This window comes from Mangrovimonas sp. DI 80, assembly GCF_001975575.1.
Taxonomy (GTDB): Bacteria; Bacteroidota; Bacteroidia; order Flavobacteriales; family Flavobacteriaceae; genus Mangrovimonas_A; species Mangrovimonas_A xylaniphaga.
This window is the reverse complement of sequence record NZ_MSDT01000002.1, coordinates 807,402-1,038,087: the sequence shown is the minus strand read 5'-3', so window position 1 is coordinate 1,038,087 and position 230,686 is coordinate 807,402. Positions and strand designations below refer to the sequence as shown.

Genomic DNA, 230,686 nt, shown 5'->3' with positions numbered 1-230,686 from the left:
GGCGTATTCTGGACCTATAAATTGATTAAGCAATAAAAATAAACAAGATGAAACATTTAAAATATATCATTGGATTATTACTTGTTGGCTTCTTTACCTTCTTTAGTTGTGAGGAAGAAGACTACGAATTTGGAGATATCATAACTCCTTCTAATCTGCAGATTACTGCCAATATTGTTGGCCAAGATGCCGATAATCCTTACGGGGATGGAAGCGGAAATGTCAACTTTTCGGCAAATGCAGACAATGCCATTACTTATCAATATGTTTACAACGGTTCAGAATCGTTGGCTCCTAGCGGAGAAAAGACCTACAGTTTTGGCAACACAGGAGTACATACCTACACCGTAACTGTTTTGGCTTTTGGAACTGGAGGCGCCACCACCAGTGCTACTGTAGAAGTGGAAGTTTTAGCGCTTTATGCACCTCCAGCAGATTTACTGACCATGTTGACCAACGACAGTTCTAGAACTTGGCGATTGAAAGCTGAAGCAGCAGGGCACTTTGGTGTAGGGCCAGCCGATGGAACCAGTCCAGTTTGGTGGGCAGCCGCTCCTTATGACAAGGAAGGATTGGGAGCCTACGACGATCGCTTTATTTTTAATATCGATGGTACATTCACACACATAACCAATGGTACCGGATACGGAAAAGCAGCACCTCTTGACCAAGATTTTGGAGTTGCTGGACAAACCCCTAATGCCGATGACGAATACGTTAACTACCCTCTAGATGATTATTCCGAGTCATGGGCACTGAGTGCTCCTGGAGGACAGGAAACCTTGACTTTCTCAAATGTAGGATACCATGGATTTTACGTTGGTGGCGATCATAGCTATGCCATTCTAGAACGTTCAGCCAATGAAATGACAATTAAAACAGTAGGATCTGATGGCAACGGTTGGTTTGCCATCTTAATCGCTGAAGACTAGACACAACAAATTGATTTTAAAATGAAACAGACTATGTTAAATATATGTCTTAGTTTGCTTTGTGCCTTTTCCATATCATGTTCCAGTGGAAGTGACGATTCACAACCCACTGGAGATGATGATGGAGGCATTGTGCCAATTATTCCTTCGGCTTTGGTATTAAATATTACCAAAGTTGGAGCTAGCGAACAATTTCCCAACGGGGATGGTTCCGGCACCATTCAATGTACAGCCTCGGCAATAGATGCCGTGAGTTACGGCTTCCGTTTTGGAAATGGAGAGGAAATACCAAGTACCGATGGCACTATGGAATTCACCTATACCAATCCCGGCACCAACAATTACACTATCTATGTTTTTGCTTATTCCAGCACCAATCACAATATCAGCACCTCAGAAAGCATCTCTCTTTATGTAGACGATTCCGTGCAATTGGTTTGGTCTGATGAATTTGATGTCAACGGCGCGCCTGATACCTCCAAATGGGGCTACAATATTGGAACGGGACAAAGCGGTTGGGGAAACAATGAGTCGCAATATTATACCGATAGAGCGGACAATGCTATTGTTGAAAATGGGGTGTTAAAAATCATTGCCAAACGTGAAAACTATCAAGGATCAGAATTCACCTCAGCACGATTGTTGACCAAGGATAAATTTGAATTCACCCACGGTAAAGTTGAAATTCGCGCCAAACTTCCAGAAGGAGGAGGTACTTGGCCTGCACTATGGCTATTGGGTGCCAATATAGATGGGGTGGGATGGCCAGCCTGTGGCGAAACCGACATTATGGAACATGTTGGCAACAACCAAGGCTATATACAAAGTGCCATACATACTCCTTCTAGTTTTGGGAACACTTCCAATTTAGGCGGACAGCAAGTCGCTAATGTTTCTAGTGAATTTCATACCTACGAGCTAGAATGGACTTCTGAGAAAATGGTGTTTTCGGTGGACGGCAATGTGCATTACACCTATCAACCAAGTAATAAAAATGACCAAACCTGGCCATTTGATTTAGATCAATTTATCATTATGAATGTTGCCATGGGAGGAAATCTAGGCGGTACTATAGACCCCAATTTTATGGAATCCACCATGGAAGTAGACTATGTAAGGGTATACCAATAATAAGCACATGAAAACACGGTTAAATTATGTTTGGGGCTATGCCCTAGCGGTACTTTTTTGTGCCTGCGGAAATACAAACGACACTGAAAAATCAGCTGATACCAATGTTGCATCTCAACAAGGACTCAATCCTGATATTGAAAGAAAAGTAGACTCTCTTCTCTCACTTATGACCCTTGAAGAAAAAATTGGTCAGATGAATCAATATACTGGATTTTGGGAGGTTACGGGCCCCACCCCTAGCGAAGGGAATCAAGCCTTAAAATACGAACACCTTAAAAAAGGATGGGTAGGCTCCATGCTGAATGTTACGGGAGCCAAAGAGGTGACGGCCCTACAAAAAATTGCGGTTGAAGAAACCCGCTTGGGAATTCCATTGATCATTGGGTTTGATGTGGTACACGGCTATAAAACGGTTAGTCCCATTCCTTTGGCCGAAGCTGCCAGCTGGGATTTGGAAGCCATCCAACGTTCAGCCGAAGTAGCCGCCAAAGAAGCAGCTGCCTCAGGAATAAACTGGACCTTTGCCCCAATGGTAGACATTTCTAGAGATGCCAGATGGGGACGTGTAATGGAAGGCGCCGGGGAAGACCCCTTTCTTGGCAGTAAAATTGCAACCGCTAGAGTACAAGGATTTCAGGGAGATGACCTTTCTGCAAACAGTACCATTGCTGCCTGTGCCAAACATTTTGCTGCCTATGGCTTTCCCGAATCCGGAAAAGACTACAATACTGCAGACTTAGGAACCTCTACTTTGTACAACATTGTACTTCCCCCTTTCAAAGCAGCCAATGATGCTGGCGCAAGAACCTTTATGAATTCTTTTAATGAACTCAATAGTATTCCTGCCACTGGAGATGCTTTTCTTCAACGTCAAATTTTAAAAGGCGATTGGAACTTTAATGGCTTTGTAGTGTCCGATTGGGGCTCCATTGGTGAAATGATTGCCCATGGTTATGCCAAAAACGGAAAAGAAGCCGCCAAGATTGCGGCCAATGCAGGCTCCGACATGGATATGGAATCCCATTTATATGTAGAACACCTTTCACAATTGGTAAAAGATGGAGACGTGAAAGAAGCCTATATTGATGATGCTGCGAGACGTATTTTAAGAGTAAAATATGAATTGGGATTGTTTGAGGATCCTTACAAATATTCCAACGAAACCAACGAAGCCAATTTAGTGGGGAGTGCAGAAATAGAGGAAGCGGTTTTGGATATGGCAAAAAAATCTATTGTGCTTCTTAAAAATGACAAACAATTGCTTCCCCTTAAAAAAGAAGGCCTTAATATTGCCTTAATTGGAGCTCTTGCGAAAGACAAAACAAGTCCTTTAGGAAATTGGCGATTAGGAGCAAAAAACGGAACAGCCGTATCCCTTTTAGAAGGACTTCAGGCTTACAAAGGAAATACCATCACCTATGTACAAGGTCCCAATTTTGTTGAAAACGACATTGCCTTTTCTCGCCAGTTAGAATTTAACATCTCCAATAAAAAAGGTATAGAGGAAGCTGTATCGGCTGCAAAAAATGCCGATGTGGTACTAATGGCTTTAGGGGAACATGCTATGCAAACAGGAGAAGGACGAAGTCAAGCCAATATTGAAATGGATCCATTACAACAAGAATTATTGGAAGCGGTTTACAAGACCAATCCTAATGTTGTTTTGGTATTAAGTAACGGACGTCCTTTAGCCATTAACTGGGCCAACGAGAACATCCCTACCATTTTGGAAACTTGGCATTTGGGAACCCAAAGCGGAAATGCCATTGCCAAAGTACTGTATGGTGATTATAACCCAAGCGGGAAGTTGCCAATGACCTTTCCTAGAAATGTAGGACAAGTACCAATTTACTACAACTACAAAAGCTCAGGTAGACCTAATGAGCCGTCTCCAGGAGAAGTGTTTTGGTCGCATTATACAGATGAAAGCAATACGCCTTTGTACCCATTTGGATATGGCTTAAGTTATACATCTTTTGAGTATGGCAACCTACAAGTTTCGAATGTTGAAAATAATAGCGTAAAGGTTTCAGTTACCGTAACCAATACGGGGGCATATTCTGGAAAAGAAGTGGCGCAGTTGTATATCCATGATTTGTTTGCAAGTGTCACCCGCCCAATAAAAGAATTGAAAGGTTTTGAAATGATTTCCTTAGAACCGGGAACTTCCCAAACCGTAACCTTCACTTTAACTGAAAAAGAGTTAGGTTTCTACGATAACCAAGGGAAATACATTGTAGAGCCAGGAGATTTTAAAGTGTTTGTTGGAGGAAGTTCAGCAAGTGGTCTAGAATCTGAATTCACAATAAATTAATCCATTCCAATAACTAACTAAATGGAGAATCTAGAGGGAATACCGTTATGGTGTTCCCTTTATTTTATAGTACTCCCCTCCTTTTAACCAAGCATCTTTAAGTGCTTTTTTGGAAGTATCAGTAAATTTATAACCTTCTCCCTCCGAATAACTTAGAACTACACTCCCCTTTAGTTCCATGATTTCTCCTTCACGCTCAACTTTTATGGTCATGGGCGCTCCTTCTTGAAGATCATAGCCCATCATCAAGGTTTTTTGAAGATTACTACTATCAAATTCGGTTCCATTCATTTCCAACAGAATATCTCCTTGTTCAATTCCCATGGCATTGAAAAATGCATTTTTATCATCAGGAACCACAGCTATAATCTTCCCACTAATTTGGTCCAAACCGATATAGGGCTTACCTCCCTTAAGAAACACCAAAGGGTCTGCGACAGGCATTTTCGCTCGGGTAATTCCCATTCTACTCAAATACGCATCATAATCGATAGGCGAACCATTTACTATGTAATCGTTGATAAACTCGCCTACTTGCGGATACGTTAGTTTTACAAACACAGGGATTAGCTCCTCATCATCAAAGGCTTTGCCTGGACCATACATTTTGGCCAATTCGGCCATGACATCCATAAGACTACGCTCGCCATTGGACTGCTCCCGAATGATAATATCCAAACACATGCCCATCAACGCTCCCTTTTGGTATACATTGGCATACTGTACCTGCATTTTACCATCCAAAACATTTTTGCTCATTTCGATAAAGGACAAATGGTCGTTATAGCGGTAGGATATTTTTATCTTTTTCATCATAGTGGCTAAAAACGTAGCCTCATCTATCAATCCTTCGTACACCTGAAAATGTTGGGCAAAATATTCTGTAACACCTTCATACATCCATAAATGCTCCGACATTTTAGGATCGTTAAAATCGAAATATTGAATTTCTTTGGAATGGATGTGCAGTGGTGTTAGTGTATGGAAAAACTCATGGGAAATAACATCTACCAGATCATTGCTCTTCATGGTTTCTAGGAATACGCCCACCGTAGAATAGTTGTGTTCCAAGGCTCCAATACCCTTGGCATCATCTTTTTCAAAAGATGTTATATAATTTAACACGGCATATTTTTTGGTGTTGTTGGCCTCGTCCATATAGTTTTTTTGAGCCACGATAATCTTTTTTAAATCCGGCAAAAAGACTTTTGATGTGATGCTAGTATTTTTAGGCGAATACATGCTCAACAGCACCTCCATATCATTGTAGTTGAAAGTTGATACATCTGGAGCTGCATACATAATTGGAGAATCTACCAATTCAGCAAAGCGTGAGGTATAAAAACTATCTACATCATTTTTGGGATTTTGGTCCACAAGGGCACTGCTTCCCAATAAATTCTCAGGATGAGTTACGGTTACTTGATAAGGATACTCCAACATTTCCGAGAAATACCCCACAAAACCACTCATATTAAGAACGAAGTTTTTATCGGCTAAAATGTTAGTTCCTGCTGGAGAAAAAATGGTCTCGGAGTCTGCCGACACGAAATGCGAAACCCCTTCATTGTCAAAAGTATCATCCACCAAATAAGTGATATGATGTAGTTTTTTGGCGTCCTTGATTTCCCAAGAGTTAACATCCTTCTTTGTAACTTCCAATACATTTCCTTTGGAATCGAAAGCCTTAACTTCTGAAATATAGCGCCCATAATCCGCTATAGCATAAGTACCAGGGATAATTTTCGCCATATAATAGGTCACCTCTGAACTGCCTATTGCAGGAGGCGTTACGGTAACCTTTACTTGATCGTTGGTAACATTTACCAGATCTACGCCTACTTTTATTGCTGAAGGCGCCTTTGTAGTTTCCTTGGTTGTTCCACAGGACCACATTAGGGCCGAAAAGCCCACGACACACCATAACTTTAGTTTCATTGGGAGAAATATTAGTTTGTGTTGAAAGATACCGATTAATTCCCAATTACTTATTCCTACGTACGAAAAAACCCTTTCCGTAAACGAAAAGGGTTCATCGAATTAAAACAACTGCTGATTTTATTCAGCTAACATAAGTGCACCAAGTTCATGATAAAAGAAATCCTGTTCATCATTCATTGATACAAATAAGCCTTTTGGATATTTAGCTCCTAATGGTATGGTGGTTACATCGCAACCATCGGTTTCCTTAGTTCCCAAATTGATCGTTTTCACATAAGTGTTATCGTTACGCTTGAAAATATTGAAGCTGTGATCCTGTTGGTTGGACACTATCAAAAAGCCCTCTCCATTATCAAAAGTAGCAATGGCAATACCTTCGATATCTTCCTTGAAATGTTCACCACCAAAAAGCGCTATCTCTTCATCTCCTTTTGATGGGTTAGCATGATATTTTCTAATCCCAACACCTTCATCGGAATAGTATACATACCCAAGGGCATCGTCTACCGCGATGGCTTCGATTTCCTTTTGACCACTAAACGTCCCGAACTTTCTCAACAACGTAGCTGATACGCCCAAAGAATCTGCTGTTAAACCATATTGATGTAGATACCCTTCTTTAGGTCCGCTTTTACGGCTCACAATAAATGATATCTCTGCTGTTTCTGGATTCTTGTATACAGACACTCCCATAGGGCGCTTCATTTCAATATCGGTTTCATCTTCAAACACCTTAAAACCACCATTGTCCAATTCAGTCATGTCTGGCACGGAAAACACACGTACTTGGTGCTTCTCCCTTTCCGTAAACACAAGGATATCTGTAGCTGTAGAATCATTTAACTTAAAACCGTATTCCACATCCACATTGTTAGGATAACTGATGCCTACAATGCTTTTTTCTGGAATGATTTTTCCGTCCAAATCAAAAGCATACACACCGCCATTGGTTTCATTTTTATCGGTTCCGAAAACAATACTCTTTGCAGGATCGTTTGGGTTGATCCAAATAGCTGGATCGTCACTATCATGTGGTGTTTTTTCCGTTACTAAAGTTGGAGCAATCACAGGTAAAGACTCCTTACACCCCATCAATGCTAGGGCACAAACTAAACTTAATATATTCTTCATTCCTTATTTCTTAAACAGGTCGTATTTCAATCCGAAAGTTAAACGCTTTTCATAGTATTCCATCTGCATCGTTCTTCCTTTAGAACCTTGGAAGTAGCGTAATGGTTGGTTGGTGATATTATTCAAATCAACATACAAACTCAAGTTTTTGGTAATAGCAGCTGTTGCATTGAAGTCTACGAACAATTGCTCATCATAGTAACGATCTTCAAAAGCACGTCCACCGATTTCATCGATATAAGAATCTGAATAGTTAGCAGACAAACGTACACTAAAATATTTCCCGTTATATCCCAAAGATCCGTTGAACATGTTTGGAGCCGTGTTAGGCAAATCCAAATCTGTACGCTCTTCTCCATCTTCATTGAAAATACCATCAGCATCCGACTTCAAATAAGTGTAGTTTAAATAGATGTTGAAGTTTTTAGCAAAGCCTGGCAAGAAATCCAAACGACGTTGCAAAGACACCTCAGCACCAAATACGCTTGCTCCATCTCCATTTAAAGGCTGATAGATTTCATATCCGTTAGCATCCTCCGTTTGTCTTGTGTATACAAATTTATCGATGTTTTTATAGAACACACCTCCAGAGATGATTCCCACAGATTTAAAATAATGCTCGGCCATGACATCGAAGTTCATGGATGTGGTTGGATCCAGTTCTGAATTTCCTAAGAAGATTTCTTCATCCTCGTTGTTCACTTCCATATAAGGTACTAAGTCCACATAATTTGGACGCGCCAAAGTGTTGGTCCAAGCAGCTCTTAACACCGTATTGTCCCCAAATCCGTACTTTAAATGTACACTTGGCAATACATTAGTATAGTTGTTTTTATCTTTAAGAACATTGGTTCCTGCAAAATCACCTTCTTCATCAAAAATGATTTCATTTCCTTCACTCTCAATAGCCGTGTGCTCTACTCTTGCTCCAAACAATACACTGAACTTACTTGAAAAGTTCTGGCTCATCATGGCATATCCCGCATATACATTTTCATTGACGTCGAAGTTGGCAGTTAGGTATTCCTCTGGCAAGTCTTCTCCTTCAAAAAGGTTGGTATCGTATAAGCTCAAACCTCCCAAAAAGCTTGGATTAACAAACGACCCTACTTGGTATTGGGCACCAGCCAAGAAATCTGAATCTGAATAGTTTCTCGTTGGCACATCACCTAAGAAATCGTAGTCACTTCCTTCTGGGCTGAATTCTGTAAAATCGTTGTCTCTATTTTTATTCTTTAATCTGGTTTTCCCTCCAAACTTCAAGAAGCCTTCCTCTTCCGCGATAAAGCTTAACGGTACTTGAGCATTCACGAAAAAGTTAATATCCTGCTCTTCTGTGTATTGATTTTCCTCTGATAATTCATCAAATTCGAAAAGTGCAAAATCAGCATCGCCAGCATCTACTGGAGAAAATAATGGCTTATCCTCATTTCCATTAAATGTCACGGCATACTCACTCTCGTAAGTCATATAACGCTCGTTTAGACGCTCTTCAGAAGCTTTGGAATACGATGCCAACCAGTCAATTTTCCAGTTGTTCAACAAATGATCTCCACTTAAGCTATAGTTTTGCATGCGCTGGTCTTCCAAACGTGCATTTTGGTTACGACCACCAGAGATCCCTCCTTTGGTTTGACGTTTTGCCTCTACAGGGAAGCTTGTTAAGTTGCCATTGCTATCTACTGTGAAATCACCCAATTCAATATCTTCTCCATCCAAAATTTCATTTTCCAAACGGAATCTGTTTTCACGGTCATCTCTCCAGTTGTAGATGGACTTGAAATAAAGTGTGTTGTTTTGATCTAATTTATAGTCAAAATTGGCAGAGAAACTTCTACGAACACGCTGTACCAAGTACTCTCTAATTTCAAATACACTGGCATAAGGATTTACATCAACCTCTTCCAAGTTATCCTCATCACCATTGTTGAATTCAAATTCATCTTCCCACTCTGCTTCTACGTTATCACTACCAAAATCATTGTCGTTGATCGAGGCTGCTATCATCCAACCCAACTTATCGTTTTTAGAACGGTCTCCAACCAAAAAGGATCCGTTTAGAATTCTTTTATCGGTAATGAAGTTGATACCAGACCCAGCAGTAGCTGACAATCTGAACCCTTGCGGCGAAGATCTTGTAATCAAGTTCACCGATCCACCCAAAGCATCTCCATCCATATCAGGAGTTACAGCCTTGTTTACCTCAATGGTTTGGATCATGTCCGAAGGAATCAAGTCCATTTGTACATTTCTATTGTCACCCTCTGCCGAAGGAATTCTACTTCCGTTTAAGGTTACAGAGTTCAATTGCGGCGACAAACCTCTTACAATAATATTACGTGCCTCCCCTTGGTCTACCTGCATCGTGATACCAGGAATACGCTTTACAGCATCCCCGATATTGGCATCTGGGAATTTCCCAATTTGATCGGTAGATACAATATTGGTAATGTTGGTTTTGTTCTTCTGGGTGTTCAAGGCTCTTGCTTGACCACTTAAACCGTACCCGGTTACCAATACCTCATCCAATTCGGTGTTTTTAGAGGTTAAGGTAAAATCAAGAATCACGGTTCCTCCAGGGACAACAGTGGCCTCTTTGCTGATATCGGAATATCCCAAATATTTCACCGTTACAGTATGGGTTCCCTCAGGAACTTCCAAAAGGGTATAGGCTCCGTCAAAATCGGAAACAGCTCCCTTTTTTAAACTGTCAATTGCCACGGTGGCTCCTGGGACGCTCAATCCATTGTCATCTGTAATGACCCCGCGGATAATACCATTTTGTGCCAAAAGTGCATTTGAACCAAATACTAAAAGACACCAAATAAATAAACTTTTGAGTAGTTTCATTTCTGTTTGTTATATAGATTAGTTGAGAGCAAAACTATATTTAGAGCTTGGATTAGAGCTAAAATTAGCGTTAACAAAACGTAACAACCCTCTGGTTTTAGGCTATATAACAAGGCAACATTAACATTGTGGTAACATACGGGTAAACCTTAGGAAAACTCACTAGAGTTGTAAGAGAAATGCCTGTAAATCGTCTTTGGAATCTAAGGGTAATTTTTTACGCATTCTATACCGTGCTATTCTCACACTGTCAGGAGTTATCCTTAAAATGGAGGCTATTTCCTTTGAAGACAAATTAAGACGCAACAGCATACATAAACGCAATTCGGCAGGTGATAATGGTTCAACGGCAAAAGCATTCAAATCTTGGAAAAATTGTGGATGGATCTGTTCAAAATACCCGGTGAATTCGGTCCACTCATTTTCTTTGGAAAGGTCAAAATCGATTTCCTTTACCAAAGCTTCCAACTTCGAAGCTACCATTGTTTGGTTCCTTCCTTTTAAATTAGACAAGGTTCGGGAAATGTTTTCCAACATTTTATTTTTATTGGACAAATGCAAGCTATAGTTGGTTAATGCCGAAAGTTTAAATTCTATTTCCCTTTGCAAGGAAGCTTCCTCCGCTGTCTTTCTGTCTAAATCGGCCTGTAAAATCCGTTGCTTGTATACACTTATTTTAGCCTCTTGTTGCTTCTTCTTTTTGAAATAGATAAACCATCCTGAAAGTCCCAAGAGAATAAAAACACTCGTGAGGGTCATAATATTTTGTCGAATGCTTTGGATTTCATTTCGTTGATTCAACAGAGCCACTTGCGCTTCCTTTTCCTTCACTTCGTACAGCACCTGAAGTGCCCCCACCTGTTCTGTATTTTTACGTTGGATTTCTTGTTCGTTGAGATCGGCATGGGCTTCCATGAATTCAAAGGCCTGTCGGAAATTGCCAAGTTCCGCATACACTTTAGCCATATCCTTCAAGGCACTTTCCTCTTGATGGGTATTGCCTGTACTTTTGGCCAACTCCAAAGCCTGTTGGGTATACTCCATCCCCTTTTCAAACTCTCCGTTTTTTCGTTTGATATCCCCTAGGTTATTGATAATGTTCACCTGAACACTCAAGGGACTGTGCAGTGCATAATTCCTTGCTTTCGTGAAGTATTCATAAGCTCTGTCAAAATCCTCCAAATCCTCATAAATACTTCCCATATTTTCAAAGGTAACCGCCAAACCTGTACTGTCACCTAATTTCTCAAATAAGGCAAGACTTTGGCGCTGATACTCCAGGGCCTCATCATAATCAGATTCCTTTTCGGCAACACCACCCAACAAACCTATCGCTGTAGCCTTTCCTTTTTCAAACTGCAAGGCCTCGGCTAGATTTAAGCTTTCAACTAAATGAATTTTGGAAGGTCCGTACTTTTTTAAGGACAAATGCAACGCTCCCAATTTGTTATTTATGTAAACTGATAAGGTATCTTGAGTTGTTTGAACCTCCAAAGCTTCGTGATAGTGCTTCAAGGCTTCATTGGCAATTCCTAAACTTCCATAAAAATCGGCCATTTTAATATGGGCCTTTACAATTCCTAATTCGTCCTGAAGATTTTCTGATTTCTGGAGTTGTGCTTTAAAATCCTTAAAAATGGAATCTACAGAGTGATTTTTAAGACTACTTTCTTGGGCATGTACCTGACAACCCAAAAAGAAATAAAGTATAAAGATATTGGTAATTGAAGGAAGGGCTTTGGCAATTTTCATCATCATTAACATGTAAAACAACCAAAGGAACGGTTTGCATGTTACTTAATGTTGATGCAAATGTTAAATGACTGCAAATAAAAATCCCCACCTGTAATAGGTAGGGATTTTTTAGAAGATATGAGAATTGTTTCTTAAGCTTCGAAAGGCTCAATAGAAACAAAAGATTTTCCACCTTTTCTTTTCTCAAATTTAACGATACCATCTACTTTAGCATGTAAAGTGTGGTCTTTTCCAGCATACACATTCTCACCAGGATTGTGTGCAGTACCTCTTTGTCTAACGATAATGTTTCCAGCTACAGCAGCTTGACCACCAAAAATCTTAACACCTAAGCGTTTCGATTCTGATTCTCTACCGTTTTTCGAACTTCCGACTCCTTTTTTATGTGCCATTTTATTTCGATTTTATGTTTTGTTATTAACTTAAAGCAGCGATTAATTCAGCTTTCTTCATAGTAGAATATCCTGAAACATCTTTTGCTTTCGCCATTTCTCTTAATTCAGCAACAGTTAAAGCGCTTAAATCTTGAGACGCTTCAGCCTTAGGAGCTGCTACTTTTTTCTCAGCTTTTGCAGCTGGCTTAGCACCAGAAGCAACAATACTTTCAATAACAATCTCTGTTAAAGCTTGTCTGTGACCATTCTTAACACGGTAACCTTTTCTACGTTTCTTTTTGAAAACGATTACTTTGTCACCTTTAAGGTGCTTTAAAACTTTTGCTCCTACTTGAGCTCCGTCTATAGCTGGGGCGCCAACAGTAATGTTCTTTCCGTCACCAATTAGAAGTACATTATCAAAAGATACTGCATTTCCTTCTTCAGTAGCTAAACGGTGAACAAACACTTTTTGGTCTTTTTCAACTTTAAATTGTTGCCCTGCTATCTCTACAATTGCGTACATAGCGTTACGTTTAAATTAAAATGTTTATTAAAAAATGAGTGCAAATATACTCCTAAATAATTAATCTACAAACCTTTTATACGTTTTGAGGCGTATTATAGCTTTTTTTGAAGATTTGCATGAAGGATAAGGTAAGAACAATGCTTGAAGTTAAGCCCTCTATAAGGATGATAAACACCAGAATTCCAGGCCCTGCACCGTAGTTCCCGAACCACTCCCCGAGCAGGTATTTTGTAAATTCAGGATCTATGTGATACATGTAAACCGCCATAAAACCGGTAAAAATTAGGGTCCCCACAACCCCTGACATCAACCCCGTTTTAAAACCATCTATATAGGTAAAAGCTTCTTCTGAGGCAAGTTTGTAGTTTTTAATAGCGTAGTAAATGCCGGCCGCCATGATAATTCCGTTAAAAAGTCGTAGCCAAGGATTTTGATGTAGCCCAACCAGGCGTACCAATAAAAAATAAGCCGTCAAACCAACCGCAATAATAATTCCGAATTTTACGGAAACAGAAAAAGGTGTCTTCATAATCCAATCCATTAAAAATCAACCACCTTTAAATTTCGTGAAAATTTATGTATTAATATAATTTTTATAATACTTTTTACATAATTGCTATACAAAGCCAACTTTGATTTCTATTTTTGCAAGGAGTGTAACATTTTCAACCTGTGTTAGACTTACATTGAAACTTATAATTTTAAAACTAAAAAACGCACAATGAAAAAAGGCTTATTTTCTTTAGCTTCTTTGTTGCTTATTGGTAATTTGACCATGGCGCAAAAAGTTGAATTTGAAGAGTATGACTTAGATAACGGGATGCACGTCATCTTACATCAAGATAATTCTGCTCCAGTAGTAACTACCTCTGTTATGTACCATGTTGGAGCTAAAGACGAAAATCCAGACCGTACTGGATTTGCCCACTTTTTCGAACACTTGTTGTTTGAAGGTACCGAAAACATCGATAGAGGAGAATTTTTCAAAATCGTTGCTGCCAACGGTGGAAAAAACAACGCCAACACTACCGATGACCGTACATATTACTACGAAGTATTCCCTTCTAACCAAGTAGAGCTTGGATTATGGTTGGAGTCTGAGCGTTTAATGCACCCAGTAATCAACCAAATTGGCGTAGATACCCAAAACGAGGTTGTTAAGGAAGAAAAGCGCATGCGTGTAGACAACAGCCCATATGGTAAGTTTTTGGAAAATGTAAAGGTAAACCTATTCAAAAAGCACCCATACCGTTGGACTACCATTGGTAAAATGGAACACTTGGATGCTGCCACTTTGGAAGAGTTCCAAGATTTCAACGCAAAGTTCTATGTGCCTAACAATGCTGTTTTGGTTGTAGCTGGAGACTTCAACAAAGCAGAAGTTAAAACCATGATCGAAAACTATTTTGGACCAATTCCTCGCGGGGAAGATGTGGTTAGAAACCTTCCTAAAGAAGATCCTATCACCGAGACCATCCACGCTAAAGCGTACGATCCAAATATTCAAATCCCAGCTATCATCGCTGCTTATAGAACACCTTCTTTTAAAGATAGAGACGCTTATGTTTTGGATATGATTTCAACTTATTTAAGTGGAGGAAAATCTTCAAAATTGTACAAAAAGATTGTAGACGAGAAAAAAATGGCTTTGGAAGTAGCTGCTTTCAACTTTAGCCAAGAAGACTACAGTGCTTATATCTTGCTAGGATTACCTTTAGGAGATGTAACTCTAGATGCCATCATCAAAGAAATCGACGAGGAAATTGTGAACCTACAGAGCAACCTAATCTCTGAGCGTGACTACCAAAAACTTCTCAACCAATTTGAAAACCAATTTGTAAATGCCAACTCAAATGTTGAAGGTATTGCCAATTCTTTAGCAAGATACTACATGCTTTATGGAGATACCAACCTTATCAATAATGAGATTGACATCTACAGATCTATTACTAGAGAAGACATTCAAGCCGTTGCTAAAAAGTACCTAAACCCTAACCAACGTTTGTTATTAGAGTACTTACCAGAAGAAAAAAGCAACAACTAAAAACATAAATTTCACAGATGAAAGCAAAAATATCAACTTTATTAGTCTTGTTTTTAATGTCTTTAGGTGCCACTGCACAAATTGACAGATCAAAACAACCAGAAGCGGGGCCAGCTCCAAAAATCACCCTCGAAAAACCAAATGAATTTGAACTAAAAAACGGTATCAAGGTGCTTGTGGTAGAAAACCACAAATTGCCAAGAGTATCTTATTCACTTCAAATAGATAACAAGCCTATCATTGAAGGCGACAAAGCTGGCGTATCCAGTTTATTGGGATCTATGTTAGGAAACGGAACAACTACCATCTCTAAAGATGCCTTTAACGAAGAAATAGACTTCTTGGGAGCGCGTCTAGGGTTTAGCTCACAAAGTGCTTACGGAAGCTCTTTGTCTCAATACTCTGAAAGAATTTTGGAATTGATGGCAGATGCTGCAATCAACCCATTATTGACTCAAGAAGAGTTTGAAAAAGAGAAAGCAAAAGCTTTGGAAGGCCTAAAATCTAGCGAAAAAAGTGTTGACGCCATTGCCGGTCGTGTTGGTGGCGCTTTGTCGTACGGTTTGGATAACGCTTATGGAGAGTTCATGACAGAGGAAACTTTGAACAACGTAACTCTTGATGACGTTAAGGCTTTTTACAATAAATATTTTACTCCAAACCACGCTTACATTGTAGTGGTTGGAGACGTAAAAGTTAAAGACGTTAAAAAGCAAATCAAAAAGTACTTCGGAAAATGGGAAAAAGGTCAAGAAATAACTACTGCTGTACCTGCACCAAAAGCTAACGTAGCTACAACTGAGATTGATTTCATCGACATGCCAAATGCTGTACAATCTAACATTTCTGTGACCAACAATGTAGATTTGAAAATGAATGACGAAGACTACCTTGCAACAAAATTAGCTAACTACATCCTTGGTGGTGGTGGTGAAGGTTATTTGTTCATGAACCTTCGTGAAGCCCATGGATATACTTATGGCGCTTACTCAAGCATTGGATCAAGCAGATACAAAACATCACGTTTTAACGCTTCTGCTAAAGTTAGAAATACCGTAACAGATAGCTCTATCGTAGAAGCTTTAAAAGAAATCAACCGTATCAAAACAGAACCTGTAGATGCAGAAGCACTTAAAAATGCAAAAGCTAAATACATCGGCTCCTTTGTAATGAACTTGGAAAACCCTTCTACTGTTGCTGAGTATGCCCTTAACATTAAATTGAATAACCTTCCAGAGAACTATTACGAAACGTATTTGGAGCGTGTTAACAATGTAACTGTTCAGGATATCACCAATGCTGCCAACAAGCACTTTGCTACAGAAAATGCCCGTGTAATTGTAGTTGGAAAAGGAAGCGACGTATTGGAAAACCTTGAAAAAACAGGATTTCCTATTAAATATTACGATTCATATGCGAAGCCTACTGAAAAGCCGGTTTACGAAATCCCAATGCCTGCTGATATGGATGCCAACAAGGTATTGAACGCTTATATCGCTGCTATTGGAGGTCAGGCTAAATTGGACGCCGTAAACTCTGTATACATGTCTGCTGAAGCTGAATTGCAACCAGGAATGGTTATGAACCTTGAAATGAAAAAAACGGTTAAAAACCAATTCCTTCAAGAAATTACAATGATGGGACAATCCCAAAAACAAGTTTTAGACGGTAATTCTGGTTACTCTTCTGCTCAAGGTCAAAAAATTGACATGAACGAAGAGCAAGTTAAAGCTGTTCAAGTAGAATCATCTCCTTTCCCAGAAGTAAACTACCTAAACGGTGGTGTTACTTTGGAAAAAATTGAAGTAGTTGATGGCGAAAAAGCTTATAAAATCAAAGTTGACTCTGAAACTGCTATTTTCTACAGTGTAGAATCTGGTTTAAAAATTAAAGAAGAAAAAACAACCCCAATGGGTGTTCAATCTACTTTCTATACCAACTACCAAGAAGTAGCTGGAGTTAAGTTCCCATTTACTATCGGTCAAACTTTTGGACCACGTCGTTTCGATTTCACAGTAAAGGAAATCAAAGTAAACGAAGGTGTTAGTGATGCCGATTTCAAATAAGAAAAAGGATTAACATGAATATTAAAGGGCAAAACGATATGTTTTGCCCTTTTCTTTTATCAACGATTCCTTCTATGCGAAAGATAAACTCCAAGCAGCACTATAGCGGTAGCTAATCCCTGCAACACACTGAAAGACTCTCCATCCAACACGCCCCACATTAATGCTACCACAGGCATTAAATACGTTACCGAAGAAGCAAATACAGGGGTTGAAATCTGTACCAAAGTAGTGTACAGCACCTTTGCCAAAGCAGTCCCAAAAAAGGACAAAATCGTCACATACACCAAGGACATTTTAAAATCTGGATTTGCAAAAGTAGTTTCAGCAAAAAATCCAGACCAAACCAACACCAATATGGCAGGCACAATAATGGCTACATAATTCCCCGTGGCAATTGCCAAGGGCTTCACATCCTGCAGATATCTTTTAATAATATTTACATTACTTGCATACATTACCGTTGCCAACAATACAAATCCCGCGTACAAATAATTCTGTTCTGGATTCAGTTCAGCACCTTTTAAAATAAGCAAACAAGTCCCAATAAAACCAATGATTACCCCTAACAATTGTCGTTTGGTGGAGCCTATTTTAAATACCGCCATCCCCATCAACAAGGTATTCAAAGGCACCAAAGAATTCAGCACAGAAGTTACCGCACTATCAATTTCGGTTTCGGCTATGGCAAACAAAAACGCAGGAAAGAAGGAACCTAAAAAACCAGAAATGGAAATCCACAACCATTGTCTAGCTTTTACTTCTTTTAAATGCTTCACTCCCACAGTAAAAAGGAACAACCCAGTAATAATCGTCCTCAACGCCCCCAATTGCCAAGGTGTCAAGCCCAACAAAGATTTCTTGATAAGTATAAAAGAACTCCCCCAAATCAATGACAGAACAATGAGGTAAATCCATTTAATATTGATTCTTTCCATGCTTCTTATTTGAAAATCACAAAATTCGTTAATTATTCTGCAGGAAACATCAATAATTATTAGATTTGTCTTACATTAACATACAGTCCCTCCCTAGGGGCACAAACGAAAAACTATGAAATCTATCTTTACTATTTTGGCTGTTGGCGCATTAACATTAAGCACTGTGGCTTGCAAGGACAATTCTGCTCCTGAAGTTAAGACCGTTGCTATTGAATCCCATGCAGAAGAAGGAAAGCAATTGGATCCTAATGCAACTTACGCTAAAGCCGAATTCAGCATTGAAGGAATGACCTGTGCCATTGGATGTGCCAAAACCATTGAAAAGAACATTTCTAAAATGGAAGGTGTAAAATCTGCCACAGTTGATTTTGACAAGAAATTGGCTATGGTTGAATATGACGAAGCAAAGGTAACACCAACTTCTTTGGAAGAAACCGTTACAAAAACAGGAACCATGTACAAAGTGAGTGATATGAAAACTGTAGAAGCTTTCACTGAAACTTCCACTGCAAGTGCTCACTAATTTTCACTATTGAACACATAAAAAAAGCCGCTAATATCAAGCGGCTTTTTTTATTATCTAAGCTGAAATCCTTTGGCGGCCCACCATGGATGAACCTCAATCTCTAATCTGCCAGCTTTTACCATAGGGTCCGAATTAGCCAAACTATCTGCTATCTCTATTGTTGGCACATTATAAATAGTAATCCCTCTTATATCCCCATCATCTCCAAAAGGTCCTGAGATATCTGCATAACCCAGCTCGTACATTTTCCCTAGATGTTTAAGATGTTTCTCCTGAAGCAATGCTGCTTCCTCTTCATTTTGATTTCTAACTGCTCCTTTCTTTAAAAAAGCTATAAAATATTGTTGCATCAACACCGTATCTTTGGTCTTGGCATCCACATATTCGAAGGTTTGAAATCCCTTTGAAGTCAATGAATCCTTTAGAGCCCTAACCGATATTTTTTTCTCAACAGGAGTCTCTTCTTGAACCACAATGGAATCCACAACAGCTTCTACGGTAGTTTCAATTTTGGACTCCTCATGTCCTTTGGAGTTGTCTTTACAAGCAAACAACATCCCAAAAACGAACATCATTACGACTATTTTTCTCATCAATTCTGATTTTTCATCATTCTATTTCCAAGTTTTATAAGGCGATTTACTTAAATGGGAATTATAATATTCCACTTTTCCAGTCACCTCTTCCCCCAACCATGAAGGCTTCAAAAAGTCTTCATCTACAACATTCAATTCAACTTCAGCAACTATTAATCCTTCGTTTTCATCATGAAATTCATCTACTTCAAACAAATGGTTTCCCATTGGTATTTCATAGCGTGTTTTATTGATGACACCGGGCTCACAAATCTGCAACAATGCTTCAGCTTCTGCCTTATCTAAAGTGGTTTCCCATTCAAATCTGCTCAAACCATCTTCAGTGCTCTTCCCTTTTACGGTAAGGATGCCTTTATCACCTGAAATCCTCACCCTAACTGTACGTTCTTTATCCGTATTCAAAAACCCCTGAACAATCTGCTTGCTACTGGTTGCTTCAGTTTTAAACGCTTCCGACGACACTAAAAATTTACGTTCTATTTCTATCATAAACCTTTCTTTCTCCTTTTAAAAACCAATTATTAAAAGGCATTTAATGCCTAAATTTACGGCATGCAAAGTGATTTACCAATAAGAAAGATTATACATGTAGACATGGATGCCTTTTATGCCTCTGTGGAACAAATGGATAATCCTGAACTGAAAGGTAAAGCCATTGCGGTTGGAGGCAGCAGTAAACGTGGCGTAGTAAGTGCCGCTAGTTATGAAGCCCGGAAGTTTGGTGTGAAAAGTGCCATGAGCGGCATTCAGGCCAAACGCCTATGTCCGGAACTAATTTTTGTCCGCCCTAATTTTGAACGCTACACAGAAATCTCCAAAAGAATCAGGAAAATCTTTTACGATTACACCGATTTGGTAGAACCTCTATCCCTCGACGAAGCCTATTTAGATGTTACCACCAACAAAAAGGGACTTTACAGTGCTTCCATGATTGCCATGGAAATCAGGCAGCGCATTTTTGATGAGATAGGATTAACAGCTTCCGCAGGGATTTCCATCAATAAATTTATTGCCAAAGTGGCCAGCGACTATAATAAACCGAACGGACAAAAAACGGTTGGTCCAGAAGAGGTTCTGGATTTTTTGGAAGCCTTGGACATTAGAAAGTTTTACGGTGTAGGTAAAGTGACGGCCGAAAAAATGTACCAATTGGGGATTTTCACTGGAAAGGATTTGAAATCCAAATCTATGGAGTATTTGGATGATCACTTTGGAAAATCGGGGTGTTACTATTATTATGTCGTCAGGGGAATCCATACAAGTGAAGTCAAGCCCAACCGTATTAGAAAGTCTTTGGCTGCAGAACGTACCTTTAGTGAAAACCTATCTTCTGAAATCTTCATGCTTGAAAAACTCGAGCATATTGCAGAGGAAGTTTCCAAACGATTGACAAAAAGTAAAGTGGCTGGAAAAACAGTAACATTAAAAATAAAATACTCCGATTTCACCCTACAAACCAGAAGCAAAACCTTGCCCTATTTCATAAGTGATAAAAGCATCATTCTTGAAACTGCAAAGGACCTCTTGTATCAGGAAAAACTTGACAATTCCGTAAGGCTGTTGGGAATTTCCATTTCCAATTTAAACACTGAAAAACACAAGGATAAAGACAAAATAAAAGACGAAGAAAGCACTGTAAGTGTGCAATTGAAATTTGATTTTTAAGAAAATTTATCGTTCAAGGTTTCTACAATATTCTCTATTTTTTTGTTTTTATAGGCCTTTTCCAAAGCTAAGGCGGGCACCTGCCTCACCTTACAATCCATGATAGAACAGCGCTCGCAAGTTACCCCAACTTCTTGTGTTTTGATTCTATCGTCATTTAAAAAGTTCAGCTTCCGTTCCAACTGCTTATTAATGAGCAAACCTATGGTAATACTTCTGTATTGATGGTCTCGAAATGGATCCCGCGTAGCAGACGACAGCACTAAATACTTCATGTCATCACTAACATAATTAGAAATTTGAATATCAAATTCATGTTCCTTATGGCTCTTGCTGATATCTTCCAAAACTTTTAGCGCCACCCAACGTCTGCAATAATGCTCATTGGTTTCATTGGCCCTAGGGGAATGTTGATGCGCTAAATGAAGCTCCTTTTTCAAGTAAAATTTGTCGCTATTGGCCCTATGTGTAAACCTTAAAAAAAACAGATCTTGTATATTGAATGATTTAGGTAAAATATTTGTCAACCGCTGGTAAAAGGACTCTGGCGAGGCATTAAAACTTTCCATTGTTTTCAAAAACAAACCGGCATCAAAAGTGTCTCGTTCAAAGAGTGTTTCTAATTTCGTTGAAAGTTGGGCTTTTGGAAGAATCAAAGCACCAGCAAAATAGGACGCATAAAAGTTATTAAGTACCTGATCGAAACTTTTAAATTTTATCCAAGGAAAAGTGTACAACCTATCGTTAATTTCCAGATAATTATAGGCAATCTCTTTAGCAAAAATAAAGGTACGTTGTGGCTCATCAATACCATTTGCCAAGAGCAATGTTTTACTTTTGGGTACAAAAACAGACCTTAAATTACCTAAGGCTTCATGTTTGCCCAATTCATTTTCATTAATGCTATATCCATATTCTTCAACCAAAATTTCCTCTAACTCTTTGGATGAAATTGGCATTGTTAAATCCACTTGATAAGATTTTGCAAACCTTAAAACGCCTTGTTCCAAATCCTCAAAATAGTTGTTATTGGCCTCCTGAAAAGAGCGTACTGAAGCCAGAAAAAAACTCTCCCTACTAAAATTGTAATGTTTTGCAATCTCAATAATAGTGCTCACAAATGCATTCACTTTGGCCGGTGCATTGGCCACAATATCAATAAGGTTGCTCTCCTTTATTCCAAAAAGATCCAAGGGAATTTCCTTTAAAATTTTTGACTGCAGCAACTCTCCAATGGGCGCCAAATTTTTGTCAAGCTTTAAGGAAACCATTTGGTCATACGGGACATCCAATTTTTCAGATAATACGGCAATTTTGTCTGGCTTAGGGTATTTTTTGCCCTTTTCTATTTCATTTAAATAGGATTTTGACAGTCCCGTAAGCTTGGACAGCCCAAATAAGGACAAATTCTTATCGGTTCTAATTTGCTTCAGCTTAAGCCCAAATATGAGTTTTATATAATCTTGTTCCATACTAGATTAACAAAAATAATAAAATTTGCGAATCAAATGAAAAAAGCGAAAATACATTTTTAGCGAACGTTCGCTTGTTTTTTAAAAATCTTTATTCTAATATTGTATTGTAAAATTCTGAAAACATGGAAAATACAATTTTAAAAACGTCAAAAATCAAATTGGATAATAACGTTCAAAACTTTTATCCTGAAATTTTAACCAAGGAAGCCTTAAAGTTTATTGCCCTGCTTCATGATCAATTTAATTCTAGGCGACTGGAGTTACTTAACGATCGAAAACTACAACAGCAGTTGTTTGACAAAGGAGACCTTCCAAAGTTTCCTGAGGAAACCAAAACCATTAGAGAAAGCCAATGGACCGCAGGAGAAATCCCAATTGATCTTCAAGATAGACGTGTTGAAATTACAGGACCAGTGGACAGAAAAATGATTATTAACGCCTTAAACTCCGGAGCTAAAACCTTTATGGCCGATTTTGAAGACAGTAATTCCCCAACTTGGCAAAACTGCATGCAAGGCCAACAAAACTTAATTGATGCCAATAAAAGAACCATTAGCCTAATAGACCATGCCAAAAGTAAAACCTATTCACTAAACGACAATCCTGCTGTCCTATTGGTGAGACCTCGTGGTCTACATTTAAATGAACGACACTTATTATTGAACAATATTGAAGTCTCCGCAAGTTTAGTAGATTTTGGTCTGTACGTTTTTCATAACGTGAAAACACTTCTAAAAAACAACACTGCCCCCTACTTCTATTTACCAAAATTAGAGCATTACCTTGAGGCTCGTTGGTGGAACGAGGTATTTATGTTTGCACAAGAGTACCTTAACATTCCCAACGGTACATTTAAAGCCACCGTTTTAATTGAAACAATCACAGCTAGTTTCCAATTGGATGAAATTATATATGAACTAAAAGACCATATTGTAGGCCTCAATTGCGGCCGATGGGATTACATATTTTCATACATCAAAAAATTCAGAAATCATACTGAATTCAATGTCCCAAACAGAGATCAAGTCACCATGACCACCCCATTTATGGAGGCCTATTCTAAATTGGTGATTCAGCGCTGCCACAAACGCGGCATTCATGCCATTGGCGGAATGGCTGCTCAAATCCCCATTAAAAACAACCCAACAGCTAACAATTTAGCTTTGGAAAAAGTACGAAAGGATAAGGAGCGTGAAGCTAAAAACAGGCATGATGGCACTTGGGTTGCACACCCTGATTTGGTACGCGTTGCTATCGACGAATTCGACAAATATATGCCTACCCCTAACCAAATACACTTAAAGAGAGAGGATGTTAAAATCACAGAAATAGATTTGGTTGCACAGCCTCAAGGTACCGTTACAGAGGCTGGAATACGAAAAAACATTAATGTTGGCATACTCTATTTAGAAGCATGGTTACGAGGTTACGGGGCCGTGGCACTCTACAATCTAATGGAAGATGCGGCCACTGCAGAAATATCGAGAACCCAGGTTTGGCAATGGCTTAAAAATGAAGTAATCCTTGAAGACAGAAGAGCCTTTTCCAAAAACCTTTATTCAGAAATATTTGATGATGAAGTAGAAAAAATCATCACAGAACTAAGCGGAAGTAACATTAAAGATTCGAAGCTTAAACAAGCCATTAGCCTATTCAACGGCTTGGTACTTTCTGAAGAATTTGAAGAATTTTTAACGATTCCCGCATACAAGCACCTATAAAAAACAATCCTGCGATTGCGGCAACAATCAACAGGATCTAATTATTAATAAAAATAACGTATCACAAAATTATGAAAAATCTACAACAAAGCAATTACTGCTCGGCCTTACACACTGTAAAAAATCTAAAAGAAAAATACGGTGAATCCTGGAAATCAATTAGCTCAGAAAATGCAGCTAGAATGATTGCGCAAAATCCTTTTAAAACAGGTTTGGACATAGCCAAATACACGGCTAGCATTATGAGAAAGGACATGGCAGAATACGACGCCGATTCTTCAAATTACACCCAATCTCTTGGCTGTTGGCACGGTTTTATAGCCCAGCAAAAAATGATCGCCATCAAGAAACACCATAACACCACCAACAAAAAATACCTTTATCTATCGGGATGGATGGTAGCCGCTTTGCGCTCAGAATTTGGACCATTGCCAGACCAATCCATGCATGAAAAAACAGCTGTGCCAAAATTGATTCATGAAATCTATCAGTTTTTACGTCAAGCGGATGCCATAGAGCTCAATGATTTGTTTAGAAGATTGGAAAACGGTGAAAATGTGCAAGAACAGATTGATAATTTTGAAACACACATTGTCCCTATCATTGCCGATATTGATGCTGGGTTTGGAAATGAAGAAGCCACTTACCTTTTGGCCAAACAAATGATTCAAGCTGGTGCTTGCGCTATTCAAATTGAGAACCAAGTATCCGATGCCAAACAATGCGGCCACCAAGATGGTAAAGTTACCGTTCCTCATGAAGATTTTATAGCCAAACTTAATGCCGTAAGGTATGCGTTCCTTGAATTAGGTGTTGAAGATGGCATTATCGTGGCCAGAACAGATTCAGAAGGTGCAGGTCTAACACAAAAATTGCCGGTTAGCAAAGAGCCCGGTGATTTAGCTTCGCAATATTTAGCCTTTATTGAAGCTGAGGAAACAAGTATTATTAATGCCAAAGAAGATGATGTGCTCTTTAAACGCGACGGTAAACTAGTAAAACCTGTTAGGCTTCCAAATGGGCTTTATAAATTCAGAGAACATACTAATATTGACAGGGTAGTCTTAGATTGTATAACAAGTCTTGAAAATGGAGCGGATTTACTTTGGATTGAAACACCAACCCCAAACCTAAAACAAATTGCCCACATGGTTAACCGAGTAAAAGCTGTTGTTCCCAATGCCAAATTGGTTTATAACAATTCTCCTTCCTTTAACTGGACCCTGAATTTTAGAAAACAGGCGTACGAAGAAATGCTTTCATCTGGAAAAGATATGTCCTTTTATGACAAGGATAATTTAATGGATATAAAATATGATAACTCAGAACTATCCAATATAGCAGATGATAAAATAAAGTCGTTTCAAAAAGATGCTTCAAATGAGGCAGGGGTTTTTCACCATTTAATTACCCTTCCTACTTACCATACCACAGCTCTCCATATGAATGATTTATCAGAAAACTATTTTGGAGAAGATGGCATGTTGGCTTACGTTAAAAAGGTGCAGCGACAAGAAATTCGAAAAGGTATTTCCTGTGTAAAACACCAAAGAATGGCAGGTTCAGACCTCGGTGATGACCATAAAACGTTCTTTTCTGGCGCACAAGCCTTAAAAGCGAGCGGCAAGAAAAATACTTCTCATCAATTTGAAAATAATAAGAATGAAAATAAAGCTATTAAGAAACTCCCTTTGACAGCATAGTTTTTCAGTTTACACATTTCACATAAAAAAAAGGCGTCTCGATAGTTTCAAGACGCCTTTTTGATCAATTTTTGACCAATGTTTTATTTAATATTACAACTTGTAATTTCGGTAACTCTTAAGGTATTTACCATACCTTTCTCCTGAATAGGCATAGCAGCCAAACTTACCAACATATCACCTTCTGTTAAATAACCCTTTTCACAAGCAATGGCATTAACATCTTCGATGGTTTCATCAGTACTTACAAACCTGTCATAATAGAATGCATTTACACCCCAAAGCAAACTAAGCTGCGTTAGAATACGCTTGTTGGAAGTAAATACCAAGATATGCGACTTTGGTCTCCAAGCCGAAATCTGGAATGCTGTATAACCACTGTTTGTCAAAGTAGAAATAGCTTTGGCATTGATTTCGTTAGCCATATTGGCAGCGTGGTAACAAATGGACTTTGTAATATATCGCTTTGTACGAATGTGCGGAGGTGATTGTGGCACTTGGATTAAGTGAGAATCTTCCACACTACGAATAATGTTAGACATTGTTCTAATTACCTGTACAGGATAAGATCCAACAGAGGTTTCTCCAGAAAGCATTACCGCATCGGCACCGTCCATTACAGAGTTGGCAACGTCATTTACCTCGGCACGAGTTGGCGTTAAACTGGAAATCATTGTTTCCATCATCTGCGTAGCAATAATTACCGGTATTCTAGCCTTTTTGGCACGTAATACCAATTGCTTTTGAATTAAAGGCACTTCCTGAGCAGGAACTTCCACCCCTAAATCTCCACGAGCTACCATTAAACCGTCACAGTAAGCTACAATCTTATCGATATTTTCTACCGCTTCAGGCTTTTCAATCTTCGCTACGATTGGAATTTTTTCATCGCTATGCTCCTTGATCAACTCTTGTAATTGCATTAAATCTTCTGCATGACGCACAAAAGACAGGGCAATCCAATCTACATTTTGACCAATGGCAAAAATAGCATCTTCAATATCCTTTTCTGTTAATGCAGGCTGAGAGATGTTTGTATTTGGAAGGTTAACTCCTTTTTTAGACTTTAACGGTCCTCCTTGAATTACTCTAGCCTTAACTTCCGTTTCGCTATTTGTTGATACAACTTCAAAGATCAATTTTCCGTCATCAAGTAAAATACGTTCTCCAGGTTTAGCATCTTGAGGGAACTTTTCATAAGTCATGTAAACACGCTCTTTGGTCCCTTCAAAGCGCTCTCCAGTAGCAAAAATGATCTCGTCTCCTTCATTCACTACCACTTCCCCTTTCATAACCCCAACGCGAAGTTTTGGCCCTTGAAGATCCGCCAATATGGCCGTGTTAAATCCAAATTCTTCATTCAGCTCTCGGATCATTTTGATGCGTTCTGCCACATCGCTATAATCGGCGTGAGAAAAGTTAATTCGGAACACGTTAACACCTTCTTCCATCATGCCTTTCAATACTTCCTTAGTACTGGTTGCAGGGCCTAAAGTGGCAACTATTTTAGTTTTCTTTCTTTGTTGCATTAATTAAAAAATTAAATAATCTTTAGATTTCAATTGTTCTGTATCTACACTATAAGCCGTAATAACCTGTGGTATAGACTGTATTTTATCGAGAACCAGTTTTTCATTAAACTGTTCATTCTCGTCTGTGATCTTCACTAAATAATCAACATTTTTCAGTTCGGGGATCAAATTATAGGTTTTCAACACCTTTTCCTGAACATCAAAAAGCGATCCGGAGCTTTGCAAACTGTCTTCTTCCTTTTTACATACATTGGAAATTAAATTCCAAGTGATGTACTTCTTTTCATTATCCCACTCATATATAGCGTAAGTAGCCGCAAAATATTTATAATCCAAATCTTGGGGTTTACGCTTCAATTTGATATCTAAGTAGGAATTCAGCAGGTAAGCCAATCTGTAATCTTCCAACCTACAATGAATGGCTAAAAGTGAAAAAGAGGCATCATAAAAATCGTCAACAAGTAATTTATGCAAAGCCATGCTCCCATCAAAATATTGATGGTGTAAATATACTATATTAAAATAATTTAAAAATGAAGTTTCCGTTAATCTTCTTCCGAAACCCAACGAAAACGTTATAGTTAATTATAATTTATTGCAATATTGTGGCTATTCGTTAAAAAACTTTGTGATTTTATTTTGATAGGCAAAGAAGGCTCTTTTGGAAGCTTTTTCCTCTGCCTTTTTCTTGGATGTGGCCCTTGCCTTTGCCACAACCTTATTGTCTATGGACAACTTCACCGAAAAGTGTTTTAGGTTATCGTTGCCTGTATCTTCGTAAACATTGTAATCGAAGGTTTTCTTTTCCTTTTGGCACCATTCAATCAACAAACTCTTATAACTAATAACCTTTCCTTCCAATGTTTCAATATCTACATGCGGATTGATGACACGGTCATAAATAAATCGTTCACAATACTTATACCCGCGATCTAAAAAGATGGCCCCGACCAAAGCTTCAAAAAGGTTTCCATGAATATTGTTACCAAAGTTAGACTTTGCAATCTTACTCTCCACCAAATCAATAAGCTTAAGTTCCTTCCCGAGCTCATTTAAATGTTCACGGCTTACCACCTTAGAACGCATTTTGGTAAGATAGCCCTCATCTCCTTGTGGCACTTCACTAAACAGATAAGATGCCACAACCGCACTCAACATAGCGTCCCCTACAAACTCCAAACGCTCATAATTGATAGGGTTCCCCTTTTTGTCCCTTAAATTCATGGAACGATGGGTAAACGCTTTAACATACAAGCTTTTATCCTTTGGCCTAAACCCTAGAATACTTTTCAGTTGTAAAAAAAAATTCCCGTCATTTTTTGAACGGGAATTTAATATGTTACGAATGTAATTCATTCGGGAATTAATCTAATTTTTTGAATAAGACACAAGCATTGTGTCCTCCAAAGCCAAAGGTATTGCTCATGGCAACCTTAATGTCGCGCTTTTGAGCTTTGTTCAATGTTAAATTCAATGATGGGTCAATATTTTCATCTACAACCTCATGATTGATCGTTGGCGGTACAATACCGTGCTCCATCGCTAAAATAGAAGCAATTGCTTCAATAGCTCCAGCAGCTCCCAATAAGTGACCTGTCATGGATTTAGTAGAATTGATATTGATGTTTTTGGCGTGATCACCAAAAACCTCAGAAATTGCCTTAAGCTCCGCAACATCCCCTAAAGGCGTTGATGTTCCGTGAGTGTTGATATGATCAACTTCTTCAGGAGCAATTCCTGCATTCTCCAAACAATTTTTCATTACTGCAATTACACCAATACCGTCTGGATGTGGCGCTGTCATATGATAGGCATCTGATGACAACCCGCCTCCTAAAACTTCGGCATATATTTTGGCGCCTCTTGCTTTGGCATGCTCATATTCTTCAAGGATAATAGCGCCTGCTCCTTCTCCTAAAACAAAACCATCTCTGGTGGCATCAAAAGGCCTTGAGGCCGTTTCCGGACTCTCGTTTCTTGTGGACAAGGCATGCATGGCGTTAAATCCTCCCATACCTGCAATGGTTACGGCCGCTTCGCTTCCTCCTGTTACTACTACATCACAATGCCCCAATCTAATATAGTTTAAAGCATCGATCATAGCGTTTGCAGAAGAGGCACAGGCAGAAACCGTTGTGTAGTTTGGTCCCATAAATCCATTTTTGATGGAAATGTTACCAGGTGCAATGTCTGCAATCATTTTAGGAATAAAGAACGGATTAAACCTTGGGGTACCGTCTCCAGAAGCAAAGTTTAGCACTTCATCCTGAAAGGTCTCCAAACCTCCAATTCCTGCTCCCCAAATAACTCCTACACGTAATTTGTTAATGGCGTCCAAATCCAATTTTGCATCGGCGATTGCCTCGTCTGAAGCTACCATTGCATATTGGGTAAAACGGTCCATTTTACGAGCCTCTTTTCTATCGATAAAATCGGTAGCGTTAAAGTTTTTTAACTCGCAAGCAAATTTGGTTTTGAATTTTTCAGCATCAAAATATGTTAAAGGTGCTGCACCGCTTTTTCCACTCACAAGGCCTTCCCAATATTCATCCTTGGTATTACCTATAGGGGTCAAAGCACCCAGACCTGTAACTACTACTCGCCTTAATTCCATAAATTGTTTTTAATTATTTTGCTTCTTCTATGTACGAAATAGCTTGACCAACTGTTGCAATGTTCTCAGCTTGATCGTCTGGAATTTGAATATCGAATTCTTTTTCGAACTCCATAATTAATTCTACAGTGTCCAATGAATCTGCGCCTAAATCGTTAGTGAAGCTTGCTTCAGCTACCACTTCGTTTTCATCAACACCTAATTTGTCTACGATAATCGCTTTTACTCTTGATGCAATGTCTGACATAATCTTTAATTTTAAGTTTTAATTAGTTGGCAAAAATAAAAAACTTTATTCTTATAACACACCTTTACTTTAAAAATGTGTTTCTAAAATTACTAAATTCTCATCTAAGTATTTTCATTTTACGCTTCTTATTGTGAAATATTATTCTTTTTTTTGTTTAGGTTTTTAGGGGCGCTGTTAAACATTATAAAGAACGAAACACCAATACCTAAGGAAGCACGCGCAACCCTACTGTTATTTTCAACGTAATATCCAAAATAGAAGACTGAAACATGAAACGTATTGTCATATTTGCATCGGGCAGTGGTAGCAATGCCGAGAATTTAATCAAGTATTTTTCGAAATCAAAAACAGCTTCGGTAGTTCAAGTTTTGACCAACAATCCGCAAGCCACAGTCTTGGATCGCTGCAAAAAACTAGAAGTGAGTGCCCTTTCGTTCAACAGAGTTTCCCTTTATAAAACGGATGATGTTTTAAATATTCTCAAAGCCTCCAAACCAGACTTGATTGTATTGGCAGGCTTTTTATGGAAGTTCCCCAAAAATATCCTACATGAGTTTCCAAACAAAGTCATCAACATTCATCCTGCCCTATTGCCTAAATATGGAGGAAAAGGAATGTATGGCATGCATGTGCACGAAGCGGTTGTAGCCAACAAAGAACTGCAAACAGGAATCACAATCCACTACGTTAATGAAAACTATGACGAGGGAGCCATCATTTTCCAAGATAGTTGTTTTGTAGACACTTTGGATAATGCAAATGATGTTGCCAAAAAAATTCACGATTTGGAGATGAAACATTTTCCTGTTGTGGTTGAAAAACTCCTAACGGAAGAACATTTAAAATAACTGTTTTCCCTTTTAAAAGAGACACCGTTTACTGCTACGAAAATTTACTACTATATATATTAAGGTATAAATGGCCAAGAAAAAGCAAAAATACTACACCGTTTGGAAAGGCCATAACACCGGAGTGTTCGACAATTGGAATGACTGCAAAGCCCAGATAAAGGATTATCAAGGAGCCCTGTATAAATCTTTCCCCACTTTTGAGGCCGCAAAAGCTGCCTTCAAAGGGAACTACAAAGATTTTATCGGACAGCCCAAAACCTTTAAAAGCACACTTTCTCCTGCAGAACTCCAAAAGATAGGACAACCAAATTACAATTCCATTTCGGTGGATGCTGCCTCAAGTGGCAACCCAGGCATTATGGAATACCGCGGCGTGGACACCAAGACCAAAAAACAACTCTTCATTCAAGGTCCCTTCCCTGAAGGCACCAACAATATTGGTGAGTTCCTCGCTATTGTACACGGCTTGGCAATGCTCAAAAAAAACAATAGTAACCGCATTATCTACACCGATTCCAAAACCGCCATGAGCTGGGTTAAGAAAAAAACCTGCAATACTAAGCTTCCTCGCAATGAGAAAAACAAGGCACTTTTTGAACTTGTAGACCGTGCTGTAAGTTGGCTAAAAAATAACGACTATACCACCACCATTGTTAAATGGGAAACCAAAGCTTGGGGTGAAATTCCAGCAGATTTTGGAAGAAAATAATATTCGTAATTTAGAGCGTAAAACACTATATTTGCACAAAATTTTGAAACCTCTTTATGAGCAAGTTAGTTATTGTTGGAACAGTAGCATTCGATGCTATTGAAACCCCTTTCGGAAAAACCGATAAAATACTTGGAGGTGCCGCAACCTTTATAGGATTGGCAGCTTCAGAATTTAATGTAGACGCCTCAATTGTATCTGTAGTGGGCGGCGATTTCCCACAAGACTACTTGAACCTTTTATCCAACAGACGTTTGGATATTTCTGGGATTGAAATAGTGGAACACGGCAAAACCTTCTTTTGGAGTGGCCGCTACCACAACAATATGAACTCCCGAAACACCTTGGTAACCGAACTGAACGTTTTGGCAGATTTCAACCCAGTTGTTCCTGAAAAATATAGAGATTCTGAAATTGTAATGTTAGGAAATTTACACCCTATCGTACAATCTAGCGTCTTGGACCAAATGGTGAACACCCCAAAACTGGCCATTCTGGATACCATGAACTTTTGGATGGACCATGCCTTGGAAGACCTTTTAAATGTTATCAAGCGCATCGATGTGATCACCATCAACGATGAAGAGGCCAAACAGCTTACAGGAGAACACTCTTTATTAACTGCTGCTAAAAAAATCCATGAAATGGGTCCTAAATATGTGGTAATTAAAAAAGGTGAACATGGTGCTTTGCTGTTCCATGAAGAACATATGTTTGCAGCTCCCGCGTTACCATTGGAGCAAGTTTTTGATCCAACAGGCGCAGGCGACACCTTTGCAGGGGGCTTTGCCGGATATTTGGCAAAATCCAAAGACTTGTCTTTTGAGAACATGAAAAATGCGGTCATTTATGGATCGGCTATGGCATCTTTCAGTGTTGAAAGATTTGGAACCGAGCGAATGCAGGATTTATCATCCAATGAAATCCATAAACGCATACAGCAATTTGAAAATTTAACGCAGTTTAAAATTAACTAGCATAATATAACGCGCTCTTACACGAGTGCGTTTTTAATTAAACAATTATCCTGCTTCGGCAGAAACCTTGACAACAGACATTATGAGTGATGCTTTAAAACATGAATGCGGAATCGCACTTATTAGACTTTTAAAACCATTGGAATTCTATAAAGAAAAGTATGGAAGTGCTTTTTATGGCGTTAACAAAATGTATTTGATGATGGAAAAACAGCACAACCGTGGTCAGGACGGTGCAGGTTTTGCCAGTATTAAATTAGATACAGAGCCTGGAGAGCGCTATATAAGTCGTGTGCGGTCTATTGCCCAACAGCCAATACAGGATATTTTTGCTCAAATCAATTCCAGAATCAACAAGGAATTGAGTGAGAATCCAGAATATGCCGACGATGTAGAGCTTCAAAAGCGTCATATTCCTTATGTAGGAGAACTACTTTTAGGCCACGTTCGCTATGGGACTTTTGGAAAGAACAGTGTAGAAAGCGTTCACCCATTTTTAAGACAAAACAACTGGATGCACAGAAACCTTATTGTTGCAGGTAACTTCAACATGACCAATGTAAACCAATTGTTTGATGGATTGGTTCGTTTGGGACAGCATCCAAAGGAAAAGGCAGACACCATTACCATCATGGAAAAGATTGGTCACTTTTTGGATGACGCCGTTTCTAAAAAATACAAACAACTTAAAGCAGAAGGTTACAGCAAAAGAGAATGTTCTCCAATTATTGCAGAACGTTTAAACGTAGCTAAAATATTAAAAAGAGCCGCCAAGAATTGGGATGGAGGTTACGCTATGGCAGGTTTGTTAGGTCACGGAGATTCCTTTGTTTTGCGTGATCCAGCAGGTATTAGACCCGCCTATTACTACCAGGATGATGAAGTTGTGGTAGTAGCCTCGGAACGTCCAGTAATCCAAACCGTATTCAATGTAGATTTTGATAAGGTAATTGAATTGGATCCAGGTCATGCCATCATCACCAAGAAATCGGGTGAAGTTTCCATCAAAAAGATTCTTGAGCCTTTAGAGCGCAAGGCGTGTTCTTTTGAGCGCATCTATTTTTCAAGAGGAAGTGATGCAGAAATATACCAAGAGCGCAAAACCCTTGGTAAACTTTTAATGCCTAAAGTACTTGAAACAATAGAGAACGATACTAAAAATACGGTATTCTCCTTTATTCCAAATACTGCGGAAACATCATTTTTCGGAATGATTGAGTCTATTGAAAAACACCTTAACGAAAAGAAAACAAAAGCAATTCTTGATGGAGGAGGTAAACTTTCAGCAGAACATGTAACTGAAATTTTATCAGAAAGACCAAGAATTGAAAAAATTGCCATCAAGGACGTTAAATTAAGAACCTTCATTACCGAAGACAGCAGTAGAGACGATTTGGTTGCACACGTTTATGATGCCACTTATGGGGTTATTAAGCCACAGGACAATTTGGTAATTATCGACGACAGTATTGTACGCGGTACAACTCTTAAAAAGAGCATCATTAAAATGATGGACCGTTTACATCCTAAGAAAATTGTTGTTGTATCCTCGGCTCCACAAATTAGATATCCAGATTGTTATGGTATTGACATGGCAAGACTTGAAGACCTAATTGCTTTTAGAGCCATGTTGGAATTGTTGAAAGAAAATGACAAATACCATATGGTTGAGGAAGTTTACCACAAATGTAAAGAGCAGGTAGACTTGGAAGACAAGGATGTTCAAAACTTTGTAAAAGAGCTTTACGATCAATTTACAGATGATGAAATATCTGATAAAATTTCTGAATTGATCTGTGATGACAGCATTAATGCCGAGGTTAAAGCCATCTTCCAAACAGTGGATAATTTGCATACTGCATGTCCGAAGAACTTAGGAGATTGGTATTTCACAGGAGACTATCCAACGGCTGGAGGTAACCGCGTGGTTAACAGAGCATTCATCAATTTCTTTGAAGGAAACAAAGAAAGAGCTTATTAACAGCTTTGATATTTTAGAGCACTTTATCCGATAAAACGACTTTTTATCTAATATAAATGCATTTCATCTAATAATTATCAACAGTTAAGCAAATTACGTATACTTTAGCATCACCATAACATAAGTAGGTTAAGTTCATGGTAGATTTGGGGCAAAAAAAGGTGAACAACAGTTCACCTTTTTTTATTTTCGGTCAATTCTACACCTAATCACCTCTATTTCAGACTGCATTTCATCGAACAAATAACTTTCAGCGATTCCATAACATATCAAAATAAAATCACTTTTCACCGCTTAAACCGATTTATGGGTCTTTAATCTAAAAAATTTAAATGTTAAAATTAAGACCTTATATATTTGTCAATACCATAACATAAGTAGGTTAAGTTTATGGTAGATTTGGGGCAAAAAAGGTGGACGTCAGTTCACCTTTTTTATTTTGATATTTCATTACTCCTCAAAATTTTCATCAAATCGAAAATTGCACTCTTCTCAAAATCAACTTCGTTTTTAGCGCAAATATTTAAAAATCAGATATTTATTTTACAAAAAATACTTTTCAACTAATATAAATGTTGTTCATCTAAATTTTTGAAATAATTTAAAAAGTGCTTCTATATTCGTTGTCACCATAACATAAGTAGGTTAAGTTTATGGTAGATTTGGGGCAAAAAAGGTGAACTAATGTTCACCTTTTTTATTTGTCATAGCCTTCTTCAAATACATGACATAAAAAAAGCAAGCCTTTTGGCTTGCCTTTATAAATTTAGCTATACTAAAATTATTTTGCTTCAGCATATCTACGCTCAACTTCATTCCAATTGATAAGGTTGAAAAATGCGTTGATATAATCTGGTCTTCTGTTTTGGTAATGTAAATAGTAAGCGTGCTCCCAAACATCCAATCCTAAAATAGGAGTTCCTTCGCAACCAATTCCTGGCATTAATGGGTTGTCTTGGTTAGGAGTAGAACAAACTTCTACTTTTCCTCCTTTGTGAACACATAACCATGCCCATCCAGATCCAAATCTAGTTGCTGCAGCTTTACTGAACGCATCCTTGAAGGCTTCTTCCGAACCAAATGCAGCTTCGATAGCGTCTTTTAATTCTCCAAACAAAACTCCTTTTCCTTCAGGATTCATAACCTCCCAAAATAAATTGTGGTTGTAAAATCCTCCACCATTGTTTCTTACAGCGGTATTGTCCATATCTAAATTGGTAAGAATATTTTCTATCGTTTTTCCTTCCAAATCAGTTCCTGCAATAGCGTTGTTCAAGTTGGTGGTATAGCCGTTATGATGTTTTGTATGATGTATTTCCATAGTACGCGCATCGATGTGTGGTTCCAAAGCATCGTATGCATATTTTAATTTCGGTAATTCGAAAGCCATAATATTTGTTTTATTTGATTAATATTAATTTCATCCAAATTTACACATAATACAGCGCAATTAAAAATATTAAATAGCTATGAAATGATTGATAGTTTCTATCTTGTCAAAAATTCGTTGTATGCAAAACCCGAGCCCATTTTCAATCTATAATGCCTCTGCTGGAAGTGGAAAAACATATACTCTAGTTAAAGATTACCTGAAAATTCTAGTTACCTCCACACACCCAAAACAGTTTAAGCATATCTTGGCCATCACATTTACCAACAAAGCGGTTGGAGAGATGAAGGAACGTATTATAAACACCTTGCAATTATTTGCAAAACCCGAGATTTTGGAACAGGGTAATAGTATGTTTGAAGAGCTTTGCATGGAAGCCAAATTGTCCCCGCAAGAACTTCATGACAAATCCAAGCGCATTTTAAATGCCATTGTGCACAATTACGCCAGTTTTGACATTTCTACAATAGACGGTTTTACCCATAAACTTATAAGGACTTTTGCACACGATTTAAAACTCCCTTTAAACTTTGAAGTAGAACTGGACCAAAACACCTTATTGAACGAAGCTGTTGACAGTCTTATTTCAAAAGCTGGAACCAACAAAGAACTTACTAAGGTTTTGATAGATTTCGCCATTGAAAAGGCAGATGACGATAAAAGTTGGGACATTTCATTTGATTTCAACAAGATTGCCAAATTATTAATCAATGAAAACGAATTGCCTTTTGTAAAAACCTTTAAGGATAAATCCTTGCAAGATTTTACAAGCCTAAAAAAGGAATTAATCAAAAAAAGCTCCAACCTAGACAACTCTATTAAAACAGAAGCGGAAGCTGCTTTGGAATTGATTGATGAAAGTGGTTTGGAACATGGTGATTTCACAAGAGGAAGCCTCCCTAAATTCTTTATCAAGGCTACCGACAGTAACTTTAAATACGACTTTGGTTCCACACAATGGGAAAAAGGATTCGTGGAGAGCGAGCGTTTATATCCTAAAAAAGTAACCGACAATGTTGCTGCCACAATTGATGCCATTCAGCCTCAACTCATAGAACACTACAACAATATAAAAAACGCCTTTTATCAATCTAGATTTGCAAAGGCTATATACAAAAACAGCACACCACTTTCGGTGCTCAATGCCATACAACACGAACTCACAACTATTCAAAAGGAACAGAACAAACTATTGATTTCGGAATTTAACAACATAATCAATAACGAAATCAAAGGCTTGCCTTCCCCTTTTATTTATGAGCGCCTTGGGGAAAAATTTCGCCATTATTTCATCGATGAATTCCAGGATACCTCCGCATTGCAATGGCAAAATCTCATTCCGTTACTTAACAACACCTTGGCGTCGGAAAGTGGAACGGCCATGTTGGTAGGGGATGCTAAACAGGCTATTTATCGTTGGCGAGGTGGAGAAGCAGAACAGTTTATTGATTTGTTCACAGACGTCAATCCATTCCAGGTGGAGAAAAAGGTGGAAAACCTCCCTACCAATTACCGTAGTTTTCAAACCATTGTTGAATTCAACAACAATCTATTTGATTTTATCTCGGAGCACACCTTTAACCATCCTACCTATCAATCACTTTACCAAACCGCTTCCCAAAACACCTTTTCCAAAGATCAGGGCTATGTCAATCTTTCCTTTTTGGAAATTTCCAAGGATGATGACAGGGATGAACTTTATTGTCAAAAAACATATGAAAGCATTTTAACCTGCATGGACAATGGTTTTGAAGCCAAAGACATTTGTGTGTTGGTAAGAAAAGGCAAAGAAGGTGTTGCTATAGCCGATTTTTTAAACGAAAAAGGCATCGATATTGTCTCTTCGGAAACTTTATTGATTAAAAATGCTCCTGAAGTTGCCTTTACCAATGCCTTTTTAAAACTCTTGATACAGCCAAAAAACAACGAGTTAAAGGTCGAGGTATTAAATTTTCTATCCGAAAAATTGAATCTTGAAAATAAGCATGCCTTTTTCAAGAAACATATCCCTTTGGAATTCGATGAATTCATTCAAAGCCTTTCAGAATATGGGATTTTCCTTGACGGTTCTGCGCTCCTACTTCTACCACTTTATGATTTGGTAGAAACCGTCATAAGAAGCTTTCAACTTACAGATACCTCCAATGCCTATATTCAGTTTTACTTGGATTTGGTTTTGGAATATTCCCAAAAGCACACCTATGACCTTGCTGGATTTATTTCCTATTTCGAAAACAAGCAAGATCAATTGAGCATCATCTCTCCCGAAGGTCAAAATGCAGTACGGATCATGACCATCCACAAATCCAAAGGGTTGGAATTTCCTGTCGTGATTTTCCCTTATGCAGATATGGACATATACAGACAGATAGACCCAAAGGTTTGGTTTCCTTTAACACCTGAAGATTTTAATGGATTCGACTATGCACTACTTAACTACGGAAAAGATATTGAACACTTTGGCGAGATAGGCCAAATGCTCTACGAAGTACAACAGGCTCAATTGGAATTGGACAACATCAACCTACTCTACGTGGCTTGCACAAGACCCATTGAACAACTTTATATAATTTCAAAAAAGGATGCCGACTCCAAAGGGAACTTCAACAACAAAACCTATGCTGGTATTTTGATGCAATATCTGGCGCAGGAACAACTTTGGCAAGATACAACTCTAGAATACACCTTTGGAACACCACAAAGACAATCTAAAAAAATAGAATTAGTTGAAGCCAACCTCATTCAAGAAGCCTTTATTTCTACCCCAAAAGAAGATCACAGCTTAAGGATTCTTACAAAAGCAGGATTACTTTGGGAGACAGAACAAGAGCGGGCCATCGAAAAAGGAAATTTGGTGCATGATATTATGGCCTTGGTACATTCTGATCAAGATGTAGATTTTGCCCTTAGACAATTCCTTGACACAGGAAAACTGAATTCAAAACAACACGAAGAATTAAAACCATTAATTCTGAATATTATCAACCATAGTTCCCTAAAACCATTCTTCAATTCAGATTTAGAAATTTATAACGAAAGGGACATTATCACGAAACATGGCGACATTGTAAGACCAGATAGAGTGGTCATCAATTCCCAAAAAAAAGCTACCATCATCGATTATAAAACCGGAACAGAAACCACTTCCCATCTCAAACAGCTAGAAGGTTACCAAACAGTCTTAGAAGATATGGGCTTCAAGGTTGCTCACAAAATTCTTGTATACATCAATGATGATATTCATATAAAAGAATTTTAACTTTGCAGTAAATTGAAATTATCATGTACGGAAAAATTAAGGAGCACTTACAGCAAGAACTACAAGACATAAAAGATGCGGGATTATTTAAAGAAGAACGCATCATTACTTCACCTCAAAATGCAGAAATTACTTTAAACACGGGGCAAACAGTTTTAAATTTTTGCGCCAATAACTATCTAGGTCTATCAGACCATCCAGAAGTCATCCAAGCAGCCAAGGACGCTATGGACACACATGGCTTTGGAATGTCATCCGTGAGGTTTATTTGTGGAACACAGGACATCCACAAAACCTTGGAAGCCAAAATTGCTGAATACTACGGCACTGAAGACACCATCCTTTACGCTGCAGCTTTCGATGCCAATGGAGGAGTTTTTGAACCATTATTAGGCGCTGAAGATGCCATTATCTCAGATTCACTGAATCACGCTTCCATTATTGATGGGGTACGTTTGTGTAAAGCGGCAAGATATCGTTACCAAAATAACGATATGGCCGATTTGGAGAAACAGTTGATCGCAGCCAATGAAAATGGCGCTCGTTTCAAAATTATTGTGACGGATGGAGTATTCTCCATGGATGGACTCGTTGCTCCTTTGGACCAAATTTGTGATTTGGCAGATAAATACGATGCCTTAGTAATGATTGACGAATGTCACGCTGCTGGATTTATTGGAGAAACCGGAAGAGGCACCTTGGAAGAAAAAGGTGTTATGGGACGTATTGACATTATTACCGGAACCCTTGGAAAAGCCTTAGGAGGCGCTATGGGTGGTTATACAACTGCAAAAAAAGAGGTTATCGAAATATTACGTCAACGCTCTAGACCATATTTATTTTCCAACTCATTGGCACCAGCCATCGTAGGAGCTTCTATTAAGGTATTTGAGATGCTTTCCACAGACACTTCACTTAGAGATAAGTTGGATTGGAACACCAAATATTTCAAAAAAGGAATGAAATCTGCAGGCTTTGACATTATCGATGGAGACTCTGCAATTGTACCCGTAATGCTATATGATGCTAAGTTATCCCAAACCATGGCTAAGATGCTTTTAGACGAAGGAATTTACGTTATAGGCTTCTTTTACCCAGTGGTACCAAAGGACAAAGCACGTATCAGAGTACAACTATCAGCAGCTCATAGTCAAGAACATTTGAACAAAGCTATCGCTGCATTTACAAAGGTTGGAAAGGCCTTGGAGATAATTTAAAATTAGTCCAAACACTTATATCTTAGAGCAAATAAGCAATATTTTTATATATTTGTCTTTGTTAATAAATTTTAACAACTTACATTTGTTTACATTAACACTTAAAATTAAATTATAGAATATGAAAAATCTTAGCAGATTATTATTGGCTTCGTTGCTTTTATTAGGCTTCAATGCTAATGCTCAAGATGAAGACAATCCTTGGGCAGTAGGTATCGGCGTAAACATGGTTGATTTTTATCCAACTGGGGAAGATGCGCCTCTTGGTGGTTACTTTGACGAGTATTTCAATGTAGGTGATCACTACAACATTCTTCCATCCTTGTCAAGCCTTAGCGTTTCTAGATACATGGGTAGCGGATTTATATTCACTGCTACAGGATCTATCAACCAAATTGAAAACTTCGGTGACCTTTCAGTTGATGATTTATCTTACTATGGTCTTGACGGGACTATCTCTTACAGCTTCTTAAGACATTCTACTTTCAACCCATTCATTGGAGTTGGTGGTGGTTACACTTGGGTTGATGAAATTGGAGCTGGTACTTTAAACGGAACTTTAGGATTTAACGTATGGTTTACTGAAAACATCGGATTAACTGTACAATCTGCTTACAAACACGCGTTTGAAGATTATTTAGATACACACTTCCAACACACTGTAGGTATTGCTATCAAATTTGGCGGTAAAGATACTGATGGTGACGGAATCTATGACAAAGATGATGCTTGTCCAGAAGTTCCTGGATTGGAAGCATTCAACGGATGTCCTGACACTGACGGTGACGGAATCCAAGATAGCGAGGACGATTGTCCAAACGAAGCTGGTTTAGCTGAATTCAACGGATGTCCTGATTCTGACGGTGACGGTGTGCCAGATAAAAACGACGACTGTCCAACAGTTCCAGGATTGAAAGAATTAAACGGATGTCCAGATGCTGATGGAGACGGTGTTGCTGATAAAGATGATAACTGTCCAAACGAAGTTGGTCCTGCTGCTAACAACGGTTGTCCTTGGCCAGATAGAGATGGTGATGGTGTTGCAGACAAAGATGATAAGTGTCCAGACTTAGCTGGTCCTGCCTCTAACGATGGTTGTCCAGTTGTATCTGAAGAAGTTCAAAAAGCATTGAATGCTTATGCTAAAACAATCTTGTTCGACACTGCCAAATCATCAATCAAGGCTGAGTCTGAAAAAGTTCTTAACGATATCATTGCTATTTTGAACGAGTATCCTAACGCTAAGTTTACCGTAGAAGGTCATACTGACAGTGTTGGTCGCGAAGATTCAAACATGAAGTTATCTGAAGCTAGAGCTCTTTCTGTAAAAGACTACTTAGTTGATCACGGTATCGATGAATTCAGATTGTCTTCTAGAGGATTTGGTGAATCTCAACCAATTGACACTAACAACACTAAAGCTGGTAGAGCTAACAACAGACGTGTTGAAATTAACTTAGTAAAATAAGAGGTTCTAAACCTTAAAAATAATAAGTGTAAAAACGCTCCGATATTCGGGGCGTTTTTTATTTTTATGCTATGACAAGTTTTATTGAAGACGTTATAGCAGACCTTAACCATAAAGGCCTTAACATACCCCAGTTAACCTTTGTATTACCCAGTAGAAGAGCCGGAGTGTTTTTGAAACATCAGCTTTCAAAACATAGTACTCAAACTTTTTTCGCTCCCGAAATTGTTTCTATAGAAGAATTTGTAGAAACTCTATCAGATCTCCAGTACATCACCAATACCGAGTTAATTTTTGAGTTTTACGAAGTCTATCTAAAACTGACAGACAAGGAAAACCAAGAGTCATTTGACGAAGTCTCTAAATGGGCACAAATGCTCATTCAAGATTTCAATGAAATAGATCGCTATCTTATTCCACCTGCTAAGATTTTTGATTATTTATCGGCCATAAAAGAAATTGAACATCACCATTGGTCATTAGATGAAAACCCTTCAACTTTTGTCAAGAATTATTTGTTGTTCTGGAACCAACTCAAACATTATTACAACACCCTTCAAACCCAACTATTGGAGCAAAATAAGGGCTACCAGGGTTTAGTATACAGAAAAGCTGTAGATAACCTCGAACAGTTTACTTCTGCTCATCCCAATAACAAATATATTTTCATGGGCTTTAACGCTCTCAATAAGGCGGAGGAAACCATTATTCAAGAATTGCTAAAGCAAGGACTTGCACACATCTATTGGGATATTGATGAAACTTTCATCAAAAATCCAGAACATGATGCAGGGCTATTTATCAGACAGCACAAGGCTACTTGGCCCTATTTAAAACAACATCCTTTCAATTGGCTTCATCACCATTATACCAAACCAAAAAACATAAAGGTCACCGGAGTTCCAAAAAATGTGAGTCAAATAAAATATATAGGTGAGCTACTTTTGCAACTCGACAGCGAAAGCTTAAAAAAAACAGCCATTGTACTGGGAAATGAGGAACTACTGCTCCCTTTGCTCAATTCCATTCCAAAAAGCATAGGGGCCGTTAATATCACTATGGGACTTCCATTAAAAAGTGTCCCACTGGTAGCCTTGTTCGATCAGCTTTTAAAGCTCCACATTAAAGGTGGTGACAATTTCTATTACAAAGATGCACTGGCAGTATTGTCAAATCAATTTGTACGACCATTACTAAATAATGCAAAAATCAAGGTAGCCAATGTCATTTCAACAATTGAAGAAAACAACATCATCTACCTCAACTTAGACAAACTTACCACTCTATTTCAAGGGGAATATCAAACTCTTCTAAGCCTCCTATTTGGTCCTTGGAAAGACAATCCGAATACGGCTTTAGAGAACTGTTTTAAGCTTATTTCCCTGTTGAAATCATATTTGGATCAAGATAAACCATCCAACATGTTGGCTTTGGAATATCTGTACCGTTTCAATGCCCTGTTTAATGAATTAAGCTTACTGAACAGTCAGCACAAACACATCAAAACCATTGCAACACTTTATAGTTTCTACAAGGAACTTCTAAGCACTGAAACGTTGGATTTCCAAGGAGAGCCACTTGAAGGCCTTCAAATTATGGGAATGCTGGAAACCCGTGCCTTGGATTTTGAATCACTTATTATTGCCTCAGTCAACGAAGGTATTCTTCCCGCAGGAAAGAGCCATAACTCTTTTATCCCGTACGATGTCAAACTAGAAAACAAGTTACCAACCTACAAGGAAAAAGATGCGGTATACACCTACCACTTTTATCGCTTGTTGCAGCGTGCCACCAATGCACATATTCTCTACAATACGGAAACAGATGCGCTTAATTCAGGTGAAAAAAGTAGATTTATCACCCAATTGGAAATTGAGGGTATACATCCTATTCAGCATAAAGTGGTAACACCAAAAGTTCCAAAGATTACCAAACAGTTAAAAACTATTAAGAAAACGGATGCTGTCCTAGAGCAAATCAAGCGCTTGTCCAATGCGGGCTTCTCTCCTTCCTCCTTGACCAATTACATTAGAAACCCCATGGATTTCTATACCCAAAAGATTCTAGGCGTTAAAACCTATGAAGATGTAGAAGAATCAATTGCTGCCAATACCCTAGGGACCGTGATCCATAATACTCTTGAGGGTCTATACAAACCACATATTGGGGAGTTCTTAAAACCTGAAGATCTTGAAGGCATGAAGCCCAAAATAGATACATGGGTAAAAAAGCACTTCAAGGAGACCTATAAGGAAGGTGATATATCAACAGGTAAAAACCTTATTATTTTTGAGGTGGCGAAACGCTATGTGTGGAACACCATAAATTTAGAACTAAACGAATTAAGGCTAGGCAATGAAATAAAAATTATCGCCCTTGAAAAAGGATTCAGAGCCTTATTGGAGATCTCAGAACTTGATTTTCCAGTATATCTAACGGGAAAAGTAGACCGTATTGATCAATACAATGGTATTACAAGAATCATCGACTACAAAAGTGGCAAGGTCGACCAAAGTAAAGTAGAAGTGGTGGAATGGGAAGATTTAACCACAGATTATGACAAATACAGCAAGAGCTTTCAGGTACTCACCTATGCCCTTATGATGGACAGTGTTCCCGAAATGAAAACAGAAAATCTAGAAGCAGGTATCATTTCCTTTAAAAACCTAAACGCAGGCTTTTTAAAGTTCGCCAAAAAGGACAAACCTGGTGCTTATGCAAAGAAGGACCAATTGATTACTTCAGAAACATTGGAAAATTTCTCTGAAGTCCTAAAAAACTTGATTTTAGAAATCTGCAATCCTGATATTGATTTTATAGAAAAGGAGGTATAAAAACAAAAAACGCAATCAATTAAAACTTAAAAGATTGCGTTTTCGTAAAGTGGAGCATATCGGAGTCGAACCGATGACCTCTACGCTGCCAGCGTAGCGCTCTAGCCAGCTGAGCTAATGCCCCTCAACTGTCTCTCATAACATAGCTGTGATGAGACTGCAAAAAAACGAAATATTATTTAATTTCAAAGCCAAAAAATTAAATTTATATCTAAAAAATTCAGCTGTTGATTAGAAAAGCTACCATAGAAGATTTGGACGCTGTTGTTTCCATGTCATCGGCCTGTGCTAAGCATATGTGTGCCAATGGCATTTTTCAATGGAACGACCACTACCCCAACAGAGCTACTTTTAAGAACGACATTGATCGAGAAGAACTTTTGGTATTTCAAAGCCAAAATAACATCCTCGCTTGCATAGTAAGAAGTACTCACAAGGACGACGTTTACAATAGTGTAACATGGCTTACCAAGAATGAAAATAACCTATATATCCACAGATTAGCTGTACACCCAAATTATCAAGGACAGGGCATTGCCCAACAACTTATGGATAATGTTGAACAGTATGCCAGAACCAATTCGTTCAAATCCATTCGCTTGGATACCTTCTCACAAAACACAAGAAACCAAAAATTTTACGAACTTCGCGGCTACAAACAATTGGAGGCAATATACTTTCCCAACCAAAGTGAGCATCCTTTTTATTGCTACGAACTAGTATTGTGAGTACCGCCATTAGCCTAAAAAATATCAACAAATTAGCCATACCTGCCCTCATTGCCGGTATTTCCGAGCCTATCCTATCCCTAACCGATACGGCCATAGTAGGCAATGTTCAGCATCATCCAACAGAATCCTTGGCAGCAGTGGGTATTGTCACCACATTTCTATCCATGCTTATTTGGGTGTTTGGACAAACACGCAGCGCCATTTCATCCATTATTTCTCAGTATTTGGGAGCAGGAAAATTAAATGAAGTACAATCCTTGCCAGCTCAAGCAATTATGATCATTACGTCCATAAGCCTGTTGATAATTGCTGCTACTTATCCTTTTGCCAATTACATTTTCAAATTGTACAACGCTAGCGATTTGATTTTACAATATTGTGTAGACTATTATAGAATTCGCATTTTCGGTTTTCCCTTCACACTATTTACAATTGGAGTTTTTGGAGCCTTTAGAGGACTTCAGAACACCTATTATCCAATGATTATTGCCATCGTGGGAGCCGTTTCCAATATTGTTTTGGATATCGCTTTTGTATACGGCGTAGAAGGTTTTATTCCCGCCATGCATATTAAAGGAGCGGCCTACGCCAGTGTATTGGCGCAATTGCTCATGGCTATTATTTCAGCCATATACCTTCACAAAAAGACCGCCATTCCTTTACGGGCAAGGCTTCCTTTCAATAAAGAAATCAAAACGTTTATGGTAATGGTCATCAACTTATTTGTGAGAACCATTGCCTTAAATGTAACCTTATATTTTGCCAGTTCCTTTGCCACAAGTTATGGCGCCAACTACATTGCGGCCTACACCATTGCCATTAACCTTTGGTTTTTAGGCGCCTTCTTAATTGATGGCTATGCTAGTGCAGGCAATATTCTATCGGGGAAACTTTTGGGAGGCAAACAGTATACACAGCTCATACAGCTTAGCAACAAACTCATTGTTTGTGGCATACTTGTCGGTATCGTCATGGCGAGTATTGGCGCACTTCTTTACCATCCTATCGGAAGGATTTTTACTCAAGATGAATTGGTACTGACTGAATTCTACAACATATTTTGGATGGTCTTAGCCATGCAACCCATTTGTGCCTTGGCCTTTATTTTTGACGGGATGTTCAAAGGTTTGGGTGAAATGGTCTATTTAAGAAACCTTTTGCTATTTGCTACATTTCTGGTGTTTGTGCCTATCCTTTTCACACTTGATCATTTCCACTATCAACTCTACGGTATCTTTATAGCATTGACCCTTTGGATCATTGCCAGAGGCATTCCATTAATCATAAAATTTAGAAAAATGTTTATGCCCCTTTCCAAAAACAGTTAACTTTGGCCATTAAGCAAATTTGAGCCATGTTATTAACCATTCTACAAGTTGACATAGAAGAGAAAATCAAAAATGCTCCAGATTCAGGATATGAAATTGGTGTGTTTATTGGTTCCTTGTTACCGTTTGTCATATTGGTGGCCATTGCTTATCTCATTTTTAGATATAACAAAAACAAACAAAACTAAACAGTACTATGAATTTCCTAAACTTTTTAAGCGGTAACGGCTTGTTTTTAATCCTAGCCATTGTATTGATTGTGATTTACATCTACAACCGCAACAAAAGACGCTAAGATTAACGCGTCTTTAACCAACCTGTAATACTCAATCTTTGGGTATCCACAGGTTTTACCTCATGCTCTATCACCTGGCTTTCAAAAATCACCACGCGCCCAGGAAACGGATAAATCACTTTCTCCTGTTCCACACCATTTTCATCAAGGTATAATACCAACTCGCCTCCATTTTCTGGTTGCCAATCTTCGTCATTCAAATAGCAAACAAAAGACAGTTTACGACGATCGTCATTTTGGAACGTATCCAAATGTCGTTTGTAAAAAGTCCCCTTCGGATATAAAGCATAATGGAATTCCTTTTGTAAGATTCCCATAAAGCAGGTCTTGTTAAGATAGCCTACCAAATGATTGATCTTATCAAAAAACAATTGCTCTGTAGCATTGGCATTTACCTCATCAATCCAAAGAATCACATCGCCTCGAATGGACTTTTCTATGGTTTCATTCACACGGTTGCCAATAGCCGCTTTTTTAAAAGCATCCAATTGGTGCTTTTCCATTAAAGAATCGCGCAAAGCGGCGACCTCTTCAGCAGTAAAGAATTGTTCAACAACACTGTACTTCTGCGTTAAAATATCCGCTATAACGTTCTCATATAGCGGGTTTTCAACAAAATCCAATTGCTCAAAGAGCACACTCATAGTTTCATAGATCTAAAAAAAGTGCGCAAATGTAATCTAAAAACCATTTGCTTTTACAAATTCAATACCTTTGCAATGAAATATTTTGACTATGAGCAACATTCGAATTACGAAGCAATTTTCTTTCGAAACAGGACACGCACTTTATGGTTATGATGGGAAGTGCAAAAATGTACACGGACACAGTTATAAACTCTCGGTAACGGTAATTGGACAGCCTATTTCAGATACTTCCAATGTGAAGTTTGGGATGGTGATTGATTTTGGAGATCTGAAAAAGATTGTAAAGGAAGAAATTGTTGATGTATTTGACCACGCCACCGTGTTCAACAAAAATACCCCGCACATAGAATTGGCCAAAGAATTGGAAGATCGTGGGCACAACGTACTTTTGGTAGAATACCAACCTACCAGTGAAATGATGGTGATAGACTTTGCGCAAAAAATAAAAAATAGGCTGCCCCAAAACATACAGCTCCATTCTCTTAAACTACAGGAAACCGATTCGTCCTACGCCGAATGGTTTGCGAGCGACAATAACTAACAGCACCAACTTTAGTAAACAACACCAACATACATGGAGGATTTCTTTAAAGACATTTTTGAGTACCATCATCACATGAACCAAACGTTGATAGAGGTATTCTTAAAGTATCACCAACAGGTTTCAGAGCGTACCCCTGCCATGTTTTCGCATTGTTTAAATGCCCACCAAATATGGAATTCACGTATTTTGGAAACCACCCCTTTTGAGGTAAACCAACTACACCCTTTGGAAAACTTTAAAATCATAGATACCATTAATTATAGGACCACCCTTAAGATAATTGATACCTATGAGTTTGGAGAGCCCATAGTCTACCTCAACTCCAAAGGAGAACCGTATGAGAATTCGGTACAGGACATTTTGTTCCATATTTCCAACCACCATACCCACCACAAGGGGCAGTTGATTTCCGATCTTAGAAAGTACGGAATCACACCTCCTGTAACCGACTATATTTTTTACAAACGATGAACATCCCCCAAGGAAAAAACATATACTTTGCTTCCGACAACCATTTGGGAGCCCCTACAAAAGAAGCCTCACGCCCAAGAGAACAGAAATTTGTAGCTTGGCTAGACGAAATCAAGCAGGATGCTGCCGCCATCTTTTTAATTGGCGATCTTTTCGACTTTTGGTTTGAATATAAAACCGTTGTTCCAAAAGGCTTTACAAGAATTTTGGGCAAATTGGCCGAAATCAGCGATTCTGGGATTCCTATTTACTTCTTTGTAGGCAACCACGACCTTTGGATGGATGGTTATTTTGAAGAAGAACTCAACATTCCAGTATACCATGAACCCCAAGAATTCATCTTCAACGACACGACGTTTTTCATAGGTCATGGCGATGGTCTAGGCCCGGGGGACAAGGGGTACAAACGCATGAAAAAAGTGTTTACCAATCCTTTTAGCAAGTGGCTGTTCCGTTGGTTACACCCAGATTTAGGTGTAAAATTGGCCCAATACCTTTCTGTGAAAAACAAACTCATCTCTGGTGATGAAGATGCTGCCTTTTTAGGAGAAGACAAGGAGTGGCTGGTACAATATTCCAAACGAAAATTGGAAGACAAACATCGGGACTATTTCGTATTTGGACACCGTCATTTACCAATGGAAATAGACTTAGGCAACAACGCTAAGTACATCAACCTAGGTGATTGGATCAACTATTATACCTACGGCATATTTGATGGTAAGGAAATGCACTTAAAAACCTATTAGTGCTCTTCCTTCTGGTGTTCTTCCAAATCTTTGGTAAGATCCAATTTTCTAAACGTAGGTGATACCAATCCCGTAGTTATTACAGTGATCAAAGTCATCGTACCACCAAACACTACAGCGGTAACAGTTCCCATCAATTTGGCGGTCAATCCACTTTCAAAAGCACCTAACTCGTTGGAAGATCCTACGAACATTGAGTTTACCGACGACACCCGTCCGCGCATATTGTCTGGTGTCTTGATTTGAAGAATGGTTTGTCTAATCACCATGGATACCCCATCGGTCACACCACTAAAGAACAGCGCCACTACCGAGACCCAAAAGATGGAGGACAGCCCAAACACAATAATACATATTCCAAAGCCAAATACTGCCCCCAATAGCTTCATCCCGGCTTTTCTACTGATAGGAATATAGGCCGTGGTCAACATGGTTAAAAAGGCTCCTACGGCAGGAGCCGCTCTTAGCACTCCAAACCCTTCACTACCTACTTTTAAAATATCTTGGGCAAATACAGGCAAAAGGGCAATCGCGCCTCCAAACAATACGGCCACCATGTCCAACGTTAAGGCTCCTAAAATAGCCTTGGTTTTAAATACAAAGCGTACGCCTTCCTTCAAACTCTGGAGTACAGGCTCCCCAATTTTAGGGTTCAAAACAGGTTTTTTCTTTATTTGAAATAATACTATCAAGGCCAACATCGCCAATCCAAATACAAAACACAAAGTCCAATGCACGCCTATGATACTGATAAGAATTCCCGCCGTTGCAGGTCCCAAAACACTGGCCATTTGCCAAGTAGAGCTACTCCAAGTCGCTGCATTAGGGTAAATCTTTTTAGGCACGATCAAGGCTACCAACGAAAAGATAGTTGGCCCAAAAAAGGATCTTACTATCCCTCCAAAAAATACCAAGGAATAAATACCATACAAGATACTTCTTGTAGACCAATCGGCAACTACCACATCCCAAGTCAATAGGAACAAGCCTAAACTAATCAAAGAAAAAGCTGCAATACAAAGGGCCAAAAGATTCCGTTTTTCTCTTTGATCTGTAATATGCCCTGCAAACAGTGCCATTGAAAGTGCCGGAATGATCTCCATCAAGCCAATAATCCCCAAGGACAAGGGGTCTTTTGTGATACTGTATACCTGCCACTCTATCACGATAAACTGCATAGACCAGGCAAATACCAGTGCAAAACGCACTATTAAAAAAGTGTTGAACTCTTTATATCTCAAGGCCGCATAAGGGTCGTTTTTTGCCATAAGTTGATGGAATTTGAAGTATCAAAAATACAACGAGAAATGTTACGACCGCATATACTAGAAGAAAATTTAAATCTTTACCAACTTAAATTCCACGCGCCTGTTTTGTAAGTGGGCCTGCTCAGTATCTTCCTCAATAAGAGGTCTATTAGAACCAAACCCCTTATGTTCGACTTTGGACGGATCCAATCCTAAGGTTACCAAATAATCCGCTACAGCTTTGGCCCTGTTTTCTGAAAGTAATTGATTGTGCTCCTTGCCGCCTTGGGCATCTGTATGCCCAAAGATTTCAACTGCCAACTCAGGATGTGTAGTTAAATATTCAAACAGTTCTTCTATCTCAGAGGTAGATTCCGTTAAAAGCTCCCATTTGTCAAATTCGAAGTTTACATTTTTACAAACGTACACCTCATCTTCTTTAAATACTGATATCTCCTCTATTCTAGGAGTATCAGTTTCTTTAGAGCTTATGGAAACATCGTCAATGTAATAATAGGCAAAGGCTTCATGATATTCCTCGGACACTTCTTGCTTGCGTATACTCCAATTTCCATAAAAATTGCCGATAGTGAAATACTTTTCAAAGCCAAGAGCTTCGTATTCTACCGATAGTTCCACCCAATGTTCTTTATCGCTTAGAGCTGCCTCATTCCGGATTTCAATAAAGTCACTGTCTACAGCCTGTTTGGATAATTGCCTAATGTTTATAACCTTTTCATCTGGATCCCACAAAGGCATTGGCATAAACAACACCCCAAAATCATTAATTGCATAGGTAGACTTCTCCGCTAAACTCACATAAAAAGAGATTCTGTATGTTACGCCTTTCTGTAAAGGTTCTTTCAAAGTTCCTTGAATATATTCCCTGTAGTTTCCAGGAGAGTAAGCATAAATACCTGCATAGGCATCTCCTGTTTTGGCATTTTGCTGGCCATTGAAATTATTGAAGCCGATATATTTGCTACACTTATGGAAATAGTCCGAGCTACCTGCTGAAGGTCTTGACCAATCCATGACCCAATACTTAGAAAAATGTCCAATATCAGGCGGGCAAGACTTATGGGTTTCAAAACTAGGATTCAACACAAGATTCTGGGCACAAAGCCATTGTAGCGACAAGCCAAACAAAACGATAGAGAGTTTTTTCATACAACCCTAACGTATAATTTGTAGGAATATTATTTAATATCCCGCAACTTCATCTGTAAGGACACCGTACCATTCCAATGGTTTTCGTCTATGGAATACACGGCCTTAAAAGCTTGCTTATCCTGAATTAAAGGAAACTTATCACCAAGACCAAAGCCAATCCCCACAAGGGTGTTGCCGTTAGCCTGCGGATTATGCGGTTGGCCCACCAAAACACGCAAATGCTTATCGTCTTCGCCCACACATTTTCCGTAGCCGGTATCTACAAGGTCTTCGGTCATAAAAATGGGAGACATATTGCCCGGTCCAAAAGGTGCGAACTGCTTCATGATACGCCATAGTTTGGCATTCACTTCGTGCAATTCAATCTTGGTATCAATTTTTATCTCAGGAGTTAACAGGGTCTTGTCTATGGTTTGCGACACCACATCTTCAAAAGCCTGTTTAAAGGCCTCATAATTTTCTTCCTTCAAGGTCAGTCCTGCCGCATATTTATGCCCTCCAAACTGCTCTATATGCTCGCTACAGGCCTCTAGGGCATTGTATACATCAAAGCCACTTACAGAGCGTGCCGAAGCTGCCAACTTATCACCGCTTTTGGTAAATACCAGCGTAGGGCGGTAATAGGTTTCTATCAATCGGGAAGCCACAATGCCTATCACACCTTTGTGCCAATGTTCTTGGTATACCACCGAGGTGTAGCGTTCCTGCTCCTGCAACTGCACAATCTGTTCCAGAGCTTCCACCGTAATTTGTTGGTCGGCTTCACGTCGATCGCTGTTAAAAGTTTCAATTTCGCTGGCATATTGTTCCGCAAGGGCAGGGTTTGTTTCTGTAAGAAGCGTCACCGCATGGTTCCCGTGTTTCATACGTCCTGCCGCATTGATACGTGGGGCAATAATAAACACCACATCGGTAATGCTCAGGTTGCTTTTCTTTACTTGGTTGATGATGGCCTGAAAGCCGGGTCTTGGTTGCGCATTGATAACCTGCATCCCAAAATAGGCCAGCACTCGGTTTTCTCCAGTAATGGGAACAATATCCGCTCCAATGGCCGTTGCCACCAAGTCCAGATATTCCGTAAGGTCATCTATAGTTTTGCCATCATTGGCCGATAAGGCCTGAATCAACTTAAAGCCTACCCCACAACCGCACAGTTCCTTGTAAGGATACTGGCAGTCTTCCTGTTTGGGGTCCAACACAGCTACCGCTTGGGGCACTTCGCTCCCCGGTCTATGGTGGTCGCAGATAACAAAATCGATGCCTTTTTCTTTAGCATAGGCTACCTTATCGATGGCCTTGATACCACAGTCCAACGCCACAATAAGGGAGAAGTCATTATCATCGGCAAAGTCAATGCCCTTATAGGATATTCCATAACCTTCGTCATAACGATCAGGAATATAGGTAGCCACTCTATCGGTTCTGGTTTTTAGGTAAGACGACATCAGGGCCACCGAGGTAGTTCCGTCTACGTCATAATCGCCTAACACCAAAATATTTTCGCCCTGTGAAAGTGCCCGCTCAATCCTTGCCACCGCCTTGTCCATATCCTTCATGAGATAGGGATCGTGCAGATGTGCAAAAGAAGGTCTAAAGAAATCCTTGGCTTCTTCAAAGCTTTCAATATTACGTTGCAGCAACAAGGTTGCCACAATATCATCTACCTGAAGAGCTTCTTTTAAGGCAGTAATCTGTTCCTTTGGTGGTTTTGGCTTAAGCGTCCAACGCATGTTATTTGTTGTGATAATGAATAGAAGTATTTACAGTTGCAAATTTCCTAAACATTTCCATAACGCCACAATATTTTTCCACAGATAAATCTACCGCCTTTTTTATTTTGTCTTCATTAAGGTTCTCGCCGTAAAAATGGTATTCCACATTAACGGTATGGTAGATTTTTGGGTGCTCCTCAGTAAGCTCACCAAAGGTATCTATTCTGAAATCGGATACCTGCACCTTCATTTTGTCCAAAATGGACACCACATCCAAACCGGAACATCCTGCCAAAGACGACAACATCATGGCCTTAGGCCTTAGGCCTGAATTGTGCCCCCCGTGTTCTTCTGAAGTGTCCATAAACAGGGTCTTTCCGCTTGGGTTATCCGATTCAAATTGAGAGTTCCCTTTCCAGTGCGTTACAACTTTATGTGTCATCGTTTGTGATTTTTTCGTTACTTGTTAGTTCAAAAATACTACTTAAAACCCTAAAAAGGAACAATTATGCCACTTGTCACACCATTATCGCCAGATTATGATCAGGAAACCAAGGAACTAGCCGAATTCTTTAACGAAACCTTGGGATTTTGTCCCAACTCGGTGCTCACCATGCAGCGGCGTCCAGCCATTTCCAAGGCCTTTATCAACCTCAACAAAGCGGTGATGGCCAACGAGGGACGGGTGACTTCTGCCCTCAAGCGCATGATTGCCTGGGTAAGCAGCAATGCCACAGGTTGTAGGTATTGCCAGGCCCACGCCATTAGGGCGGCCGAACGCTACGGGGCGCACCAAGAGCAATTGGACAATATTTGGGACTACCGCACCCACCCTGCTTTTAACGAGGCCGAACGTGCCGCGCTGGATTTTAGCCTTGCCGCCAGCCAAGTACCCAACGCCGTGGATGCCTTCATCGAACAACGCCTGCGCGAACATTGGGACGAAGGCGAGATTGTGGAAATGCTTGGCGTGATTTCCTTGTTTGGTTACCTGAACCGTTGGAATGACAGCATGGGCACGTCTATTGAAGAAGGCGCTGTGGAAAGTGGCAATCAGTATTTAGGGAAACATGGATGGCATAAAGGAAAACATGTTTAGGGGTTGGTATGTCGTAGTGAGTGTTGGGAATTGAGGTTTATCAAGCCAATCCAAGCCTGAAGCAACAAACCCTAAAACAATTGTTCCAAACTATTGCAATGAACATGAAAACCTTAGTATTCGTTATTGGATGCATCTTCTTATCAACCCTTTGCTGTAATTCAAAACTTGATAAAGAAAATGCAACATCTGAATTTTTCACAGATTCCATTTACAGCACTCACCTTTCCGAATATAGGAAGCATATTGTGTATTTGCCCAAGGGATTTACCCCAAGCAAGCAATACCCCATTATGTATGCTACTGATGGCAATAGCCACTTAACGCAAAAGAAACACTTATTGGATTCGTTAATTGATCACCAGATTATAAAACCCCTGATTTTTGTTGCCAGCTTTTCTAACAGTAAAATTGCAGACAGTACAAGCACTACCACCGGTGACGGCAAAAAGGTACTTCTAACCTATCGAAATTTTGAATACATAGACAGGCACCCTTCTAGAGAAGAAGATTCTTTATTGATCCACAGATTTAAAAACCATAAAGCCTATTTTGTTGAAGAGTTCATTCCCGGAATAGAGATGAAATACCACCAAAAACCCAAAAAGGATAATCGGTACTTCTATGGCGTGTCCAATGGAGCTGGATTTGGAGTCAGTCTCTTGAACTCGCATCCAAACACCATTGGAACCTATCTATGTTTTTCAACTTTTGGCGGCGACATCCAAAGCAATAATTGGAACAGCAACATACAGTACCCAAATTTATATTTGCGCTACGGAAGCGAGGAACCCTTTTTCCTTAAAGAGGATGCCGAATTTATTAAGGCAAAATATGCCACAATCAAGGCATTTGCCGAAATACAAGAATTTGAGGGCGGGCATGATAACAGCTTGTGGAACGAAGCGTTTATTGACGTAGTTAGTCGATTGTTCGCTTTGGAGTAAAAGAAAGATTCCTTAGTAATAGTTCTTATTTCCATTTCATTTAAAATATGGACTCTACGTTCATTTTATTCATTCACTCTATTTTCAGGTATTCATGAATGCTAGGCATTTGGACGAGCAAAGAAATCGAAGATTCAGCGTAGCTAAAATGAACAAACACCAACAACCAAACAATCACCACCCCCACCACACAAAAACCCCCAACCTCAGCACCAAATGCACAACAATTACCCCATCCCTTCATATCCCTTCCTTCGCGTTTCTTTCGAGGATTGTTCGGTAAAAGCCCCGTTTTACGAGGAAAACACGAAGAATCCTCGAACAAAACCCCTAGAAAGGCCCTAGAAGGGGTATTTTAAGAGTAAGAGATATGATAGAATTGATATGTTGGAATAATGGTTATATTCGAGAATATTAAACGGCATATCCCAGAATTAAATGAACCATTCTAGACCCATAAAATGTTTAAAACTATTTTATCAGCTTCTATTGTAACCCTTTTATTGGTTGGTTGCAAACGGCAAACAGAGGTTAAGACACCGCCATTGAACACCGTTACAAAACTGATTCAAGTTGATTTTTACGACAACATCCCTTATCTCATGATGCAAAAAAACATTGATACTGTACTGTTTGTTGTTTCAAAAGGAGAAATGGGTGGCGGATTAACCAAAGGTGATACTTCTGGCATATACACCAGAGTATCTCCATTTCAATTTAATTGACACCTTAAAAGCATTATGTGCTGCTATAACGAATATTTGTATGATTCTCTAGGATTGCTAATGGAAGAAACTGAATTTACAGATTATACAATGGAATATCGATACCAATGGGAAGCAATTGAAAATAACATCTATAAAATTAGGCAAGGCCAATACAAACATGAAGATACAACGTTCTACAAATTAGATAATGGCAAGGTTATTAGCAAACAGTATACCACAGAAAATGGACCACTCTTTAAAGCTTTTCACTATACCAACGGACAACTAAGCTCAACTTCAGAAGCAAGGAATAGTGATGAGAATCCAAATTTTAAAAGCACCACGGAATATGATTGGAACGGGCCTACCCTATCAAAAATCCATGAATATTATGAGACGGACAATGCCATTCGAGTACAGTTTTTTGACGACACCTCATTTCCTTGCTATGAAGCCTTTATATCTAATGGGGACACTTTAGTTGAAATGTCTATAATTCGGAAATAAGATATATGATACATTAATTATGCTACATCTTCTATTTAAAATCACATTATCAAGAAATATCTTACAATAATTTGTATATTCAACGCGTTAACCTAAACCCCAAACCAACCAATTATGACATTTAAACACACGCCTTTAGCTCAAAAAACAAGCAAAACAATCGTACAAATAGTTCTTGGCGCAATAGTATTGCTTAGTTATTCCTGTAAAGAAACCCCTAAAAAAGAATTCTCACTACAGGGCACAACCAACGGTATAGAAAATGGCACAACCATATACTTGGGAAATAAAGAGTTTAAAGATTCAACAATCGTCAACAACAACACTTTTAACTTTAAAACCAAGTTACCCTATACTCCTATTGAGGCCCTTTTAAGAACAGAGGACAATTCAACCTATAGGTATCTTTGGCTAGAAGATGCTGCCATGACATATGATGCCAGTAATGCTGATTTAAAAAGAGCCACCGTAACAGGCTCAGAATCTTTGAATTTAAAACAGAGCCTATACAGAGCTGCTGACTCCTTGCCCAATGCAGGACCCTGGGAAAGACAGATGGACTTTATCAAGAGCAATCCCAACAGTATTGTGAGCGCAAGCATGCTTGCCCAATATATTACCATTTTTGGAAAAGAAAGAACAATGAAACTTTTTGAGCCATTTTCCGAACAAAACAAAGCTTCTAAGTTTGGCCAAAAAATTGCCCGCTACATAGCACTGAATAAAAATCCTAAAATAGGAGAGCAATTTGCAGATTTTGAAATGGCCAACCAATACGGCGAGCCTTTAAAACTATCCAACACCAATGGAAAAGTGATTTTTTTAGAGTTTTGGGCTTCATGGTGTGGGCCCTGTCGAGAAGAAAACCCCAATCTTGTAAAAACCTATAAAGAGTTCAACCCAAAAGGCTTTGAAGTATTTGCTGTATCCTTAGACGAACATAAAGAAAAATGGATCAAGGCTATAGAAAAAGACAGTTTAAACTGGTTACATGTAAGTGATTTAAAAGGATTTGGCAATGAAGCATCTTTGATATATGGTATCAATGCCATCCCCGACAACTTTTTAATTGCTGAAAATGGTGAAATCATTGCTCGGGATTTATATGGGGAGGAACTAACGCAAAAATTGGAAGAACTACTCAATTAATTTTTGCAACCTCAAAAATGCCATAGTTTGGTGTTCTTATTAACAAATAAACAAGGTCGAAGGAAAGGTGAACATATTCAACCCAACGCTCCTGCTCAACTTCATGAAGTAGTACTTAAACACAAAGCACTCCATCAATACATGATGGAGTGCTTTGTACTTATTAATCTTATGTGAAGTTGCCTAGGTTTTCAAAATGGCGTTGAGAAAAACGGTATCGAAACCTAAAGGCCTTTCAAAACCCTTTTTCTCGATACAGTATTTCTGTTAAATGCCACTCGAAATGACAGGTTTTGATGTGCTACAAAAGGAATTTAATAACCCACTACTTGCCCGGAACTATTTTTCCTGCAATGGCTCACCTTCAAAGCTAAGACCATCAAAGCCTGTAGCCATAAAGTTTCTAATGTTTTGGTGGCCGGTTCCGTTTGGGTCGTTCAATACTTCATCAAAATAAAACTTCCCGAAGCAGGCCAAGGTGTCTTCTTGGCTAAAACCTTGCAATTGGGCAAAGGCCAACAATTTGCAAGAGCCCGAATTTTCTCCCGCCTTGTTATGAAGGTCTCCATTAGTAAAGGCGGTTGGCGTAAAGGTATAGTTGGCTTCTACCACTGCCATGGTTTCTGCAAACTCTATCTGTGTTGGTGTGCTTTGTAATTTTTGTTTGAATGCGTCAATCGTCATGTGTATCTATGTTTATTTTATGTTGTTTTAAGGCTTATTTCTTTCCGCCTACAATCACCACAATCTCTCCTTTGGGTGGCTTTTGGGTATAGTGGTCCAAAACCTCTTGAGCAGTTCCCCTCACGGTTTCTTCGTACAGCTTGGTAAGCTCTCTGGATACGGACACGGGACGGTCTTCACCAAAGTATTCGCAGAAATTGGCCAAGGTCTTCAATAGCTTATGTGGACTCTCGTAAAAAATCATGGTTCGGGATTCTTCGGCCAAAAGGGTAAGCCTAGTTTGACGTCCCTTTTTCACTGGCAAAAAGCCTTCAAACACAAACTTGTCGTTAGGCAAGCCTGAATTTACCAAAGCAGGTACAAAGGCCGTTGCTCCTGGCAGGCATTCTACATCTATTCCGTTTTCAATACAGGCCCTAGTCAATAAAAACCCGGGATCTGAAATGGCCGGTGTCCCAGCATCGCTAATCAAGGCAATGGTCATACCTCCTTTTAACCTTTGAACCAAGCCTTCTACCGTTTTATGCTCGTTGTGCATATGGTGCGATTGTAAGTGTGTGGCAATCTCGAAATGCTTCAGCAACTTCCCTGAAGTACGAGTGTCTTCGGCAAGGATCAAGTCGACTTCTTTTAAAACCTCAATGGCCCTAAACGTCATGTCCTTGAGATTTCCAATGGGCGTGGGAACTATGAAAAGCTTACTCATTTTAGGCGGATTAGGGTTCAAAAGTACAATCTTTTCAGTTTATGCACATCACTAACCAATGTAATTAGGCAATGAAAAAAGATTTCAATGCCTAAAAAATGTCTATCACTCAAAAGGAAACTGGAATTGGATACTTACCCAAACTTACTCTCTACGATTTCCATAAAGCGTTCTTCGTAGGGCTCTTTACCTTGCCATTGGTTGTAATCGGGTTTTACGATGTTTTGGATGAGATTACTAGCCTCTTCAAATGATTCTGAAGTATTGATTTGTGACAGTACGCGATCGTAGTCTTCATTTCTGCCATCAAATAGATGTTTGATAAAGGCTATTTTATCATTCAGACCTATGGCGATACCGCCACGCTTTAGTTTGTCATTAAGCGACTTTTTGGCTTCAAAGCGCGCGTTGGCTTCGGTTACAGGCTCAAACACAGGAGTCTCTTCAAAGCCAGCTGTAATATCTTCAAACACATCGCTTCTATAATCATTTTTTGGCACCGCCGATTCAAACAATTCATCAATTTGATGTGTTTCCTCTGGCATTTGCGCCACTATATCTTTGATTTTTTCAATGGCTGGCTCCATGATTTCCTCATGTTGGGTATCATCAATATCAGTATACACCCTATCCTCTACTTCTATACTATCACTAATAGTATTGTTGAATGCCTTGTCCAACATTTCAAAGAAAGAAGAATCGCTTCCAATACTGGGCATCTCCCCTTCAAAATTGCTATGTAAAAATTTTAATACGGAAAGTTTCTCATAAAGCGCTCCGACTTCGGTGTGCATTTTTTCCACATCATCCCTCCCTTTCAGTTTTAGGATTCTGTGGGCAATGCTCATCAATTCGGATTCCAACTTCTTCTTCATAACTTTAAAAATTTAATCTAATGTGTGCTTTTGTTTTTTTGATAAATTTACGCCACCTTTATACAAAACGAAAGTTAGCCTAGTTTTAGCGTTAAAATTACAAAATGTTTCTTGAAAATACAGTAAACCCCAAAGAACAATTTGGCTGGATTGAAGTGATATGTGGCTCGATGTTCTCTGGTAAAACAGAGGAATTGATACGCCGTTTAAAACGTGCCCAATTTGCAAAACAGAAAGTTGAAATCTTTAAGCCTGCCATCGACATGCGGTACGATGACGAAAAGGTGGTGTCTCACGATGCCAATGAAATTCGTTCTACACCAGTGCCGGCAGCTGCCAACATTCCTATTTTGGCCGATGGTTGCGACGTGGTTGGTATTGACGAAGCCCAGTTTTTTGACGATGAAATTGTAAGGATTTGCAACGACTTGGCCAATAAAGGGGTTCGGGTGATTGTTGCCGGATTGGATATGGACTATAAAGGTAATCCCTTTGGCCCCATGCCCAACTTAATGGCTACTGCAGAGTATGTTACCAAGGTACATGCCATTTGCACCAAAACAGGAAACTTGGCCCAGTACAGCCACCGAAAAACCCAAAGTGATGCACTCGTTTTGTTGGGGGAAGTAGATGAATACGAACCCTTGAGCAGAGCGGCATTTTACAAATGCATGCTAAGGGACAAAGTGAAGCACATGGACGTGACCGATGCCGAAGATCTTTCACCAAAAAACAAAGAAGAACAGTAATGCCCAAAGCCCAGGAAACTACCCTTGAAATAGACTTAAAAGCCCTCAAGCACAATTATAATTACCTTAAGTCTAAACTCCAACCTGACACTAAATTTTTGGCAGTAGTAAAAGCCTATTCCTATGGGCATGATGCCAATGTAATTGCCAAGTACTTACAGGAACTTGATGTAGACTATTTTGCAGTGGCCTACACTAATGAAGGGGTGGCACTACGCGATGCTGGTATTACGAAACGCATCTTGGTACTGCACCCACAGCCTGCGCATTTTAAACAACTTATTGAACGTTGCTTGGAGCCTAGTTTATACAACTCCAAAGTGTTGAATGAGTTTATCGCTGTTGCAGAAACTGAGCACCAAGCCAATTACCCTGTGCATTTGAAATTCAACACTGGCCTGAACAGATTGGGCTTTTCAGAATATGATGTAAAAGGGATCGCTTCCATTTTGAACCATACTAGAACTGTGAGCGTGAGATCTGTATTTTCTCATATGGCAGCCAGTGAAGACTTAGATGAAAAGGAATTCACCCTGAACCAAATTGAAACTTTTAAAGCCATTGCCAAAGACTTTACCGAAACCCTTGGCTTTAAACCTATGTTGCATATGTGCAACACCTCTGGAATCCTAAATTATCCAGAGGCTCATTTTGATATGGTCCGCAGTGGTATTGGGTTGTATGGCTTTGGAAACTCGGAAGAAGAGAACCAAAACTTCCAACCTATCGGAACGCTTAAATCGGTTATTTCACAAATTCACCATATCAAGAAAGGGGAAACCGTGGGCTACAACCGCGCCTTTAAAGCCGATAAATTTCAGAAAACTGCCACCATCCCTATTGGTCATGCCGATGGTATTGGCAGGCAATATGGACAAGGCAAAGGTGCCGTAACCATCAATGGCCAGCGCGCTCCTATTATTGGAAATGTCTGTATGGACATGATTATGGTAAACATCACCGATATTGATTGCAAAGAAGGAGATGAAGTCATTGTTTTTGGCAAACATCCAACGGCTTCAGAGTTTGCCCAAGGAGCCAATACCATTTCCTATGAAATCCTCACAGCCATCTCACAAAGGGTTAAAAAGGTCATTCTACAATAATCTTTTTAATTGATTTTGAGCTGATTGTTTTTTTGGTATTTTAGTGTTCTAATAACCTAATTAACACACATCTTATGCTAAAAGAATTCAAGGAATTTGCCATGAAGGGCAACTTGGTAGACATTGCCGTGGCCTTCGTGATGGGAGCTGCCTTTAGTAAGGTAGTGGCCTCTTTTACAGGAGGCATTGTATCTCCTTTAATCGGTTTGATTTTCAAATCAGATTTCAAGGACCTTAAGTATGTCATTACCGAAGGCACTGCCAATGACGCAGGTGAAATCACAGGAGAAGTTGCCCTGCTTTACGGAGAGTTTTTGACCAATGTCATCGACTTTATTATTGTGGCTTTCGTGATGTTTATGCTTATAAAGGGCATCAATGCAATGAAGAAAAAAGAAGAGCCAGCTCCTGCCGCACCTGCAGGACCAACCCAAGAAGAATTATTGGCAGAAATTCGGGATTTGCTTAAAAAATAAAATTGTTAAATAAATAACTTTTTGTTATTTGTTGTAAAAAAGCCTTGGTTTTAAAGACACTGAGGCTTTTTTTGTGCCCTAAATACTCAATTAATACTTAGCTTTGCTCAAAACAATTCAAAAACCCTTTAAATACAAAATGTAACATGAAAGTAGCAGTAGTAGGAGCAACCGGAATGGTTGGAGAAGTTATGCTGAAAGTTCTTGCAGAACGCAATTTCCCATTAACAGAATTAATCCCAGTAGCCTCAGAGCGTTCTGTTGGAAAATCAATTACATTTAAGGACAAGGAATATACCGTAGTAGGTTTGGCAGATGCCGTAAACATGAAGCCAGATGTGGCCTTATTTTCTGCAGGAGGAGATACCTCTTTGGAATGGGCACCTAAATTTGCCGAAGTTGGTACAACCGTGGTAGACAACTCTTCTGCTTGGAGAATGGACCCAACAAAAAAATTGGTAGTTCCTGAAATCAACGCCAGCGAATTGACTAAAGAAGATAAAATTATCGCCAACCCAAACTGCTCTACGATTCAGTTAGTAATGGCTTTGGCACCACTTCATAAAAAATATAAAATGAAACGTGTGATTGTTTCTACCTATCAGTCAGTTTCCGGAACTGGTGTTAAGGCAGTAAGACAATTAGAAAATGAAATTGCTGGTGTAGAAGGCGAAATGGCCTACCCTTACCCAATTGGGCGCAATGCCTTGCCTCACTGTGACGTGTTCCAGGACAATGGTTACACAAAGGAAGAAATGAAATTGGCCAAAGAGCCTCAGAAAATTTTGGGTGATAGTTCATTTGCAGTATCCGCAACAGCGGTTAGAATTCCAACTGCTGGAGGACACAGTGAATCTGTAAATGTGGAATTTGAAAATGATTTTGAATTAGCAGATATCAGAACCATTTTAAGTGAAACTCCTGGAGTGATTGTTCAAGATGATACAGCCACAAATACCTACCCAATGCCAATTTATGCGCATGATAAAGACGAGGTATTTGTAGGAAGAATAAGAAGAGATGAATCTCTACCAAATACTCTAAACATGTGGATTGTTGCCGACAATTTACGTAAAGGAGCTGCTACCAACACCATTCAAATTGCTGAATATTTGTTGGAAAACAATTTGATTTAATAATAGATCATAGCTTATATCCTTCCATAACTTAAACGCTCAGTTAACTGAGCGTTTTTTTATGCTATTTTTGCAGCATGCTTCAGGTAAAAAACTTATCATTTCACTATAAAGACAACTCGGTACTAAAAGATGTCAACTTTGAAGTTGGTATTGGCGAGCACCTTTCCATAATTGGGGAAAGCGGCTCAGGTAAAAGTACCCTTCTAAAGTTACTCTATGGTGAACACGACTTGGACCAAGGCGAGATTTTTTGGAAAAACATACAAATTTTGGGGCCAAAATTCAATTTGGTCATTGGCTACGATTTTATGAAATATGTTGCCCAAGAATTTGACTTGATGCCTTTCACTTCCGTGGAAGAGAATATTGGAAAATTCTTATCCAACTTTTATCCTGAAGAGAAACAAGAAAGGATCGCAGAACTCTTGGAAGTTGTAGAATTGACCCACTTTGCCAAAACCAAAGTAAAGACCTTAAGCGGCGGCCAAAAGCAGCGTGTGGCCTTGGCCAGAGCCTTGGCGAAACAACCCGAAATCATGTTACTGGATGAGCCTTTTAGCCACATTGACAATTTTAAAAAACAATCCTTACGCCGAAATGTGTTTCAATACCTAAAACAACATAAAATAACGTGCATTGTAGCCACGCATGACAGCGAGGATGTTTTAGGATTTTCGGACAGAATGATTGTTTTGGACAAGCACCAAATTGTAGGCAATGATTCCCCTGAAAATTTGTTCAACAACCCACAGACACCTTTAATAGCGTCCTTTTTTGGAGAATTCAATATCATTGAAGGAAACATTGTTTACGCTCATCAATTAAAAGTGGTTCCAAATTCCAACCTTAAAGCAACCGTCAAACAAGCCTATTTTAAAGGGGCTTGTTATTTGATTGAAGGGAATTTAGGCGGAAAAACTATTTTTTTTGAACATTTTGAGGAACTAAAACCAGGAACCCTAACTTTTTTGGAGTATTCTAAATAATTTCTAGAATTATCATCTTGTTCCCTCTAAAATTAATCTCCTCCCCAACCTGTTTCCCCAATAACAATTGTCCAATTGGAGTGGCAGCAGAAATGGCATAAAAAGACGTGTTTTCAATATTCAGTTCTCCCAAACTTACAGCAATAAAATAATTTGCTTTATCGGTAAACACCACACTCCCCAAACCAATTATTTTAGAGCTACTGTTAGGATCTATTTTGGATAAAACAGCTTTGGTGCGTTCCAGTTCTGCTAATTGTTGGCCTGCCTTTTCCCGTTCCAATTGCAACATGGCACGACCAGTTTCATGCTTATCTCCAGCACTGCTTTTAGTTTCGGAATTCAGGGATTCTTTAATATCCTGAATATTTTGTTGGCTTACTCTTAACCGCGTTTCAATTAACTCCAAACATTGCTGCAACAACCCGAGTTTTATTGTTTCCTTATTCTTCATTGGGAACAGAGTAATCTAAAGGTCCGTAAAAGCCCATTTGTTTGACAATCCACTGCTTTCTCCCCTGAATGTATGCTGTGGCAGGCTGAGCTTTGTATTGCCTTGGATTTGGTAAAATAGCCGCTATTGCGGCTGCCTCATATTGGGTTAATTTACTGGCAGGCTTTTTAAACCAATAGCGAGAAGCGGCTTCTGCTCCATAAATACCATTTCCCATTTCAATGCTGTTAAGATACACCTCAATAATACGTTCTTTTGGCCAAACCAATTCAATTAAAAATGTGAAATACGCTTCCAATCCTTTGCGCAACCAACTACGTCCTGGCCATAAAAACACATTTTTTGCCGTTTGCTGGCTAATGGTACTTCCTCCTTTTATCCGCCTGCCTTTTTTGTTATTTTCATAGGCCTTTTCAATGGCTTTTACATCGAAACCATGGTGTTTTACAAAGGTTTGGTCCTCACTGCAAATAACGGCCAATTGTAGATTTTTAGAAATTGCTTCAAGAGGTTCCCAATCGTGTTTCCACATGTTTCGCTCTTTCTCCTTTGGCTGCTCATAATAACGAATTACCATCAGCGGTGTGATGGGTACCGGCACCCAACGATAGATAATCACCAAGCCTGCAGAAAGGATAATCCACAGAAAAAAAAGCTTTATAAGAAATCGTAAAAGTTTTTTCATGATATCAATCTAACAATTCTGCCAATTCACTTCCTATCAAGCTGCCAATGGCAACACCCATGCCTCCCAGTCTTACACCACAAAACACATTGTTAGACACTTGCTTCACTATTGGTTTCTTTTGTGAGCCAACGCCCATAATACCACTCCATCTGTTTTCAATTTCAAAAGGGGTATTAGGTAAGATTGTATTTTTAAGCAAATCTTTCAATTGATTTTGAACCAATTCCGTAAGCCCAAATTGTGTAGTTTCCTCTGTTTTAAAATCTAAGTTTCGACCACCACCAAAGAGTATTCTATCCCCAACATTTCTGAAATAATAATACCCTCTATCCAAATGAAAGGTGCCTTTAAACGCTAAGTTTTTGATAGGTTTGGTTACCAGCACTTGAGCTCTTGCCGGCAAGACAGTTTCGTTTAAAAGTTGAGACGCAAATCCGTTAGTGGCCACAAATAATTTGGAAGTTGACACTTCAAAATCCTTCGTTTTTATAACTACACCTGTATTCGTTTCCGAATAGCCTTCAACAACAACGTTATTTAAGATTTTCACTCCCAATGACTGAACTTTACAAAGTAAGGCCTCCATCATTTTTCCAGTGTCAATCTGACCTTCGAAAGGGGTATATAGAAATTTGTTTTGCACATTTTGAAAGCCAAATGTATTTTCCTTAAGTACAAATACATCTTCCTTAAACAAAGGATGAAGCAACTCGTTAACAGATTCCATTTGCCCCAAACAAGCATCAAATAAAGCACTCTGTTCTTGAGTAAACAGTTCGTAACCTCCGTGTTGTTTGAAATCAATAGCGGTATCGGTTAAATTTTGACGCAGTAGTTTTAAGCCCTCCACACGCTTCTGAACCAATTGAAACACGGTTTCCTCATCATGGGACTGCAAATCCTCCAAAATCTCACTAAGACTCCCAAAACAGGCAAAACCGGCGTTTTTGGTACTGGCCCCTTGAGGCAAGATGCCCTTTTCCAAAACAAGCACCTTTGCTTTGGGATAGTTTTGCTTTAAATGCAAAGCGCAGTTCAACCCAACAATACCACTGCCAACAATGGTGAAATCGACGTTGGAGAACCAAGATTGTATTTCCCAAAAAGACCAATTCATATTACGAAGTTACTGTTTTCGTGTTAAGGATGGAAGTGACATCCTTTTTGTTTTTCACAAAAAGATATAACGGACAGCCTGACTTTTGGGCAAATACTTTTGGGCAAAAGGACAGCATAAAAAAACTCCGAACTTTACAATTCGGAGTCTTTATTTTATGAGAATGTGTTATTCTTCATCCTTAAGATCTTGCATTTTGAAACCTTCCATAAATTTAGTGGTATAGTTTCCAGCAAGATACTCTGGGTGGTCCATCAACTGTCTGTGGAAAGGAATGGTTGTTTTAATTCCTTCAATGACGAACTCATCCAAAGCACGCTTCATTTTGTTGATGGCTTCTTCTCTAGTTTGAGCGGTTGTAATCAACTTAGCGATCATGGAGTCGTAGTTTGGCGGAATGGTATACCCTGCATAAACGTGGGTATCCAAACGCACACCATGACCTCCTGGCGCATGTAACGTAGTGATTTTCCCTGGTGACGGTCTGAAATCGTTGAACGGATCTTCCGCATTGATTCTACACTCGATGGAATGTAAATTTGGTTCGTAGTTTTTACCTGAAATTGGCACTCCGGCAGCAACCAAAATTTGCTCACGGATCAAGTCGAAGTCAATTACCTGCTCGGTAATTGGGTGCTCCACTTGGATACGCGTGTTCATTTCCATGAAGTAGAAGTTACGGTGCTTATCCACCAAAAATTCGATGGTTCCCGCTCCTTCGTATTTGATGTATTCAGCCGCTTTTACAGCCGCTTCTCCCATTTTATTTCTTAATTCCTCTGTCATAAATGGCGAAGGAACTTCCTCTGTCAATTTTTGGTGACGACGTTGGATAGAACAATCACGCTCAGACAAGTGACATGCTTTACCTCTGGAATCTCCAACAATTTGGATCTCGATATGTCTTGGCTCTTCGATAAGTTTCTCCATATACATATCATCGTTTCCAAAAGCAGCTTTAGATTCCTGTCTGGCAGAATCCCATGCATTTTTAAGGTCTTCAGCCTTCCAAACCGCACGCATTCCTTTTCCTCCACCTCCGGCAGTAGCCTTCAGCATCACAGGATATCCAACTTCCTTGGCCAATTTTTCGCATTCCTCGTAACTAGCAATGATTCCGTCACTTCCAGGAACACATGGCACGCCGGCTTCCTTCATGGTTGCCTTTGCAGTGGCCTTGTCCCCCATTTTTGAGATCATCTCTGGAGAGGCACCAATAAACTTGATATCGTGTTCTTCACAGATTTTTGAAAACTTGGCATTTTCAGACAAGAATCCATAACCTGGGTGAATTGCATCTGCATTGGTAATTTCTGCAGCTGCAATGATATTTGCCATTTTTAAGTAAGATTCAGAGCTTGGGGCTGGACCAATACAAACCGCTTCATCGGCAAATTTAACGTGCAAACTATCGGCATCTGCTGTAGAATATACAGCTACCGTTTTAATGCCCATTTCCTTACAGGTTCTAATTACACGAAGTGCAATTTCTCCTCGATTGGCAACTAATATTTTTTTAAACATAAATTCTTCAAATTTTCAATATTCAAAAAACAAATCCTGAAGAACCTCTTCTGGTTTTGGAATTGAAAATTGGGATTTTACATTAAGATGGGTCCACTAAAAATAATGGTTGATCAAACTCTACTGGAGAAGCATCATCCACCAATATTTTTACGATTTTACCTGAAATCTCAGATTCTATTTCGTTGAAAAGTTTCATGGCTTCGATTACACAAAGCACATCTCCTTCTTTAATAGTGCTGCCTACCTCCACAAATACAGGTTTGTCTGGTGCTGGCTTACGGTAAAAAGTACCAATAATAGGAGACTTTATAGTTACATATTTTGAATTCTCGTCCGCTGGAGCCGCTACTGGTACAGCAGGCACTGTTGCCTGTACCTCCGCTACTGGAGCAGCTTGTGCGATTGGATTGCTAACTGGTATTTGTTGTAGGATGGTAGTAGATTCACCTTTATCTTCACTTCCTGTCTTAATGGTGATCTTGATATCGTCCATTTCCAATTTAACCTCACTTGCACCCGACTTGGCCACAAACTTGATTAAGTTTTGAATTTCCTTTATATCCATAATAGTTTAATTATATTATTAGTTTAGTTTAAGAATTAGGAATTATAGGCCCATTTTAAATAGACCGATCCCCAAGTAAATCCGCCCCCGAAGGCAGCAAATATTAAGTTATCTCCTTTTTTGAATTGTGATTCGAAGTCGCTTAACAACAACGGTAAAGTAGCCGAAGTTGTATTTCCATAACGATGGATATTTTTAAGAACCTTTTCATCTGGAAGGTTCATTCTGTTCGCTGTAGCATCAATGATACGCAAGTTCGCTTGGTGTGGCACCAACCAAGCCACGTCCTCATGACTAAGGTTATTACGTTGCATAATTTTTTCAGCTACATCGGCCATATTGGATACGGCAAATTTAAATACCGTACGTCCATCTTGATGAACAAAATGTTGACCATTCTCTACAGTCTCAACACTTGGAGGCAAAATAGATCCTCCTGCTTCTATTTTAAGAAACTCTCTTCCCGCTCCGTCGCTTCGCAAATATTCATCTTGAAACCCTAAACCTTCTGTATTTGGTTCAAATAATGCTGCACCGGCACCGTCACCAAAAATAATGCAGGTAGTCCGGTCTGTATAATCAATGATCGAAGACATTTTGTCGGCTCCAATCAACAGAACTTTTTTGTAACGTCCAGATTCTATATACGCCGATGCCGTAGACATTCCGTAAAGGAAGCTAGAGCATGCTGCTTGTAAATCGTAAGCAAATGCATTGGTAGCTCCAATTTCTGAAGCTACATAAACCGCAGTAGATGCCACCAATAAATCTGGGGTAGCCGTAGCCACAATCACCAAATCAATTTCCTTGGGATCTATCTGTTTACGTTCCAATAAGTTTTCTGCTGCTTTGATGGCAAGGTAAGATGTTCCTGCCCCTTCTTTTTTAAGTATTCGCCTTTCTTTAATACCTGTTCTAGAGGTTATCCATTCGTCATTGGTATCAACCATAGTTTCTAGAACTTTATTTGATAGCACAAAGTCTGGCAGATAGGCTCCTACAGCTGTAATTGCCGCTGTGATTTTACTCATTCCTTATTTATTAGTTGTCCGAAATTTTGGCAAAAAAGGCCAAAAACAAGTAAATTTTGACGAAATTACTACTTTTTTAGTCAAATATGACGCAAATTAACTTGTTTTTGAGACTTTAGAAAATTAATCATAAAAAAAACGCTCATTGCTGAGCGTTTTATTATATGCATGCATAATACTTATGCTAAATTCTCTTCTTTTTCAGAGTTGTCAATTAGCACTTGACCTCTATAGTACAACTTTCCTTCGTGCCAATGAGCTCTGTGGTATAAGTGCGCTTCTCCTGTAGTAGGACACGTTGCTATCTGAGGAACAGATGCCTTGTAGTGTGTTCTTCTCTTATCTCTTCTTGTTTTAGAAATCTTTCTTTTAGGATGTGCCATTTTATATGTTATTTATCCGTTAATAGTTTTTTTAATGTATTCCAACGAGGGTCAATCTCCTCTGATGTCTTATGCTCCTTTTCGCCTTTTGGGCTCAACTCTTCCAACTTTTTAAGTACGTCTGACTGCAAAGTGCCATCCAAAACTCCTGGATGCACACGCTTTGCTGGCACGGATAATATGATCAATTCATAGATGTACTGTGCCACGTTTAGTTCGTATTCCCCATGAGGCAAGATCAATATATCTTCATATTCATCATTGTACTCCTCTCCAAACTTCACAACTAAATCAAAATGACCTTTAATGTCTTGGTCAAATGGTTCATTGGTTACATCGCAATTGACATTTACGGTACCTTCAACTGCAAAATGCAACTCCATTAAAGTGGACTTTTTCTCTAAATCCAAATGGGTGTCAATTTTCACGTCGTTGAACTCTTCGTACTCAAAATGTTCAAAGAACTTATTATCAATTTGATAATCAAAATGATGCTTTCCAACCTTTAAACCTACAAATTGTATGGTATATTCTTTTAAGGGCTTCATAGTCACTGTCATTTTGAGCCTGCAAATATATAAATTTTTTATTTATTACTACTTGTTATAAACAAAAAATGTTCATATCTTTTTTGGCGCCTTTTTTAACGGGTTTTTTGAGAGTATTTCATACTCACTTCTATTTTTAAAAATCTGTAACGCGGTGAATACCGCTTCTTTAAACGAACTTTCATCCGCTTTATTGGCTCCAGCAATCTCATAAGCCGTTCCATGGTCTGGCGAAGTCCTAATTTTATCCAATCCCGCGGTAAAATTCACCCCCTGTCCAAAAGAAATAGTCTTGAAAGGGATTAAACCTTGATCATGATAAGAAGCCACCACCGCATCAAAATTTTTATAATTATTGGAACCAAAGAAACTATCTGCCGAATATGGTCCATAAACCAACTTTCCAGATTCCCTAATTTTCTTCAAGGTTGGTCCCAATACTTTATCGTCCTCTTCACCAATTACCCCATTATCACCAGCATGTGGATTAATGCCCAACACAGCTATACGAGGTCTATTAATATTAAAATCCTTCACCAAAGAGGTATACACCGTATTTATTTTCTCTTGAATTAATTGTGGTGTAATTTTTTTTGGAACATCCTTAACAGGAACATGATCGGTAAGCAATCCTACCTTAAGATCTTCGGTTACCATAAACATCAAACTCTTACCTCCCAATTCCTTTGCCAAATAGTCGGTATGGCCAGGAAATTTAAATGTCTCGGACTGAATGTTATGCTTATTGATTGGTGCAGTCACCAAAACATCTACGGTTCCTTTTTTAAGTGCTTGGGTGGCAGCCTCCAAAGATCTCACTGCATAAGTTCCTATTTTTAGATCTTCCTTACCAAATTCAACAGTAACATTTTCTTTCCAAACATTCAAGACATTAATTTTCCCTTCCACTATTTGGCCAAGATCATGGATTCCATGTAAATTAACGCTACTTCCTGTATGTTTCTTATAAAATGACATCACTTTTATGGAGGCAAAAATTACAGGCGTACAAAACTCCAACATTCGTGGATCTTCAAACGTCTTTAAAATAATTTCTGGTCCTATGCCATTTAAATCCCCTACTGAAATCCCAACTCTTATTGTATGTTCTTTTTTCATTAAATATGATTCAATTTTCATACTGCCTCGTGAACATGGCTTCCAAACGATAGCCAAATTCCAAAAAATGACAGTTCATTTAAGTAAATACCGTAATTGTACGTACTTTTATACCTGCAAATTTAACCATTTATTCGACATTATGTTTACTGGAATTATTGAAGACTTAGGCGAAATTATAAAACTGAATACAGAACAGGACAACCTTCATATAACCTTAAAAAGCAAGATTACCCCCGAACTCAAAATAGACCAAAGTGTTGCCCATAATGGTGTTTGCTTGACAGTAGTAAATATTTCAAATGAAGAATATACGGTTACAGCCATTAAAGAAACACTGAACAAAACCAATTTAGGCTCATTAAAAGTAGGTGACCAAGTAAATTTGGAAAGAGCCATGAAATTAGGAGACCGTCTGGATGGTCATATTGTTCAAGGCCACGTAGACCAAATTGCCACTTGCAGTTCTGTAACCAATGAAAATGGTAGCTGGGTATTCACCTTTAGTTACGATACATCTTTACATAATATAACTATTGAAAAAGGATCAATTACCGTAAATGGAGTAAGCTTGACCGTAGTAAACTCTAAGAAAGGAGAATTCAGTGTTGCTATAATTCCTTACACATTTGAACATACCAACTTCAGTCAGTTTGATAAAGGAAGTGTCGTAAATCTAGAATTTGATGTTGTGGGAAAATATATTAGTCAACTATACAGGTTGTATCAATAGAGCGTTTCTATTTTTTCTGTTTAATTTTCATTCTCACACCATAGAATCCAGCTAAGGCCAATAGCAATGGGACCAATCCATCAATAGGCAAACCTGGAGGTATTGTTCCTTTAGGTTCAGGTGGGGGCAATTCTTGAGCAGCACACATAAAACTGACTAATACAAATAAAACCGAGGCTAATATTTTTTTGTTTTGTACTTTCATTATCACTTTAATGCAAAAGCAAGCTTTTAAACTCCAAGTTTAACAATCGTTTTTTATCCTTACTATTAATCAATTCTGAAAACAAATGTTAAAACGAAACGCCTCACAAGGTTAAATTCTAATATGCTTTGAGGTAATTTGGTTCGTAAAATTATAAAAAAAAGTGACCTTACAAAATAAAAGCAAAAAAAATATTCCATAAAAAGCAATAAAATCCGATTAAGTGCATTTTAAAATTTGACCCCAAAAGATAAGTAATGACCGATTCAATGATAAAACAAATAGGTTAATCAAACGTTAGGTTAACCTCAATAATTCCTTAAAATATTTAATGTTTTCTTATTTTCAGTAGTACCACCCAAATTGAAACACGCTTTTAAACTACGAATAAATTGATTTAAAAAACTGAATAGAAACATATATTCCCGTACAATTTTTCTCACCGTCATCCTTTAACCGCAAAATAACAAGTTTATTAGCAAAAAAAAGTGCGATTTATTGCGCTTTTCACAAAAAGCAATACTAATCACATAATCCAAAATCCTTTAACCAATTTTCCAACGCTTTGGTCCAACCTGTACTACTTCCTCTTCCTTTCAAACCAAATCCATGCCCACCTTGATTATAGACATGAAGTTCTGCTGAGATATTATTTTCAACAAGACTGCTGTAGTATCTCAAACTATTTTCAACAGGTACCGCCCCATCATCTGTAGCATGTACCAAAAAAGCTGGTGGTGTTTGCGCATTAATTTGTTCATCTGTAGAAAACTTTTCAACTTCTTCCTTAGATGGATTTTCACCAAGAAGATTGGTTTTCGAACCTTTATGTGTCACACCTTCCTCCATTGAAATTACCGGATAAACTAATATTGAAAAATCAGGTTTTAATGGCACCGTCCCTTCCTCATAAACAACTTCATTGTAAAGCGTAGAAGCCGATGCTGCCAAATGACCTCCTGCAGAAAAGCCCATAATCCCAATTTTATTTTCATCAATATGTAATTCATTGGCATGGGTTCTCACATATCGAATAGCTTGCTGTACATCCTGTAATGGCCCAAAAGATTTATCTTCCATAATACCATCATGCGGAAGTCTATATTTTAAAACCAATGCTGTGACCCCATGCTCATTCAGCCATTTCGCAGGTTGAATTCCCTCTTTATCAAATGACAAATATCCGTAACCACCGCCAGGACAAATAATCACCGCTGTACCATTACTGTTTTCAGGTCTAAACACTGTTAAAGTTGGCTTTGAAACCTTATACACTTTGATTACCTTGCCATCCTTCACCTCGGCTTCCTCTTGGTACTCCTTATCTTCAATAGCATTAGGGACACCATTTGGATATAAGTTAATTTCCTCTTGTGAAAGCATTTTAAATTGTACGGCCAAAAGCATAGATCCGAATACTAACCATTTAAACCAATTCATCTTTTAAAACTTTATTTTCAAAATTATAATTCTATTTAAAATAATCCACCAAAAAACTCTCTGAATCCTTCAAAGCTTGAACAAATCGTTTCGCCACTTCATTTGCACCTAGGGCCGATAAATGTGTATTATCTTCTTTTCCCTCAGGATAGAAAGGATGTTCTCCTGACTCAAAATGAAGATGCAATTTCTCGGAATCTTCCACTCCATAAGCCTCTTCCATTTGCTCTGTTAAATACTGCATATCTACAAAAGGAACATCAAATTCTTTAGCAACCATTCTAACTTCTAATGGATATGCACCATGCGTATCTACCAAAGTTCCCTCCTCATTAAAATTCCTTCTTACAATAGAAGAACACAAAATTGGCCTAGCTCCTTTATGGATAGCCTCCTGAACTATTTTGATTAGATTATGACGATATGCCGTATGAGGATTGGTATATCTTTTTGAATCATTTTCCTTTTGATCATTGTGTCCAAACTGAATAATAACCACATCTTTTGGTTTTAATTTGGCAACCACCGAATCCCAACGCCCTTCAGCAATAAAACTTCTGGTACTGCGCCCGTTTACTGCGTGATTTTCCACAGTCACCTTATCGTTGAAAAATGGCGGTAGCACTTGCACCCAACCATGCTCTGGATTTTCTTCTGGATCCTTCTTATTCGCCATGGTAGAATCACCCACAGCATAAATTGTAATAGTCTCTTGAGGTTCTACTACCTGTTTACTTTGCTTTTGACAGCCCACCAACACTGTTAGCAGCAACAATATTTTAAAATAGTTCATACCACTCTGGTTCATTACTTTTTGGATGTTCGCCCAAGATGTTCTTTTTCGTATATTTCCTTGCTTCTTTCTTATTTAACTGATGCGACCACGGCACCCTTTTTTCTGGATGGAATCCTTCTCCCTTACAATTGTATTCGGCATAAAAGGCATTTTTTTCCGCTTCTGGCTTCGACCAATTATGCCACCCTTCCGAAAGAATATGCCCTTCCATTTCGCAATTCAAAAACACGGTTTGCGCATAAATACGCCACGGCCGTCCCAAATACACTTCTGTCACACCCTTTTCGGCAGTCAACTTACAGTTTAAAAACACATAACCAAAACTTGCCCCTTGAGACGTTGACGCTGCCGTGATATAGGAATCCTTTTTACTATGAATCACACAATTCTCGAACAGTGCCGTAGCCCCTCCAAAAATAAAGTCAGTCGTGCCATCAATATAACAGTCCTTAAAATATTGCTTCCCAATCCCTGAGGCATACAAAGTATCCTGATTCCCTAAAATATTACAGTTATGTATCATAACACGATCTGAAAACAGCGATAAAGCAACAGCCTGTCCAATATCACCCGACGTATTTTGAATGGTCAAATTCCGAGCCTCAAAATCGTTAGCTTGCACCAACATGGTAGGAGTGAAAAAGGTAGAATTTCTTCCAAGATTAATTTTGTCAAAATAATCGTCGTAGGTGATAATTGTGTGCTCCTTACTTTCTCCAACCAATGACAGGTTAGTATTCCACTCATGTACCTTTACCTTTTCATAATACACCCCATTTTTCACAAAAATGGTTATACGATCATACGGAAACGACTTTGTATTATTAATGGCCTCTTGAATACTGGTATATTCCCCAGAACCATCTTTGGCCACCACCATATAACGTTCATTCAATGGTTTTTTATGAATGATTTGCGCTTCTTTACCGAACTTCTCTTTCCATTTTGGGTAACGTTTCAACACCTCTTTAGGTTCATTGGTATACCACGCATAACCATTTCTTCGCTCAGCTCCTATTTCAGCCATGGTGTACTTTTTAATCCCATCACGATCGCAGAAGAAAGGCCTGTTATCGTCCAATTCCATAAAGCGCGCCCAAATAGCTTCGGCATTAGGATCCTGAACCATTATTTTATCAGTTAATTCCCCAGAATCATCATAAAACCGCTCTTCTCGCAAACCTTCAATCTTTACCTTTTTAAACCAAACCACAGCCGCATCAACAGCCTGTACAACTTCAGGGGAAGGCTGTTCCAAAGCCATTAAAAGCAACACAATGTTAGCCGATTCCTTCCCACTTAACGAAGGCAATTCATAGGCCCTTGCCTTAGCAGGCGAAAAAGTTGTCTCATCATGTTGGGCACACCATCCCGTTAAAACCCCATTTTGAACATACTGTGTTTTTAATATACAGTCAATGCCTTTTTCAAAAGCAATATTTACCTTAACTAAAGTTGTTTCATCTGGGTCTATGGAATAATACCCCGACTTATTTTTTAACTCCAAAAGCAGCTTCATGATATTGGCCATGGAATCGTCATTATAGGTGATATGTGAATAATACCCCTTTTTAAGCGGATAAAACTGAGGCCAGCCTCCGTTGTCATATTGGGCTGCCAGTAAATAATCCACGCCTTTTAGAAAAGCCTCTTTATATCTTTCATCGGGAACTTGCCGATACATTTTAGAAAGAAAACGCATTTCCTGAACCGTAGCACCATTATCTGTCGTACAGCCTTCGCCCTGAGTTTTCAACTCCTGCAACTCCTTTTTTTCATTTGAATTCAAAGGCAAATGCATTTGGATGTTTTTGGGCCAACCACCAATATCACGTTGGTATAAAAGAACATTTTCGGCTATTCCCTTAGCCTCTTCCGAAGCAAACCATCCACCTTCTTCCTGATAAATTATTGCCCTCCAGGATTGGTCATGCACTTGAGCCAATACGCCTAAGTTCGCCATCAAACTTATGGCTAAAAATAAAGTATAATATATCTTCGTTAATTTCATTGTGATTCAAAACTGAAGACTAGTCTTCCTTTTAATTAATCTTTCAAACTTTCCAATGGAATCCTAGTAAATTCAACATCTTCCTTATTCGTGGTATAGGAAACATAAAGACACCCCTCATGCACCATCGATTTGGGATAATGATATCCCAATCGTTTGTATTTTCCTTGGTAACGCAGGGGTTGAATACCTTCCCCTCCTGTTCTAAGCACAAATGACCTATCAAAAAACTTTCCATCTTCGCTTAAAGTAATTGCCAAGGGCATCCGCGTTTTTGAATGTACAGGATTATTTACCAAATACACTGTACCATCTGGCAAATTACCGGCACTTTGTTTGGAGCGCGAATCTGGCATTTCGGTTAACATTGGACGCGTCCATGTTTCACCAAGGTCATGACTTACAGATGCCATGGAAAAAAACGAACTGAACTGATCTCTAAAAACCATCACCAACGTCTGATCGTTTTGACTAAAACAACTCGGTTCGATTTCCCGAGACACATCATTTTTGGAAGAGCTATTTGAAAAATCGGCTTTAATCCAACCTCTTACACCCGAAGGATCATTCGTAAAAATGGGAGCAACATGTAATCCTGGTTGAAAATGAACTGCATTAACAATCCGTCCATTTTCCAAACTACGTGGGTCTTGCTCGAATACCCCTTGCATAGGAGAACCATCTTTCATTAATACTGGCTTTTTATCAGACCAATGCATGCCGTCCACACTCGTTTTATAATAGGCAAAACCTCCTTCGGGTACTAGTTTCGAGGGCCAAACATTAAAATAGGCCACCAAAGTATCCCCATTTCTCCACCATCCACCAGAGGTGCTATAACCACTGGATTGTGTCTCAGCTAACACCATTGGCTTAGACCAAGAACGACCATCCTTACTTCTACTGTAAGCTACCCATGTATCTTCTGAGTCTTCATCTTGTTTGGAGCTTTGCCATTGACAATACAAGTAGCCATTAAAAGCTGTCATAACAGCACCGTTACTAAAATGGTCGGTACTATCGGACGGTTTAAATACTGTAAAAGTTTCAATCCCTTTTGGCGTTTTCAACCCCAAATCAGCAACTTGTAAAGAATCAAATAAATCCGATTTCACGGAAAAAAGGAGTTCAGCAGATGAATCCACCTTGCACCCCTGAAATAACAAGCAGCAACACCCAAAGACTAGGGATGACATCAATATTGCTGTTGATTTCTTCATTATTTGGTAAATCTAATCCAATCAATATCCACACTACCCGCATCGTTGATAACACCATCGCGCAGTGCCAAAAAGCCTATTTTGCTTCCTATCCATTTCCCTTCTCTAGATTTAAAAGAAGTTCCTATCGATTTAAATTTCTTCCCATTTTCACTATAGAAGAATTCACAAACACCATTTTTTCCAACCTTCACTTGAAGATAGAATGTATTATTTTTTAATGCTATGGAGGAGCTTTCCTTTTCAACACCATTTTTATCGGCATTCATACAAGTTACCTGAGATAACCTTAATTTACCTGATTGCTGTTCCACCCTAAGATAACTATAATCCAATCCCATGATCAAAAACCCAACTTGTTCACCATCAAAACGTGCATTGAAGGTCATTTTGGTGGTTGCCGTAAATTCTTCCGAGGGAAACTTTTGCAGTAATAAATTAGGGATATCCATTAAGTTCTTGGCTTCTCCTTTGGGCATGCAGTACATGGTGTAATGTCCCATACTTGTTGGAAAACCCCAATACACTTTCGGGTTGGCATGCCATTGCCATTGCAATCCTAAGGCAGGATTATTGAACTCATCAGAATCTGGAGGTGTTACTTTGGAATAGGTCGCCCCTACATTTGGTTTTGCATAGGAAGCCACAGGAACTCCGATACCGTCACCATCCTTATCCTCCCCAATAACAGGCCAACCATCAACCCACTTCATAGGCTGTAAATGAACAATTCTACCATAAGTGCCTTTATCCTGAAAATGTATGAACCAATCTTCTCCAGTTTGCGTTTGTACCCAAGCTCCTTGATGAGGCCCATTAATGGAAGTCTTTCCTTGATCCATAACCTTGCGCTTTTCGTAAGGCCCATAAATTTGCTTAGACCTCAGCACAGTTTGCCACCCAGTTGCCACTCCTCCGGCAGGTGCGAAAATATAGTAGTAGCCATTATGTTTGTAGAATTTAGGCCCTTCTATTGTTGGTTCTTCCTCATGTCCGTCTATAATCATCACCTCATCATCATTCGCGACCGTGCCTTCAGCATTCATAGTACAAATTACCAGTAGACTTTTAATCCCTGCTCTACTTCCTGCAAATGCATAGGCTAAATACACTTGGCCATCATCGTCCCAAAGAGGTGTCGGATCAATCAAACCCTTTCCGCCTTTTACCAAAATAGGTTCAGACCAGTTAGCTTTAGGGTCTTTAGTCTTGACCATGTAAATACCATAATCCGGATCGGGATAGTAAATGTAAAATTCTCCTTCCTGATATCGAATGCAGGGCGCCCAAACGCCATTTCCATGTTGTGGCTTATCAAACACCTCATAAGGTGGCTGTTTTGGCAATGCATAATTGATCAACTCCCAATTCACTAAATCTTTAGAATGCAAAATGGGCAAGCCTGGCACGCAATTAAACGATGAAGAAGTCATATAATAATCGTCACCCACCTTTACAACATCAGGGTCGGAATAATCGGCATGAAGGATTGGGTTTTTATAGGTTCCATCACCATTGTCCGCTACCCAAACCTGAGATAATGGTGTGGAATTTTGTGCAGAAAGACCCAAGTATAAGCAGGATAAAAATAAACTAATTGCTAGTTTCATAAATTTGAGGAAAGCTTTTTGATTATTGATTCAACTCCAAAGCGGCCATGATAAAAGGTCCGGTTCCCTTAGGATCATTAGCTCTAATTTTTTCTCCGATGTAGTATTCAAAAGTACCATCACGGTAAGGATTTCCTCCCAAACCTGCTACGGCACAACACTTATTAAGATTTACCATGCCATCAGCTTCAACACTCACAAAAGTGTCCAAAACACCCTGAAACCCTTTTTGAGCATAGGTCAAATATGATTTTGACAGATAGCCCTTGTTAACACCTTTAGCCAAGGTGTAGGTAAACATACAACTGCCTGTAGCCTCCAAATAATTCCCTTCTTTTTCAGGCATGTCCAATACTTGATACCAAGTACCGCTTTTGTCTTGATATTTGACAATAGCCTCGGCGTATCGGTTTAGGTACTTGATAATTCGCTCCCTTCCCGGGTGGGTTTCTGGCAAATAATCCAATACATCCACTAAAGCCATCCCGTACCAGCCCATACCCCGGGACCAAAAGTTTTGGGACAGACCAGTTTCCTTGTCGGCCCACTTTTGCTCTTTGCTCTCATCCCAACCATGATAGTATAGTCCTGTTTTTGGATCCCTATTATATTTTTCAATCAAGTCAAATTGCTGCACAATTTTATCGAAGGTTTTTGCTCCTTCGGGACCATCCATAAATGTTGTAGCGTATTTGGCATTAAAAGGCTCTGCCATAAAAACTCCGTCCAACCACATTTGGTAAGGATATATTTTCTTATGCCAATAGCCTCCCTCTGAAGTTGTGGGCTGCCCTTCCAATTGCTTATGAAGCGTGTCCATAGCAATTTTAAATCTAGGCTCCTGCTTTTTATTGTACAAATAGTACACAGCATCTCCAGATTTAATCATATCCAAATTATAATTACTAAGCTTATAGGTATCAATCGTTCCATCTTCGGCAATCATCCGGTTGGCATAATCGTAGATGTAATCAAACAAGCGTTCATCATGATTTTGCTCATAAACCCTAGACATGGCCTGCAACACCAATCCGTTGGTATAGCTCCATCTTGGCTTATCACGAAAATCAAGCTTGGTAGGATCTGGAAAACGCACAATTTCGGACAAGGCCATACGCTCAGACCATTTTAAATTCTTTGGAATTGTCATTTCTTTTTGAGGTTCTTCTTCAGCTACAACCTCCTTTTTATTTTCTTTACAACTCATTGCCCCCATTAAAACGGCGAGAACAAGAACTGATTTTACATACTTTTTCATTTGTTATTTCTCATATTTTTTAATCACCAAATATTTCAATTCGGTTTCTCCGGCATTACTAATACCGTGCATACTGTTTGACGGACAATACAAACTGGTATTGGCTCCTACCACTACTTCCTTTCCATTTATATGAAATCTGGCTGTCCCTTCCAGAACATAAAAGAATTCATCTTCGACATGATTATGAGGCGCATGGGTTGATTTTCCTGGTGCCACCACGCTCATTTTAATGGTCCTTCCATCTAGGAAATCCTTATCTACAAACCAATATTGATAACCAGCTTTGGTAGACACTGTTTGGTCTTTTGTAAAGGTGTTGACGCAATCCTCAATAGTGAATGATGTTTCTTGTGCACAAAGCATTTGGATTCCTAAAAAAAGCCATCCAAAAAGAAACATTTGGGCACCTCGTTTCATTTCAACGGATTGTTATTTAATTCTGACAAAAGCCCATCTAAATAGGCCAAGAACCCTTCTTTTGTAGTGATACCATCTTTTTCTTTTTCCCAAGCCCCTAAGAAGTAAAATGACACTGCTTCTGTTGTTGGTTTGAACACCACAATGTGGTCATGAGGTCCTTCTACAACTTGATCCACTGTTGTCTTTTTATAAAATACAGCCATCCCCAAATTATCAGGCACCAAACTTTGCTCACCATAAGTAGCAATATAGGCCCAATCTGAAGTATCGCTTTCCTTTTGGATCAAATCAATTCCATCAAACTTTACAATTCCGGTACAAATTCCTGAAATCGCTTTTGAAGGCATCATGGTATGTTTAGTCATTCTACTATCAGGCTGAATGCTCAATTGTGATTTTAAATCGATTTTATCATCCATGGTCTTCCATCCAAAATAATCTACATTCACCACAGACATGTTTGCCATATTCTCAACATTGGCAAAGGTAGAATCCACTTCATTGAAGTGCAGCACTTCCTTGCCGTCATATCTCCCCAAAGAACCTATTCCCACGGATTTTCCGGCCTTTAAGATATCCATTCCCCAAGACTGCAATTCATGGTACGAATCAAAGCCATCTTGCCCAACTTGAGACAAGACCATCTCATCGGTTACCTTTCCAAAAATGTCAATGGCATTTCTCCAATCCAGATACAGTCTGTATCCCACTTTACTGCTTTCCCAACCTGGACCTTCATAACGGATATACCAAGAATGATCTGTATGTTGTTCAGGAACTTTTAAGGATGCTACATTTTTAAATGACGTTCCGCCACTATATTCCTTATGATCTCTAGGACCATCTATCCACTGCCCCCCTTCTGCAATAGAAATCTCGGCATAGGTTTTAGGCGTTTCAACTACCTCTTTTACCACTTCGGTTTCTTGAGTTGCTTCTGCTTCTTTTAAAGCTGATTTATCTTTACAGGACACCCCAAAAATCATCAACAAAAGGAGTATGGTACTTATTCTTGTCATAATATTTTATTTTTAATTGTTGGAAAACACGGTTTTTAAAAATTGATCCACACTTAACAACACCTCATCAAACCAAGGCTGAAACAACCAAAAGGTATGCGGTGCATTGTGTATGGATTTTATCTCATAATATATATCATTTTGTTCTAAAATTTCAACAAACTCATCTCTTCCAGCCTGAAATCTTTCAAAGTCACTTTTGATGAAAAGTGAAGGCGGCGTTTTTTCATTGACATGCGAAAGTGCCGAAGCTTGATTCCAGATTTCAGGACGCTCTTGATAAGTGCCTCCCAACCATTCTGAAGATAAAGTGCCTTCCTCTGATTTGGGATGATGAAACGCCAAAACCCCATCTAAATTAATTAATGCTTCAACATTAGATGAAATTTCTGAAAGGACATCCATGTCATCAAATACTGAATTTCCATTGGTAGTGGCAATAAACGAGGCCATTTGAGCCCCCGATGAACACCCCAAAACAGCAATCTTGGAAGCATCCACCCCGAAGGATTCCGCATTAAATCGCACATATTTTACAGCCGACTTGACATCTTTGATGCCTTCCGGAAATTGCGCTTCAAGCGACAATCGATATTCAACTGTAAAGCAAACCCATCCCTTTTCTGCCAATTGTTGGGCCAATGGCTGCTGCATGGTTTTATTCCCAGATTTCCATCCGCCACCATGGACCAAAATAATTGCCGGCCTCAGTTCCTTTTGAGGTTTAAAAAAAGCATCCAAATGCAGATCGCGCTCACCAATACTCTTATAAACAATATCTCTTTGCGCTACCACTTCAGACTCGGCTTTCAATGTGACCAATTCAATTTCAGGGTATTTTTTTTGAGCTTTCAAAAAGGCACTTCGAGAGGTGTAACTGGTATCCAATGGCACCCTATATTGCGCCATGGTTTGCCCCACAGCAAACAACACAACTACTATTTTTAATAGATTTTTCAAAGTCATTTTCAAGTTACAGCTTTCAAAAAATAGGAGCTTGATATAAAATTATCAAGCTCCTACCCAACTAATTCAAATATGCAAACACTTCTAATTGCATTTCAATTTAACCTCTAACAAATATGCAATTACAATATTATGAACAGGTTGGATGTTATGGAAAATCGGCACTACCCGACTATTGAAATCTTTTATCTCTAAATGATCAAAATATCCCATACATACTCCTACCATACTTTAGTTACACACCCATCTACAAACTTTCATCACATCTGTTGCTTAGTTTGTGATAAGTTCCCCATTGATATGGGTATTGATAAACTTAATGTTTTCCACATTTTCCAATGAATAAACCGAATCTACTTGTTCGATAACAACATCCTTAAATGTGATATTTTGTACTGGTGAATCTGGATATCCTTTAGCCAAGATTCCAAATTTACCCCCGTTCTTAACCTTTATATTTTCCAAAGAAATATTTTTAACCGTTGGAATAAATTCTCCTGTTTGGTTAGAATAAGTCGCATAGAACAGGTTCACTCGCAACACGGCTTCCTTCACTTGGCCAACTTCTACATTTCTCACATACACTCCATCTACAACACCACCTCTTCTAGAATTGGTTTTAATACGAATGGCACGATCCAAATGAGGACTGTCCATACTACAATCTTCTACATATACATTGGACACTCCTGCAGACATTTCACTTCCAATCACTACACCACCATGTCCATCAATCATTTTACAATTCTGCACCACGATGTTTTCACTTTTGATGCCAACGCGTCTGCCTTCGGCATCTCTTCCTGCCTTAATCGCGATACAATCATCACCAGTATTGAATACACAGTTTTTAATGATGACATTTTTGGAATATTCAGGATCACAACCATCATTGTTAGGCCCATGACTTTCGACGGTTACACCATCTACAATTACATCATTGGACTTTATCGGGTGAATCACCCAAAAAGGAGCATTGACAATTTTCACTCCTTGAATAAGCACATTGCTACACTCAAAAGGCTCTAAAAATGTTGGACGCAAATAGTGTCCTTCTCCAAAAACACGTTCGGCAACCGGCACTCCCGTTTCTCCCATTTCCATCAATCTAGGCAAATTCAAACTATCGCGCTGGGAAGCCATTCCTTCTTTCCAACCATACTCCTCTTTTTTGCACCATGGCCACCAATTCTCATTGGAAGCCTGCCCATTTAAAGTTCCTTCTCCAGTAACGGCAATATTCTTTTTTTGGTAAGCATATATTAAAGGTGAATAATTCATCAACTCAATACCTTCATAAGATGTGTGCACCAAAGGATAGTCTTCAGGATTGGTACTGAACAAAATTTCGGCACCAGACTCCAAATGCAGATTGACGTTATCTTCCAAATGAATTGGGCCGGACAAATATTTTCCTGAAGGCACTACAACTTTCCCTCCTCCTTTTTGAGAACATTCCTGAATAGCTTTTCTAAAGGCCTCCGTATTTTCTGTTATTCCATCGGCAACTGCTCCATAATCCAAAACACTAAAAGTAACATCCGGAAAATTGGGAACTTTAACCTGTTCAACAATTTTTTGCATCGCTTCCCAAGGCCCATCTTGCTGGCTCATTTCTGTAGTTTGCTGCTTTTTTTCAACACATGAAAAAAAGCACACTATCGCCACAAACACAAACATTACGAGATTAATAAAACTAAGTTTAGATAGATGTGCTTTTAACATATGGTTCATTTCAACTTTCTTTAATTTCTTCCTAAAATGCAATCGATTACCCAAACCTAATTAAAATGTCATGAGCAACCAAATTTTTTTCAAAAAATATTATATTAGTAGCAAATAACAGATTCGATTTTTTTTAATTATCTATTTTTAAGCTGTTTTTTTTATAAATTGTAAAAATTCACGCGAAAACAACTAAATTCAAAACATCTAGGTAATCGATAACATTGCAATAAGCACAAGTCCAATGCTTTTGCTTATGTTTGCACAATCATTATGTAACGTTACTTTTAATGAACAAGAAAACAACTATCTACGACATTGCCAAAAAGCTGGACATTACAGCTGCAACGGTATCCAGAGCCCTTAACAATAACCCAAAGATTAGCAAAGCCACAAGGGAGCTGGTACTAAAAACGGCGCAAAAAATGAACTACGAGCCAAATAAATTGGCCGTAGCTCTTAAAAGCGGCAAGAGCAATAACGTAGGTGTAATTGTCCCTAGAATTGACCGTAATTTTTTCTCAACCGTTATTCGTGGCATTGAGGAAGAGTTGCATCCGCATGGATATCATGTTATCATTTGCCAAACCCACAACGATCAGGATTTGGAAGCCAAAAATCTAGAAGCCCTATTGAACGCACAGGTTGACGGCATAATGATTTCTGCCTCCAACGTAGCTTTAGATGAAAATCATATCATCCATAAAATCATTCAGAAGAATGTTCCTTTAATTTTCTTTGACCGTAAAAAGAACATTCCGGGAGTAAGTTCGGTAACCATAAATGATTACGAAGCCGCCTACAAGGCCACCCAACATCTTATAGACCAAGGATGCCAACACATTGCCCATATAGGAGGAGATCGCAGCATTGAAATTTACGACGAGCGTTTTTCAGGATACAAACAAGCTTTGATTGATAATGGCTTTGAATATAAGGAAGACTATGTGGAATTGGTTAGAAGTAAAGTGGAAGAAGGTAAAAAGGCCGCCAAAAAGTTAATGAAACTCAACCCTAAACCGGATGGCATTTTTTCATCGAGTGACCCCGTTATTCTTGGAGCGATTCAGGAAATGACAGCACAGGGTATAAAAATCCCAGAAGATTGTGCCGTAGTAGGGTTTAGTAACGAACCTTTTACAAAGTTTATGGAGCTTCCTATTACTTCTGTAGACCAATCGCCTTTGGAAATGGGAAAAATAACCGCACAAGTATTTTTGGAACAGGTGAACAATACCAATAATGTAAAGGTTGAGAAGAAAGTGGTATTAAGTCCTGAATTGATGATTAGAAAATCTTCATTAAAAAAAGGTTAGATCAGTCACCCCTTCTACTTAAACACAAAACATCTATATAAACATATTTTATGTTAACTATTCCTATTGGATAAAAATCCAAAATCAAATCCACAACCTAATATACAATTTGTCTTTTATTTTCAAAGACTATAGCAGAAGACACCATATAATAAACACCTCTTTCCATCCTAAACAATTTGCATCAAAAATCCTTCATCAATTACAAGCAATACGTTTTAACATATTCACATTCGATTACTCCCTATAACCCAAGAATTTTAGACTCCATTATTATACAATCACCATAAAATTGGAATCCAAGTTTATAAAATAACACCTATACCGTTAAAATTAGTATGAAATCATATTTCGGTTAAAAAAACTTTATAAAAGCCACCCTAGCTGCAGATTATCACATCGATATTTCAAGGCCTTTCAATTCATAATTTTTAAAAAAAATTAACAAAAAATTGTATTTTTCAAAATATATGATAACTTTGGGTAATCGATTACATATCATACTAATATTCTAAACTAACTCATTTTATGCACAACAATTTAATTGATGCTTTGTTTTTACACTCTCTAAGGAGAAAAACAAAGGGACTTTATCCATTAAAGTTTCATTCGATAATACTATTGTTCACATTCCTTTTTAGTGCGGCAACTTTACACGCACAAAGTATTACCGTTAAGGGAACGGTGACAGATGGCGAACTGGGAGGTCCTCTGGTTGGCGCCACCATTTTGGTTAAAGGCTCCACCAATGGAACAACAACCGATTTTGATGGGAATTACTCCCTAACACTTGAAAACGGTAATGCTACCCTGATATTTTCCTATACTGGATTTGCCACTCAAGAAATAGCAGTTGCAGGAAAAACAACTATTAATGTTACCCTCACCCCAAGTCTGGAATCACTGGATGAAGTGGTTATTATTGGGTATGGTACTTCAAAAAAATCAGACCTGACTGGTTCCGTTGTGGCCATTGATGGAGATGACCTCGCTGCGCAACCAATAGCCAGTGTAGCAGAAACCCTTACCGGTCGACTTGCCGGGGTACAGGTAGTATCTTCAGAAGGTTCACCAGATTCTGAAATAAACATTAGGGTTCGTGGTGCCGGATCCATTACTGGAGACAGTTCTCCTTTAATTATTGTAGACGGCTTCCCTGTACCAAGCATGAGGGATATTTCTCCTTCAAACATTGAAACCATCAGTGTTTTAAAAGACGCTTCTTCAACCGCAATATATGGTTCCAGAGGGGCGAATGGGGTAGTAATCATCACAACAAAAAGTGGTAAAACAGGTAAAATCTCGGTAAGTTACAACATGTTTTATGGCTTTAAGGAGATTGCCAATACGATTGACGTATTAAGTCCTGAAGATTATGTGAAATGGCAATACGAGTATGCCTTAATGGATGACCAACCAGAAACCTATGAAGAATATTTTGGGTCCTATGAAGATTATGATCAATATATAGGTATGGAAGGCAATGATTGGCAAAGACAAATTTATGGCCGAAAAGGTGAAGTACAAAGTCGTGATTTAGCCATTAGAGGAGGAAGCGACAAAATCAACTACAACTTTAACTACGCCTTGTTTGATGAAAAAGCCATTATGGTTGGTTCCGATTTTAAAAGAAATAACGTGTCGCTAGCTTTAAAAAGCAAGCCCAGCGACAAAGTAGATCTATCCTTTACCGTTCGTTATGCAGATACTGAAGTAAACGGTGGTGGTGCCAATGAGCAAAATGAAGTATCTTCAGCAGATGCGCGTCTAAGACATAGTGTTGGATACTCTCCAATTCCATTACCAGGCTTAACAACCACCAATACAGATGAAGCCTTATCTTCTTATTTGGTGAACCCGTTTGTTGCAGTAGATGACAACCAACAAAGAAAACTAAGCGAAAACCTTAATATGACGGGAAGCTTTAGCTGGGACATCCTAGAGGAGCTTACTTACAGAACAGAAGTAGGTTTTAACAAAAGATACGATCTTGATTATCGTTTCTACGGAAGATCGACCTACTACGCCCGAAACAGGCCTGAAGTTGAAAATCAAGAAATGCCAGCCTTGAGAATGCGTGACCGCAAAAGAGAGAGCTTTAGAAATGCCAACACTCTTAACTATGACTTCAAGAAATTATTAGGGGACACAGACAATCACCACCTAAAACTATTATTAGGAGAGGAGATGCTTGTGTATAAAAACCACTTGGTAGAAAGTGAAATTCACGGCTTTCCTAAGGATTTTGATTTTCAAACATCTCTTAATTTAACCACGCAAGGAGACCCTTTTTCAGTAGATAATTTTTACAGCCCAGAAGACAAACTACTCTCTTTCTTTGGACGTGTGAATTACGACTTTAAAGATCGCTATTTATTAACGGCCACATACCGTATGGATGGTTCTAGTAAGTTCTTAGGAGACAACCGATGGGGGTACTTCCCTTCCGCAGCCTTAGGTTGGAAAATTTCTGAAGAAGCATTTTTAAGTGATTCTGCTTGGCTAGACTTATTAAAATTAAGATTAAGTTATGGTGAAGTTGGTAACAACAACATTCCTACAGGGCAAACTTCTCTTATCTTCCAGTCTTCTAATACGGCTTATTTAAACGACATCCCAAATTATTGGGCAGCATCCAACATTATGCCTAACCCAGATTTAAAATGGGAAACTACCGTATCTCAAAACTTCGGTCTTGATTTTGGGTTTTTCAAAGGAACTTTGAATGGTTCATTTGAACTCTACAAAAACATTACTGAAGATCTGTTAATTAGATTTCCAACACCAGGTACTGGTTATGATGCCCAATATAGAAATATGGGAGAGGTTGAAAACACTGGTTTAGAAGCCTCATTAAATATTGCAGCCATTCAAAAGGAAAACTATGGATTAAACCTGTCCTTTAACATGGCCATGAACAAGAACAAAATCAATTCATTGGGAATAATGGACAACTTTGGAGAAAACACCAATTGGGCTTCGTCTCAGATAGGTAACGATTATGCCGTTTACGTTGGTGAATCTATTGGAACCATGATTGGATACCAAAATGATGGAAGATATGAAGTGTCCGATTTTAGTTATGATGCAGCCACAGGAGAGTACACCTTATTACCTGGAGTTACAGATAGTGAAAAAGCTTTAGGAGGAGCTGTGCAACCAGGATCCATGAAATTAAAAGATATTACCGGTGACGGCATCGTTGATCAAGATGATATAGGCATTATTGGAGATGCCAATCCAGATTTAACTGGAGGTTTTGTGCTTAACGCTTATGCCTATGGTTTCGACTTGACAGCAGCATTCAATTTCAGTGTTGGCAACGACGTCTATAACGCCAATAAAATTGAGTTTACAACCTCTAATGAAAATGGACAGTATAGAAATCTAAGTACTCAAATGGCTGATGGTGTTAGATGGACCAATCTAGATGCTGAATCAGGACAATTAGTTACCGATCCTGAGGCATTAGCCGCACTGAACGCCAACACCACAATGTGGTCACCATACATGAACAGATATATGTTCACTGATTGGGCAGTTGAAGATGGTTCTTTTTTAAGATTAAATACCTTAACTTTAGGCTATACCATTCCTAACGATTTATTAGAAGCTACTGGAATCACCAAATTAAGGTTTTATGCTACAGCTAACAACGTATTCATTATTACCAACTATTCAGGACTTGATCCAGAGGTGTCAACAAGAAGAAACACACCTCTAACCCCTGGGGTGGATTATTCTCCATATCCAAGAAGCAGACAATTAGTATTTGGTTTTAACCTAAACTTTTAATTCAAAATGATTATTAAGATGAAACAGATATATATATTAACCGGAATTTTGCTCATGGGCTTATTTTTTGGTTGCGATGAATTTGAGGAAGATTTCCTAGAAGCCCCTGCCCAATCAACCCTGGATGAATCCGTAATTTTTTCCACTTTTGGATTGGCAAAAGGAGCCATAGATGGAATTATGGAGCCAATGGGCCAAACCAACTCCTACAGAGGTAGATTTATCCCTTTTTATGGATTTAATACGGACTGTGAGTACCATTACAGTTCCAACCAAAGTGGAAGCTCACAAGCACCTTTGATGATTTATGACGCGTCACCAACAAATACGCAAATGAATACAGACAATAATGCATGGGCTATGATGTTTAAAGGAATTGAACGTGCTAATATCTGCATTCGCGGATTAAGAGAATATGGCAATCCTGTTCCTGGCAGTGATATGGGGCAACTTTTAGGGGAAGCATTAACACTTAGAGCCGTTTATTACGCCGACCTAATGAAAACATGGGGAGATGTTCCTTATCGTTTTGAGCCTATTACTTCAGAAACTACTTATTTGCCTAAATCCGATCGCGATGACATTTACAAGCAACTTTTGGTGGATTTAGCTGAAGCTAGCACATTAGTAGCTTGGCCTGGCGAAACTGCAAATACAACTAGTGTAGAACGCGTTAACAAAGCATTCGTAAAATCTTTCAGAGCTCGTTTAGCTATGGTGGCTAGTGGTTACCAACAATATCCTGATGGTGTGAGAAGAAGTAATGACCCTGAGCTATCAGTTCAAAACATGTACACTCTGGCACTTCAAGAAGCTACAGATGTAATCCAAAGTGGTACCGCACAATTAAATCCATCTTTCGAAGGTTTTTGGAGAAGCTACAACCAAGAAAACTTGGCCCCAGGAGGTGAGTCTTTATGGGAAATTCCTTTCGGTGCGGGTAGAGGACGTGTTGTATTTTCTTTCGGAGTGCGCCATAGAGGCGTAGATCAACATACAGGTCAAGCTAGAGGAGGATCTGCCGGACCATTAGCAACCGTGTTTTATGATTATGATGAAGATGATACGCGCCGTGATGTAACTTGCGTCCCTTACGAGTATGCCTCTCCTAATGATGATGAGTTTTCACAACAAGAATTAACAAGTATGGATTCTTGGTATTTCGGAAAATATCGTTATGAATGGATGGACCGATATGTGACGTCGACCAACGATGATGGCCTTAATAAAATTTACATGCGATTTGCAGAAGTATTATTCATTGCTGCCGAGGCTGCTAATGAACTGAATGGACCTGGCGCTGCTGCACCGTATTTAAAAGAAATCAGAATGCGTGCATTCCCTTCTGAACTTCACCCAGAAAAAGTAGACAATTACGTTAATAGTTTAGGTAGCCAAGAAGCCATGTTCAATGCCATTGTTAAAGAGCATCAATATGAGTTTACTGGTGAAATGGAGCGTAAACAAGCCTTAATTCGATGGAACCTTCTTGGGGCTCAATTGGAAGAGGCAAAAACAAAAATGACCAACTTATTAAACCGTACCGGTGACTATGCCGATGTTCCAACAACTTTATATTATAAATATGAAGAAGATGGAGAAACCCTAGACATCTACGGACTTAATAGAAATGAAACAGAGAATCCTGGTCCAGAATATTTCACTAAAGATTGGACCACGATTGAAGATAATTTTATCGAATTCATTTTTAAACCAGGTGTAGACCCTGATACCAGACAATTTTGGCCTATTTGGCAAACTTTCATCGATGGTAGCAACGGTCAGTTAGTAAACGATTATGGATACTAAAATGCAACTAACAAGAAACAATAAACTATGAAAACAACACATATATTGAAATCATTCTTCGCGCTCATGGTACTACTGGGTTCATTTGCTAGTTGCACCAAGCAAGAGCCATTGATTGAAGAATTACAAATTGACAGAGAATTCATGCCTACTGAATTGGAGGCTTTCATTAGAAACCAAGTGAATATAGAGCTTAATTGGAATACCGATGATGCTGTAGACACCTACCTAGCGGAGTTTAGTACATCTGAAGACTTTAGCACAATTGCAGAATCCGTAACCGTAAACTCTGATGAACTTCCGGTATTAGTACCGTTACAAGCAGAAACGCTTTACTACATTCGTGTAAAAGCCATTAGCAGCAGAGGTTTGGACGATTCTAAATACGCCACAATTACTGCTGAAACAGAAACAGAACAGATATTTCTTCCTCAAGAAGCTGAAGATATTTTAGCAACAGAAGCTACGTTGCGTTGGGTACCAAATAGTACAGTAACTCATATAACACTTCAACCAGGTGATATTGTACACGATATCACCTCTGAAGAAATGGCAACTGGGATAACTGTTATCACTGATCTTACAGGTGAAACTGAGTACACTGCACAAATATTTAATGACACCACCGTACGAGGCAGTACATCTTTTACCACTGGAATTGATATTGGAGATGGACTATTAGTAACTCCGGAAGATGACTTACTACAAATGATTGCCGATGCCGAACCAGGGGCAACTTTAGTGCTAGATGCTGGAGATTATACGGCGCAGACAGCTTCTGTAACCTTAGACAAATCTATTACTATTAGAGGTCTTTACAGTTTTGATAAACCCTTATTGAAAATTGGCTTTAAATTATCCACTGGAGCATCAGCTGTGAGTTTAATTGATTTAGATTTAACAGGGAACCTTGAAATTGATCTTAAGGAAGTTCTTGTTTTTGACGGAGCAGGAAGCTATGAAAGCATCCTTATCAGTGGCTGTAACATTCATGATTATGACAAAGCCTTAATTTATGGTAATGTGACAGGAGCAGTACTAAATTCATTTACAGTAGAGAATAGTGTTGTAACCAATGTTCTAACCAATGGAGGTGATTTTATAGATTTCAGAAACTCCGATGTACTAAACATTAATGTAAATACTAGTACCTTCAACAATTGTGCCCCTGCAAGAGATTTCTTTAGGGTAGATGCGGCTGGAGATTCTAATGGTACGGGATTGACCTGTAATATCAACTTAGCGAATTGTACACTATATGCTTGTTCCAATTCAGACAAAAGAATCTTTTATGTGAGATTTGCTGACAACGATATCACTTCTACCAACAATTTAATCACAGATACGGAAGCAAGAGGATATTCAGACAATAGTGCAACAGATGAAACCATCACTTTTGCGAACAACAATTATTTTAATGCGCCAACATTTTATGATTCATCTGTTAAAAGGTATGATGATTCTACTACATATACCACTGTAGACCCAGGGTATGCAGATCCAGTTAACGGAGATTTCTCAGTGAGCACTCAATCTATTATAGATTATAATATTGGGGACCCACGTTGGCATAATTAAGAAATTATATTCTTTCAACTAGTTAAAAAAAGAGGGGTGATTTAAAAATCACCCCTCTTTTTTTACTTTATAAACGATGCGTCTTTCACAACTATTTTCAATAGCAACATATCAACACAAATTTCACATTTCAATAGAATATAGTTTCTGAACCACTTAGCCTTTCACTCTCCGAAAGGAAACCTATCAAAATGGCTCTTTTGAGACCTTATCACAGCTTCTTTTCTCAAATACCTATATGGACATAACCATAGTTACAATAAAAGGATCAAGACCTCTAAAACCACTAAAAAAAACTAAAAATGAACTTGAGGATTTTGAAGAAAATAAAATTGAAATAAAATAGTATTTATAACTAAGGAAAGAACAATTCAATATGGTAAACAATTGATTCAATTCTAACACCATAAGACCTCATAAAACAACTAGAAGCATACAATTCAAAGTTTGTTCTTCAAGTGTAATTAAAAAAGCCTTCAATAAGAAGGCATAGGATTTGGCTGTTAAATAAGCTTTCAGTCTTGATATTCAAAAGCTCCAATATCTGGAGCTGTACCTAAAAACGGCAAGCCAACATCAACCCCTTGATCAATTAAGTCACTACCAGATGATAGTTTTAAAAAATCAATATCTGGTAAACTGCCATCGGCATTTCTTGGAGACGCCAAAAGATCCATATCCAAACTCACAAAATCGGAAGCATCTGTTGTTAATCCAGACTGCCATCCATTATTGGAAATATCTGTTTGTGTTGCCGAATATGAATCGGAATTGTTCCCTTCAAACGACAATGAATTCTTAATCAATAAGAAGTTCGCAATATTGGTACTACTAAAACTGATATTACGTCCGTTGTTATATGCCGAACAATTATACAATTCTATATCACCTCTATTACTATTGTGATCAAAACCGTCATAAATATTTCCCGCAGCAATACAGTTTTTATAAACACCATGATGCTTTAGAGTTTTATCATCGCTACCGCCAGTTTTAAATCCGTTACCGTCGCCAATTCCAGCACTACCATCCATTAAGTAGCCATTTTTAAAGGCCCAACAATTTTCATAATAGGTGGTAATATTATCATTATCGCGCAAGTAACCGTCCCAGCCATCATCCAAATTTTGCCAAGCCCTACATCCAATAAATTTATTGTCAGTTCCAGCTGTTAGTTTACATGCAAAACCGTCGGCATTTTCAAGTGAAGAATCGGCATTGTAAAAGGAATCACAATTTAATATGGTGTTATTACTTCCACCTCCTGAAATTTGCAATCCAGAATCGGCATTCTCACTAAACGTACAAAATTCCACAAGATTATAGTGTCCCGTAATATACATTCCGTTGTCCCCTGCTCCAAAAACATCAATCCCTTTAATATGCCAATAGTCCCCAGAAAGTTGTATTCCTCTATTACTTGAGTTCTCAGACATAGCAGAGAAATTGAATTGTGGACGCTCAGAGTCATCTGGATCACCCATGAAAATAATGGCATTTTCAGAAGTCCCATCTGCACTAAAATTAATGGTAGATGCAAATTGATATTCACCTCCTTTAACATAAATAATATCTCCTGCTGAAGCAGTGATAATAGCCTCGGTAATTTCTTGACTGGTCTGAACAACTATTACTGGGCCAACTCCTACTCCTGATATAGTAAATGAACGATCTCCAAAAACACCCGAACCATCTTGAGAAGTAGCCGTAACATTTACAGATCCATTAGACACAGCCGATAATAAACCATTGTTGGAAATCGTAGCTACCGTAGGATCTGAAACAGACCAAGTCACCGAAGTTTCTGTAGCATTTGCAGGCACAATTTGCACAGATAATTGACTACTTAAACCATCTGATATCGTTTCACCAAGTATGGTGATAGAAGTAACTTGAATCTCCTCAACATCCGAGGAATCATTACTACAACCAACTGCAAATAAAACTAAAGACAACACAAGTAACTGAAAACTAAACTTCCTCATATCAGGCAAATAATTAAATTAATATTATAGAGACACCCCTCTTTTCCAGGGTATAAAATCGTTTTGATTGAGAAGCTGCGCTTTGGTTTTCACCTCTCCACTGGCTACTGCTACAATGTATTCCAACATCTCATCTGCCATTTCGGCAATGGATTTTTCTCCACGTATTACACCGCCTGTATCCACATCAATGATGTCCGGCATTTTCGTTGCCAATTCTGTATTGGAAGACACCTTTACAATTGGTGCGATAGGATTTCCTGTAGGTGTTCCCAAACCTGTGGTAAACAATACCAAATTAGCCCCAGAACCTACCAAAGCAGTTGTACTCTCTACATCATTTCCTGGTGTGCACAACAGGTTCAATCCTGCTTTATGAATGTATTCGCCATAATCCAACACATCCACAATAGGTGAAGTTCCTCCTTTTTTAGCAGCTCCAGCTGATTTCATAGCATCAGTAATCAAGCCATCTTTAATGTTACCCGGAGAAGGGTTCATATCAAATCCTGAGCCTGCATCTACCACCGACTTTTCAAAAGCTTGCATCAATTGAAGGAATTTATTCGCTGACTCCTCTTCAATACATCTATTTACCAATTCCTGCTCTACCCCGCATAACTCCGGGAATTCGGCAAGAATAGCAGTGCCTCCCAAAGCCACCAACATATCAGAAGTATATCCTAGTGTAGGGTTGGCAGAAATACCTGAAAACCCATCGGAGCCACCACATTCCAAACCAACTTTCAATTTAGAAAGCGGTGCTGGTTGCCTTTTAATGTTATTGGCTTCTTTTATGCCTGCAAAGGATTCTTTGATAATGGTAGATAACATGTCATCTACCGTCCCCATTTGCTGTTGTTCAAATATTTGAACCGGCTTTTTATTATTCGGATTGATAGCTTCCAATGCATCCTTAAATATCTGAATCTGCAAATTTTGACAGCCCAAACTCAATACCGTAGCACCAGCTACGTTAGGATTGTTCACATAGCCCGCCAACAGTCTCGCCAGACTTTCAGAATCCTGACGAATGCCTCCACAACCACCAGCATGGGTAATAAATTTCACTTCAATATTGTCAAACACACGGTTAGAATTGGCATTTTGTAAATTGGCTTCATCACCTTCTTCTCCATTCACCAAAGCCCTTAACAGCAACTGCTGTTGGCTTACTTGCTGTTGCAAAAGTTCCTTTTCAAAAACCTCCTTAAGCTTTTCTATATTTCTGTTTTCACAGAATACCAACGGAAAAAACAACCATACGTTTTCGGTTCCTACTTGCCCATCTTCCCTGTGGTAGCCCATAAATGTTCTGTCTTTCCATTTATCAACTTCAGGAACCGACCAACCAATATCACCCGTTTTCTTATATACTTTTTCACTTTGGTGCGTTACATTTTCGGTGGTAAGCACCTCGCCCAACGCTATAGGCTGATTGCTTTTTCCAACCAATACACCATACATAATGATACGGTCATTTGTATTAAAATTGGAAAGCGCTATTTTATGCTTTGCCTTTACATTAGAAATCACTTTGATAGTGCTTCCCTCAAAGGTCACCTCCTCACCTGCATTCAAATCTATCAATGCTACGGCCACATTATCCGACGGATGGACCTTAATTAATTTCTCTTGCATAATGCTTAAATTTTGTCTTTAAACTCTTTAAGTCCCTGTTCAATACCTTTAGTCTCTATTTCCTGTAAAGCTAACGTAATGGCCGCCGTCAGGCCTTCTACCTTATTTAAATCTTCTCCCCAAAACTCAACATTCCCCAAGGTTTCCTTGGCCACCTCATCAAGATTTGGCAACGCCCATATTCGGTTGAACTCTGCTACCACTTCTTCACTATCATTCACAGGCAATGTCATTTCTTTCCATTGGCCTTTGTAAAATTGAATCAAGCAGGCCATAGCATAAGTTAAATGCTTTGGCAACGCTTGTTTTTCGGCCACATATTCCAAAAGACTTGGCAATACGCGCACTTTGAATTTCGATACCGAATTCAAAGCGATACTTGACAACAAATGCTTGATAAACGGATTTCTAAATCTGTCAAACACCTCATCTGCGAAGGTCTCCAATTCTGCTTTATCCATATCCAAGGTTGGAATGATTTCTTCAAACACAGCAGCATTCAAAAATGTTCCCGTAAAGGCATCGTCTACTGACTGCTTTACGGTTTCGTTTCCATAGAGAATAGACAAGGGCACCAAAGCAGTATGCGCCCCATTCAGGATGCGTACTTTTCGTGTTCTGTATGGCTGCATGTTGTTTACAATCTTCACATCTAAACCAGTCTTTTCGAATGGTAATTTCTTCTTAAGATCGTCACCTCCTTCAATTACCCAAAGGAAAAAGGTTTCCGCAGTTACAATCAAATTATCACTATAGTCCAACATGGCATTATAGCTCTCAATTTCATCTTTTGGATACCCAGGCACGATTCTATCTACCAAAGTATTATGGAAACTATTATGCTCTTCAACCCACTGCTTAAAGGCATCTCCCAATTCCCATTCCTCAACATATCTTAAAATGATATCTTTAAGCGTATCCGAATTATAATTGATCAATTCACATGGAATAATCGTCAAGCCTTTTGCAGTATCTCCGTTGAAATATTGAAATCTGTGATACAACAAGGCTGCCAGTTTTCCTGGAAAAGACTTTTGCGGCTGCATATCTAAAGTATCATTGGCATCGTAGGCAATACCCGCTTCAGTAGTATTGGAAATCACAAACTCCAAACTGTCCTCCTTGGCCAAAGCCAAATACTGATCAAAATCGGTATACGGATTAATCCCTTTCACAATAGAGGTCACCAATTCCTTGTCACGGATTTCCTCACCTTTCTTGATGCCGTTCATAAACAAGGTGTACAAACCATCTTGATCATTCAGCATATTCACCATCCCATGTTCAATAGGCTGCACTACGGCAACACCTCCATTGAAACCTGCTTTTTTGTTCAGCTCCTGAATGGCATAATCCACAAAAGCTCTTAAAAAGTTTCCTTCTCCAAATTGCACCACCTTGATTGGCAGTTGCTCGTTAATGCTTAGGTTTTCTCTATTTAATGTTTTCATTGTATGAAATTCTACGTTCGTAATTCAAATATTAAAGGTCAAATAAGCTTGGTAACCACAATGATAATTGCGGGAAATAGGTTACCAAGAACAAGGCCAAAATCATTGCCAAAAACAATGGTATTAAAGGCTTAATTACTTTTTCTATAGTGGTTTTGGCCACACCAACCCCAACAAAAAGCACCGAACCTACCGGAGGCGTACAAAGGCCCACACAAAGGTTCAATACCATGATGATTCCAAAATGTACAGGATCCATTCCCAACTTGGTTACAACCGGTAAAAATATGGGTGTAAAAATCAACACCGCCGGTGTCATATCCATAAACACTCCCACAAACAATAGGAGCAGGTTAATGATCAATAAGATGATGATTGGGTTATCGCTAATACCAAGCAATACCGAACTTATATTCTGCGGAATACTTTCATAGGAAAGTACCCAGGACATACTCATGGAGGTCCCAATAAGCAACATTACAATTGCTGTGGTTGCAGAAGAATCCAATAAAATGCTCGGTAAGCTTTTAAAGGAAATTTCCTTGTAATAGAACCCTAGAAGTAAGGTGTACAGCACGGCAATGGCCGAAGCTTCCGTAGCCGTGAAAATACCAGAAACAATTCCTCCAATAACCACTACCAATAAAAACAAACTTGGCACCGCTACGATAAAGGTTTTAAATACCTCTCTTAAAGAACTACGTTTTCCTAACTTATATTTTTTCTTTTTAGCCCAAAAGGACGCCACAATCATCAAGAACAACCCTGTTAAGATTCCAGGAATATAGCCTGCCAAAAACAAGGCTGCAATAGACACACCGCCACTGGCAAGTGAGTAAACAATCAATACATTACTTGGTGGAATCACCAATCCTGTGGTAGCAGAAGTAATGTTTACCGCTGCACCAAATTCTTTGGAATAACCTTCTTTTTCCATTTCTGGTCCCAAGATGCTACCCATAGCCGAAGCCGATGCCATCGCCGATCCTGCAATCGCTCCCATCAACATGGCACCAATGACATTGATTAAGGCCAAGCCTCCAGGTAATGCCCCTACCAAAGTTTTGGCAAAGGCAATGAGCCTATGGGCGATACCTCCCTTATTCATGAGCTGCCCCGAGAGGACGAAAAAGGGAATTGCCAACAGGGCAAAACTATCCAAACCTGTTCCTATACGCTGTGAAATAGTCGTAAAAGCAGGCATGGCAGGGATACTTACCAACATGGTCAATAAAGCTGAAATGGCAATACTCCAAGCCACCGGTACTCCAATGGCTAAAAAACAAACAAAACTGAGTACTAAAACTAATATTGGGATAATATCCATTATAAGGTCTTTTTAATATCTGAAACTTTGTAATAAATAATGAGCAGGCCACTTAAAGGAATCACCATATACACGAAGGCCAACGGAATTTGCAGTGCAGGGGAATGTTGCCCCAATAAAAAGGTGATATACACCAATCGTATACCGCCCACAACCATCGCTGCAAAAGCAAACAGAATAATCAGTCCATACACCAATAAGTGCAACCTTCTTTGAATCTTTCCACTACTTCTGGAAGGAATAACATCAATGGCTACGTGCATATTTCTTCCGGACACATAAGCTGCCCCTAAAACCCCTAACCAAATCATTAAGTAACGGGCCAACTCATCGGTGAAGGAACTGGGCGTTCCCACCACAAAACGGGTAAAGACCTGCCACAGTACATTTACCACCATAACGCTCATGATAATGATGAGCGCCTTGCTTAACACATTGTCTATTTTTTCTCGAAGCACCATATTATTCGGTTTCCTTAATTTGTTGGATTAAACGATACATTTCAGGATTGCTTTTGTATTGCTCGTAAATGCCTTGCACCTTATCTGAAAAGAGTGTTTTGTCCGGCCTGATGATTTCCACTCCAGCCTTTTGAACCTCTCTCAAGGCTTCCGCTTCCGCTTCCGCCCACAATTCACGTTGGTATACTACCGATTTGTCCACTGCTTCCTGCAACCACTCCTTTTCTTGATCAGAAAGGCGCTCCCAAAGGTGCGTTCCAATCAACAAAACGTCTGGTAAGGCCGTATGCTCGTCCAAACTATAATACTTACAAACTTCGTAGTGTCGTGAGAGATAAAAACTAGGCGGATTGTTCTCAGCTCCATCTACAACCCCCTGTTGTAATGAGGTGTACAATTCCCCCCAAGAAATAGGAGTTGGCGAACCTCCAAGGCTTTTAACCATATCAATGGCGGTCACACTTTCCATAACTCTAATCTTCAACCCCTTTAAATCCTCTGGCGTGTGAATAGGCTTATCCTTTGTGTAAAAGCTTCGGCTACCTGCATCGTAGTACGCCAAACCTTTCAGCCAGTATTTAGTACCACCATCCAACAATTGTTTACCAATAGGGCCATCCAACACTTCAAATGAATGGGCGCGATCCCTAAACAAGAAAGGAATTCCAAATACCTTCATATTTGGGGAGAAGTTTTCCATCACACCAGAAGATACTTTGGTCATGTCCAAACTACCTATCTGAAGTAGCTCTAAACACTCCCTTTCGGTCCCCAATTGTTGGCTGGGGTATATTTCCAATTGCATTTTTCCTCCTGAAATTTGGGCCAGGTCCTCGCCCATTTTTTCCATGGCCTTGTGTACCGAATGGTTCACGTCCAAACCATGGCCTAGTTTAATGACACGATGTTCCTGAAGATCACTACAGCCCATGAGCAATAGCCCCAAAAAGGAAAAGGCTACAATTAGTTTATGATGCATGCTATTTGTTTTGTACTTTTTTAATGATGTCCAAAGCCTCTCTTACTTTAGCTTCCAGACCTTTAAAATCTTTGTTTGCCAATACGTCCTTAGAAATAAGCTGAGACCCCATTCCTACACAGGTTACACCGGCATCAAACCAAGCTTTTAAATTTTCTTCAGTTGGAGACACACCTCCTGTTGGCATGATAGAAGTCCAAGGCTGTGGGCCTTTTACGCCTTTTACAAATTGAGGTCCGTAAATATCCCCTGGGAACAACTTTACAATCTCACAGCCCAATTCCTCGGCACGTGCAATTTCAGTCAAGGTTCCACATCCAGGAGACCATAATACCTTTCTACGGTTACATACCACCGCGATATCTTCACGCAATACTGGAGTTACCACAAAATTGGCCCCCAATTGCATATATAATGAGGCTGCTGCCGCATCGGTTACAGAACCTACACCCAAAATCATTCCCGGTAGGTTGGCATTGGCATATTTTACCAATTCCCCAAACACCTCATGGGCAAAATCCCCTCTTGAGGTAAATTCCATTAAGCGGGCACCCCCGTCATAACAAGCCTTTAATACATTTTTGCTTAATTCTATATCTCTGTGAAAGAACAAAGGAACCATCCCTGTTTCTTTCATCACACTAGTCACTTCTAGTCTTGAATATTGTGCCATTTTAGTTTACTATTGAAGATGGGCCTACATGTTGGGAATTAGACTAACCCAACATGTATGTACCCTATATTTATTGTATATTGAATTATCTCGCTACTCTTCCGGAAGCATCTCCTCCCATCAATTTTTTAACCTCATCGATGGTTACCAAGTTAGCATCACCTTTAATGGTGTGTTTCAAACAGGATGCCGCTACCGCAAAATCCAATGCGTTTTGATCATCTTCCGGATATTCCAACAATCCGTAGATCAATCCTCCCATAAAGGAATCTCCACCACCTACACGGTCTACGATATCGGTGATTTGGTACTGACGGGTTTCAAACATTGTTTTACCATCGTATAACACCCCTGCCCATGTGTTGTGGGATGCCGAAATAGAACCTCTCAAGGTCGTGATCACTTTTTTGGCCTTTGGGAATTTCTCCATCATTTGTTGACATACAGACAGGAATGCCTCTGCTTTCACATTGTGTCCCTCTGTTTGTACTGAAATCCCTTCTGGCTTGATTCCAAAGTGCATTTCTGCATCTTCTTCATTTCCTAGAACGATATCACAGTAAGCCGTCAATTCGGTCATGATTTTTTCTCTATGGGCCGCATCACAATACTTCCATAATTTAGCACGATAGTTCAAATCGGTTGAAATGGTGATTCCCTTAGCACTTGCTGCTTTTACAGCTTCCAAGCACACATCGGCAGCACTTTGGGAAATCGCTGGTGTAATCCCAGTCCAGTGGAACCATCCTGCGCCTTCAAATACCTGATCCCAATCAATCATGCCCGGTTGAATTTCACTAATGGCAGAATGCGCTCTGTCATACACCACTTTAGAACCACGGGATACGGCTCCAGTTTCCAAAAAGTAGATTCCCAAACGGTCACCACCAAAGATGATGTTTTGTGTGTTTACCCCTCTTTTACGCATTTCCATAAGGGCACATTCTCCAATATCGTTTTTAGGTAATCTGGTCACAAAATCTACAGGAACCCCATAATTTGCCAACGACACAGCAACATTGGATTCTCCTCCTCCGTACACTACATCAAACGAATTGGTTTGTGAAAATCTCAAAAATCCTGGAGGCGCCAAGCGCAACATAATCTCTCCAAAAGTGACTACTTTTTTCATTGGTATGTATTGTTTTTTATTAGTTTATTAAAATTTAAAATATTCGTTTGCATTGTTATAACTGATGTCCGACACCAGTTTGCCAATCCATTCCATATCGTTTGGCAATTCGCCTCTGTGCATTTCGTTTCCAAACAGGTTACACAACACTCTACGGAAATATTCATGGCGCGGGAAAGACATAAAACTTCTGGAATCGGTTAACATTCCAATAAAGCAACTGATCAATCCCATATTGGACAGGGCGTTCATTTGTTTTTCCATCCCGTCCTTTTGGTCCAAGAACCACCAACCGGAGCCCAATTGTACTTTTCCTTTGACAGTCCCATCATTGAAGTTTCCAATCATGGTAGCCATCACCTCGTTATCCGCCGGGTTTAGGTTGTACAAAATTGTCTTGGTCAATTTGTCTTTGGTATCCAAGGCATTTAAGAACTTCGACAAGGTCTCTGCTTGTGAATAATCGCCAATAGAATCCCATCCGGTATCTGGCCCCAATTGTGCCAACATACGGGTATTGTTGTTTCTTAAAGCTCCTAAGTGATACTGTTGTACCCAACCCAACTCGTAATAGGTTTCGGCTAAGTATAACAACACGGCTGTTTCAAACTGAAGCACCTCTGTACGGCTCAAAGCTTTCCCTTCTCGTTTTTTGGAGAAAATAGCTTTCACTTCACTTTCGGTAGCAGGTTCAAATGAAATTTGGTTCAATCCGTGGTCTGACAAACGACAACCATTGTCATGGAAATAGTCGATACGCTTGCGCAAAGCCGTTTTCAAATCGTCGTAAATACGAATGTCCATTTCAGCCACCTTTTCAAGACTGTCCAAATAGGCATTGAAGGCATCGCTACCAATCATGATGGCCTTATCTGGTCTAAAAGCGGTGCTCATTTTCACTGTAGCATCGCTTTGTGCCAATCTCGCGTGATGATCTAAAGAATCTATTGGATCTTCGGTAGTACATACTACCTCCACGTTCATTTTCTTCAACAAGTTTTGGCAGCTGTAGCCAGGCGAGTTCAACAACTCTGCGGTTTTTGCATACACAGCATCGGCAGTCTTCTCACTCAATAGGTCGTACACGTCGTAATAACGCGCCAACTCCAAATGCGTCCAATGGTACAGAGGGTTACGCATGGTATAAGGCACCGTTTTGGCCCAATGCGCAAACTTCTCCTTATCGGAAGCATTTCCTGTGATGTAGGTTTCATCTACACCCAAGGTACGCATGGCGCGCCATTTATAATGGTCGCCATTAATCCAAATCTTGGTAATGTTTTCAAACACGGTATCATTGGCAATATCTGCTGGCGGCAAATGGCAATGGTAATCTATAATAGGCATTTTGGCCGCGTAGTTGTGGTACAACTCTTGGGCCTGCTTCGTTTCTAACAGAAAATTATCATGTATAAATGACATATCCTTTTTTGTTTGTTGTTAATCTTCGTTGGACGGTTTCCCGATGGTTGCCAGGATTCCCCCATCCACATATACAATTTGGCCATTGACAAAGTCACTAGCTCTAGACGCCAAGAACACAGCGGTTCCAGCTAAATCTTCTGGATTCCCCCAACGTGCAGAAGGGGTTCTGTTGATGATAAATTCATTGAAAGGGTGTCCATCCACACGGATAGGCGCCGTTTGCGAGGTCGCAAAATACCCAGGACCAATCCCATTCACTTGAATGTTGTATTTGGCCCATTCGGTAGCAAGGTTACGCGTCAGCATCTTCAAACCACCTTTGGCGGCAGCATAGGCACTTACGGTATTGCGTCCCAATTCACTCATCATGGAGCAGATATTAATGATCTTTCCTCCACCGTTCTTCACCATGCGGTTACCCACCAGTTGTGCCATGATAAAGGCACCAACCAAGTCTACATCAACCACACGTCTGAACTCGTCAATTTTCATAGTCAAGGCAGGTTCTCTTTTAATGATCCCGGCGTTGTTCACCAAGATGTCTATCTCGCCCTGTTCCTGTACCATTTGCTCCACCATTTGTGCCGCCAAGGTTTCATCGGTTACATCAAAGAGATAGCCCGATGCTTGATAGCCCTTGCCACGGTAGTGCTCAAGAGCCGCTTCCAATTTGGATGGTGTGGTACTAGTGATGATCAATTGCGCGCCTGCGTCTGCCAGTCCTTCAGCCATAGCCATTCCAAGACCATGGGTGCCTCCTGTGACCAAGGCAATTTTTCCCGTTAAATCAAATAGTGTCATAGGGCCTATCTTAATTCGTTAGGGGTACGGGTATCCATATCGCCATAGTCTAGGTTCTCCCCAGCCATTCCCCAAATAAAGGAGTAGTTGGACGTTCCCGATCCGGAGTGGATAGACCACTCTGGCGACAATACCGCCTGATTGCTTTCCATAAAAATATGGCGTGTATGTTCTGGCTCTCCCATAAAGTGACTAATAGTTTGCCCTTCTTCCAAATCGAAATAGAAATAGGCCTCCATACGTCTGGTGTGGGTATGGGCAGGCATCGTGTTCCATACATTCCCAGGCAACAACTCGGTCAATCCCATTTGTAACTGACAGGTTTTTACAATGCTGTTCACGATCAATTTGTTCAAGATGCGCTTGTTGGCATACTTCTCGTCTCCAAGTTCAATAACTTCGGCATTTTCCTTCCCAACTTTCATGGTTGGGTATTTTGTATGGGCCGGTGCAGAATTGATATAAAACAAGGCCTGTTCTCCTTCGGCACTGGCAAACACCACATCCTTGGTATCTTTTCCAATGTATAGCGCCTCCTTCTTAGCCAATTCAAACACTTCGCCATCTACGGTTACGGTTCCTCGACCGCCCACATTTACAATTCCCATTTCCCTACGGTCCAAAAAGTTTTCAGACTTCAAGTAAGGAATGGTTTCCAACTTCAATTCTTTACCAACAGGCATGGCCCCTCCAACCACATACCTATCGTACATGGAATACGTCAAATTAATCTGATCCTCAACGAATAAGTTAGGGATTAAAAAGTGTTGGCGTAATTCCTCTGTTCCGTAGGCTCTGGCATCTACTGGATGGGATGCATACCTAAATTCTGAATGTGTCATATCTCTGTTTTATGTAATCGATTACACAAATATAATATAAATTATGATATATCCTATCATTTTACCCCTGCCCCAACAAAAAAACCACGAATGCCCTCTGTTCGTGGTTATTGCGGCATTATGAATTTCACATAAAAAATACGGTTAATTTGCGATAAATTAAAACACATCCCCTTAAAAATTGTAATTTTATCCCTTTGTTACAAATCAAGCCCTTTTTATAGGTTAATTACAGTACCCATGAGCAAAACACGCAAGCGCGATATCAGCATACATAGCAACCCAGAATTCACAGGTCTAGAACTCACGTCTCCAGGCCAATATGCCGCCGGCACGCCCGCCATAAAGGTAGCCTTTGAGCATATTTATAAGGAAATGGGCATTGTACGCGGCTTGCGCACCCTGTCTCACATGAACCAAAAAGGAGGCTTTGATTGCCCTGGTTGCGCATGGCCCGATCCTGAAAAGCGTTCCAACCTTGGGGAATACTGCGAAAATGGCGCCAAAGCCCTTGCCGAAGAAGCCACCACCAAGAAGGTAGACCGTGACTTTTTCAGTAAATATTCAGTGGAGGAACTTTCGCGTTGGTCCGACTATGAAATAGGCCGCAGTGGGCGCTTGATGGAGCCTATGGTACTGCGCCCCAATAGCATTCATTACGAACCCATCTCTTGGGCCGAGGCCTTTAGCCTTATTGCAGAGCAGTTGCACAGCCTTCAACATCCAGACGAGGCCATCTTTTATACCTCGGGACGCTCCAGTAACGAGGCTGCCTTTTTGTACGGTCTGTTCGCCCGTGCTTTTGGTACCAACAACATGCCCGACTGTTCTAATATGTGCCACGAATCCAGTGGGGTTGGGCTTTCGGAAACCTTAGGGATAGGCAAAGGTTCGGTAACGCTGGAAGACTTTAACAAAGCCGAAGTGGTGATGGTTATTGGCCAGAATCCCGGTACCAACCACCCACGTATGCTGTCGGCACTTGAAAAATGCAAGAGCAATGGCGGCACAGTGATTAGTGTCAATCCACTGGAAGAAGCTGGTTTGATCCGATTTAAAAACCCACAGGAAGTGAATGGTCTTTTAGGTAGCGGCGTAGCCCTTACCGACATTCACCTACAGGTAAAAATCAACCAGGATATTGTCTTGTTGAAACTTATCCAAAAACGTTTGGCTGCTTTAGACCAACAAGGGCAACAGGTATTTGATCATGAATTCATCAAAACCTACACCCATGGTTATGATGCCTTTATCAAAAACCTTGGCAACGATTCGGAAGCGGCACTGCTGAACGCCTGTGGCGTGCCTTCGCACCTCATTGACGAGGTGGTCAACATCCTAGCCAAATCAAGCAAGATTATTATTTGTTGGGCCATGGGCCTTACACAACATAAAAACGGTGTCGATAACATTAAGGAATGCGTCAACCTGCTCTTGTTGAAAGGCAGTCTTGGCAAGACCGGTGCCGGTACCTGTCCTGTACGCGGGCACAGCAATGTACAAGGCGACCGTACAGTAGGAATCATGCATTATGTGTCCAAAAACTACAACCAAGCCGTAAAGGACACCTTCAATTTTGACCCGCCCACCAAGTCGGGTTATGATGTGGTACACGCCATTCAGGCCATGCACAATAAGGACGCCAAGGTATTTATAGGCTTGGGCGGCAACTTTGTCTCAGCAGCCTCTGATACCGAATTTACAGCAGAAGCCCTGCAACGCTGTGAACTCACCGTGCAGATTAGCACCAAGTTGAACCGCAGTCACCTTATCACAGGGCAAACCGCCTTGATATTGCCTACTTTGGGCCGTTCGGAAATTGACATGAAAGGCAACTCACGCCGTCATTTAACCGTAGAGAACAGTATGGGTGTGGTACACCAAACCAAGGGTATGTTGCCCCCTGCCTCCTCGCATTTAAAGAGCGAACCCGAAATAGTCTCAGGTATTGCCCATGCTTATTTCCAAGGGAACCATCCTGTAGATTGGCTCTCTTTGGGGTCTAACTATGATTTGGTACGTGAGAAATTAGGGCAAGTGGTCCAAGGCTTTAAGGATGTAAATACCAAATCTAAAGATGGAGGCTATTACTTACCCAACAATGTACGCTGTTTAGACTTTAGCCGACTGCCCAACCAACGGGCCCAGTTCAGCATTACCCAAGCGCCTAAACACAAACTGGACGAGGGAGAATACTTATTGATGACCATTCGCTCGCACGATCAATTCAACACCACCATCTATGGGCTGGACGACCGTTACCGTGGTATCCATAATGAGCGTCGTGTGATCTTGATGAACCCTAAGGATATGGACCAGGCAGGCTTTGCCCAACGCGATGTGGTGAATATTATGAGCCATTACAATGGTGTGGAGCGCAAGGTGTATGGGTTTATTGTAGTTGCCTATAATATTCCACAGGGGAACTTAGCGGCTTATTTCCCAGAAACCAATGCCTTGATTCCTATAGATCAGTTTGCGGATAAGAGTCATACACCAATTAGTAAGTCGATTAAGGTGAGTTTGGAGCTTCGTAGTTGATATTACATATTGTTGTTGTTGTGACTTGGTTTTGTTAGCTGTGTAAATATTCTGTTGCTTTCTTAGTATATGTTCATTTTGCTTTCACAGTCCATTCATTTTGGCTACGCCGAATCTTCGATTTCTTTGCTCGTCCAAAGAAAACGAACCAAAAGAAAAGACGCCCTGTAGATAGGCATTTTTGTGCTTCTTTTCAGAACCCCAAAACCGTTCACAAATTCCTAAACTTGGTCCAAGGCTTCCCAAGTTTTTAACGGAATTTGCTCTCTATGCTTACGACAGGTCCTTCCGCTTCCAGCGGAATATGATTTTGAATAATGTTGCGCATAACTTTTAAAACCCCATTCCGACAAGAGCGGAACACAACACCCCTGTAGCACTGTGTGCGGTACCTTCGAGTAAAGCAGCGCTTTCTTCTCGGTAACCTCAAGGGGACAATTACAGAGTGGATTCCCCCTTTGAAGGGGGATGTTCTTTTGACTAAGCAATAAGCCCTAACCGATGTGCCTCCCTATTACCCTTTTGCAACGTTATACATCATTTTAAAACCAACAAATAAACACCTCCCTTTCAAGACTTTTCGTATCTTAGAAAGCCTTTGCACAAACTATTCTACATAACACATAGTACCAAAGTCAAAGATTACGAACCTAAAATTCGCAGTTATGAAACCTATAAAAAAAGAAGACCTCAACCCCGAGGTATTTGAACTATACGATGCCTACGCCCATAACAAACTAGACCGCCGTCAGTTTATTGAAAAGCTTTCTTTATATGCTATTGGAGGGCTTACGGTTACCTCCCTGCTGAGTTTTATTTCGCCTAATTATGTGGATACCTTAGAGGTGCCTGTAGACGACCATCGACTGAATTCCTTTTACATCCAATACCCTTCCCCAAAAGGTGGAGGCGATATTAAGGGTCTGTTATCTGAACCCAAAGACAGCAAAGGGCCCTTGCCCGGTATTGTGGTAGTACACGAAAACCGTGGCCTGAACACCTATATTGAAGATGTTGGCAGACGTGCCGCTTTGGAAGGTTTTATTTCCTTGGCTCCCGATGCCCTCTCCCCTTTAGGTGGCTACCCCGGCAATGACGACGATGGGCGTGCGCTTCAGCAACAGCGCGACCGCAATGAGATGTTGGAAGACTTTATTGCCGCCTACGAATACTTAAAATCGCACCCTAATTGCAACGGCAAGGTAGGTGTGGTAGGCTTCTGCTTTGGAGGCTGGATATCGAACATGATGGCAGTAAAAGTACCCACCCTAGGTGCCGCCGTGCCCTTTTATGGAAGTCAGCCTAACGATGAGGAAACAGCCCAAATAAAAGCACCGTTATTGCTACACTATGCCGAATTGGACACCCGTGTTAATTCAGGATGGCCTGCCTATGAAACCTCTCTTAAAAACCACAACATTTCATATACGGCCTATATGTACCCAGGCGTACATCATGGGTTCCATAACAATACCACCCCTAGGTATGATGCGGCTGCTGCGGCTTTGGCATGGGAACGGACTATTGCGTTTTTTAAAGCAAAATTGGTGTAGGGTATTAATACTCTTTTATTCATCCATTTTATTTGTAGGTATTCGTGAATGCTTCGCATTTATCTTGATACAAAAGAGCCAAAAAATCAAGTCTGCATGTGATTAGATCCCACAGACTCTCATGAAGACAAAATCAGCCCCCTTTATTTAAAAACCCAATTCAGCAATGTATTGAATTAGGCTTTATATTTTACAACGTCTTTTCTTCCATATGTAAGATTTTAAATCTGAACACCCTCTTCCAATCTTGTTAAATTGCTCACTTTGAACGATTTAATATACTAAAAACAAGCAATTTAGATTAAATTCACGCCTCCTAAGGCTAATCTCATCCTTTACATAAGGATATCATTTTCATCAATTAACACAAAATCTTTCATCAATGAAATCACTCTTTACTCTAGCCTTGGCCCTATTTTTTACAACATTTCACCTTATTGGCCAAATTCAACCTGTGGTAACCAATTTAAACTACCCCTACAGATTAGCCATTAATGGCAATGATCTTTATTTTACCGAAATAGAAGGGAAGAAAATTTCCAAAATCAACCTCAACTACAGACTTCCCTTAAGCGAAGCCAAAGCGGTATTGAATAACCTAAACGGCCCACTAGACCTGTTGATCAATGGGAACGATCTATATTACAGTGAAAGCACAAAGATCTCCAAAATAGACTTAAATAACCCCGACGCAAACCCTATAGAAATTGTCATAGGCTTAACTGATCCTGATGGATTGGTCCTTGAGGGCAACGACTTATATTTCACCAACGGTACTAAAATTTCCAAAATAAGTCTCAACAATTCCCCTCCCAACGTTACCGATATTGTGACCGGATTAAATTCTCCTGTAGATTTAATAATTCAAGGAAACGACATGTACGTTGCCCAAAAATATACCGGTGAAATTTCTAAAATAGACTTAAGAGCAAAATCTCCAACAGCCGCAGCCGTTATGAGAAAACCAGGAAGCACCCCAACAGGTTTACTTCTTCATGCCAATTATTTATATGTAGCCGACCTTTTTGGATCTAAACTTCTTAAAATAGACCTTTCTGTAAATGCACCATACACATTGCCAGAAGACATACTACTTAATGTAGCAGGCCCTACAGATCTTCTCGTTCATGGCAATACGCTTTACTTTACAGAAGCTTTTGACAATAGAATTTCAAAACTATCCTTTAACACCCTATCAACCGAAGACAACAACCTTACCCCAATAACCGCTTATCCCAACCCTGCCCAAAACAGCATTCATATTACTGGTCTTACCTCAGCTAAACAATACAACATTTACAATTCAATTGGCAGCCATATGAACTCTGGAGAAATCTCCAACAACACAAGCATTGACATTAACCATTTAACCAACGGGGTTTATTTCTTGACATTTCAAAACGGCACAACAATTCCCTTTATTAAAGAATAGCTCCATTCTAACAATAATCTTTACTCTCTACATATCCAACCTGAACATGGGAACCTAGACTATATTGACAACATTGGTTCCTGTGTTCTTCTTCTTTTTATGTTCATTTTGCTTTCATAGTACATGCTCTTTTATTCATCCATTTTATTTGTAGGTATTCATGAATGCTTCGCATTTGCCTTGATGCAATCCTTCGTCACGCTCAGGATAAACCAAGCCAAAAAATCAAGCCTGCATGTGCTTATTCACCCAACAACACTTCACGCCCTAAATAAAAAGAACTCAGTTTTACTCTCGTAAAACCTCAAACAGCTTTTTATTTTACGGCAATTACAGTAGTTTGGTCCCGAAGTCTCACATGAGGACAAAAAAACTTGTAAAATTTAACCCTAATCCCCCGACAGGCGGAACACCCTGTCGTTAATTATTAAAATGAACAACACCCTAATAGCACTACGTTAGGTACCTTCTAGCAATGCGGTGCTTTCCTCTCGGTAACCTCAAGTGGATAGAACACCCCCTGTTGCGTGATGAACACCCCTGTAGTCCCCTCAAGGGGACAATTTATATTCCCCCTTTGAAGGGGGATTAAGGGGGATGTAAAAAAGCAATTACTAAACAACTTTTTAGCTTTAAAACGAATACCCAGCTACATGATGGACACCCCTGTTCTGAAATGAACACCCCTATAGTCCCCTCAAGGGGACAATTACAGAGTGGATTCCCCCTTTGAAGGGGGATTAAGGGGGATGTAAAAAGAGCATGGCAATAGCGTCCCATAGTTGCCCAATATCTTAAAAAGGATACCTTTGAAGGATTAATCAACCAATGGGTTTATTCCCTTAGTAACCCCAACTAAAAAACTTAACCTTAAATGAAACGCAAAACATTATTTTTAAGTGGCATTTTATTGTCATTCTCTTTAATTTTTAGCTGTAACGGCAACAGTGATTCCGAACCAGAACAAGTAACCTTTCTCTGTTGTGGAGACAACCCCTTCGCAAACATAAACGTTGACAACCTGGACCAATCTATGGGAGAGATTAAGGCTATTGAAGTTTTTTCAGCAAATGGAGATGGCGTAAATGACGAGTTCTTTATTGAAAATATTGACCTTTACCCGAATAATACCGTAACTATCTTTGATTTAAATGACAATATCGTTTTCAACAGAAACGGTTATGCAAACAACATTCCTTTTAATGGCCTAGACCAATCTAATACTGAGGAATTACCCTTCGGAAGCTACAAATACAAAATTGTGGTTGAAAATGAAGAAACCTTTGTAGAATATGGATATATATGTATCGTTAGAAATTACTCGGAGTTTAACGATTCTAGTTTTTCAAATTGCGATATTGAAATCATATGGAACGACCCTTATTTGGGACACTGAGACCTATCCGAATAAGGCAGCGAACAGAACACTCTTGATAGCTGTGTTGGTTAGCTTCAAACATTAGGAAGCAGACTATGGTTGGTTTTCTTTTGTTTTCAGATTACATACCCTTTTATTCATCCATTTTTATTTAAAGGTTTTCATATACACTCTTTTGTCTTGATACAAAAGAGCCAAAAAATCAAGTCTGCATGTGCTTGTTCACCCAACAGCACTTCACGACCTAAATAAAAAGAACTCGGTTTTACTCTCGCAAAACCTCAAACAGCTTTTTATTTTACGGCCGTTTCAGTGGTTGGGTCCCGAAGTCTCAAATGAGGACGAATAAACACCTCTCAACATTTAAACCTCATTCCACCACGGGCGGAACACCCTGTCGTAAGCATAGAGAACAAATTCCGTTAAAAACTTGGGAAGCCTTGGACCAAGTTTAGGAATTTGTAAACGGTTTTGGGCTTCTGAAAGAAGCACAAAAATGCCTATCGACAGGGCGTCTTTTCTTTTGGTAAGTTTCTTTATTCACACATAAATTATTACATAATAAAAAAATGTGTTCATGAATGCTTAGAATTTGAATGAGCAAAGAAATCGAAGATTCGGCGCAGCCAAAATGAACAGACTAAGGACGCCAATAAACAGCCTATCATCGTCATTAGAAGGAGATGTAAAAAGAGGCTATGCCATTAGGAAAAAAAGGATATATTTGTAGGAATAGTCAACAATAAAAACTTACAAAACCCTATGCTTAAATTAAAACCAACCCTCATTTTAGCACTCTTAATATCCCTAGAATGTTTTAGCCAACAAACAGGAAGCAACAATATACCAGGTATTGCAATAAGAACTGGCGTGGGCATATTGGGAACCATTTTAGCCATAGTAGTGTCGTGGGAACGCAACAAATCTATTCTATGGGCGATATTCCATGGTATCTTTGGTTGGTTCTACGTCATCTATTTTGCCATAACCAGAAAACTACAACAGTCCTCGCAGAAAATGGTATAAAATAAATTTGCCGTGTATTATGGCTATCTTTAGCTAAAAGTATGGAAGGCAAAATTACATATCAATTCACCAGCCGCATTTGGAAACATGACGCTCCTGGAGGCTGGTATTTTGCTTCATTGCCTAAGGACATCTCCAAAGAAATCAGGGCACAGCTGAAATGGCAAGAACAGGGTTGGGGAAGAATGACTGCCGTTGCTATTATAGACACCTATGAGTGGCAAACAGCCATTTGGTTTGACACCAAACTGGACACTTATCTCCTTCCTATAAAAGCTGAAGCAAGAAAGAATGCTCATATAGCCCTTGATGAGGAGATTGTTATTTCGATTAGGGTTTAAAAGGAAGAAATCATCTTCATTTTGGTTGATGCTTAAATCATACTTCATCGATACCCTCCAAAGAGGATGCAAAGATGATGTATAGAATTAACTAAAAAAAGATATATTTGTAAGAATAATCCACAATAAAACCAACCAACCATGTTCTACAAACACACCCTAGTTATCCTTTTCAGCCTTTTTATGACCAATGTTTACAGTCAGCAAAACGCCCCAGACAACTGTGTTGAAATAACACGGGAGACCTTTACCCAATTAAGAACAAACAACCCCGATATAGCCATACGCACCATATTGGAAAACGGACAGCCGTGTAACAAGAAGGAATACGACTCTATAAGGGCATTGTCCAAACGCTACAACCTTAAGCAAGTCATTTACCACGATACCTTAGCCAACAGTATCGTCTTAGTGAACAAAGTGCTTTCAGAAGCCGAAATGAATGAACGCGACAAGCTTCGAGACACCCAAATGAAAGAAGAGGAACAAGAACGCAAGCAATTGGACGGCACCGTACTGAAAGAGCTGACCCTTGTAGATATGGACAACAATACCCACACCCTTGAAAGCCTTAAGGGCAAGGTAGTGGTATTGGACTTCTGGTTTATGCATTGCAAATCCTGTATTGAGGGATTCCCAGATTTAAATGCTTTGAAAAAGAAGTTTAAAGGCGAACCTGTGGAATTTTTTGCGATAACTTTTGATGACAAGGCTGCCGTAGAGACCTTCTTAAAAACCCACGAGCTTGATTTCACCATTATTCCAAATGCCAGACCTGTTATAGACCAATTCAAGGTATCCTACTACCCTTATAATGTCATCATAGATCAAAATGGTAACATGGAATTCATTGAAAACATTATGTTATTGGATGTATACAACAATTTGAAACGCAAAATTAAAAAGCTGTTGTAACATCTGAAAAGGGCACCTGTGAAAAGGCGAATCAACTTACAGCAAAAAAAAGTATCTTTATTCCCAACACAGATTCTTGACATCCAGCCTAAAGCATGATTCTATTCTTTAAAAAACTCAGGCAACAACTGCTCAACAAGAATAAATTCGGTAGATACCTCCTCTATGCCATTGGGGAAATTGTTCTGGTGGTCATTGGTATTTTAATTGCCTTGGCGGTGAACAACAGTAATGAGAAGCGCATCCTCAAGAACAAGGAACAGACCTATTTCCAGGGCCTACACGATGAGTTTACTACCAGCCAGTTGAAACTTAATGAACTGATTGCGGTAAATAAACGCAATTTTGAAGGCGCCAAAACACTGTTGCAATATACAAGCCATCAAGAGACACCGCCTACCGAAAGATTATTTTCAGAATTGCTGTTCAACACCTTAGCATCGGATATTTCCTTTAACCCCAACAATTCCCTGTTGAATGAAATTATCAACTCCGGAAGCCTAAAAGATCTCTCCAATGCCCAATTACGGATTTTATTGACCAATTGGATTGCCACTATTGAAGACATTGGCAAACAGGAAACCGACTTAGGGATTCAAAGAGAAAAGGTACTGGATCTTTTTAGAAGCGACGCCTACAGTTTAAAAACCATATTCGACCTAACAGGCGCCAGCCAAGAGATAGGTCTGCAGCCTACAGCACAACCTATAAGCAATCTGGAATTGTTGCAGTCGCAGGAATTTGAAAACAACCTTTTAATGTTCGCTCTATCCAGTAGTGCTATGGAAGCCACACATTACAGCCCCCTTATGAACGATTTAAATGCCATTTTGGAGTTGATTGATGCCGAACTGGAATAAAACAGCCTTAACTTGTGATAAAAAAAATAACGAGACATATTTTCTGCGTTGTAGCATCTGTAACTGTTATTTTAATTGCCATTGCATCTCTTCTGTTTTGCTTAACACCAAAGGAAGAGATTGGGAAAACGGCTGCTTCTGATATTGCCTCCCCACAATTGGAAGACTACTGTTTAGGGCGCGATGTTTTCAAAAGACATTGCATTACTTGCCATGGGATAAGCAGCATTAGCGACCCTGATTTATTGCAGAACTTAGATAAAAAAATGGAACAGGATTATTTCTTTAAGTTCATCACCAAACAAGATTCCTTAATTGCATATAAAGACAGGTATGCCACAGAAATGGGCTCCTATACGGAGTTCCAAAATATCGCCATTAGCCACACCTTCGATACAATTACCAAGTACAGTACAAATAAACTTTACGAATATATTGTTGCAGCTAAAAGCGGAAAGCTTGGCTTATAATTCTAGTAAAACAGAGCTTTCCTCTCGGTAACCTCAAGAGGAGAACACCCCTATAGTCCCCTCAAGGGGACAATTACAGAGTGAATTCCCCCTTTGAAGGGGGATTAAGGGGGATGTAAAAAGGGCATATTATCCTAAAGCAAAAAAGGGTATATTTATACAAACCAACCCTTTGGATATGATTACATTCTTTAGGAACATTCGCCAGAACTTACTCTCGGAAGGACGTACTGCAAAATACCTCAAATATGCCATTGGTGAAATCATCTTGGTAGTAATTGGTATTTTAATAGCCCTTCAAATCAATACTTGGCAGCAACATCACAAGGACAGGCTTACAGAACGAGACCTCCTGAACAGGATAAAAGTAGACCTTGAAAATGACATTAAAGGCTTTGAGGACATCAAAGCGTTTAAACAAACCCAAAACATTACCTGCCTAAGGCTGCTTGACTTTTATATTCATCCTACAGAACAAGCCTATGACACCATTCAATTTTTAAACGACATCCATTTTGCGCAATACTTTACACTGCCCAACTACCACAGAACCTCCTACGAAACTTCTGTGAGCACGGGGAACATCCTCAAAATTGCCAATCAAAAATTGGCTACGGATATTTCCAATTATTACAACGATATTGAATTGGAACAGCACGTTTCGGACACGAAACGGTTTATCAATGCCTTTGTAGAGCAGAACCTAATCACAAAGTACCGCTTATCTTCAAAATACATCAATGCACTAGATGGTCTAGGAGGAAAATACATGATGGAACGCTACCAAAATGACCAAAGACCAGTGTTACAGGTTAAGGACATTACAAACGATGTTAGCCTAGAGAACTATTTAAATGACCTCTCAATTAGATTAATTATTGGTATCAAATATTTGGAAGCCGAACAGCAATGGGGGCAGCAACTTATAGACACCATTAATAACTACCTTAACGAACAATAGGATCTCGACACCATGATAACACTATTTAAACGATTAAGACAAGACCTAATGGCAAGCAACAAACTGAGTAAATATCTTATGTATGCCATTGGTGAAATTGTCTTGGTGGTAATAGGGATTTTGATAGCGCTACAAGTAAACAATGTCAATGAACGTCATAAAGAGCGCCAAACAGAGCGCTTGATACTGCAAGAAATACGCGATAACCTCAACTACGACCTTGAAGACATGGAAAGCAATATTGGACATTTGGAAAACAAGATTACCTCCTGCCGGCTACTGCTAAAAGCACTACAACATAAAACTCCCTATCAAGACTCCCTTGGCTATTTTTTCTATTACCTGAAAGTCAATCCACATGTAAGCCATAAAACCAGCGGCTATAATCTGCTGACCTCTAAAGGCGTGGATATCATCCAAAATGATGCCCTTAGAAAGGGCATCACCAACCTCTACGAAGAGGGCTACGAATACCTAACCAGCTTCGAACGTGAACGCGTTGGCTACAATGCCTTTTTAGAACCAAGGATTGTGCCCTATTACAGTGCTTCGGCATTACAGTCTACAAAAGTTCCAAAGGCATTTAAGGGACAAGCTACCGTAGAGCGAATGGCCAACATCGGATTCTTTAAAACCATTAGGAATTATGAAGCTATGCAGGAGGATATGGAATTGCAAGGCATCTTAAAAGATATAGAGACTTGGGAAGTCTTTGGTATCCTAAAACATAAAAAACTAAAAGAAGACACTCAAGAACTGATTGCCCAAATAGACGACTATTTACAGAAGCATTAAACAACATACCATGGATATAGAAGCATTAAAATACCCCATTGGACCCTACACTCCCATCAAACATCCGGATACTGCGATATTGGAATCATGGATCAAGAACATTGAAAACTTCCCCTCCCAATTGGAAGACTTAACAAAGGATGTATCTGTAGCACAACTCAATTGGAAATACAGACCCAATGGATGGACCGTAAAGCAAGTAATCCACCATTGCACAGACAGTCATATGAACAGCATCATGCGCTTTAAGCTGGCCTTAACAGAAGACTTGCCAACCATTAAACCCTATTTTGAGGACCGTTGGGCCGAATTGCCCGACGACCTTGATGATGACATCTCGGGATCGATGGCACTGTTGAAAGGGCTGCACCAAAAATGGACAACACTTTTAAAAAGTTTAACCCCTGAACAATTGGCGCGTGAGTTTATTCACCCCGAACACGAAAAACCATTAAGTCTTTTACAGACCATAGGCATCTATTCGTGGCACTGCCAACACCATTTGGCACATGTAAAAAATGGGCTGGCATCTAACGGCATTTATCAATAAATAAACACAACATGAACACAAAATTCGTTAAACTATTCCTACGCCTTTCCATTGCCACTGCTTTTTTATCGGCAGTAGCAGATCGCTTTGGTCTGTGGCCAGAAAACATATCGGTTTGGGGCAATTGGTCCAATTTTCTGGACTATACACAAGCCATAAATCCTTGGTTGCCTAAGGGCACAATTTCTATAGCAGGAATAATAGCCACCGTATTGGAAATCCTATTTGCACTTTGCCTGATTATTGGCTTTAAAACAGAACTGTTTGCCAAACTAAGTGGTCTATTGTTACTCTTGTTTGGCATTGCAATGACCTTTTCAACAGGTATTAAGGGCGCTTTTGATTATTCGATATTTACAGCCGCTGCAGCAGCCTTTGCCTTAAGTGCTTTACAGGAAAAATATTGGGAATTGGACAGTTTGATATTTAAGGATACGAAGAAATAAAGCAGCGTATGATAGCATAGTGAAAGGAACTAATTTCATTTCACACTTAGTTCATTATGTAAGAAAAACATTCTTAAATGTAAGGCTAAGAAGTCCAAAGTAGGGATAACATCCGTATTTATAATTAGATACCCTAAACCTACCTACTATGAAACCGCTTCTCACCCTATGTTTCCTATTCGTTTGCTTATTATCCCATGCCGAATATAACAGGGGCACCGTTTTTTTTAAAGACGGCTCCCTCTCAAAAGGCCTCATTAAGATAAAAACAGAAGGCGGTATTAAATTCAAAGTGAATGAAGATGCCGAGGTTGTGGAATACGATTATCACAGCATTGACGGCTTCGACACTGAAGGAAAACACTACAAATACATTTTGGTTCAAGATAAGGAAGCGCCAAAACTATTACATGAAACACTAAAAGGGTCCATCACCTTATATTGCGATGAGACGTACAATCAAAACTTTAACTTTCCCAATGCAGCCACGGTTATGGCAAGCATGTCCACTAAAGGAAACAACGACGCTTCCTATTATTACATAAAGGTCAACGACGACATTATTCGCATTGGTATGAGAATCAAAAAGAAGCATTTGAAAATCTTCAGTTCTTGCACTTCACTTATGGATAAAATTGAATCCAAAGAATTAAAAAGAAGAAATGTAGAGGGCATTATCGCCTACTATAATGAGCATTGTTGGTAAAACCGAGCCTCTTCTATAACCCCTTCCAAACCACATTCCACTTTATATCAATATAATGCGCCATAAAATTGTTGTACTTGCTTAGAAATAATTTATATTTAGGCAACGCAACCTAACCGCCTATTGAAAAGATATGCTGGCTTAGATTGTCAATCAACCACACTAAAAAACTAATCAACTATGGCAGAGCTTAACGACTGGACTCGGGAACATTTCAGCAAGCCGCTGGACAGCCCTTATATGTTTTATGTAGTGTATGGCGATTTTGATGTGGACTTTAAATTATCGGGAGCAGAATACCACACCAAAGGTCTCCCACAAGGTATCGACTTGATGCAGTACGGTCCCAATGCCCACCCCGAAGTCCCTAAAAGCTATTTGGAAGGCTACTTTTGGGAAACACTAAAAGAGGACAACCCTAACCTAGCCCAGCAAATTGAAGCAGCAGAGCAATGCTATATTTTTGTAGGCAATGTCCCCGACACCAATACTTTGAACTATTACAGAGACGTGATTGGATTGGTCACCTATTTGTTGGATCACGGCGGCGTGGCAGTATACGATTTACAAACGGTGACCTTTTGGGATAAAAAGGACTGGAAAGACAACATCTTTACTCCCAACACGCCGCAACCCAAAGAACATGTCATGATTCTTTGTTATGACGAAGATGACGACAATACCAAGTGGTTCCACACACGAGGGATGCGAAAATACGGCAGACCTGACATCAGCATTCAAGAAGTTCCAGAAGATAAGGAAGAAGCCATTATAGATTTATTAGGCAAACTAATAGAGTTTCAGGCGCAAGGAGGCATTGTTGATGAAGACTATAAAATAGACATGGAGACCTTACCCAAAACCATGTGGTGTGAACCCCAAGGCGATTTTGAAGACCCTATGTTTAACAATACCCATGTAGAGATTTATTGGGAATAGCATTACATAACAAAAAAATAACGAACATTCAGTTGATTACAAGAAAGTTAAGGTGTAAAATTTCGTAAATTAGTCATTGAAAAGTTTATCATTCGACAACTCTTCTTTTACAATGACTTTTATTAAACACCCACCAACTGTGTCATCATGAAAATCAACAAATCAACAACCCTAGTATTGCTTGCCCTTATTGTTTTTATGAGCTGCAAAAAAAAGGAAAACAAAACCACCGAAATACCTGTACAAACCAACAGCGAACAGACCCTTTATTTTGGTGGAGACATCATTACCATGGAAGGGGAGCAGGCCCAATATGTCGAAGCTGTGGTGAGGGAAAACAGCAACATAGCTTATGTTGGCACAAAGGAGGAAGCCCTTAGTAAATACCCCCAGGCTTCCCAATACAATTTAGAAGGGAATACCCTCATGCCTGGTTTTATAGAACCCCATCTACACCCTTCTATCGCCGCCATCATGCTTCCCAACGAAACCATTGCACCTCATGGCTGGGACAAACCTATAGGAGCTACGGAAGCAGCCAAAACCCCCGAAGAATACAAAATCCGTCTCAAAAAAGTAATAAAAACCAAAGCACAAGCAGACAAAATGCTCTTTGTTTGGGGTTACCATCAATTATGGCACGGCCCCATGTCCAGGGATACCTTAAACCTATTGTGCCCCGATGCGCCCATTGGCATCATCCACAGATCTTTTCACGAAATCTATTTGAATGACAAAGCGGTAGAGCTCTTCAACATCAAAGAAGCCGATTTTGAAGGCAATCCGCAGGTAGATTGGAAAAACGGCCATTTCTTTGAAGGCGGCTGGTTAGCCCTTGTACCAGCTATTGCTCCCTACCTCATCAACCCAGATTCCTATAAAAAAGGATTGGCCATGATGAGCCAACTCATGCTTAAAAACGGCATCACTACTATAGCAGAACCTGGGTTTCCCAGTTCCGATTTTGATATGGAATACAACCTATTAAAAGGTGAAATGGACAAAAACCCACCCTATGATGTGTTTTTAATTCCCAATGGTACACAGCTCTATAGTATGAACGGAAACGACAATGCCAAGGCTATGGAAGCTATGGAGGCCATGCCCACCAAATACAATACAGACAATATCACCTTCTTGCCAAAGCAGGTAAAACTGTTTTCCGATGGCGCTATTTATTCCTTGGCCATGCAAATGAAAGAACCCTATTTAAGTGAAGAATTTAAAGGAGAATGGATGACCCCCCTGCCGTTATTTAAGGAACAATTGAGTTTTTATTGGAACAACGATTACAAAATCCATGTACACTCCAATGGCGATTTGGGCATACAGCAAGTATTGGACTATAACAAAAAGGATCAAAAAAAACACCCCAGAAAAGACCATCGCTTTACCCTTCATCACATGGGCTATTTTGATGACAACATTGCCCAACAAGTTCAAGCCCTAAATATGGAAGCCTCTGTAAACCCCTACTACTTATGGGCCCTAGCAGACAAATATTCTGAATTTGGACTTGGTCCAGACCGGGCAGAAAACCTAGTAAGAATCAAAGAACTCAGCCAACGAGGCGTTCCTGTATCCTACCATTCCGATTTTGCCATGGCACCCGCAAACCCATTGCTATTGGCTTGGACTGCCATTAATAGAGAAACCGCCGAAGAAAGCCACTTTTCACAAGATCAAAAAGTGGATGTCTTTACCGCTATGCAGGGCATTACTATAAACGCCGCACGAACTTTGAACCAAGAAAACAGCATTGGTTCTATTAAAGAAGGAAAAACGGCAAATTTCACTATTCTAAAAAAGAACCCTTTTAAAGTGGCTCCAGAAACCATTAAGGACATTCCCATTCTTGGTGTAGTTCACAAAGGAAGACTCGTTTCAACAGTCGCGATTAAATCATAAGAAAACAGACAGTCCGCAAAACAGGCAAAAACACCTTAAATTGCTTTATTGCTGATTTTTAACTAACTTTAAAAAGAAAGAAACGAAGACCATGCCAACCACAGTAGTTTCAAATCAGGACCACCACAAGAGATTCGAGCATTATTATTTTGCTGCTACCGCCATTTTATTTTTGATATGTTGCATTGTTGGATTCAGTGCCGGTATTCGGAATAAAGCTTCACAAGGCATCAATATGGCAGCCTCCCGCTATATATTACATGGCATTTTTGGATTCCTTTGGATACTACTTTATGTAATTCAAACCCAATTGGTATTTCGCAAAAAAATACAGTGGCATACCAAAGCAGGAAAGGCAGCCTTTGCAATTCTAATTTTATTGACATTAAGTACGCTGTACCTTATCATTTCAGCTAGGACCAGCCACCCTGAAATCCCAATTGAAGGACTTAGTTTTTTAGTGGGCATATTTGGGTTTAGCCTGCTCACAGTGATTCCCCTACTTTTTATTGGTATTGCCATGAGAAAATCGCCATTCCACCACAAACGACTGATGTTTTATGGCACCTTACTACTCGCCAATACAGGGATAGATCGCATTCCATTAGCCTTTGGAATTCCAGATAACCCCATCTTCACAATAATTGTTGACCTAATAATTGCACTGCCATTGTTGATTTATGATTTACGAACGGCCTTAAAAAAAGATAAACGCTTTAGTACCTTATTTTACTTTTACCCGCTTTCCATGTTCATTGTAAATGTATTTGTTTTTGCACCGCAAATATATGCTTCCAAAACCTGGATGAAGTTTGTCGATTGGATCTCCTTTTCAGCATAAATATCAGTCTCTTAAATCACTAATACACAACATTTAGAAATTCCAGTCGCTTTTACTATCTTAGAGGCATTAACCAACAGCAGACTAGCAAATTTAGGTCTGTTTCAACAACAATCTTATGACATTCAAACACCAATCAGCACTTATGGCAATTGCCTTAACAGCCTCATTAAGCCTTGTATCCTGCAAAGAAGAAACCTATCAAACTGCCAGTGCCACCCCGGAAGTCGTTACACCTTCACCCGAAAGCGTTATTGAAAAAGGAAAATATCTTGTTGGGGTTATGGGCTGCAACGACTGCCATTCACCCAAAAAAGTAGGCCCAAACGGCCCCGAACTTATTCCTGAACTATTGTTATCGGGCTACCCATCGGATAAACCTGTAGTTACATTTGACAGCCCAATGATCAAGGAAGGTTTTGGCATGTTTTATCCAGACCTTACCGCTGCGGCAGGCCCTTGGGGGATCTCCTTTGCCGCCAACCTAACGCCAGACGATACCGGTATTGGCAGCTGGACCGAAGCGCAATTTAAAAAAGCGTTGACCGAAGGCAAATTTAAAGGAATGGACAACGGTCGCATGCTTCTTCCTCCTATGCCTTGGACCAACTTTATCAATATCAAGGATGAAGACCTTCATGCCATGTTCATGTATCTAAAAAGTATCAATCCTGTGGAAAATGTGGTACCGGCACCGGTAGCCCCAGACCAAATGTAAGTCCATGTAAAAAACATGTATGCATTACAACATATAAAATCCTATTGGGTGTTGGCCATTGCGCTTTTGAGTTATTCAAGCATTTGGGGCCACCCAACGGGGAATATGATTGTAGTGGACAACCAAGTATTTTGGTCCTATATCCATCCTATTGATGATGCGCTGCACCACGCCTGTATCATGGTGTGGGAAAATGGCAGTACTCCTCAAGTATTCCTAAAATCTGAATATCCGGCGAGTGATTTTATGCTATATGCCAAAGGACAGGACATTTACATCTTGGAACGCCGATACCTACAAGCTTCCGACACCTTTGAAATTCGTCTTTTAAAAACAACTAAAAACCAAAAGCCAACAGTTCTCTGGGAGTGGTTTGAGGACCAATGGCATATTGGAGAAGCTGGGTTCTTTATGCTTTCGGACACCCAAATGGTCTTCGGTAAGTACCCCAGTGTTTACAAATTACAAAAAGGCAAACAACCTTCTGTATATTTTGAATTTGAAACCCCAATCAATCGCATTAGGGCTTTACCTGACGACACCATTCTTTTGTTAGGAGACACTTCCTGTTTCTTGGCAACCCAAACAGGAAGCATACTTCAAGAGTGGAATAATATCATTGAACCTAAAATTACCAATGCCCCCTTGGACCGCAACAAAGTGTTTGATGTTGATTTTCAAGAAGGACAATTGCTCATGGCCTATTGGGGAAGGCGAAGTTTTGAGATGATCGATGCCCAAGGCAATAAACATACATTATATCAACACATCCCTCCTTTCACCCCACATTGGGTAGCCTTTATGGGTAAGGACCAACTATTGTTTGCTTCAGAACTCACCTTCAACGGTAGCACCCCCAAACCAAACCTTATCAAACTAAGCTCCACCGGCAGATCCACCAAAATTTGGTAGGATATAAACTTAATATGTCCAAATTACCTGTTTTCAAAACAATAAAAATATAATTCACTGCAATTCAATGTTTTGAAAGAAATATTTTATTAAATTAGATACCCCCTACAACTAAACTATCTCAAGCCCTAATCCTAACGGTCGTAAAATCTCTTATTAATAACCAATAGATACTATTATGAAACATGTTGTTACTTCATTACTCTTGAGTTTAAGTTTACTGGGATTCTCCCAGGAAAAGCCTAATATTTTAGTCATCATGGTAGATGACGTAGCTCCCAATTCGCTTAGCTGCTACTCCTTGGGCATGCAATATCCCACACCAAATATCGACAGGATTGCTAAGGAAGGAGCCATATTTACAGATCACTACTCCCAACCAAGTTGTACTGCTGGTCGAGCCGCCTTTATTACCGGGCAAAAACCGGTAAGAACTGGTCTTACCACCGTAGGGCAACCAGGGAATCCACTCGGAATCAAACCCGAAGACCCTACCATTGCCGAACTTTTAAAACCACTTGGCTATATGACAGGACAATTTGGTAAAAACCATTTAGGCGACCGTAACGAACACCTGCCTACCGTCCACGGTTTCGACGAGTTTTATGGCAATTTGTACCACCTCAACGTATCGGAAGAACCTGAACAGGGCGATTATCCAAAAACCGAAGAATTCGCCAACAAATATGGCCCTAGAGGCGTAATAGAATCCTATGCCAGCGACAAATTCGACAAAACCGAAGACCCTCGCTTTGGAGTCATCGGTAAACAAACGGTTAAGGATGTAGGCCAGTTGACTTCAGAAAAAATGAAAACCTTTGACGATGTATTGGTGAGCAAAAGCAAAGATTTTATGCGCCGTGCCAAAGATGCTGGCAAACCCTTCTTCATTTGGCATGCCACCAGTAGAATGCACGTGTACACCCACCTTAAAGAGGAATCCAAAAATTTGGCAACAGGCATCAGTACAGACATGGACCTTTTTGGTCACGGACTTATTGAACATGACGGCCATGTTGGGCAGTTGTTGGATTACTTAAAAGAATTAGGCGTAGACAACAACACCATCGTCATCTATACTACCGACAATGGCCCTGAACAAAGTACTTTTCCGGACGCTGGAGTTACCATGTTTAGAGGTGAAAAAATGACCACATGGGAAGGCGGGTTAAGAGCGCCATTTATGGTACGCTGGCCAAACCATATTCCTGCAGGCTTGGTCCGCAATGGTATTTCTGCCCATGAAGATGTATTGCCAACCTTAATGGCAGCTGTAGGATCTCCGGATATCAGTACCAAACTAAGAAGTGGCTATAAGGTCGGCGACATGAACTATAAAGTTTATATCGACGGTTTTAACAATTGGGATTATTGGGCAGGAAGAACAGATACCTCAGCCCGAAATTACTTTTTCTACTATTACGAAAGCAGCCTTACCGCCATGCGTGTGGGCCCTTGGAAAATGCACTTTGCTACCAAGGCGCGCTATTTTGACGACATGATTACCCACACCATGCCGCGATTGTTCAACTTACGGAAAGATCCTTATGAGAAATACGATGACCTTACGGCCTTTCATCTCATTATGCATAAGTCTTGGGTGTTCCAGCCAGCTATTGGTTACTTAAATGCCCACCTTATGACCTTTAAGGATTATCCTCCCAGACAAGCAGCAGCTTCATTAGACATTAACAAAGCCATCGATAAAATATTAAAAGCTGATTCTAGGCAATAAACATATTATGTATCTACCATGATGCAAGCGTTATGTAGCACAGTCCCTAACCTGTTTCTGCATAACGCTTTTGTGTTTTAAGCCATTCATTACAATCAGAATCAAAAAGTACTATCTTTAATCTCATGTAAAATCAGTAAAAAACCCCAGTTCGAGTGAATTTCTACAGAAATTTGTATCGAGAACTGCATGTTTCAATATAAAAAGTTTTACCCCAGGCAACACCAAAGTATGGCGACAGCAAGCTTCCCAACATCCTCCAAAAAACGTTCCAATTACTACAGCTTGTTTTTAGTCATCTTCTTGTTTTGTTCCTGCAAACAAAGGCAACAAACCGAAACCTCTGAAGCTACAAAAGTTGAAACGGACACGACAGTGTTTTCCATTTTTAATACAGTGAAAGGTCCTAAATCCCAATATAAGGGCAGACCGCTTCCGGACGATTTCCATGTGGATTTGTTTTATAAAGACCAACTCTGCCATTGGGTACGGGATTTGTTCGAGGATTCCAAAGGCAATCTTTGGATGGCCACCAACCACTATGGCGTCATCCAATTGCAAAACAACCAAGTGGAATATTTCACTACCGAAGAGGGCTTTCAAGCCAATAGAGTCAACCAAATTACCGAAGACGCACAAGGCAACCTCTGGTTTGCCACAAGCAATGGCATTATCAGTTACAACGGCAACAGATTTACCAGCTACACCGAAGAGGATGGATTGCCAAGTAGAGAAGTTTGGAGCATGATTATAGATCGCAACGGACTATTTTGGCTAGGAACCTCCAAAGGCGTATGCCAATTCAATGGAGCAACTTTTAAAGCCTTCCCGATTCCTAAAGCTACGGTAAGGGATACCACATCTATCATTTCGTATGATAGGGTAAGTACCATTTTGGAAGACAAAAATGGTAATTTATGGTACGGTACCGATGGTTTTGGTCTCTGCAAATACACACCAAATGCCGCCCAAACTTCAACAGAAAATGCTTTCACCATCTATTCCAAAAGCAATGGTCTTCAGGACAACAATATCAATGGTCTTTTGGAAGACCGCAACGGCAACCTTTGGATAGGCAGTATGTTTGGCGGACTCAGCCGATTTAATGGCCAAAGCTTTGAACATGTCACCCAAAATGGAACCATTCAAGGGGAAGAAATTGGCGCACTTTATGAAGATCCTCAAGGAAACATTTGGATTGCCCCTGAGCACCACGGCATCTATCGTTACGATGGAAAGGACTTCTCCCACTACACCGAAAAGGATGGCTTGGAATCCCAAGGTATCATCAGTATGCTTCAGGACAGCCAAGGCAGATTTTGGCTGGGAGGTTGGAAAGGTCTCTTCCGTTTTAGCGAGGACCAAGCCAAAGAAAACAACACTTCCTTTTACCATGTGGGCAAATACGGCCCATGGAACTAACAAAAAGGTAAGATTCTATTTTTTAAATAGTTACCTTATTCATTTCCAAAGAAAAACACTACCTTAGTAGTTCCCTCTGTAAATCTTAGACTACCTACGTTTCATCTTTAAATAATGTAAATACACAGGTATTATGAGACTACTGCTATTACCGTTTCTTAGTCTTCTCCTAATGATGGGCTGCAAAGACACTCCAAAAGAAGACACCACAACCGACAACACCCCTGCCGAAAAAGAAGTAATGACACCAAGTATACCAACCAATCCTTTAAAAAATGTTTACTGGGGAGACCAGCACTTGCACACCGCTTGGTCTGCCGATGCTGGTGCAGCAGGAACCCGCCTAGGTCCTGAGGAAGCGTTGCGCTTTGCCCGTGGCGAAGAAGTGATTAGTGCTACCAAACAAAAAGCCAAGTTAAAACGCCCATTAGACTGGTTGGCCGTTACAGACCACTCTGACGGCGCTGGAGTAATCATGTCTGTTATCAATGGTGATGCCGAAGTCATGGACGACCCAATTGTGGCCCAATACCATGAAGATATGGAAGCTGGCGGCGAAAAGGCCGCTGCCGTAATGATGGACCTTATCAACCGCCAATCCAACAACAATCTACCGCCGGTATTTACAGATCCGGAATTTGCCAAATCCATATGGTTAAAAAATATCGACATTGTTGAGAAGTTTAATGACCCTGGAAAATTCACCGCATTTATTGCCTATGAATGGACTTCCAACTTTGGGGGCGGCAACAACCTGCACCGTAACGTGATTTACCGCGACGGTGGAGACATTGCCAGGCAAATGAGCCCAATGACCACCTTCGATTCGGAAAACCCAGAAGACCTGTGGAAATGGATGGCTAATTTTGAAGCCAAAACTGGCGGCTCCCTATTGGCCATTCCTCACAACGGGAACCTCTCCAATGGACTCATGTTTAAAAACACGGCTTTCGACGGCTCTCCATTGACCAAGGAATTGGCCACGCTTCGAAACAAATATGAAGTCCTCTACGAAATCACCCAAGGAAAAGGCACCAGTGAAACCCACCCCATTTTATCGCCAAACGACGAGTTTGCCAATTTTGAACTTTGGGACAAAGGGAATCTTGTGATGGTGCCTAAAACCAAGGACATGCTACAAACCGAATACGCTAGAAAGGCCTTAAAAGATGGTTTAAAACTGGAAAGTGAACTTGGGGTGAACCCTTTTAAATATGGTTTTGTAAGTGGTACCGACTCCCATACGGCGCTTACCACTGCCGAAGAAAACAATTATTGGGGAAAATATGCTTCCTCTGAACCTAGTGCCGAACGTTGGTCTGAAAAAGCTTTGGATTTCCCTTCCGGATTTGTTCGTGGGTGGCAGTTGGGCGCTTCGGGATATACCGGTGTTTGGGCTACATCCAACACAAGAGAAGCCCTATGGGATGCCATGAAACGCAAGGAGACTTATGCCTCTACCGGCCCTAGAATGACCGTTCGCTTTTTTGGAGGCTTCAACTATACCGATGCCGATATTGCCGATGCCAACAGCGTACAAATTGGTTATGACAAAGGCGTGCCTATGGGTGGCGACCTAAAAACCGCCCCAGAAGGCAAGGCACCTACCTTCCTAATCCACGCTGTTAAAGACCCAACCAGCGGAAATCTAGACCGCATTCAAGTAGTGAAAGGCTGGCTGGATGCCAGTGGAAACACTCACGAAAAAGTCTATAATGTTGTTTGGGGCGATGCCGATAAGCGCAGCTTGGATGCCAAAGGCAACTTACCTCCTGTAGGCAATACCGTAGACGTGAAAAATGCGTCTTGGGAAAATACTATTGGCGCCACCGAATTGAAGACCTTTTGGCAAGATCCCGATTTCGACCCAACCTTAAAGGCCTTCTATTATGTTAGGGTTATTGAAATTCCAACCCCTCGTTGGACCACCTTCGACATGAAGAACTACAACCTTACCATGACAGATGATGTTCCAAGAACCATACAGGAACGGGCCTATACCTCGCCTATTTGGTATAACCCCTAATCTATTGAGACACCTGCATTTTTAAAATAAAACAGAAATTCTTATGAAAACCATAATTTCAAGCGTATTGTTCTCTGTTCTTTTTTTGGTCGGCTGCAAGGATACTCCAAAAGAAACAACCATTGCTCTTAACTCCTCCCCTAAGGAAATAACAACGACTACTAAAGTTCCTTCCAATCCTTTAAAAAATGTGTATTGGGGAGACACCCATAACCACACGGGCAACTCCTTTGATGTGTTCTTATTTGGAACCCCTAATTCCACCCCAGAAATTGCCTACCGTTTTGCCAAAGGGGAAAAAGTGACAAGCCCAACCACAGGCAAACCCTGGCAACTATCCAAACCTTTGGATTTTCTTGTGGTAGCCGACCATGCCGAGTTAATAGGCTCAATTCCACTTATGTATGAAAACACACCTGGTATTTCAGATACAAAAACCGGAAAAGCGTTTTTAGCAATCGCACCAAACAAATCGGAGGAAAACATGCAAAAATTGTATGATATCCTGAATTATGCTGCTTTCGACCAACCTAATGAGGCGAACTTAACGGCTAAAGATTTAGTTGGTGATTTTGGAGGAAAAAAAGTTACAGAAGCCTGGAATAATTATATTGAAACCGCTGAAAAACATAACGACCCTGGTAAATTCACTGCTTTAATTGGTTGGGAATGGACCTCTAACAATAAAGGCGCCAACTTACATAGAGTTGTTTTTATGCCTCAAGACGGAGATGTTGCCAAGCAATTCTTGCCTTATAGCTCACTAGATAGTGATGACCCAGAAGATCTTTGGGCATGGTTGGAAACCACAAGTAAACAAACAGGTGCCGAGTTCGTAGCTATTCCGCACAACCCAAATATCAGTTTGGGACTCATGTTTGCCGAAACCCGCTTAAATGGCAAACCTATAGACAAAGCCTATGCTGAAGCCCGAATGAAATGGGAACGCTCTGTAGAGATTACTCAAATTAAAGGAGACTCTGAAACCCACCCCGCCCTATCCCCTAATGATGAATTTGCTGATTTTGAAACCTATGATTTTGCACTCACACCAGACGGAGCACGTCCCAAACCCACCAAAGCAGATTATGTACGCTCTGGTTTAAAGCGTGGTTTGGAACTCGAAAAGAAAATTGGAGCTAATCCTTATAAATTAGGTTTTGTAGGGAGTACCGATTCCCACACAGGAATGACCTCTGTAGAAGAGACCAACTTTGGAGGAAAAGGCCAACATGATTCCGAACCAAAAAAACGGGCGCACCCCACAGGCATTGGTTCCTCCAAAGGTTGGGACATGGGAGCCGCAGGCTGGGTAGGTGTTTGGGCCGAAAGCAACACACGCCAAAGTCTTGTGGATGCCTTCCAACGCAAAGAAGTTTATGCAACCACAGGACCACGCATCACCTTACGTGTGTTTGGTGGCTATAATTTTGCAGAAAGTGATCTGAATGCCGAAATGGTTAAAACAGGCTATGATAAAGGTGTTCCTATGGGTGGCGATTTGAACAAAACAGCAAATGGCACTGCCCCTGGTTTTTTAATATCCGCCATGAAAGACCCCGATGGCGCCAATCTGGACAGAATACAAGTGGTAAAAGGCTGGTTAAAAGCCGATGGCACTGCTGATGAAAAAGTATATGATGTTGCCCTATCAGATGGCAGGACAGATGGCAAGGTAAAAGTAGGGAACACTGTAGACCTTAAAACAGGTAAATACACCAACTCAATAGGAGATGCCGAGCTAAAAGTATTCTGGAAAGATCCAGATTTTAACCCTAGCCAAAGTGCCTTTTATTATGTGAGAGTTCTGGAAATTCCAACACCTAGATACTCTTTGTACGACGCTATTGCACTGGGTATTGATGTAAAAGAAACAAATCATCCTGCTACCATTCAGGAACGCATCTATAGTTCACCAATCTGGTATAACCCAAACTAATTATATGAAACAACTTATTAAAGAACCCCTAATCCACTTCTTCCTTTTGGGCGGCCTACTATTTGTGTTGTATACTCAAGTAAACAAAAGCGATACCGAACAGGATATCATTGTTGACAATGCCGATGTTGAACATATGGCCGAACTCTGGCGCATGCAATGGCAACGGCCTCCAACCTCAGAAGAGTTACAGGGCCTTATCGACAAATATGTGAACCAAGAAGTCTTGTACAGGGAAGCCCTTAGGATGAACCTAGACCATAACGACGAGATTGTAAAACGCAGGCTCGCCCAAAAAATGGAATTCCTTAGCCAGGACCTTTCCGGCTTGGTCGCACCAGCTTCCGAAGAAAATTTAAAGAGCTATTTTGAGGAACACCAAAAAGACTTTGCAACGCCCTACCGGTACACCTTGTATCAAATATTGTTTACGGCAGATAATCATGTCAATCCTTATGACAAGGCCAAAGCCGTATTAAAAGAATATGGTTCCATGGACACTCAGAACATGAGAGATAAAGGCGATCCTTTTCTTTTGGATTACGCCCTTCAAGACACCGATGCCTTTTACCTGAACCGCGAGTTTGGCGAACAGTTTTCGCAGCAGTTGGAAACCTTGCCTACAGGGCAATGGGCGGGGCCTATCGTGTCTGGTTATGGGGTGCATTTAGTTTTTATTGAATCCAGAACACCGCCAAGCACTCCAAACTTTGCACAAGTAAAGGATAAGGTCCAGCGTGAATACGAATACCAAATGGAGCAGGAAAGCCAAGCAGCCATCCTAAAAGCGCTTAAGGACAATTACAAGGTGCGCATTACAGCAGACAACCTTGAAAAAGCCACCATAGACGAATTGGCCCAAAACCAACAACCATGAAACGCTCCCTACGTTATATCCTATTAATACTTGCACTATTGTTGACCCTCCCCATTGGTGCCCACGAGATCAGGCCCGCCTATTTGCAGATTGTGCAGGAAAGTGACAACCATTACCAAATACTGTGGAAAGTTCCCGCCATGGGAGATATGTCACTAAAAATATACCCCAGCTTCGAGGATGGCTTTCAGCTTAGTGAAGCTGGAATCCCTAGACCCGTAAGCGGCGCTATGATACACAACTACGCCTTATCGGGGAACCGTCCTTTGGAGGGAAGCCATATTGAAATTGTTAACCTCAACAAAACTATGGTAGATGTCTTGGTAAACATCACCTACCTCAATGGCGAAAAGGTCTCCCTGATGTTGCATCCAGACGCACCCATAGCCCTTTTACCCGGTAGCAGTAGCAAATGGCAGGTAGTACAGACCTACACAGTGTTAGGCGTGGAACATATTTGGTTTGGGATAGACCATCTCTTGTTTGTTCTGGCGCTTATCATCATTACCAAAGGCTTTAAAAAATTGGTGACCACCATCACCGCCTTTACTTTGGCACACAGTATCACTTTAAGTATGGCCGTATTAGGCCTTGCCAACCTTCCCGGCCCACCAGTGGAAGCCATCATCGCCTTGAGCATTGTGTTTTTAGCGTTTGAAATGACCAAAATCCATCAAGGCAAGCCCACCTTAACAGCCCAAAAGCCATGGTTAGTGGCCTTCAGTTTTGGATTGCTGCACGGTTTTGGTTTTGCAGGAGCTCTAACGGAAGTAGGTTTGCCTCAATCTGAAATTCCTTTGGCATTGGCCTTTTTTAATGTAGGTGTAGAATTGGGACAGTTAGCATTTGTAGTTGCCGTATTGGGTATTTTAAGGTTATTGTCACTAAAAAAAGACTGGCCTTTGGCTGTGAAAAACATTCCAGCCTATGCCATTGGTAGCATTGCCGCCTTTTGGACCATTGAACGTGTGGTAGGATTCTTTGGTTAAGGGCTAAAACTATCAAAGAATAAGCCATTGTTGCCAATAGATTAAGAAATCATGAAGCGCTTGAAACTGCCCTATACCCCTTACTATATTTGAATTATTGAAAGACTCTTACTGTTGTAATGTTGAAAGGATTCAGGAATTTAATACTTCAAACCTCTTTAGTGGCCGTGCTGCTGCTCTACCTTTTTGTTCCCATACACAAGGAGGCCTTAACCATGCTCCATACCCTCTCTCATAGTTTGGAAACAGCATTAAAAGCGCGCCAAGACCACCTCAACAAACACAACCATCATTTTATGGTCAGCAGTGGGCATCATGAACATTCACATGACCATGTTTCGGATCACGAGCATTCCGATCCATCTGCCCATCAGCATAAACATGGTTACATAAGCCTTTTGGCTTCCTTTTTTTCGTCGGCCGAAAGCAACACCAATCAACAAGAACAACATACAACACTGCTGCAATTCGATAAACACATTTTACCTCTCATTCATAGGTTTCACAAGCAGAACATTCGCATTCCAAGGAAAACCAATTGGTGTGTTTGTTCACGCTATTATGCCATCTACTTACCCATAAACCTTCCTCCTCCAAAGGCTTCTTAGTTTTTTTTCAAAATAGCCGGCTGTCCAAATATTGGGCCTATATGGCTATGCATTTCATTTAAAACATGGGGTCTCCCATGCCTAACTTTTTAAACGATTATTAATGAAAAAATTAATAGTGGTACTAATCATGCTCACTGTTGGGGCCAATTATGCCCAGACCCTACAGGGTAGCATTACCGATACCAACCAACAACCTTTGGAAAATGTGTATGTGTATAATCACACTTCCAAGGTTCATGCACACACTGCCATGGACGGTCGTTTTAGTTTGGAACACACCCATGCAGGCGATTCCATTTCTGCCAACCTTTTGGGCTTTAAAACCGTGACCATTATCGTCAGTCCTGAAGCATTCCAAGAAGGCCTTAACATCGTGATGGCCTCCAAATTGCTCTCATTGGACGAACTGGTCATAACCAAGGATATCGACCCTATGCATCATATAAGTCGGATAGACATTGAAACCAGTCCGGTGAACTCCTCTCAGGAAATATTACGAAAAGTGCCCGGTTTGTTTATTGGGCAACATGCAGGCGGGGGCAAAGCCGAACAGATTTTTTTAAGAGGCTTCGATATCGACCATGGCACCGATATTAACCTGTCCGTAGATGGCATGCCTATCAACATGGTATCCCATGCCCATGGTCAGGGTTATAGCGACCTGCATTTTATGATTCCCGAAACCTTGGAAACCATCGACTTTGGGAAAGGCCCCTATTATGCCGAACGTGGGGACTTTGCTACGGCGGGCTATGTGGCCTTTAGCACCAAGGATGACCTGGAACAGAGCACCATTGCCCTTACCTACGGGCAATTTAATACGGTGCGTACCTTGGGCATGTTCAAATTGACCTCGCAAGAAAGCAACGACCAAGCCTATATGGCCATAGAATATCTGGCCACCGATGGCCCATTCCATTCGCCCCAAAACTTTAACCGTCTCAATGCCTTGGGGAAATACACGGCCAACCTTAGAGACGGCAACAACATCAGTCTGGGCGTATCACATTTTACGAGTCGATGGGATGCCTCTGGGCAAATTCCGCAGAGAGCCATAGACCAGGGTATCATTGACCGCTTCGGAGCCATAGACGATACCGAAGGCGGCACCACCAGCAGAAGCAATGTGAATGTACAATACAAGGGCATTGTGGACCAAGACACCAAGCTAAGCGCCAATGTATTTTATAGCCGTTACACCTTTGAGCTCTATTCCAATTTCACCTTCTTCTTGGAAGACCCCATCAATGGCGACCAAATCAAGCAGACCGAAACTAGGGATATTTTGGGCTTCAATGCCCAGGTGCAACACAACACCCAATGGAACAATATGGACCTAAAGTTGAATGGCGGCGCAGGATTGCGACACGATATGAGCCACCAAAACGAGCTCACTCACACCAAAAACAGGAAGGACGTGTTAGAGCGCATGCAATTGGGCAACATCAACCAAACCCAGCTCTATGCCTTTGCAAATGCCGAACTATCTCTAGGGAAATTTAAACTGGTGCCTGCCCTTCGGCTGAACTATTTCAACTTCATGTATGTAGATGCCCTAGCCGACACCTATGCCACCTTAGCAGAAACCAAAGCCATATTAAGTCCGAAACTCAATGTATTCTATACCGCCAACGAGCGCCTGCAATGGTTTGTTAAGTCGGGGGTTGGGTTTCATTCCAACGATGCCCGCGTGGTGGTACAACAGGAAGGGAGGGAGATTCTGCCAAAGGCCTACGGCGTAGATGTGGGTACCGTTTGGAAACCATGGTCAAAAATGGTAGTGCACACTGCCCTGTGGTATCTATACCTGCAACAGGAATTTGTATATGTAGGCGATGCCGGCATTGTAGAACCCAGTGGCAAAACCCAACGCTACGGACTTGATTTGGGGCTTCGCTACCAACTAAATGATTGGATCTACCTGAACAGCGATGCCACCTTTACCCATGCCCGAAGTTTGGATGCTCCCAGCAACGCCGACTATATCCCTTTGGCGCCTATCACTACCCTTACGGCAGGACTCTCCATAAACAACTACAAACAGTTCTCAGGGGGTATCAATCTGCGCTACCTTAAGGACCGTCCCGCCAACGAGGACAACTCCATTGTCGCCGAAGGTTATGTAGTCACGGATGCGTCCCTAAGCTATGACTTGGGAAAGATACAGGTAGGCCTTATTATTGAAAATCTGTTTAATGTAAACTGGAACGAAACCCAGTTTGCCACCGAAAGCCGCTTGTTTGATGAAGCCTCCTCTGTAGAGGAAATTCATTTTACACTAGGCACCCCATTTTTCGCTAAAGGCACGGTAAATTATAGGTTTTAAAGAGGTGATTTTATAGATATAAATGCCCCATTTTACTGGGAAAACACGAAGAATTGTCAAACAAAGCCCCTAGATAGGCAGAAGAAAGTAAGACAAAATCAAAAAAAAATCTCACAATATTTTGCGTAACTCACAGAAATACAATAATTTAAAAGCCCAATATTAACCATTTAACTAAACTTTGCATCATGGCACAACTTCCCAAAGGGATTATGGGAGGCGTTTCAGGAAAATTAGGTCCTCTGTTAGGCACTTCCTGTAAAGGCATCAATGTATTACGCAACATACCGGCGAACACCAATCACCAACCCACGCCAACTCAACAATTACAACTCCAAAAATTTAAAACAGTTTCTGCGTTTTTAAGTCCGTTAAAGCAATTGCTCATAGAAACTTTTGACGCTACGGGACTACAAAAAACTGGTTATAACACCGCCATGTCGTACCATTTGCGCGAGGCATTACTCCAACAAGAAAACAACTTTAGTATAAATTACTCAAAAGCCCTTGTTTCCATGGGTTGCTTGAGAGGCCTGGAAGATGCAACCCTACAGCTTTCCTTTTCAAGTCAACTACAACTGCAATGGACAGACAACAGCCATAAGGCCATGGCACATCCCACCGATAAACTAATTATCGTTCTATATAATCCACAAACCCACAATTATCTTTGGCAACTCACGGAAACCCCGAGAAACGCGCTAAGTTACAGCGTTTCCTTACCCTCCACCAAGGAGGAAATGCAATGGCATGTATGGGCTGCCTTTATGAGTAGTCAAACCCAAACCGCATCTCTGAGTGATTATTTTGGGGTGGTGAAGGTGTAGATACACTTTTGGATTAACATAGTAAATTGATTTCCACTTAATGCTGTTGAGAGAAAAAACAAGAATCTGTTCCACAAATCACAATGAAACCAATTTTACTAATATTTACTTTTATTTAGCAATCCTACTTTGCATAATTGGGTGTACTACGGAAAATCCTAATACCACGGTATTGAGCAACCTGAATGTTATTGATATAAAAAGCGGCAACATTGCCTATCACCAAGATTTATGGATTGTTAATGGGCACATTCAAAAGCTTACCCCTCATAGAGATAAGCTCTCCAAACAGGACAGAGTAATAGACTGTTCAGGCAAATATGTGATTCCTGCACTTTGGGACATGCATGCCCATACAGCCTCCTTCGACTGGGTGCCAAAACTTCTTATTGCCAATGGAGTGCTAGGAATAAGAGAATTGGATGGTAATGGCAAGTTATACCATTTACAACAAAGAAAAAATGGTGTTTATAAAGGGCTAGAATTTTACTGTTCGGGCAATACCATTGAAGGTGACGGTCCTCACGGTATGGATTTAGGCCTTGACCATATCTTTGCCCCAGAAGAAGGGAGACAGGAAGTACGTCGACAAAAAGACCTTGGGTTTGATTTTATCAAAACCCGATTGGGACTCTCTAGGGAAACCTTTTTTGCGATAGCCGATGAATGCCAGAAATTAAATATCCCTATGGCAGCCCACCTTAGTTTATCTGTAACCCATGAAGAAGCCATAAACGCAGGTGTAGTCAGCATTGAGCATACTGTAGCGCTACAGGAAGCACTTAAAAACAAAGATGAATTGGCCCACAGAATTGAAAAGCGCGACTCCACTTTTTTTACAAGTGAGGGTATTTTTAACGTTCCCAAGTATTATGCTCAATTTCTAGACTCTTTAAACTCTCACGCCTATTCTAAAATACCTAGGATTACCAGTTCTGGCAATACTTGGTTTTGTCCCACACTTGTAATGTGGCGAGGATGGGCAGGTAACGACACCCTTTCCTATCATCCAGATAAAAACAAATACATCCAAAAAGATGAACTAGAAAGCTGGTATGCCATCAATGACACTGCCAATCCCGAAGAAATAGTCATCCCTGACGATGAATACAAGGAAGTAGCTTCTAGGCTATTTAATGAAATTCTAAAAGTCATAAAACCCATGAACGATGCTGGCACCCATTTTCTTGCCGGCACTGATTATATAACGCCTTTTATATACCCAGGCTATGACCTACATGATGAACTTCAGTTATTTGTAGCAGCTGGGCTTACACCTTTGGAAGCACTACAAACTGCTACCATAAATCCCGCCATATTTTTAAATAGAATGCATGACCTTGGTACTGTTGAGAAAGGAAAAATAGCAAACTTGGTACTTTTGGATAAAAACCCTCTGGAAAACATTGAGAACACTGAAACCATTTTTATGGTAATTCAACATGGCAACATTTATGATAAGGAACGTATCACTTTAATACTCAATTCCATTAACAACTAAATCCATATTGAAAATTGATTTTGCCAACAAGAATCAGGATCCTAATTGCTAACGGCCTATCAACAAAGAGTAATATTTAACTTGAAAAAAATTAAATCTTTTCAGTTACCTAGAAAAGCATACTAATTATCGCCCCGAAAAAATAAATCCTCAATACCCTAAACAGAAAAAAAATAAAAGTACAGAAACATTAAAGAAGACTCTACACTAGTACAATATACGGCAGCCACAATATGTTAGGGATATATACTTCATTACGCATTTCAAATACCTATTTGTAGGTATTTTTATAAAAAAAACCATAATACACTACAAATAAACACGTTAACATATTGAAAATTTAAAAAAAAACAATACCTTAACATTAACCAACCAATTGATGATATGTCATGGCACTAATTCCCTTTGGAATCTTTGCTAGTGTTTATAGAAAGCTAAGCCATTTTGCAAGCTGTTCCCTGAAGGATTGTAATGCAACCTGTCATTTAGTAGATGTACCTACCCAAAAAAATGTTGAAGTAGAACTGCCTCCAAATTATAGATTAAAATTTCCTACCTACTTGATTCTCTCCCTATACAAAATTTCAAGTACTCAAGCAGACCAAAAAATGGGCTGCATTTGTGCTAAAAACCACTATAAACAAAAATATTTATGGTATAAAGCCAGCATCAAATCGCAAATAACAGCTTACTAGATTTTGCAATTAAGCTCTAACATAAGTCTATTAATAATCTAAATATATGAGACATCTGACATATTAAATCATTTAATCAACTCTACGAAAAACTAACAGAATTACCTCTTACCAAACTTTAGCATAATCACTAAACTATTAGAGAGTTATTTCTGCTTAGACGATTTTCATCACTAATAAGACAACCATGGAATTCCTAAAATTACAACTCACACTTCTCAAATCAAATATATTGGCAATTACTCTTATAATGACCATTTCAACAATGCTAATTGGTCTCGTAATACTGCTAAACCTATGGAAAGAAATCCCAATTGGCACACTCACTAGAGACCCCATTTCGGCAGCAGGCGCCCCATTCTACACAGGATTCTTTTCTCAAATAGGCATATTCTTTTGGGCCACTTCTGCTGCAATCTGTTTTTTTTGCGCCCTTGTAATTCCTAAAGGCCAAGAAAATTACAAAACTTGTCAGTTCCTTTTAATTTCGGGACTGGTCACATTACTTTTAGGGTTTGATGATGCCTTTCTGTTACACGAGTCAGTATTTCCCTATTTCGGGGTCCCTGAATTGCTAATATATTCCATTTATGTAGGACTGATTATTTCCCATCTTGTAATATTCCTTCCCACCATATTAAAAACAGATTACATACTGCTGGTCATGGCATTATTCTTTTTTGGGTTATCAGTTGGATTGGACATTTTACAAATTCCTTATATCAATCCATATATTATCGAAGACGGCTCTAAAATGGTCGGCTTGGTAAGTTGGTTTTTCTATTTTCTTCGCACAACCACAAATACAATATCCAACAGACTTAACACAAAAGATTTAAACTAAATCAAAATAACAGCAAAAAAACTCTAACCTTCAATTACAGCTATAATAAATATTCCATGTTTTGAAAAACCCTAACTGCTTGAATTTCCCATATAATCCTCAAGAAAAACAGCTAGAATTAATTAACTTTAGTAGTTAGAATAAACGCTTAACAACTTAAGTAAAACTACAGGCCATTTCAAGCAATTTCAACGCTCTTAAAAAATGACACTTGAAGATTTAGGATACAATCCCAACTTGGAAACCTATCGCATACAACATGGCCTTGACAGCTTTGAAGTAGGACGGGTAATTGCCGAACACAAGGAGCGCTATATTGTAAAAACTGTAGAACAGGACTATGAAGGCGAAATATTGGGCAACTTAAGGTATACAGCCCAAAGTAGAGCCGATTTTCCTGCGGTTGGTGACTGGGTCGCCATTTCAGACTATGATACCGATAAGGTCCTTATCCATGCCGTATTCCCTAGATCCTCTATTTTGCAGAGGCAAGCAGTGGGCAAAAAAGGAGAGGCACAGATCATTGCCACCAACATAGACACAGCATTTATAGTGCAAGCTGCCGACAGGGATTTCAGCATTAACCGAATTGAAAGGTACTTGACCATTTGCAATGACTCAAAAGTAGATCCAGTAATCATTTTGAATAAAATTGATTTGGTATCAAAGGAAGTTCTTTCGGAACTATTGCAAAGCATCGCCAAAAGACTGCCTAAAATTCCTGTTCTTGCCATAAGTAACCCCTCGCAACAAGGGATTGACACCGTAAAAACCCTTATAGAAAAAGGGAAAACTTATTGTTTGTTGGGGTCTTCGGGTGTTGGAAAGTCGACACTTTTAAATACCTTGTCAGGACACGAATTGATGAAAACCAAAGCCATTAGCGAGCATACCAGCCGTGGGCGCCACGTTACCACACACAGGGAACTGCAGGTACTTAACAACGGGGGCATCATTATAGACAACCCCGGCATGCGGGAAGTAGGCATTACCGATATTACCGAAGGTTTGGAGCTCACTTTTGAAAACATTTTGGAACTAGCTAAACAGTGCAAGTTTAAAGATTGCACCCACACCACCGAAAAAGGTTGCGCCGTCATTTCAGCTGTGGATAAAGGTGAAATCGATGTTATGTCCTACGAGAACTACCTAAAAATGGAACGGGAAAAGGAACATTTTGAAGCCACAGTTGCAGAAAAACGCAAAAAGGACAAAGCATTCGGAAAAATGGTCAAGGAATTTAAGAACGCTAAAAAGCGAGGTAAGCACTAAAAGCTTCATTAGATAATTACACCACAGCATTCCACATTCACACAACAAACTGATTTACAGAATACATAGAGACACCCCTATTGGTTTAGTGTAGAAAAAAAATTATATTTAGAAGGCATTGGAAGCTTTCGACCTAAATATCATCAACCTTTTAGCAGTACTTGTAACTGCATGGCTTGGAGGGGCCGCTGCCAGACGCGTTGGCTACCCGTCTATTTTAGGCGAACTTGTGATCGGCATCCTATTAGGTCCCGGGCTGTTGGGTTGGTTGGAGTATACAGAAACCATTAGGGTGCTTTCTGAAATAGGCATCATGCTGCTTATGGTGTATATTGGTATTGAGATTGATTTTAAGGACCTAAAAAAAGCATCCTGGCCTGGACTTTTGGCATCTATAGGTGGCTTTGTTGTGCCATTTGCTTTAGGCTATTATGCCACTATTTGGTTTGGCGGCAATGCCATGGCCGGAATGTTTGTTGGGATGGCCGTAGGCGTGACCTCCCTAGCCACCAAAAGCAGAATACTGGTTGATCTAAAACTCCTGAACACCCGGATTGCTTACGTTCTTATGGCTGGCGCATTGATTTCAGACACCTTGGCACTTTTGATTTTTGCCGGGATCCTGAGCGCGGCTGCCATGGGAACCTTTGACGCCTCCGAACTTCTAGTTGTAGCTCTAAAAGCCATTGCCTTCTTTTCAGTGACCATTCTTATTGGCATCTACCTATTGCCCAGATTAGGGAGATATCTTTCTAAGTTTAAATCGGCCAGTAGCACCTTCTTTTTCACCAGCATTATCATTGTGGCCCTAGCCTATGCAGAATTGGCGGAGTTGGCAGGTATGCACAGTATTTTAGGAGCTTTTATGGCAGGCCTCTTTATCAAGGACAATTTATTTCCCAAGAATATTTCAAAAGAAGTACATAAAGCCTTTTACGATGTGTCCATTGGCTTTTTGGCGCCTGTATTTTTTGTATCGGCCGGTTTTATGGTAAATCTAGACGTATTTCATACGGACCTCCCCATGCTATTGACCATCATTGCCATGGCCATAATTGGAAAGATCTTAGGGGTTGCTCTATTTTATCTGCCAACTGGCCTGGGCTGGAGAGAGGGCGTTACTATTGGGGCAGGAATGAATGGCCGCGGAGCAGTAGAGATTATCATTGCTGGTATTGGGTTGGAAATGGGCATTATTGACCAAAAGATATTTTCCATACTGGTATTTATGGCTATATTAACTACTATGACTGTTCCTTTTTTATTGAAATGGACCACCGATTGGCTGAAGAAACGGGAGGAACTGGTAGTGATCAACAAACGTGAGGGCCTATTAATATTGGGCGCTAACCCGTTAAGCCTTTTGATTGCCCAATACTTAAAAGACCAAACCAAAATTACCTTTATAGACGCCAACCAAGATATTGTCAAACAAACCAATGAACAGGGGTTTGTTTGCTATCACGGGAATGCCCTACAGGAAGAGGTATTGGCAGAAACCGGTGCCGCTACCATAGAGACCTTTATAGCCGCAACAGCTAATACGGAAGTCAATATCCTTGCTACCCAATTGGCCAGTGGCAGTTTTCAGATACCCAACACACATGTCTTACTTTCCAAAAGCAACTACCTAGCAGGAATAGATATTTTGGAACTGTCCAATACCTCCAGTCTCTTTGCCTCTGGGGTAGATGTGAATTATTGGTTCCAAAAGATTTCTTCGGAAGAATATTCTAAAGGCATTGACCAAATTTCAGTTCCAATGGATAGCAGGGCATGGATAAAAAAACAGATAGCATCCAATTTAAATGTCTTACCTCTTTTGATTGAAGGTCCCTCTGGACATAAAAAACTATTTCATTTTGGACATCAATTACAGCCTTTGGAAAAGGTACATTTTATAACATGAAATAACAACTCGCATTTCAATGCTGCAGTAATCCCTCTATTGAACTGGCAAAATACAAGCCTTGCTCAATTGTTTCATACTCATTTCCAATCCCTGTTCCAAAGTTTGTTGCATGACCTTGGACGTATCATCATGGCACTGTAAACAGGCCCCGACAAACAAGAGGCGCTGTTGTTCAGCTACATTAAAAGGCCTAAAATTGGTTCTTGTTGATGTTGGCTCTTGGGCAGTTCCCTCCTTCATAAAAGGTATCCAAGCATCTTCCGGCAATCCATCATTAGGATTTAAGGCATATTCTGGGGTAAAGACCCATTCCCCTATTTCTTTATTTGTTTGATATACCAAAGTTCCGTTGCCATAGCCCAAAGTATAGGGATTGGCATGGCAGGATTTACAGTCGCGCACTGCTTTTGTTGTAGTATGAGGTGCATTGGGCGCAAAGAGTCTATGAAAGGACACATCGGTATCAGGGTGACCACTATAACTACCTTTATCTATGGTCATGACCATCCCCGGTATGGCAGGCTCAACCGTATTACCGTCCTTGTGTTCCCTAACTCCTAAAGCCGGTTGGGAGGCCGAAAACTCAGCAACATACTCCTTCCATTGACCTTTCACCAATTTCTTAGCCAACAAATCGAAGGCCTGGGCTTCATTGCCATCAAACTTATTGTGGCAACCAATACAGCGTGGTATCCATGAGGAATGACAGGCACTACAACTCACATTTTTATGGGTATTGTCACGAGAACACACAGCCGATTGCGGAGCCAAAGGATGCAATTTCTGATCCTTTTTTCCAATTAGAAAGGCATTCCCCAAAGAGTCCACATAAGTATTTATAAGAGGTCGCCCATCTTTTTCCTTAACTAAAATTTCTTTATCACGGTGCTCATAACCTCTATGTAAATAAACCAATCTACTTTCCCTATCAATCGAATCGAAAGGCACCGTACGAGGCTTGGATTTGAAATGGCAATCATTACATTTCAGGGTAACGGCATCTTCGGCATGGGAATAGGTCTTACCATCGCCCATCACCTCGTGAGAGGAATGACAATCGATACATAATAGACCCTTAGTATGGTGCACATCTTCCTGCAACTGTTTATAGACCCTTTTGTCTTCCAAAACCACATGCCCCTTGCTATGGGCCACCTCAGCTTCATCCAACAAGGTTTCCTGAAGCCCTATATAATTGGTAGAAATCCTGCTGGAACGACTATGACAGCCAAAACAATGAGTATCGTCCATAAACACATCATTGGAAGGATGTACCTGTGGCAGCTGGGTTTTGTTAGATGCCATGTAACTAGAAAGGTCTGCTTTGGCTTGTTGGGAATAATTTAAATGACAAGCATTGCACCCTCCCCCCCGACTTAATTGAGTAATAGGGCCATAATCGGTTTTTTGGCCCCCCAAATGGCAATTGGCACACAAATCCCGTAAATGTTTATCGGCTGCCGAATACTGCAAGTTTTTAATGTGGTAATGGGCATTCAAGCTATCGGCTTCACCAAACACAAATTTATCGACCGCCACCAACCCACTATTGGTAGTCATAAGGGAGTGCTCTACATTATGTAATTCGTTGGCATGACATCTTCCACAGGTCTTTTGGGCATCGGCTAAATTACCCGGTATCAAAACCATGCCTTCATGCGCTTCCTCTTTATTAAAGGAACTTGTATTTCCCAAATGGCAATTGGCACAGCCTATAAGTTCTGGATTGTGGTATTCTGAAAACCCCTTGGTTTGCTGATGGCACTGAAAACAGGATTCAACTTCAGAAACAACCTTACCTTCATATTGCTCCCCTGAAAATTCCTGAGACCTAAAAACATCTGTATGCCTCACAACATACATCAAGCCAAATAACAAAATGGCCAGTATCAAAATCCATCTGAAATAGGTCTTTTCTTTCATAGTGAGCGCTTGTTCAAATTTACAATAAATCTTCCCCCTAAACACTATCAAAAAAGCGCTTCAACTGTAACAATTGTTACAAGAAACCAAGTGTAGAAATGATACTTTTAATCTCTCAAAAAAGATTAAAAAATTCCTTAACTTTAAGAACCAATCCAAATAGCTATGGTGACATCCAGAAGAAAATTCATCAAAATTTCAGCTTTAGGGTTAGGGGGCTTAGCACTTTCCTCTTCAGCAGTCAATTTATTAGCACCCAATCCATTATTGGATGCTGCCGTAAAAGAAAATATTGCCAAAAAACTTTCTAGAACTGCTACATATTGTGAGGTATGCTTTTGGAAATGTGCAGCATGGGCCTATACAGACGAAACTGGCGACATCAAAAAAGTGATTGGAAATGATGATGACCCGCACTGTAACGGAAGACTCTGCCCAAGAGGTACGGGAGGTATTGGTATGTACAGCGATGAAGATCGTTTAAAAACGCCATTAATAAGAACCACCATAAACGGTGAAGAAACCTACAGGGAAGCCAGTTGGGAGGAGGCTCTAGACCTGATTGCCGAGAAATTCACAGAAATTAAACAGAAGTACGGCCCTGAGTCGTTTGCGCTTTTAAAACACGGCTCTCCAGGAAGCCATTTAGAACACCTCTTTAAAGCCTATGGCTCCGATACCATTGCTGAACCTGCCTACGCGCAGTGTAGAGGCCCAAGAGAAACAGGCTTTGGACTCACCTTTGGCTCTTGGGTAGGCTCTCCAGAACCTACCGATATCAGGGACACCAAATGTTTGGTGCTTATTGGTTCCCACATTGGGGAAAACATGCACAATACCCAGGTTCAGGAAATGTCGGATGCCATAGATAATGGAGCTACCATTATTACCGTAGACCCTAGATTTTCTACAGCCGCTAGTAAATCGTCTCATTGGTTACCAATCAAACCCGCGACTGACATTGCATTACTACTCTCTTGGATGCATGTGTTGATTGAAGAAGAGCTTTACAATAAAAAATACGTTGAAAAATATGCCATTGGCTTCGAGGAACTAAAAGCCCACGTAAAACCATACACTCCGGAATGGGCCTACGGTATCACCACCATAAAACCTGATAGCATCAGGGAAACGGCTCGCCTTATGGCTGCGGCTGCCCCAGCTACCATTGTACACCCTGGACGCCATGTGACCTGGTATGGTGACGACTCGCAACGCGAGCGAGCCATTGCCATTTTAAATGGTCTTTTGGGCTCTTGGGGTAACCGAGGTGGGTTCTACTTTAAAGAGAAAATCAGTATTCCAAAATACCCGCATCCAGCCTATCCAGAGCCTAAATGGGGCTGGCATGAAATAGGTCAGCAATATCCATTTGCCGAAATGGGAAATACTTCGGAAGTAGTCAAAGCAACCATACCTAATGAAGATAATCCATATCCTATAAAAGCATGGATGATTGCCGGCACTAATTTAATTAACACCCTGCCACAGCGAGAACAAACTCTTGAAGCTATTAATGCTGTTGAATTTTTGGTCGTGGTAGATACCATGCCTATGGAAATCACAGGCTATGCCGATGTGGTATTACCGGAATGCACCTATTTAGAACGTTATGACGGTATTCGCTCTGCCACCAACCGTCATCCGTCCATTGCCGTTCGTATTCCAGCTGTAAAGCCTAAATACAATTCCAAACCTGCCTGGTGGATCAGTAAACAAATTGGCGACCGTATTGGTTTGGGAGACTATTTCAATTACAACGATTTTGAAGAGGTCATTGAATGGCAACTCAACAAATTGGGGACTTCTTTGGATGAAATGAAAAAGATAGGCGTTAAGAACTTCGAAAGAACCTCTGGACCATTGTTCCTCGAAGAAGGACAGGATTATGTTTTTGGTACTCCTAGTGGAAAAATAGAGTTCTATTCTCAAGAATTGGCAGATTTAGGATTCGATCCTATGCCTGTCTACACCCACCATCCGCAACCACCACAAGGGTTTTACAGGTTAAATTACGGAAGATCTCCAATGCACACGTTCAGTAGAACGATTAACAACCCTTATTTAAGCGATTTAAAAAGTGAAAACACCCTTTGGGTCAACCCAAGGGTAGCCCGAATCCTAGATCTTAAAAAAGACCAGCCCGTTTGGCTTAAAAACCAAGATGGCATTCTATCTGCTTTCCCTATCAAAGTAAGAGTTACAGAGCGTATTCGTTGGGATTCTGTATATATGTACCATGGCTTTGGCCATAACAATAAAAAATTGACCCGCGCCTTTGGAAAAGGTGCCAGTGACGCCGAACTTATTTCCCAAATCGTCGTAGATCCACTAATGGGTGGTACCGGTTTAAGAGGAAACTTTGTTTCCATTTTAACCGAAGATCCACATAAAAATACAATGGTATGAGATATGCAATGGTGATAGACACCTTAAAATGTGTTGGCTGCAGTGACTGTGTGGTCGCTTGCCAAACAGAAAACAATGTGCCCCATGGCTATTGCAGGGATTGGATTACTGAAGCTGTTAGCGGCTCTTACCCCAATCTGGAATTGGAATTGCGTTCGGAACGTTGCAACCATTGCTCCAATCCGCCATGCGTAAGATGCTGTCCAACTGGGGCTAGCCATGTGGTGGAAGGCGGTATTGTTTTGGTGACTGCCGACCAATGTATCGGCTGTGGCGCCTGTATAGAATCCTGCCCTTACGATGCCAGATACCAACACCCCGATGGCTATGTAGACAAATGTACCTTTTGCCACCACCGATTGGAAAAAGGGCAACAGCCCGCATGTGTCTCTGTGTGCCCAACTAAATGCATGTATTTTGGCGATTTGGACGACCCGAATAGCGAAATATCACAATTGCTGAAAAACAGAAAACATAAAACCCTATCCCCAGAGGCAGGAACCGATCCTCACGTGTTTTATCTCATTTAACGCTAAAGTACCATGGAAGAAGAACTATTTACAAGCGGCCGAAACATTCCAAACATTGATCCTTCATTACAAATTTGGCATTGGCCCATCTCCCTGTATCTATTTTTGGGAGGGCTTGCTGCGGGCATCCTATTCTTTGCAGCTTTATTCTACCTCATGGGAAAAGAAAAACAGTATCCTGCTCTGAAAGCAGCCGCCATAATACCGCCAATCGCCCTATCCATTGGTCTCTTGGCATTGGTTTACGATTTAACACATCCACTATACACCTGGCGATTATACACCACTTTTAGGATAGAATCCCCAATGTCCTGGGGCGCTTGGGTATTACTCATTACCACTCCGCTGTCCTTTTTATGGTTATTCAGCTTTTACAGAAACACTTTCCCTAAGTGGGAATCGAAACTCAAACTCTTTAAAAAATTTAAGTTTTTAGATAAATTCGAAAAATTCCTAATTGCCAACAGAACCTATATGGCCTATGCCCTTGTCCCCCTATCGATAATTTTGGGGGTTTATACAGGCATTTTATTATCGGCCTTTAATGCGCGCCCTCTGTGGAACAACGCCATTTTAGGGCCATTGTTCTTGACCTCTGGTTTATCTACAGGAGCGGCAGCCATTATTTTGTTGTCCAGAAATAGAGAAGAACGCCATTTGTTCAGCAAAATAGATCTAGCTTTAATTATCATAGAAATTGCCCTAATCACCCATATGATTATGGGTTATTATGCAGGCTCGCAAGTACAATTGGAAGCCATGGACCTTTTGGTAGGCGGTGAATTTACCCTGATGTTTTTTGGCTTCGTCATACTCTTGGGCCTACTCGTACCTGCCATTTTGGAAGTCATTGAATTATTAGGTTATAAAGTCCCCGTAGCAGTTCCTGCTATTTTAGTCATCATCGGCGGGCTTATCTTTAGGTTTATTATGGTAGAAGCAGGACAACTTACCCGATACCTCTATTAAATTATTTGTTATGAATACAAAACACAAAGCAAACCCACACGTATACTGGAACCCCTATTTTGGAGGTTTCCTTTTGGGCATCATCATTATTTTCACCTTTTACCTTACCGGTAGAGGTTTGGGAGCCAGTGGTGCCATGAAAAGCAGTGTGGTAACGGTCGTTGAAAATGTCGCCCCTAAACACGCCGAAAGCAACAGTTATTACAGCCAGTTTATCAAGGAAGGGGACTCCCCTATGAACACCTGGCTGGTATTTGAAGCCCTAGGCATTTTAATTGGCGCGTTTATTTCGGGGAGCATCAGTGGACGCATTAAGTGGCGCGTTCAGCATTCCCCTAAAATAACGACTAAACGCCGTTTGATTTTTGCGCTTATAGGAGGTGTTTTATTCGGACTCGGCGCTCAAATTGCAAGAGGATGTACTAGTGGTGCCGCTTTAAGCGGCATGGCCGTATTGTCAACAGGAGGGTTTCTTACTATGCTGGCCATTTTTGGATCGGCCTATGCCTTCGCGTATTTTTTTAGAAAGAATTGGATTTAAAATTTAAAAAATAGAATTATGGGACCTTTAATTCCTGGCGGTTATATTCCAATGGAATGGGATAGTATCATAGCAATATTCATTGGGATTGCCTTTGGCTTTGTCTTGGAAGCTTCAGGCTTTTCATCCTCGCGAAAATTGGCCGGTGTGTTTTACGGCTATGACTTCGCCGTATTGAAAGTATTCTTTACCGCAGCAGCCGTATCGGTGATTGGCATTTACTATATGGATTACTTGGGATATCTGGATATCTCACAACTCTATGTGCACCCTACTTATTTATGGGGGGCTATCATAGGTGGTGTAATTATGGGCGCTGGTTTTGTAACCGGCGGGTTCTGCCCAGGCACCAGTTTGTGTGCCGTAGCCATCGGTAAATTGGATGCTTGGGTGTATGTAATTGGCATCATGATTGGCGTCTTTGTATTTTCAGAACTCTTCAATCTTTTTGAACCCATCTATGACGGCTACAACTTTGGCAACATTACTTTGATAGATTCCTTTGGATGGAATCCCTACTGGGTGATTTTTGTATTTGCCATTATTGCCGTAGTGGCATTTGGCATTGCCGATTTGGTTAGAAAAAGAGTAAAAAGTGTGTTTTACTAATTAAACTTGATCCTCATGGACAAAAAGAAAACCGTAAAATTCCTCTCGTATCGCTATCAAATACTGGCTGCAACCTTGATCATTCTTGCTGCCGGATTGGTATTATTACCTAAATATGAAAAACAGGAAGGCATTCGCTCCAAACAGTTATTAAGCCATGCCATCAGTCCGGAGCGTTATATTTCCACCGATGATATTTCCCATAAACTCATTAGCCAAGATCCTTCCTTTATTTTGGTAGACGTGAGGGACGAAGAAAGCTATAATAATTATAGCCTGCCTAATGCCATTAATATCCCGCTGTCAAAATTGTTGGACGAAGACTCTCTTACATACCTCAACCAAGACCAGTTTGACGTGGTGTTCTATTCCAACGATACCTTTCATGCCGACCAAGCTTGGATGTTGTGCGACCGCCTTGGGTTTAAAAACCTACATGTTTTACAAGGAGGACTTAATACTTGGTATAGCACCATTATCAATCCTACCAAACCAAGTGAGGCCATGCCTGAAGCGGACTTTAAACTGTATGCTACCAGAAAAGCGGCCAGTATGTATTTTGGCGTAGCATACCCAGATCAAAATTTAGGTACCGAGTTGCCCTCTGCTCCTTCAACGCCTAAAAAAGTAATTACCGTAGAAAAGAAAAAGAAGCGTAAAGCAGAAGGCGGCTGTTAAGTCTAAAATTGACCTTATACATAATACCATGAAAGAATTAGAGAAAACCAAACGAATATCCATTGCTGCCACGCTATTTATCCTGGCCGTATTGATAGGTTTTTTAACCTATAAACGCCCCAAAAACACTTATGCTTTCAACACCAAAAGTACTTTGGAAAAAATCACCTCAACAGATTATTTCCTACCCTATTCCCTTATTGAAAATGAAGATGTGGCATTTATAGACATTAGAAACCCTTATGAGTACAACAAAGGTCATTTACAAAATGCCATAAACATGCCTTCCGTGGATATTATGAGTGAAGCCTCCCAAAAACTACTGCAGGACCTAAAAAAATCAGATACACCTACCGCGCTTTACGGAAGCACTCCCGAAGAAGCCAACATTCCTTTTCTTATCCTCTACCAGTTGGGATTCGATAATCTTAAAATCCTACCTGTAGAACTCAGTTACTCGCAAAACAAACTCATCACAAAAGAGTCAAAAACAGAAACCCTTCCTCACGATATCAATGGGTTTATCATGGACTCCCAAAAGCATTTGGATAGCTCCAATACCATAGTCCCTCCAACAGCGGATGTCCATAAAAAAGTGATTACGGTTGAAAAGAAAAAGAAACGCAAAGCAGAGGGCGGCTGTTAAAAAACACATACTATACTTCCTTTGCTTTAAAGCTCGCACCTCTTTTATTTCTAGAGAAAAACAAAAATAAGGTTCTAAAAACGGCCAAATATTTGGTATTTTTAACCTATAGTTTACAGCCACTTAGCCAATAGAAACCGTATGAAAAAAACCGTTTACGATCTTGTATCCAAAGCCGTTAAAACTTTTTCAAAAAGTGATATTGTTGCAAAGAAAATCAACAATCACAACAAAGTTCTCTACTACGAAAGATCGCAGCACCTCACATTTCTATTCCAGAAGCAGATTCAATATGAAGAACATATTCAGAATAAAATTAAAGCTTATATAAAGCCTGGAGATATTGTTTTTGATATAGGGGCAAATATTGGCCAATACGCTTTGCCTTTTAGCGAAGCAGCTGGCATCTCAGGAACCGTCTATTCCTTTGAACCCGACTTTAAAAACTATGCGTTTTTGCAATTCAATACCAACATCAACAAATGTACCAACGTTAAGTGTTTCAACTACGGGCTTGGAAAAGAGAACACACAACAGGAGTTTTTTAGGGATACCGAAACGGGCGGACGAAAAGGCTCTTTTAAAAGGAAATTTGTAGAAGACAGCTTCAAGGGATTTACAGAAAACGTCACCCTTAAAAGTTTGGATGCCCTAGTTACTGAATTTGGACAACCCAACCTGATAAAAATAGATGCCGAAGGCTGTGAAGACGATATCATTTCAGGCCTAAGTATCGACTTGCAGGATTGCATTTTTGCCGTGGAAGTTAGGGAAGACACCAAACACTTTATCTTTGACTACTTCACCCAAAAAGGATATGATTGTATTTGGATAGACCATAAAGATCGACCTATTAACAATGCCGAAGATATTCCAAGCTACGCCAATCTTATTTTAAAAAAATGACCTATCAATAAATTAAAAAACCACACAACTAAAGCCAATGGTAAGTAGGCATTAGATAACCATTAGAAGTTACAAATCAATCTAAAAAAATAGCTAACATGGTGAATGGAATTAAATCAATTGCAATCGGAGTGCTTTTAGTGACCTTAGGATGCCAAGAACAGCCTGCCCCACCTAAAGAACCTTGGATTGATAAGCCAATTGCACAATGGCCCAACTTCGCCCTCACCAACGAGATAGGGTTTAAAGACAAAGTCTACAAAGATTTCGCCAACGCATTCCTCATTGATACCGGACGAGACACTTTAGGAGTGTCCTGCAAACATTTATTTATGGTATTTAAAAACCAGCTAAACTTAGAGAGCATAGATCTGGGACCAACATTTGAGTATTGGAAACTCTACCCCAAGAACAACAGCAGTAAAACTATAGGCGTTAAAGATTTGATCAATAGCAACCCCAAAGAAAACATAGGAGAATTCAACACGCTTAAAGTAAGGGATTGGATTCTCTTTGAAATTGAAAAACTCCCCCCAGACCTCTATCCCCTAAAAATACGGTACACACCAATACAGGCCAATGAAATTGTTTATGCCCTGGGATGGGGAGCGAAACAACAAGACAATAGCGCGCCTGCCTTGACAAAACTGCAATGTGCGGATAATTTGGGAGACTATTATTATATGAAATCCTTCGATACAAACCCACAGCCACAAGGAAGGAGCGGCTCACCCGTCATTGACAAAAACGGTTATTTAGTAGGTATTATTTCTGGCGCCGAAGGAAAGCTGGCCGTTATTGGCAGCGTACATTATTTAAAGAAATTATTTGAGGATTATAATATAGATTACCGTAAAGCCAATTATAAATGAATAGACCTTGAAAAGAAACAAACAAACCCTACATTTGATACCTTAAACTTCCATAGTATGCTGAAAGTAGCCGCAGGCATTCTCATAGATCAACAAAACATCCTTATTGCAAGACGAGCACCCGGTAAAGACCTAGCAGGCTATTGGGAATTTCCAGGCGGCAAGATAGAACCCAACGAAACCGCAGAAGCAGCCTTGATTCGTGAGTTTAGGGAGGAATTTCAAGTAGAGATTAGAGTCCTCAACCCTTTTCACAAAAATGAACATATGTATAGTTCAAAAACAATTTTGTTGGAATCTTACATAGCCCAACATGTCTCCGGGGAATTTCAACTGAGGGACCATGATCAATTGGCTTGGGTCACCATCCCCGAATTAAGCAACTACCAAATGGCGCCTGCAGACGTGCCAATTGTAGAAAAATTACTCCACACTTTTAAAGAAAAAGGCGCAATTAAGTAGATAGGTCAGTCGCCTTAACTCCCCCATACACCTATAACTTGAGGGTTATTTAGTACAACACCAAACTATTTACCATTGCTTAAACTAATGGTAACAGAAACTTAAATAAACAGGGGTTATACCGTCCTTAATTTTACCCCTTTTAAAACAACATGGGGTATTTAATCAGTATTATCGTATTTCAAGCGGTATTTTCGTTGGCTTTGGTCATGAGATATCGCAGCAAAAGTCAGTTTGATAAACTCTTGGCTTTGTTCCTATTTTTTATTTTCAGCCACTATTCTACCAAGTTATTTTTCTTGGTGTTTTTGGAACAAAATCCATTTTACTACAAATTGCCAACGAGCTTCAGTTTGTTCTATGGCCCTATTCTATACCTCACTTGCAAATGTGCCGTAAAAGGCATTACACGGAAAGAATTATGGTGGCATTTAACACCGTTCCTCATCGTGAGCGTAGTGTTTCTAGCCGTGATTGCCACACATGGTAGTGGTCCAAAAAGCGATGCCTTTGGGCAATGGTATCAACACCTATCCTACGGCTACCTTATTCCATTTATAGTATATCCATTATTAAGTCTTAGGTTATTGCATCAAAACCCCAACAGTATGCCCAAGGACCGCAACACCTTATTACTAGGTCTCACGTACGTAAACATTGCCTTTATGGTAGTGGTACTGTTTTTGGTGACCCTTCACATTTTAGGCTACGACCCCATTAACATTAGGCTCACCTATGTGCTCATGCTTATTACTGTAGTGTCTATCTTATTGTATAAAATCAATACTTCTGAAGAGCCCATTGTTGCCAATGTTTTGGCCGTTGCCCCTGCAGGTTTAGGAAATCCTGAAAAAAAAACGCAGAAATACGAGAGTTCCAATTTGGAAACCGAAGATTTAAAGGCTTATTACAAAACCTTACAACTGTACCTTGAAAAGGAAAAAATTTATTTGGACCCAGAACTGACACTTCAAAAACTATCGGAAAAAGTCCACATTCCAAAACATCACATTACTCAAGCATTGAATGCCTATGTTCAGAAAAACTTCTATCAATTCATCAACGATTATCGCATTGAAGAGGCAAAATCACTGCTTACATCCAACCACAAAGAATCCATCACAGATATTGCCTATAGCGCTGGCTTCAATTCCAAATCTACCTTCAATACACACTTCAAAAAACTGACCCAAAAGACCCCTTTGGAATACAAAAAAGAGGCTTTGGGCCTCTCTTAACACATGCTTAACAAATTCTTTATTTTTAATTAAAATAACCCAAACCACTTAAAAACAGATCGTTACATCATTCAAACGTTCACCTCACATAATTTGAACGCCCAAATAGACCTCCTCAGTTGATTGCAACGAATGCCCTTGACTTTATTTCAAATTTTGCGGAAGATTAAAATCAACAAAAAAATTTCACACAATGAGTAAACACTTAAAATTCCTTGGCGCTTTGCTGCTAATTTTAATGGCAAGTTCCAAGGTGCTTTCCCAAACATCAAGAATAAGCGGGAAGGTAGCTGATGAGTTTGGTCCGCTTCCCGGAGTAAACATTTTAGTAAAAGGAACCAGCAACGGAACCACCACAGATTTTGAAGGCACCTTTAGCTTGGTAAACGTTGCAGAGGGCGCACACACTATTGTTTTTTCCTATCTAGGGTATGAAACTAAGGAAGTGGCTATTACTACGACAGCCAATGAGCGTTCAGACATGGGGACTATCATGTTAATGCCTAGTACCGAAGAATTGGGAGAGGTGGTACTTAAAGGAGGTTATATGCCTTCGCAACAAAAAGCTTTGAACATCAAGAAAAACTCTGCCGCCATTATGGAGGTATTGGCCAATGACGTGATTGGAAAACTTCCGGACCGTAATGCTGCCGAGGCTGTACAACGTATGACAGGGGTATCTATTGAAAGAGACCACGGTGAAGGACGTTATGTTATTGTAAGAGGAACGCCTATTGCTTGGAACTCGACCTTGTTGAACGGAGACAGAATGCCTTCTACAGAAGGAACTTCAGACAACACTAGTGGAACCCGAGCGGCTCCTTTGGATATCTTCCCTTCGGAAATGATAGAATTTGTGCAGCTGTCTAAAGCGATTACTCCCGACATGGAAGGAGACGCCATTGGAGGATCTGTGAACTTTATCACCAAAACAGCACCTTCTAAAAGAACCTTGAACGTCAACTTAGGTTATGGGTACAACGACCAAGCCCAAAAACCTATCCAAAACGGATCGATCCTTTATGGAGACCGTGTAGCGGATGGAAAAATAGGCTTCATGCTTTCTGGAACCTACTGGAACAGAAACTGGGGTACCGATAACTACGAAGTAGTGTACAACAGCGATAATTTCGCTTTGAGCAACCTACAGCTAAGAGATTATTTGGGAGAACGTACCACTTATGGCTTCAACGCCGGATTTGAGTACACGCCCAATGTGAATACCAAAATCTACTTACGAGGCCTCAAAACTAAATTTAAGGACCGTGAAAGTGCTGTAGAACATATTTTCAATTTTGATGAAAGCACCATCGACCTGAGGGTTCGTGAAGGAATTATTGGTATTGATCTTTATGGAACCGAAATTGGAGGTAACCACCACCTAAGAAATGAAAAGTGGAAAATAGATTGGAGACTTTCTACCTATGGCGCAGAAATGGGCAACGAAAAGCTTCCTGGCTCATCGGCAGCGGGATCTGCAGCTTACTATATGGCCACTTTCTCAACGCCTGTAAGCTATAGCAACCTTACCGGTGATGGCTTCAAGTTTTTAGATATCGATTCACCTTCAGGATACGATGGAGATCCATATGACAATATCCAACCTTACTTGAGCAGCCCTGTAACCGCCGACCAAATGACCTTGGCCAACCAGATTGCTTTCAAATCGCACAGTAAAGAAATGGATTATACAGCGCAAGCAGATGTAACTTTTAAGCCTACCGACAAACTGACTTTAAAGGCCGGTGGAAAATTCAAGCGCATGAACTTTGAAAGAGGCGCTCCTTACAATTATTACCTGTATTTGGGAGATGCCTATGGTGCTCCAATTGCCATGACCAATTTTGACACAAGGCCTTTCCCAGAAAGAGGTGGGTATTTAACCGAAATAGGAAGTCCATATGACAACGTATTGTTGCCATCCTTAAGTTTGAACCAATTGGACGATTTGTTCTCTGCCGAGCAATTGGAAAACCCGTTGTACTACAACATCGAATTTGATGAAAACAACCCGTCATCGGCTGGATCCTTCTACTCAGGACATGAGCAAGTAGCGGCAGGATACTTAATGGGCGATTACAAATTGACTGATAAGTTAAGTCTTATTGGAGGGTTCCGCTATGAGCATACCAATTTGGAATATGACGGTTATATGGTAACCGCAGTATCTGAAGATGAGACTACCATCAACAAAATTTCCAACGACAATGATTTTGGTTCCTTCCTGCCAATGGTACACTTAAAATATTCACCAAAGGACAATATCAACCTTAGATTGGCCTATACAAGAACCATGGCAAGGGCCAATTTCTCTGAATTGAATCCAACAGAAACCATTAGTTTGTTGAGTACTCCTGCAACTATTTCCAGAGGAAACATCAACCTAAAGCCTACCTATTCCAACAACGTAGACCTTATGGGAGAATACTACTTTAAAAACGTAGGTTTATTAAGTGCCGGTGCCTTCTATAAATCTTTGGAAAATGTAATCTATACAGGTAGAAGTTACCAAAACATAGACGGGACCCTTTACCAAGTCACCCAACCTCAAAACTCCGAAAGCGGATGGTTGGCAGGATTAGAATTTGGATTGTCCAAGCGTTTGGATTTCTTACCAGGCTTTTTGAGTGGTTTTGGAGTTGAGGCCAACTATACCTTTGCCGATTCGGAAATGAACGTCCCAGAATATCATACCGATGCCACCACTGGAGAGATTACAGAAACGACCACTACCGAAAAAATACCTAACCAGTCTAAGCACATCTTTAACAGTGCCCTATTCTACGAAAAAGGGATCTTTACAGTACGTGTGTCTGGAAACTACAAAGGAGAGTCTTTGGCATTGGTACAAGGCAACCCAGAAAACTACCGTTGGTATGACAAAAACTTCACCGTAGACTTTTCGGGATCTGTAAACATCAGTCCTAAGTTGCGTATGTATGTTGAGTTGAACAACTTGACCAACGAACCTTTGAGATACTACCAAGGCAACACCAACAGACCAGAACAAACAGAGTACTACTCCATCAGAGGTCTATTTGGTATCAACTACAAATTATTCTAATCACAGAACATCATGACCATTCATAAATTTTTATACACAGGAGCCCTAGCAACTTTGCTATGCTCCTGTGGCAACTACGAAAAAGCCGAACAACCCGCATACTCTTTAGATGAAACCATCCATGTAACACGTTTGGAAGACCATAATTACGAGTTGCAATTGAACAAAACAGGGAACTGGAACATCTATACAGGTAACTCTCCAGAAACCATCAATTGGAACAATGTCCAAGTACTTTCAGAGACCCAAAACATTTTGAACATCGCCAACCCACAGCCTGCAAAGCGTCTGTTTTTTGCGGCCGTAAGCGAGAGTGACACCCTATACCTATCGGAACGTGAAATTGTACTGGAACACAGTTTCAATTTTAGGGACATAGGAGGGATTCCTACCAAAGATGGCAAACACACCAAATTTGGAATGCTGTACCGCTCAGGTGAAATTTCAGAATTAAGCAAAGAAGATTTGGCCTATATGGAAGAAATTGGTCTAGCTACCATTTTGGATTTGCGTTCCAATTATGAAATTGAAGAACAGCCAGACATTTATCCAAACGGCGTCAATTGGTTGCACATGCCCATTGGCAATATGGACAACAAAGATCCAAAGGCCATGCTTAAGCAAATTACCGATGCCGATCCGGAAACCTTTGATGGCGACGCCATGATGGAACAGTTTTCGGTAGAGTTCGTGGAACACCCTGAGCCTTTCAAGAAACTATTCCAAAAGATTGTGGAAGACGGCGATTCCCCAATATTGTTTCACTGTAGTGCTGGAAAAGACCGCACCGGTTTCACTTCTGCCTTTATACTTTACACCTTGGGTGTTGACAAGGAAACCATTATGGACGAATATGTGCTTTCCAACTTTTACAGATACCCACACAACGAAAGCACCATCAAAAAGGCAGCGACATTCTATGGCATCGACGAGCGTATATTACGTCCGTTAATGGGGGTAAAACGTTCTTATTTGGAGCGCGGATTTAAAGAAATAGAAGCTAAATATGGCTCTGTAGACAACTTTTTGCAAACAGAAATAGGCGTTGATTCCTTAGTTCAAGCCAAACTGAGGCATCGATACTTAAGGTAGTTTTTTGCAATTAGTTTTTTTAAGGCGGATGTGGTATACATTCGCCTTTTTAATTATGACATACGTAATGGTTGCATCCTCAGATCATATCCTCCTTCCAAAAATTTTATCTATTTTGGCTACCATATAGCTAACAACATGTGTTGTTATACACAATCTCAAAACAACTTAACCGTCATTTAGAGATGAAAAGACATCGTTTTAAAATGCAAGAAAGACATATCACATTTCTTTTAATTGCTCTATTGACCACAACATTACAAGCACAGAATGTCATTTTGCAGACTGGTGATGTATTGTTTAGGGAGTCTGCCGAAAGCAGTTTATCCAAAGCTATAGATGCGGTTACCCAAACCGATAAAGCCACCCATTTCTCTCATATGGGATTGATTGAAATAGTGGGTGATAGCATTTTTGTATTGCACGCCGACACGGAAGGCGGTTCCTGCAAGATTGGTTTGCGAGAATTTATCTATCCTCCATCAGACAGTATTCCACAAGCGAGAACGGTTATCGCTTATCGCTTAAAACAAGACTATCAAAAAGCCATTCCTAACGCTATCAACAAAGCCAAAACCATGTTGGGCAAGCCCTATAACTTCAGCTATGTCATGAATGACAGTAGCTATTATTGTTCTGGATTTGTGTACAGAGCTTTTGCAAATGACAGCATTTTTAAATTGAGCCCCATGACGTTTAAGGATCCAGACTCGGGTAAATTCAATCCCTCTTGGATTGCGTTTTACAAAGAACTGGGCATGGATGTTCCCGAAGGCCAACTAGGCTGCAACCCTAACGGCATGGCGGCTTCTGAAAAGTTAATGGTGCTGGGGAGAGTGCGTTTGTAGACAATTTTAGAATCAAGACTGCTGAGCTACAAGATTTGAGACCAATTTAGCGCTCGTCACAGACGAGTGCTAGCAATATCAGCTAAAGGGTAATTACATTAATTATCTATTTTATCCAGCTCACCTTTGAATTCTATAAATTCTTCAATCTCTCCAAAAATAGAATCCTTTTTATATTCATAATAGCGATATGGAGTATGCACGCTGACCAAGGTGCTAATATCATTTGTATTTTTAAAAATGTCATAGTTCTCATCAATCCTCTGGAAAAATACTTTAGATTCATCAAACAACAATACTTGTGTATTATCAACCCACAAATAACCTTTAAGTTTTGATGAGTTTTTACTTGTATTAAAGTATACAGCCTCAGTTTCAAAATTGCTTGCTTTCAAATAAATATTTTGGTGATTCATATCCACAGAATCAACCCTTAGTACTATAACATTTAACAATGAACTTTGATCCATTTTGTTGATAACCTCACGAATTGGATTAAGTATTACAGGGTTGTTAATTATATGAGAAGCATCTCTGTTCTGATAAAAAGCCTTTTCATATGCATTTGAAGACTCCTGATACAAGAAGAAGAAAGAAATCATGATCCCAAAAAAATGCAACTTATTAAAAAAATAAATCATAATTTATCATGTATTATAACTGAATGCGGAATATATGTTTTCAAACTAATTTGGACTTCATGAATATAAATATAGTTTAGTAGACTTTTTAAATTTAATATTTTTTGCTCATTCAATAAATCCTCATTTATCCATTTTTAAGAATGCTGTAGTCATCCAAAAGTATCACTTGCACAGACGACTCTTGACTAAGATAGCCTTTTACATTGCAAAAACATTCCCGAGAAAACAAAAAAGCCCTCCAAAATTGGAAGGCTGTTTTCTTATTACTCAATACTCTCTACTTATATCTCACTTAAAACAAATCCGTCAACACATTCTCCGCCACCAAATGAGGCAAGGTCACCTTTAGGCTTGGTGTACGCTGCATTTCGCGTTCAATGGCAAATCTGGCTTCTTTGTTTCTGGCCCAACTACGTCTGGCAATACCGTTATTGACATCGTAGAACAACATGCTTTTGAGGCGTGCTTCGGCTTCTTTGGTGCCGTCCAACAGCATTCCAAAACCACCGTTGATCACTTCTCCCCAGCCAACACCACCACCATTGTGGATAGACACCCAGGTAGCGCCTCTAAAACTGTCTCCTATCACGTTTTGAATGGCCATATCAGCGGTGAACTTACTGCCGTCATAAATGTTGGAAGTTTCGCGATATGGAGAATCGGTACCACTCACATCGTGGTGATCGCGTCCTAATACTACAGGGCCAATTTTTCCTTCTGCAATGGCATTATTAAAGGCTTCGGCTATTTTGGCACGCCCTTCGGCATCGGCATATAGAATTCTGGCTTGTGAGCCCACCACCATTTTGTTCTGCTTTGCATTTTTAATCCAAGTGATGTTGTCCTGCATTTGCAATTGGATTTCCTCTGGAGATACTTCCATAATTTGCTGCAGCACTTCCATGGCAATTTGGTCCGTAGCATCCAAATCCTCAGGTTTTCCAGACGTACACACCCAACGGAAGGGTCCAAAACCATAGTCGAAACACATTGGGCCCAAAATATCCTGAACATAGGAAGGATATCTAAAATCGATTTGATTTTCGGCCATCACATCGGCGCCTGCACGAGAGGCTTCCAATAGAAAGGCATTTCCATAATCGAAGAAATACGTGCCTTTGGCTGTATGTTTGTTGATAGCCGCGGCATGACGACGCAAACTTTCCTGAACCTTTTCCTTAAACACTTCCGGCTCCTCACGAATCAAGCGATTGGATTCCTCATAACTCACATCTACAGGGTAGTAACCACCCGTCCACGGAATGTGCAAAGAGGTTTGATCTGACCCTACATGGATAAAGATATTTTCTTCATCAAAACGCTCCCAGACCTCCACAATGTTTCCAATGTAGGCAATGGAAACCACTTCGTTGGCCTCTTGCGCTTTTTTCACACGAGTAATCAAAGCCTCCATAGAGTCTATCAACTCATCTACCCAACCCTGTTGGTGACGTTTGGTGGCCGCTTTTGGATTCACTTCGGCACACACCGTGATACAACCGGCAATATTTCCTGCCTTAGGCTGCGCACCACTCATACCACCCAAACCGGCAGTTAAAAATATTTTTCCAGCGGAAGACTCTTCTTTCTTCAATATTTTTCTGAAAGCGTTCATCACGGTAATTGTGGTTCCGTGTACAATTCCCTGCGGACCGATATACATAAAAGATCCCGCAGTCATCTGACCATATTGGGTAACTCCCAAGGCATTGAACTTTTCCCAATCGTCCGGTTGCGAATAGTTTGGAATCATCATCCCGTTGGTTACCACCACTCGGGGCGCTGCTTTAGACGATGGGAACAATCCCATGGGGTGGCCAGAGTACATATGCAAAGTCTGCTCCTCTGTCATAGTGGCCAAATATTTCATGGTCAACAAGTACTGCGCCCAGTTTTGGAACACGGCACCGTTTCCTCCATAGGTAATCAATTCCTCAGGGTGCTGCGCTACGGCGGGATCCAAATTATTTTGAATCATCAACTGGATAGCTGCCGCCTGTGAACATTGTGCCGGATACTCCGAAATAGGTCGCGCATACAAATCGTAATCCGGTTTGAAGCGGTACATATAAATGCGTCCGTATTCTTTCAATTCCTCGGCAAATTCAGGCGCCAAGGTAGCATGCCAAGCTTCTGGGAAATACCTTAGTGCATTTCTAACGGCTAATTGCTTATCTTCTTTTGATAGTATATCCTTTCGTTTTGGAGCTCTATTAATGCCTTCTGGATAGGACTTTTTTGTCGGTAACTCCGTTGGGATTCCTTGTAATATCTGTTCTTGAAATGTCATATCGCTTTTTGTTTTACTGCACCCTAATGGCTTGTTCTTTTACAAATTGAATGATGGCATAAATATCGTCCTTCAACACACGGTCATCTTCCAACTTCGCCACTTTACTTCTGATCAACTTAAAGTTTTCTTCCACAATATCGGAAAAGGTATTTGGACGTCTAAATTCCAAAGCTTGGGCTGCATACATCAATTCGATGGCCAAAATCTTTTCAATATTCCCCAAAATTTGGTTGAACTTACGCCCAGAGATACTCCCCATAGACACGTGGTCTTCCTGTCCTAAAGACGTTGGCACACTGTCTGCGGAAGGAGGGAAACACAATGATTTGTTTTCCGTTACCAAAGCCGCTGTGGTGTATTGAGGAATCATAAATCCAGAATTCAAACCTCCGGATTCGGTTAACAAACGAGGTAATCCAAACTTCCCTTCCAACAATAAATAACATCTTCTATCGGCGATATTTCCTAATTCCGAAGCTGCTATCGAAGCATAATCCAAGGCCATTGCCAAGGGTTGCCCGTGGAAATTTCCACCTGAAATGGCTTCGGTTTCACTCAACACAATTGGATTATCGGTTACCGAGTTCATCTCAATTTCTGCCAATTCATTTAAATGATAGAAAGCATTTCTTGAAGCCCCGTGCACCTGCGGAATACAACGCATGGAATAAGGATCCTGCACGCGGGCACAATCCAAATGCGATTTGATATTTTGGGAATCCTTAAATAGTCGGCGCATGCGCTCGGCTACTTTTAGATTTCCTTGAAACGGTCTAATGGTATGCAGCGCTTCCTTAAATGGCGAAGCACTTCCTTGGTAGCCCTCAATACTCATGGCTCCGGCCACATCGGCCAAGTCCAAAAGATATGCCATTTTTTTAAGCCCTTTGATGGCATGCGCCAAAATGAACTGGGTTCCATTGATCAATCCCAAACCTTCTTTAGCCTGTAATTGGATAGGCTCCAAATTATGCGCTTTTAAGACCTCTGCGGCAGGTTTAATGACATCGCCCACCCAAAACTCACCTTCGCCCAACAACGGCAAAAATAAATGCGATAAAGGCGCCAAATCACCCGATGCTCCTACCGAACCTTGTTCAGGAACTACTGGCAACAAATTATTTTCAATACAGTACAACAATCGGTCGATCACTTCCATTCTCACCCCTGAAAATCCTTGACATAAGGCCTGCACCTTACAGATCATCATGATTTTGGATAATTCCTTATCAATCGGGTTTCCTACACCAACGGCATGGGTAATGACCAAGTTCTCCTGTAATTTACTGGTTTCTTCAGGGGTAATCTGTACATCGCACAAGGGTCCAAATCCTGTATTGATTCCGTACACGGCCTTATCGGAATTGGCCATAATTTCCACTTTCTGTCTGCAAGCATCTACTTTAGCCTTGGCCTCTTCCGTCACAATCCCTTTCAAAGTTCCTTCTGCAAGGGCCATTACGGTATCAACCGTAAGCTTATTTATACCATATTTAAACATCATTCTCTCTCGTTTTCTATTAGTTTTTACAAAGTTATCGCTATTTTTGATAGCAAATAATATCATTTACATCACTCATTGATGCCTGTAAGTAATCAAATAGAATTGCGTCACCTGCATTATTTTTTGGCTGTCGCCGAAGAATTGCACTTTAGAAAAGCGGCCGATAAGCTATTTATCTCCCAACCAGGCTTAAGCAGGCAAATCAAACAGTTGGAAGAATTGTTGGGCATCACGCTTTTTGAGCGTCATAACCGAGATGTAAAACTTACCAAGGCTGGCGCCTATCTTCATGCTGAAATCAGTAGAAATTTATCCCGACTAGATGGCATTTTTGAACATGCCAAACTCTTGCAGGACGGCAAGCAAGGCCGCCTGAATTTTGGTTATGTAGGCTCGGCGATGCAGGAGCTTATTCCCAGATTGCTTTTGGCTTTTGAAGAAGAACACCCCAATGTGATCTTTAGCCTTAAGGAAATGGACAACCAAAGTCAAATAGACAGTCTTATTGCCCATGATATTGACATTGGCTTTGTAAGATTGGAACGCGTACCTAGAGGACTTTCTATTAAACAGATTTTAAAGGAACCCTTTTGTTTGGTACTTCCGAAGGATCACCCATTGGACAACAGCAATTTTAAAAGCCTGACCCAATTGAAGAATGAATCCTTTATTCTTTTCGATCCCAAGTATAGCACATCCTATTACGAAAAGGTGATGCAAATTTTTGACGACAGTGGTTTTAGTCCCATCGTGTCCCATAATACCATCCACGCCGATTCCATTTATTCGCTTATCAAGAATCGATTTGGGGTTTCCATTGTTCCTAAATCCCTTCAAGTGGGCCATGACCCAGGCGTGAAGTTTATTGAACTTTCAAAGATTCCACAACGCACTGTTTTGTCCATGATTTGGGACCCTAGTAATATGAACCCTAGTTTGGAACACTTTATCCAACTTATCAAATAAAAAAGCACCTATACTTTAGTATAAGTGCTTTTCTTATTATTCCCTTAATAAATAATAATTTATCTTTTAATTGAGAAGTGCGCTTGGAATTGCTTTGGCACTCCCAATTCCTCATAGGTCAACACAAACCAATAATCTGTGGACGGCAACGGTTTTCCATTAAATGTTCCATCCCATGCGGCTCCAGAAGGCTTAATTTGAGCCAACACCTTTCCATAGCGGTCATAAATTAGAATTTCGGCCTCAGGATGGTCATCTAATGCAAAAATATTCCAAACATCATTGTTCCCATCATTGTTAGGCGTAAACATCTTAGGATAATCAATAATTCTAATATTCTCAATTACCAATGGGTCACAAGAGGTTTCTGTTTTCATATCGTATACGTAAACCGTATGCAAACCACCACTTACATTGGTAAATACCCCACCATTATCCACAATAGGCCCATCATCCAACTGGAACCAATAGTCTCCATACCCTTCTACTTTCACTATAATACTTGGACTGGACGAGAATGCTCCTGATTGGCTCACATTCACCAATACTGCTTGACTGGATTGGAATACTTCAAATTCTTGACTGAGTTCCGAAGTACAATTGGTTTCTGATTCAATTTCCTCTATAGATAAAGTATATTGCCCAGGTGACGCCGTATCTACTGTATAAGTTGCCTGAGTAGCCCCTACAATTACAGTTCCATTCAAATACCATGTATAAGCATAATTAGGGTCTTGTAAATCACTTTCCAAGGTCACAGAATTCAATACCTCTCCTGTTTCATAATCCACACAAATCGTATTATTTCCGTCTTGAGAATAAATTTCAGGATTCAATAAAGGTGCTACGGTATATTCAAAAGAAGTAGTATCATAACACTCGTCAGGAATGTTATTGTTCTCAACTCTTATATAAATAGTTTCTCCATAAGCTACGGTATTTATGTAAGCGGCAGGATCTTCAATAGGGTTATCTCCATTTTCAGCATCCTCGGCAGAAAGGTAATAACTCACAGAAAAATCAGTAGGATTTTGACCATTAAGAACTTCTGCATTTAAACTTGTTAAATCAAAGGTCGAATACCCATCATTTTCTCCATCGTAATCACAAACAATCATCGGCTCTGGCATGTTGGCAACAGCTGCGGCCTCCACATTCAATTGATATGGAAAAATTTCAGAACATCCAGTTTCATTAGCAACAATTTCCACATAAATAGTTTGATTGAACTCTGTAGTGTTCGTATATGGGTTTACCGTAATTTGATTGTTCCCAGTTGCATCTTCATAGAAAGTTACTGTAAAATTCGATGAATTTTGACCAGTTCCCAATATAGTATCAATTTCAGCCACTAAATCAAAATCATAGTATCCGCTTACATCAGGACTACAAACCGTCATGCTACCTTCTGCAATGGTTGGTATTGGTTGTACTTCCAAATCAAAACTGAATACAGCATAACACTCTGTTGTTCCTGCATTAGCACTAGTTACCCTCACATATACAGTAGACGAACCAGACACAAAGTTACTAACGTTAGGAATAGCATTATCTCCAGACTCGGCATCAGCTAGACTAGTATGATAGGAGAAGGTTAAGTTGGCAATCCCATTTGCAATGGTAGTTTCATATTGTGTTAAATCGAAAGGCTCTTGACTGTCATTAGGAGTTTGTTCATCACATAGTACTATAGGCGACAAAACCGTTGTACTAGGATCTGGTAATACGGTTATTTCCAAAACTAAGGCGGCCGTATTTACACATGCCGAACCTGCCGTAGACACTCTTATTCCCACTACTGTTTGGGGATTAGGCGTTGCTGTAAAGGCATTTGGGTTAGGAATTACTCCCGTATTGTCCAAAGCGTCTTGCTCTGTAAAATGATAAGTCACGACATAATCAGATGGATTATCGGCATTGGCCAAAATTTCAGATTCATAATCCAACAAGTTAAACGTATATTCCCCATCTCCATCGGTATCACATTCGGAGACTAGATACTCATCTTCCAATTCTAGTATGGTCATTACCTCAATAGCGACCACATTATCGAGGTCCAACGAACAAAATGGAGAGATTGCACTGGTTACAGATTCTAGAGTAACTTCTGTTGTAGTCATTAAATCTGGAAATTGCAAATTGAAATTCCCAGTAGCATCAAGGGTTATGGTTTCAGAAGCTCCACTTCCTATATGATATACTATGGTTGCATTGGCTTCCCCAGTAAAAGTCATTTCCCCCATTTCTCCCTCACATATTGGAGAATTAGTATTAACTGTAGGGATTGTATTTGGATTTACCTTGATTTCGATTGTTTCGGCAATAGATCTAGTACAGCCATTACTTTCTGCAAATGTAACGTACTTCATATCTATAGTTGTATCCTCAGTAAATGTCATATTCAAAGTTGCAGAACCGGTTTCGTCCAACAAAATTTCCTCATAAGGAGGTTTCGCCCCATTTATACTATAGGCTACAATGGCATTTGGAGATCCCGTAAAATTAAATATGGACTCCTCTCCATAACAGATTTCTAAACTATTCACTTCTACACTAGCCTCAGGGCGTGGTAATATCAACAAATTGAATTCTGTTACATCATAACAGCCTGATGCATTGGTCACCTTAGCATATATTTGTGTGGTAGCCGCTGTAGAAAAGTATAATTGGTCTGAAGGAACTTCATTAATGCTATCAGTAGCATCAGACAAACTGTGATAAAATGTAACAGTATTATTTGGATCAGAATTGATATCACTTACTACTTGTCCTAAATCAAAAAAAGCGGTTCCATTATTAGAACAGTTAACTTGATCTTCAATATCATTAGCTACTGGCGATTCTGGAAATGCTCCAGTACCCCTTGTAGCAGTACCTGTCCACTCTATTGAAAACCCACCCCCATCATAAGGACGGTCTATGATCAAATAATAACTTTCACCAGGTTGAACCCCTATCTCACGTACCCAACCATTTCCAGAGCTCGGTGGGGAATGTGTTGCTAAAGAAGTAGAATTCATTCCTGTTAGGTTAGACGTCAAGTTCAACTCACCGGGATTGGTCATAGAACAACGTAGGGGATCAATATTTGCCTGACCTTGTGCGTCTTTACTTTTTATCTCCTCACAGCTTACATTTGGCCCAAAAAGCCAAAAATCAAAATCCTCATCAATAGAGGGATTATCTGGAGTCAATATAAACCCCAAGTTTCCGTCTTGTACAATATCAAACTTTAACCATACAGAATTGTGCTCAAGGTTTCCACAACCATACAAATCCCATTCAGCTCCATAGCCATCAGCATTGGAATTGAAAGTTCCATTCCCGCAAATTGTTATGGCGTTTACACAATCACTAGGCAATCCATCAACATTTGTTTGTGCACTAAGCCTGAACAGGAACATTATAAAAAGGCCAAACATTAAAAATTTCCTCATATTAACTTTCTTCATTACATAATTTAAAACTCCAATAGTCAACCTGCAATCTCAAAATTGCAAATTGACTATTAGCTGTTTACAGTTATTTTTAAGTTTTTGGCTGGTCGGCAAATGTATATAAAAAAATGAAATTACTTTTTAACGATCAGGAATTCTGAGCGTCTATTTTGTGCATCCTCTTCTTTTGTACACTTAGACTTACAGTCTATTTTTGGTTCTGAACTTCCCATTCCCTTAGCCGAAAGTCGATCCTTAGCAATGCCTTTAGAAATTAGATATTGCACCGTTGCTTGCGCACGTCTTTCAGATAGTTTTTGGTTGTACTCGTGATTCCCTTTGGTATCGGTATGTGAACGCACCAAGATTTCCATTTCTGGATATTCCTTCATAACGGCCACTAATCGATCCAATTCAAAGGCGCCTTGTTGAGTAATGTTGCTCTTGTCGAATTCAAAATAAATATTGTTCAACTTCACCTCTGTTTCTGTAATCAATTCATGCTCTGGCTCCAAAACTACGGTTACGTTGGTAGTCCCTCCTTTGCTTGGTGAGACTTGAGCACTCGCTGTTTTGTAGCCTTGTCTTGACACATTAAAATAGTAAGCCGTTTCACATTCTACTTTAAAAGCAGCTGTACCACTAGCATCGTTATCTTTTGTCGCAATAACGTTATTTTGGCTGTCCAAAATTGATACTGAAGCATTTGTCAATACTGAGCCAGAAATAGCGTCCTTCACCAAGGCCACAGCCTCAGCAATACAAACAGGAATAGCCTTATAAATATTGTCTACACCTGTTCTATTTGAAGAAAAATAGCCAACATTATACTTAGTATTTACACTAAAAGAGAAATCATCGCTTTTAGTATTTACAGGCTTTCCCAAGTTAATGGCATCTTCATTTTTGCTCAAGTCTACCTTAAAAATGTCGAAACCTCCCAAACCTTGTTTTCCTGTAGATGCAAAGTATAAAATATGGTCTTCACTGATGAAAGGGAACCCTTCTTTACCAGCAGTGTTAACATTAGCTCCCAAGTTTTCAGGAGTACCATAAACACCTCCATTTACACTTACTTTCCAAATATCGGTATCTCCAAAACCACCTGGCATGTTAGAAGCGAAGTATAACGTTTGTCCATCAGCGCTTAAACTAGGGTGACTTACAGAATACTCTGTACTGTTGAATGGCAAGGCTTGAATGTTTCCCCACTTACCATCTTGCTTAGTAGCACTGTACAAACCTTGTTGCCCAACTTTTACGTTGTTCTTCTTTACTTTTTTATAGTTTCCAGTACTCAAACCATCACGAGCAAAAATCATGGTATTCCCATCGGCACTTAAGGTAATTGGCCCATCGTGGAACGGTGTATTTAAGCTTTTCAATTCTTCTGGTTCAGATAAGGTCCCGTCCTCATTTCTAACCGACTGGTAAATGTCCAAATATGGTCTATCTGTCCAATTATCCTTTTTGTTACTCCCTCTAGAACTCACAAAATACAAGGTATTGTCATTAGATAGCACACTACCAAAATCACTCTGCTCTTGGTTGTTAATATCCACATTTTCCACATCAAACAACTTTGATTGGTCAGCCAAACGTGGTACATAGTTTGGATTTTTCATGTGGGTAATAGCGCGTTGATCTTCTGGCATCAGTTTGGCAAATACATCCATTTGTTTATTAGCCTCTTCATATTTCCCTTGAGATTTTAGAGTCTGAGCATAACGGTAATAGGTTTCGGCGTCCTGTGTTGTTTGCGTTGCCATAGCATACCATTTAGCAGCTTCCTCGGTATTGAAGACATTGTAGTAACAATCCCCCAACTGCTTGTACACATAGGTATCGGCACTTCTATTATCAACCAACTTTAAATAGGCATCGATAGCATCCATATACTGGTAGCTCTCAAACAATTGGTCGGCCTTTTCGGTTTGGGCGTTTTGTCCGTAGCTTGCTGCAACACACATCAGCAAACATAAAAGACTGTATATTTTTTTCATTTTTTAATGGCTTTTTGTGGTTAGAAAAATCTTGGTGAAACAGACACCTTCTTAGCAAAGTTCAAGTCGAACAATACCATAATTTCATGCGATCCTGAAGTACCTCCACTTAAATCGGAAGTGATGGCATCGTAAGCATACCCTACTCTTAAATTTGGAGTAATGGCAAAGTTTACCAATCCTGAAACTGAATCATCCAAACGGTAAGAGGCTCCCAATTCAAAGCGCTCAAAGAACAAAACATTCGCAGAGACATCCAAAGATGTTGGCGCATTGAATGCCGATTTCAACATAAAAGAAGGCTTGAACTTAGTATTTTCTGAAAGGTCAAACACATACCCCCCTGTTAAGAAGTAATGTAATTCTTCTGAACCAAATGTGTATTCCTGACCATTGTTGGTCACATCCAAGTGGGTGCTTTTTAACATATTGGGCACAGAAAGGGCCACATAATATTTATCGGTGTAATAGAAAAATCCTGAACCAATGTTCAAATAGGTATTACTTGTATTTTGGCTAAAGGCCTCATCAGTAGCATCCACAACGTATCCATTACCAATATCACTCCATAATCCAATATTTTGGAAGGTTGCGCCAGCTTTCATACCAAAAGCCAAACGGTGTTCTCCACCTAAATTTAAGGTATAAGAGAAATCGGCGTACACGTTGTTTTCTTCAACTGGTCCGATTTTATCCGAGATAACAGATAATCCCATCCCTACTTTTTCACCTACTGGGCTGTGGATAGAAAATGTAGCCGTTTTAGGCGCACCATCAATATCTACCCATTGCGATCTGTACAACAACCCTATAGATAAATTATCTTTAGAACCTGCATAGGCAGGGTTAATCACGTTCATATTGTACATGTACTGTGTGTACTGCGGATCTTGTTGGGCCTTACCACTTACCATAAAAAGCAGTGCAAAGGCCAAAGTCACATATAATTTTTTCATCTGTGTAGTTTATGCTATAATTGGAAGCTATCTGCCGTTTTTCAGGCAGACAGCTTGAATTTATTTAGGGTTACTTTGCTCTGTTGATATATACCCAACCAGTTTCATTAGCTCCATCACGGTATTCAATGCTATAGAAGTAAGTACCTGTTGGCAACTCCTCTCCATTCTTGGATTGACCTCCCCATTCCTTAGTATAGTTTCCGCTGAAATTATATACCTCTGTACCGTAACGGTTAAAGATGTTCAATTTCACAACTTGGAAACCTGTTAGGTCAAACCAATCATTTTTACCATTTCCATCAGGTGAAATTCCTTTAGGAATCTCTCCACAAGAGAATTTTTCAACCGTATAGCCTGCTGCGGTACTACATCCACCAAGAGTCACTGTTACCGTGAATTGGGTTGGTACCGTCGCATCCATATGGCTCATTGCATATTCAGTGACGTCCAATATGTTTGAGTTATCCCCAACTACTTCTCCATTAGCATCTGTCCAAACATAATCAACCTCATCTGGGTTATAAGCATCACTCACTGGAGCTGCCGTTAACGTAATGTGAGCATCGATACAGTCTTCAGAAATTTCAGAAGTCAAGTTCTCTAGAATGGTAATAGTGTAAGTGCTCATACCTCCCAACAAACACATATCGGCATCTTCCACAATTTCATACGTAATGGTGTACTCACCAGGCGTACTAGCTGCCACATTGATTTCTCCTGTCTCGGCATTGATATCCAAACCTGCTTGTGAGCTGAAACTTCCACCCAAAGTGAATTCTTCAGACAATACTGGCATTACCAATCCACTATCTGGACAGTACACATCCTCATAGGTGAAATCTGTAGTCGGGTCTACAATCTCATTTACTTCCACCACAATTTCAGAACGAGGTCCTTCACAACCATTGGCATCCAAATAGCCAACATAGTAAGACGTAGTTCCTGCTACAGAGGTATCTGGCGTTGGTGCTTCTGTAGAACCTGTACCGCCAACTTCATCGGTATACCATAACAAACTATAAGGGCCATCAATTGTAGCACTTAATTGCTCTGCAACGGCACCTACACAGTACATAAATGGCGACTCAACTCCTGGGTAATCTGGAATACCATCGTACTCCACAGTTATCATATCATCACAATAACGGGTTCTCCAAATGAAGGTATAAGTTCCCGGCACTGTAAATCCACTAACGGTTACCTCTCTAGAACTAGCATCAGAGAACAATACTGGTCCTGGATTCTCTTCAGATATCCAGGTTCCAGTCCCTTCTGCACTCATTTGAATACTTGGGTCTGTACAATCCAGTAAATCGGTTTGCAAAGAATTAATCCCATTATTGGCTACGAAATTAAGTGCATCCAACGTTGTACCAGCTGCTGAATTCTTAGACCTAAAAATAAAACGTGTGGTGGTTTGTCCTTCTGGCACAAAATAAGTCCCTGTATAGGTTGACCAAACCGTTGGTCTAGCCATTTCTTCACGAATATTTACAAACGGTCCTTCTGGAGGCCCGGCAAACAACTGTACCTCACTAGCTTGATTGGCTCCAGACTTACCTGCTGCAAAACTGTAATACATTTGTGTAATTTCTGAAGTATCAAAATCTCTATAAAGCCCAGTAATATTAGGATCTCTTGGATCATACTCTCCATATTCTGGATCTAATATGATAAACTGTCCACCTTCAGCCGGCAGAATCTCAGCCCAATTAAAAATAGAACCTTGATAAAAAATATCACCATCTTCTCCGTTTGGTCTACTCATACTCCAACCTGGTATCAAAGCCTGATCATAGTTGGTCCAAGCAGAGAAGGCACGAGGTATGGCCGGTGACTCAAATCCAAAATTAGGCGCATTCATGGCACATAAATCTTCTGGTGTGGTAGCGCATAATTTAAAGGTACGCGTACTAATTTCAGGCGCTGTTAAACTCAATCGCAACTTATAATTGTCGCCTACCACCAACTCGGTACTATAGCTCGCTACAAAAAGGTTGTCATAGGTACAGCCCATTTCTTCCAAACTGCCATCGGCCAATTCCTTGTACATGGTCATGGTAATATGCGGGATAGCTTCAATTGTATCTGTAAAACCGTGATGCAAATCTTCATTCCCTTCAAAACCATCAATCATAAACACCTGTACTCTAGATTCGGCGGTAAATTCAAACCAAATATCTGATACTGGAGTCTCACCACAAGACAGTACTTCTGGAGATAAGGTCGCATTTCTAAAACTAACATCTACTACCGCTTCTTCACAATCTTCTCCGGAATTAACAGGAATGCTTACGGCTGTAGACACATCGTCTCCTATAGCAAAGTCATAAGGACCAGACCAATTACTAGTATCTCCTTCTCCACAAATGGCTCTTACAAAATACTCATAAGTCCCTACATTATCCAACTCAAAATCATCTGCGGTTGGCACATAAGAAGGCGTATTTACAATAGTTCCAGATTGTGGAAGAGTATTATTGTCTAAAGGCTGTAGCGCCACTTCCCATTGGGTTTCATCCCCACCAGGCGTCCATGACAATTCTGCTGCACCATTCGCCGTTAAATCTGTAGGCTGCGGACAGCTCACATCGCCACATGCTGCCACTCCTGTATAGAAAAACGCACGAGGTGTAGGTCCTAAGATATTAGCGACTTCTTGCCCTTGATAATCCTTTATTGTTATCTCGTATTCTGCATATTGGGTAGGTTCATAACCAACAGTTTCAAAAAACAATGAGTATTCTACTCCGTTACATAAAAAGACAGTATACTCTGGGGCAGCATTGTCACCATTGTAAAACATCATCCTTTGTATCATCACCCCATTTTGGTACAAATCGATACTGGCAGTGGTGAAATATTCGTGATGCTTATCTACAGTAATTTTGTATTCACAAACATTGCTTAAATCGCACATGGTAACCACTTCAACAGGAATTGACCATTCACTCTTATCGGTATCGCTACAAATAGCACGCACATACACTTCATACTTACTTGCTGGGATCAAGCCTGTTACATCAAATGGATTGGAATCCGCAATATAAGAATAGGCCGGATCTACATCACCTGTTGGCGCAGGTTCACCATAAGGCAATACCGCAATTTCCCATGAAGTCTCAGTGCCACTAGTATCCCATCCTATAGTAAAACCTTCATCAATAATAGGGTTAACAGTCACGTTATATGGCTGTGGACAACTAGGAATATCCTCAACAATTACATAATCCACAAAAATTGATTGGTTTGTAACATTATTATTTGGAACATAAAATCCAAAATTAACCGCTGCTGGCGCAGAAACAGGTACCTCCAAAACCATTTCTTGATAATGCAAGGTCTCATCAAAACCATCCACATCGGAATCATACATGAGTGTTCCATTAAGTAATGAATTGGCATCTGCTCCCGTTGTAGACATATAGATTTCTAAAACCTCATTATACCCTTGAAACAATACGCTATGGAAAAAACGCAAACGCTGTCCTGGTTTTACATTAAGGGTAGGTGATACTAACCAAGAGTTAGCACGTGATGCTGAATTTACAGCCGCTGTTTGATCTCCTTCATAAGGCGCTCTTGTACTATTGGTTACCCAACCACTACCAATAGTAGACCAACAAGGTCTTGTTGTAGAATCTGAGTTAAAGGTTTCTACAAATGGGGTATCTATAGCATTACAAGAAGTTGTAAAGGTAATTGGCCCCAACCATCCACTACTGGAATCTCCACAAGACGCCTGTACATAGGCTTCATAGGTTGTTCCTGGCTCTAGATCTGTAGCGGTATAAGTTGATTCGTCACGTACCGTTTCCGCAGTATTAGTTGGCAAACCAGTTCCTGAAGGTTGCACAGCAACATTCCAAACAGATTCTCCTGCTCCAGCGTTCCAAGTAACCTGTGCCGACGTACCAGTAATGTTACTTACAGCTAAATTGGAAGGTCTTGGACATCTTTCTGCCGCTTCAATACTTACATTATCTAAATGTAAATGAGAGAAACCATTTTCTGCATCAAATGCTGGCGGTACTCTAAAGGCAATATATACCGTTCCACTAGATTCAAAATTAATAGTTTTTGTTTCAAAAGCGGTATTGGTGATTTCAAAATAGGGCTCCAGTACTGTAAAGCTAGCAGGATTATTGTCTGTTGTAGAAATCAAGACTTCCATTCCAAATCTGTTTCCAGAAAATGCCGCACTCTTCAAGGCCATATAATCAAACTCCAATTTATTAAAACCAGTATTCACGTTGATAGCAGGCGATATAAACCAATCATCAAAAGCAGATGGAGGCGCAAAGATAGACGTTTGAATAGCCGCTTTATCTGCCAAGGTTGCCCATTGAGCATTATCGCCATTGGCATTAACAACAGACCAACAGAATTTATAACTATCAGCATCACCATCGTTAAAAGTTTCAAAATACGGTACTGGTATTACAAAGGTGTCACAAGTCGTCGTAAACGCTAATGGTCCCACCCATTCACTGTTACCTTTATCGCCACAATTGGCTCTTACATAATATTCATAACGCGTTGCCGGTAATAAATCTTCTGCCGTATAAGGATTTTGATCAGTGATTACCCCTGGCTGAGTAACATCTCCAGGCAATGTAGGCACACCAGCACCAGGTGCTTGCACTACCACTTCCCATTCCGTTTCACTTTCACCAGCCGTCCAAGACAACTCTACAGACGTATCTTGAATAGCGCCTACAGCCAATGCAGAAGGATTTGGACATTGAGGAATAGTCTCCACCAAAATATCATCAATGGATAATCTAGTAGCCTTTTCCGCAGGGTTAGGTGTTACTACCCAAGCAATATTAACCTCTCCCTCTACAATTACAGGCAACTCAATTACCACAGTCTCCCAATTACTATTTGTAATAGCTGTTTCTGGGTAAATCTCAGTGGTAAAATTATTAGGCCCTATTCCTGTTGTAGACAACCTAATAGAATACGTAGACGTTCCATTGGTAGCTCTATGTTTATAGGTCAAACGCTTAGGCAAAGCATCAAAACTCATTCGTGGCGAGGAATAGATATCATTATTATTCCCTGGAGTATCAAGTGTTGGAAGGGTCGGGTATCCCGTAAGGTAACCCCATTGCGCTTTATCCTTATTCAAGTTAAGACTAAACCAACATGGCTCCGGAGTGGTTGAATTAGCTCCCGTAAAATCCTCAAAAAACGGCAATGTATTGGTTACACATTGCGTTGTAAAGGTATATGGATTAGACCAATCTCCTGTAGTAGTTCCATCACAAATAGATCTTACATAAAAATCGTAAGTAGTACCAGCCACAAGTCCTGTATCGATTAGGTTCCCTGTGTTTGTAGATGTAGATACAATCCCTGTAGTAGGCACTGGATCTCCCGTCGGCACCACGGCATATTCCCAAGAATTGGCAAAACCACCAATATTCTCCCAAGACATGGCTACACTAGTTGCTGTTAAGTCCTCATAGGTAATTCCTGTTGGAGCAGGACACGAAGAGGCTCTCATTTCAAAAGTAAAACAGATTCCTGCACCAGGATCTAAATTGGAAGACACCACTATTATATAAGTTTTCCCTGCTTCTGCCAAGAAACCTTCTATAGAAGTTTCCTCCTGACCTGTAGCAGTATAAGCACCCGCCATACAGCTTACCCCAACATCATCACAGCTTTCATATATCAAGACTGAAGACCCTTTATTATAGCAGTTTTCACTAGCTATTTGTTCCTTAGGAACACTTTGAAAAATAGAGACCAAGCCATCTTCTTCTGGGGAGTAAGACATAAACAACTTGTCTCCTTTCAAGAAATTCCAAGTATCTGGCGCACCAGTCACACAGTTACTTCCCTGCGTATCATTAACAACAAATGGATTCCCATAATTGCTCAAGTTATCCTGAACAATATAAGGTTCGGTTAAGTCTGAAGGGATTACAATGGCACTGTCACAAGACAATCCTGATTTTACCGTTTCAAAACTCACAGGTCCGCCCCATTCACTTACTGTACCATTGTCACATATTGCTTGTACATATACATTATAAATAACATCAGATTCCAAGTCAGTAAACGTATAAGAGTTCCCGTTCACAGGAACACCAACACCATTTGGAAGCGCACCATCAGGAACAATTTCCACATTGAAATTGGAAGCAGTAGGATGCGTCCAAGTTACTTCGGCTTCATTGGTAGTAATATTAGTCATAGTAATATTAGCTGCCGGGATCTCATCACAACCTTGCAAGACCGCAACATCATCAATAAACCACTCGTCTCCCGTAGGCACAGCGCCATTCTGATTATTGACAGCTACAAAAGCAAAGTATACCTCTGCATTAGCCAAAGTAGACAAGTCTATTACCTTATGTTCATATTCTGTCTGGGAACCTTCATTTAAATTGGTTTCCGAATAAGTCTTCACAGAAGTACTAAATCCATAAATATCTAGATCTTCAGCTGTGGACACCCTAATTTGGTAAGTAGTACCATAATCAACATCACTTCCTTGCTTAGTGTAGAAATGTAATTCACCATTTGTAGGGACCGTAAACCTAGGTGTTACCAAATAATATTCGGCAGTACTACCATCCCCAATATTATCGGCACTTGGATTTACAGACACCGCATTACTGTCTAAATATCCATCTGAGGTTGCCCCCCATTGGGTAGTACCTACTTCATTATCTAAAAGTGTCCATGTTGCAGGCACACCGCTTTCAAATGATTCATTTGCTAATTGTGAAAATCCTTTCATAGAAAAAAGGACAAACACTCCTATCGTAAATAGGAATTTTAGCTTTCCTTTCAAAAGGGACATTCCTGTGAACGCATCAGCATCCACACAAAAATCTCTTTTCAAAAAGAAAGCGGTCTTTGCTACATTAGATTGTAACTTGTTTTTCATCGTTTGCAATTTCAGTTAGTATTTCTGCTCTAAAACTATACATAAATATAACATATATATAAGTATAGGTTTTAATATTTACTGAAATTCGAAAGGACAAAACCTCAACCAAACAATTGACAAACAACAAAATACCCTTAAAACAACCCAATCTTAAGGAATTGTTAAGATTTCCTTTGTTGAAGTTTCTCAACCTGCCTTTTGAGGGCTTTAATTCGGGATTTTTGCTTTATTTCCATAAAAACAATGACTACCAGAAGTAGAAATCCAGTCACCAAAATAGCCTTTACATTTAATGAAAAATGGGATTGGATTGCGTCAATTTGAGCATCTTTAAGACGATCATTTTCTTGGATGGCATCACTAATGGAATTCCTTTCGGACAGCTCAATTTCATCTTTTGTCGCTAAAAAATGGTTGTAGTAAACTTGGTATTGTTCCCAATCGTCCAGAGCCAAATAGTTTTCAAAAAGTCCCTGGTAAATACCTTGGTTCAATACTAAGTCGCCAACATCTTTGGATTGGTTGAGGGCATTTTGCAATAAATCGATAGCCTCTTGATACTTTCCTTCTCGCAAATAGACTTCCGCCAATCCCTTTTGTGCAAAAGACACCAAACTATTAGCTCCTTTAGCGCTAGCTAAAGTGATAGATCGTCTGTAACTCTCCTTTGCTTCTTCGTATTGAGACAAAGTAGTATAGCAATTCCCTTTATTGTAGTAGGCAATGCTCAAATTCGTTTCGTAAAAAAGCCCCTTTGCCTCATATTCCTTGATGCCCTTGTCAAAAAAGTTTAAGGCAATATCACAACTCAAGTTTTCTCTATAGATAAATCCTTTTACAATATAAGTCTTAGCCAAAAAGGTTCGTACCGAATCTCTCACAGGATAGGCCAAACAGGCCTTTTCGGTTTTGTCCAAAAACTCTATAGACTTATCATAGATACTCATCTGTTGGTACAGAATACCCGTCCTAGATAAAATCTCAATTGCTAATAGTGGATCATTTACCTGTTCCATCAATTCGTTTGCCATCGAGATATACTCCAAGGCCTTTTGATAATCGCGTTTGGAAGAATAAGCTGAAGACACCAAAGCCAAAGCTTTGATCCTAATATTTATTTTATTTGCTTCATCCTGATAAACTTCTAAGCCAAATTCAATACAACTCTCGGGGTCCTCATAAATCTGATTGGTCTTTAAGGCAATCAAATCTTCCAGATCCTTATCACTTAAAGCATTCTGTGCATAACCTTGTAGCATCCCAAATAGGACCAACATACAAAAACCCAAAAGCCATTTCCTGATGTCCATAACCTAGTTGTTGCTTAATTCTTCGTTACGCTCTTCCCTTAACAAATTGATATAGGTTGCCGGAGGCATACCCACAATAGACTTGAATACCGTAGCAAAACTACTGTGCGATGAAAAGCCACTCTCCTCTGCCAATACACTTATTTTATAATTGATATAGTTAGGGTCTTCCTTCAACTTCTCAATAATATAGTTAATGCGCAGCTTATTGATAAAAGTATTGAAGTTGTCGTTATAGTGCTTATTGATAATTTCCGACAGGTATTTGGTATTGGTTTCAAACTGACCAGCCAATACTGCTATAGACATGTCCTTACTCAAGAACTTTCGGGAATTCTGGAACTTCTTCAATTTGGATAAAATTGCCTTTTCAGTGTCCTCTGGAATCACCAACTTTTTGGCCGCTTTGCGTTTGGCAGGTTTAATTTTGGCCAAATTGGTATGGTTGATTTCCAAATACCGAATGATTTCTCCCAAACGTCGTTTTTTATAGTAACTTCTCAAAAACACCAATAGACCCATACCTATCACCAATAAAAAGCCCCCAATAGCCAAATAGATATATTCAGTGAATTTGTTCTTTGTTGCCGCAACGGCTCCCTCGTTTTCCTTTCCTATTAAATTGTAAATAGTATTTACCGCTTCACGCTCCTTAATTTCCACTTCCTTGTTCAACAACAAAAACTCGTAATTATAAACTTTGTGCTGATTGTTCTGACCCGCCGAAAGGTAATTGAACCCCAATTCTTGATTGATTTCTTTCAACAAAGAACGGTTATCCAAAATTTCGGCAAACTTTAAAGCTACAAACAAGGTTTCCTCACTTTTTCTAAAATTTCCCTGTTTGTGGTACAAAGTTCCCATTGCCATAAAGGCCACCGCCTTACTGTATAAATTATTACTGTTGGATTGGTCTATCAATTGCAGGGCCTTATTCACTTCGGCCAAAGCCGCCTGATAATTTGCCCCACGCTGCAAAGCCGTCTCCTTGGCCAAATAAAAATCAATGTAATCTGCAGGTGAACTCTTTAGGAAGTCACCAAATTCCAGTTCCATTTGGTCCAAAAGCCCTAAAACTTTTGCCCTATCATCAGCAGCTTTCAAGTCCAACTGTTCCAATTGCAACCTAAAACCTAAAGAATCCTTAGTAGTTTCCGAAGCGACCTCATCAATCCAATTGGAGGTATGTTCGCTATAGGTAGGAATGGCACCTTGCAATTGCAATTCATGTAGTAACTTCACCTTAAACACGCCTATGGCCGCCCTATCCTTGTAGTTGTTTTTTGGCACTTGAGCACTCGCCTTAAACAGCCAGTCGGCAGCTTGTTTATACTCGCCTTTTACCCAATAACACTTGGCCAAAAGAAGTCCCATTTGTGCCTGAATCTCATCATCGTTCTCATGACTTTTTATGATGACCTCGGCAATTTTAATGGCTTCCTCAGGGTTGGAATACACCAATTCATTGGCCTTAAGCTGCAAATCATCGGCCTGGGCATACAGAGCAGCAGCCTCCGTAACACCCCACGAAAGCCCAAGGGCAAAGGTGATGGCATAAAGGCGTTTAAAACACAAATTCATTGGCTTGCGTAGTCTGATCTGTTCCTAATTAATTGAGGTGCGCTACAAATATAGCTTTAAAAACATAATTTCTACCATCTGTTTACACCGACTATCTAATATGATTATTCTTACATAAGCCACTAGGCTTTTCACAGCCCATTGTTACTGAGGTTTTCCTTTTCTACTTTTCAAAAAATAAAAATATACACCCTCCTCACCCATTCCTTTCAAAAAGCACTTTTTTGTAGATGACTTTCATTTTATACTATCTTTATCGGCACAAGCACTACGGACAATTATTATAACGCCATCCATGACCTATTGTTTTACCTTGGATTTACAACCTGACCCAGAACTTATTGCCGAATATGAACATTGGCATTCCCCACAAAAAATAAAACCCGAAATAGTTGCGGGTCTACGCAACATTGGCATAGAGGACATGCAAATTTTCCGATGGAACACCCGTATGTGCATGGTCGTAACCGTACCCGATGGCTTCAACTGGGAAGCCCAAATGGCTAAACTAGCCGAAATGCCTGGACAACGGGAATGGGAACTCCTTATGGACGCCTACCAACAGCGCCTCACCAATGGCGAAGACAAATGGCTTGAAATGACCCCAATTTTTAAACTTACCGATTGCTAACTCACATGAATAACACCGCCAACGGGCCTGTTGTAGCGCCCAAATATTTATTACCCTTTATTTTATTGTCCCTTTGCTTTATGGGCTGGGGTATTGCCAACAATTTAACCGATCCCCTAGTAAGAGTTTTTAAGGCCGTATTTGGAAACCTTACCACTTTCCAAGCCTCCCTCATACAGTTTACCTTCTACTTTGGGTATTTCTGTATGGCCATACCAGGTGCGCTTATCTCACGCAAATACTCTTATAAAACTGGAGTATTGGTAGGCCTGGGACTATATGTAGCGGGCTGCTTTTTGCTATACCCTTCTACTTTGTTGCAGGAGTTTGTGTTCTTTTGCCTGTCCTATTACATTTTAGCCTGTGGGCTTGGCATCTTAGAGACCAATGCTAACCCCTACATGCTTAGTTTAGGCCCTAAAGACACCGCCACAAAGCGCTTGAACCTTGCCCAATCCTTCAACCCTATGGGTTCAGTAATTGGAGTACTGATGTGCCAAATCATGATTATGGCTAAAATGCCTTTAGATGCCGAAGGCAACATTTCGATAGAGGCCTCACAAATTCAGGAAACACTTAACATTGTTATTTTCCCCTACCTCTCCGTGGCAGGCGTATTGGTATTGGTGTGGATTTTAATTGCCGCTACCAAGATGCCAAAAGAGGCTAGCCCTGACAAGAAAGTCCGTATGCGTCAAACTTTTATCAAACTATTCAAGCAGAAGAACTATCGCTTTGCCGTGATTGCCCAATTTTTCTATGTGGGTGCACAAATTTCAGTGTGGACCTACACCAACTTTTACATCCCTGAAGAACTGGCCACAACACAGGAAATGGCACTGCAGTACCATACTATGGCCCTCATTCTCTTTGGGGTGTTCCGTTGGATCTTTACCGCTCTTATGCAACGTTTCCGTCCGGAGAGCCTGTTATTGGTATCTGCAATTATCGCGACCATCCTTACCTTGAATGTGATCTTTATTGGTGGCCTTATAGGTGTGGCCTCGCTAATTGGAATCTCGGCCTTTATGAGTTTGATGTTCCCTACCATTTTCGGGATGGGCTGCGAAGGGCTGGACGAGGACGAAACCAAGGTAGGCTCCTCTGGCCTTATCATGGCCATCTTGGGTGGCGCAGTATTAACTCCCGCACAAGGAGGGCTTCTTGATATTTTTGGAACGGCCTATTCCTACCTTATCCCTTTAATTTGTTTTATAGTGATTGGAGCATACGCTTGGTATTACAGAGGATTGAAGAAAGCCTAAACGCTTACTGCATTGTATTTTAGCTCTGTTTTATTTGTAAGAAAATTACATATATTAGTATCCGTCAATTCAAACACCAACCCAAATGAAAAAATCGTTCGTACTTATTGCCCTTTGCACTTGTTTGTTCTCCTGTAAAACTACTATGGTAAACCTTCTTATCAAGGACCCAAAGGTTGAAAACACCGAAACCATAAAAGCCTTTCAACAGAAACACGAGTACCCAACCACCAACTCTTTAATCCTTGTGGCAGATACTACAGCCATTCTTCAAAGCATGCTCAAAGGCCTCTCCTCTGGCTATCAAATTTTCAACTCCAAAGGCGAGCTATTATGCTACAATGGGCAATCAACCTGTAGCGGCGAACAATTTAGGCAGTTCCTGAAGACCTCTTCTGAAACCTTTACGCATTGTAACGATAAAAACCTAACACTTGATTCGGTATTGGCACAGACCTACGATTTAAACAACCAACCCGTACAAAGGAAACAATTTGAAAATACCGATTACTATATCGTGAGCTATTGGGCCAAATTTTTGGGAGGCAAACGTGGCTACGAGGATGCCGTTTTATGGATGGAAGAGGAACTGGCCAAAAACACTACCGATACCAGTGTCACTTTCATTAAAATCAACACCGATTTACAGGAAAGTTGGGGCATGAAAGCAGGCGAAAAAGTAAGGCTGAAAATCAAGCAAAAAGGTAGCGAAGGAACTATTAAGCTTTCCGAGCTTCCTTATAAAAACCCACCTTCAACCGTTAAAAGTTAAAGAAAGAGAACTCCCATATGGCCCTCCGAAGGGGACAATAAAAACATTCCCCCTTCGAAGGGGGACTAAGGGGGATGTCCTTTTAAAAACCAATGAACCTAAAAGATTACTGCCATAGACTCCATTCAAAATGCCGGTTCCTATCATATATTTATCTATCTTAGAAGTCAGTCACAGGAATCAACAAAACACATTTCGTTAAAACAACTTGGTTTACTGCATGAAACACCCCTTCTCTATTCAGCTTTTTGTTTGTTTGATGCTATTACCGTGGTGCCTATTAGGGCAAGTACAACCAAATCGAGACTCCCTTAACACAGCCACCATCCTCTTTAAGGTCTCCCACCCAAAGAGCCAACAAGTATCTTACCTGTTTGGCACACACCACGCCTTTGGCAAATCGTTTTTTGATTCGCTGCCACCAGCCAATAAAGCCTTGGCCTCCTGCAATGTACTGATCAAGGAAAATCTGAACCTTCCTAGGCACGAAGCTCAAGACATCATTAATGCACGCAGCACCACCACGTCATGGAGCACCTATTTAAGCAAAGACGACCTCAATTTTATAAATACCCTTTTTGCCAACAGCCCTACCAACTACCACAAAATGACGCCTACGGAACTTTATGTATTTCTAAACAGGCATTTTAAAGAGCAAGTGTGCCAGACCAAAGACAGCACAGACACACACCTATCCCTAGACGACTATATTGGCACCAAAGCCCAAAACCTCCAGCTTAAGCTAATAGGCCTGGAAACCACCGAGGCCCAAATTGCCCTTATCAACAAAGATGTAGAAGGCATGCCAAAAAAAGTGCACAAAAAACGATTGGCCAACATAATTGCCAAACTAAAAACCCAAAACCCCAATAACTGCCAAGAAACCGATTGGTACCGCCAAATGGATATAGATTACCAATTCCATACACCTTGCCAAAACAGTTTGATCCTCACAGATAGAAACAGGGCATGGCTTGCAAGAATCACCCCGCTTTTGGAAACCAACAATTGTTTTATTGCCGTTGGACTGAGCCACTTAATGTACCAATGCGGCCTTATTGTACAACTGCAAAACCTTGGCTATTCCATAACTCCTATTTTGCGAAAGTAAGCGCTCCTCCTGCACTTGCCCACCTATTAAAAGCTGAGGAAATCACAAATCAAAGTGTATCGCAATTAATCACATAAGTTTCAATGCAAAATTTATTGAATTTCACAGTCTTACCTATATATTTATAAGAAGAAAAAACTGATAGTTATTTATGAAAATTGCAGTTATCCTTTTACTTATCCTTAGTTTCCAAACTTCAATAAACTATAATTTTGATTACCGTTTAGAGTACGAAATAGAAAACAACCGTTCAGACTCAATTAAAAACGTGAATTACTACATAAACAGCAGTGATAATAGCTATTATGCAGATATCCGTAACGATTCAAATAAAAGAAATCAATTATATTTTCGAGATCAAGATAAACTAACCGCTCTCGCAACCTTGGATCGCAATTACAAAAAATTAAATTCGCTAGTAATACCTAAAAACTTCACAAACCCATTCGACAACATCTATGAAAAAAAAGCAAAAAAATATGTAATTGAAACGTTAAACGATACTATTATCAACAACAAAAACTGCTCAAGAGTCATTTTTAAAATGACTAATGCAAAAAAAGCTAACAAAAACAAACTCGCATGTCATATATACGTCATCGACACAAGCACTCCAATGCAACCTTTTTTAGCAGAGCCTACTATTTTAAACATTTGGAGACTTCATAAAAACATGCCCCAAGGCTTAATTATAGAAAAGCAAGTTTACAACAATGATGGAAAACTATATTATGTAGAAAAACTAAAAAAAGTAACTCCCATAAATTTTCGTTTGATTATAGAATAAGTATCAATTTAACTTACAACCCTTATTTAAACAGAGAACTTTAAATACAACTACGCTATGCTCACCGCCATACACCCAAAATTGCCCATGCGGAATAAGTCCGTAACCAAGGCTTTTTATATAGGCCTACTGGGCTTTAAGGAATTTGGAGCCCAAGACTATGAAGGCTACCTGATGTTGGAAAAGGACCAGATACACTTGCACTTCTTTGAGTTTAAAGATTTGGACCCCGCACACAACTATGGGCAGGTGTACATTCGCACCACCCAAATTGATACGCTTTACCAAACCTGGCTAGCCAAGGGCTTACCCATACACCCCAACGGCCCATTGATGACCAAACCTTGGGGACAGCGTGAGTTTGCCCTGTTAGACCCTGACAACAACCTGTTGACCTTTGGGGAAACTCTGTAATGCTTTTGGAAGGGAGCCGCAACATGTTGCCCAATAAATTATATGTGCTATACAGGCTTTAAAGAACCGAACATTTCAAGAGCACATTCCCCCTTTGAAGGGGGATTAAGGGGGATGTGCACCAACAAAGGTGTTTAACCGAAATGCAATCTTAAAGCGACGCCTTTCTTCTAATATTAATACGCATGGTATCTTCTATAGGAGTTTCAGACACCAAGATCAGGTAACCACCGCCCCCGGCACCGGCAAGTTTCCAAGCAAGGGCTTTGTCTTTGTATTTGGCAATTTCCTTGTTCACCCGTTCATTTACCATGGCAGGGAACATAGTCGTCTGCGCATTAAAGGATTTTAAGAACCCTTCGGCAAAGGCCTTCAGGTCGCGTTGTTTGATAGCCTCCCAAACTTCATCGGCAGCCTCTGATAGGGCCTTTACATTGGTTTCGTCTATGTAGGTCTCATTCAGCAAATCGAGATCCTTTTCCCTTGGCCAAAGCAGCACCATATAGATGTGTTCTTCCAACCAAGACAACGTTGCTTCATCGTGAATGGATTCAAACTTAAGAGGCCAATAAGCGTTGTCATAATAATGCCTAACCAAACCGGGCATACAAATCCCTATAGCATCCTGCGCACCGGAAATAAGGGTAGACCCCGGCGTATTTTCAAACTTAAACAGAATTTCCGCCAGCTTTTCAGGCTTCTCCAAAGGCAAATAATAAGGCCATATCTTTTTGGCGGCATTACGCGTAGAGGTAGACATCCCGCAGCGCTCGTTATACTCTACAATAGGTTCCAAAGATACCGTCAAGGCCCAACCAGGGTGATATTTGGACACGTAGGGCTGGTCTATCCAAGTACCCGCCAAATCAATTCGGTATGGCAAGGAACAGTGTCCATTGGTTCGGATAGCCGTGGTAGAGCGTTCAGGCAAACCTGCATCGGGAGTACGGCGTAACACATGAAGCTCTATATTCAGCTCGTTGCACAGTTCTTCCTTGGCTGGCGAAAAGCCGTCTTCATTCACCACAAAAAAATCGGGCTGCAACTGCCTAAGATCCTTTTCAAAATCCATCATCCCAGACCCTGAGTTCACAAAGGCTTCCTTCACATATTTTACGGCATTGATCATATACAGACGCTCCTGCTCCGAATTGATGGTATGGCGCCCCTTTAACTCTTGGATAGTACTGTCCGAGCCAATGCCCACATACAAATCGCCAAAAGAAGCGGCTTCCTTAAAAAATGCAATATGCCCGCTATGCAGCATATCGAAACATCCCGATACAAATACCTTTTTATTATTAGTTGCACTCATAGGTCTAGTCCCTTATAGGGTTTTGAATTTTGGTGTTAAGAGCTGGCAAGTTATTTTATTTAGGGCAGTTTGGCAAGCCAGACAAGTAGTGTTTTAGGGTACGTTTGATCTATCTAAGAAACCCCAGACTTTGAGAAACCCTTAACTATTTCAAGACAAACCACCTAAAGAAAAGCCGCTACATATTCAATTTATAACCAAATGACAATTTCGCCATAGAAAGGTTGAACTTATAGTTATGACCAAAATCCAAGGAATTGGCATAAATACCCGTTTCATACATCAAGTTGATGTAAAAGCGCTTCACATTATAGCTTAATGCCACACTAGCATCCAATTTATACAACATAGGCATAGAACCACTACGGCTACCGTCTTCCAAAGTCACCCTATTGTTCATTAGGGCAATCCCAGGCATTAAATTACAGGTGGCAATCATATTATCAGGAAGTACAAAAGCGCTCATCACCCCTGCCAAAAACCCCAGGGCACGCCCGCTATAGCGCTTTACTCCCTGTACATCTTCATAATACAACCCTACACTTTCTGGAAAAATAGAACCATCCGAATCAAAATAATCGAACATCACAAAAGAACCGATTCCACCAGTGATATACACATCTTTGTTTCGTGTAGGCAATCCTGCTTTCAATAAGGAATAAGAAAACTCAATATCCGTAAAGGTGTAGAGATGATTGAATCCAACCGTTCTAGATTTGATATCAAACCGAAATTCTTTAGGCTCTCCAAAACTGTTTTTTACATTATAACCGTTATAAATCTGCAAGTAAGCATTGATGTAATTCCGTTTTTTAAAAATGATGGTACCTTGGGCATCAAAGCGGTTGGTTACCTCTTCCTTGCCATTTTTAATATTAATGGCCAGATCCAACAACACCTTGCTATTGGCCACCCCAACCCCAACCCCATAACGGTTTTTAGGAACGTACCTAGTCTTAAAATCTTCATTGGAAATCTTAAAACGCTTCACCTTATAGTTGGAAAACAAGCGAAGGGAATAGTTTTCAGGATTGTGGTCTATAAACAAGGAGTCTATCGCTTTACGGAATTTAGTTCTTTGCCCTTGCGCATGAATGGCAAAGGACAACAATACAACAACAAGTAGAAAAAAGCGTCGTCTCAAGGGTATAGGATCAATTATTAGGTGTGTTTCCAAAGGTAGCATAACGCAAGCACGCATACAAGAGCTAATATTCCTTTGGAATATCTAGCGGCATGATTTAGCTCCTTTTCCTAGTCTCCCTTTCATCCATATCAACCAATCAAAGCAACTTCACCCATTTAACAACACCCAGATGATTACCATCCCAAAAATAGCCTTATATTTAACCTCCTGAACTACAAAACACTACATTGTTTGGTTTCTTAAAAAAAATGTCCAACCTAAAATGCGACTTATGAAATCAAAAATCAACCTTTCAATAGCAATCCTAGGCACCCTGCTATTGATGACCAATTGCAAAACCGACGTCAAAGAAACTGCTTCAGAAACGGAGCCCCTAAAATCAGGAGTCCTCAAGGAATATATGGACACCTCAGTAAAACCTGGGGATGACTTTATGGCCTATGTCAATGGAAAGTGGATCAAAAACACCGAAATTCCCGCCGATAAATCCTCTTATGGCATTGGTTATATTGTCCATGAAGAAGCTGAAGAAAATGTTAAGACCATCATTGAAGAATCGGCAAATAATGGATTTACTCTAGGATCTGACGAACAAAAAGTAGGCGACCTCTACAAATCCTACATGGATATGGACACCCGAAACAATTTGGGCGTTACTCCGCTGCAAAGCGAATTTGATAAAGTAGACGCCATCACCAACTATGATGAACTGGCCACCTATTTTGCCTACGCCAATAAATTTGGCATAAGCGTTCCTTTAGGGCTTTTTGTATACCAAGACTTGAAAAACCCTACCATTTATACGGCCTATACGTGGCAATCAGGGTTAGGCTTGCCTGACCGAGAATACTACCTCAACAACGATCCGCGCTCCAAAGACATCCGTACCAAATATGTAGCACATATCTCCAAAATGTTTGAGCTGGCAGACTTGCCTAATGGAAAAGAAGCTTCGGAGGCTATCATGGCCCTGGAAACCAAACTAGCCACCAAACACATGGAAAAGGAAAAAACCAGAGACTTGGTAAATTTATACAACATGTTCCCCATGGACACTTTAGCCAACATCATGCCCAATTTCAATTGGTCTGGGTATTTGGAGGAGGCCGGCATCCAAAATGAAAAAAATTTGGGAGTGCTCATGCTGGATTACACAAAGGCCCTAGACCACATTATCACCTCAACCAGTCTCGATACTTGGAAAACCTATTTAAAATGGGGCATTATCAATCGCAATGCCTCTCGTTTGAACGAAGCCCTGGATAAACAAAACTTCGCCTTTTACAGCAGGGAATTACACGGCACCCCTAAACAACGTCCTTTATGGCGAAGAGGCGTCTCAACCGTAAACAATACCATTGGAGAAGTAGTTGGTAAAGTGTTTGTGAAAAAACATTTTTCGCCCGAGGCCAAAGAAAAAATGGAAACCTTGGTTGCCAATCTCCTCAAAGCCTACAAAGAAAGCATTACCGAATTGGATTGGATGAGCCCCGACACAAAAAAAGAGGCCTTGGATAAATTGAGTAAGTTCAGACCAAAAATCGGCTACCCAGACAAATGGAAAACCTATGATATCGAGATCAAAGCAGACGATCTCTTCGGCAATTTACATCGTGCCGCCCTTATGGAATACAACAGGGAATTAGCCAAATTGGGGCAGCCCATAGACAAAACCGAATGGAACATGACCCCACAAACGGTGAACGCCTATTACAACCCAACGCTTAATGAAATCGTCTTTCCTGCTGCCATCTTGCAACCTCCCTATTTTGACATGGAAGCGGAAGATGCAGTCAACTACGGTGCCATCGGTGCGGTTATTGGCCACGAAATAGGACATGGTTTTGACGACATGGGAAGCACCTTCGACGGGGATGGGGTCATGCGTAATTGGTGGACCGATCAAGACAAGGAAGAGTTTAAAAAGCGTACTGCAAACTTGGTGGCCCAATACAACACCTTTGAAGCCCTACCAGATGTATTTGTCAATGGAGAATTCACCCTAGGCGAAAACATTGGTGATCTAGGTGGTCTATCCATTGCCCTTAAGGCGTATCATATCTCTTTAGATGGTAAAGAAGCCCCTGTATTGGATGGCTTTACTGGAAATCAACGTGTGTTTATTGGCTATGCACAGTCCTGGAGAAACAAAATGAGGGATGAAGCTTTACGTACGCTTATAAATACAGACCCCCACTCTCCTGCCAATTATCGTGTTAATGGCATCGTTAGAAATGTCCCTGAGTTTTACACAGCATTCAACGTACAACCTACCGATTCTTTATACCTAGCCCCCGAAGAGCGGGTTAAAATTTGGTAGACGATTTTTAATTTTAAGCATTCAAGCTCCTATTTTACATTGAATAGGAGCTTGAATTTTCTATCTATATTGAACTCTTATTTACTCTTCGGAAATTCCTTTACCGTAGATTGCAAATGCACAATTTTCCATTTGCCATTTAACTTCTTCCAAATTTTAGTGACCACTTCTTTAATCTTCACCTGTTCATTCTTATCGTATGCAAGAATCCTTACAACATAGGCACTGTCGGTAGTCAAAGGATACACCGTGAGAGACTCACTTGAAGGCTCCGGAAAGGGACGTGGAATCTTTTCGCAGAAAGTAGCAATCATACTTTTTGGAGGCGAGGGGTTGCCATTGGCATAAAACGTAATATCGGCATCCATCAGGGACATCACGGTTTCACAATCACCCTCCTTAAAAGCCTGTTGCTCTATTAGGCTTAGGCTTTCAATCTCCCTTTTCACTACATCCAAATCATTTTGCGCTTGAACTGCAAATGCAGAACAAAGGGTCCATCCAAATAAGAATACAAGGTGTTTCATAGGTTTGGGTTTGTTTATACCATGCAATAAACCAAGATAGTAAAAATGTATGAATTTACTTAACAGCTCAAAATTCCGAACCCACCAAAAAAATCACCTTGTAAATCCTCCCTCATAAACCCGCAGTTCCAACAGGTCATGAACAGCACTAAGCTTTTCAGGCTCAGTATCGGGCAACTGCTTTAAATGCGTATCAAAAAAAGACGTAACTAGTCTACTGGCAATCTCCATGCCTTCATACGGATCCATAGCCCCTGTACCAGCCAGCGCAGGCACGGGCACCATAAACGGAATGTCCATAAAATTGGGATGTCCGGACTGCAGAAGCTTACACTCATAAAACAAATCTTGACTCTTATGTGCGTACACATGGGCATTGATATCTTCATGCTCTGCAGGCCAATCGGCAGAAAGATAGAGATACGGCACATGGTAACTGCTGTCTATCATGGTCCCCCACTGAATCCCATCCAAATTGGCCGCGGCCTTTATGCGCTTGTCGTTCATGGCTACTTTTCCTGCCGCACCGCCACCTACCGAATGCCCAAAAACCCCAAGCCGCTTCAAATCCAAGGCTCCTTTTAGTGGCCCTTTGGCATTCCATTCCTCCAATAAATCTATGGTGCCCATCATGTCCTCAGCCCAACGCTCTTGAATAGCACCTTCAAAATAATCCTTGATAGCCTCCCTAACAATAGGATGCCGCTCCTCATAATTCAATCCTTGTTTAAAGACGTTGGCAATCGGTTCTATAGTCGCCATGGCGTTGGCCGAAATCCTTCTTTGATAATCATAGTCAAAAGAAGCAGAGTGCCCATCCGGAAAGCTTACCCCCAAACTTTCATAAGTATGGTTCATATTCACAACAACATAACCTTGACTAGCCAGCTCCGTCAACAAGGCATAATACCCTGTGGCCTTCGAGCCATACCCATGCGAAAACAACAACACAGGAAAGCGTCCATAAGCCACCGAAATCCCGGGATACACATAGGTCTGCACCTTATCCAAATAATCCAAGGCCGCTGGCGGCAAGCCGTATTTGGTAGCAAACCCCGCCCTGCTTGCCTGGTCCACATAAGGCTCTGCTTTCATATTTGTGATAGCCGCCTCACTGGGGTACCAAATCTTATACAACAGTTCCCTTTTATCATTAGGGTCTTCAGTAATTTCTTCGTCCCTATCGGTCTGCTCATAAATCAAAGCCGTTCCAACTCGATAGGAGCCTCTCGGTTCTGGCAGAGAAAACACCGGCAATACCATAGGCAGCACCCATCCTATTACCAACAACCAACACAACAAAACATACCCAAGCCCTCGAAACCACGAGAACTTTACAGAGGCAAAACCATCCACCGTCTTAAGTCGCCACGCCACAAGAACCAACAACACATAGGCCGGGACCATCTGCCAGCGCCACCCCTCCACAATCAAGTGCAAGGCCAGCAACACACATAAAAACAATAAGAGATAATCGGCATGGATGCGGCGCAGCAAAGGACGTTTCACAAAAGGCAATAGGGTGACTGCCGCCAACAGGAGGATTTCAAAAATTCTCATAAACAATAAAGGAGTTCTAATTAAAACAAAGCAAAGACAAGCAGTTTAAGCCTTAGGCTCTTGGTTAGCAATCAAACCTCTCAACACCAAAATCCCCAATCGGCAAACCACAAAGGTAAACAGGCCAAAAGTAGCCGTAAGCAAGGACACTTTTAGGCCACCAGCAAAAATAGCAGGTTCGGCATCTCCCATGGCTTCTATGGAATCAAAGGCCATTATCAAACCAATAATGGAGCCCAAAAAGCCAACCACCAAGCCCAACAGGCTGCTATCGATAGCCAAACGCAGCATTTTTTGCGACTGCTCCAAATGCCCTTTCAAGCCCATAAAGCCTCTCGCCAAAAAGAACAGCGATATCACAAAACAGATTAAAATAAGCGACATCATAAGCGGACCGCCTTCATTAAAGCGGTCTACAATAGAGCCAAAAATTAAAAAGCGACTGAAAACATACATTGCTAAAGGGTTCATAACGTTCGTTTTTTGAATGAATACACCCCAAACTTACGCCATACAGGCACAAGATAATCCAAAATGCGACGAACAACCAAATTAGCTCGCAATATAACCGCAGGTCGAATCCCCTGCTAAATTGGTCATCCGTCTACAAAAGCAACCATCCTGCCAAAAAGTGTTGTATCATTGTAGGGTAATGAGCAGCCTCCTTTCAAAACAAATCCTTTTAAAAGCCTTGGCGCGCAGCCTTAAGCATCTCCTATTTTGGTGCTTGGTCCTGCTGTTCTTTACCTATTTCTTTGGCTCACAAAGCAAAGATTTCCACAACACCTTACTGTTTTCGGCTTTTTTAATGCCCATTACCATCGCCACCACCTACGTGTCCATTTACAAGCTCATTCCAGAGTATTTAATCCCCAAACGCTACGGCAAATTTGCCTTATATAGCTGCTATACGCTCATCATTTCGGGCTACCTCATCATGCTCTCTATTTTCTTTAGCTTGATATATCTGGCCCACTTCAATTACAACGAGATGAACCCCGTTACCAAAAACATCATCTTGGTAACTTCTGGCGTATATCTAATTGTCATTTTGGTAAGCGCCTACAAACTCCTGCAACTCAATTTGGAACATGCCGAAAGAACCAAAAAGCTCCAAACCCAAATTCTGGAAACCCAACTAAAGCTCAAGGAACAGGAACTTCAGTACCTTAAAATGCAAATCCACCCCCACTTTCTGTTCAATACCCTCAACACCCTATACGGTTTTGCCCTTAGGAAGGCCGACGAAACCCCAGAAATGATACTAAAGCTCTCCAACCTCTTGGATTATTTGCTGTATCAAGCCGACAAACCCTTCGTATTGTTAACGGAAGAAATAGAGCACATTAAAGACTATATTGCCTTAGAGGAAATGCGCTTCAACGAAACCCTGAAGTTGCAGTTCACCAGCAACAACATCCCCGAAACCCTCACCATGGCCCCCATGGTATTGGTGCCCTTTGTAGAAAACAGTTTTAAGCACGGGGCGCTGCACCAAGGCAAACTCCATATTTACATCCATTTGGAATGTCAGGGCCAAACCCTGTATTTCAACATAGACAACACCCATAAAAAAGCGCATGCCTCCCCCAAAAAAGGCATCGGACTGGAAAACATCAAAAAGCGACTTAATTTATTGTATAAAGACAACTACACCCTGCATATCCAAAATGAAAGTGATATTTTTAAGGTGCAGTTACAACTACAGTTACACTAGCACGTGAACAACCAAAACACCATATCCTGTATCATTGTAGATGACGAAGCCATTGCAAGGGAAGTCATCCAGACCCACCTGTCCAAAATCCCCAATATAAACGTGGTGGCCAGTTGCAGCAGCGCCATCGAGGCCTTTCAGTGCATTCGCGAACAGGAAGTAGATGTGGTGTTTCTTGACATCAACATGCCAGAAATATCGGGGATTGCCTTTGCCAAGTCCATCAAAAAAAACATCAAGATCATCTTTACAACCGCCTACAGGGACTATGCCGTAGAAGGCTTCGAGCTTCAGGCTGTAGATTACCTCCTAAAACCCATTTCCTTTGATAGGTTGCTAAAGGCCGTCAACAACTATTTTGAAACCCATACTCAAAACACCCCTAGCCCATCAGCTCCAACAGAAGCACCCAACTTTATGTTTGTTAGGGCCGACAGACGCATGATAAAAATAGATTTTGAAGCCATTACCTATATTGAAAGCTATAGCGACTACCTTAAAATACATCTGGGCAACCAAACCATCGTCACCCGCGAAACCATTAGCGCCATTGAAGCCAAACTGCCCTCAGAGAAGTTTTTGCGCATCCACCGTTCCTACATCATCGCCATCAAGCACATTGCCTCCTTTACCAACGACGAAATCATCGTTCAAAACAAGGCCCTGTCCATCAGCCGTAGCTATAAAAAAGACGTGTTAAGTGTGTTGGAGAGGTTTTAGAATAATTATTTGAATACAGAAAAACTGATTACTTATTAATCATTTTTCAATTATGTAAAATTAAAACAATGCATGAAACAATTCATCGGTGTCAAAATCAGGAGAACCTTGTCTTGAATAATAATTTGAATACCTAGCTATCACATCCTTTAAAAAAGGACTTGATATGGTTGCTATTCTCTCAACCCTACCATTCTCAATTAAGTCTTCTAGCCTTTTGGCTGATATTGTAACTTTATCCTGAAAATCAACGTTCCTGCGATAGCCAACTCAGCAGTCGGACATCTGGCCGCGGAAGCAGCCAAATATGGCGCAAAAAAACTACTTGCTCCACAGACCTTAACAGCTACCAAACAAGACATTGCACAACTTAACTGGGCCATATTCGAGCTAAAACAAATGCTTCAGCAAATGAACGACAACCAACAATCTTCCTTTGCATACCTATAATTCATTTGTTAGAGCTAGTTCACATCTCGAGTTCTCAATATAAATCTAGAGTTTTTTTGAGTTCATTTCTAAAATCGTCCCGAATCCATTCAGGCTCCAGCACCTTAAGATAACTTCCATATTTTAAAAGCTCCTGCCTTAACTCAAAGTTATATTTGACGAATAGCGTTAGCTCAAACCTCCCATTTTCATCTTCATATATTTTCTGGGTACTATGGATGGGCAAAGACTCCAAATAAGGCCTTTGGCTACTATCTACGGAAAGACGAATTAACCCCAAATCATGTTCACTATGATTTAAGCCTACCGTATTCTCAAACACCTCCATAGCCCTCTCGAATTTCGACGGCACAACCTCATCATTTACTACCAAACGACTTACCCTATCCAATCCAAAAGCTCTAATCCCTTTCTTAGTTTCACCAACAACATACCACCTATTTTTATACTCCTTTAGAAAATAGGGAGACAACTTATACTCCTCCACCTTGCCCTTATGGTAAAAACTGTGATGAGAAAAACTTATGGAGCACTTATTGCATATAGCCTCAAATATGTTAGTGAATATGGAAAAGTTTGAAACTGTATTACTATTTCTCTCGAATTGAATGTACCTTAAAAAATCAGGATCCAGCTCCACAGCCTGCTCACATAAAGCCGTTATTGCCAAATGCTTAAAATAGTGCGACAAAAAATCATAATCTTTGGTCAAATCCCGATCCAATGTGAACGATCCATTATTATCATTTTTTATATAGTACCCCCTATTCCTAAGGAAATCAATATCCCTGTAAAATTGACTTTTGCCATACTTTATCCCTTTTTTTTGATATTCAAACTCAACCATAGGTATTGTTAAAAACTCATTGTTTTCCAACAGTTTCAATATCCTTAAATGCCTTATTGTTGCTGTACTCATAATTCAAATATATATCTTTTTTTAGTTGTCCCAAAATATGGGAAAATAAGATTTTAAGTTTGCTCAAACATCAAAAACAACATCTTATGGAACTAAAAACAACATTTCAAAACGACAATTCTATTCAAAACACTTTACAATCCATTAACGAAATTGTCTCTGCATCCGCAATGGCATCACTAGCGATTGCCAAGCACACAAATTCCGATAAAAATACAGCCTTATTAATTGGCGTGGGCACATCCATTTTGGTAACTGGGCTGTTAAAATATTTAGATGATTAACTAAAAAATGGTTAAAATAGGATAAAAGATGTAAAATGGACCTACATATCACCCCTTATTAAGCCACCTCAATTGGGAAATTCGCACGAACCACCAACACTAACAATCTAATTCACAAACAGTAAGATATTACTGCTTTTTGTAGGGTTATATTTAGTAAAAAATACTTTAAATTGTAACCGCTGTTGACTTCCTTACAACTTAGGATACTAACAAAATCAATATTAACCAACAAAAAACAATTTACACATGGCGACTTTTGAAGTCAAAACCAAACACGCCATTAACGTACAAGGCGAATACGTTGATGCAGGCTTATCCATTCAGGTAAGCTCCATGTTTTCTAACCCATTTGATGAAGTAGAAAAAATCCACAAGGCATTTCTACGTGTTCACGGATTAGATTTAAAAACAGAGGGATACTTAAGTCCTGGTTACTTAGAATTCAAATTAGTTTAAAACATGAACAGATCAGAATCCAACCAAGTACTAGAAGCTCCTTTAAGGGACGACACAAGCTTCAAACAAGTTATCACCTTAATTTCTATTTACATAACTATCCAAGATAGAATAATAGACAATAAGGAATTACAAATAATCTATAACTACAATTCAAATTGGCAAGAATTACAAAACGAAATAAATAACATTTTTTCGGATTCTCCAGATAAAATACCATTTCAAAAATTAATAAAGGAGCTTGCAAACGCACCAAAAGAAATAATTCATGAAGCTTACCAATTATTTTTAGAGGTAATCTATTCCGATGGTTACTATGACAAAGATGAAAAAGAGATTATTAAAAAAATCAGACAAGAAATCCATATTGATCAGGCGGAATTTTTACAACTGGAAAATAAAATAGCCAACAATATTAAGTTATACGGAGAAAAGGAAGACAAATGGTCTGACGACCTTAAAATAGGCTTCTATAGCTTTATGGAGAAACTTTCTCCACACAAGGAAAATACATTTAGCCAAAAGAAAAAAGAAATCTTACTGAATGGATCCAAATTTGTAAAAAAAATAAAGGAAATATCAGAATACGCACATTATGACCTAACGTTGGCAGAACAAACTGTTGAAAAATCTTCAAACAGAATTTCCTCTCTGCTAGACAACCTTTCTTCCAACGTGAATAAACTACAGAACGCTAAAAGAAAAGATGAAGATCTAAATGTTTTCATTGATAAATTACAAAAAATTGTAGAAGAAAATGCAATAGAGCAATTGGAAGAAAACATTGAAGTCTTAAATAAAAAAAGGAGATCAGTAGATTATTTTACAATATCATTTCTAGGAAGGACCAAAGCAGGAAAAAGCACTCTACATTCAATTATTACAAAAGAAGGTGATGATGCTATTGGAGTAGGTAAAGTAAGGACAACCAGATTTAACAGAGTTTATAATTGGGATAATTTAAGAATTATAGACACCCCTGGAATTGGAGCACCAAACGGGCAATCTGATGTAGACATAGCTGCAAGTATTGTTGATGAGTCTGATTTAATTTGTTATGTAGTAACAAATGATGCCATTCAAGAAACAGAATTTAGTTTCCTCGCGGAAATAAAGAAAAAAAACAAACCCGTTTTAATTCTACTAAATGTTAAGGAAAATATAGAGAACGAAAGACGGCGCGCTCTATTTTTAAAGGATCCCCTCAAATGGAAAAACAGAACTGACAACAAAACCATCCAAGGTCATATCGATAGAATAAATGAATATATGACCAAATATTACTCAAACAATTTCTATAAAGTCATACCTGTAATGTTGTTGGCAGCTAAAATTTCAGAGAATGAATCAGATGAAGAAACAAAGGAATTACTCTATACAGCATCAAACATTGACGAGTTCTTAACAAATTTAAAAGAAAGTGTTTTTGATAATGGTCATTTAAGGAAATCGCAAAACATTATCGACGGAAGCAACGTAAGATTAAATAGTATACACGAAAGTTTCAATGAACAACAAGAAACCGTAACGACTATTATCAAAAAGCTCAAAAAGGAAAGGGAATCATTTCTAAAATTCCTTGACAGCAGCAACCCAAAATACAGAAAAAGACTCACAGGAATAGTAGATACTCAATTATTCAAACTAAAGAAACTTGCTAAAGATTTCGCAATTAATAATTACGAACTAAACCAAAGAGAAGCCGAAATCAGATGGAAAACGGAATTAAAAAACTCTGGACACCAAAAAGTATTAGACGACAAGATTAAATATGAATTTGAGAGCATACAAAGTGATATCAAAAACAGACTAGAAGAAAGTTTAGACAATTTTCAATTATTCTTTAACAACATATCTTTCAACCTAAAAACAACATCGACATTTAATTCAAGAAGAGCCACAGAAATTACAGGAACATTAATTGGTGCAGCAGGATCAATCATAGGATTTTTCGGATTAGTTTCCAACCCTGTAGGATGGGGAATTGCAGCTTTAGGAATCGTTGTAATGTTATCTTCGAGACTATTTAAATCCAAAGACAGAAGAATAAAAGAAGCACAAGAGAAAGTGGAAGAAAGCCTTTTAAAAGGGATTAATCAATTAGAAAAGCAATACAAAAACGCCATTACTAAAGAACTTAATGGAATGATAAAAAACTATAGGAAAGCTGTTGACTCCAATATGGGTGATTTAATTGACAATGCTTCAGAAATAAATAAATTATTGAGCAATGAATTATCCTCTGGGAAAAAACAAATTGACAATTTAAACAAGGCAATTGTATTAAGGGTGCTTCAACACACAAATCACTTAAAATTTGAAAAAGATATTTTCAAAACTTTAAAAGAAGACAATTCTATACTACAAGTTATAAGAGATTTTTCTTCAAATAAAATCACCTTATCCTCTAATTACAAATTCAATCAAAAGACAATTAACACCATAAGCGAATTAATACAAGTAGATTTTCAAACCACAACTAACCAAAAATAAAACCTATGGAAAGTAAACTAGATTTAAAATATAATACATTAACTAACAAGCTTGAAGAACTCAAGGAGAAAACCTTTTCAATTCTCAAAAATTATGATAAAACCGAAACCATTAATGAGTTAAAAGACAGGTTAGGTAATAACAGTAATAGAAAAGAGTTGAAAGTAGCCTTTGTAGGGCAGTACAACGCAGGAAAATCCACAATTATATCAGCATTAACAAACGATAAAAATATCAGAATTGATTCCAATGTCGCGACTGACGAAAGCACAGAATATGCATGGAACAATATTGTCATTACGGACACCCCTGGTATATTGGCAGGAAAAGTTGAGAAACATGACCACGCAACGAAAGCCGAATTAAGCTCCTCGGATTTGGTTGTCTACACTCTTACCAGCCAATTATTTGACGATGTAATATTTGAAAACTTTATTGATCTAGCATACACCCAAAATTTGAAAAACAAGATGTTAATTGCTATCAATAAAATGTCAATGGAGAAAGGAGAGTTTTCTGAATTGCAGAAGAATTACACCGAATCAATAAAAACAGTTTTTAAAGAAAAAGGATACGATTTTGATTTCCCTGTTGTTTTCATGGATGCTTTCGATTTTATAGAAGGCTCAGAGCTTGATGAAGAAGATTTAATTGAAATGAGCAACTTTCCCGAATTCATCCATACATTGAATGAATTCATTAACACAAAAGGCTTAATTCAACAATCTTTCGATACGCCTATTAGAATATTAAAGGACAGTTTAGAAAAGATATCCATTGATGAAACCGACCCAAATTTTGGTTTAATAATAAAAAAATATGAAAACAGAGTCATTAAGCATAAAGAAGAACTGATCAAAGAAGTCAGCTTTTTGTACAGCGACTTGAAAGATAAAATTTTGTCTGAAGGCTATTCTATTTCAGGTTTAATAGGAGAGATTGAACAAGAAGATTTCAATAAAAGACAAGAAAAATTCAACATAATATTGAAAGAAGAATCCTCCAACACTATGTACAAAATTGAGGAATTAATTGCAGAAAAAAATAAATCACTTGGAGTTGAATTATCAGACATAATAGCAGACCAAGAAGTAGTATTATACGAAAAGAACTTAACAAGTCAATTTTCAAGCAATCAATATGGAGGTAACTTTAAAAGCTCTTCATATAATGGAAAAATAGAAATTCTTAACAGTATTAAGGATCAAGCTTCAAAATTAACAAAATTCACAGGAGCAAGCAATACCTCTAACATTTTCGCAAGATCAGCTGAAGTAGCAGGTTCTACAGGCCATAAAACTATTTATCAAGCGGGTAAGTTTATTGGATACAAATTCAAACCCTGGGAAGCGGTAAAAATCACAAAAAATGTAGGAAATGTAGCTAAATTTGCTGGACCAGCACTTTCACTTCTTTCAGCGGGCTTAACAATAGCAGATGCTTACAAAGAAGAAAAAGCATTAAAAAAAGTAGTTGCATCAAAGAACCAAATGAACGATAGTTTCCATACCATTTCAAACGACCTCGTTAGTAGTTTAAATGATAAGTTTCAAGATTATATTAAAAATAACATTGATACTCTTATAGAGGATTACAATAATCAAAAAATGGAAATCATAAAAACAAATGAGAAAAACTCGGATTTTCTATCAAAGTTGAATAAACTCAATACTGAATATGTTGACTTTATTGAAGTGGTAAATAACTAAACAATGTTGTTTACATGGAAAACAAGCCAAAACTTATAAACCCCAACCGCCCCTACCACCGCACCGAGATTGATTTAGTCTTTACCAAAGTTAAGGCTCAAATGCAAAAAGAAGCCTTAAACCGAGGTGGTGATGGCTTAGCATTGTATATAGATTGCTACACAGGTGAAACGCTGCGGGGTGGAGACAGATATGACTACGAACATATCCGATCAGCAGAAGAGGTATTTATGACCTATAGAGACCAATTAACTAACGAGCAAATAGCAGAAGTGGTTAATTGCCCAGAAAATGTATCTGTAACCTTGCGAACCATCAATCAATCTAAAGGAAAAATAAGAATGGAAGAGTGGCTAGCAAATCCGAATAATGTTTCAAGGAACAATATCGATCTAAAGTTGACAAAAGCAACGCTTATCAATGCCGACAAAGGCATCCGAAAAAAGGCAGGACAGATATTAAAAGGCCCTAAAATTCTTTGAGTAAGGACAGTTGTCAAGAGTATAAAAATAAAAATATCGGGAGCTCAACCTCCCGATATTTTTGTTTGACCAAAAAGACTCTTACCTCTCAAGAAACAAAAACCGCTAAATTAAACCTATTTTAACGGTTTATTTCACAATAAATGACCTCAAAACACCCAAAACAAAATTCCACCTTAAACAACTCAATAACAAAAGGACATTTTACAGCCCCTAGAGCCATGAAAAACACTCATTGAAATAGCGGGATCTAGAAACATATACTTTAACTAAAAAAAACATCATTCATCGAGTATTGAGGAAAACCTTTTTTTATTCTGCACAATAATGTTTTCCTTTGGTTAGCCTGCTGGATGTCTAAATTTAAAGGCCACTTCAACAAAACAAATGAAAATTAATACCATAGAAATATTAGCAATCTTTATTTTAATTATCGCTACTATTTCCAATCATTTGTTTGTAATATTGAAGGGGAATAGACAAAAATCATATTTACTAGGAACCACAGTAAAACCTTCCATTTGTCTTTATAATAACCCCTTAACAAATCAAGTAATTACGTGATTTATAATACAGACATAAATATCGTGGGCAGCATACCCGATTACCACCTTATTTATAAGGCGTTACCTTTACTTTATGATGGAAACGACAGCCTAGATACAATCCTAATAGCCAATAATGAATTTAATTTAAGAACCGAAAAGTCTAGAAAAAGATTTTTAAGTGTTCTTAACTCAGCCTTTGTACATGAAGACAAAAGCTTAAATGAATTTATTAGCAAACTATTAAAAGAGGATGCTATAGATGAAAAATCAAAGGCAATTATTTTGTTTTGGGTTTTTAGCATAAACAATCAACTGTTCAGAGAGCTAAATAATAATGTTTTTTTGAAATATTATTACCAAGGTAGAGCAGAACTCCCCTCCAGCGATATAGAAGCTTATTTAAAGGACTTGATAAGCAGAAATGAAAAGTTAAAGGGCAAATGGTCAGATATTACGATTTCTACCATAGCCTCCAAGTATCTTACGGTACTAAAAAAATTAAATCTTTTAGAAGGAAGAAAGAAAAAAACATTCTGCTTTGTTCGAATACCCGATGAATTAATAGTCTGTTTAATTCACTTGTATACGCTACTTCATCAAGAAGGCTCAAATTTTCTTGAACACGAATTTTCTCAATGGATGTTTATTTCCAAAGAATCCATTTTGGAAAGATTAAAAAAAATAGCCAAAAAAGATTGGTTAAAAATGAATTACACTGGTTCAACTTTAAGGGTTGAAAGTGGATTTGACTCAAACAGTATTATAGATGGCATATTTAGAAGATCATAAGGCCAAGTTTGAAGACTTAAATGTAAGTCTTGATGCTAAAAACAGGCACCAACTTAAAAGAAAGGCCAATGGGGGAAACAGCATTATATTTACATATCCCCCAGATGAAGAAATACTATACACCAACAAGTTCATGTCTTTAAATGAGGACCAGCAATATCAATTTATAGATATCTCAAAATTACTTGTAGACTTTATTGATTTGGATGGTTGGAAAGATTTTGAGGCCTATTATAAAGACTTCAAAGATACCCCTCATATTATTTTTAAGTCAGATGATGAATCCACAGACTTAATGGATTTAATTATCAATGAAATAATAGCAGCCGACCAAAACGGAAAAATACCTGTATTAACAAGAACTGGTGCCTTGTATGGAACAGGTATCGAGAACGTGAATATCATGGAGCATAAAACTGTAATGACATTAAATAATCCTTTGGTAATTATGTATCCAAGTAAAATTGAAAACGAAAATTTATATTTCTTAAACTTTAAACTCGCATCTAAATATAGATGTACAGTAATAGACTAATTTATGACAACCATCAAGGATATACTAAAACTAGACCTTCAAGAAGACATAAAGAATGTAATTGATTTAGAAGATAAGTCGCAAGATGAAATTCAGTCTGAAATTGAATCATATATTATAACCGATGGGCTTGGCAAACACTTATCAAAGTTTGTATCTCAATATACAAGTAACATTAAAGAAACAGGTGTTTGGCTTTCTGGGTTCTACGGTTCAGGGAAATCCTATTTCGGTAAAATGCTTGGTTATTTAATAGATAACCCGATAATAAACGGAACTTCTGCTCGAGATCGTTTTATGCCTCGATTATCTGGTGTAACCAACCAAAGTTTAATTGAAAACGACATTAGAAAACTAGATTCCGTCAATAGCAAGGTAATTTTTCTAGATATCGCCAAACAAAACACAGACAATGGTTTAGCCTTCACTTTATTCTCCTGCTTTTTAAAGAGCCTTGGTTTTCGGGAGGACCGATATGGTTATATGGAATACGAGCTTTTTGTGGATGACAAGTATGATTTTCTGAAAGAAAAGGCTAAAGCGTTATTCGGGAAAGAATGGGAAGAGATAAAGAAAACCAATCGTGATGTGGCTCGTGCCATGCGTAGAGTTTATGCCGCCATGGACTATACTGATGCAGAATATGAGGACACTCAAAACACCTATAGCTATGCCATCCAAAACTTTGATGCTGGCAAGTTTAAAGAAGAACTGGAAAAGTACTTGACAAAATTCCCAAACCAGAACCTTGTTTTTATTTTCGATGAAACCAGCGAAGCGATAAGCCAAAAGAAGTTCACTTTGTTAGATCTAGAAGGATTAGCTGAAAGTCTTTCAAGTATTAGCAACAAGGTATGGACCATTGCTATAGCTCAAGAAAAATTGGATGATGTTATCAACAATGTCAATGTCAACCGAAAAGACTTAACAAGGTTAACAGACAGATTCAAAACAAAGTTACACCTAGAATCCACAGAAGTAGATGTCATTATCCGAAATCGTTTATTGTTGAAGCAAGAAGATGCCTATTCAAAGCTTGTAAACTACTTCAAAAAGAACGAGGGATCTGTTAGTGATGCCACCAATTTAAAGTCATCTTTTCCAACAAAAACCGAATCGGCAGATCAATTTGCAACGTATTACCCGTTTCATAAATACCAGTTCGATTTATTACAAAAGTTCCTTTTCAGCTCAAATGCCCTTGTGGCAACACAAATTGCAGCAAGAGGAATGATTATTACCACTTTTGATGTACTAAGAAAGGAAATGCGAGATAGAGAACTCTATAGTTTTACTACAGCTCACGATTTATGTACCGAAGCGCAAACTTCCCCTCCTTCAGATCTAGTTAACAAATACAGTAACGCGAAAAGTATTTTAAAAAATAGCTCTATAAATCTTGATGGAGAGTTGCTGCTAAAATCGCTACATTTTTTAAATGAGTCAGAGCTGGCATCACCAACGGTTGAAAATATAACCAAAGTTTATCTCGACGACATTTCTAGATATTATGATGTTAAGCCAAAAGTTGAGGAAGCCTTGAATTTATTGGTAGAATCGAAAATTCTGTTATTATCCAATAGCAATTACAAAATCACCTCAGATCTTGAAGGTAAGCTATTGGAGGAAATGAAAGATTTTGATGTTGAGTTATTTATTAAGAAAAGAGAATTAGTAGGGTATTTAAAAAAGTTATCTCAATTTAGACAGGTTTCAGTAATCAATGAAGACTCTGTTTCTTACAATTTCAATGTTCTGACAGATCTTGACGATGAAATTATATCCTCAAGCAATAAAAATCTAAAGTTAACAGCATACAGCCTTTTTAATATCAATGAAGACCGACAAGATTTCATTGAAGGTTTAAAATTGGACACTCAATTTTCCAAGGATGTAATATCACTTGTACCCGATAATAGTCAATTCAATACAATTGATAGACTTTTGGAGGAAGTTAAGAGATATGGCTATATGGAAGAAAAATATAGCAATGATGATGATGCCAATAAACGTCAAATCATTAGGGAGTTTTCAACCATAAAAGAAGAAAGGGAAAAGGACTTAATCAACCTCATCGAAGCCGCCTACTACAATGGCTCTGTGGTTTATCTTTTCGATGAAAACCTTTTAAACAAAGACAGTTTTAAAGGGTCTATAAATGACATTCAGCGAAAGCTCATCAAAAACATTTATACCAAAAGACTGTCAAGTCAACTTTCTGAAGCTATAGGACCTAAATTGCTGAATGAATCCAATGACGAAAAACTACATCGTTTCTTTTCTGGGGATGAGTTTAAGTTTTTTGACACCAAAGGGAACTTTGTTGGTGATCATTTAAAAGTGATTGAAGAAATAACCGATAAAATAAAAACCAGATATATTGACGGTAAAAGTCTAGAAGACGAATTATCTATGGCTCCTTGGGGGTATTCTTATGGCTCTATTTCTACAGCACTAGCTGTACTGTTTAGGGCAGGGGGATTGGTTGTTAAATATAATGATACGGAGTATTTTTCATATACAGATAAAGCATCTCACGAGGTTTTTAACTCCAGTACAAAATTTAAAACTGCGCGTTATAAATCCATCACAAAAACGCTAAGTGCTACCCAAAAGAATCAAATTGTACAGGCGTTATTAGACCTTGAATATGAAAAAATAACAGAGAAAAAATTAGCTTGGAAAGCCAGTGATTTTGATGTTGCAGATGCCATTTCTGTATTGGCCGATAAATTAATTACGACGCTCAATGCCCTGAAAGGTACAGTGCCCGATTTCAATAAATTGTTTCCATCAATAGTTAAACAAAAAGATGTCTTACAGCAATACACCAGTAAAACTACAGAGGCCAATTATATTGATAAAGCGGAAGATTTCTTAAACACTAAAGAGGAATATGTTTCAGCCATCAAGAGTATCATCAAAGCTGAGAAATTTATCAAGAGAAATCTGGATAAAATTAAAGGCTTTGGACGCTTTGTACAATCAGTCACCAATGAGTTGCAAAAGGCAGGTATTCAACACAATAAAATTGAGACTAATTCGGCAGCTTTCCATGATGCTATGGACAAGGATGTCATGGAAAAATTTGCAGACATCCAAAATGCTGCCCAAAGCATTAAAGATGCCTATTACGAGTTGATGAGCACTAATGCATCACAAATGTCATCGGCTTATGACAGTTTAAAAGTAGCCATAAAGAATGCCCAAGACGATTTAGCCAATAATTATCCTGCCGAACTTAACAAAGACAATATCGATAAGCTAAACTCCCTAATGAACTATTGCGAGGGCAAAATTATCTATAGTGTTAAATTGGAGTATCACATAGAATGCCAGGATTCTAAATTCTCTTTGTCAGACATTATCAACTATATAGCCTTAGCGCCATCCAAGGCCTCTGAACTGGAACTCATTAAAGGGTCTTTTATAAAAGAAGCACCCAAGCCAAGCGAACCAGGGCAGCCAAAACAGCCAAAGAAAATGCAGTTAGGTATTGCTAAAAAGGTCATGACCGCAGGCGAGTATCGAAAATTATTAGCAGCTCAAATACAAGCCATGGCAGGAATGCCAGACGATGATGAGGTTGAAGTAACCGTAAACAACTAACCAAATGAAATTAAGCGACCACGTAGAGCATATCCGCTTATTGATTTATAAGGCATTCAACAACCAATTTTCCCGCTTAGGGGTTGGGCCAACCAAAATGGTAGGTATTGATAAAATACCTGCCGACCTACACTCGAAACGGAATAAAATTGAGGTGCTCATAAAAAGTCATTCAGGCGAAACAGGTAGCTATATAGAAGCTAGGGAAAAAGCCTTAGATGAACTAACCTTTACACTTTTTAACCGATTGGCTGCAGTTAAAGTAATGGAAGCTCATCAATTGTTTCCCCCCATGGTGACCAAAGAAGCAGAGCATGGCGACCGCTCTTTTGGACATAAAATGTGGTTGGAGGAAAACCCAGATATGCGCCATGAGGAACTGGAAGGTCTTAGAGCATACTTTAAACACGAGTTCAACCAATTGGGGGAATCTATCCCATTGTTTCATAAAAACTACCCGTATGCCTTACTGCCATATGTCATTGAACTTAATGAAATCATAGAAGCATTTAATGCGGTATCTGAAGATAACCAAGTTGCCGATGATATTTGGGAAAGCGATGATATTTTAGGGTGGTTGTATGAAAGCTATAATACATTAAAAAGAAAGGAATTAAAAGATTCATCTGAAAAGATTGAGTTTGACAAAGTTAGAATTCAAGCTTGTTTATATACCCCTCGCTGGGTGGTAGAATTTTTAGTTGAAAATTCCCTTGGGAAACTCTATCTGGAAATGTATCCAGACTCGGATATAAAATATGATTATAAAATTGCAAAGGCGCCTCAAACACGTATTAGAGAAACAAAACCTTTACATGAGATAAAGCTTATTGATCCCGCTTCAGGATCGGGAAATTTTTTACTATATGCCTTTGAGTTTTTCTACCGATTGTACCAAGATCAGATTGATAATTTTGGAGCCGATTATGATGAAGATGACATCCCCCAACTTATTATAGAAAACAATTTGCATGGGATAGATCTAGACGATCGTGCCATACAGTTGGCACAGTTGGGCTTATGGATCAAGGCCAAACAAAAACGCAGAAGCATTGGTAAGCTTAAGTTTAACATTGTAAGCTCCGATTTTTTCCTTCCCGATTTTGAAGACGTAGCATCCATTTTTAAAAAGGGAACTACAGATTCCAAACAATTAGAAATCATAGAAGAAATTTGGACCGACTTACAACAAGCCTATAAGTTTGGTTCCTTGGTGAGATTGGAGGAAAAACTAAGCCTAAAACTACATGGTCTAGTGGACCAAAGAGGCATCACCCTCTTTGGCGATCAAGAATTGGAAGAATACAAACGCTTTGAAAACGCCTTTTTATCTAATTTGGAGACCGCTGTTGTGCAACATGCTTCCCAACAAGGCAACTCCTTTTTAACCGATAAAACCAAAGATGCCATTACCTTTTTAAGGCTCATTACCCAAAAATATGATGTGGCTACAGCCAACCCTCCTTATACAGATAGTGGTGATTTTGGGCCAGACCTAAAGAAGTTTATTGAATCAAATTATAAAAAACCATATAGGTTTCACACCAACCTTTATGCTACGTTTATTAAACGTTGTTTTGAGCTAACCAATAATGACGGGAAAGTTGCGATGATCCATCCAAATACTTTTATGTTCATTAAAACTTTTGAACATGTAAGGGAGTTCATAATTAATTATTCATTTATTGAACTTTTTATTGATCATGGGCAAGATAGAATCAATGTTTTCGACTCTAACGTAAGCTTGGATGCCTGTTATTACGTTATTGGTAAAGGACAATCCAATATTCTAAATAAAATTGGGACATATTTCTATATTTCAAATACTGTTCAAGAACGAGAGAAGAAAGAGTTGTTTGAGAAAATTTTAATCAATTTAATAAATGAAAATCCTGACGATAGAATTTTTGTTTTACAACAATCAAAATTAAATCTTATTAAATCTTCTCCCTTTATTTATTGGATTAGTGATGACTTTAGAGAAAAATTTGGAGAAAAATCCCTCGCATTTAATTATGATGTTTCTCGAGGTTTAAATCCAGGAGTAAATGAAAAATATTTACGATTTACGAACGAAGTAATTAATGATAGATATAAGCCGATTAGCAAAGGTGGGCCATACATAAAATGGTATGGAGCAGTTTGGACTTGTATTGATTTAGAAAATAATATAGACAACATACAAAATGAAAAATATTCTAGTCTTTCAGGTAGCGAATTCTATTTTCGAGAAGGAATTGTAACCCCTAGAGTGGGCTCTAAAGGACCTTCTTTTAAATACAAGAGTTCTGAAGTATTATTTAGTGATGCGGATCTAGGAATTTTCCCTAAGGACAAAGATGAATCTCCCTTTTATGCTTTAGGAGTATTGAATTCTAAAGTTGTTAGTTATATCAGCTATACCTTGAATCCAACTGTAAACATCACGGTAGGTGATATTGAAAGAATTCCACTTTTCAATAATAATGATTCCATATCAAGTGATATAGAAAATCTAAGTGAAAGAAACTATAACATCTATAACACTATTTATCAAAATTACATTATTGAATTACAATTTAAATTAAGTCCCCTTTCTAATAACTTAAAGGTTGATCTAATTGGAAGAGTTAAAACTTTCTTAACATATGAAATTAATCTAAAATCACAGATAATCATAAATGAAGCTATTATCGATGAACATTGTTTCAAATTATTTGGATTATCCGAGAGTGACAAAGCTATGATTTTGAAAAAAAAAGGAGAGAGTATTGGTGGTTTGCCAATAAGTCCTAATGCCAAAAGATCCTATTTAACTAATGAGATTGCAGAGTTTCCTTTAGACAATATCAAAGATTATATTGAAAGCTTACCCGAGCAAGAGTTTGATGAATTAACTAAAGAAACTATAACAAATCAGTTTCAACAATTATTCCAAAGCAATAATGATTTAGAAGAGTTTTGTATTCACCACCAAATAAACCCTATCAATGTTTGGTATTTGTTTAAGGAAAGTAACATTGTCCCAAAACAACGCATGAATGATTTGGCCCTGGAATTTTTGGCAGATTTACTGCGAGAAATCCTTATGGAAGATGATGATGGTATTATCCCATTAGTACCCAATGCAGGCGAAAAAGTATTGCTGGATCGTATTGAAGAAAAGTTTATTGAAAAAGGCTTTTCTATGGCACAATACTCCACTTTTGATAGTGTATTAGGGAGAGAACTCAATGATTTCATAAACAACCGTTTCTTTAATGTATTTTCAAATCATTTAAACTTATTTAGACACTTACCAATGACGCCCTTTATTTGGCATTTAACCAGTGGGCCAGAGCAAGGGTTTGATTGTTATATCATCATTTACAAATGGAATAGAGATAAGCTATTAAGTATTCGTTCTCGTTACATAGAGCAAAGAGAACGCTCATTAGAAAACCGTCAAAGTGATTTACGGGCTAAAAGCACCTTATCAGCCTCCGAGCAAAACGAGTTGGATAAAATATACAAGCAGCTCAAAGAGATAGAGAGTTTTAAACAAAAAATTGATGAGTTGTTGGCAGAAGGCTATAATCCTGTTTTAGATGATGGCGTAGGTAAAAACATAGCACCATTACAAAAGAAAAAAATGATCGCCTACGACGTACTTAACGCAGGCCAGTTAAAAAAATATTTAAACGCAGATTGGTAAATGGAAGATAAAATAAGGAAATTTTGGCAGTTATTTAAACAGCAAAGTCTTGTAAATCTGTTATACGCGAATGGAACTTTTGAATCATTTTGTGATTTGTTAAGTGATGAAGAAATTGATTCTCTTATTCAATTGAATGTCATTTTCATAAGGTCGGTTTCTCCTTCATCAACAATTAGATTAAGTGATGTTTCAGCTAATAACCAAGGAAATCTAATACTGATAAATATTGATGCAAATAGGTTCAATGCAATGCTACCTGAAGAAAACATTGCAATCTTACTACATGAAATTGGTCATGTGTTTAATCCTAATATAAATGGTATTGATGGTGAATATCTAGCAGATAATTATGCAAAACAAAAAGGATATGGCAGATGGATTATTTCGGGATTAAAAAAGGGACTTAACAATAAATGGATTGGTTTCGACGAGAAGGAAATTGAATTAAGAATTAAAAATTTGCAGGGTTAATGGATTTACATTCAATACACGAAATCTTTACAAATAGAATTTTACGCATACCAGCGTATCAAAGAGGTTATGCATGGTCTAATAACAAGAAAGTGAATCCTGATAGTAAGGAGCCACTAAAAAACGTAAAAGGTCAATTAATTGATTTATGGAATGACCTCATTAATATTCCAGAAGGTAAATGGCACTATACCGGACTACTAACCTTAGTAGAAGTAAAACCATGTGATTATAATTGGCTACCAAACTTTAAGCAGTATTCTATTGTTGATGGACAACAACGTATTACCTCTATTTTGATTTTATTAAGCGTTATTATAAAAGAGGCTAAGAAACAAAAGGTCGTCCTTGGTATTCGGGAAGGTGATGTAGAGATGCAATATCTTTTTATTAATAAGGGGGTAAACGCCTATATTTTTGGCTATGATAAGGACAATCCGAGTGATAAGTTTTTTAGAAAACATATTTTGTCTTTAGATGAAATAGAAGATGATAGCGAAGAAAGCACTTATACAGAGAACTTATTAAAGGCAAAGCATTTCTTTGAGAGTATGGTCTCGATATATCTTCAAAACGAAGAAAATGATGTTCAATCTCTTTTTAATAGAGTGACTACCCAGCTCAAGCTTAATGAATATATACTTCCAGAAGAATTAGATGAATATGTGGTGTTTGAGACTATGAACAACAGAGGTAAACCGTTGTCGCAACTAGAAAAATTAAAAAATAGATTACTATATCTAAACGACAAATACCAAGTTACAAGTAGCTCAATTGAAGAAATCAACCTAAATAAAGCTCAAAAAAAGAACTTAGAAAACAGCATTAATAAGGCTTGGATAACCATTTACAAGTCTTTAGGGCAAAACAAAGCACGTCCTTTAGATGATGAAGATTTTATAAAAAATCACTGGATTGCATATTTTAATAAATATAGCAGGGATGAAGCCAATGTATATGCTAACTTTTTGTTTGATGAGCACTTTAGCCTAGATAATGTTTATAATGGTAGTTTAAAAAGAGAGGATATTAAGGATTACATAAAATCCCTTCAAAAGTGTTCTGTTTGGTTTAATAAGCTGCATAACCTTAATTATTTTGAAGAATCTGATAAAACCATACGCAAGGCAATACAAGGTATTCATCATGTTGGTCTAAAAGCCTCTTTTAAGCCTATACTATTAGCTATTTTAACCAGAGATGACAGAAATGATTTTGTAGGAACTATTAAAACCCTTGAAAAGTTTAGTTTTAAACTTTTCGATTTATCAGATAAAAGAGGCAATACAGGAGATAGTAAAATATATGAATTGGCTCATCAGGTTTATGTCAAAAACAAAACAGCGGATGAGACTAAAACAGCCATAGAAATTTATACTTCTTGGTATTACAGGTTTCACTTGTTTGCAAACCAGACTTATGAGCTATTTGAATTAGGTCATAAACAAGGATTCTTCAAATGGTCTGGGCGGTTCTATTTATTATATCAATATGACAAACATCTGCGGAACAAAAACAAAACTTCAACAGAAAGTTCAGCCATAGCTTGGAGTGATTTTGTGAAAAATGATAGTATTGAACACATTTACCCTCAAAGTGCTACAGTTAGTTTGAAAGCTTATGCAGAGCAAAAAGGTAAGGAGGAAATTGAAGTGGAAGATGCTTATAATAGAATACAAAATAATTGGAGTCATTTTACAGAATACACCCCAGAACAACGCAGAAAATTGGCAAATAGCTTGGGCAACCTTTTAGCTTTATCTAAAAGTGATAATTCCTCTTTTCAAAATGACCCTTTTTTATACAAAGTAGATCAAAGTAATAAGGGGGAAAGGTATCTTAATCGAGGCTATAAGTATGATTCCATGAGCGCTATGATTGTTGCAAATGAGTCTGAATGGACTCCTGAAAAGGTTTTAGATCGAGGTCTAAAAATGCTAAAGTTTTTATGTGATTATGTTGGAGAAGATTTTGGGGCTATGAGTGATGAAACCAAATACAAAGTTTTAGGCTTAGATTTTTTATTAATTAAACAGAAAGAAACTGAATTACCAGAGGCTACTTTACAAAATTAATTATGATAGACAATTGGTTTAAAAAAGACGTAGATAAGATACTAAAGAATCACTCCATAGCTGTATTTGTAGATGAATCCAAAGAAGCTTTTTTCCTTTTAGACAATTTAAAAGAAGCTGTTTCTATTTACGGTGTTGCAAATGAAATTGAAGAGCTAAAAGCAAAATATGAAATTGAAAAATCTAGAACAAACGGGGAAAAGTTCTTAATCTATACCACTACAGCCAAAAGCGACTTAAAATTTGTTCGTGAATATTGTGAAACCAATGGTTGTGTAGAAATAAAATATTTTGATCATTACATTAAGAAAAAGGTAAATCAGCATCTAAATCTTAACATTAATATTCCAAAAGAAGAGTTGATTTCAGCAGCTAAAGTAAGTGTTGGCAAAGATCAGACCTACTGGATGGATTTAAGCCATAAAGGAGCTTCTGAAATTTTTGATTTGGAAAAGGAATTACTTCCATTTTTGCATGATCCAAAATCGTTTGTAAATAGGTTTGATACTCCCACACAAAAAATTTTCTTCAAAAAAGTAACAGAATTAATTGGACAGACCTATATAGAAAAACCAGCTATCACTTTAGCTTCTGAAGTTGTAAACTGCCTATTGGATGGCCTATGGAACAACAATATCAACCCGCTACTTTTAAATGTTTATAAAACTTGGCTTGATAGTTTAAGCTACAGAGCATCTTTTGATAACTATCTTGAAAAGTATAAAACGGGCAAAAAAGCTAATCCATTTGATATTCATCCCTCTCATCCCTTTTTACAAATTGATGAATTATGTTTCAGGGAAATTGGCACACAGCTACAGAATGGTTCATTTATTACCTCTGTACTCCCTAAGGTAAATCAAAGAAATGAAAATAAGGCCGCACGTAGCTTGGGAATAACGTTTTGGAAGGAAGTAAAAGTTTTACTTGAGTTTGATGAAAAAAACATCAACCAGATAAGCTCATTTAAAGAAGCCGTTGATTTTTATATTAAACATTTTTCAAAATTAGATAGTGCTATTCGCAAATTGTATAGTGTTTTCTTGACTCAAAAAGAAATAATCGAACCATGGCAAGCTTATTACAAAAATTTAGCTACTCTCTATTTAGATAAATGGTTCCGTTATATTGATGATTATAAATCTAATCAAACAGGAAAAATACAGGAAATACTGGATCAACATTCTGATAAAACCGCCATTATTGTTGGAGATGGCGTTTCTTGGGAATTTGCACAAGACATCATTGAAGCCTTTGGAAAATCGAATTATGAGCTGACTAAAAAATATTTGTTTGCTGGATTACCATCGGAGACGGAGCACAACATGAGTCAACTATATGTAAATTCAGGAGTAATACTTGGATCGAAAAAAGAAAGGGAAGACTATTTATCTAAACATAATACTGATAAAGATATCCAATTCATCGATTTAGAAAATGTAAATGAAACTACCGATAAAGCAATTTACCTTATTTGTAGTTATAAAGATCCTGATAAACTAGGAGAAACCTATCAACAAAAAGCTTTAAAATATTTTGACCAAGTCGCAGCTACTTATGCATCAAAAATAAAGCAATTGCTTCAAAATGGATATAAGCAGGTATACTTGGTTACTGATCATGGTTTTACTTTGAGTGGTATTTTGGAAAGTTCAGATAAAATAGAAATCGCCTTCTCAGGGGAGATTGATAAAAGCGAAAGATATATTCGTACTAAAACCAAACAGCAAGTAGACAACAACTTACTGATTGAAAAAGAACTTCCGTATAAAAACTTTCAGTATTGCTATTTTGCAAAAAGACTTGGGCCCTTTAAAACACCAGGTGTCTATGGTTTTAGCCACGGAGGCATCTCTCCTCAAGAAACCCTAATTCCTTATTTCAAATGGACTAACGTCAACACAGTAATGGACAGATTAGAAGTTGTTATTTCAAACAAATCTGAACTTAAAGAGGTTACAGGGAATTTGTTTTCCATAAAGTTAAAAGGTGTATCAGAATCAAGTAGCCTGTTTGCTGTGGAAAGAAAAGTTATCTTAATGTTTTTTGCTGGAGGCAAAGAAATTAATAGGAGTGATATCATTACCATAGAAAAAGGTAAAGAGATTAAAAAGGAATACCAATTTGATTCGCATCAGCAAATTGAAATAAAGGTATTAGATGTTGAAACAAAAGAACAACTGGATAAAACTTCTGTTTTAAAAAGCTCTGCTAGGGATTTGGGAGGTTTACTGTAAAATGATGAGTATATGATAACATTAGACGCTTTGGATAACAAACTTTTAGAAACCTTTAGAGGTTTTGTTGTAAAAAAAGATCTTGTTAGATTGGTAAAAGTTGGGGCAAATGTACCTGTATTTGTACTTGAATACCTTATTGCAAACTCTTGTTCAACTGATGACGAAGAAAAGATCAAGGAGGGGATGGCGAATGTGAAAAAAGTACTTTCTGAGCATTATGTTAATCCCGAAGAAAGTGACTTAATTCAATCTAGAATCAGGGAAAAGGGAACCTACAAGATAATAGATAAAATCTCCGTTAAGCTTGACACCTCAAAAGATGTTTACTGGGCGCATTTACAAAACAGCAACATCAAAAACGGAGTCATATCCGATGCTATGGTGAGTGCTCATGATAAAATGCTCATGGGTGGAATTTGGGCCATTATTGATATTGAATATGACGCCTTTTCAAAGGACGGAACCAAGGGGACACCGTTTATTATTCAAGATATAAAACCTATACAATTATCTTCCTTTGATAATTCGAAACTACTAGAAAAACGTTACCATTTTAATAAAAAGGAATGGCTGAATGTATTGCTACGCAGCTGCGGTTATGAGCCTGAATCAGAAGGCATGACTGAACGGGTTAAAATGCTTTTGCTCTCCAGATTAATTCCGATGGTTGAATCAAATTTCAACTTTATTGAATTAGGCCCGCGTTCAACAGGGAAGTCATTTGTTTTTAAAGAGCTTACACCCTACGCAGTACTTGTTTCAGGAGGTCAAGGAACTGTTGCAAAACTCTTTGTCCATGGAAGCACTGGTAAAGTGGGAGCCGTTGGACAATGGGACGCAATTTGTTTTGATGAGTCTACAGATAAGATTTTTAAAGAGAAAGATGCCATTCCTTTGATGAAAGACTATATGGAATCAGGTTCCTTTTCAAGGGCTGGAGCTGGTGGAGAAATAACGGGAGTCGCCTCAATTATCTTAAATGGCAATATCAATCAGCCAGTAGAAACCGTACTTCAAACAAGTCATTTGTTTAGCGCCTTATCTGATGAAGTAAATAGTGATACCGCATTTTTAGATAGAATCCACTTTTATTTACCTGGTTGGGAAATGATTAAATTTTCACCGACCAATTTTACAAGCAATTTTGGTTTTAGTACCGATTACTTCTCAGAATGTTTAAAATCATTTCGCAAAGTAACATACACAGATGTTATTGAAGAATTTTTTACGCTAGGTGCTCATTTAAAACAACGTGATACAAAGCCCGTTAAGAAAACCGTGTCAGGCTTTATAAAATTGATGCATCCCGATGGGAATTATACAAAGGAAGACGTTAGGGAATACCTTGAAATTGCTATTGAGATGAGACGTAGAGTTAAGGAGCAATTAAAGAGAATTGGAGGCATGGAGTTTTGGGATACTAATTTCTCATATATCGATAAAGAAACCCAAGAAGAACATTATGTAGGGCTTCCTGAAGAAAAGGGATCTCATTTAATAGAAAACACACCTCTTCAGCCAGGAGTATGTTATACATCAACCAGCGATGGTGAAAACATGGCTTTGGTTAGAATTGAAGCCGTAATAACCTCTGGATCGGGAAAATTAAACATTTCTGGTGTTAGCAATACTCAGGTAAAAGAAAATATTAAAAACACCTTCCAGTATATTAAGGCTAATGAGAAAACCATTCTTAGTGAACAACACTCATTAAAGAATTTTGATGTAACTATTCAGGTAACTAACATGCTTGGGGCAAACATCTCTACTGGGATAGGATCAGCCGTTTACATTGCCATAATTTCCGCTATTTATAAGAAGAATTTAAAACCAGGCTTAGCGGTACTTGGAAATCTATCAGTTGGAGGAGCTGTGGAAAGAGCAATTAGTTTTGCAGATAAAATAACGATGTTATCAGAAAATGGAGCTAAAACTGTAATTGTGCCTATGGATAATTTATCAGAATTAGCAAGTGTTCCTGCTTCTGTTTTAGGCAACACAGATGTTCCTTTCTATTCTAACAATCAAATGTTAATGCAAAAGGCTTTACTAGGAGAATAACATAACAATATAGATATGACTTTAGAACATTTAGAAGAAGCAATTAGAGAATGTAATACTGGAGATTTAGCCTTTAATAATAGGGGAGATTTACAATGCTTTCTCTATAAAAATAGATGGTATCCAATGATTGCAGTTGTAAAAAGAGCTTTAGAGATAGCTAATCAACCTGACCCAAACTTAAACTCTCGTAATGCATTATTTAAATTATTTTCTGTTTTAACGTACGTGAGATATCAAAATATTGAAGTCGAAAATAATCAATTAGTTGATTTAACAGATCATGAAAGACTAAATGAAATTAATTACTTGATGCGTATTATATCTCAAATTACCGAGGAAAACCAAGAAGTATGAATAAAGACAAAAAATATGCTGAGATTATTGTGGAAAGTTTTATTCCAAAAAATCTATCTGGTTTACATGGAAAAGTACACATAAAGCCTATTGCAGGACAAGAACCCTTTAAACCAGATATACATGTGGCTTGTTCGAAAAGTTTAAGCGAAGATTACCCTGTAGGTGCCAAATTTAAAATCAAAGCAAAGATTACCTCCAAAGAAGGCGGTAAACCATTTGTTTATTCCCATTATTCATGGCCTTATAATGTTTTAGAGTCTCATTAATTAGGCCCAAATCTCAAGAATCCTTTTGTAAAATAAATAATTGAGTTTATACTTCAAAGAGAAGTACATAGAGATAAGTCTAAAAGTCTACCCGCGATTTATAACGATTAGGGTTGATGATTTTAAACCTAGTTTCCATTAAATTTAAGTCAGATTTGTGATCCGAAAAGATTTTTAAATAATTTGTTTGATGTGTTTTTAACCGTTGTATAGTGAAGTATATAATAGAAATATGTGTAGGTATTGATATAGCAATTTTCGGTATTGCTTATCCAATAATAATAACTGAAATAAACAAAATTGGAGACAAATACAACTCCAATTATCTACCCAATATTTTTCGTTTGGAATGGATTTCAAAAGAGCCTAAGTTTAAATACTTCAATTTTTCAATTTTTCAGTATATTCTATTAACTACAATTACTTCTTTTATTTTATTAATAATAAATGCTAAACCTTGGTTTGGCTGGGATAATATTTTCATTAATAACTCAGCAGAATTAATAGTACTGTTGTTGACAGCATTCTTAGTTTTTTGTTTTTTATCTTGGATTAGGGTAGTCACTTTATTTAATGGAAATCCTGTTAAATTACTAAAATATCTTATTAACAAATATCAGAACTTCAATGGGGATACTGAAACAAAGAAATATCTGCTAAGAGGAATAAATGATTTTGCTTTTTATACGATAAGAAATCAAGATACGCATTTACAAGAGGAACTACTTGGCTTTTATTGGGATGAATTTGATAAGGATAGAGTTGATTACCTAAATAAGATTGATAATTTAAAATGTACTAAGGAACATGGATTTGAAGAATTAAAGAATAAAGGTGTCGAATACTCTGCCGAGTTATATGATTTGGTGTATAGAATTAATTTAGAGACACTAAATCACAATAACTTTTTGACCAAAAGTCTTGAATACAATTCTGTTTCTGGGTGGTGGCTATTAGGCAAAGGGTTTAACCAAGTTAGGATTTCAGAACTTACTTTTAGAAATTTATGGGATATTTTAATTTTAAATTTAGGAAAAGAAAAGAATATTAAATCCTATTGGTCAAAAGCGCACCAGTATTGTAATTACGCTTTTACAATATATCCAGATTATGAATATGGAGAAATTGAACCTAGAAATAAAGAAGAAATTCAATTAAAACAAGATGAAAGAATTAGGTTTTTAGAGTTCAATTATACCTTGGGAGGATTGCTTCTTCAACAAAATAAATATGAGACATTAAACTATATTTTTAATTATTCATCATCATCGCCACCTAACTATGTTTTGCTCCCTCAATCTATAGATGATATTTTTTATTGGTTTATAAGGTTTAGTGGTAGATCAAATTTAAGAATTGAAGAAATTGAAGTTTATTTTAAGTTTCCTAATTTAGATAATTACGGAGTTAGTTATAAGGTTAAATATTGGATTTGCTCTTACTTATGTTTGCTTTATATTAGACAGTTTTCTTTACATCAATATTATACTTTTCAGAATCATACAGGCTTTCCAACTCTTCCAGAGGGAAAGCAAGAGTTAAATGAATTGTTACAGAACATTCCTTTTTTTACTATTTGTTTAAAAGATATAATGATCAACAAGAAACTTTTAAAATCTGTTGGGTTGAATGTTATTGTTAAAGAAAAGAAAGGTGAAATAGAAAAGCATCTTTTGGAAGTTGAAAAATTAGTTAAAGAAAAACTTAACTATACTCAAGAAGTAAAAGAGATCTCGTCTACAAAACTTGAGGTATTTGAAAATAATAGTGTTAATATAATCAAAAAGGCTTTATCTAATTACGATGATATATTGTTAAATTATGATAAAAATGTTGTTTATGATAAAAGCCCAAAGTTAGTTGTAAATGGGGCAATTGATTTAATGCCGAAGTCTGCCTTTGTCAATGATGATATACCTCATCTTAATTTCGATGAAGTTCTTGCAAATTCAATAGTATCAAATTCAATTGACAAATATATCCCGAGTTCTTTTACAGTTGCTCGAACAGAAAGATATTTAGTTCATAATGAAAATATTTTAAACGCATTATCAAGTTTCTTTAATAGTGATACTAAAAAAGAAGATATAATTATAATAGGGTTTAATATTAATTATAGGCTGAAAGAAATTCTTGAAAAATCTAATTTTGATATTCTTTATAAATACTCTACTCATCGTTTATTAAAAGATGTTTTATTCGTATTGAATAAAAATGATTTACCAAGAATATACAAAAGAGACCTCAACGAAAATGAAATTAAAAAGCATAATTTGAATGTCATATCTGATGAACTTAAACTTTACAGTTCAGTTTTAGAGCTAAATAAGAAGCCAAAACTAAAATTAGATTGGATTAACGCAGGTTATAAAGAAGAAGATTTAAACAGCGATCCTAAAGTACAAATAGCTTTATCATTCATTTGGCTCTTACTTTGGAAAAAAGATAGACGAATTGTACAAATCAAAATATCAGACCCAAGTTTAGAGCAAGGAATTGAAAGTGATTTTGAAAAAATATTACCATTTTAAGTTCTATTCATTTAAGAAGATTCTTTTTTTCAATAACTCCATAAAATTGGAACAATTTATACTCCAATTAATCCGCTGCCTCCTTAAAAGAGATGATTTAAGTATTAAAAAGAATTGACTTTTCGAGATAACGCCAATTAAATATGGAAAGTATAATTACCCGTAAAAATTTAACCAATACCGAGTCCCTTTTAAAGAGCCAGTTTTTAGTAGGATGCCTTTATCCAACAAGTCCTTTAGATCACGTGTGGCGGTAGAGGCTGATGTTTTCGCAATTCTGGTGTAGTTTTCTGCACTTAAACCTCCTAAAAAACCTTGTGGACCTGCAGCAAACAAACGATCGACGACTTTTAATTGGCGCTCATTGATTTGCTTGGAATACCTATCAAAAAACTTAGCCTTTTCAATGATAAAGTCAATAAGCTTAAGCGTATCCTCTTGGGCATCTAAAATGGTTTGACCAAAATAGAGCAGCCAATCTGTAATGTTGCATGTTCTATTGTTATTAGCCAAAGCATCATAATAGGCATTTTTATGGACTTCAATGGTTTTGGAAAGGGTAATTAAGGCGGGCTGTCCAATACTCAAGGAAATAGACTTTTCTGCCAAAGCACGTGCAATACGTCCGTTCCCATCTTCAAAGGGGTGGATACTTACAAAATAAAGATGTGCAATCCCAGCTTTGGCAAGAGGTAATAACGTATCATTTCCTTGTGTATGCACTTGATTAAACCAATCGACGAATTGCCCCATTTCTTTCTGCATTTCATCAGATGGTGGTGCTTCAAAATGAACCGTTGGCCTATCCAGCCTTCCTGAAACTACTTGCATTGGATCTTCATGGGTACGATAAGTACCTATATCGATTAAATCACGCCTGCCATTGGTAAGCATTTTATGCCAATCAAATAATAATTCATGTGTAAGTGTATCACTGTAGTTTCTATAGAGGTCCACCATCATTTCGGAAATACCAAACTCCGCAGGAGGCACTCTCTTTTTATCCACACTTAAGCCAAGATTCCGCTTAATCGATGATTGTATACTATCTCTATCCAAGTACTCCCCTTCTATCTCAGAAGTTTTAAGGGCTTCATTAGATAAAATTTCAATTATAAACTGTTCTCGTTGGTCGTCACTAACATGCCTAAACGCTCCTAAAACAGTGCCTATATTTTTAGAAAACTGAAGTTCCAATGCGTTTAAGGCGTCTTCATCATAGCTAAAATGCGGCCATTCTTTAGACTGCCAATTCCAAATATTTCGTGACATGAGCTATATTTTACAACTTTATAGCTCAAATATAGCTAAATTTTGAGCTATAAAACATCCCTTTTTAGCTCAAAAGACATAAATCTTCACATTTGGGAAACCAGTTTGCCTTTATATTTTGTTTAAAAAGGAAATATAATTTGTTAGAAGTCCTCTAATTTGCTCAGCAGCCACAGGGTTTGCAGAATGAACTTTGAACTTAAGATTTCTTAAGTCAAGCCCTGACTCATAAACCAACCATTTGGCCGCAGCTAATCCATCGGGGGCAACCTCACCATGGTCATCCAGTCCTAAATCATTGTCAAAACTTATAAACTCAGGTAAGCCATTTGTCATGATATAGCCAACAAATTCCTCATAAGTCCGTACAATATCAAAATTGGCTACCATTCCCTCGTCATAGACCATATCCACCGTCCTGACATCATCTAAAAATAGTTTTTCATTCTTCATTTTGAAAATCATCCAAAAGTTCTTCCATTGCAATCAGAAACAGATTCCGTAAGGACATCCCATCCTTTAACATTGCCACTCTCCAAGAAATCTTGCTGAAGGAGCGAATCTCGCAATTCAACCGATCTGGTTGCAATTGATTTTGAGCCACGGCAATAAGTTTACGTTGTCTAATATACGGTATTCTTTCTCCAACCAATTGTTGCAACCGAACATCAGTATTAAGAAAAAACAAAATACTAACATTGGAAGAATTAATTTGGAAATATTCCAAAGGAATATCCTCATTTCCGTCTGAATATTGCTTTCCAGAAACCACTGTAAGGTTATCCAAGACCGCCTCTGGAGCCACACACTTTATAAAGCTTTCTTTAATAAAGTCATAGCTAAATAAACGTTCCATTTTGTCAAAAGAGCTGAGCTCTTCAAAATGCTTAACCATAAAATCTAGTATTTAAATTCACCCCTAAGGTTTTCAGTCCCGATTACCCGCCACTAAAGAAAAAAGCACCTTTGACCACCTTACATTTTGCGCACTGCCAAATCCACCATTTTTCATTATTAATTAGAAATTGTACTGAAAAGCCTCTTTAATCTTGGCTCTTACTTCTTGATTCTTTGTTCTCTCCTCCTTGCTCCCCTCCCAACTTTATGTTTCTAGCTCCTCACTTTTACCCCTCAATAACACAACTGTCCAAAAAACGCCTTCACTTCTTCCTCAAACACCTCCACAGGTATCCGATGTGCAAGATCATTACGCAGATGGATCTGATATTCTGGTTGCAAATCCACTGTATTCGCCAAAAACCGAAGTGTTTCTCTTGGATCTACTACTTCATCCGCACTTCCTAATACCATTTGCTTGAAATTACTCTTTTGCTGTTCCAATTCAGGCACTAATTGTTGCACCGAGCGATGAGCTATGGCAGGATTAAACAGCAGAGCTGGTCGCTGTAACGCATTGGAAATATAATATCCTGCAAAACCTCCCATACTACTCCCAATAACCACATTAATATCTATTTCCTGAAACTTCTCAACTATACTCAAAATACTATTAGGATCCAATTCATAATCAATTGATGGCGAATATACAGTCCCATAATTTTCCAAAATAGTTCGCTTTTCAGGACTCAAACTACCATTAAGCCCGTGTAGGTATAATATGTTCATGGTGAAATTTGTTTTAAAATGTCATTAACTTTTACTAACACAAAGGTGAAACATATGTTCGCCAAAACATGTCGGACTAACATTAAATTTATGTCCGACACAATTTGACGGAGTAAAGAATTTACTTTACTACAAAATAAATAATTATGACACTTATAGAACTTATAAGCAAAAACGAATGGATAGATGTCAAACCTATTTTGATTGAACTATTTCCAAAAGAAAATAGAACATATAAATTAAAAGCCTACGAATTTGTTTATTCCAAACTTCAAAAAATGAAAACAATTCCAAGTAAGGATACCATTATATTGGAACGAGTTTGTACCCCAGAAGAGGAATTTGTCGATGTTTACAGTATAAAACCAACAGACAAAGAAAATTGGGCTTTAGATTTTGTGCCATGGCAGGAATGCTTAGGCATGAATATTAGCACAAAATCTTTATCTGAGTTCAATGAACTGGAAATTATTAGCTTTTGTCTCTACGAAATGACATTTTATGGCTTTTCTCAATCAAAAATTAAAGAACAGTTTGATCAATTTATAAACGGTTCAGATGAAATTGATAAAAAATACTCATAAATCATTACCATAGCAAGGGTGTCTATTTCACAGTATTTCAAGAGACCTTTGGAAATAGCTTCACGTTCTAGATCCATCATGGTTTCAAACTGCAACTTGCTATAGGCTGTTAAAGCGGCCCCACCATCGGCAATCATTCCCATGTCGGATACCAAGTTTTCTAAATCCTCATCAGTCCAGTTGTCAAATAAAGGAGCTAAGGTTTTATAGGGACTTTTCACCTCCCCATTCTCAAGGGTAATAAACACGTGGTCATTACTAAAATTTTTACTGCTCACTTCTATATCCGAAAGTGGCTGTGAATATTTGGACTTTAAAAAGTCACTGGAATTTAAAACAGCAGGTAACACCGCTTTGATAGAAATAGATCCTTGGGTGGCTGGGTCATAATAGAAGTTTTTCACTACTTGATACAAATCAATCATATCCCGATCCCCACACCATGAGTTTGGATTACTTCCTGTGGTATACGTAATATCCCGTATAAAACCTTGGAGAGCTTCCTTGTCTGCTTCATCAGATTCCTCAAGTTGTAGATAGATTTGGTTAAGTACAGTATTTTCATGAATGTGGTACCTAAAAATGCTACCTCCATTTGTTTCTAAAGCAGCTTTTAATGCCCTTACAAAATCAAAATTTGGGAATACACCTACTTGAGCATTCAAATACTCTGTTTTGTGCTCTACTCTACCATCCTCATATACCAAATGATGAGAAAATTGAAAAGCGGTTTGTTCATAAGGATGTCTTCCCTTTGTAAATGGCAAGGCGACCATGGACGTTTCAAAATCGATAAAGTTCAAGGGGTAAACCCAAGTAGCCATTTCCTTCCTCAAACCGTCTAGTTCAAAATAAGGGTCTTTGTTCAGCTCTTGTGTTTTGACAATTTGGATCCATTGCCGTTCACTATTTGAAATTTTACCAGCTTCGAGGTTCAAATTAACATCAGATTCCTGCAAATCTTCCATAAACAAAGTCCCTCCTTCCATAATTTTTTTCGAACTCCTAAAGTTCCAAACGTCATAGACCTTTGGTTGGGTTACCTGTGAAGGCCTGAGCTGTGTTTGAGAAGTCCAGCATTCATGGAAGCCACTTTTATGGGTATCGGTTGGAGTTTCTGTGTAAAATTCACATCCTTTACAATGGTGTCCAATAGGCTGATTAATTTTAAGGTCCTTTTGATAATGGTCCATAAAGTGGGTAACGGTGTCCTCAAAAGTCAAACCTTCAAACAAAGGATTGCTGCCAAGGATCAAATCAATTTCATTTTGAACAGGAATATTGGCCAATAAAGGGGAGCCCAAATCTTCTAAGGTCAAGCCCTCTTTTTTAGTTATTCCCGTTCTCAAATCAGAGTTTTTACTGATTTTAAAGCATTGATTTATCCCGTCAACAGAAGCCACAGCATCTTTATTTACCAATTTTAAATATGGACTAATTTGCCATTCAGGATAAGCTTTTTGAATGACATAGTTTTGAAAGGCAATATCATACAAATAGGCAGTCCATCCACTATTTAAGCCTCCCCTTGCTCCAAAAAAGCTGTCATGAGTTAGTCCATTTATGGATTTCGCTTTTACTTCAATAAGTTGGACCTTGTCTCCCTTTTTCTCCAAAATATCCACCCGTATAAACAGGCCCTCATATAAAAAGGCGGCTTCAAAAATAACCACATTTTCTTGTTGTAACAGAGCTGCTGTTCTCTGAGCCAATAGCTCATAGTTCCAATCCTCTCCAAGAATGGCAATCCCCTCTGGATAATACATTCTAGCCAATTCTTCAACTTGAAAACCACCTTCTGCCAAAGCTTCGAGAAAAGGGTCACTTTCACTTTGGTTTTCATATTCGGGTTTACGGGTATAAAATAATTTTGTAGGGCAATCTAATGCCAATTTAAAGCGTGATTTGGTTAAATACCTTTGGTTGGTTGTAGTCATAATTACTTATATTTCTTATAAATCTGTTCAATTGCGTTTTTGATATGCTCTCTGTACCATTGAGGAGCAACCACCTCAACCTCCAGACTCATTTTAAAAATCTGGATATCCAACTCATAATTCGGAATCAGGTGATAGGACACCCTCGAAAATCCCTCTTCGGTATCTGGAACGACCTGTTGGGAGGAATGCAAAGGCAAACTCTCTAAGTATTTTAGATGGTTATTGTTTACCTTCAATACAATCTCTTCTTGGTTCTTCCTACTATAATTAAGACCAATGATGTTATCAAATTGAGCCAATTGATCTTCAAAATCTTTTGTTTTGATCTTGCTCAAGCCCGTCAGTTTGGTCTGTTCCATTCTATCAATCCCAAAGGATCTTATCTCATCCATTCCCTCTGGCACCCCAATCACATACCATCGGTTAAGATATTCTTTAATAATCAAAGGGGTTATGGTATAGGCTTTATGGGTATCGTTATAGTAATTGTAATGAGTGAAGGATAGTTGGCGCCCCTCCTTAATCCCTCTTAAAATCACCACCAAATTATCCAACCCCTTCAATTGGTTGCTATCGTCAAAATGGACATACCCGAAAATATCCCGACTGTCCTTAAGTCCATCCGTAAATACATCAGCTAGGGTAACAAACTCGATAAATCGAAAAAATGAAGCCACATGCATACTATTTTCATGGTCTATATAATAACTGTTTGTCCCCTTTTGATAACTAATTTCCAAGCCGAAGTCCGTTCGTATCTTGCTGAGGTCCCGCTCAAAAGTCCGTTCAGAGACTTGGCAATCCTTTTCCTCTAAAAATTGAAGAAGCTCTTCCTTAGTGGCTGTTTCACGATCCTTTAGATATTGTATAATAAAACTTAAACGTCTTGGGATTTCATATTTTGACATAGTGTAAAAGTATATCTTATGTCCGCCAAACTGTGACGGCCTTGTGAAAATAGCAATAATAATGGTGAACGACATCATTTGGCGGGTGTATAAACAACTTTTGCAGTTGAGTTCATAACCAACCCCAAAATTCAAGGCTAACAAAACTGTATGGAGAAGTCATTGCGCATTAAGCTATACGGCGAATCATTTAAAATCCATAAACTTAAAATTGACGATAAGGACTATAGAAAATGCCAATCGGTAGCTGAGATACTCAAACAGCCACTAGAAATGGCTTTGATCAACATAGATTTCTTTAGATTATTGAACCATCCAGATTTGAGCTCCATTAATGATTTTATAGAAAAAACGTTTGGAGGCTTAATCAATAACCCCAAGAATAGTATAGAAATAACCTGGGGAAGAAAAAGAGTGGCAAAGTTTACAATAAATGATCTTTTGTTTAGCAATACCCTATTTCCTTTGTATAATGCCAACATATACCAAGTCGACACAGAAAATATGCTCTCTGGAATATATCTTATGGAACGGGAAATTGGATTGATAGGACAATACGAAACAGTGGCGAGCAATTTTAAATTTGATCACC

Annotated in this window: 192 protein-coding genes and 1 tRNA gene (2 of these 193 only partly in view); 114 read left to right on the top strand and 79 right to left on the bottom strand. The window is 39.2% G+C overall.

What is annotated here, in order from left to right:
* The 4 genes in view from BKM32_RS05175 to bglX are tightly spaced (at most 21 nt apart) and all read left to right on the top strand, a layout consistent with a single transcriptional unit that may run on beyond the window.
* Positions 1 to 36, top strand: partial view of a PKD domain-containing protein gene (locus tag BKM32_RS05175; protein ID WP_076662821.1) — the 3' portion only. The gene continues 2,046 nt to the left of window position 1, outside the view; 36 of the gene's 2,082 nt are visible here — the last part of the coding sequence; its start codon lies beyond the left edge, outside the window; its stop codon occupies positions 34 to 36.
* An 11-nt stretch (positions 37 to 47) separates the two neighbouring features.
* Entirely contained in the window at positions 48 to 932 is an 885-nt protein-coding gene (locus BKM32_RS05170; protein WP_076662820.1) for a hypothetical protein, read from the top strand.
* A 21-nt stretch (positions 933 to 953) separates the two neighbouring features.
* Positions 954 to 2,063, top strand: coding sequence for a family 16 glycosylhydrolase (locus tag BKM32_RS05165; RefSeq protein ID WP_076662819.1), 1,110 nt, complete (start codon positions 954 to 956; stop codon positions 2,061 to 2,063).
* A gap of 7 nt (positions 2,064 to 2,070) precedes the next feature.
* Positions 2,071 to 4,380 (top strand): beta-glucosidase BglX, encoded by a 2,310-nt coding sequence (bglX, locus tag BKM32_RS05160; RefSeq protein WP_076662818.1) that lies wholly within the window; start codon positions 2,071 to 2,073, stop codon positions 4,378 to 4,380.
* A gap of 45 nt (positions 4,381 to 4,425) precedes the next feature.
* Here bglX and BKM32_RS05155 read toward each other — a convergent pair whose 3' ends face one another.
* From BKM32_RS05155 to BKM32_RS05125, 7 genes are all read right to left on the bottom strand, one after another.
* On the bottom strand, positions 4,426 to 6,318 hold the full coding sequence (locus tag BKM32_RS05155) for a hypothetical protein (protein WP_076662817.1): 1,893 nt from the start codon (positions 6,316 to 6,318) through the stop codon (positions 4,426 to 4,428).
* A gap of 120 nt (positions 6,319 to 6,438) precedes the next feature.
* Positions 6,439 to 7,452 (bottom strand): phytase, encoded by a 1,014-nt coding sequence (locus tag BKM32_RS05150; protein ID WP_076662816.1) that lies wholly within the window; start codon positions 7,450 to 7,452, stop codon positions 6,439 to 6,441.
* A 3-nt stretch (positions 7,453 to 7,455) separates the two neighbouring features.
* Entirely contained in the window at positions 7,456 to 10,302 is a 2,847-nt protein-coding gene (locus BKM32_RS05145) for a TonB-dependent receptor (RefSeq protein ID WP_083702092.1), read from the bottom strand.
* 162 nt (positions 10,303 to 10,464) lie between these two features.
* Positions 10,465 to 12,066, bottom strand: coding sequence for a transcriptional regulator (locus BKM32_RS05140; protein ID WP_083702091.1), 1,602 nt, complete (start codon positions 12,064 to 12,066; stop codon positions 10,465 to 10,467).
* A gap of 122 nt (positions 12,067 to 12,188) precedes the next feature.
* On the bottom strand, positions 12,189 to 12,449 hold the full coding sequence (gene rpmA / locus BKM32_RS05135; RefSeq protein ID WP_053976751.1) for a 50S ribosomal protein L27: 261 nt from the start codon (positions 12,447 to 12,449) through the stop codon (positions 12,189 to 12,191).
* A gap of 25 nt (positions 12,450 to 12,474) precedes the next feature.
* Positions 12,475 to 12,957, bottom strand: coding sequence for a 50S ribosomal protein L21 (rplU, locus tag BKM32_RS05130; RefSeq protein ID WP_076662814.1), 483 nt, complete (start codon positions 12,955 to 12,957; stop codon positions 12,475 to 12,477).
* A gap of 76 nt (positions 12,958 to 13,033) precedes the next feature.
* Positions 13,034 to 13,489 (bottom strand): DUF4199 domain-containing protein, encoded by a 456-nt coding sequence (locus BKM32_RS05125; RefSeq protein ID WP_053977098.1) that lies wholly within the window; start codon positions 13,487 to 13,489, stop codon positions 13,034 to 13,036.
* 192 nt (positions 13,490 to 13,681) lie between these two features.
* Between BKM32_RS05125 and BKM32_RS05120 the strand changes: the two genes are divergently transcribed.
* Both BKM32_RS05120 and BKM32_RS05115 read left to right on the top strand, forming a co-directional pair.
* Entirely contained in the window at positions 13,682 to 15,004 is a 1,323-nt protein-coding gene (locus tag BKM32_RS05120) for a pitrilysin family protein (RefSeq protein ID WP_053976749.1), read from the top strand.
* Between the two features lie 17 nt (positions 15,005 to 15,021).
* Positions 15,022 to 17,070 (top strand): pitrilysin family protein, encoded by a 2,049-nt coding sequence (locus BKM32_RS05115; RefSeq protein ID WP_076662813.1) that lies wholly within the window; start codon positions 15,022 to 15,024, stop codon positions 17,068 to 17,070.
* 59 nt (positions 17,071 to 17,129) lie between these two features.
* Here the strand turns inward: BKM32_RS05115 and BKM32_RS05110 are convergent, their stop codons facing one another.
* Complete coding sequence (locus tag BKM32_RS05110; protein WP_076662812.1) at positions 17,130 to 18,008, bottom strand: DMT family transporter; 879 nt, start codon at positions 18,006 to 18,008, stop codon at positions 17,130 to 17,132.
* 115 nt (positions 18,009 to 18,123) lie between these two features.
* Between BKM32_RS05110 and BKM32_RS05105 the strand changes: the two genes are divergently transcribed.
* Positions 18,124 to 18,534, top strand: coding sequence for a heavy-metal-associated domain-containing protein (locus tag BKM32_RS05105; RefSeq protein WP_076662811.1), 411 nt, complete (start codon positions 18,124 to 18,126; stop codon positions 18,532 to 18,534).
* A 53-nt stretch (positions 18,535 to 18,587) separates the two neighbouring features.
* On the opposite strand, the gene BKM32_RS05100 is transcribed toward BKM32_RS05105, so the two are convergent.
* Together BKM32_RS05100 and BKM32_RS05095 are read right to left on the bottom strand one after the other, a co-directional pair.
* A complete protein-coding gene (locus tag BKM32_RS05100; RefSeq protein WP_076662810.1) occupies positions 18,588 to 19,130 on the bottom strand; it encodes a YciI family protein in 543 nt (180 codons plus the stop codon).
* A 21-nt stretch (positions 19,131 to 19,151) separates the two neighbouring features.
* Positions 19,152 to 19,622 (bottom strand): CYTH domain-containing protein, encoded by a 471-nt coding sequence (locus BKM32_RS05095; RefSeq protein WP_076662809.1) that lies wholly within the window; start codon positions 19,620 to 19,622, stop codon positions 19,152 to 19,154.
* A gap of 63 nt (positions 19,623 to 19,685) precedes the next feature.
* Here BKM32_RS05095 and dinB point away from each other — a divergent pair, with 63 nt between their 5' ends.
* Entirely contained in the window at positions 19,686 to 20,798 is a 1,113-nt protein-coding gene (dinB, locus tag BKM32_RS05090; protein WP_076662808.1) for a DNA polymerase IV, read from the top strand.
* Here the strand turns inward: dinB and BKM32_RS05085 are convergent.
* Positions 20,795 to 22,270 carry a helix-turn-helix domain-containing protein gene (locus BKM32_RS05085; RefSeq protein ID WP_076662807.1) on the bottom strand — a complete coding sequence of 492 codons (1,476 nt, stop codon included), beginning with the start codon at positions 22,268 to 22,270 and terminating at the stop codon, positions 20,795 to 20,797. The two genes, dinB and BKM32_RS05085, sit on opposite strands and share 4 nt — an antisense overlap.
* 125 nt (positions 22,271 to 22,395) lie before the next feature.
* On the opposite strand from BKM32_RS05085, the gene aceB reads away from it, so the two are divergent.
* Entirely contained in the window at positions 22,396 to 23,994 is a 1,599-nt protein-coding gene (gene aceB / locus BKM32_RS05080) for a malate synthase A (protein WP_076662806.1), read from the top strand.
* A gap of 71 nt (positions 23,995 to 24,065) precedes the next feature.
* Positions 24,066 to 25,697 (top strand): isocitrate lyase, encoded by a 1,632-nt coding sequence (locus BKM32_RS05075; protein WP_076662805.1) that lies wholly within the window; start codon positions 24,066 to 24,068, stop codon positions 25,695 to 25,697.
* A gap of 83 nt (positions 25,698 to 25,780) precedes the next feature.
* Here the strand turns inward: BKM32_RS05075 and pyk are convergent, their stop codons facing one another.
* The 5 genes from pyk to BKM32_RS05050 all read right to left on the bottom strand — a co-directional run bounded on the left by pyk (position 25,781) and on the right by BKM32_RS05050 (position 30,090).
* Positions 25,781 to 27,226: a pyruvate kinase gene (pyk, locus tag BKM32_RS05070; RefSeq protein ID WP_076662804.1), complete on the bottom strand. Its 1,446-nt coding sequence runs from the start codon at positions 27,224 to 27,226 to the stop codon at positions 25,781 to 25,783.
* A 3-nt stretch (positions 27,227 to 27,229) separates the two neighbouring features.
* Complete coding sequence (locus BKM32_RS05065; protein WP_053976738.1) at positions 27,230 to 27,709, bottom strand: IPExxxVDY family protein; 480 nt, start codon at positions 27,707 to 27,709, stop codon at positions 27,230 to 27,232.
* A gap of 129 nt (positions 27,710 to 27,838) precedes the next feature.
* Positions 27,839 to 28,585, bottom strand: coding sequence for a ribonuclease III (rnc, locus tag BKM32_RS05060; RefSeq protein ID WP_053976737.1), 747 nt, complete (start codon positions 28,583 to 28,585; stop codon positions 27,839 to 27,841).
* Between the two features lie 7 nt (positions 28,586 to 28,592).
* Entirely contained in the window at positions 28,593 to 29,843 is a 1,251-nt protein-coding gene (gene fabF, locus BKM32_RS05055; RefSeq protein ID WP_053976736.1) for a beta-ketoacyl-ACP synthase II, read from the bottom strand.
* 13 nt (positions 29,844 to 29,856) lie between these two features.
* Positions 29,857 to 30,090 carry an acyl carrier protein gene (locus tag BKM32_RS05050; protein WP_009778413.1) on the bottom strand — a complete coding sequence of 78 codons (234 nt, stop codon included), beginning with the start codon at positions 30,088 to 30,090 and terminating at the stop codon, positions 29,857 to 29,859.
* 272 nt (positions 30,091 to 30,362) lie between these two features.
* Here BKM32_RS05050 and BKM32_RS05045 point away from each other — a divergent pair, with 272 nt between their 5' ends.
* The 4 genes from BKM32_RS05045 (at position 30,363) to BKM32_RS05030 (ending at position 34,611) form a co-directional block, all read left to right on the top strand.
* Positions 30,363 to 30,941 (top strand): phosphoribosylglycinamide formyltransferase, encoded by a 579-nt coding sequence (locus tag BKM32_RS05045; RefSeq protein ID WP_076662803.1) that lies wholly within the window; start codon positions 30,363 to 30,365, stop codon positions 30,939 to 30,941.
* Positions 30,942 to 31,011: 70 nt separating this feature from the next.
* Positions 31,012 to 31,653 (top strand): viroplasmin family protein, encoded by a 642-nt coding sequence (locus tag BKM32_RS05040; RefSeq protein ID WP_053976734.1) that lies wholly within the window; start codon positions 31,012 to 31,014, stop codon positions 31,651 to 31,653.
* Positions 31,654 to 31,709: 56 nt separating this feature from the next.
* Positions 31,710 to 32,630, top strand: coding sequence for a PfkB family carbohydrate kinase (locus BKM32_RS05035; protein ID WP_076662802.1), 921 nt, complete (start codon positions 31,710 to 31,712; stop codon positions 32,628 to 32,630).
* A gap of 82 nt (positions 32,631 to 32,712) precedes the next feature.
* Positions 32,713 to 34,611 carry an amidophosphoribosyltransferase gene (locus tag BKM32_RS05030; protein WP_076663058.1) on the top strand — a complete coding sequence of 633 codons (1,899 nt, stop codon included), beginning with the start codon at positions 32,713 to 32,715 and terminating at the stop codon, positions 34,609 to 34,611.
* A gap of 781 nt (positions 34,612 to 35,392) precedes the next feature.
* Here BKM32_RS05030 and BKM32_RS05025 read toward each other — a convergent pair.
* Positions 35,393 to 36,001 carry a superoxide dismutase gene (locus BKM32_RS05025; RefSeq protein WP_076662801.1) on the bottom strand — a complete coding sequence of 203 codons (609 nt, stop codon included), beginning with the start codon at positions 35,999 to 36,001 and terminating at the stop codon, positions 35,393 to 35,395.
* Positions 36,002 to 36,122: 121 nt separating this feature from the next.
* Between BKM32_RS05025 and BKM32_RS05020 the strand changes: the two genes are divergently transcribed.
* The 4 genes from BKM32_RS05020 to BKM32_RS05005 all read left to right on the top strand — a co-directional run bounded on the left by BKM32_RS05020 (position 36,123) and on the right by BKM32_RS05005 (position 44,779).
* Positions 36,123 to 39,260 (top strand): exodeoxyribonuclease V subunit beta, encoded by a 3,138-nt coding sequence (locus BKM32_RS05020; protein WP_076662800.1) that lies wholly within the window; start codon positions 36,123 to 36,125, stop codon positions 39,258 to 39,260.
* Between the two features lie 23 nt (positions 39,261 to 39,283).
* Positions 39,284 to 40,477 carry a glycine C-acetyltransferase gene (gene kbl, locus BKM32_RS05015; RefSeq protein WP_076662799.1) on the top strand — a complete coding sequence of 398 codons (1,194 nt, stop codon included), beginning with the start codon at positions 39,284 to 39,286 and terminating at the stop codon, positions 40,475 to 40,477.
* Positions 40,478 to 40,598: 121 nt separating this feature from the next.
* Positions 40,599 to 41,945 (top strand): OmpA family protein, encoded by a 1,347-nt coding sequence (locus tag BKM32_RS05010; protein ID WP_076662798.1) that lies wholly within the window; start codon positions 40,599 to 40,601, stop codon positions 41,943 to 41,945.
* A 71-nt stretch (positions 41,946 to 42,016) separates the two neighbouring features.
* Complete coding sequence (locus tag BKM32_RS05005; protein ID WP_076662797.1) at positions 42,017 to 44,779, top strand: PD-(D/E)XK nuclease family protein; 2,763 nt, start codon at positions 42,017 to 42,019, stop codon at positions 44,777 to 44,779.
* Positions 44,780 to 44,829: 50 nt separating this feature from the next.
* On the opposite strand, the gene BKM32_RS05000 is transcribed toward BKM32_RS05005, so the two are convergent.
* A tRNA-Ala gene (locus BKM32_RS05000) sits at positions 44,830 to 44,903 on the bottom strand.
* 103 nt (positions 44,904 to 45,006) lie between these two features.
* On the opposite strand from BKM32_RS05000, the gene BKM32_RS04995 reads away from it, so the two are divergent.
* From BKM32_RS04995 to BKM32_RS16460, 3 genes are read left to right on the top strand one after another with little or no spacing between them, the layout of a single operon-like run.
* A complete protein-coding gene (locus BKM32_RS04995) occupies positions 45,007 to 45,507 on the top strand; it encodes a GNAT family N-acetyltransferase (protein WP_076662796.1) in 501 nt (166 codons plus the stop codon).
* The gene (locus tag BKM32_RS04990) at positions 45,504 to 46,838 is read left to right on the top strand and encodes an MATE family efflux transporter (protein WP_076662795.1); all 1,335 of its coding nucleotides are present in this window, start codon (positions 45,504 to 45,506) and stop codon (positions 46,836 to 46,838) included. The genes BKM32_RS04995 and BKM32_RS04990 overlap by 4 nt, the downstream gene beginning before the upstream one ends.
* A gap of 26 nt (positions 46,839 to 46,864) precedes the next feature.
* Positions 46,865 to 47,026 carry a hypothetical protein gene (locus tag BKM32_RS16460; RefSeq protein WP_157514512.1) on the top strand — a complete coding sequence of 54 codons (162 nt, stop codon included), beginning with the start codon at positions 46,865 to 46,867 and terminating at the stop codon, positions 47,024 to 47,026.
* A gap of 109 nt (positions 47,027 to 47,135) precedes the next feature.
* Here the strand turns inward: BKM32_RS16460 and BKM32_RS04985 are convergent, their stop codons facing one another.
* Positions 47,136 to 47,777 (bottom strand): 2OG-Fe(II) oxygenase, encoded by a 642-nt coding sequence (locus BKM32_RS04985; RefSeq protein WP_076662794.1) that lies wholly within the window; start codon positions 47,775 to 47,777, stop codon positions 47,136 to 47,138.
* Between the two features lie 91 nt (positions 47,778 to 47,868).
* Between BKM32_RS04985 and BKM32_RS04980 the strand changes: the two genes are divergently transcribed.
* From BKM32_RS04980 to BKM32_RS04970, 3 genes are read left to right on the top strand one after another with little or no spacing between them, the layout of a single operon-like run.
* Positions 47,869 to 48,321 carry a 6-carboxytetrahydropterin synthase gene (locus BKM32_RS04980; protein WP_053976724.1) on the top strand — a complete coding sequence of 151 codons (453 nt, stop codon included), beginning with the start codon at positions 47,869 to 47,871 and terminating at the stop codon, positions 48,319 to 48,321.
* A 33-nt stretch (positions 48,322 to 48,354) separates the two neighbouring features.
* Entirely contained in the window at positions 48,355 to 48,795 is a 441-nt protein-coding gene (locus BKM32_RS04975; protein WP_076662793.1) for a DinB family protein, read from the top strand.
* Complete coding sequence (locus BKM32_RS04970) at positions 48,792 to 49,544, top strand: UDP-2,3-diacylglucosamine diphosphatase (protein ID WP_076662792.1); 753 nt, start codon at positions 48,792 to 48,794, stop codon at positions 49,542 to 49,544. The genes BKM32_RS04975 and BKM32_RS04970 overlap by 4 nt, the downstream gene beginning before the upstream one ends.
* Here the strand turns inward: BKM32_RS04970 and BKM32_RS04965 are convergent.
* The 4 genes from BKM32_RS04965 to BKM32_RS04950 all read right to left on the bottom strand — a co-directional run bounded on the left by BKM32_RS04965 (position 49,541) and on the right by BKM32_RS04950 (position 54,118).
* The gene (locus tag BKM32_RS04965; RefSeq protein WP_076662791.1) at positions 49,541 to 50,812 is read right to left on the bottom strand and encodes an MFS transporter; all 1,272 of its coding nucleotides are present in this window, start codon (positions 50,810 to 50,812) and stop codon (positions 49,541 to 49,543) included. The genes BKM32_RS04970 and BKM32_RS04965 overlap by 4 nt on opposite strands.
* A 69-nt stretch (positions 50,813 to 50,881) precedes the next feature.
* Positions 50,882 to 51,961, bottom strand: coding sequence for an OmpA family protein (locus BKM32_RS04960; RefSeq protein ID WP_076662790.1), 1,080 nt, complete (start codon positions 51,959 to 51,961; stop codon positions 50,882 to 50,884).
* Between the two features lie 29 nt (positions 51,962 to 51,990).
* Positions 51,991 to 53,694: a single-stranded-DNA-specific exonuclease RecJ gene (gene recJ, locus BKM32_RS04955; RefSeq protein ID WP_076662789.1), complete on the bottom strand. Its 1,704-nt coding sequence runs from the start codon at positions 53,692 to 53,694 to the stop codon at positions 51,991 to 51,993.
* Position 53,695: 1 nt separating this feature from the next.
* On the bottom strand, positions 53,696 to 54,118 hold the full coding sequence (locus BKM32_RS04950) for an OsmC family protein (protein WP_053976719.1): 423 nt from the start codon (positions 54,116 to 54,118) through the stop codon (positions 53,696 to 53,698).
* A gap of 66 nt (positions 54,119 to 54,184) precedes the next feature.
* Between BKM32_RS04950 and BKM32_RS04945 the strand changes: the two genes are divergently transcribed.
* From BKM32_RS04945 to BKM32_RS04925, 5 genes are all read left to right on the top strand, one after another.
* A complete protein-coding gene (locus BKM32_RS04945; protein ID WP_076662788.1) occupies positions 54,185 to 54,775 on the top strand; it encodes a carboxymuconolactone decarboxylase family protein in 591 nt (196 codons plus the stop codon).
* A 104-nt stretch (positions 54,776 to 54,879) separates the two neighbouring features.
* Positions 54,880 to 55,722: an esterase family protein gene (locus tag BKM32_RS04940; protein WP_253187416.1), complete on the top strand. Its 843-nt coding sequence runs from the start codon at positions 54,880 to 54,882 to the stop codon at positions 55,720 to 55,722.
* A gap of 461 nt (positions 55,723 to 56,183) precedes the next feature.
* On the top strand, positions 56,184 to 56,447 hold the full coding sequence (locus tag BKM32_RS04935; RefSeq protein WP_076662787.1) for a hypothetical protein: 264 nt from the start codon (positions 56,184 to 56,186) through the stop codon (positions 56,445 to 56,447).
* A gap of 15 nt (positions 56,448 to 56,462) precedes the next feature.
* Complete coding sequence (locus BKM32_RS04930) at positions 56,463 to 56,936, top strand: hypothetical protein (protein ID WP_123812062.1); 474 nt, start codon at positions 56,463 to 56,465, stop codon at positions 56,934 to 56,936.
* A gap of 114 nt (positions 56,937 to 57,050) precedes the next feature.
* On the top strand, positions 57,051 to 58,085 hold the full coding sequence (locus BKM32_RS04925; RefSeq protein ID WP_253187414.1) for a TlpA disulfide reductase family protein: 1,035 nt from the start codon (positions 57,051 to 57,053) through the stop codon (positions 58,083 to 58,085).
* A 339-nt stretch (positions 58,086 to 58,424) separates the two neighbouring features.
* Here the strand turns inward: BKM32_RS04925 and BKM32_RS04920 are convergent, their stop codons facing one another.
* The 3 genes from BKM32_RS04920 to BKM32_RS04910 form a co-directional block, all read right to left on the bottom strand.
* Entirely contained in the window at positions 58,425 to 58,769 is a 345-nt protein-coding gene (locus BKM32_RS04920) for a HopJ type III effector protein (RefSeq protein WP_076662785.1), read from the bottom strand.
* Positions 58,770 to 58,803: 34 nt separating this feature from the next.
* Positions 58,804 to 59,475: a 16S rRNA (cytidine(1402)-2'-O)-methyltransferase gene (gene rsmI / locus BKM32_RS04915; protein WP_076662784.1), complete on the bottom strand. Its 672-nt coding sequence runs from the start codon at positions 59,473 to 59,475 to the stop codon at positions 58,804 to 58,806.
* A gap of 134 nt (positions 59,476 to 59,609) precedes the next feature.
* A complete protein-coding gene (locus tag BKM32_RS04910) occupies positions 59,610 to 60,350 on the bottom strand; it encodes a hypothetical protein (RefSeq protein ID WP_076662783.1) in 741 nt (246 codons plus the stop codon).
* A 104-nt stretch (positions 60,351 to 60,454) separates the two neighbouring features.
* Here BKM32_RS04910 and BKM32_RS04905 point away from each other — a divergent pair, with 104 nt between their 5' ends.
* From BKM32_RS04905 to BKM32_RS04885, 5 genes are all read left to right on the top strand, one after another.
* Positions 60,455 to 61,099 (top strand): thymidine kinase, encoded by a 645-nt coding sequence (locus tag BKM32_RS04905; protein ID WP_053976711.1) that lies wholly within the window; start codon positions 60,455 to 60,457, stop codon positions 61,097 to 61,099.
* On the top strand, positions 61,099 to 62,205 hold the full coding sequence (alr, locus tag BKM32_RS04900) for an alanine racemase (RefSeq protein WP_076662782.1): 1,107 nt from the start codon (positions 61,099 to 61,101) through the stop codon (positions 62,203 to 62,205). Before BKM32_RS04905 ends, alr begins: the two co-directional genes overlap by 1 nt.
* A 74-nt stretch (positions 62,206 to 62,279) precedes the next feature.
* Entirely contained in the window at positions 62,280 to 62,681 is a 402-nt protein-coding gene (gene mscL / locus BKM32_RS04895; RefSeq protein WP_053976709.1) for a large-conductance mechanosensitive channel protein MscL, read from the top strand.
* A 146-nt stretch (positions 62,682 to 62,827) separates the two neighbouring features.
* Positions 62,828 to 63,817, top strand: a complete 990-nt coding sequence (locus tag BKM32_RS04890) for an aspartate-semialdehyde dehydrogenase (protein ID WP_076662781.1) — start codon at positions 62,828 to 62,830, stop codon at positions 63,815 to 63,817.
* Positions 63,818 to 63,894: 77 nt separating this feature from the next.
* A complete protein-coding gene (locus tag BKM32_RS04885) occupies positions 63,895 to 64,806 on the top strand; it encodes an ABC transporter ATP-binding protein (RefSeq protein WP_076662780.1) in 912 nt (303 codons plus the stop codon).
* Here BKM32_RS04885 and BKM32_RS04880 read toward each other — a convergent pair.
* From BKM32_RS04880 to pdxA, 9 genes are all read right to left on the bottom strand, one after another.
* A complete protein-coding gene (locus BKM32_RS04880) occupies positions 64,799 to 65,260 on the bottom strand; it encodes a 3-oxoacyl-ACP synthase (protein ID WP_076662779.1) in 462 nt (153 codons plus the stop codon). The genes BKM32_RS04885 and BKM32_RS04880 overlap by 8 nt on opposite strands.
* A complete protein-coding gene (mtgA, locus tag BKM32_RS04875; RefSeq protein ID WP_076662778.1) occupies positions 65,250 to 65,945 on the bottom strand; it encodes a monofunctional biosynthetic peptidoglycan transglycosylase in 696 nt (231 codons plus the stop codon). The genes BKM32_RS04880 and mtgA overlap by 11 nt, the downstream gene beginning before the upstream one ends.
* Positions 65,946 to 65,949: 4 nt before the next feature.
* The gene (locus BKM32_RS04870) at positions 65,950 to 67,065 is read right to left on the bottom strand and encodes an FAD-binding oxidoreductase (RefSeq protein WP_076662777.1); all 1,116 of its coding nucleotides are present in this window, start codon (positions 67,063 to 67,065) and stop codon (positions 65,950 to 65,952) included.
* Positions 67,066 to 67,233: 168 nt separating this feature from the next.
* Positions 67,234 to 68,589 (bottom strand): acetyl-CoA carboxylase biotin carboxylase subunit, encoded by a 1,356-nt coding sequence (gene accC, locus BKM32_RS04865; protein WP_076662776.1) that lies wholly within the window; start codon positions 68,587 to 68,589, stop codon positions 67,234 to 67,236.
* 82 nt (positions 68,590 to 68,671) lie between these two features.
* Entirely contained in the window at positions 68,672 to 69,157 is a 486-nt protein-coding gene (gene accB, locus BKM32_RS04860) for an acetyl-CoA carboxylase biotin carboxyl carrier protein (RefSeq protein ID WP_076662775.1), read from the bottom strand.
* A 35-nt stretch (positions 69,158 to 69,192) separates the two neighbouring features.
* The gene (locus tag BKM32_RS04855) at positions 69,193 to 70,188 is read right to left on the bottom strand and encodes a beta-ketoacyl-ACP synthase III (RefSeq protein WP_053976701.1); all 996 of its coding nucleotides are present in this window, start codon (positions 70,186 to 70,188) and stop codon (positions 69,193 to 69,195) included.
* Positions 70,189 to 70,367: 179 nt separating this feature from the next.
* Entirely contained in the window at positions 70,368 to 70,571 is a 204-nt protein-coding gene (rpmF, locus tag BKM32_RS04850) for a 50S ribosomal protein L32 (protein ID WP_076662774.1), read from the bottom strand.
* Between the two features lie 8 nt (positions 70,572 to 70,579).
* Positions 70,580 to 71,119 carry a DUF177 domain-containing protein gene (locus BKM32_RS04845; RefSeq protein ID WP_076662773.1) on the bottom strand — a complete coding sequence of 180 codons (540 nt, stop codon included), beginning with the start codon at positions 71,117 to 71,119 and terminating at the stop codon, positions 70,580 to 70,582.
* Between the two features lie 72 nt (positions 71,120 to 71,191).
* A complete protein-coding gene (pdxA, locus tag BKM32_RS04840) occupies positions 71,192 to 72,238 on the bottom strand; it encodes a 4-hydroxythreonine-4-phosphate dehydrogenase PdxA (RefSeq protein ID WP_076663055.1) in 1,047 nt (348 codons plus the stop codon).
* A gap of 142 nt (positions 72,239 to 72,380) precedes the next feature.
* On the opposite strand from pdxA, the gene BKM32_RS04835 reads away from it, so the two are divergent.
* The gene (locus tag BKM32_RS04835; RefSeq protein ID WP_076662772.1) at positions 72,381 to 72,971 is read left to right on the top strand and encodes a riboflavin synthase; all 591 of its coding nucleotides are present in this window, start codon (positions 72,381 to 72,383) and stop codon (positions 72,969 to 72,971) included.
* 727 nt (positions 72,972 to 73,698) lie between these two features.
* Here the strand turns inward: BKM32_RS04835 and BKM32_RS04825 are convergent.
* From BKM32_RS04825 to BKM32_RS04780, 10 genes are all read right to left on the bottom strand, one after another.
* On the bottom strand, positions 73,699 to 74,616 hold the full coding sequence (locus BKM32_RS04825; RefSeq protein ID WP_076662771.1) for an alpha/beta hydrolase: 918 nt from the start codon (positions 74,614 to 74,616) through the stop codon (positions 73,699 to 73,701).
* Between the two features lie 31 nt (positions 74,617 to 74,647).
* Complete coding sequence (locus BKM32_RS04820) at positions 74,648 to 75,409, bottom strand: rhamnogalacturonan acetylesterase (protein WP_076662770.1); 762 nt, start codon at positions 75,407 to 75,409, stop codon at positions 74,648 to 74,650.
* Positions 75,396 to 77,375 carry a pectate lyase gene (gene pelA / locus BKM32_RS04815; protein ID WP_123812061.1) on the bottom strand — a complete coding sequence of 660 codons (1,980 nt, stop codon included), beginning with the start codon at positions 77,373 to 77,375 and terminating at the stop codon, positions 75,396 to 75,398. The genes BKM32_RS04820 and pelA overlap by 14 nt, the downstream gene beginning before the upstream one ends.
* 83 nt (positions 77,376 to 77,458) lie before the next feature.
* Positions 77,459 to 78,538 carry a sialidase family protein gene (locus BKM32_RS04810; RefSeq protein WP_253187412.1) on the bottom strand — a complete coding sequence of 360 codons (1,080 nt, stop codon included), beginning with the start codon at positions 78,536 to 78,538 and terminating at the stop codon, positions 77,459 to 77,461.
* A 104-nt stretch (positions 78,539 to 78,642) separates the two neighbouring features.
* Positions 78,643 to 80,253: a glycoside hydrolase 43 family protein gene (locus BKM32_RS04805; protein ID WP_076662767.1), complete on the bottom strand. Its 1,611-nt coding sequence runs from the start codon at positions 80,251 to 80,253 to the stop codon at positions 78,643 to 78,645.
* Positions 80,254 to 80,275: 22 nt separating this feature from the next.
* Positions 80,276 to 81,460 (bottom strand): glycoside hydrolase family 105 protein, encoded by a 1,185-nt coding sequence (locus BKM32_RS04800; protein ID WP_253187410.1) that lies wholly within the window; start codon positions 81,458 to 81,460, stop codon positions 80,276 to 80,278.
* 54 nt (positions 81,461 to 81,514) lie between these two features.
* Positions 81,515 to 81,931: a cupin domain-containing protein gene (locus BKM32_RS04795; RefSeq protein ID WP_253187409.1), complete on the bottom strand. Its 417-nt coding sequence runs from the start codon at positions 81,929 to 81,931 to the stop codon at positions 81,515 to 81,517.
* Positions 81,928 to 82,953, bottom strand: coding sequence for a DUF4861 family protein (locus tag BKM32_RS04790; protein WP_076662765.1), 1,026 nt, complete (start codon positions 82,951 to 82,953; stop codon positions 81,928 to 81,930). Before BKM32_RS04790 ends, BKM32_RS04795 begins: the two co-directional genes overlap by 4 nt.
* A 12-nt stretch (positions 82,954 to 82,965) precedes the next feature.
* Positions 82,966 to 83,919 carry an alpha/beta hydrolase gene (locus BKM32_RS04785; RefSeq protein WP_076662764.1) on the bottom strand — a complete coding sequence of 318 codons (954 nt, stop codon included), beginning with the start codon at positions 83,917 to 83,919 and terminating at the stop codon, positions 82,966 to 82,968.
* 273 nt (positions 83,920 to 84,192) lie between these two features.
* On the bottom strand, positions 84,193 to 85,653 hold the full coding sequence (locus BKM32_RS04780; protein ID WP_076662763.1) for a glycoside hydrolase family 28 protein: 1,461 nt from the start codon (positions 85,651 to 85,653) through the stop codon (positions 84,193 to 84,195).
* 281 nt (positions 85,654 to 85,934) lie between these two features.
* Between BKM32_RS04780 and BKM32_RS04775 the strand changes: the two genes are divergently transcribed.
* From BKM32_RS04775 to BKM32_RS04760, 4 genes are all read left to right on the top strand, one after another.
* Positions 85,935 to 86,960 carry a LacI family DNA-binding transcriptional regulator gene (locus BKM32_RS04775; protein ID WP_076662762.1) on the top strand — a complete coding sequence of 342 codons (1,026 nt, stop codon included), beginning with the start codon at positions 85,935 to 85,937 and terminating at the stop codon, positions 86,958 to 86,960.
* A 528-nt stretch (positions 86,961 to 87,488) separates the two neighbouring features.
* Positions 87,489 to 90,755, top strand: a complete 3,267-nt coding sequence (locus BKM32_RS04770) for a TonB-dependent receptor (RefSeq protein WP_083702089.1) — start codon at positions 87,489 to 87,491, stop codon at positions 90,753 to 90,755.
* An 18-nt stretch (positions 90,756 to 90,773) separates the two neighbouring features.
* Positions 90,774 to 92,564: a RagB/SusD family nutrient uptake outer membrane protein gene (locus BKM32_RS04765; RefSeq protein ID WP_076663052.1), complete on the top strand. Its 1,791-nt coding sequence runs from the start codon at positions 90,774 to 90,776 to the stop codon at positions 92,562 to 92,564.
* Positions 92,565 to 92,591: 27 nt separating this feature from the next.
* Positions 92,592 to 94,142 (top strand): DUF5123 domain-containing protein, encoded by a 1,551-nt coding sequence (locus BKM32_RS04760; protein WP_076662761.1) that lies wholly within the window; start codon positions 92,592 to 92,594, stop codon positions 94,140 to 94,142.
* 515 nt (positions 94,143 to 94,657) lie between these two features.
* Here the strand turns inward: BKM32_RS04760 and BKM32_RS04755 are convergent.
* From BKM32_RS04755 to kduI, 11 genes are all read right to left on the bottom strand, one after another.
* Positions 94,658 to 96,127: an Ig-like domain-containing protein gene (locus BKM32_RS04755; protein WP_076662760.1), complete on the bottom strand. Its 1,470-nt coding sequence runs from the start codon at positions 96,125 to 96,127 to the stop codon at positions 94,658 to 94,660.
* A 24-nt stretch (positions 96,128 to 96,151) separates the two neighbouring features.
* Positions 96,152 to 97,768, bottom strand: a complete 1,617-nt coding sequence (locus BKM32_RS04750; RefSeq protein WP_076662759.1) for a UxaA family hydrolase — start codon at positions 97,766 to 97,768, stop codon at positions 96,152 to 96,154.
* A 5-nt stretch (positions 97,769 to 97,773) separates the two neighbouring features.
* Positions 97,774 to 99,219, bottom strand: a complete 1,446-nt coding sequence (locus BKM32_RS04745) for a tagaturonate reductase (protein WP_076662758.1) — start codon at positions 99,217 to 99,219, stop codon at positions 97,774 to 97,776.
* 31 nt (positions 99,220 to 99,250) lie between these two features.
* The gene (locus BKM32_RS04740) at positions 99,251 to 100,546 is read right to left on the bottom strand and encodes a TRAP transporter large permease (protein WP_076662757.1); all 1,296 of its coding nucleotides are present in this window, start codon (positions 100,544 to 100,546) and stop codon (positions 99,251 to 99,253) included.
* Entirely contained in the window at positions 100,546 to 101,007 is a 462-nt protein-coding gene (locus BKM32_RS04735; RefSeq protein ID WP_076662756.1) for a TRAP transporter small permease, read from the bottom strand. The genes BKM32_RS04740 and BKM32_RS04735 overlap by 1 nt, the downstream gene beginning before the upstream one ends.
* A gap of 1 nt (position 101,008) precedes the next feature.
* Positions 101,009 to 101,986: a TRAP transporter substrate-binding protein gene (locus BKM32_RS04730; RefSeq protein ID WP_053976683.1), complete on the bottom strand. Its 978-nt coding sequence runs from the start codon at positions 101,984 to 101,986 to the stop codon at positions 101,009 to 101,011.
* Between the two features lies 1 nt (position 101,987).
* Positions 101,988 to 102,659 (bottom strand): bifunctional 4-hydroxy-2-oxoglutarate aldolase/2-dehydro-3-deoxy-phosphogluconate aldolase, encoded by a 672-nt coding sequence (locus tag BKM32_RS04725; RefSeq protein WP_076662755.1) that lies wholly within the window; start codon positions 102,657 to 102,659, stop codon positions 101,988 to 101,990.
* 85 nt (positions 102,660 to 102,744) lie between these two features.
* Positions 102,745 to 103,791 carry a sugar kinase gene (locus tag BKM32_RS04720; protein ID WP_076662754.1) on the bottom strand — a complete coding sequence of 349 codons (1,047 nt, stop codon included), beginning with the start codon at positions 103,789 to 103,791 and terminating at the stop codon, positions 102,745 to 102,747.
* Between the two features lie 27 nt (positions 103,792 to 103,818).
* Positions 103,819 to 105,213 carry a glucuronate isomerase gene (uxaC, locus tag BKM32_RS04715; protein ID WP_076662753.1) on the bottom strand — a complete coding sequence of 465 codons (1,395 nt, stop codon included), beginning with the start codon at positions 105,211 to 105,213 and terminating at the stop codon, positions 103,819 to 103,821.
* 18 nt (positions 105,214 to 105,231) lie between these two features.
* On the bottom strand, positions 105,232 to 106,017 hold the full coding sequence (locus BKM32_RS04710; protein WP_076662752.1) for a gluconate 5-dehydrogenase: 786 nt from the start codon (positions 106,015 to 106,017) through the stop codon (positions 105,232 to 105,234).
* Positions 106,018 to 106,022: 5 nt separating this feature from the next.
* Complete coding sequence (gene kduI, locus BKM32_RS04705; protein ID WP_053976678.1) at positions 106,023 to 106,859, bottom strand: 5-dehydro-4-deoxy-D-glucuronate isomerase; 837 nt, start codon at positions 106,857 to 106,859, stop codon at positions 106,023 to 106,025.
* A gap of 240 nt (positions 106,860 to 107,099) precedes the next feature.
* Between kduI and BKM32_RS04700 the strand changes: the two genes are divergently transcribed.
* The 33 genes from BKM32_RS04700 to BKM32_RS04540 all read left to right on the top strand — a co-directional run bounded on the left by BKM32_RS04700 (position 107,100) and on the right by BKM32_RS04540 (position 145,124).
* Positions 107,100 to 109,400, top strand: coding sequence for an FdhF/YdeP family oxidoreductase (locus tag BKM32_RS04700; protein WP_076662751.1), 2,301 nt, complete (start codon positions 107,100 to 107,102; stop codon positions 109,398 to 109,400).
* Positions 109,401 to 110,065: 665 nt separating this feature from the next.
* Positions 110,066 to 110,953 (top strand): dienelactone hydrolase family protein, encoded by an 888-nt coding sequence (locus BKM32_RS04695; RefSeq protein WP_076662750.1) that lies wholly within the window; start codon positions 110,066 to 110,068, stop codon positions 110,951 to 110,953.
* Positions 110,954 to 111,335: 382 nt separating this feature from the next.
* Positions 111,336 to 112,385: a T9SS type A sorting domain-containing protein gene (locus BKM32_RS04690; RefSeq protein ID WP_076662749.1), complete on the top strand. Its 1,050-nt coding sequence runs from the start codon at positions 111,336 to 111,338 to the stop codon at positions 112,383 to 112,385.
* 874 nt (positions 112,386 to 113,259) lie between these two features.
* Positions 113,260 to 113,781: a gliding motility-associated C-terminal domain-containing protein gene (locus BKM32_RS04685; protein WP_076662748.1), complete on the top strand. Its 522-nt coding sequence runs from the start codon at positions 113,260 to 113,262 to the stop codon at positions 113,779 to 113,781.
* Between the two features lie 744 nt (positions 113,782 to 114,525).
* Positions 114,526 to 114,789 carry a hypothetical protein gene (locus BKM32_RS04680; protein ID WP_076662747.1) on the top strand — a complete coding sequence of 88 codons (264 nt, stop codon included), beginning with the start codon at positions 114,526 to 114,528 and terminating at the stop codon, positions 114,787 to 114,789.
* 41 nt (positions 114,790 to 114,830) lie between these two features.
* Positions 114,831 to 115,130, top strand: coding sequence for a DUF1905 domain-containing protein (locus BKM32_RS04675; protein WP_076662746.1), 300 nt, complete (start codon positions 114,831 to 114,833; stop codon positions 115,128 to 115,130).
* Positions 115,131 to 115,271: 141 nt separating this feature from the next.
* Complete coding sequence (locus BKM32_RS04670) at positions 115,272 to 116,045, top strand: peroxiredoxin (protein WP_076662745.1); 774 nt, start codon at positions 115,272 to 115,274, stop codon at positions 116,043 to 116,045.
* Between the two features lie 95 nt (positions 116,046 to 116,140).
* Positions 116,141 to 116,905 carry a DUF6090 family protein gene (locus BKM32_RS04665; protein ID WP_076662744.1) on the top strand — a complete coding sequence of 255 codons (765 nt, stop codon included), beginning with the start codon at positions 116,141 to 116,143 and terminating at the stop codon, positions 116,903 to 116,905.
* Between the two features lie 14 nt (positions 116,906 to 116,919).
* On the top strand, positions 116,920 to 117,375 hold the full coding sequence (locus tag BKM32_RS04660) for a cytochrome c (protein ID WP_076662743.1): 456 nt from the start codon (positions 116,920 to 116,922) through the stop codon (positions 117,373 to 117,375).
* 178 nt (positions 117,376 to 117,553) lie between these two features.
* Entirely contained in the window at positions 117,554 to 118,336 is a 783-nt protein-coding gene (locus tag BKM32_RS04655) for a DUF6090 family protein (protein ID WP_076662742.1), read from the top strand.
* Between the two features lie 48 nt (positions 118,337 to 118,384).
* On the top strand, positions 118,385 to 119,131 hold the full coding sequence (locus BKM32_RS04650) for a DUF6090 family protein (RefSeq protein WP_076662741.1): 747 nt from the start codon (positions 118,385 to 118,387) through the stop codon (positions 119,129 to 119,131).
* A 10-nt stretch (positions 119,132 to 119,141) separates the two neighbouring features.
* Positions 119,142 to 119,681, top strand: a complete 540-nt coding sequence (locus BKM32_RS04645; protein ID WP_076662740.1) for a YfiT family bacillithiol transferase — start codon at positions 119,142 to 119,144, stop codon at positions 119,679 to 119,681.
* Between the two features lie 11 nt (positions 119,682 to 119,692).
* The gene (locus tag BKM32_RS04640; RefSeq protein WP_076662739.1) at positions 119,693 to 120,127 is read left to right on the top strand and encodes a DoxX family protein; all 435 of its coding nucleotides are present in this window, start codon (positions 119,693 to 119,695) and stop codon (positions 120,125 to 120,127) included.
* Positions 120,128 to 120,275: 148 nt separating this feature from the next.
* Positions 120,276 to 120,833: a hypothetical protein gene (locus tag BKM32_RS04635; protein WP_076662738.1), complete on the top strand. Its 558-nt coding sequence runs from the start codon at positions 120,276 to 120,278 to the stop codon at positions 120,831 to 120,833.
* 180 nt (positions 120,834 to 121,013) lie between these two features.
* Positions 121,014 to 121,772 carry a hypothetical protein gene (locus tag BKM32_RS04630; protein WP_076662737.1) on the top strand — a complete coding sequence of 253 codons (759 nt, stop codon included), beginning with the start codon at positions 121,014 to 121,016 and terminating at the stop codon, positions 121,770 to 121,772.
* Between the two features lie 147 nt (positions 121,773 to 121,919).
* The gene (locus BKM32_RS04625; protein ID WP_076662736.1) at positions 121,920 to 123,680 is read left to right on the top strand and encodes an amidohydrolase; all 1,761 of its coding nucleotides are present in this window, start codon (positions 121,920 to 121,922) and stop codon (positions 123,678 to 123,680) included.
* Positions 123,681 to 123,771: 91 nt separating this feature from the next.
* Positions 123,772 to 124,521 (top strand): hypothetical protein, encoded by a 750-nt coding sequence (locus BKM32_RS04620; RefSeq protein ID WP_076662735.1) that lies wholly within the window; start codon positions 123,772 to 123,774, stop codon positions 124,519 to 124,521.
* 118 nt (positions 124,522 to 124,639) lie between these two features.
* Positions 124,640 to 125,239, top strand: a complete 600-nt coding sequence (locus tag BKM32_RS04615; RefSeq protein ID WP_076662734.1) for a hypothetical protein — start codon at positions 124,640 to 124,642, stop codon at positions 125,237 to 125,239.
* Positions 125,240 to 125,254: 15 nt separating this feature from the next.
* Complete coding sequence (locus BKM32_RS04610) at positions 125,255 to 126,151, top strand: hypothetical protein (protein WP_076662733.1); 897 nt, start codon at positions 125,255 to 125,257, stop codon at positions 126,149 to 126,151.
* A 178-nt stretch (positions 126,152 to 126,329) separates the two neighbouring features.
* Entirely contained in the window at positions 126,330 to 127,886 is a 1,557-nt protein-coding gene (locus BKM32_RS04605; protein ID WP_076662732.1) for an arylsulfatase, read from the top strand.
* A 231-nt stretch (positions 127,887 to 128,117) separates the two neighbouring features.
* Positions 128,118 to 129,308 carry a two-component regulator propeller domain-containing protein gene (locus BKM32_RS04600; RefSeq protein ID WP_171971846.1) on the top strand — a complete coding sequence of 397 codons (1,191 nt, stop codon included), beginning with the start codon at positions 128,118 to 128,120 and terminating at the stop codon, positions 129,306 to 129,308.
* 133 nt (positions 129,309 to 129,441) lie between these two features.
* Positions 129,442 to 131,334, top strand: a complete 1,893-nt coding sequence (locus BKM32_RS04595) for a DUF3604 domain-containing protein (protein ID WP_076662730.1) — start codon at positions 129,442 to 129,444, stop codon at positions 131,332 to 131,334.
* Between the two features lie 43 nt (positions 131,335 to 131,377).
* The gene (locus tag BKM32_RS04590) at positions 131,378 to 133,273 is read left to right on the top strand and encodes a DUF3604 domain-containing protein (protein ID WP_076662729.1); all 1,896 of its coding nucleotides are present in this window, start codon (positions 131,378 to 131,380) and stop codon (positions 133,271 to 133,273) included.
* Between the two features lie 4 nt (positions 133,274 to 133,277).
* Positions 133,278 to 134,150 carry a peptidyl-prolyl cis-trans isomerase gene (locus BKM32_RS04585; protein WP_076662728.1) on the top strand — a complete coding sequence of 291 codons (873 nt, stop codon included), beginning with the start codon at positions 133,278 to 133,280 and terminating at the stop codon, positions 134,148 to 134,150.
* The gene (locus BKM32_RS04580; protein WP_076662727.1) at positions 134,147 to 135,139 is read left to right on the top strand and encodes a HupE/UreJ family protein; all 993 of its coding nucleotides are present in this window, start codon (positions 134,147 to 134,149) and stop codon (positions 135,137 to 135,139) included. Before BKM32_RS04585 ends, BKM32_RS04580 begins: the two co-directional genes overlap by 4 nt.
* A gap of 119 nt (positions 135,140 to 135,258) precedes the next feature.
* Positions 135,259 to 135,747 (top strand): hypothetical protein, encoded by a 489-nt coding sequence (locus BKM32_RS04575; RefSeq protein ID WP_076662726.1) that lies wholly within the window; start codon positions 135,259 to 135,261, stop codon positions 135,745 to 135,747.
* Positions 135,748 to 135,850: 103 nt separating this feature from the next.
* Positions 135,851 to 138,076 (top strand): TonB-dependent receptor, encoded by a 2,226-nt coding sequence (locus BKM32_RS04570; protein WP_076662725.1) that lies wholly within the window; start codon positions 135,851 to 135,853, stop codon positions 138,074 to 138,076.
* A gap of 188 nt (positions 138,077 to 138,264) precedes the next feature.
* Positions 138,265 to 138,903 carry a DUF6266 family protein gene (locus BKM32_RS04565; protein WP_076662724.1) on the top strand — a complete coding sequence of 213 codons (639 nt, stop codon included), beginning with the start codon at positions 138,265 to 138,267 and terminating at the stop codon, positions 138,901 to 138,903.
* Between the two features lie 172 nt (positions 138,904 to 139,075).
* Positions 139,076 to 140,404, top strand: coding sequence for an amidohydrolase family protein (locus BKM32_RS04560; protein ID WP_171971845.1), 1,329 nt, complete (start codon positions 139,076 to 139,078; stop codon positions 140,402 to 140,404).
* 389 nt (positions 140,405 to 140,793) lie between these two features.
* Positions 140,794 to 141,099, top strand: a complete 306-nt coding sequence (locus tag BKM32_RS04555; RefSeq protein ID WP_053976646.1) for a hypothetical protein — start codon at positions 140,794 to 140,796, stop codon at positions 141,097 to 141,099.
* 250 nt (positions 141,100 to 141,349) lie between these two features.
* The gene (locus BKM32_RS04550; protein WP_123812059.1) at positions 141,350 to 141,943 is read left to right on the top strand and encodes a hypothetical protein; all 594 of its coding nucleotides are present in this window, start codon (positions 141,350 to 141,352) and stop codon (positions 141,941 to 141,943) included.
* 204 nt (positions 141,944 to 142,147) lie between these two features.
* The gene (gene rsgA / locus BKM32_RS04545) at positions 142,148 to 143,215 is read left to right on the top strand and encodes a ribosome small subunit-dependent GTPase A (protein WP_076662722.1); all 1,068 of its coding nucleotides are present in this window, start codon (positions 142,148 to 142,150) and stop codon (positions 143,213 to 143,215) included.
* Between the two features lie 118 nt (positions 143,216 to 143,333).
* On the top strand, positions 143,334 to 145,124 hold the full coding sequence (locus BKM32_RS04540; protein WP_076662721.1) for a cation:proton antiporter: 1,791 nt from the start codon (positions 143,334 to 143,336) through the stop codon (positions 145,122 to 145,124).
* Positions 145,125 to 145,160: 36 nt separating this feature from the next.
* On the opposite strand, the gene BKM32_RS04535 is transcribed toward BKM32_RS04540, so the two are convergent.
* Positions 145,161 to 147,050, bottom strand: a complete 1,890-nt coding sequence (locus tag BKM32_RS04535) for a hypothetical protein (protein WP_076662720.1) — start codon at positions 147,048 to 147,050, stop codon at positions 145,161 to 145,163.
* 165 nt (positions 147,051 to 147,215) lie between these two features.
* Between BKM32_RS04535 and BKM32_RS04530 the strand changes: the two genes are divergently transcribed.
* From BKM32_RS04530 to BKM32_RS04465, 14 genes are all read left to right on the top strand, one after another.
* A complete protein-coding gene (locus BKM32_RS04530; RefSeq protein WP_076662719.1) occupies positions 147,216 to 149,459 on the top strand; it encodes a molybdopterin-dependent oxidoreductase in 2,244 nt (747 codons plus the stop codon).
* Positions 149,456 to 149,989 carry a 4Fe-4S dicluster domain-containing protein gene (locus BKM32_RS04525; protein WP_076662718.1) on the top strand — a complete coding sequence of 178 codons (534 nt, stop codon included), beginning with the start codon at positions 149,456 to 149,458 and terminating at the stop codon, positions 149,987 to 149,989. Before BKM32_RS04530 ends, BKM32_RS04525 begins: the two co-directional genes overlap by 4 nt.
* Positions 149,990 to 150,001: 12 nt before the next feature.
* Complete coding sequence (gene nrfD, locus BKM32_RS04520; RefSeq protein ID WP_076662717.1) at positions 150,002 to 150,958, top strand: NrfD/PsrC family molybdoenzyme membrane anchor subunit; 957 nt, start codon at positions 150,002 to 150,004, stop codon at positions 150,956 to 150,958.
* A 10-nt stretch (positions 150,959 to 150,968) separates the two neighbouring features.
* Positions 150,969 to 151,499 (top strand): YeeE/YedE thiosulfate transporter family protein, encoded by a 531-nt coding sequence (locus tag BKM32_RS04515; protein ID WP_076662716.1) that lies wholly within the window; start codon positions 150,969 to 150,971, stop codon positions 151,497 to 151,499.
* An 18-nt stretch (positions 151,500 to 151,517) separates the two neighbouring features.
* Complete coding sequence (locus BKM32_RS04510) at positions 151,518 to 152,108, top strand: YeeE/YedE thiosulfate transporter family protein (protein WP_076662715.1); 591 nt, start codon at positions 151,518 to 151,520, stop codon at positions 152,106 to 152,108.
* A gap of 15 nt (positions 152,109 to 152,123) precedes the next feature.
* A complete protein-coding gene (locus BKM32_RS04505) occupies positions 152,124 to 152,786 on the top strand; it encodes a rhodanese-like domain-containing protein (protein WP_076662714.1) in 663 nt (220 codons plus the stop codon).
* A gap of 28 nt (positions 152,787 to 152,814) precedes the next feature.
* Entirely contained in the window at positions 152,815 to 153,432 is a 618-nt protein-coding gene (locus BKM32_RS04500; RefSeq protein WP_076662713.1) for a rhodanese-like domain-containing protein, read from the top strand.
* Between the two features lie 141 nt (positions 153,433 to 153,573).
* The gene (locus BKM32_RS04495; RefSeq protein ID WP_076662712.1) at positions 153,574 to 154,338 is read left to right on the top strand and encodes an FkbM family methyltransferase; all 765 of its coding nucleotides are present in this window, start codon (positions 153,574 to 153,576) and stop codon (positions 154,336 to 154,338) included.
* A 98-nt stretch (positions 154,339 to 154,436) separates the two neighbouring features.
* A complete protein-coding gene (locus BKM32_RS04490; RefSeq protein WP_076662711.1) occupies positions 154,437 to 155,210 on the top strand; it encodes a trypsin-like peptidase domain-containing protein in 774 nt (257 codons plus the stop codon).
* 57 nt (positions 155,211 to 155,267) lie between these two features.
* Positions 155,268 to 155,672, top strand: coding sequence for an 8-oxo-dGTP diphosphatase MutT (mutT, locus tag BKM32_RS04485; protein ID WP_076662710.1), 405 nt, complete (start codon positions 155,268 to 155,270; stop codon positions 155,670 to 155,672).
* Between the two features lie 152 nt (positions 155,673 to 155,824).
* Positions 155,825 to 156,910: an AraC family transcriptional regulator gene (locus BKM32_RS04480; RefSeq protein WP_076662709.1), complete on the top strand. Its 1,086-nt coding sequence runs from the start codon at positions 155,825 to 155,827 to the stop codon at positions 156,908 to 156,910.
* A gap of 193 nt (positions 156,911 to 157,103) precedes the next feature.
* Positions 157,104 to 159,974: a TonB-dependent receptor gene (locus BKM32_RS04475; protein WP_076662708.1), complete on the top strand. Its 2,871-nt coding sequence runs from the start codon at positions 157,104 to 157,106 to the stop codon at positions 159,972 to 159,974.
* 12 nt (positions 159,975 to 159,986) lie between these two features.
* Positions 159,987 to 161,066 (top strand): tyrosine-protein phosphatase, encoded by a 1,080-nt coding sequence (locus BKM32_RS04470; protein ID WP_076662707.1) that lies wholly within the window; start codon positions 159,987 to 159,989, stop codon positions 161,064 to 161,066.
* A gap of 185 nt (positions 161,067 to 161,251) precedes the next feature.
* On the top strand, positions 161,252 to 161,914 hold the full coding sequence (locus BKM32_RS04465) for a YiiX/YebB-like N1pC/P60 family cysteine hydrolase (RefSeq protein WP_253187405.1): 663 nt from the start codon (positions 161,252 to 161,254) through the stop codon (positions 161,912 to 161,914).
* A gap of 98 nt (positions 161,915 to 162,012) precedes the next feature.
* Here the strand turns inward: BKM32_RS04465 and BKM32_RS04460 are convergent, their stop codons facing one another.
* From BKM32_RS04460 to hutH, 3 genes are all read right to left on the bottom strand, one after another.
* Positions 162,013 to 162,555 carry a hypothetical protein gene (locus BKM32_RS04460; protein WP_123812058.1) on the bottom strand — a complete coding sequence of 181 codons (543 nt, stop codon included), beginning with the start codon at positions 162,553 to 162,555 and terminating at the stop codon, positions 162,013 to 162,015.
* A 295-nt stretch (positions 162,556 to 162,850) separates the two neighbouring features.
* Positions 162,851 to 164,848 (bottom strand): urocanate hydratase, encoded by a 1,998-nt coding sequence (locus BKM32_RS04455; protein ID WP_076662705.1) that lies wholly within the window; start codon positions 164,846 to 164,848, stop codon positions 162,851 to 162,853.
* A gap of 13 nt (positions 164,849 to 164,861) precedes the next feature.
* Positions 164,862 to 166,352: a histidine ammonia-lyase gene (hutH, locus tag BKM32_RS04450; protein ID WP_216349595.1), complete on the bottom strand. Its 1,491-nt coding sequence runs from the start codon at positions 166,350 to 166,352 to the stop codon at positions 164,862 to 164,864.
* Between the two features lie 81 nt (positions 166,353 to 166,433).
* On the opposite strand from hutH, the gene BKM32_RS04445 reads away from it, so the two are divergent.
* Positions 166,434 to 167,321: a LysR substrate-binding domain-containing protein gene (locus BKM32_RS04445; protein WP_076662704.1), complete on the top strand. Its 888-nt coding sequence runs from the start codon at positions 166,434 to 166,436 to the stop codon at positions 167,319 to 167,321.
* 59 nt (positions 167,322 to 167,380) lie between these two features.
* Here the strand turns inward: BKM32_RS04445 and BKM32_RS04440 are convergent, their stop codons facing one another.
* The 6 genes from BKM32_RS04440 to BKM32_RS04410 all read right to left on the bottom strand — a co-directional run bounded on the left by BKM32_RS04440 (position 167,381) and on the right by BKM32_RS04410 (position 183,521).
* A complete protein-coding gene (locus tag BKM32_RS04440; protein ID WP_171971844.1) occupies positions 167,381 to 170,758 on the bottom strand; it encodes a T9SS type B sorting domain-containing protein in 3,378 nt (1,125 codons plus the stop codon).
* Positions 170,759 to 170,892: 134 nt separating this feature from the next.
* Positions 170,893 to 172,761, bottom strand: coding sequence for an OmpA family protein (locus BKM32_RS04435; RefSeq protein ID WP_076662702.1), 1,869 nt, complete (start codon positions 172,759 to 172,761; stop codon positions 170,893 to 170,895).
* 20 nt (positions 172,762 to 172,781) lie between these two features.
* The gene (locus BKM32_RS04430; protein ID WP_053976623.1) at positions 172,782 to 173,717 is read right to left on the bottom strand and encodes a type IX secretion system membrane protein PorP/SprF; all 936 of its coding nucleotides are present in this window, start codon (positions 173,715 to 173,717) and stop codon (positions 172,782 to 172,784) included.
* 70 nt (positions 173,718 to 173,787) lie between these two features.
* Complete coding sequence (locus BKM32_RS04425) at positions 173,788 to 180,627, bottom strand: choice-of-anchor J domain-containing protein (RefSeq protein ID WP_076662701.1); 6,840 nt, start codon at positions 180,625 to 180,627, stop codon at positions 173,788 to 173,790.
* A 164-nt stretch (positions 180,628 to 180,791) separates the two neighbouring features.
* A complete protein-coding gene (locus BKM32_RS04415; protein ID WP_083702084.1) occupies positions 180,792 to 181,940 on the bottom strand; it encodes a tetratricopeptide repeat protein in 1,149 nt (382 codons plus the stop codon).
* 3 nt (positions 181,941 to 181,943) lie between these two features.
* Positions 181,944 to 183,521: an AraC family transcriptional regulator gene (locus BKM32_RS04410; protein ID WP_076662698.1), complete on the bottom strand. Its 1,578-nt coding sequence runs from the start codon at positions 183,519 to 183,521 to the stop codon at positions 181,944 to 181,946.
* Positions 183,522 to 183,816: 295 nt separating this feature from the next.
* On the opposite strand from BKM32_RS04410, the gene BKM32_RS04405 reads away from it, so the two are divergent.
* From BKM32_RS04405 to BKM32_RS04380, 6 genes are all read left to right on the top strand, one after another.
* Positions 183,817 to 184,152, top strand: coding sequence for an L-rhamnose mutarotase (locus tag BKM32_RS04405; RefSeq protein WP_076662697.1), 336 nt, complete (start codon positions 183,817 to 183,819; stop codon positions 184,150 to 184,152).
* A gap of 5 nt (positions 184,153 to 184,157) precedes the next feature.
* On the top strand, positions 184,158 to 185,417 hold the full coding sequence (gene fucP, locus BKM32_RS04400) for an L-fucose:H+ symporter permease (protein ID WP_076662696.1): 1,260 nt from the start codon (positions 184,158 to 184,160) through the stop codon (positions 185,415 to 185,417).
* Between the two features lie 85 nt (positions 185,418 to 185,502).
* Positions 185,503 to 186,189, top strand: a complete 687-nt coding sequence (locus BKM32_RS04395; protein ID WP_123812056.1) for a hypothetical protein — start codon at positions 185,503 to 185,505, stop codon at positions 186,187 to 186,189.
* Positions 186,190 to 186,409: 220 nt separating this feature from the next.
* Positions 186,410 to 187,300 carry a TraB/GumN family protein gene (locus BKM32_RS04390; RefSeq protein ID WP_083702083.1) on the top strand — a complete coding sequence of 297 codons (891 nt, stop codon included), beginning with the start codon at positions 186,410 to 186,412 and terminating at the stop codon, positions 187,298 to 187,300.
* A gap of 151 nt (positions 187,301 to 187,451) precedes the next feature.
* Entirely contained in the window at positions 187,452 to 188,087 is a 636-nt protein-coding gene (locus tag BKM32_RS04385) for a hypothetical protein (protein WP_076662693.1), read from the top strand.
* Between the two features lie 57 nt (positions 188,088 to 188,144).
* Positions 188,145 to 188,501 carry a VOC family protein gene (locus BKM32_RS04380; RefSeq protein WP_076662692.1) on the top strand — a complete coding sequence of 119 codons (357 nt, stop codon included), beginning with the start codon at positions 188,145 to 188,147 and terminating at the stop codon, positions 188,499 to 188,501.
* A 151-nt stretch (positions 188,502 to 188,652) separates the two neighbouring features.
* Here BKM32_RS04380 and BKM32_RS04375 read toward each other — a convergent pair whose 3' ends face one another.
* Both BKM32_RS04375 and BKM32_RS04370 read right to left on the bottom strand, forming a co-directional pair.
* Positions 188,653 to 189,816 carry an adenylyltransferase/cytidyltransferase family protein gene (locus BKM32_RS04375; RefSeq protein ID WP_076662691.1) on the bottom strand — a complete coding sequence of 388 codons (1,164 nt, stop codon included), beginning with the start codon at positions 189,814 to 189,816 and terminating at the stop codon, positions 188,653 to 188,655.
* 178 nt (positions 189,817 to 189,994) lie between these two features.
* On the bottom strand, positions 189,995 to 190,960 hold the full coding sequence (locus BKM32_RS04370) for a DUF4421 family protein (protein ID WP_253187403.1): 966 nt from the start codon (positions 190,958 to 190,960) through the stop codon (positions 189,995 to 189,997).
* A 274-nt stretch (positions 190,961 to 191,234) separates the two neighbouring features.
* Here BKM32_RS04370 and BKM32_RS04365 point away from each other — a divergent pair, with 274 nt between their 5' ends.
* Complete coding sequence (locus tag BKM32_RS04365) at positions 191,235 to 193,283, top strand: M13 family metallopeptidase (protein ID WP_083702081.1); 2,049 nt, start codon at positions 191,235 to 191,237, stop codon at positions 193,281 to 193,283.
* A gap of 77 nt (positions 193,284 to 193,360) precedes the next feature.
* On the opposite strand, the gene BKM32_RS04360 is transcribed toward BKM32_RS04365, so the two are convergent.
* The 3 genes from BKM32_RS04360 to BKM32_RS04350 form a co-directional block, all read right to left on the bottom strand.
* Positions 193,361 to 193,810, bottom strand: coding sequence for a nuclear transport factor 2 family protein (locus tag BKM32_RS04360; protein ID WP_076662689.1), 450 nt, complete (start codon positions 193,808 to 193,810; stop codon positions 193,361 to 193,363).
* A gap of 93 nt (positions 193,811 to 193,903) precedes the next feature.
* Positions 193,904 to 195,370 carry a hypothetical protein gene (locus BKM32_RS04355; protein ID WP_076662688.1) on the bottom strand — a complete coding sequence of 489 codons (1,467 nt, stop codon included), beginning with the start codon at positions 195,368 to 195,370 and terminating at the stop codon, positions 193,904 to 193,906.
* A gap of 45 nt (positions 195,371 to 195,415) precedes the next feature.
* Complete coding sequence (locus BKM32_RS04350) at positions 195,416 to 195,841, bottom strand: MotA/TolQ/ExbB proton channel family protein (RefSeq protein WP_076662687.1); 426 nt, start codon at positions 195,839 to 195,841, stop codon at positions 195,416 to 195,418.
* Positions 195,842 to 196,022: 181 nt separating this feature from the next.
* Between BKM32_RS04350 and BKM32_RS04345 the strand changes: the two genes are divergently transcribed.
* Together BKM32_RS04345 and BKM32_RS04340 are read left to right on the top strand one after the other, a co-directional pair.
* Positions 196,023 to 197,087, top strand: a complete 1,065-nt coding sequence (locus BKM32_RS04345) for a sensor histidine kinase (RefSeq protein ID WP_076662686.1) — start codon at positions 196,023 to 196,025, stop codon at positions 197,085 to 197,087.
* A gap of 3 nt (positions 197,088 to 197,090) precedes the next feature.
* Positions 197,091 to 197,807, top strand: a complete 717-nt coding sequence (locus BKM32_RS04340) for a LytTR family DNA-binding domain-containing protein (protein ID WP_253187401.1) — start codon at positions 197,091 to 197,093, stop codon at positions 197,805 to 197,807.
* A 209-nt stretch (positions 197,808 to 198,016) separates the two neighbouring features.
* Here the strand turns inward: BKM32_RS04340 and BKM32_RS16455 are convergent, their stop codons facing one another.
* Together BKM32_RS16455 and BKM32_RS04335 are read right to left on the bottom strand one after the other, a co-directional pair.
* The gene (locus BKM32_RS16455; RefSeq protein WP_171971843.1) at positions 198,017 to 198,190 is read right to left on the bottom strand and encodes a hypothetical protein; all 174 of its coding nucleotides are present in this window, start codon (positions 198,188 to 198,190) and stop codon (positions 198,017 to 198,019) included.
* A gap of 101 nt (positions 198,191 to 198,291) precedes the next feature.
* Entirely contained in the window at positions 198,292 to 199,176 is an 885-nt protein-coding gene (locus BKM32_RS04335) for a YafY family protein (protein ID WP_076662685.1), read from the bottom strand.
* A gap of 86 nt (positions 199,177 to 199,262) precedes the next feature.
* Between BKM32_RS04335 and BKM32_RS04330 the strand changes: the two genes are divergently transcribed.
* The 16 genes from BKM32_RS04330 to BKM32_RS04255 all read left to right on the top strand — a co-directional run bounded on the left by BKM32_RS04330 (position 199,263) and on the right by BKM32_RS04255 (position 223,764).
* Positions 199,263 to 199,460, top strand: coding sequence for a hypothetical protein (locus BKM32_RS04330; RefSeq protein WP_076662684.1), 198 nt, complete (start codon positions 199,263 to 199,265; stop codon positions 199,458 to 199,460).
* Between the two features lie 249 nt (positions 199,461 to 199,709).
* Complete coding sequence (locus BKM32_RS04325; protein ID WP_076662683.1) at positions 199,710 to 199,919, top strand: DUF6140 family protein; 210 nt, start codon at positions 199,710 to 199,712, stop codon at positions 199,917 to 199,919.
* A gap of 3 nt (positions 199,920 to 199,922) precedes the next feature.
* Entirely contained in the window at positions 199,923 to 202,412 is a 2,490-nt protein-coding gene (locus BKM32_RS04320; RefSeq protein ID WP_076662682.1) for a GTPase, read from the top strand.
* Between the two features lie 5 nt (positions 202,413 to 202,417).
* Positions 202,418 to 204,121 (top strand): GTPase, encoded by a 1,704-nt coding sequence (locus BKM32_RS04315; RefSeq protein ID WP_076662681.1) that lies wholly within the window; start codon positions 202,418 to 202,420, stop codon positions 204,119 to 204,121.
* 14 nt (positions 204,122 to 204,135) lie between these two features.
* Positions 204,136 to 204,603, top strand: coding sequence for a hypothetical protein (locus BKM32_RS04310; protein WP_076662680.1), 468 nt, complete (start codon positions 204,136 to 204,138; stop codon positions 204,601 to 204,603).
* Between the two features lie 560 nt (positions 204,604 to 205,163).
* Positions 205,164 to 205,940: a BrxA family protein gene (locus BKM32_RS04305; protein ID WP_076662679.1), complete on the top strand. Its 777-nt coding sequence runs from the start codon at positions 205,164 to 205,166 to the stop codon at positions 205,938 to 205,940.
* Positions 205,918 to 206,475: a hypothetical protein gene (locus BKM32_RS04300; protein WP_076662678.1), complete on the top strand. Its 558-nt coding sequence runs from the start codon at positions 205,918 to 205,920 to the stop codon at positions 206,473 to 206,475. Before BKM32_RS04305 ends, BKM32_RS04300 begins: the two co-directional genes overlap by 23 nt.
* A gap of 3 nt (positions 206,476 to 206,478) precedes the next feature.
* Positions 206,479 to 210,084, top strand: a complete 3,606-nt coding sequence (gene brxC / locus BKM32_RS04295) for a BREX system P-loop protein BrxC (protein ID WP_076662677.1) — start codon at positions 206,479 to 206,481, stop codon at positions 210,082 to 210,084.
* Positions 210,085 to 210,088: 4 nt separating this feature from the next.
* Positions 210,089 to 213,757, top strand: coding sequence for an Eco57I restriction-modification methylase domain-containing protein (locus tag BKM32_RS04290; RefSeq protein WP_076662676.1), 3,669 nt, complete (start codon positions 210,089 to 210,091; stop codon positions 213,755 to 213,757).
* Entirely contained in the window at positions 213,758 to 214,231 is a 474-nt protein-coding gene (locus tag BKM32_RS04285) for a hypothetical protein (RefSeq protein ID WP_076662675.1), read from the top strand.
* The gene (locus BKM32_RS04280; protein WP_076662674.1) at positions 214,231 to 216,306 is read left to right on the top strand and encodes a DUF262 domain-containing protein; all 2,076 of its coding nucleotides are present in this window, start codon (positions 214,231 to 214,233) and stop codon (positions 216,304 to 216,306) included. The genes BKM32_RS04285 and BKM32_RS04280 overlap by 1 nt, the downstream gene beginning before the upstream one ends.
* A gap of 2 nt (positions 216,307 to 216,308) precedes the next feature.
* Positions 216,309 to 218,543, top strand: coding sequence for a hypothetical protein (locus tag BKM32_RS04275; RefSeq protein ID WP_076662673.1), 2,235 nt, complete (start codon positions 216,309 to 216,311; stop codon positions 218,541 to 218,543).
* Positions 218,544 to 218,555: 12 nt separating this feature from the next.
* Complete coding sequence (gene brxL, locus BKM32_RS04270; RefSeq protein WP_076662672.1) at positions 218,556 to 220,607, top strand: protease Lon-related BREX system protein BrxL; 2,052 nt, start codon at positions 218,556 to 218,558, stop codon at positions 220,605 to 220,607.
* A 15-nt stretch (positions 220,608 to 220,622) separates the two neighbouring features.
* Positions 220,623 to 220,964, top strand: coding sequence for a hypothetical protein (locus BKM32_RS04265; RefSeq protein ID WP_076662671.1), 342 nt, complete (start codon positions 220,623 to 220,625; stop codon positions 220,962 to 220,964).
* On the top strand, positions 220,961 to 221,233 hold the full coding sequence (locus tag BKM32_RS04260) for a hypothetical protein (RefSeq protein WP_076662670.1): 273 nt from the start codon (positions 220,961 to 220,963) through the stop codon (positions 221,231 to 221,233). Before BKM32_RS04265 ends, BKM32_RS04260 begins: the two co-directional genes overlap by 4 nt.
* 212 nt (positions 221,234 to 221,445) lie before the next feature.
* Positions 221,446 to 223,764 carry a hypothetical protein gene (locus BKM32_RS04255; RefSeq protein ID WP_076662669.1) on the top strand — a complete coding sequence of 773 codons (2,319 nt, stop codon included), beginning with the start codon at positions 221,446 to 221,448 and terminating at the stop codon, positions 223,762 to 223,764.
* Between the two features lie 156 nt (positions 223,765 to 223,920).
* Here the strand turns inward: BKM32_RS04255 and BKM32_RS04250 are convergent, their stop codons facing one another.
* From BKM32_RS04250 to BKM32_RS04235, 4 genes are all read right to left on the bottom strand, one after another.
* Entirely contained in the window at positions 223,921 to 225,036 is a 1,116-nt protein-coding gene (locus BKM32_RS04250) for a Fic family protein (protein WP_076662668.1), read from the bottom strand.
* A gap of 111 nt (positions 225,037 to 225,147) precedes the next feature.
* Entirely contained in the window at positions 225,148 to 225,489 is a 342-nt protein-coding gene (locus BKM32_RS04245) for a cyclic-phosphate processing receiver domain-containing protein (protein ID WP_076663046.1), read from the bottom strand.
* On the bottom strand, positions 225,479 to 225,931 hold the full coding sequence (locus BKM32_RS04240) for a hypothetical protein (RefSeq protein ID WP_076662667.1): 453 nt from the start codon (positions 225,929 to 225,931) through the stop codon (positions 225,479 to 225,481). Before BKM32_RS04240 ends, BKM32_RS04245 begins: the two co-directional genes overlap by 11 nt.
* Before the next feature lie 236 nt (positions 225,932 to 226,167).
* Positions 226,168 to 226,662, bottom strand: a complete 495-nt coding sequence (locus tag BKM32_RS04235) for a YqiA/YcfP family alpha/beta fold hydrolase (protein ID WP_076662666.1) — start codon at positions 226,660 to 226,662, stop codon at positions 226,168 to 226,170.
* A gap of 146 nt (positions 226,663 to 226,808) precedes the next feature.
* On the opposite strand from BKM32_RS04235, the gene BKM32_RS04230 reads away from it, so the two are divergent.
* The gene (locus BKM32_RS04230) at positions 226,809 to 227,246 is read left to right on the top strand and encodes a DUF6557 family protein (protein WP_076662665.1); all 438 of its coding nucleotides are present in this window, start codon (positions 226,809 to 226,811) and stop codon (positions 227,244 to 227,246) included.
* On the opposite strand, the gene BKM32_RS04225 is transcribed toward BKM32_RS04230, so the two are convergent.
* Positions 227,201 to 229,183, bottom strand: coding sequence for a DUF2779 domain-containing protein (locus BKM32_RS04225; RefSeq protein ID WP_076662664.1), 1,983 nt, complete (start codon positions 229,181 to 229,183; stop codon positions 227,201 to 227,203). The two genes, BKM32_RS04230 and BKM32_RS04225, sit on opposite strands and share 46 nt — an antisense overlap.
* Before the next feature lie 2 nt (positions 229,184 to 229,185).
* Positions 229,186 to 230,172 (bottom strand): YafY family protein, encoded by a 987-nt coding sequence (locus tag BKM32_RS04220; protein WP_123812055.1) that lies wholly within the window; start codon positions 230,170 to 230,172, stop codon positions 229,186 to 229,188.
* A 72-nt stretch (positions 230,173 to 230,244) separates the two neighbouring features.
* On the opposite strand from BKM32_RS04220, the gene BKM32_RS04215 reads away from it, so the two are divergent.
* Positions 230,245 to 230,686: the 5' portion of a hypothetical protein gene (locus tag BKM32_RS04215; RefSeq protein ID WP_076662662.1), read on the top strand. 140 nt of this gene lie beyond the right edge of the window; only the first 442 of its 582 coding nucleotides appear in the window; its start codon is at positions 230,245 to 230,247; its stop codon lies beyond the right edge, outside the window.

Bases quoted from the DNA above. Each gene is read 5' to 3' on its own strand.
- BKM32_RS04380 (WP_076662692.1), top strand. From the start codon at position 188,145: ATGCTCACCGCCATACACCCAAAATTGCCCATGCGGAATAAGTCCGTA.
- BKM32_RS05075 (WP_076662805.1), top strand. From the start codon at position 24,066: ATGAAAAATCTACAACAAAGCAATTACTGCTCGGCCTTACACACTGTA.
- hutH (WP_216349595.1), bottom strand. From the start codon at position 166,352: ATGTTTAAATATGGTATAAATAAGCTTACGGTTGATACCGTAATGGCC.
- BKM32_RS04405 (WP_076662697.1), top strand. From the start codon at position 183,817: ATGACCTATTGTTTTACCTTGGATTTACAACCTGACCCAGAACTTATT.
- BKM32_RS04980 (WP_053976724.1), top strand. From the start codon at position 47,869: ATGAGCAACATTCGAATTACGAAGCAATTTTCTTTCGAAACAGGACAC.
- rplU (WP_076662814.1), bottom strand. From the start codon at position 12,957: ATGTACGCAATTGTAGAGATAGCAGGGCAACAATTTAAAGTTGAAAAA.
- BKM32_RS05005 (WP_076662797.1), top strand. From the start codon at position 42,017: ATGACAAGTTTTATTGAAGACGTTATAGCAGACCTTAACCATAAAGGC.
- BKM32_RS04650 (WP_076662741.1), top strand. From the start codon at position 118,385: ATGGCAAGCAACAAACTGAGTAAATATCTTATGTATGCCATTGGTGAA.
- BKM32_RS05040 (WP_053976734.1), top strand. From the start codon at position 31,012: ATGGCCAAGAAAAAGCAAAAATACTACACCGTTTGGAAAGGCCATAAC.
- BKM32_RS04695 (WP_076662750.1), top strand. From the start codon at position 110,066: ATGAAACCTATAAAAAAAGAAGACCTCAACCCCGAGGTATTTGAACTA.
- BKM32_RS05120 (WP_053976749.1), top strand. From the start codon at position 13,682: ATGAAAAAAGGCTTATTTTCTTTAGCTTCTTTGTTGCTTATTGGTAAT.
- BKM32_RS04795 (WP_253187409.1), bottom strand. From the start codon at position 81,931: ATGAAACGAGGTGCCCAAATGTTTCTTTTTGGATGGCTTTTTTTAGGA.
- accC (WP_076662776.1), bottom strand. From the start codon at position 68,589: ATGTTTAAAAAAATATTAGTTGCCAATCGAGGAGAAATTGCACTTCGT.
- accB (WP_076662775.1), bottom strand. From the start codon at position 69,157: ATGGATATAAAGGAAATTCAAAACTTAATCAAGTTTGTGGCCAAGTCG.
- BKM32_RS04245 (WP_076663046.1), bottom strand. From the start codon at position 225,489: ATGAAGAATGAAAAACTATTTTTAGATGATGTCAGGACGGTGGATATG.
- BKM32_RS05115 (WP_076662813.1), top strand. From the start codon at position 15,022: ATGAAAGCAAAAATATCAACTTTATTAGTCTTGTTTTTAATGTCTTTA.
- BKM32_RS04495 (WP_076662712.1), top strand. From the start codon at position 153,574: ATGAAAAAAACCGTTTACGATCTTGTATCCAAAGCCGTTAAAACTTTT.
- BKM32_RS04515 (WP_076662716.1), top strand. From the start codon at position 150,969: ATGAATACAAAACACAAAGCAAACCCACACGTATACTGGAACCCCTAT.
- BKM32_RS04925 (WP_253187414.1), top strand. From the start codon at position 57,051: ATGACATTTAAACACACGCCTTTAGCTCAAAAAACAAGCAAAACAATC.
- BKM32_RS04950 (WP_053976719.1), bottom strand. From the start codon at position 54,118: ATGACACATAAAGTTGTAACGCACTGGAAAGGGAACTCTCAATTTGAA.
- BKM32_RS05065 (WP_053976738.1), bottom strand. From the start codon at position 27,709: ATGGCTTTGCATAAATTACTTGTTGACGATTTTTATGATGCCTCTTTT.
- BKM32_RS04440 (WP_171971844.1), bottom strand. From the start codon at position 170,758: ATGAGGAAATTTTTAATGTTTGGCCTTTTTATAATGTTCCTGTTCAGG.
- pyk (WP_076662804.1), bottom strand. From the start codon at position 27,226: ATGCAACAAAGAAAGAAAACTAAAATAGTTGCCACTTTAGGCCCTGCA.
- BKM32_RS04635 (WP_076662738.1), top strand. From the start codon at position 120,276: ATGAAACCGCTTCTCACCCTATGTTTCCTATTCGTTTGCTTATTATCC.
- BKM32_RS05100 (WP_076662810.1), bottom strand. From the start codon at position 19,130: ATGAGAAAAATAGTCGTAATGATGTTCGTTTTTGGGATGTTGTTTGCT.
- BKM32_RS04735 (WP_076662756.1), bottom strand. From the start codon at position 101,007: ATGGTGCTTCGAGAAAAAATAGACAATGTGTTAAGCAAGGCGCTCATC.
- BKM32_RS04920 (WP_076662785.1), bottom strand. From the start codon at position 58,769: ATGACGATTGACGCATTCAAACAAAAATTACAAAGCACACCAACACAG.
- BKM32_RS04805 (WP_076662767.1), bottom strand. From the start codon at position 80,253: ATGAAACTAGCAATTAGTTTATTTTTATCCTGCTTATACTTGGGTCTT.
- BKM32_RS05155 (WP_076662817.1), bottom strand. From the start codon at position 6,318: ATGAAACTAAAGTTATGGTGTGTCGTGGGCTTTTCGGCCCTAATGTGG.
- rsmI (WP_076662784.1), bottom strand. From the start codon at position 59,475: ATGAGTAAGCTTTTCATAGTTCCCACGCCCATTGGAAATCTCAAGGAC.
- BKM32_RS05010 (WP_076662798.1), top strand. From the start codon at position 40,599: ATGAAAAATCTTAGCAGATTATTATTGGCTTCGTTGCTTTTATTAGGC.
- BKM32_RS04870 (WP_076662777.1), bottom strand. From the start codon at position 67,065: ATGAATTGGTCTTTTTGGGAAATACAATCTTGGTTCTCCAACGTCGAT.
- BKM32_RS04375 (WP_076662691.1), bottom strand. From the start codon at position 189,816: ATGAGTGCAACTAATAATAAAAAGGTATTTGTATCGGGATGTTTCGAT.
- aceB (WP_076662806.1), top strand. From the start codon at position 22,396: ATGGAAAATACAATTTTAAAAACGTCAAAAATCAAATTGGATAATAAC.
- BKM32_RS04685 (WP_076662748.1), top strand. From the start codon at position 113,260: ATGAAACGCAAAACATTATTTTTAAGTGGCATTTTATTGTCATTCTCT.
- BKM32_RS04985 (WP_076662794.1), bottom strand. From the start codon at position 47,777: ATGAGTGTGCTCTTTGAGCAATTGGATTTTGTTGAAAACCCGCTATAT.
- BKM32_RS04250 (WP_076662668.1), bottom strand. From the start codon at position 225,036: ATGTCACGAAATATTTGGAATTGGCAGTCTAAAGAATGGCCGCATTTT.
- BKM32_RS05050 (WP_009778413.1), bottom strand. From the start codon at position 30,090: ATGTCAGACATTGCATCAAGAGTAAAAGCGATTATCGTAGACAAATTA.
- BKM32_RS04880 (WP_076662779.1), bottom strand. From the start codon at position 65,260: ATGAAGAATAAGGAAACAATAAAACTCGGGTTGTTGCAGCAATGTTTG.
- BKM32_RS04550 (WP_123812059.1), top strand. From the start codon at position 141,350: ATGACCATTTCAACAATGCTAATTGGTCTCGTAATACTGCTAAACCTA.
- BKM32_RS04465 (WP_253187405.1), top strand. From the start codon at position 161,252: ATGAAAAGACATCGTTTTAAAATGCAAGAAAGACATATCACATTTCTT.
- BKM32_RS04655 (WP_076662742.1), top strand. From the start codon at position 117,554: ATGATTACATTCTTTAGGAACATTCGCCAGAACTTACTCTCGGAAGGA.
- BKM32_RS04510 (WP_076662715.1), top strand. From the start codon at position 151,518: ATGGGACCTTTAATTCCTGGCGGTTATATTCCAATGGAATGGGATAGT.
- BKM32_RS05025 (WP_076662801.1), bottom strand. From the start codon at position 36,001: ATGGCTTTCGAATTACCGAAATTAAAATATGCATACGATGCTTTGGAA.
- BKM32_RS04625 (WP_076662736.1), top strand. From the start codon at position 121,920: ATGAAAATCAACAAATCAACAACCCTAGTATTGCTTGCCCTTATTGTT.
- BKM32_RS04610 (WP_076662733.1), top strand. From the start codon at position 125,255: ATGTATGCATTACAACATATAAAATCCTATTGGGTGTTGGCCATTGCG.
- BKM32_RS04525 (WP_076662718.1), top strand. From the start codon at position 149,456: ATGAGATATGCAATGGTGATAGACACCTTAAAATGTGTTGGCTGCAGT.
- BKM32_RS04275 (WP_076662673.1), top strand. From the start codon at position 216,309: ATGATAGACAATTGGTTTAAAAAAGACGTAGATAAGATACTAAAGAAT.
- BKM32_RS04935 (WP_076662787.1), top strand. From the start codon at position 56,184: ATGTTTAAAACTATTTTATCAGCTTCTATTGTAACCCTTTTATTGGTT.
- BKM32_RS04390 (WP_083702083.1), top strand. From the start codon at position 186,410: ATGAAACACCCCTTCTCTATTCAGCTTTTTGTTTGTTTGATGCTATTA.
- BKM32_RS04355 (WP_076662688.1), bottom strand. From the start codon at position 195,370: ATGAGAATTTTTGAAATCCTCCTGTTGGCGGCAGTCACCCTATTGCCT.
- BKM32_RS04945 (WP_076662788.1), top strand. From the start codon at position 54,185: ATGCCACTTGTCACACCATTATCGCCAGATTATGATCAGGAAACCAAG.
- BKM32_RS04240 (WP_076662667.1), bottom strand. From the start codon at position 225,931: ATGGTTAAGCATTTTGAAGAGCTCAGCTCTTTTGACAAAATGGAACGT.
- BKM32_RS04280 (WP_076662674.1), top strand. From the start codon at position 214,231: ATGGATTTACATTCAATACACGAAATCTTTACAAATAGAATTTTACGC.
- BKM32_RS04785 (WP_076662764.1), bottom strand. From the start codon at position 83,919: ATGACTTTGAAAAATCTATTAAAAATAGTAGTTGTGTTGTTTGCTGTG.
- BKM32_RS16455 (WP_171971843.1), bottom strand. From the start codon at position 198,190: ATGGCCCAGTTAAGTTGTGCAATGTCTTGTTTGGTAGCTGTTAAGGTC.
- BKM32_RS04415 (WP_083702084.1), bottom strand. From the start codon at position 181,940: ATGGACATCAGGAAATGGCTTTTGGGTTTTTGTATGTTGGTCCTATTT.
- BKM32_RS04620 (WP_076662735.1), top strand. From the start codon at position 123,772: ATGCCAACCACAGTAGTTTCAAATCAGGACCACCACAAGAGATTCGAG.
- BKM32_RS05030 (WP_076663058.1), top strand. From the start codon at position 32,713: ATGAGTGATGCTTTAAAACATGAATGCGGAATCGCACTTATTAGACTT.
- BKM32_RS05125 (WP_053977098.1), bottom strand. From the start codon at position 13,489: ATGAAGACACCTTTTTCTGTTTCCGTAAAATTCGGAATTATTATTGCG.
- BKM32_RS04730 (WP_053976683.1), bottom strand. From the start codon at position 101,986: ATGCATCATAAACTAATTGTAGCCTTTTCCTTTTTGGGGCTATTGCTC.
- fucP (WP_076662696.1), top strand. From the start codon at position 184,158: ATGAATAACACCGCCAACGGGCCTGTTGTAGCGCCCAAATATTTATTA.
- BKM32_RS04220 (WP_123812055.1), bottom strand. From the start codon at position 230,172: ATGATGTCGTTCACCATTATTATTGCTATTTTCACAAGGCCGTCACAG.
- BKM32_RS04600 (WP_171971846.1), top strand. From the start codon at position 128,118: ATGGCGACAGCAAGCTTCCCAACATCCTCCAAAAAACGTTCCAATTAC.
- BKM32_RS04745 (WP_076662758.1), bottom strand. From the start codon at position 99,219: ATGAAAACATTAAATAGAGAAAACCTAAGCATTAACGAGCAACTGCCA.
- nrfD (WP_076662717.1), top strand. From the start codon at position 150,002: ATGGAAGAAGAACTATTTACAAGCGGCCGAAACATTCCAAACATTGAT.
- BKM32_RS04825 (WP_076662771.1), bottom strand. From the start codon at position 74,616: ATGAATTGGTTTAAATGGTTAGTATTCGGATCTATGCTTTTGGCCGTA.
- BKM32_RS04285 (WP_076662675.1), top strand. From the start codon at position 213,758: ATGGAAGATAAAATAAGGAAATTTTGGCAGTTATTTAAACAGCAAAGT.
- BKM32_RS04835 (WP_076662772.1), top strand. From the start codon at position 72,381: ATGTTTACTGGAATTATTGAAGACTTAGGCGAAATTATAAAACTGAAT.
- BKM32_RS04615 (WP_076662734.1), top strand. From the start codon at position 124,640: ATGACATTCAAACACCAATCAGCACTTATGGCAATTGCCTTAACAGCC.
- BKM32_RS04310 (WP_076662680.1), top strand. From the start codon at position 204,136: ATGGAAAACAAGCCAAAACTTATAAACCCCAACCGCCCCTACCACCGC.
- brxL (WP_076662672.1), top strand. From the start codon at position 218,556: ATGATAACATTAGACGCTTTGGATAACAAACTTTTAGAAACCTTTAGA.
- BKM32_RS04975 (WP_076662793.1), top strand. From the start codon at position 48,355: ATGGAGGATTTCTTTAAAGACATTTTTGAGTACCATCATCACATGAAC.
- BKM32_RS04445 (WP_076662704.1), top strand. From the start codon at position 166,434: ATGCCTGTAAGTAATCAAATAGAATTGCGTCACCTGCATTATTTTTTG.
- BKM32_RS04820 (WP_076662770.1), bottom strand. From the start codon at position 75,409: ATGAACTATTTTAAAATATTGTTGCTGCTAACAGTGTTGGTGGGCTGT.
- BKM32_RS04665 (WP_076662744.1), top strand. From the start codon at position 116,141: ATGATTCTATTCTTTAAAAAACTCAGGCAACAACTGCTCAACAAGAAT.
- BKM32_RS04800 (WP_253187410.1), bottom strand. From the start codon at position 81,460: ATGAGTTGTAAAGAAAATAAAAAGGAGGTTGTAGCTGAAGAAGAACCT.
- BKM32_RS05170 (WP_076662820.1), top strand. From the start codon at position 48: ATGAAACATTTAAAATATATCATTGGATTATTACTTGTTGGCTTCTTT.
- BKM32_RS04970 (WP_076662792.1), top strand. From the start codon at position 48,792: ATGAACATCCCCCAAGGAAAAAACATATACTTTGCTTCCGACAACCAT.
- BKM32_RS04535 (WP_076662720.1), bottom strand. From the start codon at position 147,050: ATGAAAGAAAAGACCTATTTCAGATGGATTTTGATACTGGCCATTTTG.
- rsgA (WP_076662722.1), top strand. From the start codon at position 142,148: ATGACACTTGAAGATTTAGGATACAATCCCAACTTGGAAACCTATCGC.
- BKM32_RS04775 (WP_076662762.1), top strand. From the start codon at position 85,935: ATGAACAAGAAAACAACTATCTACGACATTGCCAAAAAGCTGGACATT.
- BKM32_RS04530 (WP_076662719.1), top strand. From the start codon at position 147,216: ATGGTGACATCCAGAAGAAAATTCATCAAAATTTCAGCTTTAGGGTTA.
- BKM32_RS04700 (WP_076662751.1), top strand. From the start codon at position 107,100: ATGAGCAAAACACGCAAGCGCGATATCAGCATACATAGCAACCCAGAA.
- BKM32_RS04580 (WP_076662727.1), top strand. From the start codon at position 134,147: ATGAAACGCTCCCTACGTTATATCCTATTAATACTTGCACTATTGTTG.
- BKM32_RS04690 (WP_076662749.1), top strand. From the start codon at position 111,336: ATGAAATCACTCTTTACTCTAGCCTTGGCCCTATTTTTTACAACATTT.
- pelA (WP_123812061.1), bottom strand. From the start codon at position 77,375: ATGGCGAACTTAGGCGTATTGGCTCAAGTGCATGACCAATCCTGGAGG.
- BKM32_RS05165 (WP_076662819.1), top strand. From the start codon at position 954: ATGAAACAGACTATGTTAAATATATGTCTTAGTTTGCTTTGTGCCTTT.
- BKM32_RS04595 (WP_076662730.1), top strand. From the start codon at position 129,442: ATGAGACTACTGCTATTACCGTTTCTTAGTCTTCTCCTAATGATGGGC.
- BKM32_RS04640 (WP_076662739.1), top strand. From the start codon at position 119,693: ATGAACACAAAATTCGTTAAACTATTCCTACGCCTTTCCATTGCCACT.
- BKM32_RS04385 (WP_076662693.1), top strand. From the start codon at position 187,452: ATGAAAATTGCAGTTATCCTTTTACTTATCCTTAGTTTCCAAACTTCA.
- BKM32_RS04455 (WP_076662705.1), bottom strand. From the start codon at position 164,848: ATGACATTTCAAGAACAGATATTACAAGGAATCCCAACGGAGTTACCG.
- BKM32_RS04910 (WP_076662783.1), bottom strand. From the start codon at position 60,350: ATGAAGAAGAAGTTGGAATCCGAATTGATGAGCATTGCCCACAGAATC.
- BKM32_RS05105 (WP_076662811.1), top strand. From the start codon at position 18,124: ATGAAATCTATCTTTACTATTTTGGCTGTTGGCGCATTAACATTAAGC.
- rpmA (WP_053976751.1), bottom strand. From the start codon at position 12,449: ATGGCACATAAAAAAGGAGTCGGAAGTTCGAAAAACGGTAGAGAATCA.
- BKM32_RS04360 (WP_076662689.1), bottom strand. From the start codon at position 193,810: ATGAAACACCTTGTATTCTTATTTGGATGGACCCTTTGTTCTGCATTT.
- BKM32_RS05110 (WP_076662812.1), bottom strand. From the start codon at position 18,008: ATGGAAAGAATCAATATTAAATGGATTTACCTCATTGTTCTGTCATTG.
- BKM32_RS04570 (WP_076662725.1), top strand. From the start codon at position 135,851: ATGAAAAAATTAATAGTGGTACTAATCATGCTCACTGTTGGGGCCAAT.
- BKM32_RS04680 (WP_076662747.1), top strand. From the start codon at position 114,526: ATGCTTAAATTAAAACCAACCCTCATTTTAGCACTCTTAATATCCCTA.
- BKM32_RS04500 (WP_076662713.1), top strand. From the start codon at position 152,815: ATGAAAGAATTAGAGAAAACCAAACGAATATCCATTGCTGCCACGCTA.
- BKM32_RS04575 (WP_076662726.1), top strand. From the start codon at position 135,259: ATGTTGAAAGGATTCAGGAATTTAATACTTCAAACCTCTTTAGTGGCC.
- BKM32_RS04845 (WP_076662773.1), bottom strand. From the start codon at position 71,119: ATGAAGCCCTTAAAAGAATATACCATACAATTTGTAGGTTTAAAGGTT.
- BKM32_RS04225 (WP_076662664.1), bottom strand. From the start codon at position 229,183: ATGACTACAACCAACCAAAGGTATTTAACCAAATCACGCTTTAAATTG.
- BKM32_RS04490 (WP_076662711.1), top strand. From the start codon at position 154,437: ATGGTGAATGGAATTAAATCAATTGCAATCGGAGTGCTTTTAGTGACC.
- fabF (WP_053976736.1), bottom strand. From the start codon at position 29,843: ATGGAATTAAGGCGAGTAGTAGTTACAGGTCTGGGTGCTTTGACCCCT.
- rnc (WP_053976737.1), bottom strand. From the start codon at position 28,585: ATGAATTACATTCGTAACATATTAAATTCCCGTTCAAAAAATGACGGG.
- BKM32_RS04320 (WP_076662682.1), top strand. From the start codon at position 199,923: ATGAACAGATCAGAATCCAACCAAGTACTAGAAGCTCCTTTAAGGGAC.
- BKM32_RS04905 (WP_053976711.1), top strand. From the start codon at position 60,455: ATGTTTCTTGAAAATACAGTAAACCCCAAAGAACAATTTGGCTGGATT.
- BKM32_RS04565 (WP_076662724.1), top strand. From the start codon at position 138,265: ATGGCACAACTTCCCAAAGGGATTATGGGAGGCGTTTCAGGAAAATTA.
- BKM32_RS05020 (WP_076662800.1), top strand. From the start codon at position 36,123: ATGCAAAACCCGAGCCCATTTTCAATCTATAATGCCTCTGCTGGAAGT.
- BKM32_RS05095 (WP_076662809.1), bottom strand. From the start codon at position 19,622: ATGATAGAAATAGAACGTAAATTTTTAGTGTCGTCGGAAGCGTTTAAA.
- BKM32_RS04630 (WP_076662737.1), top strand. From the start codon at position 121,014: ATGGCAGAGCTTAACGACTGGACTCGGGAACATTTCAGCAAGCCGCTG.
- BKM32_RS04335 (WP_076662685.1), bottom strand. From the start codon at position 199,176: ATGAGTACAGCAACAATAAGGCATTTAAGGATATTGAAACTGTTGGAA.
- bglX (WP_076662818.1), top strand. From the start codon at position 2,071: ATGAAAACACGGTTAAATTATGTTTGGGGCTATGCCCTAGCGGTACTT.
- BKM32_RS04720 (WP_076662754.1), bottom strand. From the start codon at position 103,791: ATGAAAAAAGTAGTCACTTTTGGAGAGATTATGTTGCGCTTGGCGCCT.
- BKM32_RS05145 (WP_083702092.1), bottom strand. From the start codon at position 10,302: ATGAAACTACTCAAAAGTTTATTTATTTGGTGTCTTTTAGTATTTGGT.
- BKM32_RS04740 (WP_076662757.1), bottom strand. From the start codon at position 100,546: ATGGATATTATCCCAATATTAGTTTTAGTACTCAGTTTTGTTTGTTTT.
- BKM32_RS05150 (WP_076662816.1), bottom strand. From the start codon at position 7,452: ATGAAGAATATATTAAGTTTAGTTTGTGCCCTAGCATTGATGGGGTGT.
- BKM32_RS16460 (WP_157514512.1), top strand. From the start codon at position 46,865: ATGTTATTAACCATTCTACAAGTTGACATAGAAGAGAAAATCAAAAAT.
- BKM32_RS04265 (WP_076662671.1), top strand. From the start codon at position 220,623: ATGACTTTAGAACATTTAGAAGAAGCAATTAGAGAATGTAATACTGGA.
- BKM32_RS04430 (WP_053976623.1), bottom strand. From the start codon at position 173,717: ATGAAAAAATTATATGTGACTTTGGCCTTTGCACTGCTTTTTATGGTA.
- dinB (WP_076662808.1), top strand. From the start codon at position 19,686: ATGCAAAGTGATTTACCAATAAGAAAGATTATACATGTAGACATGGAT.
- BKM32_RS04325 (WP_076662683.1), top strand. From the start codon at position 199,710: ATGGCGACTTTTGAAGTCAAAACCAAACACGCCATTAACGTACAAGGC.
- BKM32_RS04350 (WP_076662687.1), bottom strand. From the start codon at position 195,841: ATGAACCCTTTAGCAATGTATGTTTTCAGTCGCTTTTTAATTTTTGGC.
- BKM32_RS04435 (WP_076662702.1), bottom strand. From the start codon at position 172,761: ATGAAAAAAATATACAGTCTTTTATGTTTGCTGATGTGTGTTGCAGCA.
- kduI (WP_053976678.1), bottom strand. From the start codon at position 106,859: ATGACACATTCAGAATTTAGGTATGCATCCCATCCAGTAGATGCCAGA.
- BKM32_RS04470 (WP_076662707.1), top strand. From the start codon at position 159,987: ATGACCATTCATAAATTTTTATACACAGGAGCCCTAGCAACTTTGCTA.
- uxaC (WP_076662753.1), bottom strand. From the start codon at position 105,213: ATGTCATTTATACATGATAATTTTCTGTTAGAAACGAAGCAGGCCCAA.
- mutT (WP_076662710.1), top strand. From the start codon at position 155,268: ATGCTGAAAGTAGCCGCAGGCATTCTCATAGATCAACAAAACATCCTT.
- BKM32_RS04315 (WP_076662681.1), top strand. From the start codon at position 202,418: ATGGAAAGTAAACTAGATTTAAAATATAATACATTAACTAACAAGCTT.
- BKM32_RS05085 (WP_076662807.1), bottom strand. From the start codon at position 22,270: ATGGAACAAGATTATATAAAACTCATATTTGGGCTTAAGCTGAAGCAA.
- rpmF (WP_076662774.1), bottom strand. From the start codon at position 70,571: ATGGCACATCCTAAAAGAAAGATTTCTAAAACAAGAAGAGATAAGAGA.
- pdxA (WP_076663055.1), bottom strand. From the start codon at position 72,238: ATGAAAAAAGAACATACAATAAGAGTTGGGATTTCAGTAGGGGATTTA.
- BKM32_RS04475 (WP_076662708.1), top strand. From the start codon at position 157,104: ATGAGTAAACACTTAAAATTCCTTGGCGCTTTGCTGCTAATTTTAATG.
- BKM32_RS04365 (WP_083702081.1), top strand. From the start codon at position 191,235: ATGAAATCAAAAATCAACCTTTCAATAGCAATCCTAGGCACCCTGCTA.
- BKM32_RS04395 (WP_123812056.1), top strand. From the start codon at position 185,503: ATGAAAAAATCGTTCGTACTTATTGCCCTTTGCACTTGTTTGTTCTCC.
- BKM32_RS04755 (WP_076662760.1), bottom strand. From the start codon at position 96,127: ATGAGGAAGTTTAGTTTTCAGTTACTTGTGTTGTCTTTAGTTTTATTT.
- BKM32_RS04300 (WP_076662678.1), top strand. From the start codon at position 205,918: ATGGCATATTTAGAAGATCATAAGGCCAAGTTTGAAGACTTAAATGTA.
- BKM32_RS04425 (WP_076662701.1), bottom strand. From the start codon at position 180,627: ATGAAAAACAAGTTACAATCTAATGTAGCAAAGACCGCTTTCTTTTTG.
- brxC (WP_076662677.1), top strand. From the start codon at position 206,479: ATGACAACCATCAAGGATATACTAAAACTAGACCTTCAAGAAGACATA.
- BKM32_RS04760 (WP_076662761.1), top strand. From the start codon at position 92,592: ATGAAAACAACACATATATTGAAATCATTCTTCGCGCTCATGGTACTA.
- kbl (WP_076662799.1), top strand. From the start codon at position 39,284: ATGTACGGAAAAATTAAGGAGCACTTACAGCAAGAACTACAAGACATA.
- BKM32_RS04460 (WP_123812058.1), bottom strand. From the start codon at position 162,555: ATGATTTATTTTTTTAATAAGTTGCATTTTTTTGGGATCATGATTTCT.
- BKM32_RS04960 (WP_076662790.1), bottom strand. From the start codon at position 51,961: ATGAAAAAACTCTCTATCGTTTTGTTTGGCTTGTCGCTACAATGGCTT.
- BKM32_RS04330 (WP_076662684.1), top strand. From the start codon at position 199,263: ATGGAACTAAAAACAACATTTCAAAACGACAATTCTATTCAAAACACT.
- BKM32_RS04505 (WP_076662714.1), top strand. From the start codon at position 152,124: ATGGACAAAAAGAAAACCGTAAAATTCCTCTCGTATCGCTATCAAATA.
- BKM32_RS05140 (WP_083702091.1), bottom strand. From the start codon at position 12,066: ATGTTAATGATGATGAAAATTGCCAAAGCCCTTCCTTCAATTACCAAT.
- BKM32_RS04235 (WP_076662666.1), bottom strand. From the start codon at position 226,662: ATGAACATATTATACCTACACGGGCTTAATGGTAGTTTGAGTCCTGAA.
- recJ (WP_076662789.1), bottom strand. From the start codon at position 53,694: ATGCGTTGGACGCTTAAGCCAAAACCACCAAAGGAACAGATTACTGCC.
- BKM32_RS04675 (WP_076662746.1), top strand. From the start codon at position 114,831: ATGGAAGGCAAAATTACATATCAATTCACCAGCCGCATTTGGAAACAT.
- mtgA (WP_076662778.1), bottom strand. From the start codon at position 65,945: ATGAAAAAACTTTTACGATTTCTTATAAAGCTTTTTTTTCTGTGGATT.
- alr (WP_076662782.1), top strand. From the start codon at position 61,099: ATGCCCAAAGCCCAGGAAACTACCCTTGAAATAGACTTAAAAGCCCTC.
- BKM32_RS04670 (WP_076662745.1), top strand. From the start codon at position 115,272: ATGTTCTACAAACACACCCTAGTTATCCTTTTCAGCCTTTTTATGACC.
- BKM32_RS05045 (WP_076662803.1), top strand. From the start codon at position 30,363: ATGAAACGTATTGTCATATTTGCATCGGGCAGTGGTAGCAATGCCGAG.
- BKM32_RS04645 (WP_076662740.1), top strand. From the start codon at position 119,142: ATGGATATAGAAGCATTAAAATACCCCATTGGACCCTACACTCCCATC.
- BKM32_RS04710 (WP_076662752.1), bottom strand. From the start codon at position 106,017: ATGACACTATTTGATTTAACGGGAAAAATTGCCTTGGTCACAGGAGGC.
- BKM32_RS04930 (WP_123812062.1), top strand. From the start codon at position 56,463: ATGTGCTGCTATAACGAATATTTGTATGATTCTCTAGGATTGCTAATG.
- BKM32_RS04765 (WP_076663052.1), top strand. From the start codon at position 90,774: ATGAAACAGATATATATATTAACCGGAATTTTGCTCATGGGCTTATTT.
- BKM32_RS05035 (WP_076662802.1), top strand. From the start codon at position 31,710: ATGAGCAAGTTAGTTATTGTTGGAACAGTAGCATTCGATGCTATTGAA.
- BKM32_RS04590 (WP_076662729.1), top strand. From the start codon at position 131,378: ATGAAAACCATAATTTCAAGCGTATTGTTCTCTGTTCTTTTTTTGGTC.
- BKM32_RS04770 (WP_083702089.1), top strand. From the start codon at position 87,489: ATGCACAACAATTTAATTGATGCTTTGTTTTTACACTCTCTAAGGAGA.
- BKM32_RS04890 (WP_076662781.1), top strand. From the start codon at position 62,828: ATGAAAGTAGCAGTAGTAGGAGCAACCGGAATGGTTGGAGAAGTTATG.
- mscL (WP_053976709.1), top strand. From the start codon at position 62,280: ATGCTAAAAGAATTCAAGGAATTTGCCATGAAGGGCAACTTGGTAGAC.
- BKM32_RS04555 (WP_053976646.1), top strand. From the start codon at position 140,794: ATGGCACTAATTCCCTTTGGAATCTTTGCTAGTGTTTATAGAAAGCTA.
- BKM32_RS04725 (WP_076662755.1), bottom strand. From the start codon at position 102,659: ATGGCACAATATTCAAGACTAGAAGTGACTAGTGTGATGAAAGAAACA.
- BKM32_RS04790 (WP_076662765.1), bottom strand. From the start codon at position 82,953: ATGACAAGAATAAGTACCATACTCCTTTTGTTGATGATTTTTGGGGTG.
- BKM32_RS04940 (WP_253187416.1), top strand. From the start codon at position 54,880: ATGAAAACCTTAGTATTCGTTATTGGATGCATCTTCTTATCAACCCTT.
- BKM32_RS04260 (WP_076662670.1), top strand. From the start codon at position 220,961: ATGAATAAAGACAAAAAATATGCTGAGATTATTGTGGAAAGTTTTATT.
- BKM32_RS04345 (WP_076662686.1), top strand. From the start codon at position 196,023: ATGAGCAGCCTCCTTTCAAAACAAATCCTTTTAAAAGCCTTGGCGCGC.
- BKM32_RS04885 (WP_076662780.1), top strand. From the start codon at position 63,895: ATGCTTCAGGTAAAAAACTTATCATTTCACTATAAAGACAACTCGGTA.
- BKM32_RS04585 (WP_076662728.1), top strand. From the start codon at position 133,278: ATGAAACAACTTATTAAAGAACCCCTAATCCACTTCTTCCTTTTGGGC.
- BKM32_RS04750 (WP_076662759.1), bottom strand. From the start codon at position 97,768: ATGCAAGAGAAATTAATTAAGGTCCATCCGTCGGATAATGTGGCCGTA.
- BKM32_RS04855 (WP_053976701.1), bottom strand. From the start codon at position 70,188: ATGAGTAAAATCACAGCGGCAATTACAGCTGTAGGAGCCTATCTGCCA.
- BKM32_RS04965 (WP_076662791.1), bottom strand. From the start codon at position 50,812: ATGGCAAAAAACGACCCTTATGCGGCCTTGAGATATAAAGAGTTCAAC.
- BKM32_RS04480 (WP_076662709.1), top strand. From the start codon at position 155,825: ATGGGGTATTTAATCAGTATTATCGTATTTCAAGCGGTATTTTCGTTG.
- BKM32_RS04290 (WP_076662676.1), top strand. From the start codon at position 210,089: ATGAAATTAAGCGACCACGTAGAGCATATCCGCTTATTGATTTATAAG.
- BKM32_RS04780 (WP_076662763.1), bottom strand. From the start codon at position 85,653: ATGAACCATATGTTAAAAGCACATCTATCTAAACTTAGTTTTATTAAT.
- BKM32_RS04605 (WP_076662732.1), top strand. From the start codon at position 126,330: ATGAAACATGTTGTTACTTCATTACTCTTGAGTTTAAGTTTACTGGGA.
- BKM32_RS04230 (WP_076662665.1), top strand. From the start codon at position 226,809: ATGACACTTATAGAACTTATAAGCAAAAACGAATGGATAGATGTCAAA.
- BKM32_RS04410 (WP_076662698.1), bottom strand. From the start codon at position 183,521: ATGAATTTGTGTTTTAAACGCCTTTATGCCATCACCTTTGCCCTTGGG.